At 69.8% G+C, this 230686-nt stretch carries 209 protein-coding genes, 1 tRNA gene and 4 pseudogenes (2 of these 214 running past the window's edge); 136 read left to right on the forward strand and 78 right to left on the reverse strand.

All coding sequences use genetic code 11. The features are described from left to right. Together QFZ26_RS14790 and QFZ26_RS14795 are read right to left on the reverse strand one after the other, a co-directional pair. Positions 1–4, reverse strand: partial view of a hypothetical protein gene (locus tag QFZ26_RS14790; RefSeq protein ID WP_307043413.1) — the beginning only. Its footprint begins 242 nt before the window's first position; 4 of the gene's 246 nt are visible here — the first part of the coding sequence; it begins with the start codon at positions 2–4; the stop codon falls past the left edge of the window. Positions 5–12: 8 nt separating this feature from the next. Further along, complete coding sequence (locus QFZ26_RS14795) at positions 13–1611, reverse strand: acyl-CoA carboxylase subunit beta (protein WP_307043415.1); 1599 nt, start codon at positions 1609–1611, stop codon at positions 13–15. A 112-nt stretch (positions 1612–1723) separates the two neighbouring features. Here QFZ26_RS14795 and QFZ26_RS14800 point away from each other — a divergent pair, with 112 nt between their 5' ends. From QFZ26_RS14800 to QFZ26_RS14810, 3 genes are all read left to right on the forward strand, one after another. Continuing rightward, positions 1724–2572, forward strand: a complete 849-nt coding sequence (locus tag QFZ26_RS14800; protein ID WP_307043417.1) for a biotin--[acetyl-CoA-carboxylase] ligase — start codon at positions 1724–1726, stop codon at positions 2570–2572. A 7-nt stretch (positions 2573–2579) separates the two neighbouring features. Further along, a complete protein-coding gene (locus tag QFZ26_RS14805; RefSeq protein ID WP_307043419.1) occupies positions 2580–3140 on the forward strand; it encodes a PH domain-containing protein in 561 nt (186 codons plus the stop codon). A gap of 257 nt (positions 3141–3397) precedes the next feature. Further along, a complete protein-coding gene (locus QFZ26_RS14810; protein WP_307043420.1) occupies positions 3398–4069 on the forward strand; it encodes a DarT ssDNA thymidine ADP-ribosyltransferase family protein in 672 nt (223 codons plus the stop codon). Positions 4070–4085: 16 nt separating this feature from the next. On the opposite strand, the gene QFZ26_RS14815 is transcribed toward QFZ26_RS14810, so the two are convergent. Continuing rightward, entirely contained in the window at positions 4086–4661 is a 576-nt protein-coding gene (locus QFZ26_RS14815) for a GtrA family protein (protein ID WP_307043422.1), read from the reverse strand. An 80-nt stretch (positions 4662–4741) separates the two neighbouring features. On the opposite strand from QFZ26_RS14815, the gene QFZ26_RS14820 reads away from it, so the two are divergent. From QFZ26_RS14820 to QFZ26_RS14830, 3 genes are all read left to right on the forward strand, one after another. Continuing rightward, positions 4742–5881 carry a 5-(carboxyamino)imidazole ribonucleotide synthase gene (locus QFZ26_RS14820; RefSeq protein WP_307043424.1) on the forward strand — a complete coding sequence of 380 codons (1140 nt, stop codon included), beginning with the start codon at positions 4742–4744 and terminating at the stop codon, positions 5879–5881. Between the two features lie 105 nt (positions 5882–5986). Then, positions 5987–6454: a 5-(carboxyamino)imidazole ribonucleotide mutase gene (gene purE, locus QFZ26_RS14825; protein ID WP_307045095.1), complete on the forward strand. Its 468-nt coding sequence runs from the start codon at positions 5987–5989 to the stop codon at positions 6452–6454. Then, entirely contained in the window at positions 6451–7815 is a 1365-nt protein-coding gene (locus QFZ26_RS14830; protein ID WP_307043426.1) for an LCP family protein, read from the forward strand. The genes purE and QFZ26_RS14830 overlap by 4 nt, the downstream gene beginning before the upstream one ends. 45 nt (positions 7816–7860) lie before the next feature. On the opposite strand, the gene QFZ26_RS14835 is transcribed toward QFZ26_RS14830, so the two are convergent. Beyond that, positions 7861–9003 (reverse strand): glycosyltransferase family 4 protein, encoded by a 1143-nt coding sequence (locus QFZ26_RS14835; RefSeq protein WP_307043428.1) that lies wholly within the window; start codon positions 9001–9003, stop codon positions 7861–7863. 43 nt (positions 9004–9046) lie between these two features. After that, entirely contained in the window at positions 9047–10027 is a 981-nt protein-coding gene (locus tag QFZ26_RS14840; RefSeq protein WP_307043430.1) for a glycosyltransferase family 2 protein, read from the reverse strand. Between the two features lie 86 nt (positions 10028–10113). On the opposite strand from QFZ26_RS14840, the gene QFZ26_RS14845 reads away from it, so the two are divergent. Continuing rightward, on the forward strand, positions 10114–10353 hold the full coding sequence (locus tag QFZ26_RS14845; RefSeq protein WP_307043432.1) for a hypothetical protein: 240 nt from the start codon (positions 10114–10116) through the stop codon (positions 10351–10353). Then, complete coding sequence (locus tag QFZ26_RS14850) at positions 10350–11861, forward strand: glycosyltransferase family 2 protein (protein WP_307043434.1); 1512 nt, start codon at positions 10350–10352, stop codon at positions 11859–11861. Before QFZ26_RS14845 ends, QFZ26_RS14850 begins: the two co-directional genes overlap by 4 nt. Positions 11862–11892: 31 nt before the next feature. Here the strand turns inward: QFZ26_RS14850 and rfbD are convergent, their stop codons facing one another. Continuing rightward, positions 11893–12744: a dTDP-4-dehydrorhamnose reductase gene (rfbD, locus tag QFZ26_RS14855; protein WP_307043436.1), complete on the reverse strand. Its 852-nt coding sequence runs from the start codon at positions 12742–12744 to the stop codon at positions 11893–11895. Beyond that, positions 12745–13743, reverse strand: a complete 999-nt coding sequence (gene rfbB, locus QFZ26_RS14860) for a dTDP-glucose 4,6-dehydratase (RefSeq protein WP_307043439.1) — start codon at positions 13741–13743, stop codon at positions 12745–12747. 79 nt (positions 13744–13822) lie between these two features. Between rfbB and QFZ26_RS14865 the strand changes: the two genes are divergently transcribed. The 3 genes from QFZ26_RS14865 to QFZ26_RS18950 all read left to right on the forward strand — a co-directional run bounded on the left by QFZ26_RS14865 (position 13823) and on the right by QFZ26_RS18950 (position 16417). Continuing rightward, the gene (locus QFZ26_RS14865; protein WP_307043441.1) at positions 13823–14431 is read left to right on the forward strand and encodes a dTDP-4-dehydrorhamnose 3,5-epimerase family protein; all 609 of its coding nucleotides are present in this window, start codon (positions 13823–13825) and stop codon (positions 14429–14431) included. Between the two features lie 2 nt (positions 14432–14433). Further along, a complete protein-coding gene (gene rfbA, locus QFZ26_RS14870; protein WP_307043443.1) occupies positions 14434–15309 on the forward strand; it encodes a glucose-1-phosphate thymidylyltransferase RfbA in 876 nt (291 codons plus the stop codon). A gap of 91 nt (positions 15310–15400) precedes the next feature. After that, on the forward strand, positions 15401–16417 hold the full coding sequence (locus QFZ26_RS18950) for a glycosyltransferase family protein (protein WP_444876247.1): 1017 nt from the start codon (positions 15401–15403) through the stop codon (positions 16415–16417). 49 nt (positions 16418–16466) lie between these two features. Here the strand turns inward: QFZ26_RS18950 and QFZ26_RS14880 are convergent, their stop codons facing one another. The 4 genes from QFZ26_RS14880 to QFZ26_RS14895 all read right to left on the reverse strand — a co-directional run bounded on the left by QFZ26_RS14880 (position 16467) and on the right by QFZ26_RS14895 (position 20731). After that, positions 16467–17696 (reverse strand): ABC transporter ATP-binding protein, encoded by a 1230-nt coding sequence (locus QFZ26_RS14880; protein WP_444876241.1) that lies wholly within the window; start codon positions 17694–17696, stop codon positions 16467–16469. A 46-nt stretch (positions 17697–17742) separates the two neighbouring features. Then, complete coding sequence (locus QFZ26_RS14885) at positions 17743–18657, reverse strand: glycosyltransferase family 2 protein (protein ID WP_307043449.1); 915 nt, start codon at positions 18655–18657, stop codon at positions 17743–17745. Beyond that, positions 18654–19430 carry an ABC transporter permease gene (locus QFZ26_RS14890; protein WP_307043451.1) on the reverse strand — a complete coding sequence of 259 codons (777 nt, stop codon included), beginning with the start codon at positions 19428–19430 and terminating at the stop codon, positions 18654–18656. The genes QFZ26_RS14885 and QFZ26_RS14890 overlap by 4 nt, the downstream gene beginning before the upstream one ends. Before the next feature lie 152 nt (positions 19431–19582). Then, positions 19583–20731 (reverse strand): glycosyltransferase family 2 protein, encoded by a 1149-nt coding sequence (locus tag QFZ26_RS14895; protein ID WP_307043453.1) that lies wholly within the window; start codon positions 20729–20731, stop codon positions 19583–19585. Positions 20732–20917: 186 nt separating this feature from the next. Here QFZ26_RS14895 and QFZ26_RS14900 point away from each other — a divergent pair, with 186 nt between their 5' ends. The 3 genes from QFZ26_RS14900 (at position 20918) to QFZ26_RS14910 (ending at position 26186) form a co-directional block, all read left to right on the forward strand. Continuing rightward, a complete protein-coding gene (locus QFZ26_RS14900; protein ID WP_307043455.1) occupies positions 20918–23296 on the forward strand; it encodes a hypothetical protein in 2379 nt (792 codons plus the stop codon). Positions 23297–23326: 30 nt separating this feature from the next. Further along, positions 23327–24835 (forward strand): DUF2142 domain-containing protein, encoded by a 1509-nt coding sequence (locus tag QFZ26_RS14905; protein ID WP_307043457.1) that lies wholly within the window; start codon positions 23327–23329, stop codon positions 24833–24835. Between the two features lie 112 nt (positions 24836–24947). Continuing rightward, positions 24948–26186, forward strand: coding sequence for a glycosyltransferase family 4 protein (locus QFZ26_RS14910; protein WP_307043459.1), 1239 nt, complete (start codon positions 24948–24950; stop codon positions 26184–26186). Here QFZ26_RS14910 and QFZ26_RS14915 read toward each other — a convergent pair. After that, positions 26173–27045 carry a DapH/DapD/GlmU-related protein gene (locus tag QFZ26_RS14915; RefSeq protein WP_307043461.1) on the reverse strand — a complete coding sequence of 291 codons (873 nt, stop codon included), beginning with the start codon at positions 27043–27045 and terminating at the stop codon, positions 26173–26175. The two genes, QFZ26_RS14910 and QFZ26_RS14915, sit on opposite strands and share 14 nt — an antisense overlap. A gap of 131 nt (positions 27046–27176) precedes the next feature. On the opposite strand from QFZ26_RS14915, the gene QFZ26_RS14920 reads away from it, so the two are divergent. Then, positions 27177–27404 carry a hypothetical protein gene (locus QFZ26_RS14920; protein ID WP_307043463.1) on the forward strand — a complete coding sequence of 76 codons (228 nt, stop codon included), beginning with the start codon at positions 27177–27179 and terminating at the stop codon, positions 27402–27404. Then, the gene (locus QFZ26_RS14925; protein WP_307043465.1) at positions 27397–28365 is read left to right on the forward strand and encodes a 3-oxoacyl-ACP synthase III family protein; all 969 of its coding nucleotides are present in this window, start codon (positions 27397–27399) and stop codon (positions 28363–28365) included. Before QFZ26_RS14920 ends, QFZ26_RS14925 begins: the two co-directional genes overlap by 8 nt. A gap of 57 nt (positions 28366–28422) precedes the next feature. On the opposite strand, the gene QFZ26_RS14930 is transcribed toward QFZ26_RS14925, so the two are convergent. Then, positions 28423–29202, reverse strand: coding sequence for a polysaccharide deacetylase WbmS family protein (locus tag QFZ26_RS14930; RefSeq protein WP_307043466.1), 780 nt, complete (start codon positions 29200–29202; stop codon positions 28423–28425). Between the two features lie 198 nt (positions 29203–29400). Continuing rightward, positions 29401–30642 carry an L-2-hydroxyglutarate oxidase gene (gene lhgO / locus QFZ26_RS14935; protein WP_373460767.1) on the reverse strand — a complete coding sequence of 414 codons (1242 nt, stop codon included), beginning with the start codon at positions 30640–30642 and terminating at the stop codon, positions 29401–29403. A 48-nt stretch (positions 30643–30690) separates the two neighbouring features. Here lhgO and QFZ26_RS14940 point away from each other — a divergent pair, with 48 nt between their 5' ends. The 3 genes and pseudogenes from QFZ26_RS14940 to QFZ26_RS18915 form a co-directional block, all read left to right on the forward strand. Continuing rightward, positions 30691–31824 (forward strand): DegT/DnrJ/EryC1/StrS family aminotransferase, encoded by a 1134-nt coding sequence (locus QFZ26_RS14940; RefSeq protein ID WP_307043470.1) that lies wholly within the window; start codon positions 30691–30693, stop codon positions 31822–31824. 49 nt (positions 31825–31873) lie between these two features. Beyond that, positions 31874–32800 carry an NAD-dependent epimerase/dehydratase family protein gene (locus QFZ26_RS14945; protein WP_307043472.1) on the forward strand — a complete coding sequence of 309 codons (927 nt, stop codon included), beginning with the start codon at positions 31874–31876 and terminating at the stop codon, positions 32798–32800. Between the two features lie 224 nt (positions 32801–33024). Then, positions 33025–33234, forward strand: a pseudogene (locus QFZ26_RS18915) (DapH/DapD/GlmU-related protein); the annotation flags it as partial. On the opposite strand, the gene QFZ26_RS14955 reads toward QFZ26_RS18915, so the two are convergent. Together QFZ26_RS14955 and QFZ26_RS14960 are read right to left on the reverse strand one after the other, a co-directional pair. Next, on the reverse strand, positions 33231–34229 hold the full coding sequence (locus QFZ26_RS14955; protein WP_307043476.1) for a Gfo/Idh/MocA family oxidoreductase: 999 nt from the start codon (positions 34227–34229) through the stop codon (positions 33231–33233). The pseudogene QFZ26_RS18915 and the gene QFZ26_RS14955 overlap by 4 nt on opposite strands. A gap of 8 nt (positions 34230–34237) precedes the next feature. After that, complete coding sequence (locus QFZ26_RS14960; RefSeq protein ID WP_307043478.1) at positions 34238–35569, reverse strand: DegT/DnrJ/EryC1/StrS family aminotransferase; 1332 nt, start codon at positions 35567–35569, stop codon at positions 34238–34240. Between QFZ26_RS14960 and QFZ26_RS14965 the strand changes: the two genes are divergently transcribed. The 6 genes and pseudogenes from QFZ26_RS14965 to QFZ26_RS15000 all read left to right on the forward strand — a co-directional run bounded on the left by QFZ26_RS14965 (position 35507) and on the right by QFZ26_RS15000 (position 41614). After that, positions 35507–36496 carry a lysylphosphatidylglycerol synthase domain-containing protein gene (locus tag QFZ26_RS14965; RefSeq protein WP_307043480.1) on the forward strand — a complete coding sequence of 330 codons (990 nt, stop codon included), beginning with the start codon at positions 35507–35509 and terminating at the stop codon, positions 36494–36496. The genes QFZ26_RS14960 and QFZ26_RS14965 overlap by 63 nt on opposite strands. Next, complete coding sequence (locus QFZ26_RS14970) at positions 36489–37196, forward strand: UDP-N-acetylglucosamine acyltransferase (protein ID WP_307043482.1); 708 nt, start codon at positions 36489–36491, stop codon at positions 37194–37196. Before QFZ26_RS14965 ends, QFZ26_RS14970 begins: the two co-directional genes overlap by 8 nt. Next, a complete protein-coding gene (locus QFZ26_RS14975; RefSeq protein WP_307043484.1) occupies positions 37193–38185 on the forward strand; it encodes a glycosyltransferase family 2 protein in 993 nt (330 codons plus the stop codon). The genes QFZ26_RS14970 and QFZ26_RS14975 overlap by 4 nt, the downstream gene beginning before the upstream one ends. Before the next feature lie 2 nt (positions 38186–38187). After that, a complete protein-coding gene (locus tag QFZ26_RS14980; RefSeq protein WP_307043485.1) occupies positions 38188–39495 on the forward strand; it encodes a hypothetical protein in 1308 nt (435 codons plus the stop codon). Between the two features lie 177 nt (positions 39496–39672). Further along, positions 39673–40635 (forward strand): annotated as a pseudogene (locus QFZ26_RS18955) (DUF7657 domain-containing protein); the annotation flags it as partial. Positions 40636–40663: 28 nt separating this feature from the next. Continuing rightward, positions 40664–41614 (forward strand): DUF7654 domain-containing protein, encoded by a 951-nt coding sequence (locus tag QFZ26_RS15000; RefSeq protein WP_444876242.1) that lies wholly within the window; start codon positions 40664–40666, stop codon positions 41612–41614. 17 nt (positions 41615–41631) lie between these two features. On the opposite strand, the gene QFZ26_RS15005 is transcribed toward QFZ26_RS15000, so the two are convergent. Beyond that, the gene (locus QFZ26_RS15005; RefSeq protein WP_307043495.1) at positions 41632–42528 is read right to left on the reverse strand and encodes a glycosyltransferase family 2 protein; all 897 of its coding nucleotides are present in this window, start codon (positions 42526–42528) and stop codon (positions 41632–41634) included. Between the two features lie 182 nt (positions 42529–42710). Between QFZ26_RS15005 and QFZ26_RS15010 the strand changes: the two genes are divergently transcribed. Next, the gene (locus QFZ26_RS15010) at positions 42711–43844 is read left to right on the forward strand and encodes a glycosyltransferase family 2 protein (protein ID WP_307043497.1); all 1134 of its coding nucleotides are present in this window, start codon (positions 42711–42713) and stop codon (positions 43842–43844) included. Positions 43845–43877: 33 nt separating this feature from the next. On the opposite strand, the gene QFZ26_RS15015 is transcribed toward QFZ26_RS15010, so the two are convergent. The 4 genes and pseudogenes from QFZ26_RS15015 to QFZ26_RS15025 all read right to left on the reverse strand — a co-directional run bounded on the left by QFZ26_RS15015 (position 43878) and on the right by QFZ26_RS15025 (position 47869). Next, positions 43878–44168, reverse strand: a complete 291-nt coding sequence (locus QFZ26_RS15015; RefSeq protein WP_307043499.1) for a hypothetical protein — start codon at positions 44166–44168, stop codon at positions 43878–43880. Between the two features lie 139 nt (positions 44169–44307). Beyond that, positions 44308–45210 (reverse strand): annotated as a pseudogene (locus QFZ26_RS18920) (exopolysaccharide production protein); the annotation flags it as partial. Between the two features lie 28 nt (positions 45211–45238). After that, positions 45239–46603 (reverse strand): O-antigen ligase family protein, encoded by a 1365-nt coding sequence (locus QFZ26_RS15020; RefSeq protein WP_307043501.1) that lies wholly within the window; start codon positions 46601–46603, stop codon positions 45239–45241. 87 nt (positions 46604–46690) lie between these two features. Next, entirely contained in the window at positions 46691–47869 is a 1179-nt protein-coding gene (locus tag QFZ26_RS15025) for an acyl-CoA dehydrogenase family protein (RefSeq protein ID WP_307043502.1), read from the reverse strand. 105 nt (positions 47870–47974) lie between these two features. On the opposite strand from QFZ26_RS15025, the gene manA reads away from it, so the two are divergent. Then, entirely contained in the window at positions 47975–49231 is a 1257-nt protein-coding gene (manA, locus tag QFZ26_RS15030) for a mannose-6-phosphate isomerase, class I (protein ID WP_307043504.1), read from the forward strand. A 7-nt stretch (positions 49232–49238) separates the two neighbouring features. On the opposite strand, the gene QFZ26_RS15035 is transcribed toward manA, so the two are convergent. Continuing rightward, positions 49239–50195: a GlxA family transcriptional regulator gene (locus tag QFZ26_RS15035; RefSeq protein WP_307043506.1), complete on the reverse strand. Its 957-nt coding sequence runs from the start codon at positions 50193–50195 to the stop codon at positions 49239–49241. Positions 50196–50280: 85 nt separating this feature from the next. Here QFZ26_RS15035 and QFZ26_RS15040 point away from each other — a divergent pair, with 85 nt between their 5' ends. The 5 genes from QFZ26_RS15040 (at position 50281) to QFZ26_RS15060 (ending at position 56736) form a co-directional block, all read left to right on the forward strand. Then, complete coding sequence (locus QFZ26_RS15040; RefSeq protein WP_307043508.1) at positions 50281–50430, forward strand: hypothetical protein; 150 nt, start codon at positions 50281–50283, stop codon at positions 50428–50430. Positions 50431–50517: 87 nt separating this feature from the next. After that, entirely contained in the window at positions 50518–51486 is a 969-nt protein-coding gene (gene galE, locus QFZ26_RS15045) for a UDP-glucose 4-epimerase GalE (RefSeq protein WP_307043509.1), read from the forward strand. 193 nt (positions 51487–51679) lie between these two features. Next, entirely contained in the window at positions 51680–52000 is a 321-nt protein-coding gene (locus QFZ26_RS15050; protein ID WP_307043511.1) for a WhiB family transcriptional regulator, read from the forward strand. Positions 52001–52124: 124 nt separating this feature from the next. After that, positions 52125–55286 carry a glycosyltransferase gene (locus tag QFZ26_RS15055; protein ID WP_307043513.1) on the forward strand — a complete coding sequence of 1054 codons (3162 nt, stop codon included), beginning with the start codon at positions 52125–52127 and terminating at the stop codon, positions 55284–55286. Continuing rightward, positions 55276–56736, forward strand: a complete 1461-nt coding sequence (locus QFZ26_RS15060) for a DUF5719 family protein (protein WP_307043514.1) — start codon at positions 55276–55278, stop codon at positions 56734–56736. The genes QFZ26_RS15055 and QFZ26_RS15060 overlap by 11 nt, the downstream gene beginning before the upstream one ends. Positions 56737–56800: 64 nt before the next feature. Here the strand turns inward: QFZ26_RS15060 and QFZ26_RS15065 are convergent, their stop codons facing one another. Then, positions 56801–57157 (reverse strand): hypothetical protein, encoded by a 357-nt coding sequence (locus QFZ26_RS15065; protein ID WP_307043516.1) that lies wholly within the window; start codon positions 57155–57157, stop codon positions 56801–56803. Positions 57158–57289: 132 nt separating this feature from the next. On the opposite strand from QFZ26_RS15065, the gene QFZ26_RS15070 reads away from it, so the two are divergent. From QFZ26_RS15070 to ahcY, 3 genes are all read left to right on the forward strand, one after another. Continuing rightward, the gene (locus tag QFZ26_RS15070; RefSeq protein ID WP_307043518.1) at positions 57290–57505 is read left to right on the forward strand and encodes a DUF3499 family protein; all 216 of its coding nucleotides are present in this window, start codon (positions 57290–57292) and stop codon (positions 57503–57505) included. Further along, positions 57502–58935 carry a phosphomannomutase/phosphoglucomutase gene (locus QFZ26_RS15075; RefSeq protein WP_307043520.1) on the forward strand — a complete coding sequence of 478 codons (1434 nt, stop codon included), beginning with the start codon at positions 57502–57504 and terminating at the stop codon, positions 58933–58935. The genes QFZ26_RS15070 and QFZ26_RS15075 overlap by 4 nt, the downstream gene beginning before the upstream one ends. A gap of 87 nt (positions 58936–59022) precedes the next feature. After that, positions 59023–60501 (forward strand): adenosylhomocysteinase, encoded by a 1479-nt coding sequence (gene ahcY, locus QFZ26_RS15080; RefSeq protein WP_307043522.1) that lies wholly within the window; start codon positions 59023–59025, stop codon positions 60499–60501. A 26-nt stretch (positions 60502–60527) separates the two neighbouring features. Here the strand turns inward: ahcY and QFZ26_RS15085 are convergent, their stop codons facing one another. Further along, entirely contained in the window at positions 60528–61370 is an 843-nt protein-coding gene (locus QFZ26_RS15085) for an RDD family protein (protein WP_307043524.1), read from the reverse strand. A 17-nt stretch (positions 61371–61387) separates the two neighbouring features. On the opposite strand from QFZ26_RS15085, the gene QFZ26_RS15090 reads away from it, so the two are divergent. Further along, positions 61388–62383: a stage II sporulation protein M gene (locus QFZ26_RS15090; RefSeq protein ID WP_307043526.1), complete on the forward strand. Its 996-nt coding sequence runs from the start codon at positions 61388–61390 to the stop codon at positions 62381–62383. 113 nt (positions 62384–62496) lie between these two features. Here QFZ26_RS15090 and aqpZ read toward each other — a convergent pair whose 3' ends face one another. The 6 genes from aqpZ to QFZ26_RS15120 form a co-directional block, all read right to left on the reverse strand. After that, positions 62497–63267, reverse strand: coding sequence for an aquaporin Z (gene aqpZ, locus QFZ26_RS15095; protein WP_307043528.1), 771 nt, complete (start codon positions 63265–63267; stop codon positions 62497–62499). Between the two features lie 172 nt (positions 63268–63439). Further along, positions 63440–64777 carry a DUF58 domain-containing protein gene (locus QFZ26_RS15100; RefSeq protein ID WP_307043529.1) on the reverse strand — a complete coding sequence of 446 codons (1338 nt, stop codon included), beginning with the start codon at positions 64775–64777 and terminating at the stop codon, positions 63440–63442. 1 nt (position 64778) lies between these two features. Then, positions 64779–65768 (reverse strand): AAA family ATPase, encoded by a 990-nt coding sequence (locus QFZ26_RS15105; RefSeq protein WP_307043531.1) that lies wholly within the window; start codon positions 65766–65768, stop codon positions 64779–64781. Further along, entirely contained in the window at positions 65765–67102 is a 1338-nt protein-coding gene (locus QFZ26_RS15110) for a DUF4350 domain-containing protein (protein WP_307043533.1), read from the reverse strand. The genes QFZ26_RS15105 and QFZ26_RS15110 overlap by 4 nt, the downstream gene beginning before the upstream one ends. After that, positions 67099–67782: a DUF4129 domain-containing protein gene (locus QFZ26_RS15115; protein WP_307043535.1), complete on the reverse strand. Its 684-nt coding sequence runs from the start codon at positions 67780–67782 to the stop codon at positions 67099–67101. The genes QFZ26_RS15110 and QFZ26_RS15115 overlap by 4 nt, the downstream gene beginning before the upstream one ends. Continuing rightward, positions 67779–68996, reverse strand: a complete 1218-nt coding sequence (locus tag QFZ26_RS15120) for a hypothetical protein (RefSeq protein WP_307043537.1) — start codon at positions 68994–68996, stop codon at positions 67779–67781. Before QFZ26_RS15120 ends, QFZ26_RS15115 begins: the two co-directional genes overlap by 4 nt. Before the next feature lie 170 nt (positions 68997–69166). On the opposite strand from QFZ26_RS15120, the gene mtrA reads away from it, so the two are divergent. The 6 genes from mtrA (at position 69167) to secA (ending at position 77806) form a co-directional block, all read left to right on the forward strand. Beyond that, positions 69167–69847 carry an MtrAB system response regulator MtrA gene (gene mtrA, locus QFZ26_RS15125; protein ID WP_307043538.1) on the forward strand — a complete coding sequence of 227 codons (681 nt, stop codon included), beginning with the start codon at positions 69167–69169 and terminating at the stop codon, positions 69845–69847. Between the two features lie 8 nt (positions 69848–69855). Next, entirely contained in the window at positions 69856–71535 is a 1680-nt protein-coding gene (mtrB, locus tag QFZ26_RS15130) for an MtrAB system histidine kinase MtrB (RefSeq protein WP_307043540.1), read from the forward strand. Beyond that, entirely contained in the window at positions 71528–73210 is a 1683-nt protein-coding gene (locus QFZ26_RS15135; RefSeq protein ID WP_307043542.1) for an LpqB family beta-propeller domain-containing protein, read from the forward strand. Before mtrB ends, QFZ26_RS15135 begins: the two co-directional genes overlap by 8 nt. A 95-nt stretch (positions 73211–73305) precedes the next feature. After that, positions 73306–74121 carry a ComF family protein gene (locus tag QFZ26_RS15140; protein ID WP_307043544.1) on the forward strand — a complete coding sequence of 272 codons (816 nt, stop codon included), beginning with the start codon at positions 73306–73308 and terminating at the stop codon, positions 74119–74121. 23 nt (positions 74122–74144) lie between these two features. Then, positions 74145–74858 (forward strand): ribosome hibernation-promoting factor, HPF/YfiA family, encoded by a 714-nt coding sequence (hpf, locus tag QFZ26_RS15145; protein WP_307043546.1) that lies wholly within the window; start codon positions 74145–74147, stop codon positions 74856–74858. A 161-nt stretch (positions 74859–75019) separates the two neighbouring features. Beyond that, positions 75020–77806, forward strand: a complete 2787-nt coding sequence (secA, locus tag QFZ26_RS15150) for a preprotein translocase subunit SecA (RefSeq protein WP_307043548.1) — start codon at positions 75020–75022, stop codon at positions 77804–77806. A 102-nt stretch (positions 77807–77908) separates the two neighbouring features. On the opposite strand, the gene QFZ26_RS15155 is transcribed toward secA, so the two are convergent. Further along, entirely contained in the window at positions 77909–78364 is a 456-nt protein-coding gene (locus tag QFZ26_RS15155) for an Rv3235 family protein (protein WP_307043550.1), read from the reverse strand. Between the two features lie 172 nt (positions 78365–78536). Here QFZ26_RS15155 and QFZ26_RS15160 point away from each other — a divergent pair, with 172 nt between their 5' ends. Then, complete coding sequence (locus tag QFZ26_RS15160; RefSeq protein ID WP_307043552.1) at positions 78537–79133, forward strand: hypothetical protein; 597 nt, start codon at positions 78537–78539, stop codon at positions 79131–79133. 34 nt (positions 79134–79167) lie between these two features. Here QFZ26_RS15160 and QFZ26_RS15165 read toward each other — a convergent pair whose 3' ends face one another. Beyond that, entirely contained in the window at positions 79168–79461 is a 294-nt protein-coding gene (locus QFZ26_RS15165; RefSeq protein ID WP_307043553.1) for a helix-turn-helix domain-containing protein, read from the reverse strand. Between the two features lie 121 nt (positions 79462–79582). Here QFZ26_RS15165 and QFZ26_RS15170 point away from each other — a divergent pair, with 121 nt between their 5' ends. Genes QFZ26_RS15170 through QFZ26_RS15180 form a run of 3 tightly spaced genes read left to right on the forward strand, consistent with a single transcriptional unit; the run spans position 79583 to position 82982 of the window. Beyond that, positions 79583–80212 carry an SAF domain-containing protein gene (locus tag QFZ26_RS15170; protein WP_307043556.1) on the forward strand — a complete coding sequence of 210 codons (630 nt, stop codon included), beginning with the start codon at positions 79583–79585 and terminating at the stop codon, positions 80210–80212. A 1-nt stretch (position 80213) separates the two neighbouring features. Then, a complete protein-coding gene (locus QFZ26_RS15175) occupies positions 80214–81461 on the forward strand; it encodes an AAA family ATPase (protein WP_307043557.1) in 1248 nt (415 codons plus the stop codon). Positions 81462–81488: 27 nt separating this feature from the next. Continuing rightward, on the forward strand, positions 81489–82982 hold the full coding sequence (locus tag QFZ26_RS15180) for a sensor histidine kinase (RefSeq protein ID WP_307043561.1): 1494 nt from the start codon (positions 81489–81491) through the stop codon (positions 82980–82982). A 46-nt stretch (positions 82983–83028) separates the two neighbouring features. On the opposite strand, the gene QFZ26_RS15185 is transcribed toward QFZ26_RS15180, so the two are convergent. Continuing rightward, on the reverse strand, positions 83029–83277 hold the full coding sequence (locus tag QFZ26_RS15185) for a WhiB family transcriptional regulator (RefSeq protein WP_022881603.1): 249 nt from the start codon (positions 83275–83277) through the stop codon (positions 83029–83031). A 202-nt stretch (positions 83278–83479) separates the two neighbouring features. Between QFZ26_RS15185 and QFZ26_RS15190 the strand changes: the two genes are divergently transcribed. Next, entirely contained in the window at positions 83480–83953 is a 474-nt protein-coding gene (locus QFZ26_RS15190) for a hypothetical protein (protein WP_307043564.1), read from the forward strand. Between the two features lie 55 nt (positions 83954–84008). Here QFZ26_RS15190 and bcp read toward each other — a convergent pair whose 3' ends face one another. The 3 genes from bcp to aroA all read right to left on the reverse strand — a co-directional run bounded on the left by bcp (position 84009) and on the right by aroA (position 86963). After that, complete coding sequence (bcp, locus tag QFZ26_RS15195; RefSeq protein ID WP_307043565.1) at positions 84009–84485, reverse strand: thioredoxin-dependent thiol peroxidase; 477 nt, start codon at positions 84483–84485, stop codon at positions 84009–84011. A 61-nt stretch (positions 84486–84546) separates the two neighbouring features. Continuing rightward, positions 84547–85596 (reverse strand): ribosome small subunit-dependent GTPase A, encoded by a 1050-nt coding sequence (gene rsgA / locus QFZ26_RS15200; RefSeq protein ID WP_307043567.1) that lies wholly within the window; start codon positions 85594–85596, stop codon positions 84547–84549. Continuing rightward, positions 85593–86963, reverse strand: coding sequence for a 3-phosphoshikimate 1-carboxyvinyltransferase (gene aroA / locus QFZ26_RS15205; RefSeq protein WP_307043569.1), 1371 nt, complete (start codon positions 86961–86963; stop codon positions 85593–85595). The genes rsgA and aroA overlap by 4 nt, the downstream gene beginning before the upstream one ends. A gap of 37 nt (positions 86964–87000) precedes the next feature. On the opposite strand from aroA, the gene QFZ26_RS15210 reads away from it, so the two are divergent. The 3 genes from QFZ26_RS15210 (at position 87001) to QFZ26_RS15220 (ending at position 90310) form a co-directional block, all read left to right on the forward strand. After that, on the forward strand, positions 87001–87720 hold the full coding sequence (locus QFZ26_RS15210) for a sigma-70 family RNA polymerase sigma factor (RefSeq protein ID WP_373460727.1): 720 nt from the start codon (positions 87001–87003) through the stop codon (positions 87718–87720). After that, positions 87717–87974, forward strand: coding sequence for a zf-HC2 domain-containing protein (locus QFZ26_RS15215; protein WP_307043573.1), 258 nt, complete (start codon positions 87717–87719; stop codon positions 87972–87974). The genes QFZ26_RS15210 and QFZ26_RS15215 overlap by 4 nt, the downstream gene beginning before the upstream one ends. Positions 87975–88054: 80 nt before the next feature. After that, positions 88055–90310 carry an MMPL family transporter gene (locus tag QFZ26_RS15220; RefSeq protein WP_307043575.1) on the forward strand — a complete coding sequence of 752 codons (2256 nt, stop codon included), beginning with the start codon at positions 88055–88057 and terminating at the stop codon, positions 90308–90310. A 66-nt stretch (positions 90311–90376) separates the two neighbouring features. Here the strand turns inward: QFZ26_RS15220 and QFZ26_RS15225 are convergent, their stop codons facing one another. Then, complete coding sequence (locus QFZ26_RS15225) at positions 90377–94177, reverse strand: multifunctional oxoglutarate decarboxylase/oxoglutarate dehydrogenase thiamine pyrophosphate-binding subunit/dihydrolipoyllysine-residue succinyltransferase subunit (RefSeq protein ID WP_307043576.1); 3801 nt, start codon at positions 94175–94177, stop codon at positions 90377–90379. 149 nt (positions 94178–94326) lie between these two features. On the opposite strand from QFZ26_RS15225, the gene QFZ26_RS15230 reads away from it, so the two are divergent. The 4 genes from QFZ26_RS15230 (at position 94327) to QFZ26_RS15245 (ending at position 98781) form a co-directional block, all read left to right on the forward strand. Next, positions 94327–95766: a GuaB1 family IMP dehydrogenase-related protein gene (locus QFZ26_RS15230; protein WP_307043578.1), complete on the forward strand. Its 1440-nt coding sequence runs from the start codon at positions 94327–94329 to the stop codon at positions 95764–95766. Between the two features lie 154 nt (positions 95767–95920). Further along, the gene (locus QFZ26_RS15235) at positions 95921–97249 is read left to right on the forward strand and encodes a hemolysin family protein (RefSeq protein WP_307043580.1); all 1329 of its coding nucleotides are present in this window, start codon (positions 95921–95923) and stop codon (positions 97247–97249) included. Next, positions 97246–98280 carry a hemolysin family protein gene (locus QFZ26_RS15240; RefSeq protein WP_307043582.1) on the forward strand — a complete coding sequence of 345 codons (1035 nt, stop codon included), beginning with the start codon at positions 97246–97248 and terminating at the stop codon, positions 98278–98280. Before QFZ26_RS15235 ends, QFZ26_RS15240 begins: the two co-directional genes overlap by 4 nt. Positions 98281–98379: 99 nt before the next feature. Continuing rightward, positions 98380–98781, forward strand: coding sequence for a VOC family protein (locus QFZ26_RS15245; RefSeq protein ID WP_307043584.1), 402 nt, complete (start codon positions 98380–98382; stop codon positions 98779–98781). Between the two features lie 12 nt (positions 98782–98793). Here QFZ26_RS15245 and QFZ26_RS15250 read toward each other — a convergent pair whose 3' ends face one another. Beyond that, positions 98794–99912, reverse strand: a complete 1119-nt coding sequence (locus QFZ26_RS15250; protein ID WP_307043586.1) for an NADH:flavin oxidoreductase/NADH oxidase — start codon at positions 99910–99912, stop codon at positions 98794–98796. Next, positions 99909–100541 (reverse strand): HAD family hydrolase, encoded by a 633-nt coding sequence (locus tag QFZ26_RS15255; RefSeq protein ID WP_307043588.1) that lies wholly within the window; start codon positions 100539–100541, stop codon positions 99909–99911. The genes QFZ26_RS15250 and QFZ26_RS15255 overlap by 4 nt, the downstream gene beginning before the upstream one ends. A gap of 24 nt (positions 100542–100565) precedes the next feature. Between QFZ26_RS15255 and QFZ26_RS15260 the strand changes: the two genes are divergently transcribed. Continuing rightward, positions 100566–101414 carry an ADP-dependent NAD(P)H-hydrate dehydratase gene (locus QFZ26_RS15260; RefSeq protein WP_307043590.1) on the forward strand — a complete coding sequence of 283 codons (849 nt, stop codon included), beginning with the start codon at positions 100566–100568 and terminating at the stop codon, positions 101412–101414. A 34-nt stretch (positions 101415–101448) separates the two neighbouring features. Here the strand turns inward: QFZ26_RS15260 and QFZ26_RS15265 are convergent, their stop codons facing one another. Genes QFZ26_RS15265 through QFZ26_RS15275 form a run of 3 tightly spaced genes read right to left on the reverse strand, consistent with a single transcriptional unit; the run spans position 101449 to position 104002 of the window. Further along, on the reverse strand, positions 101449–102231 hold the full coding sequence (locus QFZ26_RS15265) for an amino acid ABC transporter ATP-binding protein (RefSeq protein WP_307043592.1): 783 nt from the start codon (positions 102229–102231) through the stop codon (positions 101449–101451). Beyond that, positions 102228–103112: an amino acid ABC transporter permease gene (locus QFZ26_RS15270; protein ID WP_307043594.1), complete on the reverse strand. Its 885-nt coding sequence runs from the start codon at positions 103110–103112 to the stop codon at positions 102228–102230. The genes QFZ26_RS15265 and QFZ26_RS15270 overlap by 4 nt, the downstream gene beginning before the upstream one ends. Before the next feature lie 56 nt (positions 103113–103168). Beyond that, entirely contained in the window at positions 103169–104002 is an 834-nt protein-coding gene (locus tag QFZ26_RS15275) for an ABC transporter substrate-binding protein (protein ID WP_307043596.1), read from the reverse strand. 93 nt (positions 104003–104095) lie between these two features. Here QFZ26_RS15275 and QFZ26_RS15280 point away from each other — a divergent pair, with 93 nt between their 5' ends. Then, positions 104096–105355 carry a glycosyltransferase 87 family protein gene (locus tag QFZ26_RS15280; protein WP_307043598.1) on the forward strand — a complete coding sequence of 420 codons (1260 nt, stop codon included), beginning with the start codon at positions 104096–104098 and terminating at the stop codon, positions 105353–105355. A gap of 30 nt (positions 105356–105385) precedes the next feature. Next, a complete protein-coding gene (locus QFZ26_RS15285) occupies positions 105386–105691 on the forward strand; it encodes a thiamine-binding protein (RefSeq protein WP_307043599.1) in 306 nt (101 codons plus the stop codon). Between the two features lie 134 nt (positions 105692–105825). On the opposite strand, the gene QFZ26_RS15290 is transcribed toward QFZ26_RS15285, so the two are convergent. Beyond that, on the reverse strand, positions 105826–106263 hold the full coding sequence (locus QFZ26_RS15290) for a VOC family protein (RefSeq protein WP_307043601.1): 438 nt from the start codon (positions 106261–106263) through the stop codon (positions 105826–105828). Between the two features lie 83 nt (positions 106264–106346). Between QFZ26_RS15290 and QFZ26_RS15295 the strand changes: the two genes are divergently transcribed. Beyond that, a complete protein-coding gene (locus QFZ26_RS15295) occupies positions 106347–107621 on the forward strand; it encodes an MFS transporter (protein ID WP_307043602.1) in 1275 nt (424 codons plus the stop codon). Between the two features lie 54 nt (positions 107622–107675). On the opposite strand, the gene QFZ26_RS15300 is transcribed toward QFZ26_RS15295, so the two are convergent. From QFZ26_RS15300 to QFZ26_RS15325, 6 genes are all read right to left on the reverse strand, one after another. Further along, a complete protein-coding gene (locus QFZ26_RS15300; protein WP_307043604.1) occupies positions 107676–108326 on the reverse strand; it encodes a response regulator transcription factor in 651 nt (216 codons plus the stop codon). Then, positions 108327–109580: a hypothetical protein gene (locus QFZ26_RS15305; RefSeq protein WP_307043605.1), complete on the reverse strand. Its 1254-nt coding sequence runs from the start codon at positions 109578–109580 to the stop codon at positions 108327–108329. Next, on the reverse strand, positions 109577–110737 hold the full coding sequence (locus QFZ26_RS15310; protein WP_307043607.1) for a sensor histidine kinase: 1161 nt from the start codon (positions 110735–110737) through the stop codon (positions 109577–109579). Before QFZ26_RS15310 ends, QFZ26_RS15305 begins: the two co-directional genes overlap by 4 nt. A 100-nt stretch (positions 110738–110837) precedes the next feature. Then, entirely contained in the window at positions 110838–112043 is a 1206-nt protein-coding gene (gene metX / locus QFZ26_RS15315; RefSeq protein WP_307043609.1) for a homoserine O-acetyltransferase MetX, read from the reverse strand. Positions 112044–112179: 136 nt separating this feature from the next. Continuing rightward, on the reverse strand, positions 112180–113505 hold the full coding sequence (locus QFZ26_RS15320; protein WP_307043610.1) for a bifunctional o-acetylhomoserine/o-acetylserine sulfhydrylase: 1326 nt from the start codon (positions 113503–113505) through the stop codon (positions 112180–112182). A 130-nt stretch (positions 113506–113635) separates the two neighbouring features. Next, positions 113636–114793 carry an acyltransferase family protein gene (locus QFZ26_RS15325; RefSeq protein ID WP_307043612.1) on the reverse strand — a complete coding sequence of 386 codons (1158 nt, stop codon included), beginning with the start codon at positions 114791–114793 and terminating at the stop codon, positions 113636–113638. A gap of 82 nt (positions 114794–114875) precedes the next feature. Here QFZ26_RS15325 and QFZ26_RS15330 point away from each other — a divergent pair, with 82 nt between their 5' ends. From QFZ26_RS15330 to QFZ26_RS15355, 6 genes are all read left to right on the forward strand, one after another. Then, positions 114876–115661, forward strand: a complete 786-nt coding sequence (locus QFZ26_RS15330; RefSeq protein WP_307043614.1) for an SDR family NAD(P)-dependent oxidoreductase — start codon at positions 114876–114878, stop codon at positions 115659–115661. Further along, complete coding sequence (locus QFZ26_RS15335) at positions 115658–116368, forward strand: potassium channel family protein (protein ID WP_307043615.1); 711 nt, start codon at positions 115658–115660, stop codon at positions 116366–116368. The genes QFZ26_RS15330 and QFZ26_RS15335 overlap by 4 nt, the downstream gene beginning before the upstream one ends. Before the next feature lie 63 nt (positions 116369–116431). Then, positions 116432–116956, forward strand: a complete 525-nt coding sequence (locus QFZ26_RS15340; protein WP_307043617.1) for a phosphoribosyltransferase — start codon at positions 116432–116434, stop codon at positions 116954–116956. A 282-nt stretch (positions 116957–117238) separates the two neighbouring features. After that, positions 117239–117682 carry a Type 1 glutamine amidotransferase-like domain-containing protein gene (locus QFZ26_RS15345; RefSeq protein WP_307043620.1) on the forward strand — a complete coding sequence of 148 codons (444 nt, stop codon included), beginning with the start codon at positions 117239–117241 and terminating at the stop codon, positions 117680–117682. After that, complete coding sequence (locus QFZ26_RS15350) at positions 117683–118381, forward strand: uracil-DNA glycosylase (RefSeq protein WP_307043621.1); 699 nt, start codon at positions 117683–117685, stop codon at positions 118379–118381. A 78-nt stretch (positions 118382–118459) separates the two neighbouring features. Continuing rightward, positions 118460–119038 carry a GNAT family N-acetyltransferase gene (locus QFZ26_RS15355; protein WP_307043623.1) on the forward strand — a complete coding sequence of 193 codons (579 nt, stop codon included), beginning with the start codon at positions 118460–118462 and terminating at the stop codon, positions 119036–119038. Positions 119039–119056: 18 nt separating this feature from the next. Here the strand turns inward: QFZ26_RS15355 and QFZ26_RS15360 are convergent, their stop codons facing one another. Further along, positions 119057–119710, reverse strand: a complete 654-nt coding sequence (locus tag QFZ26_RS15360) for a hypothetical protein (protein WP_307043625.1) — start codon at positions 119708–119710, stop codon at positions 119057–119059. Positions 119711–119759: 49 nt separating this feature from the next. Between QFZ26_RS15360 and QFZ26_RS15365 the strand changes: the two genes are divergently transcribed. The 5 genes from QFZ26_RS15365 to QFZ26_RS15385 all read left to right on the forward strand — a co-directional run bounded on the left by QFZ26_RS15365 (position 119760) and on the right by QFZ26_RS15385 (position 126211). Then, positions 119760–121184, forward strand: coding sequence for an amidase (locus tag QFZ26_RS15365; protein ID WP_307043627.1), 1425 nt, complete (start codon positions 119760–119762; stop codon positions 121182–121184). 58 nt (positions 121185–121242) lie between these two features. Then, positions 121243–122115 (forward strand): ABC transporter ATP-binding protein, encoded by an 873-nt coding sequence (locus QFZ26_RS15370; protein ID WP_307043628.1) that lies wholly within the window; start codon positions 121243–121245, stop codon positions 122113–122115. Positions 122116–122180: 65 nt separating this feature from the next. Continuing rightward, the gene (locus QFZ26_RS15375) at positions 122181–123164 is read left to right on the forward strand and encodes an iron-siderophore ABC transporter substrate-binding protein (protein ID WP_307043630.1); all 984 of its coding nucleotides are present in this window, start codon (positions 122181–122183) and stop codon (positions 123162–123164) included. Next, positions 123136–125253 (forward strand): iron ABC transporter permease, encoded by a 2118-nt coding sequence (locus QFZ26_RS15380; protein WP_307043631.1) that lies wholly within the window; start codon positions 123136–123138, stop codon positions 125251–125253. The genes QFZ26_RS15375 and QFZ26_RS15380 overlap by 29 nt, the downstream gene beginning before the upstream one ends. Positions 125254–125284: 31 nt before the next feature. Beyond that, complete coding sequence (locus QFZ26_RS15385) at positions 125285–126211, forward strand: siderophore-interacting protein (RefSeq protein WP_307043633.1); 927 nt, start codon at positions 125285–125287, stop codon at positions 126209–126211. Here the strand turns inward: QFZ26_RS15385 and QFZ26_RS15390 are convergent. The 3 genes from QFZ26_RS15390 to QFZ26_RS15400 all read right to left on the reverse strand — a co-directional run bounded on the left by QFZ26_RS15390 (position 126174) and on the right by QFZ26_RS15400 (position 129022). After that, on the reverse strand, positions 126174–126569 hold the full coding sequence (locus QFZ26_RS15390) for a Fe-S oxidoreductase (RefSeq protein WP_307045097.1): 396 nt from the start codon (positions 126567–126569) through the stop codon (positions 126174–126176). The two genes, QFZ26_RS15385 and QFZ26_RS15390, sit on opposite strands and share 38 nt — an antisense overlap. An 8-nt stretch (positions 126570–126577) precedes the next feature. After that, positions 126578–128083 (reverse strand): dihydrolipoyl dehydrogenase family protein, encoded by a 1506-nt coding sequence (locus tag QFZ26_RS15395; protein ID WP_307043635.1) that lies wholly within the window; start codon positions 128081–128083, stop codon positions 126578–126580. Positions 128084–128164: 81 nt separating this feature from the next. Further along, on the reverse strand, positions 128165–129022 hold the full coding sequence (locus QFZ26_RS15400) for an arginase family protein (protein ID WP_307043637.1): 858 nt from the start codon (positions 129020–129022) through the stop codon (positions 128165–128167). An 83-nt stretch (positions 129023–129105) separates the two neighbouring features. On the opposite strand from QFZ26_RS15400, the gene QFZ26_RS15405 reads away from it, so the two are divergent. Beyond that, on the forward strand, positions 129106–129927 hold the full coding sequence (locus QFZ26_RS15405; RefSeq protein ID WP_307043640.1) for an NAD-dependent epimerase/dehydratase family protein: 822 nt from the start codon (positions 129106–129108) through the stop codon (positions 129925–129927). 63 nt (positions 129928–129990) lie between these two features. Here QFZ26_RS15405 and QFZ26_RS15410 read toward each other — a convergent pair whose 3' ends face one another. From QFZ26_RS15410 to QFZ26_RS15440, 7 genes are all read right to left on the reverse strand, one after another. Continuing rightward, positions 129991–130728 carry a PspA/IM30 family protein gene (locus QFZ26_RS15410; protein ID WP_307043643.1) on the reverse strand — a complete coding sequence of 246 codons (738 nt, stop codon included), beginning with the start codon at positions 130726–130728 and terminating at the stop codon, positions 129991–129993. Between the two features lie 158 nt (positions 130729–130886). Continuing rightward, positions 130887–132914 (reverse strand): TPM domain-containing protein, encoded by a 2028-nt coding sequence (locus tag QFZ26_RS15415; RefSeq protein ID WP_307043645.1) that lies wholly within the window; start codon positions 132912–132914, stop codon positions 130887–130889. Positions 132915–132995: 81 nt separating this feature from the next. Then, on the reverse strand, positions 132996–133730 hold the full coding sequence (locus QFZ26_RS15420) for a hypothetical protein (protein WP_307043647.1): 735 nt from the start codon (positions 133728–133730) through the stop codon (positions 132996–132998). Between the two features lie 50 nt (positions 133731–133780). Further along, positions 133781–134314 (reverse strand): sigma-70 family RNA polymerase sigma factor, encoded by a 534-nt coding sequence (locus QFZ26_RS15425; protein WP_307043648.1) that lies wholly within the window; start codon positions 134312–134314, stop codon positions 133781–133783. A 68-nt stretch (positions 134315–134382) separates the two neighbouring features. Then, positions 134383–134455: transfer RNA gene (locus tag QFZ26_RS15430), tRNA-Arg, on the reverse strand. A 77-nt stretch (positions 134456–134532) separates the two neighbouring features. Continuing rightward, positions 134533–135714, reverse strand: a complete 1182-nt coding sequence (locus QFZ26_RS15435; RefSeq protein WP_307043650.1) for an ROK family transcriptional regulator — start codon at positions 135712–135714, stop codon at positions 134533–134535. Positions 135715–135723: 9 nt separating this feature from the next. Further along, complete coding sequence (locus QFZ26_RS15440) at positions 135724–136347, reverse strand: iron ABC transporter ATP-binding protein (RefSeq protein WP_307043652.1); 624 nt, start codon at positions 136345–136347, stop codon at positions 135724–135726. A gap of 39 nt (positions 136348–136386) precedes the next feature. Here QFZ26_RS15440 and QFZ26_RS15445 point away from each other — a divergent pair, with 39 nt between their 5' ends. From QFZ26_RS15445 to prfA, 8 genes are all read left to right on the forward strand, one after another. Beyond that, positions 136387–138057, forward strand: coding sequence for an arginine--tRNA ligase (locus tag QFZ26_RS15445; RefSeq protein WP_307043654.1), 1671 nt, complete (start codon positions 136387–136389; stop codon positions 138055–138057). Positions 138058–138078: 21 nt separating this feature from the next. After that, entirely contained in the window at positions 138079–139032 is a 954-nt protein-coding gene (locus QFZ26_RS15450; RefSeq protein ID WP_307043656.1) for an LmeA family phospholipid-binding protein, read from the forward strand. Between the two features lie 155 nt (positions 139033–139187). Next, on the forward strand, positions 139188–140609 hold the full coding sequence (lysA, locus tag QFZ26_RS15455) for a diaminopimelate decarboxylase (protein ID WP_307043658.1): 1422 nt from the start codon (positions 139188–139190) through the stop codon (positions 140607–140609). Beyond that, on the forward strand, positions 140606–141916 hold the full coding sequence (locus QFZ26_RS15460) for a homoserine dehydrogenase (RefSeq protein WP_307043660.1): 1311 nt from the start codon (positions 140606–140608) through the stop codon (positions 141914–141916). The genes lysA and QFZ26_RS15460 overlap by 4 nt, the downstream gene beginning before the upstream one ends. Next, a complete protein-coding gene (gene thrC, locus QFZ26_RS15465; RefSeq protein WP_307043662.1) occupies positions 141913–143010 on the forward strand; it encodes a threonine synthase in 1098 nt (365 codons plus the stop codon). Before QFZ26_RS15460 ends, thrC begins: the two co-directional genes overlap by 4 nt. Continuing rightward, positions 143007–143969 (forward strand): homoserine kinase, encoded by a 963-nt coding sequence (thrB, locus tag QFZ26_RS15470; protein ID WP_307043664.1) that lies wholly within the window; start codon positions 143007–143009, stop codon positions 143967–143969. Before thrC ends, thrB begins: the two co-directional genes overlap by 4 nt. 300 nt (positions 143970–144269) lie before the next feature. Then, positions 144270–146486 (forward strand): transcription termination factor Rho, encoded by a 2217-nt coding sequence (gene rho / locus QFZ26_RS15475; RefSeq protein WP_307043666.1) that lies wholly within the window; start codon positions 144270–144272, stop codon positions 146484–146486. A gap of 7 nt (positions 146487–146493) precedes the next feature. Then, positions 146494–147570 (forward strand): peptide chain release factor 1, encoded by a 1077-nt coding sequence (gene prfA, locus QFZ26_RS15480; protein ID WP_307043668.1) that lies wholly within the window; start codon positions 146494–146496, stop codon positions 147568–147570. Between the two features lie 43 nt (positions 147571–147613). Here the strand turns inward: prfA and epsC are convergent, their stop codons facing one another. After that, the gene (epsC, locus tag QFZ26_RS15485; RefSeq protein ID WP_307043670.1) at positions 147614–148195 is read right to left on the reverse strand and encodes a serine O-acetyltransferase EpsC; all 582 of its coding nucleotides are present in this window, start codon (positions 148193–148195) and stop codon (positions 147614–147616) included. Between the two features lie 4 nt (positions 148196–148199). Next, positions 148200–149135, reverse strand: coding sequence for a cysteine synthase A (gene cysK / locus QFZ26_RS15490; protein ID WP_307043672.1), 936 nt, complete (start codon positions 149133–149135; stop codon positions 148200–148202). A 126-nt stretch (positions 149136–149261) separates the two neighbouring features. Here cysK and prmC point away from each other — a divergent pair, with 126 nt between their 5' ends. Next, a complete protein-coding gene (gene prmC, locus QFZ26_RS15495) occupies positions 149262–150113 on the forward strand; it encodes a peptide chain release factor N(5)-glutamine methyltransferase (RefSeq protein WP_307045099.1) in 852 nt (283 codons plus the stop codon). 13 nt (positions 150114–150126) lie between these two features. Here the strand turns inward: prmC and QFZ26_RS15500 are convergent, their stop codons facing one another. Next, the gene (locus QFZ26_RS15500) at positions 150127–151116 is read right to left on the reverse strand and encodes a TetR/AcrR family transcriptional regulator (protein WP_307043674.1); all 990 of its coding nucleotides are present in this window, start codon (positions 151114–151116) and stop codon (positions 150127–150129) included. A gap of 117 nt (positions 151117–151233) precedes the next feature. On the opposite strand from QFZ26_RS15500, the gene QFZ26_RS15505 reads away from it, so the two are divergent. From QFZ26_RS15505 to QFZ26_RS15575, 15 genes and pseudogenes are all read left to right on the forward strand, one after another. Further along, positions 151234–152163 carry an ATP-binding cassette domain-containing protein gene (locus tag QFZ26_RS15505; protein ID WP_307043675.1) on the forward strand — a complete coding sequence of 310 codons (930 nt, stop codon included), beginning with the start codon at positions 151234–151236 and terminating at the stop codon, positions 152161–152163. A gap of 5 nt (positions 152164–152168) precedes the next feature. After that, on the forward strand, positions 152169–152957 hold the full coding sequence (locus QFZ26_RS15510; protein ID WP_307043678.1) for an ABC transporter permease: 789 nt from the start codon (positions 152169–152171) through the stop codon (positions 152955–152957). A gap of 100 nt (positions 152958–153057) precedes the next feature. After that, positions 153058–153870: an L-threonylcarbamoyladenylate synthase gene (locus QFZ26_RS15515; RefSeq protein WP_307043680.1), complete on the forward strand. Its 813-nt coding sequence runs from the start codon at positions 153058–153060 to the stop codon at positions 153868–153870. Further along, positions 153867–155129 (forward strand): MraY family glycosyltransferase, encoded by a 1263-nt coding sequence (locus QFZ26_RS15520; RefSeq protein WP_307043682.1) that lies wholly within the window; start codon positions 153867–153869, stop codon positions 155127–155129. Before QFZ26_RS15515 ends, QFZ26_RS15520 begins: the two co-directional genes overlap by 4 nt. Beyond that, positions 155126–155605, forward strand: a complete 480-nt coding sequence (locus QFZ26_RS15525) for a hypothetical protein (protein WP_307043684.1) — start codon at positions 155126–155128, stop codon at positions 155603–155605. Before QFZ26_RS15520 ends, QFZ26_RS15525 begins: the two co-directional genes overlap by 4 nt. Positions 155606–155789: 184 nt before the next feature. Then, the gene (gene atpB / locus QFZ26_RS15530; protein ID WP_307043686.1) at positions 155790–156569 is read left to right on the forward strand and encodes a F0F1 ATP synthase subunit A; all 780 of its coding nucleotides are present in this window, start codon (positions 155790–155792) and stop codon (positions 156567–156569) included. A gap of 45 nt (positions 156570–156614) precedes the next feature. Next, positions 156615–156851 carry an ATP synthase F0 subunit C gene (atpE, locus tag QFZ26_RS15535; protein WP_108390493.1) on the forward strand — a complete coding sequence of 79 codons (237 nt, stop codon included), beginning with the start codon at positions 156615–156617 and terminating at the stop codon, positions 156849–156851. 31 nt (positions 156852–156882) lie between these two features. Then, the gene (locus tag QFZ26_RS15540; protein ID WP_307043693.1) at positions 156883–157449 is read left to right on the forward strand and encodes a F0F1 ATP synthase subunit B; all 567 of its coding nucleotides are present in this window, start codon (positions 156883–156885) and stop codon (positions 157447–157449) included. A gap of 3 nt (positions 157450–157452) precedes the next feature. Beyond that, positions 157453–158244, forward strand: coding sequence for a F0F1 ATP synthase subunit delta (locus tag QFZ26_RS15545; protein WP_307043695.1), 792 nt, complete (start codon positions 157453–157455; stop codon positions 158242–158244). Positions 158245–158319: 75 nt separating this feature from the next. Continuing rightward, positions 158320–159961, forward strand: a pseudogene (atpA, locus tag QFZ26_RS15550) (F0F1 ATP synthase subunit alpha). Positions 159962–160053: 92 nt separating this feature from the next. Beyond that, complete coding sequence (locus QFZ26_RS15555) at positions 160054–160956, forward strand: F0F1 ATP synthase subunit gamma (RefSeq protein WP_307043696.1); 903 nt, start codon at positions 160054–160056, stop codon at positions 160954–160956. A gap of 23 nt (positions 160957–160979) precedes the next feature. Next, positions 160980–162443, forward strand: coding sequence for a F0F1 ATP synthase subunit beta (gene atpD / locus QFZ26_RS15560; protein WP_307043697.1), 1464 nt, complete (start codon positions 160980–160982; stop codon positions 162441–162443). A gap of 2 nt (positions 162444–162445) precedes the next feature. Then, positions 162446–162706, forward strand: coding sequence for a F0F1 ATP synthase subunit epsilon (locus QFZ26_RS15565; RefSeq protein ID WP_307043699.1), 261 nt, complete (start codon positions 162446–162448; stop codon positions 162704–162706). 10 nt (positions 162707–162716) lie between these two features. After that, entirely contained in the window at positions 162717–163292 is a 576-nt protein-coding gene (locus QFZ26_RS15570) for an AAA family ATPase (protein ID WP_307043701.1), read from the forward strand. Next, positions 163292–164053 (forward strand): YaaA family protein, encoded by a 762-nt coding sequence (locus QFZ26_RS15575; protein ID WP_307043703.1) that lies wholly within the window; start codon positions 163292–163294, stop codon positions 164051–164053. Before QFZ26_RS15570 ends, QFZ26_RS15575 begins: the two co-directional genes overlap by 1 nt. A gap of 24 nt (positions 164054–164077) precedes the next feature. Here the strand turns inward: QFZ26_RS15575 and QFZ26_RS15580 are convergent, their stop codons facing one another. Both QFZ26_RS15580 and QFZ26_RS15585 read right to left on the reverse strand, forming a co-directional pair. Further along, positions 164078–164656: a DNA-3-methyladenine glycosylase I gene (locus QFZ26_RS15580; protein ID WP_307045101.1), complete on the reverse strand. Its 579-nt coding sequence runs from the start codon at positions 164654–164656 to the stop codon at positions 164078–164080. A 5-nt stretch (positions 164657–164661) separates the two neighbouring features. Continuing rightward, positions 164662–165153: a methylated-DNA--[protein]-cysteine S-methyltransferase gene (locus tag QFZ26_RS15585; RefSeq protein WP_307043705.1), complete on the reverse strand. Its 492-nt coding sequence runs from the start codon at positions 165151–165153 to the stop codon at positions 164662–164664. A 197-nt stretch (positions 165154–165350) separates the two neighbouring features. Here QFZ26_RS15585 and QFZ26_RS15590 point away from each other — a divergent pair, with 197 nt between their 5' ends. Beyond that, positions 165351–166547 carry a DUF4192 family protein gene (locus QFZ26_RS15590; RefSeq protein ID WP_307043706.1) on the forward strand — a complete coding sequence of 399 codons (1197 nt, stop codon included), beginning with the start codon at positions 165351–165353 and terminating at the stop codon, positions 166545–166547. Here QFZ26_RS15590 and QFZ26_RS15595 read toward each other — a convergent pair. Genes QFZ26_RS15595 through QFZ26_RS15605 form a run of 3 tightly spaced genes read right to left on the reverse strand, consistent with a single transcriptional unit; the run spans position 166541 to position 169916 of the window. Continuing rightward, positions 166541–167992: an NAD(P)/FAD-dependent oxidoreductase gene (locus QFZ26_RS15595; protein ID WP_307043708.1), complete on the reverse strand. Its 1452-nt coding sequence runs from the start codon at positions 167990–167992 to the stop codon at positions 166541–166543. The two genes, QFZ26_RS15590 and QFZ26_RS15595, sit on opposite strands and share 7 nt — an antisense overlap. Beyond that, positions 167992–169407 carry an aspartate aminotransferase family protein gene (locus QFZ26_RS15600; protein ID WP_307043710.1) on the reverse strand — a complete coding sequence of 472 codons (1416 nt, stop codon included), beginning with the start codon at positions 169405–169407 and terminating at the stop codon, positions 167992–167994. Before QFZ26_RS15600 ends, QFZ26_RS15595 begins: the two co-directional genes overlap by 1 nt. Positions 169408–169433: 26 nt before the next feature. Beyond that, positions 169434–169916: an Lrp/AsnC family transcriptional regulator gene (locus QFZ26_RS15605; protein WP_307043713.1), complete on the reverse strand. Its 483-nt coding sequence runs from the start codon at positions 169914–169916 to the stop codon at positions 169434–169436. A 152-nt stretch (positions 169917–170068) separates the two neighbouring features. On the opposite strand from QFZ26_RS15605, the gene QFZ26_RS15610 reads away from it, so the two are divergent. The 13 genes from QFZ26_RS15610 to QFZ26_RS15670 all read left to right on the forward strand — a co-directional run bounded on the left by QFZ26_RS15610 (position 170069) and on the right by QFZ26_RS15670 (position 192317). Beyond that, entirely contained in the window at positions 170069–171373 is a 1305-nt protein-coding gene (locus QFZ26_RS15610) for an FHA domain-containing protein (protein ID WP_307043714.1), read from the forward strand. Between the two features lie 25 nt (positions 171374–171398). Beyond that, positions 171399–172226, forward strand: a complete 828-nt coding sequence (locus QFZ26_RS15615; RefSeq protein WP_307043717.1) for a PP2C family protein-serine/threonine phosphatase — start codon at positions 171399–171401, stop codon at positions 172224–172226. 129 nt (positions 172227–172355) lie between these two features. Next, the gene (locus QFZ26_RS15620) at positions 172356–173765 is read left to right on the forward strand and encodes a serine/threonine-protein kinase (protein WP_307043719.1); all 1410 of its coding nucleotides are present in this window, start codon (positions 172356–172358) and stop codon (positions 173763–173765) included. Further along, complete coding sequence (locus QFZ26_RS15625; protein WP_307043721.1) at positions 173762–178717, forward strand: Ig-like domain-containing protein; 4956 nt, start codon at positions 173762–173764, stop codon at positions 178715–178717. Before QFZ26_RS15620 ends, QFZ26_RS15625 begins: the two co-directional genes overlap by 4 nt. Further along, the gene (locus tag QFZ26_RS15630; RefSeq protein WP_307043723.1) at positions 178674–179642 is read left to right on the forward strand and encodes a hypothetical protein; all 969 of its coding nucleotides are present in this window, start codon (positions 178674–178676) and stop codon (positions 179640–179642) included. The genes QFZ26_RS15625 and QFZ26_RS15630 overlap by 44 nt, the downstream gene beginning before the upstream one ends. A 12-nt stretch (positions 179643–179654) precedes the next feature. Continuing rightward, positions 179655–180626, forward strand: coding sequence for an AAA family ATPase (locus QFZ26_RS15635; RefSeq protein ID WP_307043725.1), 972 nt, complete (start codon positions 179655–179657; stop codon positions 180624–180626). Then, the gene (locus QFZ26_RS15640; RefSeq protein WP_307043727.1) at positions 180623–181948 is read left to right on the forward strand and encodes a DUF58 domain-containing protein; all 1326 of its coding nucleotides are present in this window, start codon (positions 180623–180625) and stop codon (positions 181946–181948) included. Before QFZ26_RS15635 ends, QFZ26_RS15640 begins: the two co-directional genes overlap by 4 nt. Beyond that, entirely contained in the window at positions 181945–184875 is a 2931-nt protein-coding gene (locus QFZ26_RS15645; RefSeq protein WP_307043729.1) for a transglutaminaseTgpA domain-containing protein, read from the forward strand. Before QFZ26_RS15640 ends, QFZ26_RS15645 begins: the two co-directional genes overlap by 4 nt. Positions 184876–185014: 139 nt before the next feature. Then, complete coding sequence (locus tag QFZ26_RS15650) at positions 185015–187939, forward strand: FtsK/SpoIIIE domain-containing protein (protein ID WP_307043732.1); 2925 nt, start codon at positions 185015–185017, stop codon at positions 187937–187939. 137 nt (positions 187940–188076) lie between these two features. After that, positions 188077–189303: an ABC transporter substrate-binding protein gene (locus tag QFZ26_RS15655; RefSeq protein ID WP_307043734.1), complete on the forward strand. Its 1227-nt coding sequence runs from the start codon at positions 188077–188079 to the stop codon at positions 189301–189303. Between the two features lie 2 nt (positions 189304–189305). Further along, positions 189306–190505: an ABC transporter ATP-binding protein gene (locus tag QFZ26_RS15660; protein ID WP_307043735.1), complete on the forward strand. Its 1200-nt coding sequence runs from the start codon at positions 189306–189308 to the stop codon at positions 190503–190505. A gap of 1 nt (position 190506) precedes the next feature. Beyond that, complete coding sequence (locus QFZ26_RS15665) at positions 190507–191418, forward strand: ABC transporter permease (RefSeq protein ID WP_307043738.1); 912 nt, start codon at positions 190507–190509, stop codon at positions 191416–191418. Between the two features lie 137 nt (positions 191419–191555). After that, positions 191556–192317 (forward strand): ABC transporter permease, encoded by a 762-nt coding sequence (locus QFZ26_RS15670; protein ID WP_307045103.1) that lies wholly within the window; start codon positions 191556–191558, stop codon positions 192315–192317. Positions 192318–192406: 89 nt separating this feature from the next. Here QFZ26_RS15670 and QFZ26_RS15675 read toward each other — a convergent pair whose 3' ends face one another. Together QFZ26_RS15675 and gabT are read right to left on the reverse strand one after the other, a co-directional pair. After that, the gene (locus QFZ26_RS15675) at positions 192407–193396 is read right to left on the reverse strand and encodes an asparaginase (RefSeq protein WP_307043739.1); all 990 of its coding nucleotides are present in this window, start codon (positions 193394–193396) and stop codon (positions 192407–192409) included. A gap of 3 nt (positions 193397–193399) precedes the next feature. After that, on the reverse strand, positions 193400–194776 hold the full coding sequence (gene gabT / locus QFZ26_RS15680; RefSeq protein WP_307043741.1) for a 4-aminobutyrate--2-oxoglutarate transaminase: 1377 nt from the start codon (positions 194774–194776) through the stop codon (positions 193400–193402). 112 nt (positions 194777–194888) lie between these two features. On the opposite strand from gabT, the gene QFZ26_RS15685 reads away from it, so the two are divergent. Continuing rightward, positions 194889–195377, forward strand: coding sequence for an OsmC family protein (locus tag QFZ26_RS15685; protein ID WP_307043743.1), 489 nt, complete (start codon positions 194889–194891; stop codon positions 195375–195377). On the opposite strand, the gene QFZ26_RS15690 is transcribed toward QFZ26_RS15685, so the two are convergent. Together QFZ26_RS15690 and QFZ26_RS15695 are read right to left on the reverse strand one after the other, a co-directional pair. Continuing rightward, on the reverse strand, positions 195378–196298 hold the full coding sequence (locus QFZ26_RS15690) for a hypothetical protein (protein WP_307043745.1): 921 nt from the start codon (positions 196296–196298) through the stop codon (positions 195378–195380). Between the two features lie 46 nt (positions 196299–196344). After that, a complete protein-coding gene (locus QFZ26_RS15695) occupies positions 196345–197106 on the reverse strand; it encodes a lysophospholipid acyltransferase family protein (protein WP_307043747.1) in 762 nt (253 codons plus the stop codon). A gap of 93 nt (positions 197107–197199) precedes the next feature. Between QFZ26_RS15695 and QFZ26_RS15700 the strand changes: the two genes are divergently transcribed. The 6 genes from QFZ26_RS15700 to QFZ26_RS15725 all read left to right on the forward strand — a co-directional run bounded on the left by QFZ26_RS15700 (position 197200) and on the right by QFZ26_RS15725 (position 202731). Continuing rightward, the gene (locus tag QFZ26_RS15700) at positions 197200–197838 is read left to right on the forward strand and encodes a hypothetical protein (RefSeq protein WP_307043749.1); all 639 of its coding nucleotides are present in this window, start codon (positions 197200–197202) and stop codon (positions 197836–197838) included. A gap of 28 nt (positions 197839–197866) precedes the next feature. Further along, on the forward strand, positions 197867–198964 hold the full coding sequence (gene dxr, locus QFZ26_RS15705) for a 1-deoxy-D-xylulose-5-phosphate reductoisomerase (protein ID WP_307043751.1): 1098 nt from the start codon (positions 197867–197869) through the stop codon (positions 198962–198964). A gap of 73 nt (positions 198965–199037) precedes the next feature. Beyond that, on the forward strand, positions 199038–200360 hold the full coding sequence (locus QFZ26_RS15710) for a M50 family metallopeptidase (RefSeq protein ID WP_307043753.1): 1323 nt from the start codon (positions 199038–199040) through the stop codon (positions 200358–200360). 79 nt (positions 200361–200439) lie between these two features. Continuing rightward, the gene (locus QFZ26_RS15715) at positions 200440–201609 is read left to right on the forward strand and encodes a sensor histidine kinase (RefSeq protein WP_307043755.1); all 1170 of its coding nucleotides are present in this window, start codon (positions 200440–200442) and stop codon (positions 201607–201609) included. Continuing rightward, positions 201606–202268 carry a response regulator gene (locus QFZ26_RS15720; protein WP_307043757.1) on the forward strand — a complete coding sequence of 221 codons (663 nt, stop codon included), beginning with the start codon at positions 201606–201608 and terminating at the stop codon, positions 202266–202268. Before QFZ26_RS15715 ends, QFZ26_RS15720 begins: the two co-directional genes overlap by 4 nt. A gap of 157 nt (positions 202269–202425) precedes the next feature. Next, on the forward strand, positions 202426–202731 hold the full coding sequence (locus tag QFZ26_RS15725; protein ID WP_307043758.1) for an SHOCT domain-containing protein: 306 nt from the start codon (positions 202426–202428) through the stop codon (positions 202729–202731). A gap of 71 nt (positions 202732–202802) precedes the next feature. Here the strand turns inward: QFZ26_RS15725 and QFZ26_RS15730 are convergent, their stop codons facing one another. Together QFZ26_RS15730 and QFZ26_RS15735 are read right to left on the reverse strand one after the other, a co-directional pair. Beyond that, a complete protein-coding gene (locus QFZ26_RS15730) occupies positions 202803–204089 on the reverse strand; it encodes a low temperature requirement protein A (protein WP_307043759.1) in 1287 nt (428 codons plus the stop codon). Positions 204090–204167: 78 nt separating this feature from the next. Beyond that, positions 204168–205352: an acetyl-CoA C-acetyltransferase gene (locus tag QFZ26_RS15735; protein ID WP_307043760.1), complete on the reverse strand. Its 1185-nt coding sequence runs from the start codon at positions 205350–205352 to the stop codon at positions 204168–204170. Positions 205353–205479: 127 nt separating this feature from the next. Here QFZ26_RS15735 and QFZ26_RS15740 point away from each other — a divergent pair, with 127 nt between their 5' ends. From QFZ26_RS15740 to QFZ26_RS15815, 16 genes are all read left to right on the forward strand, one after another. Further along, the gene (locus QFZ26_RS15740) at positions 205480–206682 is read left to right on the forward strand and encodes a substrate-binding domain-containing protein (RefSeq protein ID WP_307043762.1); all 1203 of its coding nucleotides are present in this window, start codon (positions 205480–205482) and stop codon (positions 206680–206682) included. Positions 206683–206758: 76 nt separating this feature from the next. Continuing rightward, positions 206759–207514: an ABC transporter ATP-binding protein gene (locus QFZ26_RS15745; RefSeq protein ID WP_307043764.1), complete on the forward strand. Its 756-nt coding sequence runs from the start codon at positions 206759–206761 to the stop codon at positions 207512–207514. Further along, positions 207511–208281: an ABC transporter ATP-binding protein gene (locus QFZ26_RS15750; RefSeq protein ID WP_307043766.1), complete on the forward strand. Its 771-nt coding sequence runs from the start codon at positions 207511–207513 to the stop codon at positions 208279–208281. Before QFZ26_RS15745 ends, QFZ26_RS15750 begins: the two co-directional genes overlap by 4 nt. Further along, a complete protein-coding gene (locus QFZ26_RS15755) occupies positions 208278–209153 on the forward strand; it encodes a branched-chain amino acid ABC transporter permease (protein ID WP_307043768.1) in 876 nt (291 codons plus the stop codon). The genes QFZ26_RS15750 and QFZ26_RS15755 overlap by 4 nt, the downstream gene beginning before the upstream one ends. Then, positions 209150–210286 (forward strand): branched-chain amino acid ABC transporter permease, encoded by a 1137-nt coding sequence (locus QFZ26_RS15760; protein WP_307043770.1) that lies wholly within the window; start codon positions 209150–209152, stop codon positions 210284–210286. Before QFZ26_RS15755 ends, QFZ26_RS15760 begins: the two co-directional genes overlap by 4 nt. Then, positions 210279–211859, forward strand: a complete 1581-nt coding sequence (locus QFZ26_RS15765) for a class I adenylate-forming enzyme family protein (protein WP_307043772.1) — start codon at positions 210279–210281, stop codon at positions 211857–211859. The genes QFZ26_RS15760 and QFZ26_RS15765 overlap by 8 nt, the downstream gene beginning before the upstream one ends. Then, a complete protein-coding gene (locus QFZ26_RS15770; RefSeq protein WP_307043774.1) occupies positions 211856–212539 on the forward strand; it encodes a TetR/AcrR family transcriptional regulator in 684 nt (227 codons plus the stop codon). The genes QFZ26_RS15765 and QFZ26_RS15770 overlap by 4 nt, the downstream gene beginning before the upstream one ends. Next, positions 212536–213282, forward strand: a complete 747-nt coding sequence (locus QFZ26_RS15775; RefSeq protein WP_307043776.1) for a 3-hydroxybutyrate dehydrogenase — start codon at positions 212536–212538, stop codon at positions 213280–213282. Before QFZ26_RS15770 ends, QFZ26_RS15775 begins: the two co-directional genes overlap by 4 nt. Then, positions 213279–214178: an alpha/beta hydrolase gene (locus QFZ26_RS15780; protein ID WP_307043778.1), complete on the forward strand. Its 900-nt coding sequence runs from the start codon at positions 213279–213281 to the stop codon at positions 214176–214178. Before QFZ26_RS15775 ends, QFZ26_RS15780 begins: the two co-directional genes overlap by 4 nt. Further along, positions 214175–214948, forward strand: a complete 774-nt coding sequence (locus tag QFZ26_RS15785; protein ID WP_307043781.1) for a CoA transferase subunit A — start codon at positions 214175–214177, stop codon at positions 214946–214948. The genes QFZ26_RS15780 and QFZ26_RS15785 overlap by 4 nt, the downstream gene beginning before the upstream one ends. Before the next feature lies 1 nt (position 214949). Then, positions 214950–215582, forward strand: a complete 633-nt coding sequence (locus tag QFZ26_RS15790) for a CoA transferase subunit B (RefSeq protein WP_307043783.1) — start codon at positions 214950–214952, stop codon at positions 215580–215582. A 9-nt stretch (positions 215583–215591) separates the two neighbouring features. Continuing rightward, on the forward strand, positions 215592–216710 hold the full coding sequence (locus QFZ26_RS15795) for an alpha/beta hydrolase (RefSeq protein WP_307043786.1): 1119 nt from the start codon (positions 215592–215594) through the stop codon (positions 216708–216710). 72 nt (positions 216711–216782) lie between these two features. Beyond that, the gene (locus tag QFZ26_RS15800) at positions 216783–217526 is read left to right on the forward strand and encodes a hypothetical protein (RefSeq protein WP_307043788.1); all 744 of its coding nucleotides are present in this window, start codon (positions 216783–216785) and stop codon (positions 217524–217526) included. 196 nt (positions 217527–217722) lie between these two features. After that, entirely contained in the window at positions 217723–218826 is a 1104-nt protein-coding gene (locus QFZ26_RS15805; protein WP_373460728.1) for a YihY/virulence factor BrkB family protein, read from the forward strand. Between the two features lie 81 nt (positions 218827–218907). Then, positions 218908–220038, forward strand: a complete 1131-nt coding sequence (ispG, locus tag QFZ26_RS15810; RefSeq protein WP_307043790.1) for a flavodoxin-dependent (E)-4-hydroxy-3-methylbut-2-enyl-diphosphate synthase — start codon at positions 218908–218910, stop codon at positions 220036–220038. Between the two features lie 76 nt (positions 220039–220114). Further along, a complete protein-coding gene (locus tag QFZ26_RS15815) occupies positions 220115–220273 on the forward strand; it encodes a hypothetical protein (protein WP_307043792.1) in 159 nt (52 codons plus the stop codon). A 79-nt stretch (positions 220274–220352) separates the two neighbouring features. On the opposite strand, the gene QFZ26_RS15820 is transcribed toward QFZ26_RS15815, so the two are convergent. The 4 genes from QFZ26_RS15820 to QFZ26_RS15835 form a co-directional block, all read right to left on the reverse strand. After that, the gene (locus QFZ26_RS15820) at positions 220353–221990 is read right to left on the reverse strand and encodes a M20/M25/M40 family metallo-hydrolase (RefSeq protein ID WP_307043794.1); all 1638 of its coding nucleotides are present in this window, start codon (positions 221988–221990) and stop codon (positions 220353–220355) included. Further along, positions 221987–222238, reverse strand: a complete 252-nt coding sequence (locus QFZ26_RS15825) for a CDGSH iron-sulfur domain-containing protein (RefSeq protein ID WP_307043796.1) — start codon at positions 222236–222238, stop codon at positions 221987–221989. Before QFZ26_RS15825 ends, QFZ26_RS15820 begins: the two co-directional genes overlap by 4 nt. Further along, positions 222235–223314 (reverse strand): iron-containing redox enzyme family protein, encoded by a 1080-nt coding sequence (locus QFZ26_RS15830; RefSeq protein ID WP_307043798.1) that lies wholly within the window; start codon positions 223312–223314, stop codon positions 222235–222237. Before QFZ26_RS15830 ends, QFZ26_RS15825 begins: the two co-directional genes overlap by 4 nt. 109 nt (positions 223315–223423) lie before the next feature. Beyond that, positions 223424–224854, reverse strand: a complete 1431-nt coding sequence (locus tag QFZ26_RS15835; protein ID WP_307043799.1) for an RNB domain-containing ribonuclease — start codon at positions 224852–224854, stop codon at positions 223424–223426. 39 nt (positions 224855–224893) lie between these two features. Between QFZ26_RS15835 and QFZ26_RS15840 the strand changes: the two genes are divergently transcribed. From QFZ26_RS15840 to infB, 5 genes are all read left to right on the forward strand, one after another. Then, entirely contained in the window at positions 224894–226657 is a 1764-nt protein-coding gene (locus QFZ26_RS15840; protein ID WP_307043801.1) for a proline--tRNA ligase, read from the forward strand. Positions 226658–226839: 182 nt separating this feature from the next. After that, positions 226840–228864, forward strand: a complete 2025-nt coding sequence (locus QFZ26_RS15845) for a PhoX family protein (RefSeq protein ID WP_307045107.1) — start codon at positions 226840–226842, stop codon at positions 228862–228864. Positions 228865–229029: 165 nt separating this feature from the next. Next, positions 229030–230028 carry a transcription termination factor NusA gene (gene nusA / locus QFZ26_RS15850; RefSeq protein ID WP_307043803.1) on the forward strand — a complete coding sequence of 333 codons (999 nt, stop codon included), beginning with the start codon at positions 229030–229032 and terminating at the stop codon, positions 230026–230028. Positions 230029–230071: 43 nt separating this feature from the next. Then, a complete protein-coding gene (locus QFZ26_RS15855) occupies positions 230072–230317 on the forward strand; it encodes a YlxR family protein (RefSeq protein WP_130351151.1) in 246 nt (81 codons plus the stop codon). An 87-nt stretch (positions 230318–230404) separates the two neighbouring features. Continuing rightward, on the forward strand, positions 230405–230686 hold the 5' portion of the coding sequence (infB, locus tag QFZ26_RS15860) for a translation initiation factor IF-2 (protein ID WP_307043806.1). It continues 2532 nt past the right edge of the window; only the first 282 of its 2814 coding nucleotides appear in the window; it begins with the start codon at positions 230405–230407; the stop codon falls past the right edge of the window.

Consider the following 230686-nt stretch of genomic DNA (forward strand, 5'->3'; position numbering starts at 1 on the left):
CCATGTCGCCTCCTAGAGGGGGATGTTCCCGTGCTTCTTCGGCGGCAGGCTCGCCCGCTTGGTGCGGAGCGCCCGGAGCGCCTTGACGACCGAGACGCGGGTCGCCGCGGGTTCGATGACGCCGTCGAGCTCACCGCGCTCGGCAGCCAGGAAGGGGGATGCCACGTTGTAGGTGTATTCGTTGGCGAGTCTCGTCCGCACGGCCGCGACATCCTCGCCGGCGAGCTCGGCGGCCTTGATCTCGGCGCGGTAGAGGATGTTCACCGCACCCTGCCCGCCCATGACGGCGATCTCGGCGGTCGGCCAGGCGAGGTTGATGTCGGCACCGAGCTGCTTCGAGCCCATGACGATGTACGCGCCGCCGTAGGCCTTGCGCGTGATGATCGTGACGAGCGGCACGGTGGCCTCGGCATAGGCGTAGAGCAGCTTCGCACCGCGGCGGATGACTCCGGTCCACTCCTGCTCGGTGCCGGGCAGGTAACCGGGCACGTCGACGAGCGTGAGGATCGGGATCGAGAACGCGTCGCAGAATCGCACGAATCGCGAGGCCTTCTCGCCCGCGGCGATGTTGAGGGTGCCGGCCATCTGGCTCGGCTGGTTCGCGATGATGCCGACCGAGCGTCCTTCGACGCGAGCGAAGCCGACGACGATGTTCGGCGCGAACAGCGGCTGCACCTCGAGGAAGTCGCCGTGGTCGACGATGCCCTCGATGACCGAGTGCATGTCGTACGGCTGGTTCGGCGAATCGGGGATGACGGTGTTGAGCCGCCGGTCGTCGTCGGTGATCTCGAGTTCGACCTCGGCGTCGTACACCGGGGCATCCGTCATGTTGTTATCGGGAAGGAACGAGATGAGGGTGCGGGCGTAGTCGAGCGCGTCGGACTCGTCGCTCGCGAGGTAGTGCGCCACACCGGAGACGGTGTTGTGGGTGAGCGCGCCGCCGAGCTCCTCCATGCCGACGTCTTCGCCGGTGACGGTCTTGATGACGTCGGGTCCGGTGACGAACATCTGGCTGGTCTTGTCGACCATGATCACGAAGTCGGTGAGCGCGGGCGAGTACACGGCACCGCCGGCGGCGGGACCGCACACGATCGAGATCTGCGGGATGACCCCCGAGGCCGCGGTGTTGCGCCGGAAGATCTCGCCGTACTTGCCGAGGGCGACGACGCCCTCCTGGATCCGGGCGCCGCCCGAGTCGAGGATGCCGATGATCGGCACGCCCGTCTTCAGCGCGAGCTCCATGACCTTGATGATCTTCTCGCCGGCGACCTCACCGAGCGAGCCGCCGAAGATCGTGAAGTCCTGCGAGTACACGGCGACCTGCCGGCCGTGGATCGTGCCCGTGCCGGTGACCACGGCGTCGCCGTAGGGCCGCTTCGCCTCCATGCCGAACGCGTGGGTGCGGTGCCGCACGAATTCATCGAGCTCGACGAACGAGCCGGGGTCGAGGAGCTCGGCGATGCGCTCGCGGGCGGTCATCTTGCCCTTGGCATGCTGCTTCTCGATCGCCGCCTCACCGCTCGCGGTCACGGCTTCGTGGTAGCGCAGCTTGAGGTCGGCGAGCTTGCCGGCGGTCGTGGAGAGGTCGGGGCCGTCAGTCGCTTCGGTCACGCCGTTCACTCTACCGGCGAGTATCAGGGCCACTTCGTTGACGGATTCCTACAAATCCGATCCCGGTGCTGGTGGCAATCGCCATGCAGGAGTCGCTGGGTAGGGTGTTGGCATGCAGTGGGAGCGATCGCGAGAGGCCGTGCCGCGGTTCGAGTTCCTCGCCGAGGCCGGTTCGACGAATGACGAGCTTCGCGAGGCCGCGAGCGGGTCCGATGCCTCAACCTGGCCGCACGGCGCCGTGATCGTCACCGACAACCAGACGAGGGGACGCGGCCGGCTCGGGCGTACCTGGCTCGCGCCCACGGGCAAGACCCTCGCGATCTCGCTGCTGCTCCGGCCGGAGCTCGCGGGAGGCCGGCGCTTCCCGGCCGACGCGTACGGGTGGATCCCGCTGATCGCCGGCGCCGCCATGACCGAGGCGGTCCGCCGGGCGGTCGACGCCGCGGCATCCGACGACCACGACCGAGACGAGGACGACGTCACGGGCGGGCTCGACGTCGAGCTCAAGTGGCCGAACGACGTGCTCATCTCGGGCTACAAGGTCTGCGGCATCCTCTCCGAGCTGCTGCCCGACTCCGGCGCGGTCGTCGTGGGCGCCGGCCTCAACCTCACCCTCGACGAGCACGACCTGCCCACGCTCACCTCGACGTCGCTCCTGCTCGCGACGGGCCGTCAGCCCGATGCCGACGCGGTGCTCGCCGACTACCTCGCCGGGTTCCTCGACCTCATGCGGCGGTTCGTCGAGGCCGATGCCGACGCCGTCGCGAGTGGAATCGCCGACCGCGTCAGCGCCGTCTGCGGCACCCTCGGCTCGGAGGTCCGGGTCGAATTGCCCGGCGATCGCGAGCTGCTCGGGCTCGCCGAGCGACTCGATCGCGACGGCCGGCTCGTCGTCCGCGACCGTGAGAACGGCGAGCCCCAGTCTGTCGCCGCCGGAGACGTCACGCACCTGAGGTATTAATGGGCTTATGAGGCCCGCCGCGACACCCGACACGGCGGCACCGCTCGCGATGCCGGCCGAGCGCGTCGTCGCACGCCTGCGCCGTCACGCCCGCATACTGATCATTCCCGCGGCGCTGCTCATCGTCGTCGCCGGCGCGATGACCTATGCGCTCGCGGTGGTGCCCGAGTTCTGGCAGCAGCTCGTCGTCGTCGGCGTCGCGGGGGTTCTCGTGCTGTTCGGCAGCTTCCTGCCGTTCCTCAGCTGGCTGACACGGCGCACGACGATCACGAGCCGAAGGGTCATCGTCCGGAGCGGCGTCTTCGTCCGGGTGCGCCAGGAACTGCTGCACAGCCGCGCCTACGACGTCACCGTACGGCGCAGCTGGGCGCAGAGCGCCTTCGGCTCCGGTGACGTGCGCATCGACACCGGCCACGATCGACCGGTCGTGCTGCGAGACCTGCCGAAGCCCCAGCTCGTGGAAGCGGCACTGCGCCAGCTCGTCGACGAGGCGCATTCCGGCCCCGAGCGACGGCGGGTCGACCACCCGACCGTCGACGGGGACACCGTCGTGTGGGGCCGCCGCTGAACGGATGTGTCGCGGCCGGCGCCCGGAGGACGTAACGTTGACAGGTGGTCTCGTGCGCCCCTGAGCACGAGCTACGCGATGAAGGGTTCCTTTTGGCCGACGAATGCATCCACGGTTTCGACGACGGCCTCTGCGCCATCTGCTTCCCGCCGCCGGAGCCTGAGCCCCGGCCGGTCGTCGTCGCCGCGCCGCGCAGCGGCGCGCGCGGCACCTCTCGCGGACGCCCGCCGGCGCGCGTCCCCGGCGCCTCTCGCCCCATGATTCCCGCGGGCGCTCCCCAGATCGACATCAAGGCGATGCGCATCTACCACGTGACGCACATCGACAACCTCGCGCCCATCCTCGACACGGGCGCCCTCCTCGCCGATGCCGCCGGTGCAACGCCCGTCGTCGACGTCGCCGCCCCCGGCGCACGCGAGTTCCGTCGCACCGCTCCCATCGCGGGTGCCGACGCCGTCGTCGCCGACTACGTCCCCTTCCTCCTCACGACCGACGCCCACGTGTGGAACGCCGTTCGAACCGCCACGCCCGATCCCCGGCTCGCCGAGGGTGCCGAGCGCCGCCAGCCGGCCGAGTTCGTGATCCTCGTGAGCTCCGTCGCGAGCGCGCTCGGCGAGGCCGCCGAGGTGCCCGCGACGATCGTCGTCAGCAACTCGGATGTCACGCTCGGCGCCTCGGCCGTGGCATCCGAGTGGCCCGAAGCCCAGCGCGTGCTGCAGCGCCTGCACCTCGACGACGACGGGGCGGGCCTCGATGCGGCCGAACTGCTCGTGCGCGAGTGCCTGCCCCTCGATCGCGTCGCGCTCATCGCCGTCGCGAACGACCCCATGCGCGACCGCGTGCGTGCCGACCTCGCCGCGGCGGGCATGCGCATCCGCGTGGCGGTGTACCCGCCCTGGTTCCAGCCGACGGCCGACGCCCTCGTGTGAGCCGGCGCCGCTGCCCTTACGGGCGGTCGCCCGGTGCCGTGCGGCCGACGGGCTCGTCGGGCTCTTCGAACAGGGTGCGCTGCGCCTCCTCGACCCTCGTGAGATTCGAGAGCCCGTCGGCGCGGTGGTGGCCGAACACCCAGTAGCGGTACAGGAAGAACCGGAACGCGGTGCCGAGTGCCAGGCCGACGACATTCGTCGCGATGTTGTCGGCCACGAGGCTCGTGTACCCGAGCCAGTAGTGGCTCACCCAGAGGCATCCGAGCGCGATCGCCATGCCGCCGAGCGAGACGATGAGGTACTCGAGGAACTCGCGCACGTAATTGCGTCGGCGATGCTTGCGGAAGGTCCAGTACCGGTTTCCCAGCCAGTTGAAGATGATCGCGACGCTCGTGGAGATCGTCTTGGCGCCGATCGCCGATTGCGCCCAGTGCCCCTCGCCGAAGACCCCGAGCCGCAGCAGGTTGAACAGCGTGACGTCGATGACGAGGCCGATGAGGCCGACGACGCCGAACTTCACCGCGTACGCGAGCAGGCCGCTCCAGAGGCGATGCAACGCGCTCGCGGAGGCGCTCGCGGGGCGGGTGGGCACCGGCACATCCTATGCCGTCGAGCGCGGCCTAGACTGAACGAGGCGCCCGTGCAGCGGCGCCGACGGGTGAGGCGAACGGGGTGTCACGGGTGCGTGTCGGAGTGATCGGCGGCGGGCAGCTGGCCAGGATGATGATTCCCGCGGCGATCGAACTCGGAGTCGACCTCCGGGTGCTGGCCGAGGCTCCCGACATGTCGGCAGCCCTCGCGGCCGATCGCGTCGGCGACTACACCGATGCCGAGACGGTGCTCTCGTTCGCCCGTGAGGTCGACGTCGTCACCTTCGACCACGAGCACGTGCCGCAAGACGTGCTGCACGCCCTCGTCGAGGCCGGCGTGCCGGTGCATCCGGGTCCTGACGCCCTCCGCTTCGCGCAGGACAAGCTGCTCATGCGTCAGCGCCTCTCCGAACTCGGGCTCCCCGTGCCCGACTGGGCGCGCGTCGAGACGACCGACGAGCTCGATTCCTTCATCGCCGAGCACGGCGGCGTTGCGGTCGTCAAGACGCCGCGCGGCGGCTACGACGGCAAGGGCGTCCGCGTCGTGCGTTCCGCGGCAGAGGTCGCCGAATGGTTCACGACGATCGCCGAAGACGGCCGCCCGGGGGCGCTCCTCGTCGAGGAGCTCGTCGACTTCCGCCGTGAGCTCGCCCAACTGGTGGCCCGCCGTCCCTCCGGCGAGGTCGCGGCCTGGCCCCTCGTCGAGACCGTGCAAGTCGGCGGCGTCTGCAGCGAGGTCATCGCACCGGCTCCGAGGTCGGCGGGCAGGCTCGCGGATGTCGCGGCCGACGTCGCCATCACGATCGCCGAGGGCGTGGGCGTCACGGGCGTGCTCGCCGTCGAGCTCTTCGAGACCAGCGACGACCGGATCCTCGTGAACGAGCTCGCGATGCGCCCGCACAACAGCGGACACTGGTCGATGGACGGCTCCACGACGGGCCAGTTCGAGCAGCACCTCCGTGCCGTGCTCGATCTCCCGCTCGGCGGCACCGGATGCCACGACCGGTGGGCCGTCATGGTGAACGTGCTGGGCGGACCCGAGGAAGGCACCCTGACCGACCGCTACGCCGAAGCGCTCGCGGGACATCCCACGGTGAAGATCCACAACTACGGCAAGGCCCCGCGGCCCGGCCGCAAGGTCGGGCACGTCACGGCGATCGGCTCCGACCTCGACGAGGCGGTCTACGAGGCGCGCGCTGCTGCGGCGGTCTTCCAGGACTGACACGGCCAGCCGTGGAGCCGCGCGCCCTGCGGCCTCCTCACAGCACCCGCCCCTACACTCGATCAAGTGACTGAGACGAACACCGCCCCGCTCGTCGGCGTCGTGATGGGATCCGACTCCGACTGGAACGTGATGCGTGAGGCATCCGACCTGCTCGATGAGTTCGGCGTCACGCACGAGGTCGAGGTCGTTTCCGCGCATCGCACGCCCGAGAAGATGATCGCCTACGGCAGGGAGGCTGCCGCGCGCGGCCTCAAGGTCATCATCGCCGGCGCCGGGGGAGCGGCGCACCTGCCCGGCATGCTCGCTTCGGTCACGACCCTGCCCGTCGTGGGCGTCCCAGTGCCGCTCTCGCGACTCGACGGACTCGACTCGCTCCTCTCGATCGTGCAGATGCCGGCGGGAGTGCCGGTGGCGACGGTCTCGATCGGCGGCGCGAAGAATGCCGGCCTCCTCGCCGTGAAGATCCTCGCGACCTCGGATGCCGCCCTGTCGACCGCGCTCTCCGACTACTCCACCGCCCTCGCCGCCCTGGTCGAGGAGAAGAACGAACGGCTCAAGTCGAACCGATGACGCTCGCCGCAAGCCCGATCCGCTACCCGGACGTCGCCTCGCGTACGGTCATGACCCGCCGCGCGTGGTGGCTCGTCGCGCTCAACTTCCTGATCCCCGGTTCCCCGCAGGCGCTGGCCGGAAACCGCCGCCTCGGGCGCTTCGGCCTCGGCGCGACACTCGCGCTCTGGACACTTGCGCTCGTGGCCCTCGCCCTGTGGCTGTTCTGGCGCCCGGTGATCCTCACGGTGTTCTCGATGTCGTGGACCCTCTGGGTCGTTGCCGCCCTGCTCGTCTTCTACGCGGTGCTCCTCGTGGTGCTGACCTTCGACACGCTCCGGCTGGTGCGCATCGTGAAGACCGCGCCCTCGGCCCGCGGCTGGATCGCCGGTCTCACCACCCTCGTGATGATCGGGCTGTCGGGCTCAGCCGCATATGGGGCGTATGTGGCCACGACCGCGAGCGGCTTCCTCTCCGACGTGTTCATCGCCGGGCCGAGTGTCCCGCCCATCGACGGCCGGTACAACTTCCTCCTCCTCGGCGGCGATGCGGGCCCCGACCGTGACGGCCTCCGCCCCGACAGCATCACGGTGGTCTCCGTCGATGCGACGACCGGCCAGGCCGTCACGATCGGGCTCCCTCGCAACATGGAGGACGTGCCATTCAACGAGGACTCGCCGCTGGCCGCCGTGTACCCCGAGGGCTACGGCTCGATCGACGGCTGCGAGGTCGACGTGTGCATGCTGAACTCGATCTACACCGAGGTCGAGCTCATGAGCCCCGAGATGTATCCCGACGCCGAGTCGCAGGGCAGCGAACCCGGCATCGAGGCCATGCGGGATGCCGCGGAGGCGATCACCGGCCTGCCGATCCAGTACTACGCGCTCATCGACATGGCGGGGTTCCAGCAGCTCATCGACGCCCTCGGCGGTGTCACCGTCGTCGTGCCCGAAGACGTGCCGATCCACGCCGACGAGACCTTCACCACGGTCGCCGAGTGGATCCCGGCCGGCGAGCAGCACCTCGACGGGTACCACGCTCTCTGGTACGCACGCTCCCGTCACGGCACGAGCGACTACGACCGAATGGCACGACAGCGGCAGATCCAGGAGGCGGTGCTCGCCCAGTTCAATCCGGGCAACGTGCTCTCGAAGTTCCAGGAGATCGCCGCGGCGGGCTCGCAGGTTGTCAAGACCGACATTCCGCAGTCGATGCTCGGCTACTTCGTCGATCTCGCCGGGAAGACGAAGGCGCTGCCGATCACCGACGTGCCGCTCGTGCCCGACAACGACGTCGACCCCGAAGATCCCGATTACGACTACATCAGGCAGCTCGTGCAGCAGGCGGTGTTCCCGCCGACCGAGGAGCCCGCCGAGGGGTAGGCCACCGCACGCCTCCGGCGTCGGCGGTGGCGGTCGTCGGCCGTCTCAGAGGTCGGCGTGCAGCTGCCACACGCGCTCGCCGGCATCCCGCCACGTGAAGGCGCGGCTGCGATCGCCGCCCGCGACGGAGAGTCGGTTCGCGAGCGATGGGTCGGTCACCACGGAGGTGATGGCCGCGGCAAGGCGATCGGCGTACCCCTCGCCGCCGCCGACCGGCACGGCGAGCCCGGCGCCCGCCGAGACCTCGAGGAACGCCGGGGCATCCGAGTGGATGACCGGGGTTGCGAGGCTGAATGCCTCGATCAACGGCGTGCCCGACCCCTCGTCGTGACTCGGCGCGATGAACGCCATGGCGCCTGCGATCACGACCGCGAGGTCGGCGGGATCGAGTTCGTCGAACCGAAGAGCGCGAGCCGGATCGAGGCCGTATTCCTCCGCAACGGCCACCACGTGCTGGTCGCCCCAGCTCTCGGGGCCGATGACGACGATCGGCACGTCGGGCACGCCTGGTCGGGCGAATGCGGCGAACACGTCGACGAGCCCCTTTCGCGGCTCGAGCGTGCCCGGCACCACGACGTACTGGGGCGGAAGACCGAGGCTCGCAGCCCGCAGCGGGGCGTCGGCCCCCACCACGAGACCTGAACGAGGGGCGGTGCCGATGACGCGGATGCGGTCGCCGAGCTCGATGACCTCCCCGAGTCGCTCTGCGAGCGCGTGCGTCGGCACCACGACAGCGTCGGCGTGGCGCCGGGCACGCTTCAGCATCGCCTTCTGCCAGGCGACGGATGCCGCACTCAGCGCGTCGGGGTGCGTCCACGCGAGCACGTCGTGCACGGTGACGACGACCTGGTTGCCGTCAGCCTGCCGATCGTGCTTGCGAAGCGGCGCGAAGAGGCTGGTGGCGTGGATCATGCCGGAGCCTGGGGACGTGGTGAGGCCCAGTTGCCAAGCGGCCGCGAGTTCGCGCCGCGCGAGCGTCGTCTTGTAGAGCCCCGAGAGGCCGGGGATCTCCCTGACGATGCGATCATAGTCGGCGGGCGGCGAGGACGAGACGACGGCCTCGACGTCGCAACCGCGGGGAGCCGCTGCGACGATCGCCCGCGCGAGGTCGAGGGTGTACCTGCCGAGTGCTCCGGGCACCGGCGCGACGATCTGGTCGACGATGACGCGTAGGGTGGTGGTCGTCACGTTGCCCTTCCTCCAGGCCTCTCGGTGGTGACTCTCGCACAGATTAGCGGGTGAGGAACCGCCTGAGGCCCGCCGGAATCGGTCCGCGCACTCGCAAGAATCCGTGCAGGGTGCCGACGAAGATCGCCACGGTGTGCTTCGTGCGCTTCGGTCCGCTCACGATCGCATCGAAGGTCGGACCGATCTGACGCTTGATGACCGCGAGCGCCCAGCGTCGCCGTCGCCGTACGTTGCGGAACACGAGGTCGATGTTGTTCCTCGTGATGTAGTACTGGCGGAACGGCGAGTGGTACTGGTACTCGTGCTCGCCGTCGCGGTGACGCAGCGGGATGCCGAACGGTCTGAACGGCACCATCTCGCCGAGCGAATGCTTGATGTCGGTGTCCTTGGCGACCGCGATGCGAAACCCACGGTCACGCACCCGGAGACAGTATTCGGTGTCGACGCAGTCGATCACGAGTCGCTCATCGAAGGGCCCGGTGCGCTCGAGGCACTCTCGTGACAGCACGAAACCGGACTGGATCGCTTCGGGCACGAGGCCGAGGCCCTCGGGCGAATACCACGTCGGAATCGACGGCTGGCCATTGACACGGTCGGTGCAGACGATGCCGAGGTGGGTCACCGGGTTCGCGAGCATGAACGTCGCAAGACATGCGTCGACGTAGCCATCGGGGAGCTCGGTGTCCTGATCGGTGTTGACGACATAGTCGGCACCGGCTTCGAGGGCAGCGCGGATACCGACGTTCAACGCGCGTGCGATGCCCGCGTTCGAGGACAGACGAATGACGCGAATCGAATCCGCCGTCAGGCGCTCGAGCACGTCGTCGGCGGCGGGGCCGGTTCCGTCGTCGACGACGATGACCTCGTCGACCTGTCGGGCGAGCGCCTTCATGTGGGCTTCCACCGCGACGTCCGGGTGGTAGGTCGGTACGACGGCGATAACCTTCGGCTTCGGCTTCGGCTTCGCTTCGGCCGGAGCCCGGTCAGCGCGCGCACGATCTCGGGCGACTCTCGGCTGGGGCATTAGGCTAGTTTAGGTCCGGCGTCGAGAGGAAGAGTTCCAACGTGAGTGCTGCCCCCAACCCGCGGTGGTCCGAGGGCCGGTCAGACGTGACCCTGAGTCCTGCCGAGCAGCTCGCTGAGAGTCGACTTGAGCTGCTCGACCGCGTGATCGGGCTCGAGCAGCAGGTGAAGGAGCTGCAGGCGGCAAGCCTCCTCTCGCCGAGCGAGACCGTCGCGGTCGAGCGGAACCTCGCGAGTATTCGCGGTTCCCTCACCTGGCGAGCCGGGCGATTCGTGACCTTGCCGGTCCGCGCCGCACGACACTTCAAACGCCGAGTACTCGGATGAGCATCGACGCAGCACTCGCTGCCAGGGTCGCGGCCTGGATCGACTCCGCGGGTCACACGTCCGACGAGGTGCAGAGCATGGTCGAGGCCGCTGTGGCTGCGGGCTTCGACCCCCGGAGCATCCGGCTGGTCGTGGACTCGCGTGCCAATGAGGACACTGTCGACGTGCGGGCGGTCGCGAGCCGGGCCGGCCTCCGAGTCATCGACGCGGACGCCCGAGTGCTCGACGAGAGCATCGCCGAGACCTCGGCCGAGATCCTCTTCATCGTCCGCCGGGGAAGTGTGCTCCCCGATGTGATTCCGAAGGTGGTCGGGTACTTCGATCGCTTCCCGGCGACCGACGTCGTGTACGGCGATTCGGTGACGGAGGCCGGGCTGCCCCTGCTGCGACCGGTGTTCTCGCCGATCCGGCTCCTCGGCAATGACTACCTCGGCCCGGTGGTGGCTGTGCGTCCGAGCTCCGTCCGTGGGATCGGTGGATTCCGGAACGAGGCGCGACGCGCCCAGGTCCTCGATGTGGCCCTCCGTGTTCATGAGGCAGGCCGGGTCACCGCCCTTCTCCCCGATGCGCTGGCCACTGAAGACCTCTCGCAGGGCGACTTCGCGGGCACTTCGGCCGCGCAGCGGCGCGTTGTCGCCGATGCGCTGCGACGCGCGGGCGTGGCCGCCCGGATCGACGAGGTGGAGCCGTTCGTGCGGCGCATCCACTACGACGTCGTCGGTGATCCGCTCGTCTCCATCGTCATCCCGACCCGCGGCAGCGAAGTCGAGATCGCCGGGCGGTTGCGGGTGCTGGTGGTCGATGCGATCCGCGGAATCCTCGACCGCTCCACATACACCAACCTCGAATTCGTCGTCGTGGCCGATGCCGAGACTCCGCCTTCCGTGATCACCGCGCTCGACGAGTTGTGCGGCGATCGACTGCGCATCGTCGCATGGGATGCTCCCTTCAACTTCAGCGCCAAGATGAACCGCGGTGCTGCTGCGGCGCGAGGCGAATACCTCCTGCTGCTGAACGACGACGTCGAGATCGTGTCGGCCGACTGGCTCGAGACGATGCTCGGCCTTGCCCAGCAAGACGGCGTCGGCATCGTCGGAGCGCAGTTGTACTTCGAAGACAGCACGGTGCAGCATGCCGGTCAGGTGTACACCGGCGGGGTCGCCGGCCACGCCGCCTTCGGATGGACCGGAGGACGCGACGACTCGCTGAAATCCATGCTCGTCGACCACGAGGTATCCGGTGTCACCGCAGCATGCGCTCTGATCCGCCGTGACCTCTACTTCGAGGTGGGGGGCTTCACGTTGTCATTGCCGGGCAATTACAACGATGTCGATCTCAACATGAAGGTGCGCGCGACGGGCCGAAGTGCGGTGTTCTCGCCGTGGGCGCGCCTCTACCATTTCGAGTCGAAGACGCGGGACCCGAAGATCCTCGCCTCAGATCTCGACACGCTCCAGGCGCGCTGGAGTCGACGCATGCAGGTGGAGCTGTACTCCCGCATGCTCTGAGGCGGTGCCCGGGCAGCGTCCGGACAGTGGCTCAGGGGGTGTCGAGGACACCAGCGCCCGCGGCATCCGCGAGCGCGTCGCGCCAGCTGCGCATGGGAGTCAGGCCGGCCGCGGTCCAGGCACCATGGCCGAGCACCGAGTACGACGGGCGCGGCGCCGGGCGCACGAAGCCGGAGCTGTCGACGGGTGTGATGCGGTCCGCATCGAGCCCCGCCACGTCGAGCACCGCTCGTGCGAACTCGAACCAGCTCGCCTGACCCGAATTGGTGCCATGGTAGATGCCCGCAGGCACATCCGCGTCGAGCATCGAGACGATCCTCGCCGCGAGATCGGCAGTCCACGTGGGCTGGCCGACCTGGTCGTCGACGACCCCCCACGTCTCCTTCGACGCGGCGAGCTTGAGCATGGTCTTGGCGAAGCTCGGCCCGTGCGCCCCGTACAGCCACGCGGTGCGGACGACGAACGTCGCACCGGGGTTCCGCTCGAGCGCGAGCCGCTCGCCGGCCGCCTTCGTGCGTCCGTACGCTGAGATCGGATCATGCGGTGCGTCCTCGGGATACGGCGAGCTCGCCGAACCGTCGAACACGTAGTCGGTCGACAGCTGTACGAGCTTCGCGCCGACGGACGCAGCCGCCGTCGCGAGGTTGGCCGCTCCGGTCGCATTGACGGCATACGCGGCGTCTTCGTGCGTCTCGGCGTCGTCGACCTTCGTGTACGCGGCGCAGTTGACCACCACGTCATGGCCACGGACCGCGCCGACGACCGCATCGAGATCGGTGATGTCGAGGTCGGCCCGTCCGAGGGCCGTGACCTGCCGACCGCCCAGGGCGGCCTGGACGTCGCGACCGAGCATCCCGGATGCGCCCGTGATGAGGTAGCGCATCTACTGGCCCTGGGCCTTGTAGCGCGCCTCGGTGGCGTCCTTCTGGGGGGCCCACCACGACTCGTGGTCGCGGTACCACGCGATGGTGTCCGCGAGCCCGCTCTCGAAGTCCGAGTACTTCGGGGCCCAACCGAGCTCGGAGCGCAGCCGCGTCGAGTCGATCGCGTAGCGCAGGTCGTGCCCGGGCCGGTCGTTCACGAGGTCGTAGGCGTCGGTCGGCTGGCCCAGCTGGTCGAGGATCAGCTCGACGACGTCCTTGTTGTTCTTCTCGCCGTCGGCGCCGATGAGGTACGTCTCACCGATCACACCGCGCTCGAGGATCGTGAGCACCGCCGACGAATGATCGTTCGCGTGGATCCAGTCGCGCACGTTCTCGCCGCTGCCGTACAGCTTCGGACGCTCGCCGCGAAGTACGTTCGTGATCTGGCGGGGGATGAACTTCTCGACGTGCTGGTAGGGACCGTAGTTGTTCGAGCAGTTCGAGATCGTCGCCTGCACCCCGAACGAGCGGACCCACGCGCGCACGAGCAGGTCGCTGCCCGCCTTGGTCGACGAGTACGGGCTCGAAGGATTGTAGGGAGTCTGCTCGGTGAACCTCGCGGGATCGTCGAGTTCGAGATCGCCGTACACCTCGTCGGTCGAGATGTGGTGGAACCGGATCGCGTGCTTGCGCGCCGCCTCGAGCAACGTGTAGGTGCCGACGATGTTCGTCTCGAGGAACGGGCGGGGGTCATCGAGCGAATTGTCGTTGTGGCTCTCAGCCGCGTAGTGCACGACCGCGTCGTGCTCGGAGAAGAGCGCATCGACGAGCGCTGCATCCGTGATGTCGCCGTGCACGAACCGGAACCGCTCAGCGGGCAGCCCATCGAGGGAGGCGAGGTTTCCGGCATACGTGAGCTTGTCGAGCACCGTCACCGAATGTTCGGTGTGCTCGAGTACATAGTGGACGAAGTTCGAGCCGATGAAGCCGGCGCCGCCGGTGACGAGGAGTCTTGACACCCGGACATCCTACAGACCCAGCCTGCACGACCGTTCGAGCCATCAGCGACGCGGAGAGCCCGTTGATACACTGCTATCCGTGCAGATCCGCGAACTGAAGATCCCTGACAGCTATGAGATCACTCCGAAGCAGTTCGGCGACGATCGGGGCGTTTTCCTCGAATGGTATCGATTCGACAAGCTCGCCGAGATCGTCGGCCACTCGATCGACCTGAAGCAGGCGAACACCTCCGTCTCGAAGCGCGGGTCCGTGCGCGGCATCCATTTCGCAGATATTCCGCCCGGACAGGCCAAGTACGTGACTGCGCCCCGCGGTGCCGTTCTCGACTTCGTCATCGACATCCGCGTCGGCTCACCGACCTTCGGCCAGTGGGACTCCGTGCTGCTCGATGACGTCGACCGACGGGCGATCTACATAGCCGAGGGCCTCGGGCACTGCTTCGTCGCCTTGACCGACGATGCGACCGTGAGCTACCTCGTCACCGACACGTTCAACCCGGCTCGCGAGCACGGCATCAACCCGCTCGACCCCGAGGTGGGTCTCGAGTTCGGCATCGACCTCGAAGATGCACTGCTCTCGGTCAAGGACACCGAGGCGCCGAGCCTCGCCGAAGCGGCTGCAGCGGGCATCCTGCCGACATGGGAGGCCGCTCGGGCCTTCACCGACTCGTTGAACACGGGAGCATGACGATGCGCGGCATCATTCTCGCCGGCGGATCCGGCACCCGGCTCTGGCCGATCACCAAGGGCATCTCGAAGCAGCTGATGCCGATCTACGACAAACCGATGATCTACTACCCGCTCTCCACGCTCATGATGGCGGGTATCAGGGAGATCCTCATCATCACGACCCCCGAGTACAACGCGCAGTTCCGTGCCCTGCTCGGTGACGGAAGCGATCTCGGAATTCGACTCGAGTACGCTGTGCAGCCCTCTCCCGATGGTCTCGCGCAGGCGTTCATCATCGGGGAGGAGTTCATCGGTGACGAGTCGGTCGCACTCGTGCTCGGTGACAACATCTTCCACGGCACCGGACTCGGTTCGGCGTTGCGCACTCACACCGATATCGACGGGGCGCTCATCTTCGCGTATCAGGTGAGCGACCCGAAGGCGTACGGCGTCGTCGAATTCGACGACGAGTTCCGTGCGGTCTCGATCGAGGAGAAGCCCGCCGAGCCGAGGAGCAGCTTCGCGGTGCCTGGGCTCTACTTCTACGACAACCACGTCGTCGAGATCGCGAAGACGATCGAGCCGAGTGCGCGCGGCGAGCTCGAGATCTCGACGGTGAACGAGCGTTACCTCGATGCGGGCACGCTCAGCGTGCAAGTGCTCGATCGTGGCACCGCGTGGCTCGATACCGGAACGTTCGAGTCCATGATGCAGGCGTCCGAGTACGTGCGAGTCATCGAAGACCGCCAAGGGTTCAAGATCGGATGCATCGAGGAGATCGCCTGGCGAGCCGGATGGATCGACGACGCGCAGCTTGAGCGACTCGCGACACCGCTGGTCAAGAGCGGCTACGGCCAGTACATTCGCCAGCTGCTTTCGGCGGAACGCACCGCGTGACGATCTCTGCATAGTGGCTGACCTGTTGAGACGGGACGTCCTCTCGGCGCTGAAGAACCGATTCGCGATGACGCGTCTCGGGCGGGCGGCCATGCTGCGGTCTCGCATCGCTCGAGTCGTGGATTCGAACGCCCGGCTTCAGGGCGGGCTTGATCGGACCCGGTGGGCCGTGCGGATCTCAGCGCCGCTCGGCGCAGAGGGTGACCGATATGGTGATGTGCCGTTCGCGGAGGACCTCGCGGCGGCATTGTCGCGGTTCGTGGATTCCGCGCGCGTGATTCGTCTCGATGAGGCAGTCGCCGACGTCGACGTCGTCATCACGCTTCGGGGCCTTGCCCGGCTCGACCGCGTCGACGGAGCGGTCAACGTGCTCTGGGTCATCAGCCATCCTGAGCTCGTCACCGACGAAGAGCTTCGAGCGCATGACGTCGTCTATGCCGCCAGCGTCGGTTGGGCCGAACGGCGACGACGTGAGTCGCGAGTGCAGGTCGCCCCGCTCCTCCAGGCGACGAATCCCACGCGTTTCCGCCCCGATCCGGCCACTCGACAGCGAGCGGGGGTGCTCTTCGTCGGCACCACCAGGGGAATCGAGCGTCCTGCGGTGCTGTGGGCCGTCGATGCCGGTGCAGAGGTCGAGATCCACGGCCATGGATGGGAGGAGTACGTACCCGCTGAGCGGATCGCGTCGACGCATATGCCGAACCGAGTGCTCCCGAAGGCATACGCCGCGGCCGACGTCGTGCTCAACGATCATTGGAGCGATATGGCGCACGAAGGGTTCGTCTCCAACCGCGTCTTCGATGCCGTCGCTTCCGGGGCGGTCGTCGTTTCCGACCGGGTCGAGGGCCTCGATGAGATCAGTCCGGTGTTGATCCGGACGTTCGGATCCCGAGACGAACTCGCCGGGCTGCTTCGCGCGGAAGACCGCCCTGGTCTCGCTGAACGCGCGATCGAAGCTTCGCGCGTGGGGGCTGCGCACTCCTTCGACGTTCGTGTCTCGCGGATGGTCTCCGACGTGAACCGGCTCATCGGATCCAGCCGACGATTCTTCGGGTTGCCCCTGCGCGCGGCACCCAAGTCCCGACGACGCCGATCGTCGGCGTCGTGATGCGGTAGCCGATCAATCAGACGGAGCGCGCCTGGGACCTGGTACCGGATCAGATCACGCGGAACTCGGGCTTCGCATAGACGCTGCCGCTCGCGTCGGAATGCTCTGCGACGTTGAAGCTGAACGCCTGCGTGAGGTCGTGAAGGTGGCGACCCGCGTAGTCCATGAAGGAGACGTTGACGAAGTACTTCCCTCCACCGAGCATCGGCTCCAGCAGCTTCAGACTCACGGTGCGCCGGCCGTGGAGGGGATCAAGCTCGAGCGGCGATCGATCGGTGGATGCGCCATAGACCTTCTGGCCGGTCGCGTTGTCGATCTGAATGGCGCAGATCCACCGGTCGATTCCGGTCGTGTGCTCGAATTCGGCGACGATCTCGAGGTCCTCGCCAGCATGCAGCGTCGGATTGCGTTCGCCATCGTAACCCGCGAGGTGGGCGGACAGGACTCGGCCGTTCTCGAGCACGGGGTTCAGGGGCGCGGCGTGGATCTCCTCCTGACGGCGATCTTCGAGAAGATCGCGGAAGGCGGCGATCGCAGCATTCGGATCGCCGTCCATGATGACGTTCCCGTGGTGCAGGAGGATGGCGCGGTCCGCCAGCTCGGCAACCTGGCCGAGCGAATGCGTGACCAGCACGATCGTGCGGCCCTCGGTTTGAAAAGTGCGGATGGTGTCGAGGCACTTGCGCTGGAACGCCTCGTCGCCCACGGCCAGCACTTCGTCGACGAGCAGGATGTCGGGGTCGGTGTGAACCGCAACGGCGAATGCCAGCCGTACGTACATTCCAGAGGAATAGAACTTCACCTGGGTGTCGATGAATTCACTGATTCCCGAGTACGCGACGATGTCGTCGAAGCGCTCGTCTGTCTCTTCGCGGGACAGGCCCAGGATGGAGGCGTTCAGGTAGACGTTCTCGCGCCCCGTGAGGTCTGGATGGAACCCGGCACCGAGTTCGAGAAGCGCCGCGAGGCGACCCCGTCGCTCCACGACCCCGTCCGTCGGCGCGATGATTCCGCCGATGATTTTCAAGAGCGTGCTCTTACCGGACCCGTTGTGTCCGATGAGGGCCACGGTTTGGCCGGCGCTGAGTTCGGCGCTGAGGCCGCGAAGCGCCCAGAAATCTTCGCGGTGGCGCTTGCCGGCCCGACCCAGAGTGACGATGCGCTCTTTCAGCGAGTTGTCTTTGCGGATCACGAATCGCTTCGAGACGCCCTCGAGCCGGATGACCGCAGGCCCCAGCGGCGCAGAACCAGAGAGCGAGCTCGCTGAGGCAATAGTCATGATGGTGGTGCTCCGTTACGGACGGCGGTGAAGGGCAAACCAAAGCTTACCCGGAGGTCGTCGAGCCCCCGCTGTGCGGGGCGCGCCGCTCTGTACGGGCGATGGTCGCGCGAAGGCGCACAGCGAGACCGATTCGCAGCGCCAGTCGCACTGGGGCGAACCACACGCCGCGGTACCTCCTCGAGAGGTAGCGATACGCGCTCCGATGGTGCACGGCCAGCATCCGGCCTGACACGGACTCCGTCGAGTGCGCTCCGATATGGATCACCTGAGCAGCAGGAAGGAAGACGTTCCGCGAACCCGCCGCACGGAGGCGATCGCCGAGGTCGACATCCTCGAAGTACATGAAGTATCCGTCGTCGAAGCCGCCGAGCTCCTTGAAGCGCACTGTCGGCACGAGGAGGCACGCGCCGGAGAGCCAATCCGCTTGCCTCGGCGCGGACAGCGTCGCCTCATCGCGGTATCGTTGCGACCATCGGTTGTTCGGGGCGATATCGCCGAGCAGAGCATGTCCGACGCCGACCCGCAACGAGGGTGAACGGCGCGCCGACGGGTACACGGAGCCATCCTTATTCAGAATCGCCGGGCCGACGCTGCCGACTGCCGGGTGGGTCGTCGCGTACTCCGCGAGAGCGTCGATCGCCCCGGGGCGGAATTCAAGATCCGCGTTGCAGATGAGGAGGAGATCGCCGGGATCGTCGAGTGCCGCGAATCCCGCGTTCACCCCGCCCCCGTACCCGAGGTTCGCCTCGAGCTGCACGAAGGAGGCGCCGTATTGCTCGGCGATCCGGTGGCTCTCGGCGCGATCGGAACTCGCGTTGTCGATTACGACGACATCGGTCGCCGTGTCTCGACTCGCTGCGGGAATGGAGGCGAGGAGCTGCTCGAGCACCGCACTCGAGTTGTAGAGCACGACGAGCACCGAGACTCGGGACTCGTTCTTCGGCGGGTTCGAGGTCACAGCGCCTGCGCGAAGTCGCCTTGCATGCGGTTGAACACTGCGTGCGCGGCGACGAGTCCGACGAGTCCGATGAGAAGCGCGATGGCCATGCGGAACAGCAGGTCTGCCGGGTACGACGTCTCCGGTCCAGCGACCCAGAAGGCTTTCTGGAAGCCCATGACCGCGAGCGTCACCGGGTTGTTCGTATAGATATCGAGCACCCATGCCGGGACGGCATCCTTCACCATCGTCCAGCTGTAGACGATCGGCGATGCCCACATGAGCAGCATGACGATGACCTCGATGAGGTACTGGATGTCCCGGAGGAACACATTCGCCGCGGAGAGAACGAGCGCGAGTCCGGCGCCGTACACCAGGACGATGGCGAGAGCGGGGAAGGCGTAGAGGATCTCGCTGTGCAAGGGGAACGCACCGAGCACGAGCGTCGCCAACAGCAGGATCGCGAGCTGAATTCCGAAGTTGAAGAGCGCCGACCCGACCGAGGCGAGCGGGAAGATCTCGCGGGGGAGGTAGATCTTTTTCACGAGTCCGCTGTTGTTCACGATCGAACCGGCTCCTCCGAGCACGATCTCACTGAACAACGTATAGACGGTGAGCCCGGTGAAGACGTAGATGGCGAAATCGGGGATGCCCCGAGCGGCGCCGAGGAACTGTCCGAGTACGACGTAGTAGATCGCCAATTGGGTGAGTGGACGTACCAAGGACCACATGAAGCCCAAGGACGAGTCCTTATAGCGTGCCTTCAGATCTCGGCGGATCATCAGGTCGAGCATTTCGCGACGACCGAAGATCTCTTTGAGGGCTGACCAACCTCGATACCCAGTAGCCGAACCCGCGGTCGTGTCGAGGGGGAGCTCGGCGATCCGAGCGAATCGGGCAGCTCTGATCTCTGAGGCGGAAGCGGGGGTAGGCATAGGTGAGCAGTCTACTTGGTGAGTCTCAGTAGCGAGAGGCAGCGGCGGAGAATCCGGCGGCCCCGGTCTGCCCGTCGGCGCAACGCCTCATCCACCCGCCAGGCTGCTCGCACGAGCCCGCGACTTCGAAGGTCATCGATGGTCGAGGTGAGAACGTCGACTCGGCGTTCCGCATCATCGCGCTGGGAGACGGCGAGGTCGTGGTGCGCGCGAACGCGCCCCAGCTCTTCCTCGCCGCGAAGCTCGACCAGACGCACCCGTCGGCCTTCCGCGCGAAGGGCCGTGGCCGTTTCGGGCTCGTAGAGAACGTCGGTTACGAGCCCGGGCACGTCGTCCCGTTCCAGCTCCTTGAGTCGGACATCCTCCCGGAATGAGCCATCCGCAAGTCCTGCGGCGACCTCGGCGGGGCTCGGATGCTTCGCCACGTAGGCGTCCTCGAGCCACCCTTCGTTGAGACGCCGGAAATCGAGCATGCCGTGATGGCGGGGACTTGGAGCGAGCGTGGGATTCGAGAGATACGCCTCGCCCGACACCCGAACCTTGTACTCGTACTGTCGCCACGAGCGCCATGGCAGGTGGAGCACTTCGATCTCATCGCGCGGCCCAGAATCGCTCCAGCCGGGCACCTCCGCTCGGTGGTTCCCCTGAGCCACCGACACTTCGGAGCTGCCGCGATGAACGGCATTCGGTGTGGGATGGAACGGGATCCCGGACGTGCGAACCGTCTCGGGGTCGCGTTGATCGCGCAGGGTCAAGCGTCGGAGGCCGCTGCCGACTCGCGCCGGCGAGCCGGTGAGATTCACGACGGGCACGGCGAAGATGGAGACGTCGTCCGGGATCCGGCCGAGCGCATCTCGGACGGTGCCGAAACCCTCCCGCGCCACCCAGAATTCGTCGGCATCCGCGTTCAGCACCCAGTCGGCGCCGAGCTCCGTGGCAGCGTGGCGAGCCATCCGCGTGACGGCACGCCACTGCTCCTTGCGATGCTCGGGATCATGCCAGATCGTCACGAATCCGTCACGCTCGAACGACTCGAGGACTTCGAGTGTGTTGTCGACCGAGGCGTTGTCCGTCACGATCACGTGATCGATGCCCTGGGCTCGATGATGCGCCAGCATGGCACCGACGATGTCCGCCTCGTCGCGGACCATGAGGGTCATGACTATTCTCACGGGTGGGGGCTCACTTCTCGGCGAATATCCGTGCAAGTGTAGCGCGCCCCGCACGACCGCATGTCGATGCGGCGAGTGGCGAGCGATTCGCCTACTCTTGTCGAAGGTGCCACACGCAGTGCACAGCAACCGGGGGGCTGCAACGTGAAGAGACTCCGACCTCAGGTCATCGTCGTGATGATCGTCGCACTCGTCGGAGCGCTGCTCGTGCCGTTCTCCCCGCTCGTGCCCGTGTCCGATGCTCAGGCCGTCTCAGGGAGCGATTTCGACCCCGGCAACATCATCTCCGACGCGAATTTCTACAACGGATCGGCGATGTCTGAGGTCGAGATCCAGCAGTTCCTCGAGCGGACCGTCGGTTCTTGCCAGAACTCGAACTGCCTCGCAGCGTATCGAGCGGACACGCCCACCCGTACCTGGTCGTTCGGAACGTGCTCCACGTACCATGGTGGCGCGGGGGAGACTGCCGCGCGGATCATCTTCAAAGTGCAGCAAGCCTGCAACCTCAGTGCCAAAGTCATCCTGGTCACCCTGCAGAAGGAGCAGAGTCTCCTGACCGATCGTGCGCCGAGCGACGGGGTGATGCGCAAGGCAATGGGGTACGGCTGTCCCGATACGTCCACATGCGACTCCACCTACTACGGGTTCTTCAACCAGGTCTTCGCCGCCGGTCGCCAGCTCACTTGGTACGGGAACCCCGCTGGATCCTTCACGTCTATCCGAGTCGGCGCGTACAACGCGATCCGGTACCACCCGAACGCCGCATGTGGCAGCCGAGACGTTCTTGTCCGGAATCGCGCGACCGCAGCACTGTATTACTACACGCCCTACACGCCGAATGCCGCGGCTCTTGCGAACCTCGGCGGCTTGGGTGATGGCTGCAGCGCCTATGGCAACCGGAACTTCTGGGTGTTCTACAACAACTGGTTCGGCTCGCCGACGACGAGTACTCCTCCGATCGGCAATGTGGAGCTCATCCAAGCCGCACCCGGGGTTGTGAAGGTGGTCGGTTGGGCGCTGCAGCCGGGCAACACGGCGTCGATTCAGGTTCATGTGTACGTGGGCTCGGTCGGCACGGCGTACACGGCATCTGGGAATCGCCCGGACGTCGATCGCGCGCACGGCCTCGGAGCCGCACACGGGTTCGCGGTCACAGCGCCGGTTGGCGCCGTCGGGTCGGAGAACGTCTGTGTGTACGCGATCAATCCGGGCGCTGGAGGACACACCCTGCTGCGTTGCCAACGACTGGCGGTGATGGGGGGGTCGCCGGTCGGTGCGATCGAGTCCGTCGCCACGGGCCAGGGAACCGTCACCGTCAAGGGTTGGGCGTTCGATCCGGATCAGACCGGAGCGAGCCGAGTGCACGTGTATGTCGATGCTGCAGGTGTGGAAGTCCTGGCGAACCGCCCGTCGCCTGGACTGGACGCGCGGTACCCCGGGTTCGGCTACGGCGATGCCCACGGCTTCCAAGCAGTGGTCAATGCAACCCCGGGTTTGCATACGGTGTGCGCTTACGGCATCAATACCGGAAACGGCGGGCACACGGAACTCGGATGTCGCACGATCTCCGTGCTCGGCGAGGCTGGCCGTGCCCCCATCGGCAACGTTGAACAGATCGGTGTCGAAGGAGAAAAGATCCGGGTGACGGGATGGGCGATTGATCCCGACACCGCTGACCCGATCGCGGTGCATGTCTATGTCGGCTCGACGGGCCATGCATTCACGGCCCAGCGCGAGCGTGCCGACGTCGGCCGACTCTACCCTGCGTACGGTACAGCCCACGGCTTCTCCGAACTGGTCGATGCGCCGCCCGGACGCCACGACGTCTGCGTCTATGCGATCAATACCGGGGCTGGGGGCCACACGCCGCTGCGGTGCCAGACCGTCACGGTCGTCGCCGCTATCGCAGAGCGGGGCCGGGCGCCGATCGGAGCGCTCGAATCCGCGACCGTGGATGCCGGTGGGATCACGATGTCCGGCTGGGCCATCGATCCGGATACGGCGGCCTCGGTTCAGGTGCACCTCTACGTGGACTCGAACGGAACCGCGATCACGGCCAACGGCGACCGGCCCGATGTGGGGGCTCGCTATCCGGGGTACGGCAACGCGCATGGCTTTTCGAGCCGCGTCTCCGCGAGTCCTGGGTTGCACACCGTTTGCGCGTACGCCATCAACACCGGACCAGGGGGACATGCCCAGCTCGGGTGTCTCCAGGTAGCGGTTCCCGGCACGGTCGATCTTGGACGCGTTCCGTTCGGCAACGTCGAGGCCATCGCCGTTCAGGCTGGAGGTGTGAACGTGATCGGTTGGGCGATCGATCCCGATACAGACGCCGCCATCGCGGTTCATGTCTACGTCGATTCGGTCGGTGAGGCGACGATAGCCGACATCGACCGGCCAGACGTCGGGCGCGCCTATCCGTATGGAACGGCACACGGATTCGCGTACTCGATGGCTGCCTCGACAGGCCCGCATACGGTCTGCGTGTACGCGATCAACAATGGTCGCGGCGGCCATACGCTGCTCAACTGCACGCGTGTGGTGGTGCCGTGAGGGGTCGGGCCGCCCGCATATACTCGCATGGTGCCAGACACCTCCCGTAGCCAGCGCAGAGCCACGAAGCTCGTACTTCTGTTGCTCGTACCGGTGCTCCTCTTCACCGCTCTCGCAGTGTGGGCGTTCGCTTCCCCAGTGGGCGCCGGCCCTGACGACGACTTCCACCTCGGCAGCATCTGGTGCGGGAATGGGGACCGCACTGGTCTCTGCGAACCTGGCGCGACGAACGCCGAGAAGCTCGTGCCGCGGGCAACGTTGAAGTCCAGCTGCTACGCGTTTCACCCGGAGATACCGGCGACCTGTCAAGCGGGATCAGTGGGCTCCGATCCGAGCGAGCTGATTCCGTCGACCCGTGGGAACTTCAACTCGAGTCTCTACCCGCCGGTGTTCTACTCATTCATGGGCGTATTCGCGACAGAGCGGATCACCGGTGCAGTGCTGACTATGCGTCTCGTCAATGCCGCGATCTTCACGCTCTTCTGCTCGTTGCTGTTCGCGGCTCTCCCGCGACAGCTTCGGCCGCTGCTCGTCATCGGACTCGGCGTCACCATCGTGCCACTCGGCATGTTTCTCATCGCCTCCGTGAATCCCAGCGGGTGGGCGGTGCTCTCGGCAGGCACACTCTGGATAGCCCTACTCGGCTACTTCAAGACACGCGGATGGCGCAGAGCGAGCCTCGCCGGGCTCGCGCTCGCCTCCACAGTGATCGGCGCCGGCGCCCGCGGCGACATGAGCGTCTATTCGATCCTCGCTATCGGCGCCGTGGTCGTGCTCACCATGCGTCGTGAAAAGGCGTACTGGATCGCGGCCCTGTTCCCGGCTGGGTTGGCTGTCCTGGCGGGATTGCTCTTCCTGACCGCGTCCCAAGGCGGATTGGTCGGCTCGGGATTCGCCGCGACCGCGAGCTACCGTGGCTTCGCTCTGCTCGTCAACAACCTGATGAACCTTCCGGCGCTGTGGGTCGGCTCGCTCGGAACCTGGGGGCTCGGCTGGCTCGACACCACGATGCCGACTGCGGTCTGGGTCGGCACCTTGTTCGTCCTCTTCGCTGCCGTGTTCACGGGGCTAGCCTCGCAGAACTGGCGGAAAATCCTCGTCTTGGCCGGCGGCTTCATCGCACTCGTGTTCATCCCCGCCTACATGCTCCAGGTCGGGCAATCCGAGGTCGGTGCGCAGGTTCAGGCGAGATATCTCCTGCCGTTGTTGATCCTGGTCGTCGGATTGGCATTGCTGCGTGTCGACGGTCGTGACCAGCGCGCGACCCCTTTCCAGCTCTGGCTGTGTGTCGGGGCTCTCTCACTGGCACACTCAATGGCCTTGTACACGAACATGAAGCGCTATACGGAGGGCTTGTCAGACAAGGATGTCGGCTTGAGCGAGGCGGGGAGCTGGTGGTGGGGTCCCGCGATCCCGCAGCCGATGATCATGTGGCTCGCGGGGACGCTGGCCTTCACACTGGCGCTCGGGCTCTTGGCGCAGCTTGTGATTCCGCATCGTGCCTGGCGGACGAACGCGGCAACGGCGGTCTCGGACTGAGCTGCCTGGCCTACGGGCGAACAGGTTCAGTGGAGGCAAGCACGACCGGTCTTGCTACGCTAGGGCGGTTGCGCCGGACGGCGTACATCAAGATCGCGCAAACGTGAGCAAAATGAGAATCGCAGTCATCAACAACTTCTATCCGCCCCGTCCCGGCGGTTCCGCCCACCTTGCACAGCACTTGGCGCGAGCATATGCCGCCGCCGGGCACGAAGTCCTCGTGCTCACCGCCACGTACGCCGACGCGCCGTTGGACGAGGTCAGTCGAGGTGTTCGGATCGTCCGAGTCCCGGCGTGGACATTGCCGAAGACGCGCTTCGCGGCAAACTTCGACATCGGCTTCACGTCTTCGCCCAAGGCGAAGACGCGCGTGTTCTCACTCTTGGACGAGTTCGCACCCGATGTCGTGCATCAGCACGGTCAGTTCTTCGATCTGACATGGCTGTCCGGCTGGTGGGCTCGGAAACGCGGAGTGCCCACCCTGCTCAGCATTCACACACGCCTCGAGAGCCCGCTGAGTCGGTTCAATTCCTTCGTTTACGCCACAGCGGACCGGATGCTCGTCGTCCCGATGATGCGCATACATCGGCCGAAGGTCGTCGTGATGGACATCCTCATGGATCGGTATATCGAGAAGCGATACCGACGAGTGATCAGCGGCAAGGTCGCGATCCCCGTCGGTATCGATCCAGAGGTGCTTCGCGGTGGGTCGGCCGAAGTCGCCTTTCGCAAGCTCGGTTTCGACGACCGTCCGATCATCCTCTCGATCGGTCATGTGATACCTCAGCGCAGCCGCATCGCGCTCGTCAGAGCACTCCCGAAGGTATTGGCGCGCGTCCCGGATGCTGCCGTCGTCGTGATCGGCGGTGTCTACCACGATGAGTTTCTGCAGATCGCGGAGCAACTCGGCGTGCGTGATGCGGTATTCGTGCTCGGTGCCCAGCCGCAGACGGCGATCCCGGACTTCCTCGCCGCCGCCGATGTCGAAGTGCACGAACTCGAGGGCGGCGGCTTCGGTACGGCGAGTTTGGAAGCACTGGCGGTCGGTATCCCCGTCGTGGCCGCGATCGAGCCCGACAACTTTCTCGACATCGTGGTCGAGGACGGCCGCGAGCTCTACATCACGCCACCGATCGACGAGGCGAACCCCAAGGCCGATCCGGACGCGCTTGCCGAAGTGCTCATCGGTATCCTCCAATCGCCGGACGCCGCACGCTCGGCCGTCGGTGCAAACGCCATGCGCCTCGTCGATGAGCATTTCGCCATCGAGGCCGTTGCTCGACGCCATCTGCAGGTTCTCGCTGACATGGCCGCGACGCGACCCGTCCGGTCGCCCGCTAGCGGGTCGTAGCGCGCGCCGGGTTCCCGAGGACCTGCATCCCGGCGTCGACGGCGCGGAATACGACGCTGCCGATTCCGACACGCGCACCCGCTCCGACCGTGACGCGGTCGATGAGTGTCGCGCCCGGGCCGATCCAGACATCGTCGCCGATCTCCGTGCTGCCTGCGAGGACCGCCCCGGCAGCAACGAACACGCGCTCGCCGAGCTGACTCCCGTGCGCGATCATGACGTTGCAGTCGAGGCGCGAATCAGCACCCACGATCGTGTGCCGACGTTGGAATCCACGCCCCACAACGGTCAATGAGCCAACCTCCGCCCGGGGGCCGATCCGTGTCTCGCCATCGTGCACGACCGAGAGCACCCCTCGCGACGTGCGCTTGTGTTCGAAGCCGCTCGTGCCGATCACGGCTCCCGCACGGATTACCGCACCATCGCCGATCCGTGAGGATGCGAGGACGGTCGCGTTCGCCTCTATCGTTGCGCCGGAGCCGATGCGCACTCCGAATGGGGCAACGTGCGCCGAGGGGTGCACCCGTGCATCGGGTGCGATGACCGTGGGTTCGGTCTCGGACGGATTGCGCTCCGCCAGAAAATTGTGCAGCGTATAGAAGTGCCACCGCGGATCGTCGACCACGATGATACTCACTTGATCGCCCACGGCCTCGCCTGTCGCCGCAGCAAGCTCCTGGGACACGAGCAGCACCGAGAGTGACGGGTTCGCCGCGGCTTCGTCGATGAACCGGGCGTCGTCGAGGAAGCTGAGAATCGGGTGACCGCAATCGTTCCCGGCTAAGTCCAGAGCCTTCACCGTGAAGACCGTCGTGATTGTCGTTCCGGTGGCGGACTCGAGGTCTTGCTCATTGATCACGGTTCGATTCTAGATCGAGCTCAGGCGAGGCTCGGTCTCGGCCGGGGCCGAGGCCGAGGCGGGTATTCTGATCACACACCCCGGTGGGCGAATGCGACCGCCGGCGATCCCGACCAACCAGGAGGACGTCCGTGCTCAGCACAACGGATCTGAAGACATTGATCGACACTGCGCTCGGCGACCCGAACGCGAGCGCAAGACCGTCGGAGCGTGACTGGGATTCCCTTGATCAGCTCGAGATCACCACGCACCTCCACGATGAACTGGGTGGTCGGGTGAACGAGATCGACGCACTCAACTCGTTCGAGAACTTCGATCAGCTCGTCGAGATCCTCAGGGCCGAGGGTTTCGTTGAGTAGGCGCTGGGTCTACGGCCCGACCAAGGCGCTCGGCAGTGTCGAGATTGCCGTCCCCGCGATGTTGGAGTCGCACGGGCCGGTGCGGCCGGGGTTCCTGGACAAGACCGGCTTCGAGCGGTTGTTCGCCACGGCTGACGGCGAGACCGCAGTCGATCTCGCCGCCGCCGCCGCCACCGCACTGGATGATGCATGGTGGCGCGACAAGGTCGACGGACTGATCCACGTGTCATCGACGGGCAGCCTCGTCGCCCCCGGCAACGCCCACCTCCTGCACGAACGGCTGAATCTTCCGCGGGACACCTTCCTCCTGGATATCAACGACGCCTGCACCGGTTTCGTGCGTGCGCTGGTCGTTGCCGATTCGCTCATCGAGTCGGGCGTCGTGAGTTCGGTGCTGGTCATCGCTGCTGATACGTACACCAAGCTCTACGACGAATCGGAGCTGAAGGTCTCCCCGCTGTTCTCCGACGGAGCGAGTGCCGTGATCGTCAGTAGGTCGCCGCTGTCCGACGTTCCGGATGGAACCGCCACCAGCGTGTGGGAGATCCTTGCCTCCGCGTTCCTCTCCGAAGGGGACAAGGCCTCCGAGCTTTGCATCACGCATGACCCCAATCGGGTCGCAGGCCACCTGAGCATGAACGGCGGTGCCGTCTTCAACTTCGTGCTACGGAACATCGACACGGTTCTCACCCGCCTCGGGCGCGAGGCGGAGCTCGTCGAAGGCGCCCCGATCGGCTGGTACGTGCACCAGGGTTCGAGGACCGTGGTCAACGCGGCCGAGAAGGCAGTCGGCGCGGAACGAGACAGCCTCTTCCGAGCGGGGGACTACGGCAACGTCGTGCAGAGTTCGTTGCCGTTCCAACTCGCGGACCACCCCTCCGAGCAGGAGATCATCGGCCTGCTCGGCTTCGGCGTGGGGCTTACGATGGCGGGCGTGCTCGTCCGGCAATCGGCGGCCTGATCACTCCGCAGCGAACGCGCCCGGGTGCCGTCTCGTTCTCACGGGGCCTCGAGGAGATCAGGCGATCTGGCCGATGGACCTGACCTCATCGATACGATCTACGAGGTCGAAGAGTGGCGTGTTGAATTCAAGATCTCGACGCGTCGACTCGGCGATCAGGCCGTCCAAGAAGGTTGCGGCACCAGCCCCGGTGTGAACGAACCTGTCCGCATCACTCTCGCTCACTCGACGAATGTCCCCACCGTGGAAGTTCCGCAGCGCGTTGTAGCCGGCGGCCGATGCGCTGTTCAACGCGACGTGTATGGGGTGGAGATCCACGACAGTGATTTCCTCGTTCGCGTGCCGATCACGAAGGAACGCGCCACCGTCCCATCTCGGTTCCCGAGCGAAGAACTCGAGGTCGTCCTCCCATACGTACGGAACACGAGTGAGCGAGCGTCCGTGGTCGAGCGGGAGTTCGGTTGAGGTCACTCCGGAGAGGTCGCGCACGTAGAGACTCGTGTCGAGCAAGATCGGGCTCATGTCGACGACTGTTTGGAGGATCGGTGTGGATTGAACGAGACAGTGGGTCCGCATGGTCCGGGCCTCGGGGACGATCCGCATGCACTCCGTGACAACCGATGCTGCATCCGTACCATGGCTCGACCCGGGCTGAAAGTTCGGGTGAATTCCGAGGTCGACAAGGTCGGAGTGGCTCCTCAGTTCGGTGAGGACTTCCGTCTCATGGGTGATGAACCAGGTGGAGCGGATCCTGCCTTCTACCAGGGTGGCGAGCAGACGACGCATCGCCCAATCTGGAGCCCAGTCGACGTCGATCGTCACAAACACGTCGTGCACGTAGCGCCTCCTTCAGCCGTCCCGCGGGTGGTCTGCGTGTCGGAAGCGAGAGGACCTCGACAGAATAGCCGCACCGAGCTGGGAAATCGAAGCGCGACCCGCAGTACATGGCATCGCATGCGGATACCCGAGGCACCGGTCATCGCCGCATTCCCCTCGCGAGGGTTCTGCCGCATGTGTTCAACCGACCAGGTGACGTCAGTCGAGCTGAGCAAGCTCGACGATACGCGCGGCGATCTCGAGTGACGCGGTCGCGGCCGGCGAAGGCGCATTGAGCACATGGATCTGGTTCGGCGTGCGTTCGATGAGGAAATCATCGACCAACGCGCCGTCGCGTCGGATCGCCTGCGCGCGCACACCGGCCTTGGCCGGGACGAGATCGGCCTTCGTGATCCCTGGTACGAGTTTCGCCAGGCTTTTGGCGAAAAGGCTCTGCGAAAGCGATCGGCGCACTTCGCCGAAGCCCACGCCGACGTTGTTCGAGGCCATTCGCAGGAACCCTGGGAAGGCGAGATCTCCCAGTGCCTCACTGGGTCGGATGTCGCGCCAGCTGTAGCCTTCACGTGCGAGAGCGGTGACGGCATTCGGACCAGCGTGCACCGAGCCGTCCATCATTCGCGTGAGGTGCACACCGAGGAACGGAAGTTCGGGATCGGGGACCGGATAGATGAGCCCTCGCACGAGATGCCGGCGTTCGGGCACGAGTTCGTGGTACTCCCCGCGGAATGGAATGATCCTTGCGCTGGGGGCGAGTCCGGCCATTCGAGCGATCTTGTCGCTGTGGAGTCCCGCGCAATTGACGAGGAGGTCACCACTGAACTCCTCATCGGCGGTCGACACGATGACTCGGTCGGCGCGCGATGCGATTCCGACCACAGCAGTGCTCAGGCGCAAGTCGCCTCCGCGTGACGCGACCATCTCGGCGAGGCGTCGGCTCACCGCACCATAGTCGATGATTCCGGTCGACTCGATACGAAGCGCGGCCACCGCTGCGACGTGCGGTTCGTACGAGCGGGCGCCTTCGGCATCCAGGAGACGGAACGGGACGTTGTTCGCTTCGGAGCGGCGACGCAGCTCAGCGAGGGCCGGGAGCTCTTTGTCCGTCGTCGCGACGATGAGCTTTCCTGTGAGTTCCCATGGGATCCCCTGCTCTGTCGCGAACTTCTTCATCGAGCGGTTGCCCGCAGTGCACAGTTCGGCCTTCAGCGAGCCCGGGCGGTAGTACGGGCCGGCGTGGATCACACCGGAATTGCGACCGGTCTGGTGCATCGCCCAGCCGGCCTCCTTCTCGAGCACCGTGACTCGGTGGCCTTGCCGGCTGGCCCGCTCGGCGACTGCGAGTCCGACGATTCCGCCGCCGACGATGATGACGTGCTTTGGCATGGGTTCCTTCCGGAAGAGGTCGCGCCGGCGGCGCCGATGGCCTCGGCTACTATAGATGAGGCCTCGCCGCCCATGGTCGTGCGCCGATGAAAGTGAGGGTAGAGCTTGTCAGAATCGATCGCACTCGGCCAGCCAACGGTCGGCGATGAAGAGCTCGATGCCATTCGTGCCGTATTCGAATCTGGATGGTTGTCCGGCGCAGGCCCTACTTGTCAGGCACTCGAGTCTCGGTTCGCATCGGAGGTGGCTGGCACGGCGCATGCGCTTGCCACGAGCAATTGCGGCTCAGCTCTGCACCTCGGCCTGAAGGTGCTCGGCGCGGGGCCCGGCGACGAGGTGATCGTTGGCGATTACACGTTCCCAGCGACGGGCCACTCGGTCGCCTGGACCGGCGCCACACCGGTATTCGCCGACATCCGGGCCGACATCTGGAGCGCGGATCCAGCGGCTGTCGAAGCGGCGATCACTCCGCGAACAGTGGGCATTCTCGCGGTCGACGTGTTCGGCCAGCCGGCGGACTTCGATGAGCTTCGGCAGATCGCCGACCGGCACGGGCTCTGGCTCATGGAGGACGCGGCGTGCTCGGCCGGAGCGACCTACAAGGGACGGCCCGCAGGGAGCCTCGCCGACGTGGCCACGTTCAGCTTTCATGGTCGCAAGGGGATCACCGCCGGCGAAGGCGGGGCGCTCACCACAGACGACGCCGGACTGGCAGCTCACGCGAGGAAGTTGCACACCTACGGGATCGCCCCCGCGATCTCGCGCGAAGGCGTGACCGATCTGCCGATTCCCGAGTTCGACGAACTCGGCTACAACTATCGCCTCTCCGATGTCGCTGCTGGCATCATGCTTGCTCAGCTCGATCGGCTTCCGACGCTGCTCGCCAATCGTCGTCGTGCCGCAGGCTGGTACGCGGAGCTCCTTGCTGATGTCGACCAGGTCGGCGCCCCCGTCGCGTTGGATGATCGCGAGCACCCATGGCAGTCGTATGTCGTCACGCTCGACGCCGAGCTCGATCGGGGCGCCGTCGCGACGTACCTCCGGCAGCACGGCATCCAGTGCAATTTCGGCACGTATGCATCGCACTTGCAGCCGATCTACGGGTTCTCGGGCAGCCTCCCCGTTTCGGCGGACCTCTTTCGCCGGCACCTCGCCATCCCGATGCATGCGAACCTGACCCAGCCCGAAGTCGAGCGAGTCGTCGCAACGCTCAAGGATGCCATCGCGGTCTCACGCTGAACTCGCGAGCGGCCAGAACATGATCGAAAAGAAAGCAAAGGGAACATCCGTGACTGAAAAGAACGTGCTCGTCGTCGGCGGTGCAGGATTCATCGGCCTCCATGTCGTTGATCTGCTGCTCGACGAGGGGTGGAACGTCCGCATCTTCGACAACATGGTCCGAGGCGACCGCGACCGCGCGAGCGAGCTCGCCAAGACCGGCCGCGTTGACGTCGTCGACCAGGACACCCGCAATGGGGCGGCCGTGTACGCCGCGATGAAGGGGCACGACTACGTCATCCATCTCGCCGCGGACTCGATCAACAAGAGTGTGGCCGACCCGTATTCGTCGATCGACATCAACATGGTGGGCTCGCACAATGTGTTCGCGGCAGCCGCTGACCTCGGCGTGAAGCGCATCGTGGCGGCATCGAGCGCGTCGGTGTACGGCGACCCCGAGAAGCTGCCGATGCACGAGGACGACAAGCTGAACCCGCTCACGCCGTACTGCATCGGCAAGCGCACGAACGAAGACCTCCTCGGCTACTACGGGCGCAGCAAGGACCTCTCCTGGATCGCCCTTCGCTTCTTCAACGTGTATGGCGAAGGACAGAAGACGACGGCCTACTACACGTCGGTCATCAACCACTTCGTGAACCGCCTCAAGAACGGCGATGCGCCCGTCATCGACGGCGAGGGCAAGCAGTCGATGGACTTCATCCATGTCAAGGACATCGCGCGTGCGGTCGTGCTCTCGCTGACCGCCGAAGAGTCGAAGATGCCGATCAACGTCGGCACGGGTATCGACACCACGGTGGCGGAACTCGCGAAGATCCTCATCGACGCGGTGGGGGTCGATGTCGAGCCCCAGTTCAACGCCCGACCCGTGCTCGTGACCCGCCGCGCCGCAGACGTCGACCGCGCGCGAACCGTGCTCGGCTTCGAGGCGAGCATTCCGGTCCGGCAGGGCATGACCGCGCTCGTTCAGAACTCCTGATCATGCCGAGCGGGCTCCCCGAGAATCCATACAACGCCAACGCGTGGATCATCGGCGAGCCCGTCATCGGCGACGGCACTTGGATCGGGGCGTTCACGCTCATCGACGGATCGGGAGGCCTCACGATCGGCGCGGGCTGCGACATCTCCTCCGGGGTGCACATCTACACCCACTCGAGCGCGATGCGCTGCGTCAGCGGTCGTCGGTACCCGACCGTCGACCGCGAGCCCGTGACGATCGGCGACCGCGTCTTCATCGGGGCGAATGCCGTGATCAACATGGGCGTCACGATCGGCGATGAGTCGATCATCGGAGCCGGAGCGGTCGTCACCAGGGACGTGCCTGCTCGCAGTGTCGCCGTGGGCGTACCCGCGCGTGTCGTCGGCCGGGTCGACCTGAGCGACCCGGCCGCGCCGACGACTTCGCCGCTCTAACGGATCTCGTTCAGGATTTCTTCGCCGAAGGTCCGCGTCTCACTGGACTGGCGCTTGAGTGCCTCGACGATGCGGTGGGCGGGCAGCAACGATCGTCGCTCTTCGTCAGCGTCGACTCTGCCGTCGATGAGGGCGACGAAATGCTCGAGCTGCGCCGCGAGCGGCTCCTGCGCGGTGATGAGCTCGGGAATCTCGATGACGGTCTGCTGACGGTAGCCACGACCTTCGGCGTCGGCCGGCTGGTCTGAGACATGTCGATACACCGTCACATCGCGGCGAAGCAGGTCGATCTCGATCAGCTTGTCGAGATCGTGAACGCTCATGTTGCGAATCTTCCGCTGTCCCACGCGGCTCGCTGAGATGTGGGCGACACGCCCTCCTTCGAAGCTCAGGACCGCCTCGGCGACGTCTTCCGCATTCGGAGCGGACAATGGATGGAATTGCCCGAGCGCACCTGAAATGCTCGACGGCTCCCCGCCGAGCATGCGGCTTGCCAGGTCGACATCGTGGACGAGGAGGTCCCAGCCCACTCCCGTGCGGATGCGGGGCGCGTACGGCGAGTGCCGCGTCGCGGTGATGAACTTCGGGTCGTCGACGAGGGCCTGAGCCGTGATGACGGCCGGGTTGAAGCGCTCGAGAAGACCACACATCATCGGCACGCCACGCGTTTCGGACAGCTCGACGACGGCGAGCGTCTTTTCGAGGCTGTCGGCGACGGGCTTCTCGATGAGCATCGGCTTGCCTGCCTCCAGCACGATCCTGGCCAGGTCGAAATGCGACTCCGTGGACGCCGCGATGACGACGGCGTCGATGTCGCGCAGATCACCCATCTCAGGCGACCACGTGGCTCCGAATCGGTCTGCGAGCGCCCGGCCGGCGTCCTCCCGGCCATCGACGACGGTGGCAAGGCTCGCCGCGTTCGACTGGGCGATGACCCGTGCGTGCAGGGAACCCATCGTGCCGGCGCCGACGAGGAGAATTCGGGGTTGCGTCATGGTCGCACTCACCTGCCACTGACAATCGACGCCACTGCATCGATGATTCGATCGAGATCTTCGCGCCGCAGGTGCGGGTGCACCGGAAGAGAGACGACTTCGCGCACAACGCGCTCGGCAACAGGGTACCGCTCGATGATAACGTCAGGACGACTGCGGTAGGGCTCGTAGTCGAACACGAGCTTCGGGTAGTAGACCCCCGCAGAGACCCCGCGTTCCACGAGCTTCGCGACGAACTCGTCGCGGGCGATCCCCGCTTCGGGGGTGACACGAACGGTGTACTGGTGCCAGACGTGTCGACGGCCGTCGAGCTGGGTGGGAACGACGATTCCGTTCACCTCGGCAAGCCCATCGCTGAGGTAGGTGGCATTCCGCTGCCGCGCCTCGACCACGGCGTCATAGCCGTCGAGTTGCGGGAGGCCGACCGCTGCCTGCAGATCGGTGAGCCGCCAGTTGTGTCCCGGCAATTCGTACTGGTAACGCGCCCGCATGCCTTGATTGCGGAGGACCCGCAACCGATCGGCGAGGACGTCGTCGTCGGTGGTGATCATGCCACCTTCGCCCGTGGTGATGTTCTTCGTCGCATAGAACGAGAAGGAACCCAGTCCGAAGCTCCCGGCGTGTCTGCCGCCGATGGTGGAGCCATGCGACTGCGCGGAGTCCTCGACGATCGCGAGCCCACGGCCCGCTGCCAGGGCGCTGATCTCCGACATGTCGGCGATCTGGCCGTAGAGGTGCACCGGCATGAGGACCTTGGTGTTGGGTGAGATCGCGCTCGACAACGAGGAAGCGGTGACATTGAAGTCGACTTCGGAGATGTCGGCGAAACGGGCCGTCGCGCCGGACTCGAGGATCGCGTTGAGTGTCGCGACGAACGTGAACGGGCTCGTCACGACCTCGTCGCCGGGCTGGAGGTCGAGGGCCGCGAGCGATGCCACCAACGACGTCGTGCCGTTGTTCACGGCGATCGCGTGCTTCACGCCGACCATCGCCGCGAAACGCTCCTCGAACTGTCTGACGAGGGGCCCCTGCGCGATGTTCCCGGAACGAAGGACCTCCAGAACGAGTCGTTCAGCGTCTTCACCGAATTCGACGACGGTAATCGGTATCATGAAACCTGCTTCAGTCACGGGCGCCGGAGAGACGACGCTCACGACCATCCATACTAAAGCGAACGGGCACTCTTGCCCGACACGACCCGTAGCGTCGCGAGGTCGTCGCAGTAACGCAGAGAGTTCATGAAGAGAATCAAGGCGATCGCACCGCGCGCGCTCAACGTGCTCAGGTATGTCCTCGTCGCAGTCGTCGTCGGCTTCGCGGTGTACTACCTCGTCGTTCAATGGCCCGCCATCGAAGCGGCACTCGTCCTGATCTCCTGGCAGTCGGCAGCGCTCTCGTTCCTGCTCGTGCTCGTCGGGCTCGGTTTCGGAACGCTCAGCTGGGTCGCCGTGCTCAACGGTCTCGGTCCACGAGTGCCCGTCCTCCGTGCAGCCCAGGTGCTTCTCGTCGGCCAGCTCGGCAAGTACGTGCCCGGCTCGGTGTGGTCGTACGTCATGCAGATGGAGCTCGGACGACAGTACGGAATCCTTCGGCCCCGCGTGCTGGTGACGGCGCTCTATGCGGCAGGTATCGGAGTCGTCTCGTCACTGCTGATCGGAGCGCTCGCGCTCCCGGTCGTCGTACAGGGGCATACCGAGCTCCTCTGGCTGTTCCTGCTGCTGCCGATCGGCCTCGCATGCCTGCACCCGCGGGTGATGACGTTCCTCGCCTCCTTCGTACTGAAACTCTTCCGCCGGCCACCGCTCGAGCATGAGGTGACCTTCGTCGTCGTCGGCAAGGCGGTCGGTTGGTCGCTGCTCTCATACGTCGCTTACGGGCTGCACCTCTGGTTGCTCGTGAATTCGCTCGTCGACCCCGATATCGGTACGCTCGTGCTCCTCACCGGCGCGGTGTCGCTCGGGTTCACGGTCGGGCTCATCGCCTTCATCTTCCCTTCGGGTCTCGGTGTGCGCGAGGCGATCCTCATCGGTGCGATGACGTTGCTGCTCACGGTCCCGCAAGCCACCGCCGTCGGCCTCATCTCACGCGCCATGTTCACTGCGGCTGACCTGCTCGCGGCGGGCATCGCCATCCTCTTCGTGTTCATCTGGCGCCGCCGTCTCGCGAGCGAAACGGTCGCGTACCTCCGTGAGGAAGTCCACTACGAGCACTCGCTCGATCCCGCCGGTGCCAAGCCGATGGCAGCCAGGGACGACGAGCATGAATGACATTCATCCCACCGTGGTGATCTCCGGTGAAGTCGTTCTCGGTGTCGGAAACACGATCGGCCCGCACGTCGTCATCTACGGGCCCGCAACGATCGGCGATCGCAACTGGATCGGCACCGGCGTGGTGATCGGTGCACCGCCCGAGGTGCGTTCATTCGAGCATCCTCGTGGCGAGGAGACGCCGACCAGCGGTGCGGGAGTGCGCATCGGCGATCGCAATGTGATCCGTGAGTATGCCCAGATCCACCAGGGCTGGAAGACTGCGACCGTCGTCGGCGACGACGCCTTCATCATGAACCAGGTCTACGTGGCACATGACTGCCAGCTCGGCGACGAGGTGACGTTGGCTTCGAGCGTGCTCCTCGCCGGACATGTGCGTGTCTCGAGCGGGGTGAATCTCGGACTCGGCACCACCGTTCACCAGTTCCGTTACATCGGCCGCGGAGCGATGGTCGGCATGGGCTCGGTCGTGACTCGCGACATCCCTCCGTTCGCGAAGGCGTACGGGAGCCCGGCTCGCGTCGCGTCGGCGAACACGGTGGGATTGCGCCGCCTCGGCGCTGCCGAGGAGCTCATCAACCGCCTCGAGACGTTCTACGAGTCGGGCAACGCCGATGCCGAGCTGTCGAGCTTCGTCCATTCGCCCGTGCTCGACGATGCCGTCGCAGAGTGGCAAGCTCGAGCCGACACACGGCGATGACGGACACTGGCGCCTCGCCACGGGTTTCCGTCGCGCTCTGCACGCACAACGGTGATCGTTACCTCGCCGAGCAGATGCGCAGCATCTTCGCGCAGTCCGTCGCGCCGCAGGAGATCATCGTCTCGGACGACGCATCGAGTGATTCGACCGTCGCGCTCGTCGAGCAATTGCGGTCCGAGGCTGCGCCCATCGAGGTTCGCCTGCTCCGCAATTCGGCGCCGCTGGGGGTGACCGCGAATTTCGAGCGCGCCATCGCCGCGGCATCCGGTGACTTCGTCGCATTGTGCGACCAGGACGACGTCTGGCATCCGCAGAAGCTCGAACGGATGCTTCGCACGTTCGCTTCCAGCCCGGGATTGCTGCTCGTGCACACCGATGCTCGGATCGTCGACGAGGGCGGCCGACCCAGCGGAGCGTCGCTCTTCGAAACGCTCCGCGTGAGCGCCACTGAACGCGCGCGTGTGCACGCGGGCGACGCGATCAGCGTGCTCCTGCGTCGGAACATCGTCACCGGCGCGACGACGGTCCTGCGCAGGGAGCTGGCCACCCGGGCGATGCCCTTCCCGGGCGCGTGGGTGCACGACGAGTGGCTCGCGATCGTCGCCGCCGCGACCGGCAGGATCGACCTCCTCGAGGAGCTGCTCATCGACTACCGCCAGCATGGGGGGAATCAGATCGGCGCATCGACGCTCACCGGACGCGGGCGCATCGGCCGCCTGAGCGCTCCGCGGACCGAACGGAATGCACGACTCCTGGCTCGCGCGGTGGCGCTGGCAGAGCGGATGACGCAACTCGAACCCGCCCCGACTGAAGCGGCGATTCGGGGCGCCGAAGACGTGCTCGCGCACGAGCGGGCGCGAAGTGCGTTGCCGTCGAGCCGTGTTCGTCGCATCGCGCCCGTCGTGCGTGAATGGCGCACCGGACGATACTCGACGTGCGGACTCGGCCTGCAAGACGTCGTGCGTGACCTGGTGCAACCGGCGCGATGAACATGGAAGAACCACCGGCGGACCACACGGTCGAAGCGCCCCAGCCGAGGGCCGGGCGTACCGGATTGCTGCTCGTGCTGGCGGCAACGGCGATCGCAGGGATCAGCGGATACGCCATCACCTGGCTGGTTCCGCGAGTGGTCGGATTCGGGGACTACGCGGGTTTCGCAGTCTTCTGGTCGCTGCTCTTCCTCATCGCCAGCGCCCTCTCCGGCATACAGCAGGAGATCACGAGAGCGACTGAACGAGGCGTGCGCGACGCGAGCGGGGCGCCTCGGTCACGAGCTCGGACTGCCGTCTTCGCCCTGGGCGCCGTCGTCGTCGTCGTCGTCGTCGTCGCGTCCACGTCGGCATTGTGGGGGCGGGCGTTCCCCGAGGCATCCGATGCCCTCATCTGGCCGCTCCTGGTCGGCGCTGCGGCGAGCGTGTTCGTCGCAGCGTTGACGGGGACGCTCTACGGAGTGCATCGGTGGAAGGCGATCTTCTGGATCGTCGTCGTCGAGGCAGCGGTACGACTCGCGGCGATCGGCGTCGCGCTGGCGTTCGATGCCGACATCGCCGTGCTCGCGTGGGCCGTGGTGCTGCCGTTCCCGCTCGCATTCGTCACCGTCTGGCTCGCATCGCGGCGAGCGCTCGTCGGAACATCGCTCGACGTCGGCTATCGGCAGCTGACCTGGAACGTCGCTCGGACCATCGTCGCCGCCGCCTCGATGGGCTTGATGGTCAGCGGGTTCCCGTTCGTCTTGGCCTTGACCGCCGGTGCCGAGTCCGCCGAGACGCTGGGTCTCGTCGTGATCGCGACGACGCTCGTGCGGGCGCCGCTCATCGTCACGGCGATGGCGCTGCAGAGCTACCTGATCGTGTTCTTCCGCGAGCGGCGTTCCGCAATCCTTGGGTCGTTCTTGGCCATCGAGGGCGGGGTCGTCGCCGTCGGTGGACTTCTCGGTGTCGTCGGCTGGCTCGCCGGGCCCGCCGTCTTCGGGCTGCTCTTCCCGGGCCAGCCGGTCCCCGATGGCTGGTTCATCGCCGCACTCGTGTTCTCGTCCGCGCTCCTCGCCGGACTCTGCGTCAGTGCGCCGGCGGTCCTCGCGCGATCCGACCATGCGGCCTACACGACCGGATGGCTCCTGGCTGCCTTGGTCACGATCGTCCTGCTCATGCTGCCGATCGGGTTCCTTGAACGCACGACCCTCGCGCTCCTCCTCGGCCCGGTCGCGGGGTTGTCGGTACACGCGACGTCGATCGTCGCGGCCGCCCGAAATGTCCCCGGGGACGGGTCGGCCGCTCCGGTGGGACTCCCGAGAATCTGACGACGATTGTCGGGCTATCCTCGATGAGGCGGCCCGTCGACGGTGGGCGGCGCGGGAAGGCGGTTGCTAGGCGTGATCGGTTCCGAAACGACCCCGCGCGCATCCTCGCGAGCCGGTGCACGTCGGGTGGAGTGGATCACCCGCTATCGCGCGTTCATCCGGCCGAGGAACGACGGCATGCCCTCCACCAGGGTGCTGCTCGCGTTTCCAGCGCTGCTGCTGGTCGTCGGCGTGATCCTGGTCGCCCTCGGCATCAACGGGTCCTCCTCAGGGGAGATGCGGGAGTACGTCGAGACGGGTGCCGATCCCGCGCTCATCCTCGGAGAACCGCAGTTCACCCGGTCCGATGAGTGGAACGTCCAGACGGTCTGGGCGATCGCGCAGGTCGAGCAGGGGCTTCCGCTCGAGAACCAGACCTTCCCCGGCGGCATGGACTCGACCGTGCCGCAGGACCTGCCGCGCGCTGATTGGTCGGTTGCGTTCCGACCGCACCTGCTCGGCTTCCTCGTCTTCGACGTCGATCATGCGATCGCGTTCAAATGGTGGTTGCCCGGCCTGGCGCTCGCGGCGGCGGCGTATGCCTTCCTGGTGACGGTGATGCCCCGGCGCCCAGGCGTTGCGGCGATGCTCTCGGTCGGCTTCTTCTTCAGCCCGCTCATCCAATGGTGGTATCTCGCGACGACACTCTGGCCGGCCGCTTGGGCGCTCGCGACGATGGCCGCCCTCAACTTCGCATTGCGATCGTCATCGAAGGTGTCTCGATGGATCTGGGCTGCGGTGATCGCCTACCTCACGGTGGTCATGGCGATGGGCATCTACGTCCCCTTCATCGTGCCGTCGGTGCTCGTGGTGCTGTTCTTCGCGTTCGGCGCCGTCGTCGGTCGGCTGCGTGTGGGCATGCCGTTCGCGCAGGTCGTGGCGCGGCTCGTGCCGATCGTCGTCGGCGGGGTCGTGGGATCGGCGATCACCGTCTTCTGGCTGGTCACGAAGCTGCCGACGGTCGAGGCGTTCCTCGGAACCGCGTATCCGGGCGCGCGAAGCACGCCGACGGGCGGCAGCGACCTGCTGAGCTTCGCGTCGGCGGTCGGATCGTCGTTCACTCAAGCGCTCAACGCGCAGCGGCCCGGGCTGCTGGGAGCGAATTCCTCCGAGGCATCCACCTTCTTCTATGCCGGGATCTACCTGTTGCCGGTCATCGTCCTGGATCATCGCTCGGCAGGCCCGGGCACGCGGGCGGTTGCCGTGGGAGCTGATCGGGCTGACGACGGTGGTGTTCGTGCTGCTCGCCTATCTCTACATCCCCGGCTGGGATGCCATCTCGAAGCTGCTCCTCCTCGATCTCACCATCGCGGCCCGCGTGCGGCTCGGGCTCGGACTGGCGTCCCTCGCCATGCTGGCGTACGTCATCCGCTATCTCGACCAGCACCGCGTCAGGGCGGGCCTGTTGCTCAGCGTTATTCCCGCTGGTCTGTTCCTGCTCTCGCAGGTCGCGATCGCGGTCGTCGCATACCGGGCGATCCCCGCGATGCTCGAGCCGGTCCCGTTGTGGTGGCTCTGGGCTCTGCTCTCGGCCTTCGTCATCTTCGCGGTATCGCGCCGCATGATGAGGAGCGCGGCAGTGGCATTCCTGATCATCACGGTGGCCGGTTCGGGACTGACGAACCCGGTCTACGTCGGTGTCTACGACCTTCGGGAGACCGAGCCTTCGAAGGAGATCCAGCGCATCGACGAGGCAACCGAGGGCACCTGGGTGGGAGTCGGGTCGCGGGTGCCCACCGCGATGCTCCTCGAGTCGGGTGTCGAGGCGTTCAACGGTTTCCAGGGCGCGCCGTCAGATGAGATGTGGTCGCTCATCGACCCGGCGTCGCAGTACGAATACCAGTGGAACCGGCTCGCGGGCGTGAACTGGACTCCCGGCGATGGAGAGCCGATCGTCAGCAACCCCGTCGGCGATCAGATCGAGGTCACATTCGACGCGTGCTCCGAGTTCGCGCAGGAGCATGTGCAGTTCGTGCTCTCCGATGCCGAGGGGCTCGACCCGACCTGCCTCAGTGAGGTTGACCGTTTCGAGCTGCCAGACGAGTCCACGCTCACGATCTTCGAGGTCGTCGCACCGTAGCATCGTGCAGCCGCCGGCTACAGCTGGATGCTTCTGCCGAGAGCGTGTCGCAGGAGCACGCGCGTCGAACCGGGCGCGCCCGAGCCGGCCGCTGCGGGGAGCCGTGTGAGCGCGTTGATGCGCGACGAGACGTGGAGGCGCGCGGCACGCTCTGCGCGCGACCAGCCCCGTGACCGGAACTCCGCCGCGAGCGAACGGAAGAAGCGTTGTTCCTCGACGAAGCGGCTCCCGTCGGTCGCCCGCCAGGACGAGACGCTCCCGGAGTGGCGTCGGTACTCGAAGACGACCTCATCGTCGATGACGAGGCTGCCGCCGTTGAAGGCGAGGTCGAGCGCAAGTGCGAGATCCTGAACGACCCGGTAGTGGGGTCTGAAGCCGACAGCTTGAGCATCGGCACGTCGCCAAGCGATGGCGGGGAAGTTCATCCAGTTGCCTCGGGTGAGGCTGAGTGCGAGCTCTTGGCCGCTGAGCTCGGCCGTTCCGCTGAAGCGCGGGCGGTACATGGCCTTCATGCGGTCGACGAGCGGACGCGCCGTGCTGCCGTCCTCGTCGATGACCCGCGTTCCGGGGTGCAGGAACGCCGCAGCGGGGTGGGTCGCCGCGAGTGTCCGAACTCGCTCGACATACCGGGGGAGCATGATGTCGTCGCATCCGAAGATCACCAGCCAATCGTTCCTGGCGGCCTCGAGGGCGGCTTGGAAGTTGACGTTGATTCCCACGTTCCGATCATTTCGGCGGTACTCGATGCGTGCATCACCGAGGCGCTGCAGCCATTGCCCGGGTCTCTCATCAGGGTAGTGATCATCGATGACCAGCAACCGCCAGTCGGGGTCCGTTTGCGCGAGCACGCTCTCGACGGCGGCGCGGAAGTGATCGGGACGCCCGTAGAACGGCATCATGATGTCCAAGGTCACGCGCGAAACTCCTGTGCTGATCCGTCATCGCCGCTGTCGCGTCGCACACCATTCTGACATCGCGGGAGCAACCTCCGGACCCGGGCGGTTTCGCCGCCGCACTCGATTAGGATGGTGCGGACCTCTCCCGCCTGCCGTAGGAACGAATGACAATCGCGCCCGAAATAGAACTCTCTATCGTGATGCCCTGCCTCAATGAGGCCGAGACGCTTGCCGTCTGCATCGACAAGGCGCAGGGCTACCTGCACCGCTCCGGCGTCATCGGCGAAGTGATCATCGCCGACAACGGCTCGACCGACGGCTCCCTGGAGATCGCGCTCGATCACGGCGCGCGCGTCGTCAATGTGGAGCAGAAGGGCTACGGGAACGCCCTGATGGGCGGCATCACCGCCGCCCGCGGCACCTACGTGATCATGGGCGACGCCGACGACAGCTACGACTTCAGCAAGCTCGACCCCTTCGTCGAGCGACTCCGCGCGGGTGACGAGCTGGTCATGGGCAATCGATTCAGGGGCGGCATCGCCCCGGGGGCGATGCCGCCCCTTCACAAGTACCTCGGCAACCCCGTGCTCTCGACGGTCGGTCGCCTCCTGTTCCGGTCCGAGATCCGCGACTTCCATTGCGGTCTGCGCGGCTTCAACCGTGAGTCGATCCTCGGGCTCGGGCTCATCACCACCGGTATGGAGTTCGCCAGCGAGGTGGTCGTGAAGTCGACGCTCGGCAACCTGAAGATCAGCGAGGTGCCGACAACGCTCGACAAGGACGGCCGCAGCCGCCCCCCGCACCTTCGGAGCTGGCGCGACGGGTGGCGCCATCTGCGGTTCCTCCTCCTCTTTAGCCCCCGCTGGCTCTTCCTCATCCCGGGCCTCGTCGCATTCATCGTGGGCCTCATCGGCACGATCGCGCTGGCCTTCGGCCCGATGGTGCTGGGCTCGGTCGGATTCGATGTCTCGAGCCAGGTCTACCTGGCTGCGCTCACAGTGATCGGGTGGCAGGCGGTGCTCTTCGCCCTGCTCACGAAGCTCTATGCACGACATGAGGGGTTCTATCTGCCGCGGAGTCGGGCGTTCGAGCGATTCGCCGAACGAGCGACGCTCGAGAACGGCGCGCTGATCGGCGTCGGCCTCTGCCTCGTTGGGATCGTGGTCGGCGTGGTGCAACTGGTGGCGTGGGGCAGCACGGGCTTCGGACCCCAGGATCCGGTCGCCACGATGCGGCTGGCGGTGCCCGCGGCGCTCGCACTGATGCTGGGCGCCCAGACGTTGATGTCGAGCCTCTTCCTTGGAATCCTGTCGATCGACGTTCGTCGCGTCTGACCCCTGAGCTGCGCGAGTTGCTTCGCGATGCCGTCAGCCGAGGACTTCGTGCGTCGGCGCCGGAGGTCGACCCGCCGCCAGTGCATCCCGCCAGCTCATGTCGCGAGCGGCCTTGACCGCGCACACCACGAGCAGCATCCAGCCGCCCTCGACCAGCACGAAGCTCTCGGCGAACGAGGTCACCGCGATCACCACGAGCATGAGGGCCGGCCACACGTAGACGACGCTGCGGCGCGTGGAGGCGAGCAGCCAGGCCCTTACGAGGGCGACTCCGACGAGGGCGATGAATGCGAGGGCACCGATCACCCCGATCTGGAAGTACACGTCGACCCAGGCGCTGAGTGCCGAGCCTGTGCGGTCGGCCGGTGGCGAGCTCGATCCACGTATAGGGGGCGGTGTCGGGCCAGAACCCGACCCAGCCCCAGCCCTGCAGCGGGTTGAGGTTGAGGTAGCGCGACAGCTCCCGCCAGACGCCCAGTCGCACGTCGAACTCACCGCGCGCGTCGATGAGCTCGATGATGCGGATGCGGAAGATCCAGCCGAGCACGAGTGCGACGACGCCGGTGGCGAGCAGTCCGATCTGCCAGCGCCAGCGGGCGGCGGGCGCGGCTCGGCGGAGTGCGTACAGCGCGGCGAGGGCGATGAGCGCGGCAGCGAGCGCAGCCCATGTGGTGGGCGAACCCGAGAGCACCAGCGAGATCGCGGCGAGTGAGACCGACAGGATCGCCCGCCCACGCTGCACGATGTGGGTGCGCCACTCGACGATGAACGTGAGGAGCGCGATGAGTGCGACGAAGCCGAGCATGTTCCGCGAGCCGAAGACGCCCTGGATCGGCCCGAACAGGGCGACGTTCCCCTGGATGCCGAGCACCTTGATCGGGACGTCGAGCAGGATGCCCGCGACCACCTCGAGGGCGAGCGAGACACCGAGGAGCACACGCATGACGTCGCCGAACGCCCGCACGATCTGGATCGTGTCGCGCATCAGCGCGATGTAGACGCCGATGAAGGCGAACGCGACGAGGTAGGCGACCCGTCCGGCCGAGGCGGCCGTGGTGTTGCTCCAGAGCACCGACGCCACGCACCAGCCGACGAACACGAGGATGGTGAGCGGGAGGATCCCGTACCACTCCACAGCCCGCCACCGGGCGACGAACGACGCGACGCAGAGCGCGATCAGGCCCGCGAGCGCGGCGAGCAGACCCGGCCATCCGATGAGCGCACGCACCGCATGGGTCGAGAATGCGAGGCCGACGGCGACGAGCGTGAGCGCCTGGGCAAACCGGGCGGACTCGACGAAGCCGCGGCTCGCGGCGAGCGCCTTGCCGAGGACTCCGCCTCGCCCGGCGTCGGCGGGTGGGGTCATCGGGCCCGCCCGGTGCGCATCTGCAGGGTCATCGGTCGTTCCCGGGCGGACGCAGCCGCGATGCCGGGACTGGCGCGGGTTCGGCGGGCACGGGCTCGGGTTCCCACTGGCGTCGCTTCGTCGACCAGGCGATGGCGATGAGCAGGACCCACCCGCCCTCGACGAGGATGCGGCTCTCGGCGAGGCTCTGGCCGATCAGGGCGACGAGCACGAGCAGCGGCACGAGCGACGCGGCCGAGTAGGGGAGCGGGCGCCCCGTGGCATCCTTCGGCCGATCGACCGCGAGGAACCACGACCTCCAGAGGGCGCCGATGACGATCGATGCGAACGCGATGACGCCGAGCGCGCCGAGTTGCATCCACACGTCGAGCCAGGCGTTGTGGGCCTGAAGGTACTGAACGCCCTTGCGCACCGCGAGCCCGTCGAACGGTTGCACCCACGGAACCCAGTATCCGACCCAGCCCCAACCGAACCACGGCCGCTCGACGGCGAGGCCGATGACCGCGTTCCAGATGTCGAACCGCCCCGTGAGGTCTTCGCTCTTGCCGAATGCGTCGAGCAGCGCGTTCCAGAAGGCGAGGAGCAGGGTCAGGGATGCCGCGAGCACGGCGGCGGCCGCCCAGTACACGCCGCGTCGGCGCTCGGCTCCGACTCGCCGCGCCCAGGCCACGAACCCGAGGGCGACGAGCACGATCGCCGCGACGAGGATGGCCGTCGCCGACCGCGTGAGCACGAACACGAGGCCGGATACGACGAGCCATCCGATGCCCTGGGCCCGGCGCACACTGCCGGCGGCCAGCATCGTTCCGAAGACGATGAGTCCGAGCAGGGCCCCCATGGCGAGCAGGTTGCGGCTCGCGACGATGCCCTCGATCGGGCCGCCCTCGAAGAGCAGGCCGCGGGACCAGTAGAAGGCCATCGGCAGCTTTTCGCCCGTGACCTCGAAGTCGGGGAAGTTCGGCAGCAGCGGCCCCTGCACGAAGATCGCGACCCACAGCTCGAACGCGAGCGAGAGGCCGAGGATCCACTTGATGGCCGCACCGAGGGCGCGCACGAACCGCGTCCAGGTCAGGCAGAGCACGAGAGCGACGGCGAGGAGGCTTGCCGCGACGGTCAGGGTGACGCCGAGCGCCGAGGCGGCCGGGTAGAACGACCACGCGATCGACAGCGTGGCGATCGCGAGGAACGCGATGGTGGACTTCGGCGTGCGACGCCACGACCATCTCGGCTTCTCGGCGACGATGAGCGCGATCGCCCCGACGACCACCACGAGCACCACTGCGCCGAAGCCCCACCAGCCGAGGAGGTTGCGCCAGAACTGGCCCGCGAGGGCGGTGAACAGCGCGAACGTCGCATACGCGCCGATGAGGGAGCGGCGGCGTCCGGTGGTCATGCGGTCAAGGCTATCGCGCGGGATCTCGCGTTCGGCTTCGGATGCTGCGGCGACGTGCTCGGCCGCGGCATCCATCGTGCTCGCGGCTCAGACGAATGCAGCCTTGCCGGTGATCTTGCGGCCGACGATGAGCGTGTTCATCTCGCGCGTGCCCTCGTAGGAGTACAGCGCCTCGGCATCGGCGAAGAAGCGGGCGACATCGTACTCGAGCACGATGCCGTTGCCGCCGACCGCCTCGCGCGCCCAGGCGACGGTCTCGCGCATGCGCGAGGTCGTGTACGCCTTCGCGAGCGCCGAGTGCTCGTCGCGCTGCTCGCCGCGGTCGAGCATCTCGGAGACGCGCACGACCATGCCGAGCGACGCCGTGATATTGCCGAGGCACTTCACGAGGAGGTCCTGGATGAGCTGGTGCGATCCGATGGTCTTGCCGAACTGCACGCGTTCGCCCGTGTACTTCACGGCGGCCTCGTAGGCGCCGATGGCGGTGCCGACGGCGGCCCACGCGACCTCGGCGCGAGTGAGGCGCAACACGCTCGCGGTGTCCCTGAAGGAATTCGCCTTCTGGAGGCGCAGCGACTCGGGCACCACGACGTTCTCGAGGGTGATGTCGGCGTTCTGCACCGACCGCAGGCTGATCTTGCCCTCGATCTTCGTCGCCGTGTATCCGGGGGTCGAGGTCGGCACGATGAAGCCCTTGACCTGGCTGTCGTCGACGTCCTTCGCCCAGATGACGGTGATGTCCGAGAAGGTGGCGTTGCCGATCCAGCGCTTGGCGCCGTTGAGGATCCACGTGTCGCCGTCGCGCTGGGCGGTCGTGCGCAGGCCCTGGGCCGAGTCGGAGCCCGAGAGCGGCTCGGTGAGGCCGAAGGCGCCGACCACCTCGCCGCTCGCGAGCTTCGGGATCCACTCCTCGCGCTGCTCGGTCGAGCCGCAGACGCTGATGGTGCCGGTCGCGAGCCCGTTCTGGACGCCGACGAAGGTGGCGACGCCCGCATCGATGCGGGCGAGTTCGAGGGCGACGAAGCCGCGGAACACGGCGGAGTTCTCGAACGGCTTGGTCTCGTCCCACCCGAACGACATCGCACCGAGCTCGGCGAGCGGCTTCACGATCTGGGTGGGGAACTCACCACGCTCCCAGTAGTCGCCGACGATCGGCTTGACGTCGGATTCGAGCCAGGCCCGCAGCTTCGCGATCGCCTCCTTCTCCTGGTCGCTGAGGAGGGACTCGTAGGCATAGAAATCGCTCGCGAGCGGCTCGAAGGTCATGACAGCTCCATTACGTCGTCGGACGACCCGAGCCTAAGCCGCGGCCTCGATGCTGCCGCAGGCGTTGGTAGTTTTGACCCAAACGACCGAGAGGAACCTCCGACGATGTTTGTGGCGATCGGCAACACCCCGCGCGACTATGCATGGGGATCGACGAGCGCGATCGCGGAGTTCCGCGGCGTCGCCCCATCGGGCGGACCCGAGGCCGAGCTGTGGCTCGGTGCACATGCCGGGTCGCCGGCTCGCATCCTCGGGGCGGCATCCGTCGGCGAGCCCGACCTCGCCGCGTGGATCGCCGCCGATCCCGCAACCGCGCTCGGCCCCGAGCTCGCCGAGCACGGCGCCCGGCTCCCGTTCCTGTTGAAGCTCCTCGCCGCCGCCGAGCCGCTCTCGCTGCAGGCGCACCCGACGCCCGAGCAGGCTCGCGCCGGCTTCGCCCGCGAAGAGGCCGAGGGCGTGCCGGTCACGGCATACGACCGCAACTATCGTGACCAGTTCCACAAGCCCGAGCTCGTCGTCGCGGTGAGCGAGCGCTTCGAGGCGCTCTCAGGATTCCGTCCGCTCGACGAGGTCGCGGGCGTCCTCCAGGTGCTGCGCGATGCGGATGCCGCGTCGGAGCAGCCCGAGCCGGGCGCGCTCGAGCTGCTCGCCGCGAGACTGGGAGGAGCCGACCCGCTCCGCGACACCGTCGAGTGGCTGCTCCGCGACGGACGAGGCGGCGACACCGGCGAGGCGAGCTGGGTGACCCAGCGGGTCACCGATCTCGCGGCATCCGACGTCGCACGCCGCTCGCCGTACGCTCCGTCGTTCGAGACGGTCGGCGCGCTCGCCGAGGTGTACCCGGGCGACCCGGGAGTGGTCATCTCGCTCCTGCTCAACCGGGTGACGCTGCAGCGCGGCGAGGCGCTCTTCCTCGCGGCCGGCAACATCCACGCCTACCTCGCGGGGCTCGGCATCGAGCTCATGGCCGCGAGCGACAACGTGCTGCGCGGCGGCCTCACGCCGAAGCACATCGACGTGACGGAGCTGCTCGACGTGCTCGACTTCACGCCGATCGCGCCGCCGCGGCTGCCGCCCGCCGAGGTGTCGGCCGGGGTCGTCGCCTTCCGCCCCGACGTGCCCGACTTCGTGCTGTACCAGGCGGAGCCCGGCACGGGTGCCGCGCGCGTGCGCCTCGACGGCCCGGCGATCGTGCTCATCGAGGGCCCGGGTGTCGAACTCCGCGGCGCGACCGATGGCGATGCGGTCACGGTGGCTCGTGGTGACTCGGTCTACGTCACACCCGACGAGGGCGAGCTCGAGATCACCGGCCCGGGCATCGCCTGGATCGCGACGACGGGCTCGCTCGCGGCATCCGCTTGACTGACGGTCACGATGCCACGCGCATACCGAAGAGACGGCGGTAGGCGGTGGGCGTCGTCTGCAGCACCTTCAGGAAGTGGTGGCGCATGACGGCGGCCGCGCCGAAGCCCGTCTCGCGCGCGATCTCCTCGAGCGTGAGGGACGTCTCTTCGAGCAGCTGCTGAGCGCGAAGGAGGCGCTGGCGGTTGAGCCAGGCGTTCGGCGTGGTGCCCGTCTCGGCGCGGAATCGCCGAGCGAAGGTGCGTGGCGACATGAGCGCCTTGCGGGCGAGCACGTCGACGGTGAGGTCGTGGTCGAGGTGCTCGAGCATCCACTCGGTGACCTTCGCGAACGAGTCGCTGTGGCATTCCGGCACCGGGGTCTGGATGAACTGCGACTGGCCGCCGTCGCGCTGGGGCGGCACGACCATGCGGCGCGCGACGATGTTGGCGGCGCTCGCGCCGAGCTCGGTGCGCACGATGTGCAGTGCCGCGTCGATGCCGGCCGCGGTGCCGGCGCCTGTGACCACCTTGCCGTCTTGGACGAAGAGCACGTCGGGGTCGACCTCGGTGCGGGGGAACATCTCGGCCATGAGGTCGGTGTACATCCAGTGCGTCGTGGCGCGGCGCCCGTCGAGGATGCCGGCCCGGCCGAGCGTGAAGGCGCCGGAGCAGACGCTCAGCACCCATGCGCCGCGCTCGACGGCGTCGCGCAGCACCTGGGCGACCCGCTCGTCGACGGGTTCGTCGATGAGGGCGGCCGGCACGGCCACGAGGTCGGCGCCTCGGGCGAACTCGAGCCCCTCGTGCACCACGACGTCGAAGCCGAGCTTCGTCGGGATCGGACCCGGTTCGGCGGCGACGACGTGGAAGTCGAAGGTGGGCCCGCCCTGTTCACTGCGGTCGATGCCGAACACCTCGCAGATGACACCGAACTCGAAGGGCGCCATCTGGGGCATGGCGATGCAGGCGATGGTCTGGAGCACGGGTGCCTCCGTTTGGCAGGAATCGATCGTTCTCTGGCTACTCTGCCACTTTCGGCAGGATGTCGCAAGGCGTACATTTACTGCCATGACCACGATCATCTTCCTCATCCTCGCGGGGCTCGCCGTCTGGGGAGTGCTCGCCACCCTGCTGCGGCTCGACACCGACGGCTACGGCCGCCCCGAGATCCGCGACCGCAACCGGCACGCCGAGAACCTGCCCCTCCGCCAGGTCTGAGCCGGTCCACCCTTCGGCTCGTGACGAGCCCGCCGTCCCGGCTACGATCGGGCTTGCCGCGGAGCGACCGCGGCGGAAGGCGGGAACATGAGCTGGCTGGTCACCGGGGGAGCCGGGTACATCGGGGCGCACGTCGTGCGGGCGTTCCAGGCGCAGGGCGTCGACGCCGTCGTGATCGACGATCTCTCCTCGGGCCGCCACGACTTCGTCCCTGACGGCACGGCCTTCGTGCACGGCACGATCCTCGACGGGCAGCTCCTCGAGTCGACCATCGCCCGCTACGACGTCACCGGAGTCGTGCACCTCGCCGGTTTCAAGTACGCGGGCGTCTCGGTCACCCGGCCGCTCCATACGTATCAGCAGAACGTCACCGGCACCGCCACCCTCCTCGCCGCGATGGAGAGCCGCGGCGTCGACCGCATCGTGTTCTCCTCGAGTGCGGCCGTCTACGGCACGCCCGACGTCGACCTCGTCACCGAAGACACGCCGCGCACCCCCGAGTCGCCCTATGGCGAATCGAAGCTCATCGGCGAGTGGCTGCTCGCCGACCAGGCCCGCGCCGCCGGCCTGCGCCACACGAGCCTCCGCTACTTCAACGTCGTCGGGTCGGGAACGAGCGAGGTGTACGACGCGAGCCCCCACAACCTGTTCCCGCTCATCTTCGACGCCCTCATCGAGGGACGCGCCCCCCGCATCAACGGCGACGACTACCCGACCCCCGACGGCACGTGCGTCCGTGACTACATCCACGTCGCCGACCTCGCCGAGGCGCACGTGGTGGCCGCCCGCCGTCTCGACGCCGGCGAGGAGCTCGCACCCGTCTACAACCTCGGCTCGGGCGACGGCGTCTCCGTCGGCGAGATCATGCGCGCGGTTGCCGAGGTGACCGGCGTGGCGTTCGCGCCCGAGATCGGTCCGCGCCGCCCGGGCGACCCCGCGCGCATCGTGGCGTCGGGCGAGCGCGCCGCCCGCGACCTCGACTGGCGTATGCGGCACTCCCTCGCCGACATGGTCGCGAGTGCGTGGGAGGCCAGGCGCGCGGCATCCGTCGCCTGATTCGGGCGCTGCCGAGCCCCGCTCGGCCGCCGAGGATAACGGCTGCGGAACACCCTCGGCGTGTCGCGGCCGCGTTGAAGCCTCGACGGCGGCTTGAGGGTTTACGATCTGCGACTTGACTCTCACGAATTACACCGGTGTAATTGTCATGACACACCCTCTGGGTGGTCGGTACAACTGGGTGGGAGACGATATGGGCAATCCTGAATATCGTTCTGGAGTACCTGACGATTGGTTCGTCGATCCGGTGAGGTTGGGCGTTCCGGGGGTTCGTCCGGGCATCGCAGACGACAATCCACTGGCGTGGCAGAGCGACGCGTTGTGTGCACAGACCGATCCCGAGGCGTTCTTCCCTGAAAAGGGCGGATCGACGAGGGACGCGAAGAAGATCTGCACCGGATGCGAGGTGCGTTCGCAGTGCCTCGAGTACGCACTCGGGAACGATGAGCGTTTCGGCATCTGGGGCGGCCTGTCAGAGCGCGAGCGACGGAAGCTCCGCAAACGAGCGGTCTGAGTCGATCGGCCCGTGCGCGACACCATTGTCCGTACGGGCCGCACGGCGTCGATGAACGTGTCGTTTTCAAGGCACGCCCGTCGGGTTCCGGATGCCGCGGTGCGAGCCGCCTAGGCTGACCCCGATGTTCCCCAGAGTCACCGCCATCCTCGTCGTGCACCGCGGCGGCGACCGCCTCCGGCGTTCCCTCGATGCGCTTCGCGCGCAAGAGCGCACGCCCGACGCCCTCGTCGTCGTTCTCACCGAAGCCGAACCCGACGCCCGAGAACAGGCTGCCGCAGCCGGTGCGACCCACGTCGTGGAGCTCTCGCAGCGGCTCTCGTTCGGTGAGGCGGTGCGAGCGGGTGAACGGGCGCTCGAGGCGCCGGCCTCCGACGCCGATGCCCTCTGGCTCCTCGCCGAGGACACCGCGCCCGGACCTGCCGCGCTGGCCACGCTCCTCGCCGCGCTCGAGACGGGCAAGTCCGTCGCGGTCGTCGGCCCCAAGCTCCTCGAGTGGGATGCGCCCGACCGCATCGCGACGCTCGGTCGCTCGATCACGCGGCTCGGCCACGCGGTGACGCTCGTCGAAGACGAACTCGACCAGGGCCAGCACGACGGACTCAGCGACGTGCTGGGACTCGATCCCGCGGCGATTCTCCTGCGGCACTCGGTCTGGCGCGCGCTCGACGGCTTCGATCCGGCGCTTCCGACCGTCGACGATGCCCTCGACTTCTCGATCCGAGCGCGACTGGCCGGGCACCGAGTCGCGGTCGTCCCCACCGCGAAGACGCTCTTCGCCGCCGACGGTGTCGCTGGGCCGCCCGGCGGCAGCCGTGCCAAGACCGTCAGGAAACGGCATCGCGCGGCACGGGCCGCAGCCCTCCACCGCCGGCTCGTCTACGCTCCGGCACCAGCGGTGCCGGTGCACTGGCTCACCTTCCTCCCGCTCGCCCTCATCCGTTCGGTCCGGCTCCTCCTCGTCAAGTCGCCGGGCACCATCCCCGGCGAGCTCTCCGCTGCGCTCGCCACGATGTTCTCCGGCATGCGGGTCGCCCGCGCGAGGCGCACGCTGAAGTCGGCTCGCACCGTCGGCTGGTCGGCGATCGCGCCGCTCCGCGTGCAGCCCGACGAGATGCGCAGGCGGCAGCAGCAGGCCGCCGAGGCGCGTCGCATCCGCGCCCGCGGACGCAAGCACGAGCTGCAGTTCCTCGACACGGGTGGCGGCTGGGTGCTGCTCGTGTCCGTCGCGGCATCCGTCGCCCTGTTCTCGTGGCTCATCGGGGCGTCGGGCCTTCGCGGCGGCGGCCTCCTGCCGCTCTCGGGAGACCCGGCGGTGCTGTGGCGCAATGCGGCGTACGGCTGGCGCGACCTCGGCGTGGGCTTCGTCGGTGCCGCTGATCCGTTCGCCGGGGTTCTCGCGGTGCTCGGCTCGCTGACGTTCTGGGCGCCCTCCTTCGCGCTCGTGCTTCTCTGGCTGCTCGCCGTGCCCGCCGCGGCCCTCGGTGCCTGGTTCGCGGCCTCGCGGCTCACCGAGCGAGGATCGCTGCGCGCCCTGGCCGCGGCGCTCTGGGCGCTCGCGCCGAGCTTCCTCACCGCGCTCGGCGACGGCCGGCCGGCTCCCGTGCTCGCCCACATCCTGCTCGCCTGGCTCGCCTTCGCCGTGTTCGGCGCCGCCACGTCGTGGGCGGCGGCGGCGACCGCATCACTGCTGTTCGCCGCCGTGATCGCCGCGGCACCGAGCCTCGCCCCGGCACTCCTCATCGGCTGGGTGGTGGCGCTCGCCGTCAGCGGCCGGGCGGCGGCGCGACTCGCGGGCCTGCCGATTCCCGCGGTGGTGCTCGCCGCGCCGCTCGTGATCGCCCAACTCGGGCGGGGCACGCCGCTCGCACTCCTCGCCGACCCCGGCGTGCCGCTCGGAAGCGCGGAGCCGACCATCTGGCAGCTGGCGCTCGGCTTCCCGGCCGCGCCCTGGGCGGAGTGGGCCGACGTCGTCGCCGCCACCGACATCGACCCGCGACTGCTCGTCACCGCCCTCGTGGCGCCACTCGCGATCGCCGCCATCGCGGCCGTGCTCGCGCCGGGCATCCGCGCTGCGGCACTCACCCTCGGCGCAGCCGCGCTCGGCTTCGCCACCGCGGTCGCCGCCGCGCAGCTCGCGGTCGCGACCGCGGGCGCCGAAGCCGTCGCGCTGTGGACCGGACCCGGATTGAGTCTTGAATGGCTCGGCCTCACGCTCGCCGCCGTGGTGGCGCTCGGGGCGCTCCGGCGGGGCGGCGCGCTCATCGCCGCGCTCGTGGCGGCCTGCATCGTGGCGGTCATGCTGCCCATGGCGATCGCCATCGGGACGTCGTCGGTGGCCGTCTCGGCGGCGGCTGAGCGCACGCTGCCCGCCTTCGTCGGCGCCGAGGCGGAGTCCGACCCGCGCGTCACGACCTTGCGCATCGTGCCGCAGCCCGATGGCGGCATCCGCTCGACCCTCGAGCGCGGGGCCGGTGCGACCCTCGACGAGCAGTCCACGCTCGCCCAGACGAGTGAGGAACTGAGCCCCGACGAGCAAGAGCTCGCGACGGTCGCCGGAAACCTCGCCTCGCGGAGCGGTTTCGATCCGGAGGCGGCGGTGCGTGAGTTCGGCGTCTCGTTCGTGCTGCTCGCCGAGCCCGACGACGACGACCGGGCCGCCGTCGACACCGGCCAACGTGCACGCACCGCCCTCGACGGAAATCCGGCGCTCGTCGGCGTCGGCGAGACCGACTTCGGCACGCTCTGGCGATTCAGCGCTGCTGAGCCGGATGCCCCGGCCGCGCAGATCCCCGCCGGTGCGGGCGGCTGGCTCGCCATCGTGATCACCGTCGTGCAGGTCATCGTGATCGGCGCCACGCTCCTGCTGTCGATTCCGACCGGGGCGGGGCGGGAAACCGACCGGAGGCCGGTGCGCCCCGCTCGACGCCGAGGCCGCGCCAAGGCCGCTGCGACGGTCGCCGTCGACGACGTCGACCACGTCGACGACGTCGAGGCGGACGGGGCGGCCGAAGCCGATGCCGAGGCTGCCGAGACCGATGTGGAACCCGAGGTGGAGGCCGCGAGCGACGTCGGTTCCACGACCGAGACGGGCGCATCACGCGAGCTGGATGGCGCGCCCGAGCGGGCTGCTGAGCCGGAGCCGGATGCCGCGCCCGAGCGGGACCCCGCACCCCACCCCGATCCAGGCGACGGTGCCGACGACGCGCCATCCGCCGATGAGGCGACCGCCGCCGCGGCGGCGCCCGGCCAGCCGAAGGGAGACGAAGATGCGGATGCCCGATAAGCGCAGCATCGCCCGCATCGGCGTGCGGGCCGCCGCGGTGCTCGCCACGGTCGGCCTTGCCGCCGCCATACTCGCCGCCGCGGCCCTCGTGCCCTGGCCCGAGCATCGCGTCGCCCCGCCGTCGCTCGTGGTGCAGCCCGCCGAAAGCCGCCAGCAGCGCGTCTGCCCCGGCCCGCTCCTCACCCTCGCCGACGACGCGGCCGAGGCGACGACCGCCTCCTCGATCGGGTCCGCCTCCGCCGTGACCGCCGTCGAGCCCGATGGCGCGACGGTCGACGAGACGCCCATCGAGGCGCCAGGCAATCCCGACGCCGATGCCGACGGAACGCCGACCACGATCTCGACCGAGGCGGGCGACGTCGATGCCGGCATGCTCGCGGGAGCGCAATCGCAGACCGCCTCGACCGAGACGCTCGCCGGCTTCGCGGCGGCGGCGTGCGCCGAGGCGCTCGCCGAGACCTGGCTCGTGGCCGGTGCGAGTGATCTCGGCCGCACGGCGCTCGTGCTCCTCGCGAACCCGACCGCCGTCTCAGCGACCGTCGACGTGCGGGTCATCGGCGAGTCCGGTCCCGTCGAGGCGCCGTCGGCGCTCGGCATCATCGTGCCCGCCGGCACCCAGCGCGTGCTGTCCCTCGCCGGCCTCGCTCCGAATCTCCGTTCTCCCGTCGTGCACGTGACGAGCACCGGCGGCGCGGTCGCCGCGACCATCGAGCACTCGGTCGTGCTGGGTCTCGCCCCCGCGGGCGTCGAACTCACCGGCGCTGCCGCTGCTCCGGCGACGAGCCAGGTGATCCCGGGCTTCCGCGTGACGCAGGACGGTGGCGTCGACCCTGCGGACGATCACGCCGAGGGCGACGACTTCCCGGCCGTGCGGCTCTTCGCCCCGGGCGACGCGCCCGTCGACGTCTCGATCGGCGTCGTGCCCGAGTCGGGAAGCGGCGGCTCCACGATCGACGTCACGCTGCAGCCCGGGCGGGTGAGCGACGTGCCCCTCGGGTCGCTCGACGCCGGTCTCTACACGATCCGGCTCGAGGGCGACGGCGAGTTCGTAACCGCGGCCCGAGCGACCACCGGCATTCCTGGTGAGCTGTCGCCCGACACGGGGGAGGCGGAGGCATCCGTCGATCTCGCCTGGAGCGTGGCGACGATGCCGCTGCTCGAGGACGCCATCGTCGCGATCCCGCGTGGCCCATCTCCGACGCTGCACCTGGCCAACACGGGCGAGGAGGAGGCGACTGCCACCGTGACGATCGGCGGCGACGCACGCGAGATGACGGTGCCGGCCGGAGGCTCGGTCTCGATGCAGCTCGACGCCGACGCGCCGACCCTGCTCGCGGGCGTCGGCGGACTCTACGGCGCGGTGTCCTACGCGGGCGATGGAGAGCTTGCGTCGTTCCCGGTGCAACCGCCCGGACCGCTCGACTCGCCGATCGAGGTCTTCCCGCTCTGACGAGAACCCGCGGCCGCCGCGGAGGCCGCCGCCGAGCCGTGCCGCCGCCGAGCCGTACCGCCGCTCAGAGGTGGCGGTAGCGGCCCGGGGCCAGCTCCCACGGGTCCTTGTCGAGGAACTCGGCGATCGCGCGGAACACGCAGCTCTCGATGAGCAGCTTCTCTTCGCGCTCCTCGCCCTCCTGGAGGCGGAGGAACCGGACGATCGGAAGTCGGAAGAAGACGATGCGGCGCTCATCGTGGATCACCTTCCACCGGTCGATGTGATCGCCGTGGATGGCTTCGGCCGGCCCCTGGGCGACTTCGAAGACGACTCCCTCGAGCTCGGGCCACAGCCCGCGCAGATATGCGGCGGTGGTCGCGACAGTCAGCTCGAACTCGTCGAGCCGGGTGTGCAGGAGCGGCAGGTGCGGGCCGGTCACCGGAGAGCGGAGACCGCGCCCGTGCCGATCGCGGGCGAGCCGCCTCGGTGAACGCGGCACGGAGGCGACACGACGAGAGCGGGGCATGCCTTCCATCGTAATGTCCGCGCTCGTCGATACTCTGGTGGGGCCATGAGACGTTGCACCCGCACCGCATGCCCCGCCGAGGCGGTCGCGACCATGACCTTCGACTATGCCGACTCCATGGCGGTGCTCGGCCCGCTCGCCCTCACGCGCGAACCGCATGGATACGACCTCTGCGCGCGTCACGCCGAGCGCACCTCCGCTCCTGTGGGCTGGCAGGTCGTGCGGCACGTTTCGCTCGGTGAGGTAGGTTTCAAGGCATGAAGCCCGATGTGCCATCCGACGCTCGCGCGCGCCTCGACGCCGTGGTGAAAGCCTACGACGTCCGCGGCATCGTCGGCGATGCGCTCACCGATGAGACCGTCGCCGCCCTCGCCGCGGGCTTCGTCGACGAAGTGGGCGCGGCGGGCGGCCAAGTGGTCGTCGGCCACGACATGCGCGACTCGTCGCCCGGCTTCGCCGCGGCATTCGCCGCCGGAGCCACCGCACGCGGCGCCGACGTCGTGTCGATCGGCCTGTGCTCCACCGACGAGAGCTACTTCGCCTCCGGTTCGATGCACGCACCCGCGGCGATGTTCACCGCGAGCCACAATCCCGCCGCGTACAACGGCATCAAGTTCTCGCGAGCCGGCGCCCAGGGCATCTCGCTCGACACCGGCCTCTCCGCCATTCGAGACCGCGCCGTCGACTACCTCGAGCAGGGCATCCCGGATGCCCCGACCAGGGGGTCGGTCACCGAAGTCGACGTGCTCGCCGACTACGCCGCCTACCTCCGTTCGCTCGTCGACCTCAGCGGCACGCGGCCGTTGAAGGTCGTCGTCGACGCCGGCAACGGCATGGGCGGGCTCACGGTACCGGCGGTCCTCGGCACGGCTGCGGGGCTTCCCGAGCTCCCGCTCGAGATCGTGCCGCTCTACTTCGAGCTCGACGGCACCTTCCCGAACCACGAGGCGAACCCACTCGAGCCCGCGAACCTCGTCGATCTGCAGCGCGCGGTCGTCGAGCACGGTGCCGACCTCGGCCTCGCCTTCGACGGCGACGCCGACCGATGCTTCGTCGTCGACGAGCAGGGCGGTGCAGTCAACCCCTCCGCGGTCGCGGCGATCGTCGCGCTCCGCGAGATCGAGCGCGTTCGAGCCGCCGGCGAAGACGACGTGAGCGCCATCCACAACCTGATCACGTCGCGATTCGTGGCAGAGACGATCGAGGCGGCGGGCGCCACGGCCATCCGCACGAAGGTCGGCCACTCGCTCATCAAGGACCGCATGAACGAGACCGGCGCGGTCTTCGGCGGCGAACACTCGGCCCACTACTACTTCCGTGACTTCTGGGGCGCCGACAACGGCATGCTCGCGGCGATGCACGTGCTCGCCGAGTTCGGCGCGCAGCAGGGTCCGCTGTCCGCGCTCGCCGCACGGTTCACGCCGTACTCCCTCTCTGGCGAGCTCAACTCGACCGTCGACGACGTGCCCGCGGCGTACACCCGCATCTTCGAGGCCTTCACCGGTCGCGCCGACTTCGACGAGTTCGACGGGCTCACCGTCACGGGCGTCACCGCCGAGAGCGAGCCGTTCTGGTGGTTCAACGTGCGGCCGTCGAACACCGAGCCGCTGCTCCGACTGAACGTCGAAGGCGGCGACGCCGCCACCATGGCGGCTATCCGCGACGAGGTGCTCGCGCTCATCCGGGGCTGACCCTTCGCCCCAGGCACGCGCGCGCGTGCATGGGGGCCCTCGGCTCGCGGGCGGCAGGCAGCCTCCGCGCCTGCGAGAATGGTGGGCATGGATGCCGTTGTCACCACCGCTCTGCCGTACAAGGTCGCCGATCTCTCACTCGCAGAGGCGGGGCGCCACCAGCTCCGTCTCGCGGAGAACGAGATGCCGGGCCTCATGGCCCTCCGTGCGGAGTTCGGCGAGTCGAAGCCGCTCGCCGGCGCCCGCATCGCGGGGAGCCTCCACATGACGGTGCAGACCGCGGTGCTCATCGAGACGCTCGTGGCGCTCGGCGCGCAGGTGCGCTGGGCGAGCTGCAACATCTTCTCCACGCAGGACGAGGCCGCCGCTGCCGTCGTCGTCGGTCCGTCCGGCACCGTCGAAGCACCGGCCGGCGTTCCCGTGTTCGCCTGGAAGGGCGAATCGCTCGAGGAGTACTGGTGGTGCACCGACCGCATCTTCGACTGGAACGCCGAGGCCGAGGCATCCGGCGCCGAGTGGATCGGTCCGAACATGATCCTCGACGACGGCGGCGACGCGACGATGCTCGTGCACCACGGCCGCGACTTCGAGGCCGCCGGCGTCGTGCCTGAGCCGGCCGACGACGCGAGCCACGAGTTCCGCGTCGTACTCGACACGCTCCGCCGCTCGCTCGAGGTCAGCGCCGACCGCTGGACCCGCATCGCCGCTGAGCTCCAGGGCGTCACCGAAGAGACCACGACCGGCGTGCACCGCCTGTACGAGCTGCACGCCAAGGGCGAACTGCTCTTCCCCGCGATCAATGTCAACGACTCCGTGACGAAGTCGAAGTTCGACAACAAGTACGGCATCCGGCACTCGCTGCCCGACGGGCTGAACCGTGCAACCGACGTGCTGATGGGCGGCAAGGTCGCCTTCGTCGCGGGCTACGGCGACGTGGGCAAGGGTGCCGCCGAGGCGCTTCGCGGCCAGGGCGCCCGCGTCATCGTGAGCGAGGTCGACCCCATCTGCGCGCTGCAGGCGGCCATGGACGGCTATCAGGTCGCACGTCTCGAGTCGGTGATCGGCGACGTCGACATCCTCGTCACGGGCACCGGCAACAAGAACGTGGTGCGCCTCGAGCACCTCCTCGGCCTGAAGCACCTCGCGATCGTTGCGAACGTGGGCCATTTCGACAACGAGATCGACATGGCCGGCCTCGAGTCCCTCGAGGGTGCCGAGCGCATCGAGATCAAGCCGCAGGTGCACGAGTGGCGGCTGCCCACCGGGCGAAGCGTGCTCGTGCTCTCCGAGGGGCGCCTCATGAACCTCGGCAATGCGACGGGGCATCCCTCGTTCGTCATGTCGAACTCGTTCACGAACCAGGTGCTCGCCCAGATCGAGCTCTGGACCCGCCCCGACGCCTACCCGGTGGGCGTCTACGTGCTGCCCAAGCACCTCGACGAGAAGGTCGCCCGGCTCCACCTCGACGCGCTCGGCGTCGAACTGACCGAGCTCACGCCCGAGCAGGCGTCGTACATCGGCGTCGCCGTCGAGGGCCCGTACAAGGTCGACCACTACCGGTACTGAGGGCGCAGCGGATGCCCCGGCTCGCGTCAGCGCGCGGGGAATCCGTTCGGCGTCGCGGTGAGCACCGGCTCGAGCAGTGCCATGCGTTCGCCCTCGAGCCGGAGCGCCGCGAGGTCGCGCTCGCGGCGGAGCGCCGTGACGCCCGCGAGGAAGCGCTCGGGCGGGGCATCCGGCACCGGCGACACGAAGGGCGCCACCTCGGCGGCGAGGGATGCCGCGACTCGCGCCCGGCTCTCGGGCACGAGGTGCGCCACGTTCGTGAAGAACGCGGCGACGCGCCGCGCGACCGGGTCGGGCAGGCGCCCGACGTCGGCGATCGCCGCCCATGCGGTGAGCTCGGCGGGCACGCCGAACGCGGTCGACGGCAGCTTCGGCACTCGTTCGACCTGGCTGTGCGTGCCGGCGAGCAGGTCGCCGAGACGCTTCGACGACGGGTTCAGGAATCCGACGAGCACGGCGAGGCCGCCGAGCGTGAGGTAGATCTCGATCACGCCGGTGAGCGCCCGGATGAATGCGTGGCGGAACCCGATCGCCCCGCCGTCGTCGCGCACGACGCGCAGCCCGAGCGCGAGCTTGCCGAGTGAACGACCCTTCGACGCCGTCTCGACGGCGGTGGGCAGCACGACGATGCACAGCACGATGCCGCCGATCATGATCGCGCGGAAGGCCGCCTCGTCGACGCCGAGGCCGGCGAGTGCGAAGAGCAGGCCGATGAAGAGGAGCACGGAGACGAGCACGTCGATCGCGCAACCGCCGCCGCGGATGAGGGCGCTGGCGGGGCGGAGGTCGAGGGTGACCGCTTCGCCCGTGAGCACGCCCTCGTCGTCGAAGCGGGGGGCCCGATTCCGGACGGTCGTGGAGTCGGCCATGGATAGTATTCAAGCAGATGGACCTCGACGCACTCGCCTCCGCCCGCCACGACGACTGGCAGCGTCTCGACGCGCTCGCGCGGGAGCACCGGCTCCGTGGCCCCGAGGCGGACGAGCTCATCGAGCGCTACCAGGCGGGGGCATCCGACCTGTCGCTCGTGCAGACCACCGCCGGTTCGACCGCGCTCGGCGACCGCCTCTCCGTGTCGCTCGCGCGAGCGCGGCTCGCCTTCACGGGCGTGCCCGAGAACCCGTTGCGGCAATTCACCCGGTTCGCCGTCGTGAGCCTCCCCGCCGCCCTCTACCGGCTGCGCTGGCTGACGCTCGCCGTCGCGCTCGCGACATTCGCCGTCGCCGCCCTCTACGCCTGGTGGATCGGGAGCGACCCGCGCGTGCTCGCGAACCTCGGCACCGAACGCGAGCTTCGCCAGATCGCCGAAGAGGGCTTCGTCGCCTACTACTCGGAGAACCCGGCCGCCTCGTTCGCGGGGGCGGTCTGGACCAACAACGCCTGGATCGCCGCGCAGTGCGTCGCCTTCGGCATCCTCGGCGTCTGGGTGCCGTGGGTGGTCCTGCAGAACGCGCAGAACCTCGGTGTCACCGCCGCCATCATGTTCGCCTACGACGAGGCCGACGCATTCTTCCTCTACATCGCCCCGCACGGGCTGCTCGAGCTCACCTGCGTGTTCGTCGCGGCGGCGGCGGGCCTGCGCATCTTCTGGGCCTGGGTCGCACCGGGACCGCGCCCGCGCGGCGTCGCCCTCGCCGAAGACGCCCGGTCGCTCTTCAGCGTGGCCATAGGGCTCGTCTTCTTCCTCTTCATCGCCGGTCTCATCGAGGGATTCGTGACGCCCGCGCCGTGGCCGTGGCCTGTGAAGATCGGCATCGGCGTCCTCGCGCTCGGCGGATTCCTCGCGTACATGCTCGTGCTCGGGCGTCGTGCGTGGCTCGCCGGCGAGACGGGCGACCTGCTCGAGTTCGACGCCGGCGCGACGCGCATCGTCGCCGGCTGAGCCCACTGCCCCAGAAGGCCGAGTCAGGCGGAGTCGGGCGGCGCCGGCCGCCGGAGACGACGATGGCGGATGCCTCGTGGGACATCCGCCATCGTGAACGCCGACGCGAAAGGCTACGTGGTCAGTGCCGCCGGGCGCTCGAAGACGAGCTTGTAGACGGCGCCGGCGATGATCGCGCCGAGGATCGGGGCGACGATCGACGCCCAGACCTGCAGCAGCGCCTCCCCGCCGCCGTAGATCGCGGTCGCGATGGAGCGCGCCGGGTTGAATGAGGCGTTCGAGACCGGGATCGCCACGAGCGCGAGCATCGTGAGGGTGAGCCCGATGGCGAGCGGTGCGAAGCCTGCGGCGGCGCGAACGCTCGTGACGCCGAGGATCACGAAGAGGAAGACGGCGGTGGCGATCGTCTCGACGAGGAGCATCGAGAGGAGCCCGAAGCCGCCGGGCGAGAGCTCGTCGTAGCCGGTCGAGGCACCCTGGAAGGCCACGATGTCGAAGAGCGGCCCGGTCGAGAGCACCCCGAGCAGGAGCGTGCTCGCGAGGATGCCGCCGACGAGCTGCGCGGCGAGGTAGCCGCCGACCTCACGCCAGGCGAACCGGCCCGCGACCGCGAGCCCGAATGTAACGGCGGGGTTGAAGTGACCGCCCGACACCGGTCCGAAGGCGTACGCGCCGACGACGACCGAGAGGCCGAGGGCGAGGGCGACGCCGAGGAAGCCCACGTTCAGGCCGCCCTCACCGTCCGCGAATCCAGCGGCGAAGATCGCCGCGCCGATGACGCCGAAGACGAGGATGAACGTGCCGAGGAGTTCGGCCGTGAGCTTCTGGGCGGTGGAGGGGAGCGTGGTCGCGGAGGGCGCGACCACGGTTGCTGCATCGGACATGGAGATTCCTTTCAGGGGGAGGACACAGAGCGGGCACAACGAAGTCGGCGCACCCCCGGCGGCGCCTCCAGCGACCATATCGAGCGCGCCGCGCCGTACCGGTGAAGCGCGCGCGAATGTTGCGAGAAACCGACGACGGCGCGCCGTCACGCGGGCTGCGCCGGGCGCCCCGTCAGAGCCGCCCCGACGCCTTCAGTTCGAGGTAGAGGTCGGCGAGTGCCGGCGGCAGCTGCTGCGGCGCGGCGCGCACCGTCAGGCCGCCGAGGCGACGGATGGCGGCCTCGACCCGGGCGCCGTCGAGGAGCGCACGCTCGGCCGCGGCCGCCGCGTAGGTCTCGTCGAGGTCGCCACGTGCACGGCTCGCCGCGATCAGGCCCGGATCGGCGACGGAAGCCACGATGACCGTGTGCCGCGTCGTGAGCTGCGGCAGCACCGAGAGGAGCCCGCGCGCCGAGCCCGGGGCATCCGCCGCTGTCAGGAGCACGACGAGCGCGTGCCGGCTCGTGACCCGGCGCACCTGCGCCGGCACCGCCGCCCAATCGGCCTCGATGAGCTCGGCGTCGATGCCGGCCATCGTGTCGACCATGCGCGCGAGCAGCTCCGGGCCGCTCGACCCGTGCACGCGACCCCGCAAGCGGCGGTCGTAGGCGAGGAAGTCGACGCGGTCGCCGGCATGCGAGGCGAGGGCCGCGAGCAGCAGGGACGCCTCGTAGCTCGTGTCGAGTCGCGGTTCGTCGGCGATGCGCGCCGCGGCCGTGCGGGAGGTATCGGCGACGATCACGATGCGGCGGTCGCGCTCGGGGCGCCAGGTGCGCACCATGAGTCGCATGCTTCCCGGCGCCTCGGGGTCGTTGCGCCGTGCCGTGGCGCGCCAGTCGATGGAGCGCACGTCGTCGCCTCGCACGTACTCGCGAATGGAGTCGAACTCGGTGCCCTGCCCCCGGATGAGCAGCGGCGTGCGACCGTCGAGCTCGCGCAGGCGCGTGAGCCGGGCGGGCAGGTGCACGCGGGAGTGGAACGGCGGCAGCACGCGGATGCGCCCCGGCGCCGCGAGGGTCGCCTGCCGCGACCAGAGGCCGAGCGGCCCTGCGGAGCGGACCGTGACCTGGTCGGTGCGCCGGTCTCCGCGCCGCCACGGCGAGAACGATTGCGGGATGCGCCGGCGCTCGCCGGGCGGCGCGACGACGGGCGCCCGGTTGGCTCCCGCGAGCCCCGCAGACGGATCCCAGCCGTCACGCACGGTGGCGCGGAGCATCCGGGTTCCGAGGTTGCGCACCGCGAGCGAGCCCTCGACCATCTCGCCGAGCCGCACCCGGTCGGGCAGCTCGCGGGTCAATGCGACGCGGCGCGGCGACGCGGCGAGCGAGAGGTCGAGCACGCCGGCGCCGAGCGCGACCGCGAGCCAGCCCACGAGCGCGAGCCAGGCCGCCGGCGCACCCGCGAGCCCCGCCGCGACGACGGGGATGACGCCGAGGGCGACGAGGAGCGCGAACCGACCGGTCAGTGCCATGTCAGAGCGGCACCTGGACCTGCTGCACGATCGAGCGCAGCACCTGGTCGACCGAGACGCCCTCGAGCTCCGCCTCGGGACGCAACTGCACCCGGTGCCGCCACACGGGCAGCAGCATCGCCTGCACGTGGTCGGGCGTCAGCGACTCGTATCCGGTGAGCCACGCCCAGGCCTTCGACGCGGCCAGCAGTCCGGTCGTGCCACGGGGGCTCACGCCGAGCCGCATCGAGGGGCTCCGACGAGTGGCGCGGGCGAGGTCGACGAGGTAGCCGAGGACGTCTTCCTCGACACGCACCGCAGATGCCGCGGCACGCGCCGCGGCGAGCTCGGCTGCCCCGAGCACGGGCTCGACGCCGGCTGCGGCGAGGTCGTGCGGGTCGAACCCGTCGGCATGGCGGCGGAGCAGCGACACCTCGTCGATCCGCTCGGGCACCTCGAGCACGAGCTTCAGCAGGAACCGGTCGAGCTGGGCCTCGGGCAGCGAGTACGTGCCCTCGTACTCGATGGGGTTCTGCGTCGCGGCGACCATGAACGGATCAGGCAGCGGCCGGGTTACTCCGTCGGCCGAGACCTGCCGTTCCTCCATGGCCTCGAGCAGCGCCGACTGGGTCTTCGGCGGCGTGCGGTTGATCTCGTCGGCGAGGAGGATGTTCGTGAACACCGGGCCTTCACGGAAGGCGAACTCGCCCGAGCGCGGGTCGTAGGCGAGCGAGCCCGTGACGTCGCCCGGCATGAGGTCGGGCGTGAACTGCAGGCGCCGGGTGTCGAGCTCGAGCGTGCGGCTGAGGGTGCGGACGAGCAGCGTCTTGGCGACGCCCGGCACGCCCTCGAGCAGCACGTGGCCGCGTGTCAGCAGGGCGATGATGAGGCCGGTCACGGCGCCGTCTTGACCGACGACGGCCTTGCCGACCTCGGTGCGCACGCGGTTCAGTGCGGTGCGGAGCTCTTCATCGGTGAGCGCGCCGTTGATCGGCACGGCGGGATCGGTCATGGTCGCCTTCCTGCGGGGTCATCGCGGTGGTCGCGATGGTCGGGATCGTCGTCGTCGCGATGATGGTCGGATGCCGGTGCACCGAGCACTCGGCGCACCTCGCCTTCGAGTCGGGCGAGCTCGCCCGCGAGGTCGACGAGTTCGCGGTCGGTCGAGGGGACGTCGTCGACGAGCAGTCGCCTGACACCGGACGGATCCCGCCCGGTGGCCTGAGCCGCGGCATCCGTCACCTGGTCGACGGCGGTGGAGCGGGGGAGTCGGAGCATCGCCGCGATGCGGCCGAGTGCGCCGACCCGCAGCTGGTCGAGCGCATGCACGCGCGCGGCGCTGCGTGCGTAGAGCCGGGCCCGGCCCGCACTCGTCTCACCGGCCGGAACATGCACGGGCAACTGCTCGACGACGAGCGGGCCGAACCGGCGCCCACGCCAGATGCCGGCGACGACGACCACGACGATGAGCAGCACGATGACGGGGCTCACCCAGCCGGGAGTGAGCTCGCCCATCGTTGGCGCCGTCGCGACGTCGCTGTCGCCCGGGCCAGGCAGGTACCAGACGAGGTCGTCGGCTGCCCCGGCGAGCCCGATCGCGAGGGCCGCGTTCCCGGCCTCGGCGATGCGGCCGTTCTCGAAGACGGTCGTCGCGGCGACGAGCACGAGCTCGCCGCCCGACTCGCCTTCGCCCGCCGCAACGGCGTAGCCGAAGTCGCCGTCGGCGAAGCAGCCCTGCCAGCCCGCCTCGGCCGCGGGGTCGTCGATCGTGAGCAGGTCCTGGCCTTCGGAGAGCTCCCCGGCCCGCTCGGCCGCCCCCAGCTCGCACGCCACCTCATCGAGGGGACCGCTCGCGGCGCCGGCGTGACGCACCCCCGGCGCGATCGCCTCGAGCGCGCCGAAGCCCGGAGCGATGACGACGAGGCGATCGGCCGCGCCGGCGAGCTCGGTGAGCCGGTCGTCATCGAGCAGGCCCTGCTCGTCGAAGAGCACGACGGTCGCACCCTGTCCGGCTAGATCGATCGCGACCTCGAACGAGCGCGCGTCGGTCACGGTGACGCCGTGATCTCGCAGCACCTCCACGAGCGCCTTCGACCCGACCGGGCCGGGGTTGTCGGCGCCGAGCGCCGGCCCTGGCGGCCGGACGCCGCCCTGGATCACGAGCACCACGAGCGCACCGAGCACCAGCACGGCGGCGATCACGATCCACGCCCGTCGCCCGCGCAGGAATGCACGGAAGGTCGGGGTCACGGTCGGGGTCGCGCTCGTGCTGCTCGCTGCAGCGCCGTCGTCGACGCTGGAACCCTCGACATCGGCCGTGACGGATGCCTCGGCTGCCGCCCTCATCGGGCCATCCCCGCGTGCGGGCCGGGCGCCGCGGTCTCACGCTCGAGTTCCTCGTCACCGGCCGGCCGTGTGGCCGTGAGCTCCGGCTCGAGTGCCGTGACCTGCTCGTACTCGGCGGCGGTGCCCGCGCGCCCGAGGTAGCGCACCCCGTCGAAGCCGGCTGCGGCGGTTCGCAGGTCGGCCGCATGGCTGGGGAACGGCCGGCTCGCGGCATCCGCGAATCCCCGTGCCGTCGTGCCGGGGTGCACTTGCACGAGGTCGCGTTCGACGACCCCGCGAACGACCGCACGGAACCGCTCCTCGATCGCGAGCGGCCAATCGCCCGCCGCCGCCGCGGCCTCGGCCGCGCGGCGCAGCACCTCGAGACCGCGGCGATCATGATCGTCGAACAGGGGGACGGGAGCATGCTGCCGGCGTCGCAGTCGCGGGACGCCGAAGACGAGGAACCCGACGATCAGCAGGACGGCGACGAGGAGGACGAGGAGGAGGTTGAGGATCGGCCCCGGCACTCCCGTCGCGCCCTCGAAGAGACTCAGGAACCAGTCGCGGATCGCCTGCATGGCCAAGTCGAACGGGGTCGGCTGCGCGGCCTGGTACTCGGGCTTCTGCAGCTCCTCTTCGAGCCACCGGCGCGCCTCGGGCGCGTCGGGATCGACCGGGGTGCCACGGAGCCGAGTCACGACCCGCTGGGGCCGGCCGCGCCGACGGCGCCGGGCGATTCGGGAACCCCGTACGGGTCGCCGACGGGCTGGCCGGCGTCGCGCAGCTCGACATGGCGCACGAGTTCGAGATCGAGTCCCTCTTTTCGCATGCGCAGGTCGATGTAGATGACCGCGACGAGCGCCGCCTGCACGACCGCGGTGATGGCGCCGATGAGGAGCGAGAGGATGACGGTGACGACGGTGGTGACGATCGTGATGGTGAGGTACGCGCCCGAGGCGGTCGGGTCGACGATCGCCGCGACGATCGTGCCGATGAGCGAGACCGGCTGCACCACGACCTGGGCGGCGATGTTCAGGATCACCGCGACGAGCAGGAGCGTGCCGAAGGTGCGCCAGAAGTAGCCGTTGGTCAACTGCCACGAGCGGCGCACGGCGGCACCGATGCCTGCGCGCTCGAGCACGATCACGCTCGGCACGAGCGAGACCTTCGTGCCGATCCACACCCCGAGCGCCGCGAACCCGAGACCCGCGAAGAGCGCGACGACGATCGCGACGACGAGGGCGGTCGTCGAGGTGACGGCCGCCACCACGATGAGCGCCACGAACGCGGCGATCACGAGGAGGATCGCACCGGTGAAGATCGCCGTCCAGCCGAGCAGGGGCCAGATGCGCTTGGCGGCTCGTCGCCACAGGGCACCGAAGCCGAGTCGTTCGCCGAGGGTGCCGCTCGCGACCTCGACCACCATGACGCCCTGGAGGAAGGCGCTCGCCACGAGCGAGATCGCCACCGGAACGAGCATGAGGAGGAGGAATCCGCCCACCGCGCCCGAGAGGATCGCGTCGGCGTCGGCGCTCGACACGTTCTCGACCCTCGAGAACACGAAGAGCGCGAACGGCACGAAGACGGCGAGCGTCGCGAGGACCGAGACGAGCTGCACGACGAGTCCACTGCCGAAGGTCGCGGCCGGGTTGCGGCGCAGCACGCGGAACGGCGCCCAGAGCAGCGTGCCGAATCCGAGCGGGCGCAGCGGCAGCAGCCCTGGCTTCGGCGGCGGCGTCCATGCTCCCGGAGGCATGGGCGGCGGCACCATGCCGGCATACGGGCCGGCGGATGCCGCGGCACCGGGTGCCTGCGGAGGCGTCGGTGCGGCGCCATACGGCGTGCCCGTGGCATCCGGAACCGAACCACCCGCGGGTGCGCCGCCGGGCGCCTGCCAGTCGTGATCTGACACCTGTGTGGGCTCCTTCCGGCGGGGTTTCCCAATGCTCGCACATTTCCCCGGTCGGACGCGGGCCGCACACGGGCTTTGTCCGGCCGACTCTCGGGCTCGAACGGCTACGCTTGACCCACTGCAGTAGGCCGACGGGGTGTCGGCCCCGAAGAACCGACGGAATCGAACGGATGACTCCACGCGTACTCGTCGTCGACGACGACACGGCCCTCGCCGAGATGATCGGCATCGTGCTGCGCACCGAGGGGTTCGACCCCGTCTTCTGCGCCGACGGCACCGGAGCGCTCGCCGCGTTCCGTGACGCGAAGCCCGACCTCGTGCTCCTCGACCTGATGCTGCCCGGCGTCGACGGCATCGAGGTGTGCGGTCGCATCCGCGCCGAGTCCGGCACGCCGATCATCATGCTCACCGCGAGAACCGACACCACCGATGTGGTGAAGGGGCTCGAGTCGGGCGCCGACGACTACATGGTCAAGCCGTTCAACCCGAAAGAGCTCGTCGCCCGCATCCGCACGCGGCTCCGGCCTGCGCCCGACCCCGTCGTCGACACCCTCGGCATCGGCGACCTCACGATCGACGCCGCCGGGCACGAGGTGCGGCGCGGCGAGACGCGCATCAACCTCACCCCGCTCGAGTTCGACCTACTGCTGACGCTCGCCTCGAAGCCGCAGCAGGTGTTCACACGCGAGATGCTGCTCGAGCAGGTATGGGGCTACCACTACAAGGCCGACACCAGGCTCGTGAACGTGCACGTGCAGCGGCTGCGCGCGAAGGTCGAGCACGACCCCGACAACCCGCGCATCGTCATGACCGTGCGCGGCGTCGGCTATCGGGCCGGCGCCACCACCTAGGACGACGGATGTCAGCGGCAGAGGCCCCGGCGCGCTTCATGGCCGGTTCGTGGCGCGAGCTGCCGCGACGGCTGGCTGCGCTCTGGCGCCGTTCGCTGCAGTTCCGCACCGTCATCATCACGCTCGCGCTCTCGTCGCTCGCGATCTTCGTCATCGGGCTCTACATCTCGTTCAGCATCGCCTCGAACCTGTTCCAGTCGCAGCTCGACGACGTGCTCGATCGGTCGAACGACGCGACCGGCGCGGCGCAGAGCATCCTGAGTGCCTCCAACGCCGCCGATCGCGCCGCACTGCAGAGCCTCATGGCCTCGACCGTGGCCACCGTGCAGAGCGTCTCGGGCAGCAATGCGATCGCCTACTTCCGCGCACCCGGCGAGCAGGCGGTCACGATCGCCCCGCCCGGCCAGATCGCGCCGTCGCTCGGCGACGGCGTGATCACGCCCGAGCTGCGCGAGCGCGTGCAGCAGAACGAGGGCGAGCAGTTCTGGCAATCGGTCTCGCTCGCGAACCGCGACGGCGGAACCGACCCAGGGGTCGTCGTCGGCAGCAGCCTCGAGGTGCCTGCCGCCGGCCGCTACGAGCTCTACATCGGCTACAACTTCGCCGACGCCCAGGAGACGCTCGCGTTCATGCAGCTCATCGGCCTCGTCGGGGCCGCCGCCCTCCTCGTGCTCCTCAGTGCGATCACCCTCCTCGTGGTGCGCTGGGTGATCGAGCCGATCCGAACGGTCGCGGCCACGAGCCGCCGGCTCGCGTCGGGCGACCTCGGGGTGCGCATGCCATCGAAGGGCGAAGACGAGCTGGCCACGCTCGCCGCCTCGTTCAACGGCATGGCCGACAGCCTGCAGGCGCGAATCCGCGAGCTCGCCGAGCTCTCGGTGATGCAGCAGCGCTTCGTCTCCGACGTCTCGCACGAATTGCGCACCCCGCTCACGACCATCCGGCTCGCGGGCGACGTGCTCTACGGGCAGCGCGACGACTTCTCCGGCCCGACCTCTCGCACGGTCGAGCTCCTGCACACCCAGACCGACCGGTTCGAGACGCTGCTCGCCGACCTCCTCGAGATCAGCCGGTACGACGCCGGCTCGATCGAGCTCACCAAGGAGCCGACGAACCTCGTGCACCTCGCGGGCGACGCCATCGAGTCGATGCACGAGCTCGCCCGTGAGCGCGGCAGCGAGCTGCGCCTCGTCGCGCCCGGCGGCCACCTCGACGCCGACGTCGACCCGCGGCGCATCCGCCGCATCGTGCGCAACCTCCTCGGCAACGCCATCGAGCACGGCGAGGGCCGGCCGATCGTCGTCGCCGTCGACAGCAACGAATCGGCGATCTCGCTCTCGGTGCGCGATTACGGGCTCGGCATGACCGAGGAGCAGACCGCGCGGGCGTTCGACCGGTTCTGGCGCGGCGACCCCAGTCGCATGCGAACGATCGGCGGTACCGGCCTCGGGCTCGCGATCTCGCTCGAAGACGCCGTCGCCCATGGCGGCACGCTCGACGTCTGGTCGAAGCCGGGCGCCGGCACCGTGTTCCGGCTGACGATCCCACGCACGTCGGGTGCCGCCGCCGTCGTGCCGCCGCTCCCGCTCGAGCCCGACGACATCGAGGCCACCGGGCCCCCGCCCACAGGTGTCGTCGAGGCCGTCGACCTTGCGGATGCCGCGACCGAGGGAGTGCGCGATGCGTAAGCCCGTGCTCGCAGCCGTCGCGGTGCTCGTCACGCTCGCCGCACTGCTCGCCGGGTGCGCCGCGATCCCGAGCTCCGGTTCGGTGAATGCGGGCAAGCAGCCGGGGCTCGAGGAACCTCCCGAGCTCGATGCCATCGTCGCCGGCCCGGAGAAGGGCTACACACAGGAGCAGATCCTGCAGGGATTCCTCGACGCGGCGGCGAGCTCGCGCGACAACTACCAGATCGCGCAGCGGTACCTCACGCCGGCCTTCGCCGACGAGTGGGCGGCCGGGCTGCCCGCCGCGACGATCGATTCGCCGAGTGATCGCGACCTCGAACCCGTCGATGACACGACTTGGCAGGTGGAGGCGACCCCGGTCGCATCGCTCACCGCGGCCGGACAGTACGACGTCCAGGACTCGAGCGCACCGATCGCGCTGACGTACGGCTTCGAGCAGGTCGAGGGGGAGTGGCGCATCTCATTGGCGCCGCCGGGGCTCCTCATCGACGAGACGACGTTCAGCCAGGTGTTCCGACAGCACTCCCTGTACTTCTTCGACCCCGAGTACGAGTACCTCGTGCCCGACCTGCGGTGGTTCGCCGGGCGCGACTCGGTGCAGACGAGCATCGTGAACGCCCTCATCGCCGGCCCGGTCGACTGGCTCGAGCCGGGGGTCGTCTCGGCATTCCCCGAAGGCGTCCAGCTCGACCCCGCCTCCGTGCCGGTCGCCGGTCGTGAAGCGAGTGTGAACCTGGCGGGAGCGGCATTCGACGACCTCGTCTCCGTGCAGCGCATGCACCTCCAGCTGGAAGCGAGCCTCGGATCGGTGCGCAGCATCGAGAACGTCGCACTCTCCCTCGGGGGTGCCCGACAGGACGTGCCCGACCTCGCGAGCCCGCCCGTGCTGAATCCCCCGGTCGATCGGCGGCCGGTGGTCTTCGACGGTGAGGCATTCGGGCACCTCGCGACCTCGGGAGAGGGCATCGAACCGATTCCCGGCCTGTCGCCGCAGATCGCGGAGCTTGCGCCGACCGGGGTCGCGCTCGGCCCGGCCGGCGAGTCCGCGGCGGTCCGCTCCGCCGGGGGCGTCTCGCTCGTGCGGGTCGACGAGGAGCCGAAGGCGCTCGATCCGCGCTCGAACCTCGTCGTGCCCGCCATCGATGTCCACGGTGGGGTGTGGTCGGTGCCGGCCGATTCGCCCGGCGAGCTCGTCTGGTACCCGTCTGAGGGCGAGGCGAAGCCGATGGGCGCCCCGTGGTCGGGCACCTCGATCGCGGCGCTCGAGGTGTCGCGCGACGGCACGCGCATCGCCGCGATCCTCGGTGATGGAGCGCGCACGCACTTCATGGCCGTAGCGGTCGAGCGCGACGCCGACGGTGTTCCGGTCGCGCTCGGCACCGTCACCCTCCGGCTCGCCGACATCGCCGGCACCCCGCTCGACGTCGCGTGGCTCGACTCGAGCACCGTCGCCTCGCTCACGGCGCTGCCGGGTGGCGGCACTCGCGTGATCACCCAAGACCTCGGCGGTAGATCCGACATCACGCAGGGGCCCGAGGGCGGGGAGGCGCTCGACGGCGGCAACGGCGACGTCAGGGTGCTGACGTCCGCCGACGAGCTCTATGCGCGCAGCGGAGTGGGCTGGCAGGTCCGGGCGAGCGGCATCAGGCTGGTCGCGGCGCAACAGCCGCGCTGACCTCACCTGTCCTCTACACCCGTTCCGGTCGGCGAGCCGGCTCCGGCTTCGAACTCGGTCGACGAGCGTCGCGTCGCCGCTGCAAGGGTGGCGGTATGCCGCGCCCCGACCGCCGCCCGTTCCCGTTCCCGTTCCGGTTCCCGTTCGTCCCCAACCTCGAGCGTCTCGGCCGGGTCTCCGTCGACGCCTGGCGCGATGCGCTCGCCGTGCTCTCGCCGGTGTCCTGCTCGGGCTGTGGCAGACCCGATCGCAGTGTCTGCGCCGAGTGCCTCGCACTGCTCGTGCCGGAGCCACGTCGCGTCCAGCGCCGGGCGCTCGCCGCCTGGGCCGCTCTCGAGTACGCCGGTCCGGTCGCCGCCGTCATCGGCGGCTTCAAAGACGGCGGGCGAACGGATGCCGCGGCACCCCTCGCCCGGGCGCTCCGCGGCGCCATCGCGGCGGCGATCGCCGAGGCATCCGTCACGGGGCCCCTCGAGGTCTGCACGATCCCGTCGACGGCCGCTGCGTCCCGAGCGCGTGGATACTCGCCGGTCGACGTTCTCCTCGGGCGCTGCGGCATCCGCTCGTCCCGCGTGCTCCGGCTCGCACGCGACCGCGCCGACCAAGCCGGCCTCGGCGCGGAAGCGCGGCGTGCCAACGCCGCCGGCGGCCTCGTCGCCGAACGAGACCTCGCCGGACGGCGCTTCCTGCTCGTCGACGACGTGCTGACGACGGGCTCCACGCTCGCCGAGGCGAGCCGCGCGCTCACCGCCGCAGGGGCCGACACGGCCGCCATCGCCGTGCTCGCCGAGACACCGCTGCGGTATTCACCGGCCTCAGCGTGTTCACGGGAAAGACTCCGTGACTTTGCCGGACAAGGGGGCTACGGTGGCAGGACAGGCGTGGTCGATCCACCCTTCAGACCCGGGTGACACGCCGGTAGATGGAGGTCGTCATGGAACTGAACATCGTCGGACGAAACCTGGGAATCACTGATCGGTTCCGCGCGTACGCGGCCGAGAAATCAGAGAAGGTCACGAACCTGACCGACCGGGCCATGTCTCTCGACGTGAAGCTCAGTCGCCACCATGAGACGAACGGAAATGCCGGTCCCGATCGGGTGGAACTCACGCTCGTCGGCAAGGGCCCGCTCGTCCGTGCTGAGGCGGATGGCTCCGACAAGTACGCGGCGTTCGACGTCGCGCTCGGCCGATTGCTCGAACGCATCCGCCGCGCGAAAGATCGCCGCAAGGTCCATCGGGGCAGCAAGCGCCGGCCCACCTCCCTTCGTGAGGCGACCGAGCTCGGGTTCTCCGAGGTCGGCGTGCAGGCGGCGCCCTCCGAGGTGCTCGAGCGGGTTCGCACGGGGAGCATCCCCGTCGTCACCGACGCCGACGCCGAGGCCGCGGCGAACGACGAAGACGACGTGTACTGCCCGGTCGTCATCCGCCGCAAGGTCTTCGCGTCCACCCCGATGACCGTCGACGATGCGCTCTATTACATGGAGCTCGTCGGACACGACTTCTACCTCTTCGTCGATGCCGAGAGCGGCCGGCCGAGCGTCGTCTACCGCCGCAAGGGCTGGGACTACGGTCTCATCGGCCTTGACGACCGCGCCGACGAGGCGCCCGCCGAATCGCGAGAACCACTGCAGCACGCCGCCGTCTGAGTTCTGACGCCGAGCCCGTCGGGGCAACTGCCTCGACGGGCTCGGAGCGCCCGGTTCGTTCCCCGCTAGCATGGCTATGATGGCCGTTCGTACGGCGACATCGAGCGTGCCCGGGGTTCGACCCGAAGTACCCGGCGCCCGACGACTACAGGAGAACATTCGTGGCTTCGATTCTGGAAAAGGTCCTCCGCGTCGGCGAGGGCCGCACCCTCAAGCGGCTGGAGAACTACGCAGCGGCGATCAACGCGCTCGAGGACGGGTTCCACGCGCTCTCCGACGAGGAGCTGAAGCACGAGACCGTCGAGCTGCGCGAGCGGTACTCCAACGGCGAGTCGCTCGACGACCTGCTGCCCGAGGCGTTCGCCGCCGTGCGCGAGGCGAGCCGGCGCACGCTCGGCCTCCGCCACTTCGATGTGCAGCTCATGGGCGGCGCCGCCCTCCACCTCGGCAACATCGCCGAGATGAAGACCGGCGAGGGCAAGACCCTCGTCGCCACCACGGCCGCGTATCTCAACGCCCTCACGAGCCGCGGCGTGCACATCGTCACGGTCAACGACTTCCTCGCGAGCTACCAGTCAGAGCTCATGGGCCGCGTCTTCCGAGCGCTCGGCATGACCACCGGATGCATCGTCGCCGGCCAGACTCCCTCGGTGCGCCGCGACCAGTACGCCGCCGACATCACCTACGGCACGAACAACGAGTTCGGCTTCGACTACTTGCGCGACAACATGGCGTGGCAGGCCAGCGACATGGTGCAGCGCGGTCACTTCTTCGCAATCGTCGACGAGGTCGACTCGATCCTCATCGACGAGGCGCGCACGCCGCTCATCATCTCGGGCCCGGCGTCAGGAGAGGCCAACCGGTGGTTCACCGAGTTCGCCCGTCTCGCCAACCGTCTCGTCCCCGGCGAGGACTTCGAGGTCGACGAGAAGAAGCGCACCGTCGGCGTGCTCGAGCCCGGCATCGAGAAGGTCGAAGACTACCTGGGCATCGACAACCTCTACGAGTCGGCGAACACGCCGCTCATCTCCTTCCTCAACAACTCGATCAAGGCCAACGCCCTGTTCAAGCGCGACAAGGACTACGTCGTGATGAACGGCGAGGTGCTCATCGTCGACGAGCACACCGGCCGCATCCTCGTCGGACGCCGCTACAACGAGGGCATCCACCAGGCGATCGAGGCGAAGGAAGGGGTGCAGGTCAAGGCCGAGAACCAGACCCTCGCCACCGTGACACTGCAGAACTACTTCCGCCTCTACTCGAAGCTCTCGGGCATGACCGGCACCGCCGAGACCGAAGCAGCCGAGTTCATGTCGACCTACAAGCTCGGCGTCGTGCCCATTCCCACGAACAAGCCGATGGTGCGCATCGACCAGCCCGACCTCGTCTACAAGAACGAGGAGGCCAAGTTCGCGCAGGTCGTCGAAGACATCGTCGCGCGTCACAAGAGCGGCCAGCCCGTGCTCGTCGGCACGACGAGCGTCGAGAAGAGCGAATACCTCTCGCGGCTGCTCGCGAAGAAGGGCGTGCGCCACGAAGTACTGAACGCCAAGAACCACGCCCGAGAGGCGGCGATCGTCGCTCAAGCCGGTCGCTACGGCTCCGTCACGGTCGCCACCAACATGGCCGGCCGCGGCACCGACGTCATGCTGGGCGGCAACGCGGAGTTCATCGCCGTGCAGCAGATGCACGAGAAGGGCCTCTCGCCGATCGACACGCCCGACGAGTACGAAGCGGCGTGGGACGACGTCTTCAACGCCGTGAAGGCCCAGGTCGCCGTCGAGGCCGAGAAGGTGCTCGCGGCCGGCGGCCTCTACGTGCTCGGAACCGAACGTCACGAGTCCCGCCGCATCGACAACCAGCTCCGCGGCCGATCGGGCCGTCAGGGCGACCCCGGCGAGAGCCGGTTCTACCTCTCGCTGACCGACGATCTCATGCGCCTGTTCAACGCCGGGGCGGCCGAGAGCCTGATGTCCCGCGGCGTCCCCGACGACGTCGCGATCGAGTCGAAGGTCGTCAGCCGCGCCATCCGCTCGGCGCAGTCGCAGGTCGAGGCGCGCAACGCCGAGATCCGCAAGAACGTGCTCAAGTACGACGACGTGCTGAACCGCCAGCGCGAGGCGATCTACAGCGACCGTCGTCACATCCTCGAGGGCGACGACCTCCACGAGCGCACGCAGCAGTTCCTCGAAGACGTGATCGACGAGGTCCTCGAGGTGCACACGGCCGAGGGCAATCCCGACGAGTGGGACTTCGACGCACTGTGGACCGAGCTGAAGACGCTCTATCCGATCGGCATCACGATCGACGAGGTCGTCGCCGAGGCGGGAGAGAAGGGTCGCGTCAACCGCGACTTCGTCCGCCGCGAGATCCTCTCCGATGCGAAGCTCGCCTACCGTCGCCGCGAGGAGCAGCTCGGCAGCCCCGCGATGCGCGAACTCGAACGACGAGTCGTGCTCTCGGTGATCGACCGCCGCTGGCGCGACCACCTCTACGAGATGGATTACCTCAAGGACGGCATCGGCCTGCGAGCCATGGCACAGCGCGATCCGCTGGTCGAATACCAGCGCGAGGGATTCGCGATGTTCCAGCAGATGATGGGCTCGATCCGCGAGGAGACGGTCGGCTTCCTCTTCAACCTCGAGGTCGAGGTGGCGCCGCAGGCCGGCGTCGGCCCGACCATCCAGGCGAAGGGGCTGGGTCGCCAGGATCCGGCCGGCGAGAAGCTCAGCTACTCGGCCCCGAGTGACGCCGGCGGCGTCGAGGTGCGCAACCAGCGTGGGCAGGTGCAGCAGGCGGCGACGCAGCGTGCGCGCCGGGCGGTCGCCGAGGCGCAGGCTCCCGAAGCGGAGCCCACTCGTGGCGCATTCGGCCAGCGCACCGGTGGTGCCGAGGTCGAGCCGCAGAACCGCGCAGAGCGCCGGGCCCAAGACCGCAAGGGTCGCTGATCTCGGCTCGGGCGCCGTGGTTCGGATCGCGGCGCCCGAACGGTCACCCGGTGTGTAGTGAGTGAATCATGCGCCGGGTGGGAACCGCGGGGGTGATCGGGCTCAGAGCACCCCGATGGCGCTCGCGCGCCAGCGCTGGTCGAAGCCCTCGAGGCGGATGGCGACAGCGCGCGATCGCGCGCGCTGGTGCACCATCACGACAGCCTCGACGACCCCGTCGGCCGGCTCGCTGATCGTGACCCGGCCGAGCGAGAAGATCGGCCGCTGCGGGCTCTGACCTTTCACTCGGCGTGCGCGGGCGGCGAGGACGACCCGCTTCGACAGACCCCGATAGACGTCGTCGTTGACCCAACGAGCGAGCTGCTCGAGGTCACGAGCGCCGGCGAGGGCCTCGATCACGCAATGCGTGAGGTTGCGCAGGAGTGGTTCGGGATCGGGAAGCTCGTTGCGCTTGGCGGGCTGGCGCCCGAAGTACTCGTCGTCATCGTCGAGGAAACGCGCGGCGGGCGTGCGGACCACGGCCGGGCTCACGGCGAGGGCTTCGCGTGCGGTCATCATTGCTCCAGTGGGGAAGGGCTCGCCGATCGACGATGAGGCGGCAGGACCCCCAAGTGGGGGGCACCGGGGATCCTTGAGTGAACCGTATTCACGGGCCGACGGCCTGTCAAGCGATTTCCCCGCCTGTGGAAAACCTCCGGGGACATGCACCCGGCACGGGTAGCGTCGGTGCATGCGGTGGGACCTCCTCTTCGGCGACCTCGAAGCGCAGCTCGACCAGGAGCAGCGCGATGAGGAGCGTGCGCTCGCCGTCGAGGAGGAGCGCCTGCGCCTTGGGCGCGTGACCCTGCGCGACCGGCTCACGGCGATGATGCGCGCCGACGCGAGCGGGACGAGCACCGTGCGCGTCGAGCTGATCGGCGGGCGCGGCGTCGCGCTCCGGCCGCTCGCATTCGGTCGCGACTGGATGAGCGCCGAGCTGGCCGATGCCGGCCGGAGCGGCAGGCAGAGCATCGTGCCGATTGCGGCGATCGCCGCGGTGCTCCCGTTGCGTTCGCAGCTCGATCCGAGCCTCGAGCCGGTACCCGAGTCATCCGCCAGGCTCGCCGAGCGCATCGGGCTGCCGTTCGTGCTGCGCGACCTCTGCCGCCGGCGTGCGCCGGTGCGCATCACCACGCTCGACGGCGTCGCGCACGGGACCATCGACCGGGTAGCCCGTGATCACCTCGACCTGGCGTTGCACGAGCCCGGCTCACCGCGCCGCGAGCGCGAGGTGCAGGGTTACCGCATCATCCCGCTCCCGCGAGTGCTGCTCGTCGAGTTCCGCTGACGGCGGGGCGCACCGGATGCCGCGGGCCGCGTGCTCAGTCGACCGGACGGATGCGCCCGTGACGTGCGCTCGCGAGCTCGGTGATGTTGGAGAACTCGCCCCCTTGCCACGCCGAGTGACGCCGCGCGTCTTCGTATTGCAGCTCGATCCAGACCTCGAGTTGCACGCGCTCGATTCGCCACGGCCCCGAGCTCCCGACTCGGATCGCCGGCAGTTCGCCCGAGCGGATGAGTCCGTCGACCGTCGCCACGTCGACAGCGAGGATCTCGGCCGCGTCGGCGAGCGTGAGGAATCGGCCGATCTCTTCGCCCGAGCCTGGAGAGGTCATCTCTTGATTATCGACCTGCCGCCGGTCCCGCGCGCCGGGTGTGGATAACTTCGCTGGCTTCTCCCGGGTTCGGGTTTGATGGGTTCCGGCGCGATCGCGCCCTGACGAGAGGACACCCGTGATGGCACGCCGACCGGCACGCGGCGACCGCGGCGCGATGCGGCTCGACCCCCGGCTGCTCATCGGCATGGCGCTCATCGCCGGCTCCACGCTGGGCGGCTGGGCGCTCGTCACGGGGCTCGACGACGCCACCGAGGTGTACGTCGCCCGCGAGACCGTGACGCCCGGAACGACCATCGAGGCGGGAGACCTCGCCATCGCCTCCGTCCGGCTCGGCGCCAGCACGGCCGGCTACCTCCAGCCGGGCGACCTCCCCGCCCGTGGTCTCGTCGTCACACGAACGGTCGAGGGCGGTGAGCTCGTGCCCGACTCTGCGGTCGACGAGGTCGATCGCACGGGGCTCGCCACCATCGTGGTCCCGAGCCGTGGCGCACTGCCCACGGGACTCGGGGCCGGTTCGCGCGTCGACGTCTGGACCGCGCGGCAGGTCGAGCGGGGCGGCTTCGAACCGCCTGCGGTGCTGGCTGCCGATGCGGAGGTCGCCGGCATCGTCGCGAGCGACGGCATGGTGGCATCCGAGAGCCTCTCGGTCGAACTCCTCGTTCCGCGAGAGAAGGTCGCAGCACTGCTCCAGGCCCTCGCAGCAGGCGACGCGATCGACCTCGTGCCCTCGCGCGCAGACGGGAACTGAGATGGCCAGGATCGCCCTCGCGCTCGATCCCGAGACCGAGGATCGGTTGCTCGCCGACGTCGTCGAACACGGCCACACCGTCGTCGCACGACTCATCGGCTGGCGCGACCTCATCGAGAGCCTCGACGTGCTCGCACCGGAGGTCGTCGTGGTCGGCGCAGGGCGCGGCACCCTGAGTGCAGAGCTGCTCTCGTCGTGCGACGACCGGGGCATTCGGCTCATCGCGCTTGCCGGCGGTGACGGCGAACGGGCGCATGCCACCCAGCTCGGGCTTCATGAAGTGCTCGACCGTTCCGCGGGCTGGGCAGAGATCGAGACCCTCGTGAGCGGGGGCGTGCCCCTGCCGTCGCGAGTCGGCGAGTTCGAGGCTCGCGCCGCGCGCACTGACGCGGTCATCGCGGTGTGGGGCCCTGCCGGTGCGCCGGGGCGCACGACGCTCGCGATCAACGTCGCGGCCGAGATCGCGGCGGCAGGCCACACCGTCGCGCTGGTCGACGCCGACCCGTACGGCGGTGCGGTGGCACCCTCACTCGGCCTCCTCGACGAAGCGCCCGGCTTCGCCTCGGCATGCCGGCTCGCCGGCGCCGACGCACTCGACCGTGCCGAGCTCGAACGCGTGGTGCAACGCTATTCGGCGCCGAGGGCGTCGTTCGACGTGTTCAGCGGCCTCGTCGGGCCGAGCCGGTGGCCGGAGCTCTCACGAGACCGCGTCGCTGCCGCGCTTGCGGCGATCCGCGGCTGGGTCGAGTACGTCGTCATCGACACCGGATTCAGCCTCGAGCACGACGAGGAGATCACGAGCGACCAGTTCGCGCCGCGGCGCAACGCCGCGACCTTCGCCTGCCTCGCGGCAGCCGACCGGGTGGTGGCGGTCGGGCTCGCCGACCCTGTCGGGCTCTCGAGGCTGCTCCGAGGGCACGGCGAGCTCGCCGACCTGATCGAGCCCGAGCGCATCGACGTGGTCGTCAACCGTGTGCGTACGAGCGCGCTCGGCATCGATGCACACGGCCAGGTACGCCAGACGCTGCGGCGCTTCGCGGGCCTCGCCGACGCGACGCTGCTCCCGCACGACGGCAAGGCGGCCGATGCCGCGATCCTCACCGCCCGAACGCTGCGCGACGCGGCGCCACGCTCACCCCTGCGCGCTGCCGTTCGCGACTACGTGCACGAGTCCCTGATTCCGGTTCCCGAAGCGGTCGCCCGCCGCAGCCTCGCCTTCCCGACCCTTCGACGGGCCGCCGCGAGCTGAGCCACCGCCGCACACTACGCTGGTTCTGTGTCGACCCTCAGTGATCTCGTCCTCGCCCAGGGCCGCAGCAGTCAGGCCGATGTCGACTGGCTGCACATGCTCGTCGGCGACCTGCAGCTGCTCGCCGACCTCGCGTTCGCCGACATCGTGCTGTGGGTGCCATCAGGTGACGACGGCTTCGTCGCCGTGGCCCATGCGCGACCATCGAGCGCGGCAACGCTGTTCTACCGCGACTTCGTCGGCCAGCAGATCAAGCCGCAGTGGCGCGACCTCGTCACGCAGGCATTCTCGAGCGCCCGCATCGTCGACTCCTCGGCACCCGATTGGTACGAGGAGATGCCCACGCGCGTTCGCGCCGTGCCGGTGATGCGACGCCTCAGCTCGACGGGCACCCAACTCGCTCCCGAGCCCGTCGCCGTCATCACGAGGCACACGAACCTCGGGGCACAGCGCACCCCCAGCCGGCAGGAGCTCACGTTCAACGAGTGCTCCGACGAGCTCTTCCAGATGATCGCCTCCGGCGACTTTCCCGATCTCGGCGCCCCGACCGGCCCGCGCCGCGGCGCCCCCCGCGCATCCGACGGGCTGATCCGCCTCGATGTCGACGGCACAACGACGTTCGCGAGCCCGAACGCGCTCTCCGCCTTCAACCGCATGGGCTTCGACGATGAGCTCGAGGGTGAATCGCTCGCCGAGGTCACCACGCGCCTCCTGAGCGGCAAGCTCGTCGTCGACGAGTCGCTGCCCCTCGTCGTCACCGGTCGAGCCCCGTGGCGCACCGACGTCGAGTCGCGCGGCGTCACGGTCTCGCTCCGCGCGATCCCGATCCGGCATCGGGGCGAGCGCATCGGCGCGATCGTGCTGAGCCGCGACGTCACCGAGCTGCGTCACCAGGAGCAGGAGCTCATCACCAAAGACGCAACCATCCGCGAGATCCACCACCGGGTGAAGAACAACCTGCAGACGGTCGCGTCACTGCTCCGCATCCAGGCGCGGCGCACGCACTCCGACGAGGCACGCGACGCCCTCACGCAGGCGATGCGGCGGGTCGGTGCGATCGCGGTCGTGCACGACACGCTCTCCGAAGGACTCACGCAGAACGTCGACTTCGACGCGGTCTTCGATCGGGCGCTGCTGCTCGTGGCCGAAGTGGCGTCGGCGCACAACACCACCGCGCACCCGAAGCGTTCAGGCTCATTCGGCGTGCTCCCGAGCGAGTATGCGACGCCGCTCGCCCTCGCCCTCACCGAACTCGTGACCAACGCCGTCGAGCACGGCCTCGCCGGTCAGGAGGGCGATGTCGAGATCACCGCCGACCGCAGCGCGACCGCGCTCACGGTGCAGGTACGCGACACGGGCTCGGGTTTGCCCGAGGGCAAGGTCGGCGAGGGTCTCGGCACGCAGATCGTCCGCACCCTCATCCAGGGCGAACTCGGCGGAACCATCGACTGGCACACCGTGGTCGGGCGCGGCACCGAAGTGACGATCGACGTGCCGCTGCGGTGGATCACGCCGGCTTAGGCGGAGCCGATGCCGCGAGGCATCCGGTGCGTCGTGAGAGTCGGCTCTATGAGGCGCGACGTGCGCGGGCTGCGCGGCGCTTGAGGGCGCGGCGCTCGTCTTCGCTGAGGCCACCCCACACGCCGGAGTCCTGACCGGTCTCGAGGGCGTACTGGAGGCAGATCTCCGTGACCGTGCAACGACCGCAGACGGCCTTCGCCTTCTCGATCTGGTCGACGGCGGGGCCGGTGTTGCCGACCGGGAAGAAGAGTTCCGGGTCTGCGGTGAGGCAGGCGGCCTTGTCGCGCCAATCCATGGAGATGCTCCTTGCGGGGTGTTCTTCGATCGCAGACGCGCACGATTGCGCTTGCCGAATCCGGCTGCTGCAGGGGGAAAGCCGAATCTCGGGAAGTAGGATCAGTGACTGATCGGCTCACGTCCCTGTGAGCATCAACTCGGCCTCATAAATGGTCGCATAGCGGAGAGATCGAATCAATAGCCGTGCATGGGATAACGCTGTGAATCACCGCGACATCGAGGGCCCCGGCGCGGTCGCGGGCGACGCGTCCGGCGGCCGTCACGACGGAGGGGTTCGAGCAGCCCTCGCCACCGTCAGCATCGTGCTCGTGCTCGAGGCGCTCGCGGTCACCGGAGTCGCCATCTGGCTGATCGTCGACCTGTTCTCGCTGCAGCCGTCGTCGTATGCCACCGCGATCGCACTCATCGTGATCGTGATGATCGGGGCGATCTGGATCGGCGCGACGGCGGTTGCGTCGTTCGCCCGGGCGCCGTGGTCCCGTGCCGCCGCGATCGTCTGGCAGGTGCTGCAGTTGTCGGTGGCGGTCGGTGCGTTCCAGGGCCTCTTCGCCCGCCCCGACCTTGGATGGGCGCTCCTCGTGCCGGCGATCACGGTCATCGGCCTGCTCCTCTGGACGCCCGTGCGCATCGCCTACGCGCGCCCCGAGGATCGCGCGCAGCCCGAACGCACCTGAGGCCGCCCGACGGCGCTGGCGCCGTGGATCAGCACGGCGCGAGCGCCTGCCGGACTCAGGCGTCGAGGCCGAGATCGCGGCGTACGCGCGCGACGTGGCCGGTCGCCTTGACGTTGTAGAACGCCCGCTCGATGCGGCCGTCTTCGCCGATGACGAAGGTGGACCGGATCGAGCCGACGATGATGCGCCCGTAGAGCGACTTCTCGCCCCAAACGCCGTAGGCGTGCTGCACGTCGAGGTCGGGGTCGGCGAGGAGGGTGAAGTTCAGCCGGTCGCGCTCGGCGAAGCGCTTGAGCTTCCCCACGTCGTCTTTCGAGACGCCGAGCACCCGGATGCCGGCGCTTCGGAACGAGTTCAGGTTGTCGCGGAAGTCGCACGCCTCGGTCGTGCATCCCGGCGTCATCGCCTCGGGATAGAAGTAGAGCACGACCTTCGTGCCGCGCAGCGAGGAGAGGGTCACCGGAGTGCCGTCCTGGTCGTCGAGGGTGAAGTCGGGGGCGAGGTCCCCGGGGGCCAATCGTGCGTCGGTCATGCTCCCATGCTAGGCAGCGAGGCTGGCAGCTCGCTCCGCGGGCCGGGGCGGTGCTCGTCGCTCAGGCGGCCGCGGCGAACGTGCTGAGCAGCCGTTGCAGTGAATCGAGCCTGGCACGACCCGTCTCACCCAGCTCACCGGCCTCGACCGCCTCCATCATCGCGCAGTCGGGTGCGTCGGGCAGGTGCGTGCACCCGCGCGGGCAGCGCTCGGCGATGCGCGCGAGGTCGGTGAAGGCGCCGAGGATGTTCTCCGGCTTCACGTGGCCGAGACCGAAGGAGCGCACACCTGGCGTGTCGATGACCCAGCCGGTGCCCGTCGCATCCTCCACGCGAAGCGAGATCGTCGACGAGGAGGTGTGCCGGCCACGACCGGTGACCTCGTTGACTCGTCCGATCGCGCGATGTGCGCTCGGGACCAGCGCGTTCACGAGGGTCGACTTGCCCACACCGGAATGGCCGACGAAGACGGTGCGATGCCCGATCAGGGCGGCGGTGATCTCCTCGAGCGGCATGCGGTCGGTGCTCGAGCGGATGACCGGCAACTCGAGCCCCGCGAAGTTCTCGAGGAACTCCGATGGATCGGCGAGGTCGGTCTTGGTGAGGCAGAGGATCGGGCGGATGCCGGCATCGAACGCCGCGACGAGGTAGCGGTCGACGAGGCGGATGCGCGGTTCGGGGTTCGCCGCCGCGACGACGATGAGCATCTGGTCGGCGTTGGCCACGATGATGCGCTCGACCTCGTCGGTGTCGTCTGCGCTTCGGCGAAGGAGCGTCGAGCGCTCGCCGATGCGCACGATGCGCGCGAGGCTGCCGGGGTCACCGCTCGTGTCGCCGACGAGGTCGACGTGGTCGCCGGTGACGACCGACTTGCGGCGCAGCTCGCTTGCTCGCGCCGCGGTGATCGCCCGCTCGTCGGGAGTGCCCTCGTCGAGGAGCACCGCATAGCGTCCGCGATCGACGCCGAGCACGACCCCGGTGATGGCGTCGGCGTGATCGGGGCGCGTCTTGGTGCGCGGGCGACTTCCGCGGCGACTGGGCCGCACCCGCACCGCGGACTCGTCGAACTCGGACTCGTCGTCTTCGTCGTCGTCGGTGCTCCACCAGGTCATGCGAGCATCCGCTCCCAGAGCTCCGTGAACTGCGGCAGGGTCTTGGCGGTCGAGGCGATGTCGTCGACGACCACGCCGGGCACGGCGAGGCCGACGATGGCACCACTCGTGGCCATGCGGTGGTCGGCGTGCGCACGCCACGGCCCCGCCGACAGCGGCGACGGCTCGATGCGCAATCCGTCGTCGAGCTCGGTCACCTTGCCCCCGAGGCCGTTGAGCTCGGCGGCGAGCGCGGCGAGCCGGTCGGTCTCGTGATGGCGGATGTGCCCGATGCCGCTGATCGTGCTCGGGGCGTCGGCCAGGGCGGCCAGGGCCACCAGGTTGGGTGCGAGCTCACCGGCCTCCGAGAGGTCGAGGTCGACGCCGCGGATGCCGCGGCCGCCGTCGGCGGTTCGCTCGGGTGCGTGCACCGTGAGGCGATCGGCGTCGCGCTCGACGCGCGCGCCGAAGCGGGGCAGCAGCTCGATGAGCTGGGCGCCGACCTGCGTGGTCTGTTCGGGCCATCCCGTGATGGTCACGGAGCCGCCCGCGACGAGTGCGGCGACGAGGAACGGCGCCGCGTTGGAGAGGTCTGGCTCGATGGCGACGTCGATCGCGCGGATCGGGCCGGGGGAGACCTGCCAGCGACCGGGTTCGGGGCTGCGCACCTCGACACCTCGCGCGCGGAGCGTCTCGATGGTCATCTCGATGTGCGGCAGGCTCGGGAGACGCTCGCCTGTGTGCGTGAGGTCGAGGCCGCGCTCGAACCGCGCCGCCGACAGGAGCAGGCCGGAGACGAACTGGCTCGACGCCGACGCGTCGATCTCGATGGACCCGCCCTCGACCGCGCCGGTGCCGTGCACCGTGAACGGGAGGGTGCCCCGGCGGTCGTCATCGAGGTCGACACCGAGTGCGCGGAGGGCCTGGATGACGGCGGCCATCGGACGACGGCGCGCGGCCTCGTCGCCGTCGAACGTGGTGGGGCCGAGTGCGAGCGCCGCCACAGCCGGGAGGAAGCGCATGACCGTGCCGGCAAGGCCGCAGTCGATGGTCGTCGAGCCCAGGAGCTCGGTCGCGGGCGTGACCCTGAGGTCGGCACCGAAGCCGCCGGTGCCCGGCAGCGGATCGAAGCCGGTGCCGAGGGCGCGGAGCCCGTCGATCATGAGCTCGCTGTCGCGCGACCAGAGCGGGGCACGGAGCGTCGACCGGTCATCGGCGAGCGCGGCGAGCACGAGCTCGCGATTCGTGAGCGATTTCGAGCCCGGCAGCGCGAGCACGGCATCGAGCGGGGCCACGGCGACGGGCGCCCGCCATCCGTCGTCGGGCTCGGTCTGCCTGGCCTCGCCGTACGGATCGAACTCTGGTGCGGAATACCTCGAAATCTGCATCGGTTATCAACAGTAGCGTCAGGGGACGCAGAAGGAGATGGTGCGCGTGTCGCTTGCAGTGATCGAACGCCCGACGGTCGTCACGGTTGACGATCTAGGATGGCCGGTGATGACTCCCGACGAGACCGACACCACGCCGACCGACCCCGGTTCGCCCGACGCGGGCCGACCGCTCGGCGAGCTCTTCGAAGAACAGGCACTGCCGTTCATCGACCAGCTCTACGCGGCGGCGCTGCGCATGACCAAGAACCCCGCCGACGCGCAAGACCTCGTGCAGGAGACGTTCGTCAAGGCCTTCGCCGCGTTCGCGCAGTTCAGGCAAGGCACGAACCTCAAGGCCTGGCTGTACCGGATCCTCACCAACACCTTCATCAACAGCTACCGCAAGAAGCAGCGCGAGCCGTACCAGGGCACGATCGACGACCTCGAGGACTGGCAGCTCGGCGGTGCCGAGTCGACGACTGCGAGGGCGAGCCGCTCGGCCGAGGCCGAGGCCATCGACCACCTGCCAGACAGTGCCGTGAAGGACGCCCTGCAGGCGCTTCCCGAGGACTTCCGCCTCGCCGTGTACTTCGCCGACGTCGAGGGGTTCTCCTACCAGGAGATCGCCGACATGATGAACACCCCCATCGGGACCGTGATGAGTCGCCTGCACCGTGGCAGGCGGCTGCTCCGCGAGTCCCTGGCCGACTATGCCCGCGAACAGGGATTCGCGGCGGGCGAGCCGGCGCCCCAACCCACCAGGAGTAAGCGATGACCGACTGCGGTTGCGAGAAGGCGCGAGCCGAACTCGAAGAGTACCTGCATCACGAACTGCGCCGCGAGGACGCGGCCGACATCCGTGAGCACATCGAACACTGCGCCGACTGCCAGGCGGAGCTCCGCGTGGGCGTGGCGATCACCGAGGTCGTGCAGCGGGCCTGTCGCGAGAGCGCGCCCGAAGAGCTGCGGCTCGTGGTGCTCGCGCGCATCCGCGACTTCCAGTCGGGTCACAGCGTTCTCGTCGACTGACGAGCGGGTCGACCCGAGGCGCCGGACTCACCCAGGCGGTGGCGTCGCCGGGTGCCTCCGTCGGCGTACCGTCGTAGGTGATGCCTGCCCAACTCGATCCTGAGACTCGCACCACCGACGCTCGCTACTCGTCCGGGGTGCCCGCATGGCTTCGCGTGCTGATCCCCGTCGTGCTGATCCTCGTCTGGTTCGGGGCGTTCGGCGCCGGCGGCATCGCGTTCGGCTCGCTCACCGAGGTGTCGACGAACGACCAGGCGCAGTTCCTCCCGGCCTCTGCCGAGGCGACCGAGGTCAGCGAACTGCAGCAGGACTTCCGCGACGCCGACGTGGTTCCCGCGATCGTCGTCGTCTCCGGCGACGAGATGCTGGACGACGACGATCTCGAGGCGATCGACGGCCTCCGTACCGACCTTCTCGCGGTCGAGGGGATCCGGGCCGATGAGGCGTCGCCCGTGCTCGTGTCCGAGGACGGCCGGGCGGCGCAGGTCATCATCCCGGTCGACAGCGGCGACGATGCCGAGGGGCCGTCGGTCACGGTGGCCGAACTCCGCGAGGTCATCGACGCGACCACGATCGCGGGCACCACGATCGCCGTCACGGGGCCCGCCGGGTTCACCGCTGACCTGGCCGCCGCGTTCAGCGGCATCGACGGGCTTCTGCTCGCGGTCGCGCTCGCCGCGGTGTTCGTCATTCTCATCGTCGTCTACCGGTCGCCCCTGCTCCCGGTCATCGTGCTGTTCACGAGTCTCACGGCGCTCTGCGCGGCCGTCTTCACGGTCGTCTCACTGGCGCGCGCCGACGTGCTGCTCCTGTCGGGCCAGACCCAGGGCATCCTGTTCATCCTCGTCATCGGTGCCACGACCGATTATGCGTTGCTCTACATCGCCCGATACCGCGAGACTCTGGCGATCCATGAGCGGAAATGGGATGCCACGTGGGCGGCGCTCCGGAGTTCGTGGGAGCCGATCGTCGCCTCGGGTGGCACGGTCGTCGTGGGCCTGCTCATCCTGCTGGCGAGTGAGCTCACCTCGAACAAGATCCTCGGCCCGGTCGCGGCGATCGGCATCGTCTTCGCGGTCCTCGCGGCGCTCACGCTCCTGCCGGCGCTCCTGCTCTGGGCCGGCCGCGCCGCGTTCTGGCCGCGACGCGTCGCGCACGCGGGCGAGGTGGAGCATCACGCACGGCATGCGACCGGCGTGCAGGACGCATCCGCTCCCGATGAGGCCGACCTGCCCGATCGCGGAATCTGGGCGAGCATCGGCCGCCTCGTGTCGCACCGGCCGCGCTCCGTCTGGATCATCTCGGCAGTGGTCCTGGGCGTGATGTCGCTGGGACTCGCGCAGCTCGACGCCGATGGGGTCCCTTCGAGCGAGTTCGTGCTCGGCGAATCCCAGGCGCGCGAGGGTCAGGAACTCCTCGGCGAGCACTTCCCGGCCGGCTCTGGAACCCCCGCGGTGATCATCGGACCAGCGGGCGACCTGCAGGAGATGGCCGACGTCGCGCTCGCGGCATCCGGCGTGTCCTCGGTGTCGGTGTCGGTGCCGGCCGCGGACTCGCCATCGGGATCGGCACCCGTCACCGGCGACGGAATCGAGGCGCTCGGCCCACCGGGGACACCGGCCCCGGAGCCCACCGTCGTCGACGGCGGGGTGCTGCTGCAGGTCACCCTGTCGGACGCGTCGGATTCCGGCGAGGCCGAGGCGACCATCGCCTCGCTTCGCGACGACCTCGACGAGATCGACACCGACGTGCTCGTCGGCGGGCCGACGGCCGTCGCCCTCGACACGAACTCGGCGGCGATCGCCGATCGTACGCTCGTGATCCCGCTCGTGCTCGCCGCAATCCTCGTGATCCTGATGCTGCTGCTGCGCTCGATCGTCGCGCCGCTCATCCTGATCGGTAGCGTCGTGCTCTCCTTCGCGGCCGCGCTCGGCGTCTCGGCGCTGGTCTTCGAGCACGTGTTCCACTTTCCGGGGGCAGACCCGTCGGTGCCCCTCTTCGGCTTCGTGTTCCTCGTCGCGCTCGGCGTGGACTACAACATCTTCCTGATGACCAGGGTGCGCGAGGAGTCGCAGCGGTTCGGCACACGACGAGGCATCGTGCGGGGCCTCCGACTCACCGGCGGAGTCATCACCTCCGCGGGCCTCGTCCTCGCGGCGACGTTCGCGGCGCTCGGGGTGCTGCCGATCCTCTTCCTCGCACAGATCTCGTTCATCGTCGCGTTCGGCGTGCTGCTCGACACGTTCCTCGTGCGCACGCTGCTCGTGCCGGCGCTGGCCTACGACGTGGGCCGCGGCATCTGGTGGCCCGGCGCGCTGGCGCGCGGGGAACGCTGACACCCGGCCGCAGACGACGAAGCGAGCGGATGCCCCGGGGCATCCGCTCGCTTCATGCCCGCTGCGTCAGAGCGTGGTGGCGCGGCGCACGATCTCGGCCTGCTCGGTGGCGTGGCGCTTGGCGGAGCCGGTCGCCGGCGAGGCAGCCGCGGCTCGCGCGACGACCGCGACCGGACGCGGTCCGAGCTTGTTCGTCTCGATGACGAAGTACGGCCAGGCGCCCTGGTTCTCGGGCTCCTCTTGGGCCCACATGAGCTCGGCCTGGGGGTACTCGTCGGCAACGGCCTTGAGCTCGGCAGCAGGCAGCGGGTAGAGCTGCTCGAGGCGCACCAGTGCGATCTCGGGGTTCGGGTTCTTCTCGAGCTCGGCTGCGAGGTCGTAGTAGAGCTTGCCCGACATGAAGACCACCCGCTTCACCGCCGACTTGTCGGTGATGCGCGCGTCGTCGATCACGGGCTCGAAGCGCCCCTGAGTGAAGTCCGCGAGCTCGCTCGTGGCGCCGCGAAGGCGGAGCATCGCCTTCGGCGTGAACACCACGAGGGGGCGACGGGGGCGCTGGTACGCCTGCCGGCGAAGCAGGTGGAAGTACGACGCGGGCGTCGACGGGCGCGCGACCGTCATGTTGTTCTCGGCGCACATCTGCAGGTACCGCTCGATGCGGGCGCTCGAGTGATCGGGGCCCTGGCCCTCGTAGCCGTGGGGGAGGAGGAGGACGACGCTCGAACGCTGGCCCCACTTCTGCTCGGCCGACGAGATGAACTCGTCGATGATGGTCTGCGCGCCGTTCGCGAAGTCGCCGAACTGCGCCTCCCAGAGCACGAGCGCATCAGCCCGCTCGACGGAGTATCCGTACTCGAAGCCCATCGCCGCGTACTCACTGAGCAGCGAGTCGTAGATCCAGAACCGGGCCTGGTTGTCGGAGAGGTTCTGCAGCGGCAGCCACTCCTGCCCGTTCACCCGGTCGTGGAGCACCGCGTGACGCTGCACGAACGTGCCGCGCCGGGCGTCCTGACCGGCGAAGCGCACCGGGGTTCCCTCGAGGAGCAGCGCGCCCAGGGCGAGCAGCTCGCCGAAGCCCCAGTCGATCTTGCCGTTGCGGCTCATGTCGAGCCGCTTGGTGAGGAGCTGCTGGATCTTCGGGTGCACGGTGAAGCCCGCGGGCTTGTTGTTGAACGCGTCGCCGATGGCGTGCACGACCTCGGTCGAGACGCCGGTGCTCTCGAGCTCGCCTGCGACCGGCTCGGCCTCGCGCGTCGACTCGGTGGCCCCGACGATCGGGATGGCTCCCGTCTGCGCGGCGTGCGTCTCGGCGAAGGCGCGTTCGAGGCGGTCCTGGAAGTCGCGGTGCGCTTCTTCGTACTCCTCCTCGGTGATGTCGCCACGACCGACGAGAGCCTCCGTGTAGAGCTTGCGCACTGAGCGCTTCGCCTCGATGAGGTTGTACATCAGCGGCTGCGTCATCGAGGGGTCGTCGCCCTCGTTGTGGCCGCGACGGCGGAAGCACACGAGGTCGATGACGACGTCGCGCTTGAACTCCTGGCGGTAGCGGAAGGCGAGCTCAGCCACCCGCACGACAGCCTCGGGGTCGTCGCCGTTCACATGGAAGATCGGCGCCTGGACGGTCTTCGCGACATCCGTCGAGTAGATCGACGATCGCGCGTCGCCCGGCACCGTCGTGAAGCCGACCTGGTTGTTCACGACGACGTGGATGGTGCCGCCGGTGCGGTAGCCGCGCAGCTGCGACATCTGCATCGTCTCGAACACGACACCCTGGGCGGCCATGGCGGCGTCGCCGTGCACGAGGATCGGCAGGGTCGAGAACGTGCCGATCGGCTTCCGGTCTTGCTTGGCCCGCACGATGCCCTCGAGCACACCGTCGACGGCTTCGAGGTGCGAGGGGTTCGCGGCGAGCGACACGGGGATCTGGTGGCCGTCGTCGGCCGTGAAGGTGCCCTCGGTGCCGAGGTGGTACTTCACGTCGCCGGAGCCGGAGAAGCCCTTCATCTCTTGCGTGCCCTCGAACTCGCGGAACACCTGGCCGTAGGTCTTGCCGGCGATGTTCGTGAGCACGTTGAGGCGGCCGCGGTGCGCCATGCCGATGGCGACCTCGTCGAGTCCCTCTTTCGCCGCGCCCTGCAGGATCTCGTCGAGGAGCGGGATGACCGACTCCCCGCCCTCGAGGCTGAAGCGCTTCTGGCCGACGTACTTGGTCTGCAGGAACGTCTCGAACGCCTCGGCCTCGTTGAGCTTGCCGAGGATGCGCATCTGCTCGTCGTGCGTGGGCTTCTCGTACTTACGCTCGACCTCGTTCTGGATCCACTTGCGCTGCACCGGGTCTTGGATGTGCATGTACTCGATGCCGATGGTGCGGCAGTAGGAGTCGCGGAGCACACCGAGGATGTCGCGGAGGAGCGCGGTGCGCTTGTCGCCGAACCCGCCCGTGACGAACTCGCGGTCGAGGTCCCAGAAGGTGAGGCCGTGGCTCGCGATGTCGAGGTCGGGATGCGAGCGCTGGACGTATTCGAGAGGGTCGGTGTCGGCCATCAGGTGGCCGCGCACCCGGAAGGAGTTGATGAGCTCCTGCACGCGCGCCGTCTTGTCGATGGCGCTCGCGATGTCGACGGAGATGTCGGGCGCCCAGCGGATGGGCTCGTAGGGCAGGCGGAGCGCGGCGAACAGGTTCTCATAGAAGCCGCGCTGGCCGATGAGGAGCTCGTGGACCTTCTTCAGGAACTCGCCCGAGCCCGCGCCCTGGATGACCCGGTGGTCGTACGTGGAGGTGAGGGTGATCGTCTTGCCGATCGCGAGGTTCGCGAGCGTCTTCTCGGACGAGCCCTGGAACTCGGCCGGGTACTCGAGGGCGCCCGCGCCGATGATGCAGCCCTGGCCCTTCATGAGCCGCGGCACCGAGTGCACGGTGCCGATGCCGCCCGGGTTCGTGAGCGAGATCGTCGCGCCCTGGAAGTCGTCGGCCGTGAGCTTGTTGGCGCGGGCTCGCTGCACCAGGTCTTCGTAGGCCGAGAGGAACTCGTTGAACGTCATCGTCTCGGCCCGCTTGATGGCGGGCACGAGGAGCGCGCGGCTGCCGTCGGGCTTGGGAAGGTCGATCGCGATGCCGAGGCCGACATGCGCCGGCTTGACCACGCTCGGCTTGCCGTCGCGCTCGGCGTAGTACACGTTCTGGCTCGGGAACTCCTTCAGCGCCTGGATGATCGCCCAGCCGATGAGGTGCGTGAATGAGACCTTGCCGCCACGTGAGCGACGCAGGTGGTTGTTGATCACGATGCGGTTGTCGATCATGAGCTTCGCCGGGATCGTGCGCACGCTCGTGGCGGTGGGCACCGTGAGCGACTGGTCCATGTTCGCGGCGAGGGTCTTCGGCAGGCCCTTGAGCGTGACGATCTCGTCTTCGCGCTCGGTGTCGGCGACGACGGGCTGCGGGCTCGTGATCGGGACGTCGGCCGGTACGGGCTGGGTGCGGGGGGCGACCGAGGTGGTGCGCGCCTCGGGCGCCTGGGCCACGACGGAGTTCGAGGACGCTGTTGGGGCGGGCTCGGATGCCGCGGGCGTCGGGGCCGCCGGCTCGGATGCCGCGGGCGTCGGGGCCGCCGGCTCGGATGCCGCGGGCGCCGGGGCCGCCGGCTCGGATGCCGCGGGCGCCGGTGCATCCGACGCGGGAGCCTCGGTCGGGGCGGCCGCGGTGGTCTTCACCTGGCGGTAGTGCTCCAGCACCGGCCACCAGGTCTTGTCGACCGATTGCGGGTCGACGAGGTACTTCTCGTACATCTCGTCGACGAGCCACTCATTGGCTCCGTATTCGCCAGCCGTGGTCTCGTCGGACCCCGACCCGGTCAATTGGCTCGACACAGCCTTTTCGCCCACTCTCTCCGTTGATGCTGGATTCATGCTGACGGCGATCGTGTCGTGTGCGAACACGCGACGTGCCCGATCACCCACACAAGCCTAAACCCCCGACGGCGGGGCGCGGGCACCCTTGCGGCGGTAGCGTGGAACGCATGGAGTTCTACCGGACGGCGCCGAGCCACGACCTCACCTACTCCGACGTGTTCCTCGTGCCGAGTCGCTCCGGCGTCACGAGCCGGCTCGACGTGTCGCTCGCGCCCGACGACGGCTCGGGGGCGACCGTGCCCATCGTCTCCGCCAACATGAACTCGATCACAGGCCCCCGCCTCGCGGCCACCCTGGCTCGGCGCGGCGGCCTCGGCGTCCTACCGCAGGACCTGCACCTGCAAGACCTCGACTCGGCGATCCGCTGGGTGAAGTCGCAGTCGCCGCGGTTCGACACGCCGCATGAGTTCAGTCCGGATGCCACGGCGGCCGACGCGCTCCAGTCGCTGCCGCCCGCCGAGGGCCACGGCATCGTGCTGCACGATTCCCGCGGCCGCTACGTCGGATCCATCGCCGCCGAGCGGCTGGCCACCGCGCTGCCCGACGCGCGCCTCGGCGACCTCGTGCACGGCGGGCTCGCATCCCTCGACGCCGACGACGTCGACACCCCGCGTCGCGCCTTCGACCTCATGGTCGACGCCGGCCTCGAATTCGCGCCGGTGCTGGAGCACGGCCGGGTCGTCGGCACCCTCAGTCGCAAGAGCGCGCTGCGCGGCACGGTCTACGGGCCCAACGTCGACGGCGACGGTCGGCTCCGCGTCGCCGCCGCGGTCGGCATCAACGGCGATGTCGCAGCCAAGGCGCGGGCCCTCGTGGCGGCCGGGGTCGACATGCTCGTCATCGACACCGCCCACGGCCACCAGGAGGGCATGTTGCGCGCGGTGTCGATCGTGCGCGACCTCGAGCTCGGCGTCCCGATCGTCGCCGGCAACATCGTGACCGCCGACGCGGTCGCGGACCTCGTCGAGGCGGGCGCCGACGTGCTGAAGGTCGGGGTCGGCCCCGGGGCCATGTGCACGACCCGCATGATGACGGCGGTCGGCCGTCCGCAGTTCTCCGCGGTGCACGAGACCGCCGAGGCGGCGCGCGAGCTCGGGGCCGCGGTGTGGGCCGACGGCGGCGTGCGGTACCCGCGCGACGTGGCGCTCGCACTCGCGGCGGGTGCGGCATCCGTCATGATCGGGTCGTGGTTCGCCGGCACCATCGAAGCGCCGGGAACGCTCCGCCGCGACGCATCCGGACGCCTCTTCAAGGAGAGCTGGGGCATGGCCTCGACGAAGGCGGTGCGCGAGCGCTTCGACCGTCTCTCGCCCTACGACCTCGCCCGGAAGGAGCTCTTCGCCGAGGGCATCTCGTCGTCGTCCATCTACCTCGACCCCCAGCGGCCGTCGATCGAGGACCTGCTCGACATGATCACCTCGGGCGTCCGCAGTTCATTCACCTACGCGGGTGCGCGCACCCTCGAGGAGTTCCGCGAGCGTGCGCTCGTGGGCATCCAGTCGGCCGCGGGCTACGAGGAGGGCAAGGCGCTGCCGGTCAGTTGGTAGCGCCCGGGCGCGCTCGCGACGACGGAGGCATGGGCGCGCGGGTCTCGAGAGCGCCACCGCGCTCGTCGATATACTGGATCGACCATGGACGATCCCCCCTCTGCGAATACGCCCGGCCATAGACCCTCGCCCGTGACCACCCGGGGAGGTCGTGATGTCTGAGTGGATCCTCCTCGGCATCGGACTCCTCCTCACCGTGGGCACGGGCTTATTCGTTGCGAGCGAGTTCGCGCTCGTCAATCTCGATCGCGCCGATCTCGAGGCCCGTCGTGAGCGGGGCGAGTCGCGGCTCGGCCTCACCATCTCCGCGCTGAAGATCACGTCGACGCACCTCTCGAGCGCGCAGCTCGGCATCACGCTGACGACCCTGCTCACGGGTTACACCATGGAACCCGCGATCTCCTCGCTGCTCGCCGGTCCGCTCGCCGCCATCGGCATGCCCGCCGCCCTCGTGCGGCCGGTGGGCGCGACCACGGCGATCGTCATCGCGACGCTCCTGTCGATGGTCATCGGCGAGCTCGTGCCGAAGAACTTCGCGCTCGCGCTGCCGATCGCGACGGCGAAGCTCGCGATGCCGTTCCAGACCGCGTTCACCTGGGTGTTCCGCCCGGCGGTCTCGCTCCTGAACGGCAGCGCCAACGTGCTGCTCCGGGCCGTCGGCATCGAGCCGAAGGAAGAGCTGTCGGGTGCACGCTCGGCCGAAGAGCTCTCTTCGCTCGTGCGTCGCTCCGCGAGCGCCGGACTCCTCGAGCAGGACACCGCGACCCTGCTCGGCCGGACGCTCCGATTCGCCGACCACGACGCCTCCGACGTGATGACGCCGCGGCCCTCGGTCGCGGCGGTGCAGCGACAGGAACCGGCCGAGGCGGTGCTCGAGCTCGCCCGCCAGACCGGCTACTCGAGATTCCCGGTCTACGACGAGAACCTCGACGACATCGTCGGCGTCGTGCACGTCAAGCAGGCGGTGGCCGTGCCACGAGACCGGCGAGCGGATGTCCCGGCGTCGGCACTGCAATCCGAGGCGCTGCGGGTGCCCGAGACCATCAAGCTCGACGCCCTGCTCGCCGAGCTCCGCGGCCGCGGATTCCAGATGGCCGTCGTCGTCGACGAGTACGGGGGCACCGCCGGGGTCGCCACCCTCGAGGATCTCGTCGAGGAGCTCGTCGGCGAAGTCGCCGACGAGCACGACCGCACCCGCGCGGGCATCGTGCGCCGTGGCGACACCGTGAGCTTCCCCGGCATCCTCCGGCCCGACGAGCTCGTCGAGCGCACGGGCATCCGGGTTCCCGAGAACGGCGACTACGAGACCGTCGCGGGCTTCGTGATGGCCGAGCTCGGGCGGCTCCCCGTGGTCGGCGACGAGGTGCTGATCGATGAGGGCACCCTGGTCGTGCAGCGTCTCGACGGGCGCCGCATCGACCGGGTGCGATTCGTGCCCACGCCGACCCGTCTCGGGTCCGACCAGACGGAGGAGGCGCGATGAGCGACTGGGCCGGCATCGCCTGGCTGTTCGTGCTGCTGCTCGCGAACGCCTTCTTCGTCGGTGCGGAGTTCGCGGTGATCTCGGCACGGCGCTCGCAGATCGAGCCGCTCGCCGAACAGGGCCGGCGCAGCGCGAAGACCGCATTGTGGGCCATGGAGAACGCGACGCTCATGCTCGCGATGAGTCAGCTCGGCATCACGGTCTGCTCCCTGCTGATCTTGAACGTCTCCGAGCCGGCGATCCACCACCTGCTCGAGATCCCGCTGCATGTCACGGGCTGGTCGGCCGAGGTGGTGTCGACGATCGCGTTCATCATCACGCTCGTGCTCGTGTCGTACCTGCACGTCGTGTTCGGCGAGATGGTGCCGAAGAACCTCTCGTTCTCGATTCCCGACCGCGCCGTGCTGTTCCTGGCGCCGCCGCTCGTGCTTCTCGCCCGCCTGTTCCGGCCGATCATCGTCGCACTGAACTCGACGGCCAACGGCGTGCTGCGACTCTTCGGCGTCGAGCCGAAGACCGAGGCGAACTCCACCTTCACGCTCGAGGAGGTGCAGACGATCGTCAACCAGTCGCGCCGTGAGGGCGTGCTCGACGCGAGCGGCACGCTCACGGCGGCCTTCGAGTTCACGACGAAGCGCGTGCTCGACGTCGCCCTGCCGCTCGGCGCGCTCGTCAGCCTGCCGCCTGCCGCCACACCGGGCGACGTCGAACGGGCCGTGGCCCGTCACGGCTTCTCGCGCTACTCGATCCTCGATGTCGACGGCGAACCGGCCGGGTACGTGCACCTGAAGGACGTGATCGACCTCGACGACGATGAGTTCGACGATCCGATTCCGGCGAAACGCGTGCGTCGACTCGTGTCGATCTTCGACGGCACCGACCTCGAAGACGCCCTCGCGACCATGCGCCGCCTCGGCACGCACGTCGCGCGCGCGTTCGACGAAGACGGCCGAACCACGGGTGTCATCTTCCTCGAGGACATCATCGAGGAGCTCGTCGGCGAGGTGCAGGACGCCACCCGAAGGGGCTGAGGGGCCCCGGATTCGGGCCCTCGGCACTCCTCGGGTCGGCGTAGACTGGCGCCGACCCGAGGGATCCGAGGAAACATCATGTTTGAGAACGCTATTGCCATGGCCGTACTTCCGGCGTCCGACCAGGAGCGGGCGCGCCGCTTCTGGAGCGACGTCTTCGGACTCACGCCCCTCCGCTCCGACATGGGCGGCGACTTCTACATCGTGGGCGGCGTGCCCCTGCTCGTCTACGAGACCCAGTTCGCGGGCACCGCGCAGAACACCTCGTTCGGGCTCTTCACCGACGACCTCGACCGCGACATGGCCGCACTGCGGGAGAAGGGCGTGACCTTCAACGAGTACGACCTGCCCGGCCTGAAGACCGAGAACGGCGTCGTCGACATGGACGGCGAGCGCGGCGCCTGGTTCAACGACAGCGAAGGCAACATCATCTCGATCGCGCAGCCCACGAGCATCTCGCTCGATGACGCCAAGGCGATGCTGTCGGCCCAGCGCGCCTGAGCCCGAGCGACGTCACCACTCGCCGTCGTTCACCTCGGGGCGCGCACGCAGGTACTGGTACGGCCACATCGCAGTGCCCGCACCCAGCTCGTGCGCGGCCCGCAGCGCGAAGTGCGGGTCCCGCATCATCGCCTTGCCGAGCATGATCGCGTCGGCGCGACCCGTGGCGACGAGGTCGTCGGCATGCCGCGCGTTCGTGATGCGCCCCACCGCCGACACCGGGACATCCGACCGCTCGCCCACGTACTCGGCGAAATGAGCCTGGTAGCCCGGACCGACCGGGATGTCGGCCGCGGCGACGAGCCCGCCGGTCGACACGTCGAAGAAGTCGGCGCCGGCGTTCTGCGCCCACCCCGCGACGGTCGCAGTCTGCTCCTCGTCCCAGCCGCCCGGAGTCCAGTCGGTCGCCGAGAAGCGCACGAAGAGGGGGACCAGCTCGCCGATCTCGGTGCGCACGGCGCGCACGATCTCGAGGAGCAGCCGCGCGCGGTTCTCGAGGCTGCCGCCCCACCGATCGGTGCGCACGTTCGAGAGCGGCGAGAGGAACTGGTGCACGAGGTAGCCGTGGGCGGCATGCACCTCGACGAGGTCGAATCCCGCGTCGACCGCGCGCCGCGCCGCTGACCGGAAGTCGTCGATCACCTGGACGATGCCCGCCTCATCGAGCGCGACGGGCTCGGCATATCCGTCGAACGCGATCGCCGACGCCGACACCGTGGGCCAACCGCCCTCGTCGAGCGGCTGCGAACCGGGGCGGCGCATGGGCTCGGGCCAGATCGAGGCCTTGCGGCCGGCGTGCGCGAGCTGGATGCCGGACGCCGCGCCCTGCGAGTGCAGGAACCGGGTGATTCGCGCCCACGCCGTCGCCTGCTCCTCGTTCCAGAGGCCCGTGTCGTGATCGGAGATGCGGCCCTCGGGGTTCACGGCCGTCGCCTCGGCGATGACGAGTCCGGCCCCGCCCGCGGCCATCGCGCCGAGGTGCACGAGGTGCCAGTCGTGCGGCACCCCGTCGCGGGCGGTCACCGAGTACTGGCACAGCGGCGGCACCCATACGCGGTTGCGGATCGTGAGGCCGCGGATCGTGATCGGGGTGAACAGGGCGGGCGTCGTCGCCACCTCGTCGCCGCTCATACGAGCGACCGAAGCCAGGACTCGAGCGCGGCGGCATCCGTGAACACATGCCCGTCGCCACCGACGGCCCTGGCCCCCTCGACGTTCTCCGACTTGTTGTCGACGAAGAGGAAGTCGGATGCCTCGATGCCGAGCTCGGCGATGACGTGCTCGTAGATGGCGGCTCCGGGCTTGACGAGCTGGAGCTCACCGCTGACGAAGACCCGTTCGAACAGCGGCGCGAACGAGCCGTGCCGCAGCCAGCCGACGAAATCGGCGCCGGCGTTGGAGAGCAGCGCGAGGCGCGTGCCGCCCGCGGCGAGGGCGTGCAGCACGCCGAGGGTGCCGGGGTCGACCGAGAGCCAGCTCCGGTGGTCGATCGCCCAGAGCTCGTGCACGTCGATGGCGGCGAACTCGACTCCGGTGTCGTGCCCCACCGCACGCCAGTAGTCGGCGATCGACGTCGTGCCGCGGTCGAGGCCGTCGCGGTGGGCCCAGTAGGCGGTCCAGAACGGCTCGGCGGCGACGCCGGCGCGATCGACGAGCAGGGCGCGGTCGGACGTCGTCGGTTCGCGTGAGATGACCTCGCCGTAGTCGAACACGACGACGCGAGGGGAGAGGCTGATGGGTGCAAGGTCTGTCGTGGGCATCCCCACCAACCTATCGTTGGGAGCATGGACGGAAGCTGGCGGGAGTGGACGGCCGACGACGCGGCCGAATGGGTCGTCGAACCAGCTGCGGTCGACGACAAGTACGCACGCGGCGTGCTGGGCATCGTCACGGGCTCGACGGAGTACCCGGGTGCCGCCGTGCTCGGTGTCGAGGCGGCGCACCGCACCGGCGTGGGCATGGTGCGCTACTCCGGCCCGCGCGCGGTACGAGCGGCCGTGCTCGCGCGCCGCCCCGAGACGGTGACCGTGGCCGGACGGGTGCAGGCGTGGCTCATCGGCTCGGGCATCGACCCGGCGCGTCGCTCGTTCGTGCTGCTCGGCGACCTGCAGCACGCGCTCGCCGACCGCGTTCCGGTGGTGCTCGACTCCGGTGCCCTCGATCTGGTCGGAACGCACACCGCGCCGACCGTGGTCACGCCGCACCTGCGCGAGCTCGCCGCGCTGCTCACGGCACGCGAGATCCCCGTCGGCATCGAGGAGATCCGCGCCGACCCGGCCGGCTGGGCCGAGCGCGCCGCACGAGAACTGGGTGTCGCGGTCCTCCTGAAGGGCGCCGTGACCTATGTGTGCGATCCCGACGGCGATCGCTACACGGTGACCGCGCCGACCCATTGGCTCGCCACCGCCGGCACCGGCGACGTGCTCGGCGGCATCCTCGGTGCCCTCCTCGCCACGCACCACGAACGGCTCTCGGTCGACGCCGACGCGCTCACCGCGCTCGCCGCGACGGCCGCCTGGGTGCACGGCGAGGCGGCGCGACGGGCGAGCGCCGGGGTCGCGGGCGGTCCGATCGCCGCGCTGGACGTCGCCGAGGCGGTGCCGGGGGTCATCGGCATGCTCGCCGGGCGCTGACCCCCCGGCCGGTGCATCGCCGCTCGACCGGGCGTCACACGCCGCGGAACCGGGCGAGGAACTCACGGGTGCGCGCATGCCTCGGCGCCTCGAAGAACTCGCGCGCCGGGGCATCCTCGATGATCCGGCCCGCGTCGAGGAAGACGACCCGGTCGGCCACCTCGCGAGCGAACGCCATCTCGTGCGTTGCCATGATGATGGTCGTGCCGCCCTCGGCCAGGGACCGCACGAGCGCGAGCACCTCGCCGACGAGCTCGGGGTCGAGCGCACTCGTGACCTCGTCGAGCAGCAGCAGTTCGGGCTCCGTCGCGATGGCGCGCACGATCGCCGCGCGCTGTTGCTGCCCGCCCGAGAGCCGGTCGGGGAACGAACGGGCGAAATCGGCGAGGCCGATCGAGGCGAGCAGCTCGAGGCCGCGGCGCTCGGCATCGGCGCGTGGAACGCGGTGCACCAGCCGTGAGGCGAGCGTGACGTTGTCGAGCACGCTGAGGTGCGGGAACAGGTTGTAGTGCTGGAAGACGACGCCGATGCGGGCTCGCACGCGGTCGGCGTCGACGCGCGGGTCGCTGACATCGGCACCGCCGAGGAGGATGACCCCGTCGTCGATGGGCTCGAGGAGGTTCACGGTGCGCAACAGCGTCGACTTGCCCGAGCCGCTCGCACCGACGAGCGCGACGACCTCGTGCGGCGCGACGTCGAGGTCGATGCCGCGGAGCACGACATGGTCGCCGAAGGCGCGACGGATGCCTCGCAGGCTCAGCACCCCGGCCGCGACGGGCGCCGGGGCATCCGCTGCCGGCCGCTCAGTGCGGCTCATACGATGCTCCCGACCTGCTCGCGTGCCCGTGTCTTCGCCGAGAGCCAGTCGGTCAGCCGGATCATCGGCCAGGCGAGCAGCACGAAGAGCAGCCCGGCGACCACGTACGGCGTGAAGTTGAAGAAGTGCGCCGTCTCGATCTGGGCCGCCCGCACGGCGTCGACCGCGCCGAGCACCGAGATGAGGCCCACATCTTTCTGCATCGCGACGAAGTCGTTCATGAGCGCCGGGGTCACCTTGCGCAGTGCCTGCGGGAGCACGACCCGTCGCATCGTCTGGCCATGGCTGAGGCCCAGCGATCGCGCGGCGAGCCGCTGTGACGGGTGCACCGCCTCGATGCCGGCTCGGAACACCTCGGAGACGTAGGCCGAATAGGTGAGGATCAGGGCGATCGTGCCCCAGAACGCCGCCGGCATTCGACCGAAGAAGTCGAGCCCCGGAATGCCGTAGCCCACGAGGTAGAGCACGATGATGAGCGGGATGCCCCGGAAGAGGTCGGTGTAGCCCGCCGCGAGGGCGCGGAGTGGGAAGAACACCGGACCGCGCAGCGTGCGCAGCGTCGCCAGCACGAGCGCGAAGATCGCCACGCCGATGCTCGCGGCGACGAGCACCTGGATGTTCAGCCAGAGCCCTTCGAGCACTCGCGGGAGCGACGCGAGCGCGACCTCGGGGTCGAAGAACGTCTGCTGCACCTGCGCCCAGCCGGGAGAGCCGATGAGCGCCCACGCGAGGAGCGCGGCGAGCACGAGGGTGGAGAGCGCGCTGATGAGCACCGATCGCCGGGTCTGCCGGCGCCGGAAGCCACGCCGCTCCTGCTCGACCGCGCTCGGTTGCCACGCAGCGCCGCCCGCGCCCCCTGGGGCATCGATCGTGTCGGTCACGAGGCCACGCTAGCGGCGGTTCGCCGATGTCGTGTCGCCCGGGAGCACGAGGGTCGTCACTCGAGCACGGGCGCCGCGCCCTCGCCGCCCAGCCACTCGGCGGCGAGCTCGTCGAGCGTGCCGTCCTCGCGGAGCGCGTCGACGGCGGCGGTGACCTCGGCGGTGAGTGGCGAGTCCTTCGTGAGTACGAGCCCGAAGGCGTCGCCGCCACCGGCCGTCGTCGGCAGCTGGCCGACGATCGTGCCACCGTCGAGCTCGACGCCCGTGAGGTAGAACGCGGTCGGCAGGTCGACGACGATGGCGTCGACGGTGCCGTTCTGCAACGCGAGCTTGGCGTCGTCGTTCGTGTTGAACACCTGCGCGCCCGCCGTGGGCTGGATCACGGTCTCGATCGCGTCGAAGCTCGTGGTGCCGGTCTGTGCGCCGATGAGGAGGCCCTGCAGGTCGGCGATCGAGGTGGCGGATGCCGCGGGTGAGTCGTCGATCGTGATGACGACTTGCGTCGTCTCGTAGTAGGGGGAGGAGAAGTCGACGTTCTCGGCGCGTTCTTCAGTGATCGAGAACTGTTGCAGGTTGAAGTCGAAGTCCTTCGGCCCGGGGGCGATCGCCTGGTCGAAGGTGCTGCGCACCCACACCACGTCGTCGTGGGCGAAGCCGAGCTCGTCTGCCACGGCGTAGGCGACCGCGGCCTCGAAGCCCTCGCCCGAAGCGGGGTCGTCGTCGAGCACCCACGGGTAGTAGGCGGGCTCGCCGGTGCCGATCGTGAGCTTGCCCCCGGTGACGTGGCCGGACGCGCCGCCGCCGCCGTTCGCGTCGCCCGCCGAGCATGCAGCGAGGACGATGGTCGCGGATGCCGCGACGAGGAGCGCGGCGAGGGAGCGTCGGGTCATGTGAGCCTCCGAAGGATGTGCTCCCAGCATCCCCGATGCCACCGTCGCTCCGGTCATGCGTGGCGGAATGTGACGCTCGGATAGGCTCGTGCCATGACGGAGGTGGGGGAGCGGGTGGCATCCGCCTCGGTCATCCGGAACATGCTCGCCGGGCGACGCTCGCTGTGGTGCGCGTTCGTGCTCGTGCACCTCGTGCTCAGCTGGGTGAACCTCACGGCTCCCGGCTACCCGCTCGGCGACGTCACTGCGGTGTACCGGGTCTGGGCGGAGAACGCCGCCGAGGGCTGGGTGCGCATGGGCATCGACGTGCCGTGGGTCTACCCGATCCTGGCCTTCGCGCCGATGGCGGCGGCGCTCGCCCTAGGACCGGAGCTCTACGCCGTGACCTGGCTCGCGATCGTCGCGGTGCTCGACGCGATCGCGTTCGGCGCATTGCTCGGACGGGCGGGGCTCTCGCGGCGCCGGCGGCTCGCCGCCTGGTGGTGGCTCGGCTTCCTCGCCCTGCTCGGGCCGATCGCGTTCGGTCGCATCGACGCGATCACCGTCCCCCTCGCGATCACGGGGCTGCTCTGGGCGGCAGGCCGGCCGCGGGTCGCGGCGGTGCTGCTGACGATCGGCGCGTGGGTGAAGGTCTGGCCGGCGGCACTGTTCGTCGCGCTCGTGATCGCCTCGCGCCAGCGCGTCGACGCGCTCACGGTCGCGGCCGCGCTCAGCGCCGGCATCCTGGGGGTGAGCCTCCTCGCCGGGTCCGGGTTGAACGCCCTCGGTTTCGTCGCCGAGCAGACCGGGCGCGGCCTGCAGATCGAGGCTCCCCTCGCGGTGGCCTGGCTGTGGCAGATCGTCGGCGGTTCGGAGACCGTGGAGATCGAGTACTCCCGCGACATCCTGACGTTCCAGATCGAAGGGCCGGGTGCGGAGGCCGCGGCCGCCCTCACCACGCCGCTCATGGCCGCCGGCGTGCTCGCCGTCGTGCTCCTCGGCCTGCGGGCGGTGCGACGAGGGGCGGCGTTCGGCCGCATCATGCCTCCGCTCGCGCTGAGCCTGATCGTCGTGCTCATGCTCGCGAACAAGGTCGGCTCCCCGCAGTTCGCGACGTGGCTCGCAGCTCCCGTCATCCTGGGGCTCGTGTACCGCCCGGCGCGGTTCGCCGTGCCAGCGGCCATCGCCGCCGCGGTCGCACTCTTCACGCACATCATCTACCCCTACTGGTACGGCTGGCTCCTCGTCGCGAACCCCGCGTTCGTGTTCCTCCTCACCGTGAAGGTCGGTCTTCTGGCGGCCCTGCTCGTGTGGGGGATCGCGGCATTGTGGCAGGCTGGACGAAGGCGGGAAACGGCGCCCGCAGCCGCGTGACGCACCGTTCCGCCTGAGGAGGAGAAGCACATGCTGGTCGCATTCTCAGTAGCGCCGAGCGGCACCGGACGCAACGACGGTTCAGTGCACGACGCGGTGGCCGCGGCCGTCAGGATCGTGCGCGAATCCGGACTGCCGAACCGCACCGACTCCATGTTCACGACGATCGAAGGTGAGTGGGACGAGGTGTTCGACGTCGTGAGGCGTGCGACCGAGGCGGTCGGCGCGTACGGCACCCGGGTCTCACTCGTGCTCAAGGCGGACATCCGGCCCGGATACACGGGCGAGCTCGACGGCAAGGTGCATCGGCTCGAGCAGGAGCTCTCCGGCGGCTGAGCGCGCGTCATGTCGCGCCGCCCGTCGATGAGCGAGACCGACGCCCGAGCTCGACGAACGAAGATGGCGTGGTCGAACACCCCACGGGCCGAAAGCCGCCCCTGCCGGCCAATCTCGCCAGGCTCGAGCGGCTGTCAGCTCTTCTGCAGTTCCTCGGCGAGCATCACGAGGATGCCGCTCGGCCCGCGGAGGTAGGTGAGCTTGTAGACGTCTTCATAGGTCGCGACGCCGCGAAGCGGACCGTATCCGTGGCGTGCGGCCACCTCGAGGGCTTCGTCGATGTCGTCGACCGAGAAGGCGACGCGGTGCATGCCGATCTCGTTGGGACGAGTGGGCTCCGACTCGATCGCTTCGGGGTGGAGGTACTCGAAGAGCTCGAGGCGACCGTGACCGTCTGGCGTCTGGAGCATCGCGATCTTGGCGTGGTTGCCATCCAGGCCGACGGCAGTGTCGGTCCACTCGCCGCTGACCGTGTCACGGCCGACGACGGTGAGACCGAGGTCGGTGAAGAAGGAGATCGCTGCTTCGAGGTCGCGAACCGCGATGCCGACGTTCTCGAGTTTGATGGCCATGTGTGGCATGCTACCGAGCCGGACCGACTCGTCACGACGGCAGCTCGGGGTCGAATCGATTCGATACGTGCGACAATTGTCGGGTGACCCTCTCATCCGACGGGCCGACGACGCTGTCGCCGGCCCGTATTCGTTGGGCGCTCCTCGCGCTCGCCCTCGGCGGCTTCGGCATCGGCTGCACCGAGTTCGTGGCCATGGGCCTCCTCCCGAACATCGCGCGGGACCTGCTCCCGGTGCTCTACGCGACGGCCCCCGAAGACGCGAACGCCGGCGCAGGGTGGGTCATCTCCGCGTATGCGCTCGGCGTCGTCGTCGGCGCGCCGACCATCGCCGCGGCCGCCGCGCGCTGGCCGCGCAAGCGCCTGCTGCTCGCGCTGCTCACCGCGTTCACCCTGGGCACCGCCGCGTCGGCGGTGCTCCCCAGCTTCGGGCTCGTGCTCATCGCCCGCTTCATCGCCGCGCTTCCGCACGGTGCCTACTTCGGCATCGCCTCGCTCGTGGCGGCGAGCCTCATGGGCCCGGGCAAACGCGCGAGAGGGGTCGCGCTCGTACTCTCAGGGCTCACGATCGCCAACGTCGTCGGTGTGCCCGCGATCACCTGGCTCGGGCAGATGGCCGGCTGGCGCATGGCCTACCTCGCGGTCGCCGCGATCTTCGCCCTGACCTTCGTCGCCGTGGCGTTCGCCGTGCCGTGGCAGCCGGGCGACCCCGCGGCCACGATGCGGCGCGAGCTCCGCGCCTTCACCCGGGCGCAGGTCTGGTTCGCCCTCGGCATCGGCGCGATCGGCTTCGGCGGGCTCTTCGCCGTGTACAGCTACGTCGCGCCGCTCGCCACGGAGGTGACCGGACTGCCGCTCGCGGCGGTGCCACTCGTGCTCATCGTCTTCGGCGTCGGCATGACGATCGGCAATCTCGCGGGCGGGCGCCTCGCCGACTGGAGCGTGCGACGGTCGATGTACCTGTTCTTCGCCGTCCTGGCGGCCGCGCTCGTGCTGCTCGGGTTCACCGCCTCGAGCCCGGTCGGTCTCGCCGTCGGCGTGTTCCTCGTGGGCGCGTCGTCCGCTGCGCTGTCACCCACGATCCAGGCGCGCCTCATGGACGTGGCCCACGACAGCCAGTCGATCGCGGCGGCCCTCAACCACTCCGCGCTGAACATCGGCAACAGCCTCGGTGCGCTGCTCGGCGGCATCGCGATCGCCGCCGGGCTCGGCTACGTCGCCCCGATCTGGATCGGGCTCGTGCTCACCATCGCGGGGTCGCTGCTCGCGGTCACCTCGTTCGCGCTCGACCGGTCGCGCGGCCGTCGCGGCGTCGTGGTGCCGTACGCGACCGGTGCCATGGAGGTCGTCGAGCTCTGACGCGAGACAAGGCGCGCGCTGGAGTTCCGGCCGCGTGACCGCCGGCGAAACCCCTCAGTCGGACTGCAGGAGGATGCCGTCGAGAATGGCGCGCTTGCGCAGCGCCACCTTCGTGCCGACGTCGAATCCCGACGCCCGGTACTTCTCGCGGATGCGCTTCAAGTAGCTCTTGGCCGTCTCTTCGGAGATGCCGAGCTGGAAGGCGACCGCCTTCACGGGCTGCCCGGCGCCATACAGCGCCATCACACGCCGCTCCTGGGCCGAGAGCTTCGGCACGGTGCCCTCGTCGGCGAGCGCGAGCTGGAGCTCGGGAGTGAGGTACGACTCGCCCAGGCGAGCGGCCCGGATCGCCTCGATGATCGTCTCGACGGGCTCGGACTTCACGAGGTAGCCGAGCGCGCCGGCGCCGAGCGCCTCGCGCACCACGGCCGGCTCCGAGTAGGTGCTCATCAGCATCGTCGCCACCTCGGCGGACTTCAGCATCGACAGCTTCAGCGAGATGGGGATGTTGTCGCGGAGGTCGAGGTCGAGGAGTACGACATCGACGGGGAATGCCGGGTGGGCGAGGAGCTCGGACCACGACGGCACGGCCGCGACGAGCTCGATGTCGGTTGCCGCGCCCCGGATCCACTCGGAGAGCGCCCCGAGCAGCATGCGGTGGTCGTCGACGATCGCGAGTCGGATCGGTGCAGTGGTGTCGGCCATTCAGCTTCCCCTCGGACGGGCGGCCGCACGGGCGGCCGGCGCATTCACCGGAGTGGTCGGGTCCACCCGGCAGTCGATGTCGATGCGGAACGAATCCGTGCCCGCGGTGACGTCGTGCCTCCCGACACTACCGACAGCATCCCACGTCGCGGGGTCGACATGTCGACGAGCGACACCCGCGACCTCGATCGAGAGCGTGAACGAGGAGGGATCGGCGTCGTGACCATGGTCGGCCTCGCGGCAGGTCACTCCCACGAGGAGCGGCGTCGCCCCCCGCTTCTGGTGGGTACCCGAGAGCAGCCAGAGGGCGAAGAGCAATCCGTCGCGCTGCTCCTGCGAGAGCAGCCCCGCGAGGCCCGAGGGGTCGTCGACGGTGACGCGGTCGCTGAGATACGCCGACTCGGTCACGGCGTGCCGGAGCCAGGTGTCGTTGCGCCCCTCGATGAGGCGCACCCGGAGGCGGGCCGCAACCGACCCGGCCCGCTCGGCGGCGGCATCGGGCAGGGGGATCGCGAGGCGGCCCGATCCGACATCGTCGAGCAGCGTCTCGGCGTCGAAGTCGAGCTGCGCGAGTTCTTCGGAGGCGCGCATGCCGACGGCGCTGCGGGGGGTGGTCACCGTGCTCTGCACGAGCGAGAGGTCGAGCTCGCGGCCGACGAGGCGACGGAAGCCCTGGATCGTGAGCACCACCATGACGAGGGGGAAGACGGCGGATGCCGCGACGGCGAGCCCGGTCACCGTGTGCCGTCCGGCCGAGTCGAACTGGACGAGCGCGGCGACCCCGAGCACCAGGCCGATCGCGGAAGCCACGATGAGCGACACGCGCGTGCCCCGGATGGCGGCGACCGGCATGAGCACGGCCGCCGCCGCCGCTGCGGCGGTGGGGGTCACGCCGAGGTAGAGGAGCCCCGCCGTGGCCGACACGTCGAGCCACACGGGTGCGATGAGTCCGATGAGGAGGAGGATGTAGAGCCAGTCGGGGAGATTTCTCCACGCGATGCGGGAGAGCGCTCCGACCGCGACGACGGCGCCGAGCGCCATCCATGCGCCCCACGGGCCCAGCCCCGGCAGGAAGAACGGCTGGAGGGCGACGGCATGCGCGAAGTGCGCCGCGACGGTGATCGCTGCGGCGATCGTGATGCCGATCGCGAGGCGGCGGCCGCCGTGGCTTTCGCGGACGTCGCCGGCAGCGCGAGCCGAGCGCCTGGGACGCCGGAACTGCGAGCTGCGGTGGCCGGTTGCGAGCACGCTCATGGCTTCGGCACCTCGAGCATGACCGTGGTGCCGGACCCGGGCGAGGAGAAGATGCGCGCCCGGCCGCCGACGGTGTGCAGTCGTCCGACGACGGACTCGGCATAGCCGAGCCGCCCGCGGTCGACGGCCTCGGGCTCGAACCCGTGCCCGGCGTCGGTGACCATGGCACGGACGGTGCGGTCGTCGTCGCTGACGGTGACGTCGGCCTCGTTCACACCTGAGTGGCGGCGCACATTCTCGAGGCACTCGCCGAGTGCGCCGAGCAGCGCGTCGAGGGTCTCCGTCGGCAGCGCAAGGCGTCCGGCGCCGTGCCAGTTCACGTCGAGGCCCATGCGTGCGAAGCGCTGGCGCACCGACTCGAAGGTCGTGCTCAGCACGTCATCGTCGTCGGAGTCGGGTGAGAAGATGGCGGTCGAGCCGTTGTCGAGCGGGGCGCCGAGCCGCAGTTGCCGGAGGAGCCGTGCATCGTCTCCGGCCTGCTGCCGCAGCGCACTCACGCCGACCCCGACGCCGGAGTGCGCGAGCAGGCTCAGCGTCGCGAGCACGGTGTCGTGCAGCACGCGGGCGTCCTGCCGCTGGCGCGCCTCGAGCTCGCTCGCGAGCCGCTCGGCCTCGTGCGCCCTGCCGACCTCGTCGATGCGTGCCGACGTTCGGGCGATCGCGCGATCGAGCCACGCGCCGAGGGACGCGCACGCCGCCCACCCGGCGAAGGTCGCAATGGCGACCGCTGCCAGGTCGTGACCGGCGACGGCCACGAGGCCGATGGCGATGACGCAGGCACCGGCGAGGGCGAGCACGAGCAACGGACCGTCGGGTCGCACGATCAGGGAGATGGCGACGGATGCCGCGGTGACGCCGCCGCTGATCGCGAGCGCGGTGGTGGCCGCGGGGTCGAGCACCGATGCCGCGCCGAGCACGGCGATGAGGGTGACCGCGCAGGCGACCACGCCGAGCGCCGGCAGCACGGCTCCCCGCACCGCGTGGAGCGAGATGAGCACGCACGCACCGAGGCTCAGGATGGCGGCGAGGGCCAGTTCGAGGGCCGAGGCGGTGCCCGGGACGAGGAGGCAGGCGAGCGCGGCGATCGACCCGCACATGCCGCTGACGCGTGCAAGGCGACGCAGGAGCCGGTCACGCTCCTTGTGGATGCGCTTCATGACACCCCCTCACGCACGGGCGGACGACCGATGAACGGTTGCCGTCACCTCCGAACACTAGCGGAGTCGCCCGGATTCGGCAGCGTTGCGCGCCGCGAGATCAGTCGTCGAGCAACGCGGAGAGCGCTGCACCGACGGCGTCGTCTTCGATCAGGAACGCGTCGTGGCCGTACTCGGAGGAGACGAGCACCGGCGTCGGGCCGTGCACGCTGTGCCGAAGCCGGGCCGCGATCTCGGCCTGCCCGGGGAGTGGGAAGTAGCGGTCGCTGTCGATGCCGAGCACGAGGCTGGTCGCCTCGATGCGCGCCAATGCCGCGTCGATGCCGCCCCGACCGCGGCCGAGGTCGTGTGAGTTCATCGCCTGGGTGAGCACGATATAGCTGTTCGCGTCGAAGCGGCGGGTGAACTTGTTGCCGTGGAAGTCGAGGTACGACTCCACGGCGAAGCGCCCATCGCCACCGAGCGGGTCGAGGTCGGACTGCCAGCTGCGCTCGAACCGGTGGTTGAGCTCCGCCGCGGTGCGGTAGTTCAGCATCGCCATGCGACGTGCGAGGGCCAGGCCCCGGGTGGGGCCCTCGCCGTCGGGCGCCTCGTAGAACTCTCCGCCGCGGAACGCCGGATCGGCGCGGATCGCCTCGATCTGCACCGAGTTCAGCGCGATCTGGTCGGCCGTGCTCGCGGCGGGCGCGGCGAGCACGGCGATGCGCTCGACCGCCTCGGGCGCCATGACCGCCCATTCGAGCACGTGCATGGCCCCCATCGAACCGCCGACGACCGCCGCGAAGCGCTCGATGCCGAGCTCGCGGGCGAAGGCGAGCTGCGCCCGCACCTGGTCGCGGATGGTGAGGAAGGGGAATCGGGTCGCCCATTCTGCGCGATCGGGCGCGAGCGAGGCGGGGCCCGTCGACCCCTGGCATCCGCCGAGCACGTTCGGGGCGACCACGAACCACCGATCGGTGTCGATCGCCAGCCCGGGACCCACGATGCCGGGCCACCAGCCGGCACTCGGATGCGCAGGCCCGGCCGCGCCGACGACGTGGCTGTCGCCGGTCAGCGCGTGCAGGATCAGGATCGCGTTGTCCCGCGCGGGCGAGAGGGTGCCCCATTGCTCGTAGGCGATGCGCACCGAGGGCAGCACCCGGCCGGACTCGAGCGGCACGTCGCCGACGTGCACGAAGCGACGGTCGCCGACGGGGTCGCCCTCGCGCCACGCCCCGGTGGCCGGGGCCCGGCCGGCGAGCGACTGCGCGCGCGCCTCGGTGACGATGCTCGCGGGCACCGCGTCGGCCGTCGTCTGCCAGTCCATGCTCTCGATTCTCCCGAACTCCGGCGGGCGGCACGCGTTTGTTACGCGTGACGGGTCTGCCGGCGACCGAGGGTCGCCAGGAGACGACGGATGCCGCGAGCCGAGGCCCGCGGCATCCGTCGTGCTGTGGTCGTGGTCAGACGCGCGCGGCCTCCGCGGCGGCCCGTGATGCTGCGAGACCCGCCTCGAGGTCGGCCTTCAGGTCGTCGATGTTCTCGATGCCCACCGAGAGCCGCACGAGTCCGGGCGTGACGCCCGAGGTGAGCTGCTGCTCGGGCGTGAGCTGCGAGTGCGTCGTCGACGCGGGGTGGATGACGAGCGAGCGCACGTCGCCGATGTTCGCGAGGTGGCTGAACAGCGAGAGGTTGTCGACGAGCGCACGACCGGCGTCGACGCCGCCCTTGAGCTCGAACGACAGCACCGCGCCGACGCCCTTGGGAGCGTAGGTGTTCGCGGCTGCATACCACGGGCTCGAGGGCAGCCCGGAGTAGTTGACGCTCGCGACGTCGGGGTGGTTGTCGAGCCACTCCGCGATCTCCTGCGCGTTCTGCACGTGCCGCTCGATTCGCAGCGAGAGCGTCTCGATGCCCTGGATGAGCTGCCAGGCGCTCGCCGGCGCGATCGCGGAGCCGAGGTCGCGCAGCAGCTGCACGCGCGCCTTGATGATGTAGGCGAGGCCGTCGCCGACCGCGGCCGTGTAGCTCGCGCCGTGGTACGACGGGTCGGGCTCGGTGAGGCCGGGGAAGCGTTCGACGTTCTTCGACCACTCGAACGCGCCGCCGTCGACGATGACACCACCGATGACGGTGCCGTGCCCGCCGAGGAACTTGGTGGCCGAGTGCACGATGATGTCGGCGCCGTGCTCGAACGGGCGGATGAGGTACGGCGTCGCGATCGTGTTGTCGACGATGAGCGGCACGCCCGACTCGTGCGCCACGTCGGCGACCCGGCGGATGTCGAGGATGTTGATCTTCGGGTTGCCGATCGTCTCGGCGAAGAACAGCTTCGTGTTCGGGCGCACGGCGCGGCGCCATTCGTCGGGGTCGTCCTGGTTCTCGACGAAGGTCGTCTCGATGCCGAGCTTCGCGAGCGAGTACTTGAACAGGTTGTAGGTGCCGCCGTAGATCGACGACGAGGAGACGATGTGGTCGCCGGCCTCGGCGATGTTCAGCACCGCGAAGGTCGACGCCGCCTGTCCAGAGGCGACGAGGAGGGCTCCGGTGCCGCCCTCGAGCGCGGCGAGGCGCTCTTCGACGACGGCCTGCGTCGGATTCTGGATGCGCGTGTAGATGTTGCCGAACTCGGCGAGCGCGAAGAGGTTCTTCGCGTGCTCGGAGTTGTTGAACACGTACGACGTGGTCTGGTAGATCGGGGTCGCGCGGGCGTTGGTGACCGGGTCGGGCGCGGCGCCGGAGTGCACCTGCTTCGTCTCGAAGCGCCAGTCGGCGGCGTTCTCGCTCATGGAGGTCTCCTTCTCGGGGATGGGTGTGCGGCCCCCGCCGCAACTGCGCCCACGTTACGAGGGGGTGCCGGTGCCGGCAACGACGCCCGACACACGGCGTCATCGACTGGGCGGATGCCGCGGCATCCGCTCAGTCGGTGCGCTTCGGCTCGTCGGGCGTCGCCGGCGGCTGCACCTCGGGCGCGTCGAGCAGCGGCAGGGCCTCGGGCGGCAGCACGAGCGTGCCGGTCGCCGTGGACGGCTCGGGCCGGAACAGCCACCGCGCCCGCGGTTGCACGAGCGGCCGGAAGACTCGGCGGACGGGCTTCAGGGAGAGCACGATCGAGATGCCGATGCAGAAGAGGATCATCGCGGGCAGCACCCAGAACGGCTGGTCGCCCGCGAGCATGCCGGTCTCCCGGAACGGGAAGAGCACGAAGGTGTGCAGCAGGTAGATGTACATCGTGGCCGTGCCGAACGGGGTGAACCAAAGCGCGCCCCGCGGCATCAGCACGAGGAAGGCGACCGCGAGCACCATCGCGAACAGCAGGAGCGCGAGCCGGATGGCCCCCGACCACGGCTCGTCGTAGCCGATCGCCTCGTACGACTCGTCGTACAGCATGAAGCGACGGAGCCGGAGGTCGCGCCAGGTGTCGATCGCGAGCGGCATCACCGCGAGCACGGCGCCGAAGAGCAGGATGGCGACCGCGCGCCACCGCCAGGTGACGGCCCGCTCGAGCGCGAGCCAGCGACCGGTGAGCTGCCATTGCCGCAACTTCCAGCCGAACACGAAGAACGGGAGCATGCCGAGGGTGCGCGACAGCGCGAGGGTCGCATCGATCGTCTCGGTGTAGCCCGCGCCGATCGAGATCGCGATCGCGATGAGCAGCGGGTAGCGCAGCATCACGAGGTAGGGCAGCACGACGCGCCACACCGCGAGGGCGATGAGGAACCACAGCGTCCACGACGCGGTCGTGAAGTCGAGGGCGAACTCGCCGCCGAGGATCCAGCGGATGACGGTCCAGATCGTCTCGAAGATGAAGAACGGGAAGACGATGTCGGTGAGGATCTGCCGGATGCCGCGGGCGTTCGGCGGCCCGGACTTCGCGAAGTACCCGCTCACCGTGACGAACACCGCGACGTGGAACGAGTAGATGAACAGGTAGACGCTGTAGGCGGTGTTGTCCTCGCCGATCAGGGGGAGGATGCCGTGACCGATCACGACGAGGGTGATCGCGATCCAGCGGGCGTTGTCCCACAGGGGAACGCGCCGGCGCTGCACCGTGGTCGTCTGCCGCCTCGTCTCCATCGGACCATTCAACCGCACGAGCCTGTCGGATGCCGCGGCCCGGCGCTCGTGGCATCCGGCTGCCGCACGGCAGAATGAGCGCATGAGTGTGCTGCGAGCGGTCGTGACGGGTGCGAGCTCCGGAATCGGCGAGGCGACCGTGCGGGCATTGCGCGCGGCCGGGTGGGACGTGGTCGGGGTCGCCCGCCGCGAGGAGCGGCTGCGGGCGCTCGCCGAGCAGACCGGGGCATCCGTCTTCGTCGCCGACCTCACCGTGCAGGCCGACGTCGACGCCCTGCGCGACCACCTCGCCGAGACCGGTCCCGTACACGCCCTCGTGAACAACGCGGGAGGCGCGAAGGGCCTCGACTCGGTCGAGGCGTCGGCGATCGACGACTGGGCGTGGATGTTCGAGGTGAACGTGCTCGCCCTCAAGCGCGTGACGAGCGCGGTGCTGCCCCTGCTGCGGCGGGGGGCGGTCGATCGCGGGGTGGCCGACATCGTCAACGTCACGTCGATCGCGGGGCACACGGCGTACGCGGGCGGCGGCGGATACAACGCCGCGAAGTTCGCCGCGCACGCGCTCACGGAGGTGCTGCGCCTCGAACTGAACGGCGAGCCGTTGCGCGTCATCGAGGTGGCGCCCGGCATGGTCAGGACCGACGAGTTCGCGCTCGTGCGGTTCGGCGGCGACCGGGCCCGAGCCGACGCCGTCTACGACGACGTGCCCGAGCCGCTCGTGGCCGAGGACATCGCCGCGGTCATCGTCGACGCCATGCTGAAACCCCGCCACGTCGATCTCGACCTCATCGTGGTCAAGCCCGTCGCCCAGGCCGCGCCCCATCGGCTCGCCAAGGGCGAGCTGACCGTGCGCGAGGGTGGCGCGTGAGCGTGGAGGACATCCGGTACGACGAGGTGGCCGCGCCCCGTAGGGCTCGCTGGGAGGCGGGCACCACGGTGCCGCTCGTCGTGCTCGGCATCGCCTTCATCGTCGCCTACTCCGTGATGGTGCTCGTCCCCGACCTGCCGGGCGGCACCACGGGCGGCATCTGGACGGTCCTCGTCGCCACGTGGGTCGCCTTCCTGATCGACATCGTGGTGCGCATCGTGCTCACCCCGCGTGGTCTGCGCTGGGATTTCGTCCGGCACAACATGATCGACGTGCTCTCGGTGATCGTCCCGCTGTTCCGGGCGTTCCGGGTGCTCCGGCTCCTCGGCGAGGTCCCCTACCTGCAGCGGCGCTCCGGCGAGGCGGTGCGCACGCGCATCGTCATCTACGCGGCGAGCTACGCGGTGCTGTTCGTGTACTTCATCGCGCTCGCGACGCTCGATGCCGAGCGAGACGCGCCCGACGCCACGATCACGACGTTCGGTGACTCGGTCTGGTGGGCGATCGTGACCATCGCGACCGTCGGCTACGGCGATACGTATCCCGTCACGCCTGCCGGCCGGGCGTACGCGGTGATGCTCATGGTCGGCGGTGTGGCGATCATCGGCACGGCATCGGCGACGATCATCTCCCTGATCAACGAGCGCATCGGGCGTGGCCAGCGGGGGCAGGGCGGCGCGGAGCCGCCCTCCGACGGCACGGTCTGAGCATCCTCGGCCGCGACCTCGTCGTCGCAGCCCCGCCGCCCGCTCGGCGGCTACCCTGAGGGGATGACCTTCGATGCGAACGATGCCGGCACGGGCGTCGACGGGATCCGCCGCGAGATCCTCACCTGGGACGAGTTCGGCGATGCCGCGAGGTCGCTCGCGAGCGAGGTGCTGCTCGCCGGGTTCCGGCCCGACGTCGTCATCGCCATCGCGCGCGGCGGGCTCCTGCTCGCAGGCGCGATCTCGTACGCGCTCGGCACCAAGGCGTGCGGCTCGATCAACGTCGAGTTCTACTCCGGCATCGACGAGCGACTGCCCGAGCCGGTGCTGCATCCGCCCATGCTCGATGCGCCGGCGCTCACGGACAAGCGCGTGCTGCTCGTCGACGACGTGTCCGACTCCGGCCGCACGCTCGCGAAGGTGCTCGCGCTCCTCACCGACGAGGGCGCCGAGGTGCGCACGGCCACCCTCTACACGAAGCCGCACACGGTGCTCGTGCCCGACTTCACGTACCGGAGCACCGACGACTGGATCGTCTTCCCATGGTCGGCGCTGCCGCCCGTGGCCGTGGCCGAGGGCGCCGCATGAGCGTGCACCTGGTCGGCGGCGGCGCGACCACCCGTGCGGATGCCCCGCTGTACGCGCCGTTCGTCGCCGAGGCCGCCGCGCGGGGCGGCGCCGCAGGGCGCGCGCGACCGCGCATCGCCGTGATATCCCTGCACCCCGATGCCCAGGAGAAGGCCGCCGCGCTCGCCGATCTCCTGGCCGCCGCCGGCGGCGGCAGCGACGAGATCGAGGTGCAGCTGACCGCAGGGCGACCCGGCGACGCCGATCGGGCTCACCGCGATCGCCGACGTCGACGCGATCGCCGTGGGCGGCGGCGTCGTCGAAGAGGTGCGCGCCGGACTCCAGCCGGTGTTCGGCGAGCTGCGTCGGCTGGTCGCCGGCGGGGTGCCCTACCTCGGCGTCTCGGCCGGCGCGATGATCGCTGCGGAGGGCTCGTTCGGGAGCGGCTCACGCATCGGCGGCGTGCTCGTTGCACCGGAGGACCCGGGGGAGCCGGAGGTCGAGCTCGAGATCGAGGCTGGCATCGGTCTGGTCGATGTGGCCATCGAGGTGCACGTCGCCGAACGGGGCATGCTCTCCCGCCTGGTCGCCGCCGTCGAATCCGGGCTCGTCGCCGGTGGGCTCGGCATCGACGAGCGCACGGCGCTGATCGTGGGCGATGGCGGCCTCCGGGTCGAGGGGCAGGGCAGCGTCTGGCGGGTGCTGCCGACCGAGGGCGGCGTTCTCGTCTCGACGATCGGCGCCTGAATGGCTCCCGGCAAGACGCTCGACGAGCTCGCGGCTGGCGGCCTCATCGACGCCACCTGGGCCGGCGCGCTCGTGCCCGTCGCCCCTCGTATCGCCGACCTCGGCGACTTCCTCCGCGCCGAGACGGCGGCCGGTCGCGGATACCTCCCGAGCGGCGATCGGGTGCTGCGCGCGTTCGGCGCCCCGCTCGACGACGTGCGCGTGCTCATCGTCGGGCAGGACCCGTACCCGACCCCGGGGCATCCGATCGGCCTCTCCTTCGCCGTCGACCCGCACGTGCGGCCCGTGCCCCGGAGCCTCCAGAACATCTATCGTGAGCTCGCCGACGACCTCGGCATCGTGGCGCCCCAGCACGGCGACCTCACGCCATGGAGCCGCAACGGCGTGATGCTCCTGAACCGCGTGCTCACCGTGCAGCCCGGCGCGCCCGCCTCGCACCGCGGCCGCGGATGGGAGGAGGTCACCGACCATGCCATCCGCACCCTCGTGGCTCGCGGCACCCCGCTCGTCGCGATCCTCTGGGGTCGCGATGCCCAGGGCCTGAAGCCGCTCCTCGGCGGCACTCCCACCATCGAGTCGGTGCATCCGAGCCCGCTCTCGGCGTCGCGCGGCTTCTTCGGCTCGAAGCCGTTCAGCCGGGCGAACGCACTGCTCGCCGAGCAGGGCGCCGAGCCCGTCGACTGGAGCCTGCCGGGCTGAGGCCGGCGCCGACGCGCGGGGCGCGACGGTGGTCACGGCGACATCCGCCCGCAACATCGCCGGAGTAATCTGGACGCCATGCTCGAAGAGGAATACCAGGAGCGCCGACGGCTCCCGCCGCACCTGCGGACGCCCGCCCCCGCCGAGGCGCCGTTCGAGTACACCCTGCGCGATGCGCGCGCGGCCGACCTCCCCGCCGTCCGCGAGATCTACAACCACTACGTCGCCAACTCCACGGTCACGTTCGACGAAGACGCGATGACCCTCAAGGAGTGGAAGGCGAAGTTCGCGTACCTCACGAAGCTCGGCATGCCGTTCATCGTCGCCGAGTCGCCGTCGGGCCAACTGCTCGGCTACGCGCTCGTCTCGCCGTGGAAGCAGAAGCGCGCCTACCGGTACACGGTCGAGAACTCCATCTACCTCGGCCCGGCCGCGACCGGCAAGGGGCTCGGCCGGGTGCTCCTCGCCGAGCTCATCGAGCGATCGAAGGCCGCGGGCCTCAAGGAGATGATCGCGGTCATCGCCGACCAGGGCGCCGAGGCGTCGATCGCCCTGCACGAGAAGTTCGGCTTCGAGGAGATCGGGCGCATGGGCCGCGTCGGCTTCAAGTTCGACCGGTGGCTGGGCACGATCCTGATGCAGAAGGCCCTGAAATAGCGGTCGGATGCCCCGCCGTCACACGAGCAGGGTGAACTCGAGCTCCGCGGCGAGCATCGCCAGGAGCGCCGACACGAGCCCCGTCGTGAGCAGCAGGCCCGGATGCGCGAGCCCGACGACGATGCGGCGGAGCCGCGGGTGCTCGGAGAGCATCGCCGCCGGCACCTCGCTCGACTCCGGCGCCTCCTGCCAGCCGCGCAGGCGCGCGAGGAACCACGAGCACCGCACGATGAGCGCCGCCCAGAGCACGCCGGCGGCGATCGGCGTGAGTGCGGCCAGCACCTGGAAGCCGATGCCGGTGAGGTCGTCCTCCTTGCCCTCGGCCGCGAGCTGGATCGAGGTCGAGATGGCCGCACCGAGCACGACCGACGCCGACCATGCGAAGAACGCGAGCACGAGCGTGAGGTAGCGCACGAAGAAGTGTCCGAACACCGAGGTCCGCGCCGCCAGGTGGTCTCGCGGGGTCGCGCGCAGCACGATGACGGTCGCGGCGAGGCTCGGTGCCACGAGCAGGGCGAGCAGCGACAGCCAGGCCGTCGTCGGCCAGTCGAAGACACCGGCCACCACGAGAATCGAGCCGAAGAGTGCCGCCCAGGCGGCGCCCCAGGCGAGCGGATGCGCCGTCAGCGATGCCCCCATCGTCGAGCCGGGCGATTCCCCCAGTGCGCGCATGCCCTCACGATAGCCCGGGCCGGCTGCCGACGGCCGTAGGCTCGAGAGCATGACGGCGCTGCACGAGCACACGGCCCTCGAACTCCATCAACTGCTGCAGCGCGGCGAGACCTCTCCGGTCGAGGTCGCCCGGCACTTCCTCGAGCGCATCGAACGCCTGGACCCACTGGTCGGCGCGTTCGCGACCGTGACCGCGGAAGCGGCGCTCCTTCGCGCTCGCCAGGTCGAGGAGTCGGTACCGAGAACCGCGCCGCTCTGGGGTCTGCCGCTCGCCGACAAGGACCTCCACCTGCGCGCCGGCGTGCCCGCACGGTTCGGCTCGCGCGCCTTCACCGACTTCGTCCCCGACGACTCCGACGAGCTCGTGCAGACCGTCGACGCGGCCGGGGCCGTGAGCCTCGGCAAGTCGGCGACGCCCGAGTTCGGACTGCCCTCGTACACCGAGGGGCTCGCCGGGCCGCCGACGCGCAATCCGTGGGACCTCCGGCTCGGGGCGGGTGGCTCGAGCGGCGGCGCCGCGGCGGCCGTGGCATCCGGAATGCTGCCCTTCGCGCCCGGCTCCGACGGCGGCGGATCGATCCGCATCCCCGCCGCCGCGTGCGGCCTCGTCGGCGTGAAGCCCTCGCGCGGCCGCGTGCCGGCCGGTTCCGGCCTCGCGAGTCTCGCGGGCCTCGGTGTCGCCGGGCCGCTCGCCCGCACGGTCGCCGACGCAGCGCTGCTCCTCGACGGGCTGATCGCCCCGGCCGGCTACCCGGCGGCCCACCGGTTCTCGCTCCGAGCGCCCGGCGACGACGGACCGTTCCTCGGGGCGGCCATCCGCGGCGAGGGCCGGTTCCAGGTGGGCATCATGACCGATTCCCCATGGGACGAGGCGTACGAGATCGGCATCGCGCCCGAGGCGCATGACGCGCTCGAGGTCGCGATCGCCGCGCTCGACGCGCTCGGGCACGGGATCGAGGCGATGGCACCCGCACCGGAGCCCGACTACGCCGCCGCGTTCCGCACCATCTGGCAGGCGGGCGCCGCGACGATCCCCGTCGACGGCGAGGCTGAGGCGATGCTCGAGCCCCTCACGCGGTGGCTCCTCGAGCGCGGGCGCGCGGTGCCCGCCCGGCGACTCGCGGAGTCGCTCGCCTGGCTCTCGGGCTTCGAGGAGCGGGTCATCCGTCGGTTCGCCGGCTTCGACGCGGTGCTCACGCCGGCGCTCGCGCTGACGCCTCGGCCGATCGGCTGGTACGACCAGCACGACGGCGAGCGGAACTTCGCCCAGCAGGTGCAGTACACCCCGTTCACGTCGTTCGTGAACGTGGCGGGACTGCCCGCGATCACGGTGCCCGTCGTCGAGACCGCATCGGGCCTGCCGATGGGCGTCCAGCTCATCGGCAGGCCTGGGGGAGAGGCCACCCTCTTCGCGCTCGCGGCGCAGCTCGAGCGGCGCGTGCGGCGAGCGCGGCGGCATCCGGCGGCCTGGTGACCTCGAACGTCGTCGCCGAATTGACGAACTTAGGTAAGCCTCACCTATAGTGGGAGGCATGCTCGGTCTCGACCTCACCCTCTCCTACAACGGCGCCCCCGTGGTGCACGGCGCGGAGATCCACCTCGAACCGGGCAACGTCACTGCGCTCGTCGGCCCGAACGGCAGCGGCAAGTCCACGCTCCTGCGCGCCCTCGCCCGCCTCCACCAGCCCGACGGCGGGCGGGTGCTGCTCGCCGCCGACCACGGCCACACGATGAGCCCGGGCGCCGCGGGCACCGAGCCCGCCGACCTCGTCGAGCACGGCATCGACGCCGCCACGTTGAGCGGCCGCGACTTCGCGCGCCGGGTCACCCTGCTGGCGCAGAGCCGACCGACGCCGGGCGGCATCACCGTGCGCGAACTCGTCGAGTTCGGCCGGCACCCCCACCGCGGCCGCTGGATCGCCGGCGACGCGGGCGGCGCCGACATCGTGACCCGGGCCATGCACCTCACCGGGGTGGCGGCCTTCGCCGACCAGCCCGTCGACCGGCTCTCGGGCGGACAGCTGCAGCGCGTCTGGCTCGCCTCGTGCCTCGCCCAGGACACGGGCGTCCTCCTGCTCGACGAACCCACCACCTACCTCGACCTCCGCTACCAGGTCGAGCTCCTCGACCTGATCCGCGAGCTCGCCGACGACCACGGGGTCACGATCGGCGTCGTGCTCCACGACCTCGACCAGGCCGCGGCGGTCGCCGATCGAATGGTGCTCCTCGAATCCGGCCGCATCCGCGCCGTCGGCACACCCGCCGAGGTGCTCGTCTCCGACGTGCTGAGCTCGGCCTACGGCATCCGCGTCGACGTCGAGGTCGACGACCGCGGGTGCATCACCACGTGCCCCATCGGCCGATACAACACCCGGCAACGCGCCGAACGACTCGCCGTCGCCTAGCGCCGGTCCTCCCTCCACCCCCATCGCGTGGGACACCCCTGCCCGCGCGCCGACCGAAGGACACCATGAGAAGAGCTGCCGTGAATCGGCCGACCATCGCCCTCACCGCCGTCGCCGCGGCATCCGCGCTGCTGCTCGGCGGCTGCGGCACGACCGAGAACGCGGGCGCCGCTGACGGCGAGGCCGCCGCGATCACGATCGTCGACGACCGTGGCGAGAGCGTCGAGCTCACCGCTCCCGCCGAGAAGATCGTCGCACTCGAGTGGAACACCGCCGAGAACCTCGTCGCGCTCGGCGTCATGCCGGTCGGCGTCGCCGACATCGAGGGCTACGGCGACTGGGTGCAGTCCGAGACGCTCGACGACACGGTGACGGATGTCGGCATGCGCGGTGAGCCCTCGGTCGACGCCATCGCCGGTCTCGCACCCGACCTGGTGCTGACGACCACCGACCTTCCCGAGCCGGTCATCGCCCAGATCGAGGAGTTCGCGCCGGTGCTCGTGGTTCGTGGCGCCGACGCGTCCGACCCCATCGGCCAGATGGAGAGGAACCTCGAGCGCATCGCCACGGCGACGGGCACGGAGGCCGAGGGTGAAGAGATCCTCGCCGGATTCGACGCGAAGGTCGCCGAAGGCGCCGCGGCCATCGAGGCCGCAGGCCTCGCCGGCGCGCCGTTCATGATGAGCGACTCCTGGGCCAGCGGCGGCCAGATCTCGATCCGTCCCTTCGCCGAGGGCGCGCTGCTCACCGCCGTGACCGAAGAACTCGGCCTCGAGAACGCCTGGACCGGCGAGGGCGACGCCGACTACGGACTCGGCTCCACCGACGTCGAGGGCCTCACCGCCGTGGGCGACGTCGAGTTCCTCTACATCGCCAACGGCGAGACCGACGCGTACCAGAACGAGCTCGCCGGCAACGCGGTGTGGCAGTCGCTGCCCTTCGTGCAGAGCGGCAACGTGCACCGCCTGCCCGACGGGATCTGGATGTTCGGCGGCCCATCGTCGATGAACGACTACATCGATGCCGTCGTCGCCACTCTTGCCGGCTGACCTCGCATCCCCTGAGGTGCTCGCGCCGGGCGGGACAGTGAAGCCCCGCCTCGGCGCCATCCTCCTCATCGCGCTCGGCGTCGTCGTCGCGACGCTGCTCGCAGCGGTGCACGTGACACAGGGTTCGGCGAACGTGGGCGTGACCGAGCTCATCGGGCTGCTCTTCGGCGGATCCGACGACCAGTCGGCCGCCGTGCTCGTCGCCTCGCGGATGCCGCGGCTCGCCGCCGGCGTGCTCATCGGCGTCGCGCTCGGCGTCGCCGGGCTCGTGATGCAGAGCGTCACCCGCAACGTGCTCGCCTCACCCGACACCCTCGCGGTGAATGCCGGATCGTACCTCGCCATCGTCGCGGTCGCCGCGTTCGGGGTGGCGCTTCCGGTCGTCGGCGGCGGCGCGGTCGCGTTCGCGGGCGGGCTCGCCGCGGCCGGTCTCGTGCTCGGGCTCTCGGCGGGCGGCGTGGGCGGTGGACGCGGCGGCGGAACCGTTCGACTCGTGCTCGCCGGCTCGGCCATCGCACTGGCGCTCGACGCGCTCACGACCATGCTGCTCCTGCTCCATCCCGAACGCACCGAGGGCCTCTATGCATGGAGCAAGGGCACCCTCGCGCAGACCGGCATGACCCCCATGCTCCAGCTCGGACCCGTCGTGCTCCTGGGCGTGGCCGCGCTGTTCCTCTTCGCGCGCCAGTTCGACCTGATGGCACTCGGCGACGACACCGCGACGGTGCTGGGCGTGCGCGTACGCCGCACCCGGCTCATCGGCATCCTCATCGCGGTGCTCCTGTCGGCGGCGGCGGTCACGGTCGCCGGGCCGATCGGCTTCGTCGGGCTCGCGGCTCCCGCGATCGTGCGGCTCATCGCGGCTCGGGTGCCGGGCATGCAGAAGCACGTGCTGCTGATCCCCGCGGCCGCCGTGATGGGCGTGGTCATCGTGCTCGGCGCCGACGTGCTGCTCAGGCTCGCCTTCGGCGGCCAGGCTGCCGTCGAGGTGCCGACCGGCGTGGTCACGACGATCTTCGGCGCCGTCTTCCTCATCGCGCTCGCGCTGCGGGCCCGCGCGTCGTCCGACAGCGGCACCGGGTTCGTCGTCGGGGCCGGCCTGTCGCATCGGGGCCGCCGGCTCGTGCTCGTGGCATCCGCGGTGCTGCTCGTCCTGCTCGCGTTCGTGTCGCTCCTGCTCGGCGACGCGAAGCTCCTCGGCGGCGACGTGCTCAACTGGATCACCGGCCAGGCCGGCCCGCTCGTCGAGTTCGTGATGAACACGCGGGCACCGCGGGTCGCAGCGGCGATCCTCGCCGGCGCCGCGCTCGCACTCGCCGGCACGGTCGTGCAGGCCGTCTCCCGCAACCCGCTCGCCGAGCCGGCGATCCTCGGCGTCACCGGGGGAGCGGGAGTCGGAGCGGTGCTCGTCATCACGCTCTGGCCCCTCGCGACCTTCCTGGGCGTGACGCTGGGCGGGCTGGCCGGCGCGGCACTCGCGGCGGCGATCGTGTTCGGGCTCGCCCTGCGCGGCGGACTCGCCTCGACGCGGCTCATCCTCATCGGGCTCGGCGTCTCGGCGGCCGCCGGGGCGATCACCTCGATGCTCATCATCGCGACCGACCCGTACAACGCCGCGAAGGCGCTCACCTGGATGTCGGGCTCGACGTACGGCCGCACCTTCCCGCAACTCGTGCCGCTCCTCGTGGTCGTGCTGATCTCGGTGCCCCTGCTCGCGTCGGCTCGTCGCGAGCTCGACCTGCTCGCGTTCGACGACGACACCCCGCGGGTGCTCGGCGTCCGCCTCGGATCGGCTCGTCTCGGATTGCTCGCGGTGAGCGTCGCGCTCACGGCTACCGCCGTGTCGGCGGTCGGCGTCATCGGATTCGTCGGACTCGTCGCGCCGCACGCCGCGCGGGCGCTCGTCGGCTCGCGGCACGCGCTCGTGCTGCCGCTCGCCGCGCTGCTCGGCGCGGTGCTCGTGTGCGTCGCCGACACGCTCGGTCGCACCCTCATCGCGCCTGGCCAGCTTCCGGCCGGCCTGCTCACGGCGGTCGTCGGCGCCCCGTACTTCGTCTGGCTGCTCTGGCGCTCGCGCGGCGCGGCCTGAACCTTCCCCACCCCCGACAGGAGAGCCCAGCATGGCCAAGCCCGGATACCGCGTCTTCGAGACCGTCGTCGGCGAGATCGAGCGGATGTCCCCGCACTTCGTGCGCGTGACGTTCCGATCCGACGACCTTCGCGACGTCGGGTGGGACGGCCCCGACCAGCGCATCAAGGTCGTGCTGCCGGTGGACGGCACCGATGGCACCGACGGCGGCTACGACGGGATGCTCCGTGGCGACGACTGGCTCGCGTCGTGGCGGGCGCTCGCCGACGAGCGGCGCAACCCGATCCGCACGTACACGATCCGCGGTGCGCGTCCCGAGTTCGGCGAGCTCGTCGTCGACTTCGTCGCGCACGGCGACAGCGGCCCAGCGTCGCGCTGGATCGCCGCAGCCCGCGTCGGCGACCCGATGCTGCTCGTGGCCCCCGACGCCACGAGCGAGGAACCCTCCGGTGGCTGGGAGTGGAATCCCGGTGCCGCTCGCACCCTGCTCATCGCGGGCGACGAGACGGCCGTTCCTGCGATGAGCGTGATCCTCGAGCAGCTGCCCGCCGACGCTCGCGGCGCCGTGTTCCTCGAGGTGCCCGACGCTGCCGACGCGCTCGAGCTCGTCGCGCCCGACGGCGTCGAGGTGCGCTGGCTCGCTCGCGAGCCCGGGAGCGAGGCATACGGTGCGAGCCTCGTCGAGGCCGTCACGGGCTGGGCCGATGCCTGGGCCGCGTCGAACGCCGCGTCGAACGCGCTTCTGGCCGCCGCCGACGCCGAGCTGCCGGCGCTCACCGACGAGGAACTCGTGTGGGAGGTGCCGGAGGCCCGAGCCGACGACGGACTCTACGCGTGGCTCGCCGGCGAGGCATCCGCCATCACGACCCTGCGACGTCACCTCGTGAAGGAGCTCGGCATCGACCGGCGCCAGGTGGCGTTCATGGGGTATTGGAAGCTCGGCCGCGCCGAGGGGTAGGCAGGTAGCCGCCCGCCTCGAGCCCCGCCTCGATCTCGAAGCGGTTCTTCAGCGGGTTGCGCCCGGCGATGAGGTACAGCAGCGGGAAGAGCATGCCGTACGTCCGCCACTGCCGCCGGTGCACCGCTTCGTGGCCGAGCACCCGCTCGCCGGTGTTGCGGCCGGTGAGATAGCACCCGCCGACGCACGAGCCGCCGCGGCCGAAGGTCCACTTCGGCATGCCGGAGAAGATGATGAGCCCGTGCCGGCGCTCGATCGGCCCGGTGCTCCAGATGAAGCCCCAGATGAAGCCCACGAGGGTCGCCCACCAGTAGCCGGCGCGGCTGACCGGGGAGTCGGTGAGGCGGATGCGCAGCATGCGCCCGCTCACGCGGCGGACTCCGCGTCATCGGCCGACTCCCGCGACTCCGACGCGCGGGCGTCTGCGGACGCGTCGGCGGGCCGGCCGAGTGCCTCGAGCAGTCGCAGCCACACCTCGCTCATCGTCGGGAACGCCGGCACGGCGTGCCAGAGTCGGGCGATCGGCACCTCGCCGACGATCGCGATGGTCGCCGACTGCAGCAATTCGGCGACATCCTGCCCGACGAAGGTGGCCCCGATCACCGTGCCGCGCTCGAGGTCGACGACGAGCCTCGCCGCACCCTCGTAGCCGTCGGCGAGGATGCCGGCGCCACTCGCCGACTGCATCGGCACGTCGACGACGCGCACCGTGCGTCCCTCGCGCTCGGCCCCGGCGGCGGTCAGGCCCACCGAGACGCATTCGGGTTCGGCGAACACCACCTGCGGCACCGCGGAATGGTCGGCCGTGGCGACATGCGTGCCCCATGGCGCCGTGTCGACCGGCCTCCCGAGCGCACGCGCGGCGATCAGGTCGCCGGTCGCGCGCGCCTGGTACTTGCCCTGGTGGGTCAGCAGCGCCCGGTGGTTGACATCGCCGACGGCGTACAGCCAGGGCGCGTCTGCGTTGCCGTTCGCGCCGCGCGCGAGCATCGTGTCGTCGACGTCGATCCAGTCGCCGGGTTCGAGCCCGACGGTCTCGAGGCCGAGCGTGCCGGTGCGGGGTCTGCGTCCGGTGGCGACGAGCACCTCGTCGGCGGTGATGACGCGGCCGTCATCGAGGGTGATCACGACCTCGTCGGCGTCGTTGCGCTCGACCTTCGCGGGCTGCGCTCCGAGGTGCATGGATGCCCCGAGTCCGCGCAGTCCTGCTGCCACCGCCTCGCCGGCGAACGGTTCCATGCCGCCGAGCAGGCCGCTGCGGGCGAGCACGGTCACCTCGGTGCCGAACCCCGCGAAGGCCGTCGCCATCTCCACGGCGACGACGCCGCCGCCGATGATCGCGAGGCGAGCGGGCGGATGCTTCACGCTCGTCGCGTCCCGACTCGTCCACGGTCGCGCCTCGGCGAGCCCGGCGATGCGCGGCACGACGGGATCGGAGCCCGTGGCCACCGCGACGGCGTGGCGGGCGATGAGCGTGAGCCGGCTTCCGTCGGGCCGCTCGACGACCACGCGGCGCTCGCCGTCGAGTCGACCGTGCCCGCGCTCGAGGCCGATGCCGACACTGTCGAGCCAGTCGGCTCCGCCCTGGTCGTTCCAGTCGGAGACCCAGTAGTCACGTCGTGCGAGCACCGCGGCGACGTCGAGGCTGCCCGTGACCGCCTGCTTCGCGCCGTCGACCCGCTGCGCGGCGCGCAGGGCGGCGGCGCTCCGCAACAGCGTCTTCGACGGCACGCACGCCCAGTACGAGCACTCGCCCCCCACGAGCTCCTGCTCGACGAGCACGACCTCGAGCCCGGCGGCCCGTGCGCGGTCGGCGGCGTTCTCGCCGACCGGTCCGCCTCCGACGACGACGACGTCAACTTCGCGTTCCATCCCGTATCCCTCCGTACGCCGGCGCTCGCCGGGCGACCTGGCCCCAGCCTAGGCAGAACGGGCGCTCGGGGCATCCGGAGCTCAGCGCGTCGCGGCGCCGTCCGTGCCGGAGGTGAGCGCGCCGACGACGCGCAGGATGGTGGGCAGGTCGTCTTCGGCGGCGTCGGGCGTGGCCGGGGCGAACCCGGCGATCGCAGCGCCGGCGAGCGGGAACCGCGCCACGACGGCCCGGATGAGCGCGACGAGCTCGGCGGCGCCGATGCCGAACGGCATGGGGTACGAGAGCCCGGCGAGCGCCGACGGGTCGAGCACGTCGAGGTCGACGTGCACGAACACCTGCGAGGCGCCCGTCGCCTCGAGCGCGGCGATGACGACCGACGGGTCGGAGAGGTCTTCGACGGTGAGGGTCGCGACGCCGTGGTCGTCGATGAAGCGGCGCTCCTCGTCGTCGATGGCACGGATGCCGCCGAGCACGAGCCGCTCGGGAGCGACGCGCGTGTCGGCGTCGAGTGCGAGCCCGTCGGCTCCGTCGCCCACGATGGCGCGCAGGGTCATGCCGCCGAAGCCGCCCGACGGCGAGGACTCGGGGGTGTTCAGGTCGGGGTGCGCGTCGAGCCAGAGCACCGCGAGATCGCCGGACGACCGCGTCGAGGCGTGCGCGACGGCGGCGACGGATGCCCCGCAGTCGCCGCCGATCGTGAGCGCCCAGTCGGGGACGCGCTCGAGCACCTCGGCGGTGCGGTTGCGCACGCGAAGCAGGGTGCTGTAGCGGAGCACCCCCGTGCCGAGCGACTCGCCCGCCTCGGTGGGCACCTCGACGAGGATGGTGGACGACGAGGGCAGGTCGCCGAGGATGGCGGTGGCACCATCGGCGTGGCTCATCGCCCGGGAGGAGACGGATCCCTGCCATTGCGGGACGACGACGAAGGTAGCGGGCATGCCTCCCAGTATCGTGCCCCGCGAGCGCGCTCGGCCAGTGCGCCCCGCTTCTGTCCGACGGAGGTCGGCGCTACCGTGACGGTATGGACGCGACAATTCGAAACACCGGCGACGAGGTCTGGGCGATCACGGGTGCATCCGGTCGCATCGGCACGGTGCTCCGCCAGGCGATGCTCCCCGAGGTGGCGCACCTCGTGCTCATCGACGTCGTGCCGCCGCAGCAGCTCGATGCTCGCGAGAGGGCGCCGCACGCGGAGCTCGGAGACCCCGCGTCGCTGCGCGCCGCACTGCAGGGTGTCGACGGGGTCGTGCACCTCGCGGCGGTTCCCGATGAGGCGGACTTCCATGATCTCGTGGAGGCGAACGTCATCGGCACCTACCACCTCCTCGAGGCGGCGCGGCAGGCGGGTGTACGGCGGGTGCTCCTCGCGAGCACGGGCCGCGTCATCGGCATGTACGACGTCGGCGAGCGCGTCGACGTGACGAAGCCCACCCGCCCCGACGGGTTGTACGCGGTCACGAAGACGACGGTCGAGCAGCTCGGCCGTCTCTACGCCGAGAAGTTCGGCCTCGAGGTCGTCGCACTGCGCATCGGGGCGTTCAAGGCGCGGCCCGCAGAGGCGCGCGACCTCAGCATCTGGGTGAGTCACGCAGATGCCGCCCGCGCGTTCCTCGCCGCGATGCGGCACGAGCCGATCACGTTCGAGACGATGTTCGCGTACTCCGACAATCGCGATGGCTCCGTCGACCTCGAGGCCGGGCGCCGACTGGGCTTCGAGCCGCTCGACGATGCCGCCGTCCACCGAGAGGAGATCCCCGGCCGGCCCGGTCCGGTGACGAGCGGTCCCATGGGCGGCGACCTCGCGAGCCCCGAGTTCACGCTCTCGAAGCAGCGCCCCTTCTGATCACGCGAACGGCCGTGCCGCGCGAACCTTCGCGCGGCACGGCCGTTCGTGTGGGCTGGGCGCTCAGCCCGAGATGGCGCCCTGCGAGGTGCCGCCCGCCTTCAGCTCGGCGAGGCGCGCATCGACCTCGGTGAGCTCGCCGAGGTCGTCGAGTTCGTTGAACTGTGCGTCGAGGCTCGAGGCGGCGAGCTCGGCCTGGCCGCGCACGACCGCCTCTTCGCGGCGGATCTTGTCCTCGAAGCGGCCGATCTCGCTCGTGGGATCGAGGATGTCGATCGACTTGACGGCGTCGTGCACCTGTCGCTGCGCATCGGCGGTCTTCGCACGGGCGACGAGCTCGGAGCGCTTGTTCTGCAGCTGGACGAGCTTCTCCTTCATGCCGTTCAGGCCCGACTTCAGCTTGTCGACGACCTCGGTCTGCGCCGCGATCTGCGGCTCGGCGGCCTTCGCCTCGTTCTCGGCCGAGATCTGGCGGCTCAGGGCGACCTTCGCGAGGTTGTCGAACTTGTCGGCGCCCGACGCGTCGCCGGCCGAGCGCAGCTCGTCGCCCTTGCGGCTCGCGGCAATGGCCTTCTCGCCCCACTCGCGAGCGGCTTCGACGTCTTCGCGGTGATCGTCCTCGAGGAGGCGCAGGTTGCCGATGGTCTCTGCGATCGCCGCCTCGGCGTCGGCGATGGAGTTCGTGAAGTCGCGAACCATCTGGTCCAGCATCAACTGGGGGTCTTCAGCCTGGTCGATGAGGCCGTTGATGTTGGCCCGCAGGAGCTGCGAGATGCGTCCGAAGATGGACTGCTTTGCCATGGTCGTTCCCTTTCGTGGTGGTCGGAGATCGGTTCGTATCGGTCGGTCGGTCGGTCGGTCGGTTCGGTCGGTTCAGTCGGTTCAGTCGGTTCGGACGGTGACCGTTTCGTGTGCCGGGTGCCCCGGAAGGGATTGCGGGCGGCGGCCGTGCGCGTGCGTCAGAATCGGCCTCCGCTCCCGCGCCGCGAGCGCGTTCCGGAGCCGCCGAAGCTTCCGGGGGAGCGGCCGCCCCCTCCGAATCCGCCGAATCCGCCGCCACGGCCCCCGCCCCCGCCGAATCCGCCGAAGCCGCCGCCACCCCCTCCGCCGCCGCCGAGCACGGAGTTGATCAGGATGCCGCCGAGCACCGCCCCGAACAGGTCGCCGCCGCCTCCGCCGCTCGTGCCGCCCATCGGGCCGCCGAAGCCGCCCATGGTGCCGCCGAAGCCGCCGACGTCCTGCTCGGCGAGCGAGAGCGCCGTGCGGGCGAGCTGCTCCGCCCGCTGCGCGGTCGCGAGCGCCGCGGCGGGGTCCGAGGGCGCGGTCGCCTCGGCCTCGACGAGCAGCCGGCCCGCCTCGGCGAGGCGAGTGCGTGCTTCGGCGCCCACGGCTCCGCGGCGTGCCACCAGGTAGTCCTCGGCCGCACGCACCTGGGACCTCGCGGCGAGGAGCGACCTGCTCAGCTGGGCTTGGGCGCGCGCTGCCTGCTCCGCTGCGTCTCGGGCGCGCTGGATGGCGGCGTCGATCTCGGCGTCGACCTGCGCGAGTCGTGCCTGGAGCGCGAGCGGGTCACGCGGGGCCTCGGCGAGCGCCGAACGCAGCGCAGCAGCGTCGGCCGCGACGCGCTCGGCGAGGGCCCGGACGGACTCATCGGCCACGGCGCGAGCGGTCTGCACGTCGCGATCGAGCTCGGCGACCCCGGCGACGACCGCCTGATCGGCGGCCTCGAGGTCGGTCGCGAGCCGCTCGACCGCGCTCGCGAGGAGCTGCGCCTGATCGACGGACTCCTCGGCGGCCCGGATGCCGACGGCCGCCTTCGCCGCTTCGCCCTGCGTGATCGCCGCGCTCGCCTCGGCGAGCTCCTCGCGGGCGAACGTCATGCGCGCCTGCGCCTGCGCGGGGTTGTCGGCGACTGGAGCGAGCGCCGACGCGGCGTACCGCGCCTGCAATTGTGTGAGTCGCTCTGCGGCCGGCGCGATGGCGCCCTCGGCGGTCGCGGCCGCCGACTCGACTCGCGCGAGCGCCTCGGGCGCGGTGCGCTCGAGGTCGCGGAGCTCGTCGAAGCGCTCCGCCTGCTCGTCGAGCAGGGCGTCGGCCTCGCCGGTGAGCTGGATGATGGCGCCGTACCAGGCGCGCCGCTCGTCGTCGCTGTCGGGCTCGGCATCGTCGAGGCGCTGCTGCAGCGTGAACGCCTCGGCGATCTTGGCCTTCGCGCCGTCGAGCGCCGCGCGGAAGTCGGCCGTGGCCTCTTCGCCGTAGGAGGCGACCGCGAAGCCGAGCTCCTCCTCACTCGTCTTCACCGCGTCGTCGGCCTGCACGAGCGCGCTGCCCGCGGTGCGCCGGAGCTCGTCGAGCGAGGGGAGCGGCGGACCACCTGCGGTGACACCGCCCTCAGCCTGCTTGCGCTTCTTGCGACGCGCGAGCACGATCGCGATGACGATGACGACGGCGCCGGCGATCACGAGGAACCAGATGAAGCCCCAGCCGACACCGCCTCCGCCGCCGCCCTGACCGGTGCCGCCGATCGCCTCGGCGCCGGCGATCGCGGCCCCCGCCCAGTCGCCGTCGCGCAGCTCGGGCTCGATCACCTCGAGGCTGATGCGGTTCAGCTCCTCATCGCTGAGCGACGCGCCGGCATCGGCCGACAGGTAGTACGCGCGTCCGTCGATGGCGACGGCGAGGAGGTAGTCCTCGGCGCCGAGGTTGTTGGCGATCGCCGTCTCGTCGGCCCAGGCGTCGGCTGCTGCCGGATTGGTGAACTCGTCGACGTACGCCACGAAGAGCTGGCGACCGCTGGCATCGGCGGCCTCGTCGATCGCCCGCTCGACGTCGTCGAGGCTGCCGCCGAGCGCGCCGACGGTGTCGACGACGGGCGAGGAGCCGAATGAGACGGGGTCTTCAGCCCATGCGAGAGCGGGTGTTGCAGCGACGATCACCACCCCGGCGAGCAGTGCCAGGACAATCGAACCCCTGCGTACCGGCTGCATGCACCAGCGCCTTTCCCCGTGCGAGCGGACCTCCCGAGTCTATGGGGACACCGCGGCGGCGTCCACGGCTTGCCACCCGCGTCAGAGCACCTGCAGCGGTGCGAGCGGTGAGACGAGGTAGTCGATCGCGCCCGTCTCATGGTCGATGAACATCACCACCGCGGTCACCGCGTAGTCGCCCGGAACGAGCGGCGGCAGCGCGGGCGGGAATGCCTTTGCGAGCTCGTCGTCGCTGCTGCACGCGACGGCCGTCACCGGGCCGTCGAGAGTGGCGGATGCCCCGGGCTCGAGGGTCACCGGCGTGAGCGCGTCGGCGACCGCCCCGTTCGTGTGCCAGCGGGTGATGCCGTCGCCGGCGATCGTGAGTGCGGGCGCGATGCGGAGCTCGCCCGCGACCGGCGTCGAGCCGGCGTTGGTCACGGTGACGCGGGCGTCGCCGGTCGCGCCGGGCGCGAGCGCCGCCGGCGGCTCGACGGTGACGACGAGGCCGGAGCCCGAGGCATCCGTCGCCGCTGCGACCGGCGCACCGCAGAGGTTCACCTGCTCGGGTGCCGCGAGGCGGAAGGCCGCCGGTGCATCGGTGCGCGCCTCGGAACCCGCCTCGGGTGCGGTGTCGGCCGCCGACTCCGAGGTGAGCGCGGACTGCGACGCCGCGTTGGGGCCGAGCACGTTCACCACGGTCGCGAGGCCGCCGACGGCGAGGACCACGGCCGCCGTGGCGGCGACGCCGAGCGCCGCCGAGCGACGCGAGCGGCGCCGCCCGCGACTCGCGGCGATCACGGCGGTCGACGTCGATGGGTCGCGGGGTCGCGGCATCCGCTGCCCGACGGAGGCCTTCGCCGAGCCCGCGGTCGGGGTCGCTGGTCTCAGGTGCCGACATTGCTGCCTCCCGTTCGCGCGGACCGTTCGCCCGCCGGATCGATCGCGGAGGAGAGCGCACGGAGGCCATCGCTCAGGTAGCGCTTGACCGCGCCTTGGCTGATGCCGAGCACCGAGGCGATGCCCTCGACCGTGAGGTCCTCGTAGTAGCGCAGCACGATGCACGCCGCCTGGCGGGGTGCGAGCGCCCGCACCCGTTCGATGAGGTCGAGCCGTTCGTCGCTGGCGTCGGCCGGCGACTCGACCGACGACGGCGCGAGCGTCAGGTGCCGTACTCGACGCCAGGTGCCGTCGCGCCTCGAGCGGTCGATCACGGCGTTCAGGATCGCCCGGCGCACATACGCCTCGGCGCGTGGCACCGTGAGGCTGAAGCGCGGTGTGCCGAACGTGCGTACGAGCGCGTCCTGCACGAGATCGGCCGCATCGTCGACGCTGCCGGTGAGCAGGTACGCGTACCTGCTGAGCGCGTCACCGCGCTCGACCACCAGCGCGGTGGCCACGGCGTCCCACGACCCGCTCACCCTCGCTCCTCCCGACGGAGGACATTCCGCCGTCATCTCTTCAGACGACTGGGAGGTGCATTTCGTTGTGCCCCCGGAGGGATTCGAACCCCCGACCTACGGTACCGGAAACCGGCGCTCTATCCCCTGAGCTACGGAGGCGCACAGTTGGAAAGACTACCACCTCGGCCCCCGCATCACGGACGTCCAACGGCCTCCTCAGGGCCCGTCGGCACGGCTCAGGGCACGCTCAGCCGGGCCACGGTGCCGAGCAGGTCGTCGCGCACCTTCGCGGTGAGGAACACCTGGGCGCCGGCGAGCACCGGGTCGTCGTCGACGCGGGTCGCGACGACCTCGGGATACCAGCGGCTGAGGCGACGGATGTCCCGCTCCACCGCGTCGGCGAGTCGTGATCCGCCGGCGACTGCGGTCGGGCCGGCGAGCACGAGCCGGCCCGGATCGAGGGTCGCGAGCAACGGCAGTGCGATGTGCGCGACGCGTTCGCCGAGCTCGTCGAAGAACTCGTCGTGCGCCTCGCTCGCGACCACGGCTTCGAGCGTGGCGCGGTAGTCGGCCGCCTCGAGGCCGCGGGCGCGGGCCATGCGGCGCACGCCGATGGACCCGGCGAGGTCCTGGCTGCTCGTCGCCTCGGGGTCGAGCGCGCGCGCCTCGGCCGAGAGGGGGAGGAACCCGATCTCACCGGCGCCGCCGAAGCTGCCCCGGTGCAGGTCGCCTGCCACGTCGAACGAGGCGCCGATGCCGTTGCCGAGCCAGAGCAGCGCGAACACGTCCCGACCCTCGCCGGCGCCCGACTCCCGCTCGGCGAGCGCGGCGAGGTTCACGTCGTTCTCGATGAACACCGCGACGCCGAGCTCGGACTCGAGGGTCGTGCGCAGGCCCGTGACCGGCCAGCCCGGCAGGGTCTCACTGAAGAGCCTGCCCTCGCCGCCGGGGTCGACGTACCCGGCGGTGCCGATGCAGACGGAGTGCACCACTGCGGGGTCGGTGCCCGCTGCGGCGCTCGCGTCGCGGATGGCGGCCGCGACCTCGCCGACGGCTGAACGGTCGTCGGCGGAACGGGGAAGCCCGAACCTGACCACCGGGCGGGGGCTTCCCGCCGCATCGACGACGCTCGCACGCAGCTCGTTCGCGTCGATCGCGATCGCGACGCCGAGCGGCCGGTCGGTGCGCGCGGCGTAGAGGGTCGCGCTGCGTCCGGGATTGCCGCCGACCTGGCCGCGCTCCTCGATGACGCCGGCCGCGATCAGGCGGGTCATCATCATGGACGCGGTGGGCTTGGAGACGCCCACGAGCTCGCAGATGCGGTTGCGCGTGAGCGGTCCGTGGTCGAGCAGCGCCGAGAGGCCCACGCGGTCGTTGACCGCGCCGAGCCATGAGGGGGTGCCCTGTGCCGACCGCATCGTCGCGGGTCAGACGGCCGGCAGGTTGCCGAGGACGGCGGTGACGAGCTGCTGGGCGTCACCGGGCTCGAAGAGCGCCGCGGAGTCGATCACGATCCAGTAGGTGCCGCGGAACACCTGCGCCTCGCCGCTGCCGGCGACCTGGCGGAAGTAGCCCTCGATGTCGGGCGGCGTCCCGTAGGTGGGCACGACGTTCGAACCGAGCGCCGCCTCGTTCTTGTGCTGTTCGAGCGCACCGGGCGGAAGGGTTGCGACGCCGATCTCGATCACGTCGCCGCTCGTCTGGTTGAGCCAGCCGCAGGCGGTGCCGGACTCGTCGACGACGGCGGTGATGCCGGCGGCCGACGGGGCGTAGCCGGGGTCGGCGCCGAAGTTGGGATTGAACGCGTACATCTGGTCGTTGGTGACGAGCTCGTCGCACGCGATCGCGAAGGGCGTCGGCTCCTCGGTCGGCACCGCCGACTCGGTCGGCTCGCCCGACGGGGCGGGCGTCGCAGAGCCGCTGGGGGGTGCGGCGGTCTCGGTCGCGGCGGGCGACTCGGGGACGCATCCGCTGAGGAGCATGACGGAGGCCGCTGCGGCGAGTGCGAGGCCGGCAGGACGGGGGCGGGGCAGGCGGATCGGGCGCGGCATGTGACGAACCCTATCAATCGTGGCGGGTAGGATTTGCGGGTGACTCCCGCCGATCTCTCGCGTGCCCTGTACGACCTCGTGACCACGCTCGTCGAGCGACGTCGCGCGGCGGGCGACGAGGTGTCGCTCGAGCTCTCAGCCGACCAGGTCGCGCTCGAGCGCCCCAAGAACCGCGAGCACGGCGACTGGGCGTCGAACGTCGCGATGCGCGTGGCGAAGCCGCTCGGCTCCAACCCGCGCGAGATCGCGACCGAGCTCGCCGAGGGTCTCGCGGGCGTCGAGGGCGTGGCGAGCGCCGAGGTCGCCGGACCGGGCTTCATCAACATCCGGCTCGACGCCGCGGCGGCCGGCGCCCTCGCGAAGGCCATCGTCGACGCCGGCGCCGAATACGGGCGCAGCGACTCGCTCGCCGGCAGCCGCATCAACCTCGAGTTCGTGTCGGCGAACCCGACGGGGCCGTTGCACATCGGTCACACCCGCTGGGCGGCGCTCGGCGACTCCATCGGCCGGGTGCTGCGCGCCGCGGGTGCCGAGGTCGCGAACGAGTACTACATCAACGACGCCGGCAGCCAGATGGACACCTTCGGGCGCTCCGTCCTGGCTGCGGCGAAGGGCGAGCCGACACCCGAGGGCGGGTACCCGGGCAGCTACATCGCCGACCTCGCCCGCCGGGTGCTCGAGCGCGAGCCGCACCTGCTCGACCTCGAGCACGACGTCGCGCTGCACACGGCCACGGAGATCGCCTACGAGCTGCAGCTCGCCGAGATCCGCGCCTCGCTCGAGCGCTTCAACGTGCACTTCGACGTATGGACGAGCGAGCGCAGCCTCCAGGTGAAGGGCGAAGACGGGCTCTCCGACGTCGACACCGCCGTCGAGCGGCTTCGTGCCCAGGGCCACGTCTTCGACGACGACGGCGCCGTCTGGGTGCGCACGACCGACTTCGGCGACGACAAGGACCGGGTCATCCGTCGCGCCAACGGCGTCTACACGTACTTCGCCGCCGATGCGGCGTACTACCTCGACAAGGGCGATCGCGGCTTCGTGCACAAGATCTACCTCCTCGGCGCCGACCACCACGGCTACGTGCATCGCCTGAAGGCGCTCGCGGGCGCAGCCGGCGACGAGCTCGAGAACATCGAGGTGCTCATCGGCCAGCTCGTGAGCATCAACGGAGCGAAACTCTCCAAGCGCGCCGGCAACATCGTCGAGCTCGACGACCTGCAGGCCTGGCTCGGCACCGACGCACTGCGGTACACGCTCGGCCGATACCCGGCCGACTCGCCGCTCACGATCGATCCCGAGATCCTGCAGCGCCGCACGAACGACAACCCCGTCTTCTACGTGCAGTACGCGCACGCCCGCACCTGCGCCGTCGACCGCAATGCGGCATCCGTCGGCCTCGACCGCTCGTCGTTCGCACCGCAGCTGCTGACGCACGAGACCGAGTCGGCGCTGCTCGGCGCCCTGCAGGAGTTCCCGCGCATCGTCGCCCAGGCGGCCGAGCTGCGTGAGCCGCATCGGGTCGCGCGCTACATCGAGGAGCTCGCGGGGCTCTACCACCGCTGGTACGACAACTGTCGCGTGCTGCCGCTCGGCGACGAGCCGATCGGCGAGCTGCACCGAACGCGCCTGTGGTTGAACGACGCCACCGGACAGGTCATCCGCAACGGACTCGACCTCCTCGGCGTCTCGGCACCCGAACGCATGTGATCACACGAACCGGAGGCATCGATGGCTGAGCACGGCGACGAATCCGAGCGAGCGGATGCCGCGGCGCCCGCCGTCCCGGCCGACGACGAGCAGGCGACGAAGGTCATCGAGCCGATCGATCCCGACGGGCAGCCGACCGAGGTGATCGAGGGCGGCGTCCGGCCGACGGTCGCGGCCGCCTCGACCGGCCCCGCCGACTCGTCGGGTGCCGGCGACACGGCACCGCGACGTCGCCGCATGAGCCGGGGCGCTCGCGTCGCGATCGCGATCGTCGCGGTCGTGGTCGCCCTCGTCGCGATCGTCATCGTGGTCGACGTCGTGGCGCGCACGATCGCCCAGCAGCGTGTCGCCGAGGAGATCGAGGGCAACCTCCCGGCGGGCGTCGAGGGCGACGTCGACGTCGCGATCGGCGGCTTCTCCGTGATCGCGCAGTACCTCTCCGGGACGATGGAGCAGGTGACGCTCACCGCACCGCAGCTCGAGGTCGCCGGCGCGCCGCTCGACGTCACGATCGTGGCCGAGGGCGTGCCGGTCGACCTCGAGTCGCCGGTGCGCGAGCTCGAGGCGGTCATCAACGCCGGCGAGGCATCCGTGAACCAGCTCGTCGCTGCGGCCGGCGTCGACGCGGCACTCGTGCTCGGCGAGGGCACGGTCGCCTACGACGGCCAGATCGAGCTGCTCGGCATTCCGATCACCTACGCCGTCACGGCGCGGCCCACCGCCGCGGGCGACACGGTGCTCCTCGAGCCCGTCGGCGTCGAGGTCGACGCCGGCGGCGGCTCGCTCGACGCCTCGAGCATCATCGACCGGCTGCTCGGCAGCGACCCCGTCGCGATCTGCGTCGCCGACCGCCTGCCCCAGGGCGTCGAGGTCGAGTCGATCGCCGTCGCGCCTGGCAACGTCCGAGTCGGCCTGGCCGCACAGGGGATCACGCTCGACACCGCGAGCCTCCAGCAGACCGGCACGTGCCCGTGATGCCCGGGCGTCATCGATTCGGCGGGCTCCGGGCCGCTCGGTAGACTCGCCGGTACGCCGTCCCACAAGGTCGGCACGCAGCAGGCTTCAGGAACCGATCCGGGTTCGCTCGCCGCGAGCGATCCGCCGATTCGTCCGTCCCGTGAGGTTTCCCCGTGGCATCCACCGCACCCGCACCCGGCTGGCTCCGGGTGCCCGACGACGCCAATGCGCTCGCCGCACAGGTGTGGCCGTCGGGCGCCGCGCGCGACGATGACGGCCGGCTCGTCATCGCCGGTCGCGACGCCGCGTCGCTCGCCGACGAGTTCGGCACGCCGCTCTACGTCGTCGACGAGGCCGACGCCCGGGGCAGGGCGTCCCGCATCCGCGCCGCCTTCGAGGCGGCCGCGGCATCCGCCGGCACGACCGTGACGATCTATTACGCGGGCAAGGCGTTCCTCTCCGGCGCCGTCGTCCAGTGGGTCACCGACGAAGGCCTCGCGGTCGACGTGTGCACGGGCGGCGAGCTCGCGGTCGCGCTCGCCGCGGGCGCAGACCCCGCCAGCCTCGGCTTCCACGGCAACAACAAGTCCCTCGCCGAGATCGAGGCCGCGGTCGGTGCGGGCGTCGGCGCGATCATCATCGACAGCGAGATCGAGATCGAGCGGGTCGCAGCGGCCGCGTCGCGCGCCGGCCGCGTGCAGCCCGTACGGCTCCGTGTGAACAGCGGAGTGCACGCCTCGACGCACGAGTTCCTCGCGACCGCGCATGAAGACCAGAAGTTCGGCGTGGCCCTCGACCGCGCCGTCGAGCTCGGCACGCGCATCCGCGCGCACGACTCCCTCGACCTCCTCGGACTGCACTGTCACATCGGCTCGCAGATCTTCGACTCCGCCGGGTTCGCCGAATCGGCCGAGCGGCTGCTCGCCGCGCACGCCGCACTCGCGCGGGTGGCCCCGCTGCCCGAGCTGAACCTCGGCGGCGGATTCGGCATCGCCTACACCTCCGCCGACGAGCCGGCCCCGATCGAGGCGATCGCCCGCGGCATCCTGACTGCCGTGTCCGACGGATGCCTCGCTCACGGCGTCCCCGTTCCGAAGCTCGCGTTCGAGCCGGGCCGCTCCATCATCGGGCCTGCCGGGGTGACGCTCTACACGGTCGGCACCGTGAAGCCCGTGCCCATCGAGGGGGGAGTGCGCCACTACGTGTCGGTCGACGGGGGAATGAGCGACAACGCCCGCACCGCGCTCTACGGCGCCGACTACTCGGCCCGCATCGCGTCCCGTGCCTCCGACGCCGACCCCGTGCTCGTGCGGGTCGCGGGCAAGCACTGCGAATCGGGTGACATCGTCGTCGACGCCGAGTACCTGCCCGGCGACATCGCCCCCGGCGACCTCCTCGCGGTGCCGGCGACGGGCGCCTACTGCTGGTCGCTCGCCTCCAACTACAACCACGTGCCGCGTCCGCCCGTCGTCGCGGTCCGCGACGGCGCCGCCCGCGTCATCGTTCGCGGCGAGACGCTCCACGACCTGCTCGCCCGTGACGCCGGGCTCGAACCATCCGACACCACCGGCGCCGCAGAAGGGGCACACGCATGATCGAGTACCGTTCCATCCGCGTGGGGCTCCTGGGCGCGGGCTCGGTCGGCTCGCAGGTCGCTCGCCTCCTGCTCGAGCACGCCGACGAGCTCGAGCAGCGCATCGGTGCGCGCATCGAGCTGGTGGGCATCGCCGTGCGCGACCTCGACGCGAAGCGCGACGCCGAGCTGCCGCGCGAGCTCCTCACCACCGATGCCGAGGCGCTCATCGTCGGCTCCGACATCGTGATCGAGCTCATGGGCGGCATCGAGCCGGCGCGCACGCTCGTGCTCGCCGCCATCGCCTCGGGCGCCGACGTGGTGACCGGCAACAAGGCGCTGCTCGCGAACCACGGCCCCGAGCTCTTCGCCGCGGCCGAGCAGGTCGGTGCGCAGCTCTCCTACGAGGCGGCCGTCGCCGGCGCCATCCCGATCATCCGCCCGCTCCGCGACAGTCTCGCGGGCGACCGCATCGAGCGCATCCTCGGCATCGTGAACGGCACCACCAACTTCATCCTCGACCGCATGGACACCACGGGCGCCTCGCTCGAAGACGCCCTCGCGACCGCGACCGAGCTCGGCTTCGCCGAAGCCGATCCGACCGCCGACATCGGCGGATACGACGCCGCCCAGAAGGCCGCGATCCTCGCGAGCCTCGCCTTCCACACGAGCGTCCCCGTCGAGGCCGTCCACCGTGAAGGCATCACGGGCGTCACGGCCGAACAGGTCGAGTCGGCCCGCCTCGCCGGGTACGTCGTGAAGCTCCTCGCCATCTGCGAGCGGCTCACCGACGCCGAGACGGGCGAAGAGGGGGTGTCGGCGCGCGTGTATCCCGCGCTGGTGCCGCGCATCCACCCGCTCGCCGCGGTCCACGGCGCGAACAACGCCGTCTTCGTCGAGGCCTCCGCCGCCGGCCCGCTCATGTTCTACGGCGCGGGCGCCGGGGGAGTGCAGACCGCCTCCGCGGTCCTCGGCGACCTCGTGGCGATCGCACGCCGTCACGTGATCGGGGGCCCCGGCACCGCCGAGTCCACGCACGCCGAGCTCCCCGTGCTCGACATCGGCCGCATCACGACGCGCTACGCGATCACGCTCGAAGTCGCCGACGAGCCCGGCGTGCTCGAGAAGATCGCGCACACCTTCGCCGAGCACGGCGTCTCGGTCGAGCAACTCCAGCAGACCGTGAGCGGCGGCTCCGAGCGGGCTACGCTGGTCATCGGGACGCACGAGGCGAAGGAGTCCGCGCTCGCCGAGACCGTCGCCGCCCTCGCCCAGAGCCCCGTCGTCGCATCCGTCGCGTCCGTCCTCCGAGTCGAAGGAGCAGTGTGAACCACCCCACCCCCAAGGCCTCGTCACGCCAGTGGCGCGGAGTCATCCGCGAGTACGCCGACCGTCTCGACGTCACGGATGCCACGCCCGTCGTCACCCTCGGCGAGGGCGGTACGCCGCTCCTGCCCGCCCCGGCGCTCTCGCGCCGCACCGGCGCGGACGTCTGGGTGAAGTTCGAGGGCATGAACCCCACCGGCTCCTTCAAGGACCGCGGCATGACGATGGCCGTCACGAAGGCCGTCGAGCGCGGCGCGAAGGTCGTCATCTGCGCGTCGACCGGCAACACCTCCGCCTCGGCCGCCGCCTATGCGACGCACGCCGGCATCTCGGCGGCCGTGCTCGTGCCGGAGGGCAAGATCGCCCTCGGCAAGCTGAGCCAGGCGATCGCGCACAACGCGAACCTCATCCAGGTGCAGGGCAACTTCGACGACTGCCTCGACATCGCGCGCGACCTCGCCGAGAACTACCCGGTGCACCTCGTGAACTCGGTCAACAACGACCGCATCGAGGGGCAGAAGACGGCCGCGTTCGAGGTCGTCGAGGTGCTCGGCGACGCCCCCGACTTCCACTTCATCCCCGTCGGCAACGCCGGCAACTACACGGCCTACACCCGCGGCTACCGCGAGGACATCGCGGCGGGCAACGCCACCCGGCTGCCGCGCATGTTCGGCTTCCAGGCGGCAGGCTCGGCACCGATCGTCCGTGGCGAGGTGGTGCGTCACCCCGACACGATCGCGAGCGCGATCCGCATCGGCAACCCCGCCTCTTGGGAACTGGCCCTGGAGGCGCGCGACGAGTCCGACGGCTACTTCGGCGCGATCGACGACGACAAGATCCTCGAGGCCCAGCGCATCCTCTCGGCCGAGGTCGGAATCTTCGTCGAGCCCGCCTCGGCGATCAGCGTCGCTGGCCTGCTCGAGCGTTCGGCCGCCGGCGTCGTGCCCGCGGGCGCGCGCGTCGTGCTCACGGTCACCGGGCACGGCCTGAAGGACCCGCAGTGGGCGCTTCGCACCGCCGACGGCTCCGACGTGCAGCCCACGATCGTGCCGGTCGACACGGCCGAGGTCGCCGCGGTGCTCGGGCTCAGCTCATGACCGACGCAGCCGCGACCGCGGGCACGGGCGTCACGCCCTCGCTCGTCGGCCGCCGCGTGCAGGTCAAGGTGCCCGCGACGTCGGCGAACCTCGGTCCGGGCTTCGATACGCTCGGACTCGCGCTCGCCCACTACGACGAGCTCGAGGTCTCCGTACCCGACGCCCCGGTGCTCGAGATCGAGGTGCACGGCGTCGGCGCCGGCGAGGTGCCGCTCGACGCGTCGCACCTCGTCGTCCGCGCCATCGCGCATACCTTCGAGCGCGCCGGGGTACCGCTGCCCGCCCTGAAGCTCGTGGCGCACAACCGCATCCCGCACGGCCGCGGCCTCGGGTCCTCGGGTGCCGCGATCGTCGCCGGGGTCATGGCCGCCAGGGGCCTGCTCGAGGGGGTCGTCGACTTCACTCCCGATGACCTGCTCGAGATCGCGACCGAGCTCGAGGGCCACCCCGACAACGTCGCCCCAGCGCTCTTCGGCGGGCTCACGATCGCGTGGGTGACGCCCGAGGGGCCGCGGCACAAGAAGCTCATGGTGCACCGGGGCGTTTCCCCGCTCGTGCTCGTGCCCGAGCACGAGATGTCGACGGCGCTCGCCCGTTCGTTGCAGCCCGAGTCGGTGCCGCACGAAGACGCGGTGTTCAACGTGTCGCGCTCGGCACTGCTCGTCGCTGCGCTCATCCAGAGTCCCGAACTCCTGCTCCAGGCCACCGAGGACAAGCTCCACCAGCACTACCGGGCCGAAGCCATGCCCGAGACCGATCGGCTGATCCGGGCGCTGCGCGCCGCGGGACATCCGGCTGTCGTGTCGGGTGCCGGTCCCTCCATCCTCGTGCTCGCAAGCGACCCGAGTGAGCGTGCCGATGCCATCGCGCTCGTCGAGGCCGCAGCCGACACCGAATGGCAGGCACTGCCGCTCGCGGTGGACTTCAAGGGCGCGACGGTCGTCAACGCGGAGCGTTGACGTCCGACGCGAAGGGCGGCAGCCCAGACAACGTTCAACGTCGGCGAGCTTGCCCCTCCTCCCGGCATCCGCTTTCCGCAGCGCGTCGTGTGTCGGGACGAACGGTTCGGTGATGATAGACTGGCAAACGCACCCGGCAGGCAACGCACCGTTCGCGTTCCCGGCCGCATCGTGCAATTCCCGGCAATCTATTGCTTTCGCTCTCGCGCATGTCTGCGCCACCGCGCACCGACATCGCTCGTGTCAGCGATCAGCTCTCCTAGGTCGCAATTCTTGCGCCAGGGGAAAGGAACATACCCAGTGACCAACGCAACCGACCACGCCGACCGCGTGGCGAACAGCGCCCGCCTCTCCGCACTGAAGGTCGCCGAGCTCCAGGAGCTCGCCGCATCCCTCGGCATCGCGGGCGCATCGAAGCGCCGAAAGGGAGACCTCGTGGAGATGATCTCCGCCCACCAGCAGCACATCGCGGGTGACGCACCGGCCGAGCTCGCGATCGACGCCGTCGAGGCCCCCGCTCCGGCCGACGTGCCGAGCAGCGACGAGTCGCAGCCGAAGGCCGACGAGGCATCCGCCCCCGTCGACGCTCCGCAGCAGGCCGCCGACGCCGCAAGCGCCGCACCGGTGGCCGAGCCGGCTCCCGTCAGTGCGCCGGCGGCTCGTCAGCGCCGTCAGCCGCGCCGCGCCACGAGCGCGACGACGGTCGCGACGCAGCACGTGAACGCGGGCTCCGGCGTCGACCTCGTGCCCGCCGCCGATGCCGCAGCGGCCGCCGATGCCGCGCCCGCGGCCGACAACGCGCCGGCCGTCGACGTGGCGCCCGCCGACGACGCACGTGAGGCCGCCCGTGCGGCCGTGCGCGAGGAGCTCGCCGCCGCCACCGGTGAGGCCGGCCGAAACGGCCAGTCCGCCGACGTCGAGACCGACGTCGCCACCGAAGAGCCGCGTCAGGGCCGGGGTCGCAACCGAGGCCGCCGCGGCGGCGAGCGCGGCGAGCGCACCGAGCGCGGCGAGCGCACCGATGACGCCCAGAAGTCCGGCGGCGACCGCCAGCAGGGCGAGCGACCGGGGCGCCAGTCCGAGCGCGGCGATCGCCAGAACGGCGGCGACCAGCAGGGCCGCAAGGGCGACGACTCCATCAAGGCCGAGCAGCAGCGCCAGGGCGACGCCGAGAAGGCCAAGCAGCAGCAGACCGAGGGCGGGCGCGGCCAGCAGGGCCAGAACGCCCAGCAGCTCGCCGAGGGCGAAGGCGGACGCCGCAGCCGCTACCGCGACCGCAAGCGCCGCGGCCAGGCCCCGGGCGAGGAGATGGAGCCCGAGCTTCTCGACGACGACGTGCTGATCCCGATCGCCGGCATCCTCGACGTGCTCGACAACTACGCGTTCGTGCGCACCACGGGCTACCTCCCCGGACCGAGCGACGTCTACGTCTCGCTCGGCCAGGTGAAGAAGTACAACCTGCGCAAGGGCGATGCGGTCGTCGGCTCCATCAAGCAGCCGCGCGACGGCGAGTCGAACAGTCGCCAGAAGTACAACGCGCTCGTCAAGGTCGACTCCGTGAACGGGCAGACGCCCGAAGAGTCCGCAGCGCGCGTCGAGTTCCAGAAGCTCACGCCGCTCTACCCGCAAGAGCGCCTGCGCCTCGAGACCGAGCCGACCAAGCTCACGCAGCGCATCATCGACCTCGTCGCTCCGATCGGCAAGGGCCAGCGCGGCCTCATCGTCGCGCCGCCGAAGGCCGGCAAGACGATCGTGCTGCAGCAGATCGCGAACGCCATCTCGATCAACAACCCCGAGGTCCACCTCATGGTCGTGCTCGTCGACGAGCGCCCCGAAGAGGTCACCGACATGCAGCGCACGGTGAAGGGCGAGGTCATCGCCTCGACCTTCGACCGTCCGGCCGAAGACCACACGACGGTCGCCGAGCTCGCGATCGAGCGTGCGAAGCGCCTCGTCGAGCTCGGTCACGACGTCGTCGTGCTGCTCGACTCGATCACCAGACTCGGCCGCGCGTACAACCTCGCGGCTCCGGCATCCGGCCGCATCCTCTCGGGCGGTGTCGACGCCTCGGCGCTCTACCCGCCCAAGCGGTTCTTCGGCGCCGCGCGCAACATCGAGAACGGCGGCTCGCTCACCATCCTCGCCACGGCGCTCGTCGAGACGGGCTCGAAGATGGACGAGGTGATCTTCGAGGAGTTCAAGGGCACCGGCAACTCCGAGCTGCGCCTCTCGCGCCAGCTCGCCGACAAGCGCATCTTCCCGGCCGTCGACGTCAACGCGTCGTCGACGCGTCGCGAAGAGATGCTCCTCTCGGCCGACGAGGTCAAGATCACCTGGAAGCTCCGCCGGGCACTCGCCGGGCTGGAGCAGCAGGGTGCGCTCGAGGCGGTGCTCGGTCGCCTGAAGGAGACCCAGTCGAACGTCGAGTTCCTCATGCTCATGCAGAAGTCGATGCCGGTCGGGGCCAACGGCCACGGCACGGCGCACTCGCACGGGCACGAGACCGACCACCGCTGAGTCGCGCGTGTTCGAGTCCGTCCAGTCCCTGCTCGCCGAGCATGCGCAGCTGCAAGAGGAGCTCGCCGACCCGGCGCTCCACGCCGACGCTGCGCGCGCCAAGAAGGTCAATCGGCGCTACGCGGAGCTGAGCCGGATCGTCTCGGCGCACACGGCGTGGCTCGAGGCGCAAGACGACCTCGTCGCCGCCCGTGAGCTCGCGAAAGAAGATGAGGCCTTCGCTGCGGAGGTGCCGTCCCTCGAGGAGGCACTCGCCACGGCGCAGGAGCGGCTGCGACGGCTGTTGATCCCGCGCGACCCCGACGACGGGCGCGACGTGATCATGGAGATCAAGGGCGGCGAGGGGGGCGCGGAGAGCGCCCTCTTCGCCGGCGACCTCCTGCGCATGTACATGCAGTACGCGCAGTCGAAGGGCTGGAAGGTCGAGCTCCTCGACCAGAACGAGTCCGACCTCGGCGGCTACAAAGACGTGCAGGTCGCGATCAAGTCGAACGCGACCGACCCGTCGCAGGGCGTGTGGGCTCACCTCAAGTACGAGGGCGGTGTGCACCGCGTGCAGCGGGTGCCCGCCACCGAGACGCAGGGGCGCATCCACACCTCCACGACGGGCGTGCTCGTCTTCCCCGAGGTCGACGAGCCCGAAGAGGTCGACATCAGCCAGAACGACCTGAAGATCGACGTGTACCGTTCGTCGGGTCCCGGCGGTCAGTCGGTGAACACCACCGACTCCGCCGTTCGCATCACCCACCTGCCCACGGGCATCGTGGTCTCGATGCAGAACGAGAAGTCGCAGCTGCAGAACCGTGAGGCGGCCATGCGGGTGCTCCGCGCCCGTATCCTCGCGCGCCAGCAGGAGGAGCTCGCGGCGGCGGCATCCGATGCCCGCAAGTCGCAGATCCGCTCCATGGACCGCTCGGAGCGCATCCGCACGTACAACTTCCCCGAGAACCGCATCGCCGATCACCGCACCGGCTACAAGGCCTACAACCTCGACACCGTCATGAACGGCGTCCTCGACCCGATCGTCGAGTCGGCGATCCAGGCCGACGAAGAGGCGCGCCTCGCCCACCTCGGCGACGAGTAGTCGTCTGAGCGAGTGAGCGGATGCCGCGGCATCCGCTCACTCGCTAGATGATGTGCCAGTCGTGCATGCCGCGCGCGGCGTCGGCGGTCTCGTGCGAGAGCGGCTTGAACGAAGCCGGGATTCCGACGACGAGCGAGTGCGCCGGGGCATCCTTCGTCACGACCGCGTTGGCGCCGATCGCGCTCCACGCGCCGATGATGACGTTGCCGAGCACTTTGGCCCCCGCGCCCACCGTGACGCCGTCTTCGAGCGTCGGATGCCGCTTCGCGCCGCGCGGCGCGCCCCGCGGCGCCTTGCCGCCGAGCGTCACCCCGTGGTAGATCATCACGTCATCGCCGAGCACGGCGGTCTCGCCGATGACGACGCCCATGCCGTGGTCGATGAAGAAGCGGCGGCCGATGACGGCTCCGGGATGGATCTCGACGCCGGTGAGGAATCGCACGAACTGCGACCCGAGCCGCGCCGGAAGCCGGTAGCCGGCGCGCCAGAGGCCATGCATGACGCGATAGCCCCAGATGGCGTGGAGCCCCGAATAGGCGAGGACCACTTCGGTGGCGTTCCGCGAGGCGGGGTCGTGCGACCGGGCGGTCGCGATGTCTTCCCTGAGCCTGGCGAGGATTCCCACCCGCTCAGTCAAGCAGACCTTCGTACAGCACCGTGGACAGGTACCGCTCGCCGTAGCTCGCGACGATGACGACGATGGTCTTGCCGGCGTTCTCGGGCCGCTTGGCGAGCTCGGCGGCCGCGTACACGGTGGCGCCCGACGAGATGCCGCCGAGGATGCCCTCCTCGACGCCGAGCCGGCGCGCCGTGGCGACGGCCTGGTCGATGTTCACGTCGATGATCTCGTCGTAGACCTCGCGGTCGAGGATCGCGGGCACGAAGTTCGCGCCGATGCCCTGGATCTTGTGGGGTCCGGGCTGGCCGCCGTTCAGGATGGCGGACTCGGCGGGCTCGACGCCCACGATCCGGACGTCCGGCTTGCGCTCCTTCAGCACCTGGCCGACGCCGGTGAGGGTGCCGCCGGTGCCGATGCCCGACACGAAGATGTCGACGCCGCCATCGGTGTCGTCCCAGACCTCTTCGGCGGTCGTGCGGCGGTGGACGTCGACGTTGGCCTGGTTCTCGAACTGCTTCGCGAGCACCGCGCCCGGGGTCTCGGCCGCGATCTGCTCGGCGCGTGCGACGGCGCCCTTCATGCCCTCGGAGCCGGGGGTGAGCACGAGCTCGGCGCCGTACGCGCGCAGGAGGCCGCGACGCTCCCGGCTCATGGTCTCGGGCATCGCGATGACCACCCGGTAGCCGCGGGCGGCCCCGATCATCGCGAGCGCGATGCCGGTGTTGCCGCTCGTGCCCTCGACGATGGTGCCGCCGGGCTGCAGCTCACCCGATGCCTCGGCGGCGTCGACGATGCCCACGCCGAGGCGGTCCTTGACGCTCGAGGAGGGGTTGTAGAACTCGAGCTTGGCGAGCACGGTCGCCTCCGCGCCGTCGGTGACGCGGTTCAGTCGCACGAGCGGAGTGCGACCGAAGACCTCGGTGATGTTGTCGAAGACCTGGGCCATGGTGCTTCCTCTCGGGTGGACGTGCGACGGCGGATGCCGCGGCTCAGCCTACGGCGGCCTCGGCTCCCGGTCACGTGCGTTACATTCCATTGCGTGGATACGACGAGCCCGGCACCCGGTGACCGCATGTTGCGAGGCGTGCGCGACGACGCCGTCGCACGACTCGCTGCGGCGGGAGTGCCCGACCCTGAGGTCGACGCCGACCTCCTCGTGGGGCATGTGCTCGGCCTGTCGCGGGGCGGCGTGCAGGCCAAGCTCGTCATGGGCGCCGAGATCGGGGCGACGGATGCCGCGACGCTCGGTCGCCTCGTCGAGCGCCGTGCGCATCGCGAGCCGCTGCAGCACCTCACGGGTCGGGCGGCGTTCCGCTCGCTCGACCTGGCCGTGGGGCCCGGGGTCTTCGTGCCGCGCCCCGAGACCGAGGAGGTCGCGCAGCTCGCCATCGACTCCCTGCGCGCGGCGGCGGAACCCGAGCCGATCGCCGTCGACCTCGGCTCGGGCAGCGGCGCGATCGCGCTCGCACTCGCAACCGAGGTGCCGTACGCCAGGGTCTGGGCGGTCGAGAACTCGCCCGAGGCATTCCCGTGGACGCGGCGCAACGTCGATGAGGTCGCGGCGCCCAACCTCGAGCTCGTCTTCGCCGACCTGGCCACGGCCCTGCCCGAGCTCGACGGCCTCGTCGCGGTCGTCGTGTCGAACCCGCCCTACGTGCCGCTCGCCGAGATGCCCGCCGACCCCGAGGTGCGCATGTACGACCCCGAGCGCGCCCTGTACGGGGGCGTCGACGGGCTCGACGTCGTGAGGGTGCTGTCACGGCGCGCGCTGGCGCTGCTGCGGCCCGGGGGAGCGCTCGTGATCGAGCACGGCGAGCGGCAGTCGACCGAGATCTCCGAACTGCTCGCCGCCGACGGCTGGCGCGCGATCTCGCATCATCGTGACCTCACGACCCGTGATCGGGCGACAACCGCTGTGCGGTGAGCCGAGCCGAGCGCTACTTGCCGCGCTCGAGCTTCTCGCGCTCGTACTTCGCGCGCTCGAGTGCGTGCTTGACGGCTTCGCGTTCGCGCTTCTGCGCCTCGCGGAGCGCCTTCTCGGCCTCGCGCCGTGCCTTCGCCGCCTCGCGCACCGCCTTGTCGCGGGGCGGATCGAGCACCGTCGGCAATTGCTCCACCTGCGTCGTCGGCGCTCCGCGCTCCAGGCGGCCGACGTGGTACTCGATGCCGTCGAGGATCCGCTCGAGGCCGAATGAGAAGTCGTCGTCGAGGTCGCCCTCGAGATCGACGGGGTTGCCGATGTAGCCGCCCGCGGCGAGGAGCGGGGCGAGGTCGGGGAAGCGCTCGGGGGTCACGTGCTCGGCGAGCGTCGCGAAGAAGTTCTCGCCCGTGACGTCGCCGGGGTCGGCGGCTGCCGCGGCGGCGGCGCTGATGTCGCGCTCCTGGGCGCTCGTCGCGCGGGAGTAGCTCGTGAGCAGCAGCAGCGTCGACATCTTCTCGCCGTCGCTCAGGGGGAGTGCGCGCACCTCGTGAAGGAACCAGTCGACGATGGTGAGGCTGTTCGGGGTGATCGGCGCACCGGAGATCGGGATGTCGACGAGCCACGGATGTGCGCTGTAGCCGGCGCGGATCGCGAGCACCCACGCGGTGACGCCCTCGCGCCAGCTCCAGCTCTGCTCTGCGGTGGAGTCGGGGACGACGACGTCGCTCGCGCGCTCCTGCATGAGCAGGATGAGGTCGTCTTTACTCGTCACGTAACGGTAGAGCGACATCGTCGTGAAGCCGAGTGATGCCGCGACCCGGCTCATCGAGACGGCGGCGAGGCCCTCGGCGTCGGCGATCTCGATGGCGGCATCGACGATGCGCTCGATCGAGAGTTCGCGCTTCGGCCCGCGCTGGGGGTGCGTCGCGACGCCCCAGGCGAGGGCGACGGCCCGCGGGAGCTCGGGCTCGGGTCGATCGGCGTCGGGTCGCGTGCGATCGCTCATCGGCTCCAGTTTCTCGTTTCGGTGTTGACGACAGTCTAGAACTGTGTATTACTTAAACAACAGTGGATCACATAAACAGTTTGCGGCATACGCAGACATGATCGAAAGGAGGGGGCCATGAACCTCGCCATCGAAGCGCGCGGATTGCACAAGCGATTCGGGCGCACCGACGTGCTCGCCGGTCTCGACATCGCGGTGCCCGCCGGCACCGTCTTCGCCCTGCTCGGGCCGAACGGCGCCGGCAAGACGACGACCATCAACATCCTCACGACGCTCGTACGCCCCGACGCCGGCAGCGCCCACGTCGCCGGGTTCGACGTCGTCACGAGCGCTGATGAAGTCAAGCGGCGCATCAGCCTGACCGGCCAGTCGGCCGCCGTCGACGAGGTGCTCACCGGCACCGAGAACCTCGTCATGATGGGTCGGCTCTCCGGGCTCACCCGTCGGGCGGCGCGAGCACGAGCCGGCGAGCTCCTCGAGCGATTCGAGCTGGCGGATGCCGCCGGCCGCCGTGTCGGCACCTACTCGGGCGGCATGCGGCGGCGCCTCGACCTCTCGCTGAGCCTCGTCGTCGACGTGCCGATCCTGTTCCTCGACGAGCCCACGACCGGCCTCGACACCCGCAGCCGCCAGGAGTTGTGGAGCGTCATCCGCTCGCTCGCCGATGCGGGCACCACGGTCTTCCTCACGACCCAGTACCTGGAGGAGGCCGACCGGCTCGCCGACCGCATCGCCGTGCTCGACGGCGGCCGTGTCGCCGCCGAGGGCACCGCCGACGAGCTCAAGGCGCGCATCGGCGGCGATGTCGTCGAGCTCCGCGACATCGACGGCACGCTGCTCACCGAACGGCCCACCGACGGGAGCGTGCACGGACTCCGCGCCGCGATCGACGAGCTCGACCGCACTGCGGCGGCGTCCGGGCCCGGGGTGCAGGTCTCGATTCGCCGCCCCAGCCTCGACGACGTCTTCCTCGCCATCACGGGCGGCCCGGCGAGGGCCGCGAGCACCGCCGCGGCATCCGCCCCCGAACTCATCGAATCGAAGTGAGCGCCATGACCACCCTCGCAACCGCTCGGCCACGTCTGGGCGCCCTCACCGCCGAATCGACGTTCATCGGCCGCAGCTTCATCCACACGGTGCGCGACGTCGAGACGATGCTCATGGCCGTCGTGCTGCCGACGATGCTCATGCTCATGTTCACCTGGATCTTCGGCAACGCGATCGACCCCTCGGGCGGCTACGTCGACTACGTCGTGCCCGGCATCATCCTGCTCTGCGCGGGGTTCGGGGCGTCGTCGACCGCGATCTCGGTCTCCCGCGACATGACCACCGGCATCATCGACCGCTTCCGCACGATGCCCCTCCGAAGCGGTGCGGTGCTCACCGGCCACGTCGTCGCGAGCCTCGCGCGCAACCTCCTGGCCACCGCCGTCGTCATCGCCGTGGCGCTGCTCGTCGGCTTCCGGCCCGAGGCCACGCCGCTCGAGTGGCTCGGAGTCTTCGGCATCGTCGCGCTCTGGATCCTCGCGATCACCTACCTCTTCGCGGCGATCGGGCTCGCGGCCTCCACTCCCGAGGCGGCGAGCGGATTCGGGTTCATCCTTCTCTTCCTGCCCTATATCTCGAGCGCGTTCGTGCCCGTCGAGACCATGCCCGAGTGGCTGCAGCCGATCGCCGAGAACCAGCCGATCACCCCGGTGACCGAGACGATCCGGTCGCTGCTCATGGGCACGCCGATGGGCGACTCCGCCTGGCTGGCGGTCGCGTGGTGCATCGGGATCACCGTGGTGTCGGTCGTCTGGGGAGCGTGGTTGTTCCGCCGCAAGGCGGGGCGCCGCTGACGCGAGATCGAAGTCGGATGCCGCGGCGCTGCAGTGCGCCGCGGCATCCATCGCCCGCACCCCGGGAACGACACGGCCGCTGGTCTAGAATCGAGCGGTCATGACTGCCATCTACGACTGTTCAGTCGAATCCCAGCTGCTCACCGGCATGCGCCTCGCTCGCGGCGCCATCGGGCGCGGCGAACTCGTGGTCATCCCCACCGACACCGTCTACGGCGTCGCCGCCGACGCGTTCGACGCGAAGGCGGTCGCACGCCTCCTCGACGCGAAGGGCCGTGACCGCACGTCGCCGCCGCCCGTGCTGATCCCCGGCATCCCCACACTCGACGCGCTCGCGAGCGAGGTTCCCGAGCCGGTGCGTCGCCTCGTCGCCGAGTTCTGGCCGGGTGGCCTCACGGTCATCCTGCGAGCACAGCCCTCGCTGCAGTGGGACCTCGGCGAGACGCGCGGCACGGTCGCGCTCCGCATGCCCGCCAACCCGATCGCCCTCGAGCTCCTCTCCGAGACCGGCCCGCTCGCGGTCTCGTCGGCGAATCTCTCAGGGCAGCCCTCGGCGGTCACGGCATCGAATGCCGCGGAGATGCTCGGCGACTCGGTCGCCGTCTACCTCGACGGCGGCACGGCGGGCTCCGACTACGAGCCCATCGGAGAGCGCCCCGGCGACACGTCGTCGACCATCGTCGACGCGACGGGCATCCGCGACGGCGAGGGCACACTCCGCATCGTGCGCGCCGGTGTCATCTCGAGGGAGCGCATCGCCGCCGTCGTCGGCGACGAGCTCCTCGCACCCGAGGCATCCGCATCGACCGCTGCTTCGGCGTCGGCCGTCGCATCCGAGCCCTCCGGTGCATCCGCGTCGCCCGCCGCATCCGATTCGCCGCCCGCCGACGAAGCGGACGCCGCCGCCTCATGACCCTCTTCCTCATACTCGCCTTCGTCGCCGCCCTCGTCACGTTCCTCGGGTCGATCCTCGTCTGGAAGCTGAGCCTGAAGTACCGGCTCTACCCGAAGATCCGCGATCGCGACGTGCACACCCGTCCGACCCCGCGCCTCGGCGGCATCGCGATGTTCGTCGGCATCGTCGCGGCCATCTGCGGGGCGGCGTTCCTCTCGACCTTCGGCTCCTCACGGTTCGCGATCCTCTCGATCATCTTCCAGAACCCCTGGCAGATCGTCGCGATCCTGGGTGCGGCGCTGCTCATCGTGCTGATCGGCGTCGCAGACGACATCTGGGACCTCGACTGGACGACCAAGCTCGCCGGCCAGTTCATCGCCGCCGGGCTCATCGCCTGGCAGGGCGTGACGATCGTGTCGCTCCCGATCGCCGGGCGCACGGTGGGGTCGTCGTGGATGAGCGCCGCGATCACGGTGTTCGCGATCGTGCTCGTCATGAACGCGATCAACTTCATCGACGGACTCGACGGCCTCGTCGCGGGTGTCGCCCTCATCGCCAACGGCACGTTCTTCCTCTACACCTACCTGCTCGTGCAGAAGACGTCGCCGCAGAACTACTTCAACCTCGCCTCGCTGCTCGCGGTGGTGCTCGTGGGAGCCTGCATCGGATTCCTCCCGCTCAACTGGCATCCGGCGAAGCTCTTCATGGGCGACGCGGGTGCCCTGCTGATCGGTCTCCTGATGGCGACGTCGGCGATCGCCGTCACCGGCCAGATCGACCCGTTCTCGATCGGCGGCGGCGAGCTCGTGCCCGCGTTCATCCCGATCATCCTGCCGTTCGCGGTGCTCGTGATCCCATTGCTCGACTTCGGCCTCGCCGTGATCCGCCGGCTGCGCGCCGGCAAGTCGCCGTTCGCCGCCGACCGCAAGCACCTGCACCACCGGCTCCTCGACATGGGGCACTCGCACCTGAACGCGGTCCTCATCTTCTACGCCTGGACCGCGGTGGCCTCGATCGGATGCCTCCTCTCCTTCGTCTTCCCGGTGTACTTCGGCATTCCGTCGTGGTGGGCACTCGTGCTCCTCATCGTCGGATTCCTCGTCTGCGCGGTGCTCACGCTCGCGCCGCTCGGGCGGCGCAAGCGCCTCACGGTTGCGGCCGAGGAGTCGGAGACGGGTGTCTCGTCGTTCGACGAGCTCGAGGGCGCAGTCCCCACGGCGGCCGACGCAGGTGACCGCCGGGCAGAATCCGCCGACCCTGAAACTGGAGCAGCATGACCGACGCACGTCCTGACCCCGTCGACCGCACGCCGACCTCGAACCCGGTGCTCCGCAGGGCGCTCGCCTGGGGCGGCCTGCTCGCAGCGGTCATCCTCGTCGTGAGCGCCGTGCTCGGTTTCGTGTTCGCCGGGCTGCCGGGTCTGCTCGGCGGTCTCGTCGGCACGCTGATGGCCGTGGTCTTCATGGGCATCACGGCCGCCAGCATCCTCCTCGCCAACCGATTCGCCGGCAGCGACCTCTTCGTGGGCGCCTTCTTCGGCATCGTGCTCGGGGGCTGGCTCCTGAAGTTCATCGTCTTCATCGTGCTCGTCGTGCTGCTCCGCGACGCCGCGTGGCTCGACACGACGGTGCTCTTCCTGAGCCTCGTCGCGGGCGTCATCGCCTCGCTCGTCGTCGACGTGCTCGTGGTCGCGAAGTCGCGCCTGCCGTATGCGAGCGACATCGAGTTGCCGAAGGCGCCCACCGACGAGTGAGGCGCCTCCCGTGATTCGTCGGGGGCCGGAAGTATTGCTAGAGTAATGGAGATCCCCCCGGTTTTCCGCCCGGCTTCGGCCTGTGCAGAATTCCATTCCGATGTTCGTCGTCGCGAGAGCCGAGCTCCACGCCCCGAAACAGGAGAAAGCGCTGCTAGCTAACGCTCTGAACCTGCTGGTTCCGATGTCAACCGACGATGGTGGCTTCCACGGCCCATCGATCAATGAGTTCTTCCCGGGGGCGCTCCTCTTCGAGGACACGATCTTCTCGATCGACCGCATTCAGTTGGTGCGCTTCGTCGCGGTAGTCGCGATCATCCTCGTGTTCTGGCTCGGCACCCGCCGCATGAGCATCGTGCCGGGGCGCTTCCAGAGTCTCGTCGAGATGGGCCTCGACCTCGTTCGCGTGAACATCGCCGACGACCTCCTCGGCAAGAAAGACGGCAAGCGGTTCCTGCCGCTGCTCACCACGATCTTCTTCATGGTGCTGTTCATGAACCTCACGGGCGTCATCCCGTTCCTGAACATCGCCGGCACGTCCGTCATCGGCGTGCCCCTCGTGCTCGCGATCGTCGCCTACGTCACCTTCATCTACGCGGGCATCAAGAAGAGCCCCAAGAACTTCTTCAAGAACTCGCTCTTCCCATCGGGTGTGCCCTGGCCGGTCTACATCATCGTCACGCCGATCGAGTTCATCTCGACCTTCATCATCCGGCCGATCACGCTCACGCTCCGACTCATGATGAACATGATCGTCGGGCACCTCCTGCTCGTGCTCTTCTTCGCGGCAACCCAGTTCTTCGTCTTCTCGCTCGGCGGCGGTTGGGTCGTCCTCGGTGCCGGCACCCTGGCCTTCGGCCTCGTGTTCACGCTGTTCGAGGTGCTCGTCGCCGTCCTGCAGGCCTACGTCTTTGCACTCCTCACCGCCGTCTACATCCAGCTCGCGGTGGCAGAAGAGCACTGAGCCCGGGCATCCGCCCAGAACATCCCTAGGAAAGGAAAACCCAACGTGGACGCAACTACCGTTCTCGCTGAGATCAACGGCAACATCGCGACGGTCGGTTACGGCCTCGCGGCAATCGGCCCGGCCATCGGCGTGGGCATCGTCGTCGGCAAGACCATCGAAGGCGTCGCGCGCCAGCCCGAGCTCGCCGGCCGCCTCCAGGTGCTGATGTGGATCGGCATCGCCTTCACCGAGGCGCTCGCCTTCATCGGCATCGCCACGTACTTCATCTTCACCAACTAGTCCGCCTTTCGCAGCGATTTAGGAGGCCACCGTGCTTCATGCAGTACTCAGGGCTGCAGAGGAGGGCCACGAGGCGACCCCGAATCCGGTCCTTCCGGAGTTTTACGACATCCTCTGGTCGTTCGTGTGCTTCGTCATCATCCTCGTCTTCTTCTGGAAGTATGTGCTGCCGCGCATGCAGAAGCTGCTCGACGAGCGTGGCGAGGCCATCGAGGGCAACATCGCGAAGGCCGACGAGGCCCAGCGCAAGGCCGAGGCCGCCCTCGAGGAGTACACCGCACAGCTCGCCGACGCGCGAACTGAGGCCGGTCGCATCCGCGAGACCGCCCGCGAAGACGGCAAGAAGATCGTCGCCGAGGCGAAAGACCAGGCCACGAGCGAAGCCGCTCGTGTCACCGCGAGCGCACAGGCGCAGATCGAGGCCGAGCGGCAGTCCGCGCTCGTCTCGCTCCGTTCCGAGGTGGGCACCCTCGCCATCGACCTCGCCTCCGGCGTGATCGGCGAGAGCCTGTCCGACGATGCCAAGGCGACCGCGGTGGTCGACCGCTTCCTCGCCGACCTCGAGGCCTCCGAGGCCTCCGCCGGAGGGAAGAAGTAGTCCATGGGTAGCGCTACGAGGAAGGCCCTGGCCGGCACCCACGCCACGTTGCGTGCGCTCGGCCGGGCCGAGCTGCGGGTGGCCGAAGACGTCCTTGCGGCCGGACGGGTCATCGGCTCGTCGAAGCAGTTGCGCACGGCTCTCACCAACAGTGAGGCGGATGCCGCGCAGAAGCGCGCGCTCGTCGAGGCCGTGTTCGGGTCCAAGCTCACGGCCGACGCCGTGCGGCTGCTCACCGACCTCGCCTCGAACCGCTGGTCCGACTCCACCGACCTGCTCGAGGGCATCGAAGACCTCGGGTTCCGAGTCGCATCGGAGTCCGCGGGCGATGCGGCGATCGACGCCGAGCTCTTCGCGATCGAGCGAGCCGTCGCATCCGACTCGGGTCTCGAGCTCGCGCTCGGTAGCAAGTTGAACCCGACGGACTCCAAGGTGAAGATCGTCGATCGCCTGCTCGCCGGCAAGGCGTCGCCGCAGACCGTCGCGATCGTCAACCACCTCGTGCAGCAGCCGCGCGGTCGCCGAATCGGCGAGCTCCTGCGGCAGGCGGCCACCATCGTCGCCGAGCAGCGTGGCTTCCAGATCGCCACCGTCACGAGCGCGTCGCCCATCTCGGCGGCACAGCTCGATCGCCTCGTGCAGGGTCTCGAAGCCCAGTACGGACGTGCGCTCCGGGTCAACACCATCGTCGATCCCGCCATGCTCGGTGGGGTTCGCGTGCAGATCGGCGACGACGTCATCGACGGCAGCGTCGCCTCGCGCCTCAGCTCGCTGAGGCAGAAGCTTGCCGGCTGACGCCGGATGAACGACCGGCGTCCTGCGCCGACATAGACCAGTAGCTGTACAACCGGTACAGAAAAGGGAAAGACAATGGCAGAACTCTCCATCAGCCCCGACGAGATCCGTTCGGCTCTCTCGGAGTTCGTCTCGTCGTACGAGCCGGGCCAGGCGCAGACCACCGAGGTCGGATACGTCTCCGACGCCGCCGACGGAATCGCCCACGTCGAGGGCCTTCCCTCGGTCATGGCGAACGAGCTCGTGCGTTTCGCCGACGGCACCCTCGGCCTCGCGCTGAACCTTGACGAAGACGAGATCGGCGTCGTCGTGCTCGGCGAGTTCACCGGCATCGAAGAGGGCATGGAGGTGACCCGCACCGGCGAGGTCCTCTCGGTCCCGGTCGGCGAGGGCTACCTCGGCCGTGTCGTCGACCCCCTCGGCAACCCGATCGACGGTCTCGGCGAAATCACCGGCCTCGAGGGCCGTCGTGCCCTCGAGCTGCAGGCGCCCGGCGTCATGCAGCGCAAGTCGGTGCACGAGCCGCTGCAGACCGGCATCAAGGCGATCGACGCGATGATCCCGATCGGCCGCGGCCAGCGCCAGCTCATCATCGGCGACCGCCAGACCGGTAAGACGGCCATCGCGATCGACACGATCATCAACCAGAAGGCGAACTGGGAGTCGGGTGACCCGTCGAAGCAAGTTCGCTGCATCTACGTCGCGATCGGCCAGAAGGGCTCGACGATCGCGGGCGTGAAGGGCGCGCTCGAAGACGCCGGCGCCATGGAGTACACGACGATCGTCGCGGCTCCGGCCTCCGACCCGGCCGGCTTCAAGTACCTCGCGCCATACACCGGTTCGGCGATCGGCCAGCACTGGATGTACGACTCCAAGCACGTCCTGATCATCTTCGACGACCTGTCGAAGCAAGCCGAGGCCTACCGCGCCGTGTCGCTCCTCCTGCGCCGTCCGCCGGGACGCGAGGCGTACCCCGGTGACGTCTTCTACCTGCACTCGCGTCTGCTCGAGCGTTGCGCGAAGCTCTCCGACGAGCTCGGCGCCGGCTCGATGACGGGCCTGCCCATCATCGAGACCAAGGCGAACGACGTCTCGGCGTACATCCCGACCAACGTGATCTCGATCACCGACGGCCAGATCTTCCTCCAGTCCGACCTCTTCAACGCGAACCAGCGTCCTGCGGTCGACGTGGGCATCTCGGTCTCGCGAGTCGGCGGTGACGCGCAGGTCAAGTCGATCAAGAAGGTCTCGGGCACGCTGAAGCTCGAACTCGCGCAGTACCGCTCGCTCGAGGCGTTCGCGATGTTCGCGAGCGACCTCGATGCCGCGAGCCGCCGCCAGCTCGCTCGTGGCGCCCGCCTCACCGAGCTCCTCAAGCAGCCGCAGTACTCGCCGTACCCCGTCGAGGAGCAGGTCGTCTCGATCTGGGCCGGCACCAAGGGCAAGCTCGAACGAGGTCCCGGTCGAGGACATCCTCCGCTTCGAGCGCGAACTGCTCGACTACCTCGGTCGCAACACCGAGGTACTGTCCGAGCTTCGCGACTCGAACGTCCTCTCCGACGAGCTCGCCGCGACGCTCGAGACCGAGGTCGACAAGTTCAAGCTGGAGTTCCAGACGGGCGAGGGCAAGCCGCTCGCGTCGGTCGGATCCGAGCAGTTCGAGGCGATCGCCGCGGAAGAGGTCGTCCAGGAGAAGATCGTCAAGGGCCGCCGTTAGTCATTCCTCGTTCCCTGAGGCTCTCGAAGGGAACTGACCTCACGAGGTCGCATCGAGAGCCCAGCACCAGGAAGACAGGACACAGGAGAAACATGGGAGCGCAGCTTCGGGTCTACCGGCAGAAGATCAAGTCTGCCCAGACGACCAAGAAGATCACGCGAGCGATGGAGCTGATCTCCGCCTCGCGGATCCAGAAGGCCCAGGCGCGTGTCGCGGCGTCGGAGCCCTATTCGAACGCGATCACGCGCGCGGTGTCGGCGGTGGCGAGCTACTCGAACGTCGCACACGTGCTGACGACCGAGCCTGAGCGCATCGACCGCGCCGCGATCGTGATCTTCACGTCCGACCGCGGCCTCGCAGGTGCCTTCAACTCGCAGGTGCTTCGCGAGGCCGAAGAGCTCACCGAGCTGCTCCGCAGCCAGGGCAAGGAGGTCGAGTACTTCCTCGTCGGCCGCAAGTCCGTCGGGTACTTCAAGTTCCGGCGCCGCTCGTTCGAGCGCAGCTGGGTCGGAAGCACCGACAATCCCGACTTCGATACCGCCAAGGAGATCGGCGACGCCGTGCTGGAGGCCTTCCTCCGCGACGCGACCGACGGCGGCGTCGATGAGATCCACATCGTCTACAACCGGTTCGTGAGCCGCATCTCCCAGGTGCCCGTGGTCACGCGACTGCTGCCCCTCGAGGTCGTCGAGAGCGAGGAGATCCCCGATGCCAGGCACGAGGTATTCCCGCTCTACGAATTCGAGCCCGACCCCGAGACGGTGCTCGACAGCCTGCTCCCGGTCTACATCGAGAGTCGCATCTTCAACGCGATGCTCCAGTCCTCCGCGGCCAAGCACGCGGCGACGCAGAAGGCGATGAAGTCGGCGAGCGACAATGCCGACAAGCTCATCACCGACTACACGCGGCTGGCGAACAATGCGCGCCAGTCCGAGATCACCCAGCAGATTTCCGAGATCGTGGGCGGCGCTGACGCACTGTCGTCCGCCAAGTAGCCCCTTACGAAGAGAGAGAACACATGACTGACACCGCTCCCGCACCGGCCGCGGCCGCGCCCGTGGCCGGCGCCGTCGGCCGCATCGCCCGGGTCACGGGCCCCGTCGTCGACATCGAGTTCCCGCATGACTCGATTCCCGAGATCTACAACGCGCTCAAGACCGACATCACGATCGGCGACGAGACGACGACGATCACCCTCGAGGTCGCACAGCACCTCGGCGACGACGTCGTGCGCGCGATCGCGCTGAAGCCGACCGACGGCCTCGTCCGCGGTCAGGAGGTCACGGACACGGGTGCCGCGATCTCGGTGCCCGTCGGTGACGTCACGAAGGGCAAGGTCTTCAACGTCATCGGCGAGGTGCTCAACGGTGAGCCGGGCGAGACCATCGAGATCACCGAGCGCTGGCCGATCCACCGCAAGCCCCCGGCGTTCGACCAGCTCGAGTCGAAGACGCAGCTGTTCGAGACCGGCATCAAGGTCATCGACCTGCTCACGCCGTATGTGCTCGGCGGCAAGATCGGCCTCTTCGGCGGTGCTGGTGTCGGCAAGACCGTGCTCATCCAGGAGATGATCCAGCGCGTCGCCCAAGACCACGGTGGTGTGTCGGTGTTCGCCGGTGTCGGCGAGCGTACCCGTGAGGGCAACGACCTCATCCACGAGATGGAGGAGGCGGGCGTCTTCGACAAGACCGCCCTCGTCTTCGGCCAGATGGACGAGCCGCCGGGAACGCGTCTGCGCGTCGCCCTGTCGGCACTGACCATGGCCGAGTACTTCAGGGATGTGCAGAAGCAGGACGTGCTCCTCTTCATCGACAACATCTTCCGCTTCACGCAGGCGGGCTCCGAGGTGTCGACCCTGCTCGGCCGCATGCCCTCCGCCGTGGGCTACCAGCCGAACCTCGCCGACGAGATGGGCATCCTCCAGGAGCGCATCACCTCGACGCGTGGTCACTCGATCACTTCGCTGCAGGCGATCTACGTGCCCGCCGACGACTACACCGACCCGGCGCCGGCGACGACGTTCGCGCACCTCGACGCAACGACCGAGCTCTCTCGTGAGATCGCGTCGAAGGGTCTGTACCCGGCCGTCGACCCGCTGACCTCGACGTCGCGCATCCTCGACCCCAGGTACCTGGGCGAGGACCACTACCGCGTGGCCACGACGGTCAAGCAGATCCTGCAGAAGAACAAGGAGCTCCAGGAGATCATCGCGATCCTCGGTGTCGACGAGCTCTCCGAGGAAGACAAGATCACGGTGTCGCGTGCGCGCCGCATCCAGCAGTTCCTCTCGCAGAACACCTACATGGCGAAGAAGTTCACCGGTGTCGAGGGTTCGACCGTGCCGCTCAAGGACACGATCGAGTCGTTCGACGCGATCGCCAAGGGCGAGTTCGACCACGTCGCCGAGCAGGCCTTCTTCAACGTCGGCCCGATCTCCGATGTCGAGGAGAATTGGGCTCGCATCCAGAAGGAGAACGGCTGAGCATGGCCGTCCTCAATGTGAGCGTCGTCTCGGCCGACCAGGAAGTCTGGTCGGGCGAGGCGTCCATGGTGGTGGCACGCACCGTCGAAGGTGAGATCGGCATTCTGCCCGGTCACGAGCCCATGCTCGCGGTCCTCGCCGGCGGTGAGGTGCGCGTCACCCTGCCCGGCGGTGAGAAGATCGTCGCGAGCGCCGAAGACGGCTTCCTCTCGGTGCAGTCGAACGCCGTACAGGTGGTCGCCTCCCGCGCCGAACTCGCCTGAGGAGGCTCGGATGCAGGGGGAGCAACCGATCATCGACCGTCAATTCGGTGACCTCAGTGTCACCCAGCTCGTCGTCATGGCCGGGCTGCCCGGGGCCGGAAAGTCGACGATCGCCGAGATCGTCGGCGCTCGCCTCGGCGCCACGGTCGTCTCCGTCGACCCCATCGAGTCGGCGATCCTCCGAGCGGGGATCGATGCCGACCAGCCCACCGGGCTGGCGGCGTACCTGGTCGCCGAGGAGATCGCCGAGAAGGAGCTCGATTCCGGACGCACCGTCATCGTCGATGCCGTGAACGCCGCCGAGGCGGCGCGCCTGCAATGGCGTGATCTCGCTGAGCGTGCCGACGTGCGGCTCCGGGTCATCGAGGTCGTCTGCTCCGATGAAGCGGTGCACCGCGCTCGCCTTGCAAAGCGCGAGCGACGGCTCCCGCACCTCGAGGAGACCACGTGGCGTGCCGTTGAGCAGAGCCTCGAGGGATATGCCGCGTGGACGGGCCCCTCGTCGGCGCTGCCCCGCGTGACGATCGACAGCGTCCTGTCGCTCGGCGCGAACGTCGACGCTGCACTCGCGTTCATCGGTTCGTAGTGCTTGTACTGCTCCCGCCTTCGGAGACGAAGCGTGCGGGCGGTTCGGGTGCCCCACTCGATCTGGAGGCGTTGTCGTTCCGGGAGCTCACCGCGGTGCGCGCGACCCTCGTGGATGCCACGGTCGCGCTCGCTGCGGACCCAGTGTCTGCGGTTCGCGCGTTGAAGCTGAGTCATCGCCAGTCGGCGGAGGTCGAGCGGAATCGCGTGCTCCGGGAATCGCCGACGATGCCCGCGCTCGATCGCTTCACCGGAGTGCTCTACGACGCGCTCGACGCGGGCACGCTCGACGATCAGGCTCGGCGATTCGCGCACGAGCACGTGAGCGTGCACTCGGCGCTGTTCGGGCTCGTCTCGGCGCTCGACCCGATTCCCGCGTATCGCCTCTCGCATGACTCGCGACTGCCCGGGGTCGGGCTGCGCCGCGCCTGGCGAGGGCCGGTCGGCGAGATCCTCGCGTCGCGGGCCGACCTGATCGTGGACCTCCGATCGGAGGCGTACGTCGACCTCGGCCCCGCAGCCGCCCATGACCGGAGTGTGTTCGTTCGCGTCGTCGCGGTCGATGAGGCCGGTCGGCGACGAGCACTGAATCACTTCAACAAGCGCGCAAAGGGCCTGTTCACGCGTGCGATGCTGGAGTCTCGCCCGACAATCGAGACGCTCGACGATCTTCTGGCATGGGCGGGTTCGGCCGGGATCCAGCTCAAGCTCGGCGGGCGACGTGATGACGGCTCGCCTCGCGAGCTCGAGCTCGTCGCCTGAAGGGATGGGGGCCGGCCGCCGACGTCACCGCGAGGCCCGGAAGCACCCTGCGAGGTGGTCGTCGACCATGCCCGTCGCCTGCATGAGCGCGTACATCGTGGTGGGACCGACGAACCGGTAGCCGCGACGGCGGAGTTCCTTGCTCATCGCCGTGGACTCGGGTGTGACCGCGGGAACCTCGGCGAACGAGGCAGGATTCGTGGCTCGAGCCGGCGGTGCGAAGCTCCAGAGGAGCTCGTCGAGCGGGGTGTCGAGCTCGAGCGTGGCGCGGGCGTTCTGGATCGTCGCCTCGATCTTGCCGCGGTGCCGGATGATGCGCTCGTCGCCGAGGAGCCGCTGGATGTCGGTGTCGGTCATGGCCGCGACCCGTTCGGGGTCGAAGTCGTGGAACACCTCGCGGAATGCGGGCCGCCGGCGGAGGATCGTGATCCAGGAGAGGCCGGCCTGGAATCCCTCCAGGCAGACCTTCTCGAAGAGCCGCTGCCGGTCGCGTTGGGGAGTGCCCCACTCCTCGTCGTGGTAGCGACGGTACTCGGCGTCACCGGCGCCCCAGCCGCAACGGGCGATGCCGTCGTCGCCGAGGATGATCTCGGCGCGGGGGATGACGCTCACGCGGCGAAGCCGATTTGCTCGTGTCCGAGCAGCCAGAGCTTGGTGGGGATGCCGTTGCCGCCGGAGTAGCCGGTGATGCGGCCGTCGGAGGCGAGCACACGATGGCAACCGACGATGATCGGAACGGGATTCGCACCGACAGCACCGCCGATCGCCCTCGCGGAGCCCGGCTTGCCCACGGCCGCGGCGAGGGCGCCATAGGACGTGGCCTCGCCCCAGGTGAGGCGTTCGAGCTCGGCCCAGACGGCCTGCTGGAATGGCGTGCCCACGAGGCGGACGGGGATGTCGAAGTCGGTGCGATCTCCGGCGAAGTACTCGATGAGCTCGGCACGAGCGCGCTCGAGCAGGGCGTTCGAGCGCTCAGGCTCGGCGTCGTGGGGGAGGAGCCCGTCACGTTCGATGGAGAGGCCGGTGACGGCGTCGTCGTCGCCGACGATCTCGAGTCGCCCGATCGGGCTGTCGATTCGAATGAGGAACACGTTGGTCATGGTTCGAGCGTAGCCGCGGCATCCGACACCGGCTCGCGGGATTCGGACATCGCGCAAGCCGGCTGACGGGTGCCGCTGTGGAGGAGGAGTGCCCGGTCGACGGCCACTCCTCCTCCACAGGCGACGTCCGGGATCCGGGCATCTCGGATGCGCCCGCGGCCGATCGGGGCACTCGTCGAGGGAGCCACGCTCGGGGCATGACGACCATCATCCGCGCCGAACAGGCGCATGACTTCCTCGCCCTCGTGCCGACGCTCGCCGGCTTCCGCCCGGAACGATCCGTCGTGTGCGTCGGCTTCCGCGGGAATCGCACCGTCGGTGTGCTCAGGCACGACCTGCCGCGGCGGGCTCGCGACCGAGCCCCGCTCGTGTCGGTGATCATCGGCACCCTGTGCCGGATGCCCGGGGTCGACGCAGTCGTACCCATCGTCTACTCCGATGAGCGCTTCGCGTCGGGGCGAGGAATGCCCGAACGGGTGTTCCTCGGGCTGCTCGTGAAGGAGGCGGAGCGGGCCGGTTTCCTGGTGCGCGACGCGCTCTGCCGCGCGGCGGACGCATGGGGCTCGATGTTCGATCGCGCCACACCAGCCACGGGGCATCCGCTCGCCCTCATCGACGAGAGCCCGGTCACGCAACTCGCACCCGAGGAGGTCCACGTCCTCGACGCACCGGAGTCGGCGGGAGGATTGCCCGAGAGCGATGCCGCGACGGCCGACGCGATCGCCGTGGCGCTCGGCAGGTTCGCCGATGACGCGTTCGCCGAGGCGGCGATCACCCGCCTCGGTCGCAACTCGGATCCGGTCGAGCTCGTCGAATCGCTCCTCGCCCGACCGGCATCACGGCAGCCGGTGCACCGACTCGCGTGGTTCCTCCACCTGGCGTCGCGCCCGGCGTTCCGCGATGCGATGATGCTGCAGTTCGCATTCGGCGTCGTCGTCGGCGAGACGGCGCACGACGATGCCGTCGAGAGCGCCGAACGTGCGGCCCTGCATGGCGAGAGCATGGACGAGCTCGTCGAGCGGGAGCTGGCGGAGGGCGGTCTGGACCCGGTCTCCGACCTCCTCTCGCGACTCCTGCTCGGACAGTCGATGCTCCGCCCCGACCGTGCTCGCGTCGAGGACGCGCTCGCCCTCCTCCTGCCACTGATCGCGAATGCCCCGCCGACGCATCGGGTCGGGCCACTGTGTATCGCGGCGTGGCTCTCGTGGTCGCTCGGGAGAGGTTCGGCAGCCGGCAGCCTCATCGACCGGGCACTCCGACTCGAGCCCGTGCACCCGATGGCGAATCTCCTCGCCACCTTCATCGGCAGCGGCGCGCTGCCCGAGTGGGCGTTCGCACGCGCGGTGCCCGTGGATGTCGCCGAAGAGCGGCGCGGAGCGCGAGCCGATCAGTGACCGGTGAGCCGCGAAACCGCTCGGGCGGCGAGCGAGCGACGACCGGTGAGGCGCTCCTCGACATCGGCGAACTGCATGCCGATGATGCCGAGGTTGGCGCCGACGAAGCGCAGCGGCTCGGGCTCCCAGAGCGGCGAGCGGTGGTTGACCCACGGCAGCCCGGTGAGCTCGCTCTCGACGCCGAGCACGAGGTCGGCCAGGGTACGGCCGGCGAGGTTGGTCGTCGAGAGCCCGTCGCCGACGTACCCGCCCGCGAGGCCGACGCCCGTCTTCGGGTTGTAGCTGACCGTCGCGTTCCAGTCACGGGCGACCCCGAGCGGTCCACCCCACCGGTGCGTGACCCGGGCGTCGCCGATCGCAGGGAAGAGTTCCCGCAGTGCCTGGTGCAAGTGCCCGAACACTCGGTCGACCCGTTCGAAGGATGGATCGAGGGCACTGCCCCAGTGATAGCCGGCGCCACGTCCGCCGAACGCGAAGCGGTTGTCGGCGGTGCGTTGTCCGTAGATGAGGAGGTGACGGTAGTCGCTGAAGGTCTGGCCGTGGTCGATGCCGATCTCGTCCCACACCTCGTCGCTGAGCGGCTCGGTTGCGATCATCAGGGAGTAGAGCGGCAGGATCCGCCGCCGCACGCGCGGCAGCTGCGCGCCGTAGCCCTCGGTCGCGACGATCACGTGGCGCGCCCAGACCGTGCCTTCGCGTTCAGCGTCGGTCGCTCGGAAGCGCACCCGGCCGGCCGACCAGTCGAGCACCTCGGTGCGTTCGAAGAGCGCGACGCCGAGCTCCTCGACCACCCTCGCCAGGCCGCGCACGAGCTTCGCCGGATGCACTCGTGCGCACGCCGGGTCGAACGTCGCAGCCGGGACGCGCCCGTCGGCGCCCGTTACGCCGAAGCGGCGCCCCACGACCCGCTCATCCCAGTACTCGAGGCGGTCGACGTCGAAGCGCCGAGCCTCGGCGACCTCGGCCTTCGCGACCTCGCGGTGGGCATCGCTGCGGGCGAACACGAGCGTACCGCCGCGTTCGAAGTCGCAGTCGATGCCCTCGAGCGCGGCGGCGCGGCCCACCTCATCGACCGTGTCGACCATGGCGCGGCGCATCGCGACGGCCTGATCGAAGCCGTGCTCGCGCTCGATCGCCTCGGCCGACTGCGGGAAGAGCGCCGAGCACCATCCACCGTTGCGACCCGAGGCGCCGAAGCCCGCGATGTCGCGCTCCACCACGGCGATGCGCAGCGTCGAGTCGGCCTTTGCGAGCGAGTACGCGGTCCAGAGCGCCGTGAGGCCGCCGCCGATGAGGCACACGTCGAATCGGGCGTCGGTCGTGAGCGCCCGACGTGCACGAAGATCGTCGATGCCGGAGGCGGCGAGGTCGTCGAGCCAGAAGCTCGCCCGACGATAGGCATCGGGCGAGGCATCCGATGCCGCCGTCAGATGAGGCGGCGTCATCAGAGGCGGTTCGAGGCTTCGGTGAGCACGCCGCGGAGCCTCTGCTCGATCTCCGCGAACTCGGCCGGCCCGATCGTGAGCGGCGGGGCCAGCTGGATCACGGGGTCGCCGCGGTCATCGGCGCGGCAGTACAGCCCGGCCTCGAAGAGCGCCTTCGAGAGGAATCCCCGCAGGAGCTTCTCCGACTCGTCGTCGTCGAAGGTCGCGCGCGTCTCCTTGTCCTTCACGAGCTCGATGCCGAAGAAGTACCCGTCGCCCCGCACATCCCCGACGATCGGCAGGTCGAGGAGCTTCTCGAGCTCGGTGCGGAAGAGCGGCGAGTTCTCGCGCACGCGCTCGTTCAGGCCCTCCTCCTCGAAGATGTCGAGGTTCTCGAGGGCCACCGCGGCCGAGACCGGATGACCACCGAAGGTGTAGCCGTGATAGAACGACGTGTTGCCCTCGGCGAACGGCGCGTACAGCTTCTCTGAAACGATCGTCGCGCCGATGGGCGAGTACCCCGACGTCATGGCCTTCGCGCACGTGATCATGTCGGGCACGTAGCCGTAGGCGTCGCACGCGAACATGTGCCCGATGCGGCCGAATGCGCAGATGACCTCGTCGGAGACGAGCAGCACGTCGTACTGGTCGCAGATCTCGCGAACCCGCTTGAAGTAGCCGGGAGGCGGCGGGAAGCATCCGCCCGAGTTCTGCACCGGCTCGAGGAACACCGCGGCGACCGTCTCGGGTCCCTCGAAGAGGATCATCTCCTCGATGCGGTTCGCGGCCCAGATGCCGAAGGCCTCGAGATCGTCGGCCGGCGCGCCCATCTCGGCGGCGCGGTAGAAGTTCGTGTTCGGCACGCGGAAGCCGCCGGGCGTGATCGGCTCGAACATCTCCTTCATGCCCGGAATGCCCGTGATGGCGAGGGCACCCTGCGGCGTGCCGTGATAGGCCACGGCGCGGGAGATCACCTTGTGCTTCGTGGGCCGGCCCTGCAGCTTCCAGTAGTACTTCGCGAGCTTGAACGCGGTCTCGACCGCCTCGCCGCCGCCGGTGGAGAAGAACACGCGGTTCAGGTCGCCGGGGGCGTACCCTGCGAGCCGGTCGGCGAGCTCGATCGCGGACGGGTGCGCGTACGACCAGATCGGGAAGAACGCGAGCTGCTCGGCCTGCTTCGCGGCGACCTCCGCGAGGCGCTTGCGACCGTGGCCCGCGTTCACGACGAAGAGCCCCGAGAGCCCGTCGAAGTACTCGCGGCCCTCGATGTCGTAGATGTGGTGCCCCTCGCCTCGCGTGATGATGGGCACGCCCGATGTGGCCATGGTGGACTGCCGGGTGAAGTGCATCCACAGGTGGTCTTTCGCCTTCTGTTGAAGGTCGGCGTTGTCGTAACCCGGAGTTGCGAGGCTCGTCGGGGTGTCGAGGGTGGTCATGTCTGTGCTCCTTCGGGGGGACCCGTTCAACGGGTGCCCCAGTTGTAGAACTGCTTCTGCAGCTTCAGGTAGACGAACGTCTCGGTGCTCTGCACGCCCTCGAGGTTGCGGATGCGGGAGTTGAGCAGGGTGATGAGCTCCTCGTCGTTCTCGCAAACGACCTCGGCCAGCACGTCGAAGCTGCCGGCCGTGAGCACGACGTAGTCGATCTCGGGGATCTCGGCGATGCGCTCGGCGAGCACCCTGGTGTCGCCGCCGGCACGAATGCCGATCATCGCCTGGCGTGTGAATCCGAGCTGCATCGGGTCGGTCACCGCGACAATCTGCATCACGCCCGACTCCGTGAGACGCTGCACGCGCTGGCGCACGGCAGCCTCGGAGAGCCCGACGGCCTTGCCGATGTCGGCATACGAACGCCGACCGTCGGCTTGCAACTGCTCGATGATCGCCTTCGAGACGTCGTCGAGATGCACGGGCCGCGGTGGGGAGGAACGCCCGGTGTTCGTCATTGCACGATTGTGACAGTGACGGATGCCTCTGGCAAGCGATTCCGTCGAATATTCGCGCTGATTCGACTGATTCCACATATCCCACGATTCGTCCGCCACGACCGAGCACCGAGGGGTGTGGCGCGGTCCGCGGCAGTGCCAGACTGGTCGACATGGTCGCCGGAGCCGTCTCGAGTTCCGCCCAGCGCGGTGCGCCCGCCTGGGACGTGATCGTCGGCGACCGCTTCATCGCGGCCGTCGGTGCGCCCGCTCCAGAGGCGGTGCTCGCCGCGCTCGCCGAGGCCGCGGGCGACCCCGACCCCACGGTCGAGCGGCTGGTCGGGCTTGTTCCCATCGGTCGCGCCGATCCCGTCGGGTCGTTCGCCCTCGTCTGGTGGCCGGCCGACACGTGGACGGAGGTGACCGCGGTCGTGCGCGGAGATGCCGTCGTCGACCTCGACTCGCCCGGGGGCAGTCGGCGCTTCGATGCCAGGGGCAGCCGGCCCTGGCTCCTCGCGGACTTCCACGACGTGATCGCGGTGCGGCTCACCGGCGTCGAAGCAGCGCTCCTCCCGGTCGGCGCCGCGGTGGACCCCGTGCCGCACGCCCGCGCGAGCGTGCGTGCGTCGTCGATCGAGTGGACGCTCGCACGGCCGTCGCAGCAGGGGGCGCCGGGGGCGCCTGGGGCGCCGGGGTCGACACGGCCGACGATCGCGGCACCGCCGATCGCGCATGCCGATCCTGACGTCGCCGCCGACACGGTCCTGGTGCGCCGGCGCGTGGCCGATGCCGACACCGTGCTCGCCGCGCCGCCGAGACATGTCGAGGCCGACACGATCCTCACGCCGCGGGCATCGCGTCGCCGTCGCGGTGATCGCCCGGTGCAGACGCCGTTGACGGTCGACCTCGACGGCGTTCCCTCGACGCGACGAGCGCTCGGCGACCCCGGTGGTGCCGGTACGCCATCGATGCACGATGGGGCGGATGCCGCGGCATCCGCTGATCTGGCGGCACGGGACCCGCGACCGCGCGCGACCGGCAGCAGCCTCGGGCGCGCGAAGCAGACGGCGGCCGATCCGCCCGCCGCCGCGAGGGTTCCGGCTCCCGTGCCGCCCCCGGGCGCGCCGCGGTTCCGCGTCGGCGAAGGGCCGGAACGCGTGTTCACGGCGCCGGTGCTCATCGGTCGCCGTCCGATGCCGCCGAGAGTCGCCGGTCTCGCCGGACCGCCACCCGAGCTCGTCACGGTCGAGTCGCCCGGGTCGGTCGTCTCCGGAACGCACCTGGAACTTCGGCTCGAGGGAACGCGGCTGGTCGCGACCGACTTGCGCTCGACGAACGGCACGACGGTGCACACCGCAGCCGGCGCGCGGCGCATGCGGGCCGGCGAGTCGGTCGTCGTCACTCCGGGCAGCAGGCTCGACCTCGGAGACGATACGATCGTCGAGATCCTCCCCGCCCCAGGAACTTCGATCGAGTGACCCGAGCAGACAGCAGGCCGAACAGGTGACGCAGATAGGCAATGGCAATGCACTCCATCGGGTCTCCCTCCCCGACGGCACCGAGATCACCCTCTCGTGGGCTGCGCTCACCGACACCGGACTCCGGCGCGAGGTCAACGAAGACAGCTTCATCGCGCAGGCCCCGGTGTTCGCCGTCGCCGACGGCATGGGCGGTCATGCCGCTGGCGACTTCGCGAGTGCAGCCGTGGTGACCCGGCTCGCCGAGCACGGCGGCAAGACGCTCGTCGGCACCCCCGAGATCGACCAGGCGCTGCGCCTGGCAGTGCAGGACATGGGCCGCGGCGCCGGCGTCACCGACGAGGGCAGCGGCACGACCGTCACGGGGGCAGCGCTCGGCACGATCGCCGACGAGCCGGCGTGGATCGTGTTCAACATCGGCGACTCCCGCGTCTACCGTCTCGTGGGCGGCGTGCTCGAACAGCTCACCGTCGATCACTCGATCGTGCAGGAGCTCGTCGATGCCGGCCAGATCACTCGCGAAGAGGCCGACACCCACCCCCACTCGAACGTCATCACCCGCGCCGTGGGCTTCCATGAGGCACCGATCCCCGACTATCGCGCGATCGCGGTCGAGGAGGGCATGCGCCTCCTCATCTGTTCCGACGGGCTCACGAAAGAGCTCACGTCGTACGGCATCCGTCACTTCCTCGTCGCCAACGCGAAGAGTGAGAAGGCCGCGCGGCAACTCCTCGAGGCCGCCATCGGCAACGGCGGTCGCGACAACGTGACGGTCGTCGTCGTCGACGTCGTGAGGGTCGCGCGTCCCCACGGCGGGCATCCGGGTGAGGGCGGCGAGACGGCCAGAGCCTGACCGGCACGACCGGCGTACGCCGGTCGCCTGTGCACAGGCAGAGCAGCAGGATCCGCCGCCGCCTACAATGGGTGGCACCGGACGCCGCCGGCACCGGGCAGCGTGTAGGACTCGAGCGCTGGGAGGATCGTGGCCCGACGACTGCCATCCAACCCGCCCAACCTGCCGGGCTTCGCGTTCATCCGCGTGCTCGGGTCGGGTGGATTCGCCGACGTGTTCCTCTACGAGCAGAACATGCCACGTCGGCTCGTGGCCGTGAAGGTGCTGCTCGCCGAGGTCGTCAACGACGACCTGCGGCAGATGTTCCAGGCCGAGGCCAACCTGATGGCGCAGCTGTCGTCGCACCCCTCGATCCTCACGGTGTACCAGGCGAGCGTCGCCGCCGACGGCAGGCCGTACCTTGTCATGGAGTACTGCTCCGCCACGCTCGGGCAGCGCTACCGGGCGGTGCAGCTGCCGATCGCCGAAGTGCTCTCCACCGGTGTGCGCATCGCGAGCGCGGTCGAGACCGCCCATCGGCAGGGCGTGCTGCACCGCGACATCAAGCCGTCGAACATTCTCACGACCGCATACGGTCATCCGGTGCTCTCCGACTTCGGCATCGCCGCCACCCTCGGCGAAGCCGAGGCGAACGACAACGTGGGCCTGTCGATCCCGTGGTCGGCGCCCGAGGTGCTGCACGACGACGTGTCCGGCAGCGTGGCGAGCGAGGTCTGGTCGCTCGGTGCGACGGTGTACTCGCTGCTCGCGGGGCGGAGCCCGTTCGAGGTTCCGGGTGGCGACAACGCCTCGGCGCAGCTGATGGCCCGCATCGACAAGGCACGGCTCGTCCCGACCGGTCGGGTCGACGCACCGATGAGCCTCGAGCGAGTGCTCGCGCGCGCGATGTCGCGCCGCCCGAGCGATCGCCAAGCGAGCGTGCTCGAGTTCATCCGCGACCTGCAGTCCGTCGAAGAGGAGCTCGGACTGCCGCAGACCCCCATCGAGGTCGCGATGGACGACTGGGCGCTCGCCACGGCCGTCGACGCCGACGACCGCACGCGCATCAGCGGCATCCACGCATCCGATGACGTCGGCAGTCGTCGCCGTCGCCGCGCCGCTTCGCGGAACGTCGCAACGGCGGCGAGCGCCGATTCCCGCCTGCACGAGTCCGGCACTGGGCGAGGGCGCCCCTCACCGCCATCGGCGCGGCGCCTCGCATGGGGCATCTCGATCGTCGCGACACTCCTCGTGGCACTCGTCGCGGCAGGCGCCTACGTCGTGATCCAGAGCAACCGATCGATCCCGGTCGTCACCGATGTGCAGGGCACGTTCGACGGCACTGCCGTGACGTTCACCTGGAACGATCCGGGCCTCGCCGATGGCGATGCGTACATCGTCACCGTCGGCGGAACGGCATGGCCGATGCAGCGAGAACCGGTGTTCGCGGTGAACGCCGACGACGGCGACCGAGTGTGCGCGAGCATCACGGTGACCCGCGACGGCAAGTCCGGCAAGCCCAGCGCCCAGCGCTGCGTCGACGTCGATGAGGCCGGATGATGGAAACACCTCGCTTGTCCGCGCATCGCTCAGCGTTCCTCACGGCCGGCGCCGTGACCGTGGTCGTCGCAGTCGTCGCCGGCGTCGCCATCGCATCCGGCGGGTACGCCGCACAGCGGGTCGATCTCGGCGATGCCGCCGTGTGGGTGGCGAACGACCGGGCTCAGGCGGTTGGGCGGGCGAACACCGCAGTGCTCGAGCTGAACTCCGTGGTCGTGACCGGCGGACGCGGCGCGGAAATCGTGCAAGACGGATCGACGGTGCTCGTGCTCGACCCCGATCGCGCGAGCGTCGGACTGCTCGACGCCACCACTTCGGCCCTCACCGAGACGGTGGCCGTGCCCCCAGACGACCCGTCGCTCGCGCTCGCCGGCACGCGGATCGTCGTCGCCGCCGGCGGCGACGTGTGGACGGTCCCGGTCGACGAGTTCGCCGAGTTCGATTCGGAGTCCGAGCCCATGCTGACCTTCGGCGCCGGGGCGGTCACCTCAGTCGATGCGGCCGGCAGGTTGTTCGCCTACACCCCGTCCACAGGCGACGTCGCGCTCGTCGACGCGGCCGACGCCGAGACGGTCGCGTCGCGCTGGCAGCTCGACCCACTTGCCGGAGACCCGGAGGTGCAGGTCACCTCGGTGGCGGGGCACTGGGCGGTGCTCGACGTCGACGCACGCGTGCTCCACCTCGAGAGCGGCCGCGTCGACCTGTCGAGCGTGCTCGAGCCCGGGCAGGCGCCCGTGCTGCAGGCCCCCTCGCTGACGGGCCACGAGGTGGCGATCGGCCACCGCACGGGGCTCATCGCGGTCGGGCTCGACGGCACGCCGCGCACACTCGTCGACCGTCGCTCCGGAGAGCCGGCTGCTCCGGTGGTGCACGATGGATGCCTCCACGCCGCGTGGGCGCTCGGGTCTGCCTGGCGATCGTGCGCGGCACCCGACCATCGACTCGTCGAGCGCGATGAGGCCACGGGATCCGGCGACCTGTCGTTCCTCGCCAACGGTGACGCGCTCGTGCTGAACGACCGGCGTTCGGGGAAGACCTGGGCGGCATCCGCCGACTACGGACTCATCGACAACTGGGATGAGCTCCTCGCGATCGAGCGCGACGAGGAGACCGTCGAGCAGAACGACCCGAACACGCCGCCGACGATCGAGAAGAGTCAGGTGCCGCCGGTCGTGGTCGACGATTCGTTCGGTGCCAGGCCGGGGCGCTCGACGTTGCTGCCGGTCCTCCTGAACGACTACGACGCCAACGGCGACGTGCTCGTCGTCGACTCGATCGACGGTGAGCTGCCGGCCGGCGTGACCCTCGACCGTGTCTCCGACAACCAGCAGCTGCAGCTCACGCTCGACGACGCGGCATCCGGCAGCATCTCCTTCGCGTACGTGGCGGGCGACGGTCGCGGGGGAGCCGCGCGTGCCATGGTGCACGTGGAGGTACGGGAGCCCGACGAGAATGCCCCGCCGGCGCAGCAACGCTCGACCCACGCGACCGTCGCATCAGGTGGACGAGTGAGCACGCCGGTGCTCGGTGACTGGGTCGACCCCGACGGCGACCCGTTCTTTCTGCAACAGGCCCTCGTGGAGGAGCCCGACTCGCTGTCATCGACAGCCGACGGAATCGTCGTCTTCGACGAGGGGAACGGCCGCGGATCCGAGCGCCGCGTCTCGCTCACGGTCTCCGACGGCCGCGACGCAGCGGTCGGCTCCCTTGACGTCGAGGTGGCGGCGGCGGGCGATGTGCCGCTCATCGCCGATCCCTTCGTGGCGCTCGCGACAGCGGGCCAGGAGATCCGCATCGACCCGCTCCGTCACGTGCGCGGCGGCTCGGGGCAGGTGCGGCTCACCGCCGTGCCGGCGAAGCCCGATGCGGCGCTCATGCCCGACTTCGACGGCGGATCCTTCCGGTTCACGAGCGCAGCGTTGCGCACGCACTTGCTCGAGTACACGGTGACCGACGGCACGACGACCGCGACCGGCGTGGTGCGCGTCGACGTGTCGGCGCCGCCCGATCGTGACATCACGCCGATCACCGTGCCGCACACCGCGTTCCTCCGGGCGCAGCAGCCGGTCGACGTCGACGTGCTCGCGACCGACATCGACCCCACAGGCGGGGTGCTCGTCGTCACCGGGATCGTCGGCGCCGACGCCGCGGAGGGCGCCCGCATCGAGGTCATCGATCACCGGGTGCTCCGTGTCACCCTGACCCGGCCGCTTGAAACCGGCTCGACGACGTTCGGGTATCGCGTGAGCAACGGGCTCGCCGAGGCCGAAGGCGAGGTGACCCTCGTCGAGGTGCCGCAACCCGAGATCGCCCAGCCGCCCGTCGCCTCGGCAGACACGATCTCGGCACGAACCGGCGATGTCATCGACATCGCGGTGCTCGCGAACGACGAGCATCCCGACGCGCTTCCGCTCGTCCTCGCCCCCGAGCTCATCCAGCTTCCGGAAGACGGCCTCCTGTTCGCGGCCGGCGACCGCCTTCGCTACTTCGCCCCCGACACCGCCGGCGAATTCGACGCGATCTACCGGGTCGACGGTCCCGATGGCCAATACGCCACGGCGAACGTCCACATCTCGGTACGCGAGGCGGACCCCGAGACGAACACGCCACCGGTGCCCTCCACCATCACGGCCAGAGTCATCGCCGGAGAGACGGTGCGGATCCCGATCCCGCTCGGCGGCGTCGATCCCGACGGCGACTCGGTGCAGCTCATCGGCCAGGAGTCCAACCCCGAGCGCGGCAACGTGACCGCGCGGGGTGCCGATTGGCTCGAGTACCAGGCGGGGGAGTACTCGGGCGGCACCGACAGCTTCCAGTACGCCGTCGTCGACGCGCTGGGTGCCCGAGCGATCGGATCGGTGCGCGTCGGCATCGCCCCACGCGCCGACGGAGCCCGCGCGCCCATCGCGGTGGAGGACACCGTCACCGTGCGGCCGGGGCGCACCATCTCGGTCCGCGTGCTCGAGAACGACTCCGACCCCGACGGCGGGCCGCTGCGGCTCGTCGGTGTCGAGGCCACGGTCGACGGGGCGACTGCCGTCATCATCGACGACACGCACCTCGAGGTGACCATTCCCGATGTGGAGGGCCGCTACGGCTTCGTCTACTCCATCGAGAACGACCGTCTGGGCACTGCCGACACCTTCCTCACCGTGGAGGCGAGCGACGACGCGCCCCTCGCGCGCCCAGAGGCGTCCGATACGGTACTCGGACTCAGCGACATCCTCGACGTCGAGCGCATCGATGTGCCGGTGCTGCGCAACGTGTTCCTGGCCGACGGCGACGTGAGCGACCTCGCGGTCGAACTCGTCCCCGGCTTCGAGGCCGGCGCGGAGGTGCGCCGCAACGGCACGATCCGCGTGGAGGTCGAAGATCGCCGGCGAATCATCCCATTCCTGGTGCGGCATCCCGAAGACGCGTCGATCACGGCGCAGGCGTTCATCTGGGTTCCCGGCCGTGATGACGCGCTCCCGCAGTTGCGCAGCGATGCGCCTCGCGTTCGCGTCATGAGCGGCAAGGAGGTGCGGCTCGACCTCGAAGACTACGTCATCGCCGCGTCCGGCAAGCCGGTGCGCTTGACCGACACCGCGAGCGTGGGCGCGTCCCACGACGACGGCACCGGGCTCGCCGTCGACGAGGACACGCTGCGGTACCGAAGCGAACCCGGCTACTTCGGACCGGCATCCCTGTCGTTCACCGTGACCGATGGCGAGTCCGCGGTCGACCCCGAGGGCCGAACGGGAACGATCGTGATCCCGATCACCGTGCTCCCGACCGAGAACCAGCCGCCGGTGTTCACCGGTGGCGTCATCGACTTCGAGCCGGGGCAGTCGAAGACGATCGACCTCGTCAAGCTGACGACCTACCCATACCCCGACTCGACGGACGATCTGGTATTCGAGATACTCGCGCCCGCCGCCGTGGGCTTCAGCGTTTCGCTCGACGGCAACGAGCTGACGGTCGAGGCCGAGGAGTCGGCCGTCAAGGGGACACCGGCCGCGATCGCGATCGGCGTCGCCGACGACGCCGGCGAGGGCCGTGCCGGCCGCATCGACGTGCGCGTCGTGCCGTCGACCCGTCCGCTCGCCCAGCCCGCCGCCGACAGCGCCATCGCCCCGCGTGGGCGCACAACCTCGATCGACGTGCTCGCGAACGACCGGGCCACCAACCCGTTCCCCGGCACGCCGCTCCGGGTCGTCGGCGTCCGCGGCATCGACGCCGACAGCCTGCCCGACGGAGTCTCGATCGAGCCCAGTGCCGATCGATCGACGCTCGCGGTCACCGTCGGCGATCGAGCAGCGCCCATGAACACGACGGTGCAGTACCAGGTCGCCGATGCGACCGACGACCCGAGCCGGTACGCGTGGGGCACCGTCACGATCTCCGTGCAGGATCGTCCCGACCCCGTCACCGGCGCGAGCGTCACCGGCTTCGGCGACGGTACCCTCGACGTCGCGTTCGGTGCGGGCGGCTTCAACAACTCGCCGATCGTCGGCTACGAGATCTCCCTCCTCGAACCATCGAGCCGCGAGGTGCTCTCCACCGCCGACTGCGTCGCCACCACCTGCACGGTGCCCACGCCCGGCAACGGCCAGTCCAATGCCGTGATGCTCCGCGTGCAGGCGAGGAACGGCGTCGGACTCTCCGACCCGGTCGAAGCGCCCGGACCGGTCTGGTCGGACGTCATCCCGGGCGCCCCGAGCGGCCTTCGAGCCGTTCCGCTCGACGGCAGGCTGCGCATCCAATGGGCACCCGTGTCGACCGGCTCCGGCAGCGCGGTGAGTTCCTACGTGGTCACCGTCGCGGGCGTCTCCCGAGAGGTTCCCGCATCGGGTGCGTGCACGGCGACGGTCTGCAGCGCCGACTCCCAGCCCCTCGACAACGGCAGCCAGGTTCCGTTCTCGGTGAGTGCCCGCAATCAGGCCTACCCCCGCGCTCGCGACGTGGACTGAAGCCGGTGGCACGGGTACGCCATTCGGATCGCCGATCGCCGGCGGCATCACCGTGAACGGCGATGCGCTCGCGGGCACGGTCACCGTGTCGTGGTCGCCCTTCTCGGGCAACGGCGATGCGATCGGCGGCTACTTCGTCCAGCGGCTCATCGAGGGGGAGTCGGGTGTTCCCTCCGGCGCGCAGGCGTGCTCCGTGACGAGTCCCGCACCAGGCAGCGTCGTCGCACCGTCGAGCGGCGGCACCGTCGCGGAGGTCGTGCAGGTGGGCCCGGATGCCTCGAGCGTGCAGTTCGCCGGCACCGCCACGGAGTCCGCCCGGTACTCCTTCCTCGTGTGGGGCTTCAACCGTGCCGGCTGTGTCAACACCGAGGTGGTCGGCACCGTCGTGCGGCCGGCACCGGGCAGTGTGGGCGTGCAGAGCAAGATGGACTGGATGGACGCCGAGACCTGGGATCGCTACATCGACGGCATCGACGGCAGCGCGTGGCGCTACCAGATCGTCGCGGTCGATGCCGGTGGAGCCCAGATCCCCGGAACGGTGAAGGACTTCCGCGGGTCGGGCTGGCTCCGCAGCCTGCTCAGCCGGCCGTTCGGCGAGACCGCCCGATTCCAGGTGCGCGGATGCTCCATCTGGGGCTCGTGCGGGCCGTGGTCGCAGACGCTGCCCTCCGAGACGAGCCCGTCGCTCACCTTCGCCCTGCCGAGTCGCACGTGGACCGCCGCGCCGGTCGCGACGTGGGCATGGACCGCCCCGCCCGCGAACTCGGGGCTGCCAGTGACATTCCGATGCGGCATCGACGGTGAACGCGAGGGCCGCATCGCGCAGACGGCGAACAGTTGCACCATCCCCGAGGCGAACAAGGATGATCGGGTCTGGTTGGATGTTGAAGTCGCGGGCGTCATCGTCCGCTACTGGAACCGCTGAGAAGGAGCCCACATGACGATGTCCCCCGAGCAGGCGACCGCGTTCGCCGCGAGTCTCGATCGACTCGTCGGCGCGGTCGAGCAGGTGCTGCTCGGCAAGAATCGGGTCGTTCGGCTCGCATTCACCGCCTTCCTCAGCGAGGGTCACCTCCTGCTCGACGACGTCCCGGGCACCGGCAAGACCTCGCTCGCACGCGCCATGGCGCAGTCCGTGTCGGGCTCGAGCAACCGCGTGCAGTTCACCCCCGACCTCCTCCCCGGTGACATCACGGGCGTCACGGTGTACGACCAGCGGTCGAGCGTGTTCGAGTTCCACCCCGGCCCGGTCTTCGCGAACATCGTCCTCGCCGACGAGATCAACCGTGCGAGCCCGAAGACCCAGTCGGCACTGCTCGAGGTCATGGAGGAGGGGCAGGTCACCGTCGACGGGCAATCCCACCTCGTGGGGCATCCGTTCATGGTCATCGCCACGCAGAACCCGGTCGAGCAGGCCGGCACCTATCGACTTCCCGAGGCGCAGCTCGACCGGTTCCTCATGCGCTCCTCGATCGGCTATCCCGACCATGCGTCGACGATCCGGATCCTCGAAGGCGCCGATCACCGGGCCCACGAGCTCCGCGTCGAAGTGCAGCTCTCACCCGAGGAGATCGTCGACATGGCGGCGCTGGCCCGCACCGTGTACGTCGACCCCACGATCCACGACTACGTCTCACGCCTCGTCGACGCGACCCGCACCGCCCGCGAGGTGCGTCTCGGCGTCAGCGTGCGCGGCGCGCTCGCGCTGATCCGCGCGGCGAAGACGCACGCGGCCGGCCGCGGCCGGCACTATGTCGTGCCCGACGACGTGAAGGCGCTCGCCGAGCCCGTGCTCGCGCACCGCCTCATCCTCGACCCCGAGGCCGAGTTCGACGGCGTCACCGCCTCGAACATGATCGCGCAGGTGCTGATCGAGACGCCGCCACCCTCGACCAGGCAGGCGGTGTGACCCTCACCCGGACCCGCACATCGATTCCCGAGGACGCCAAGAGAGAGGGCCTGCTCGCGGTCGTCATCGGGCGTGCCGTCGCGTGGGCGGCCGCCGGTTGGGCTGTGGTCCTCGAATGGGCGCGGGCCGTTCGGGGCGTCGTCACGCCTCTCGGGTGGGCCTTCGTCGCGGCCGCGGTCGTCTCGCTCACCGCGGGCTACGGGTGGGGCTGGCTCGAGCTCATCGCGCTCGGATGGGGTCTCGCGGTGCTCGTGGCCGCGGCATCCGTGTGGCTCATCGGCCGTGGCGCCGGCACAATCCGCCTCGTGCTGCCCGCCGCGCGGGTCGTGGTCGGCGAGCCCGCAGAGGCTCGCCTCATCGCCGCGAACCCGGGTCGCCGCCGGTTCGCCGGGGTCCAGCTCGAGTTGCCGGTGGGCATGCGCGTCGTCGAACGGGTGCTGCCAGGGTTGCCACGCGGCGGCGCCTTCGACGAGCAGTTCCCCATCCCGACCGAGCGGCGCGGAATCGTGCCGGTGGGCCCGGCGCGCACCGTGCGCGCCGACCCGATCGGGCTGATGCGTCGGGAGATCGTCTGGTCCGAGACGGCCGAGCTGCACGTGCATCCGCGTACCGTGCCGATCACCGCACTCAGCACGGGGTTCATCCGCGACCTCGAGGGTTCGCCCACTCGTGACCTCACCGCGAGCGACATCGCCTTCCATGCCCTGCGCGAGTACGTGCCCGGTGACGACCGGCGATTCATCCACTGGAAGAGCTCGGCCAAGACCGGCACCTTCATGGTGCGCCAGTTCGAGGAGACGCGGCGCAGCCGGCTGATGATCATCCTCGACCTCGAGCCGGGTGCGTATGCGGATGCCGCGGAGTTCGAGCTCGCCGTGAGCGCCGCCGCCTCGGTGGGGGCGCGCGCGATCCGCGACGCCCGCACCGTCTCATTCGTCGTGTCCGGCCGCCTCCGCCCCGGCGCGCCCACCCACGGCGGCGCGATGCGCGAGCTGCCGACCGTCTCCCGTGATCGCCTGCTCGACGCCCTCTGCCTCGTCGAGATCGACGACCGGTCGGCGATGCTGCCCGACGTCGCACGCGCGGCGGCCGAGTCGCTCGCCGGCGTGTCGCTCGCGTTCCTCGTCACCGGAACCGCGCGCGGCGTCACCCCGCTTCGTGCTGCCGTGACGAGGTTGCCGATGGGCATCGAGGCGATCGCGGTGCAATGCGCGCCCGAGGGCGAGCCGTCGGCTCGCACGATCGCCGGCCTCACCGTCTTCGGCATCGGGTACCTCGAAGACCTGCGCGCGATGCTCGCGAGATCGGCGTCGGTCGCGTGAACACCCGGAGCGCGGCGGGGGCGCGTCGGTTCTGGCCGACGGCCATCACCGTGGTGCTCGTCGTGGCCATGCTCGCCGCCGCGATGATCCCGTGGTGGCCGATCTACGAGAGTCCGGCCTTCATCGTCGCCGCCGTGGTGGCGATCATCGCAGGCACCGCGATGGGGGTGGCCGGCGCTCGGTTCCGACTCCCGGCCTGGGCGGTCGTCGTCACGATGTTCGGTGCATACCTTGTGCTGGGTGTACCTGCGGCGGTGCCCGGACGAGCGATCGCCGGCATCCTGCCGACACCGGCGGGCCTCGTCGAGCTCGTATCGGCCGCAGCGCTCTCGTGGAAGCAGCTCGTGACCATCGCGGTCCCCGTCGGGTCCTTCCAGACGCTGCTCGTGCCACCGTTCCTACTCGGTCTCATCGCTGCGACGGCTGCCGTCACCATCGCGCTCCGGAGCAGGTATCCCGCCACTGCCGTCTTCCCTCCCGCGCTGCTGCTGGTCGCCGGCATCGGCTTCGGAGTGGTGCACGACACGCTCTCGATCGAGGCGGGCCTGGCCTTCCTCGTGACCGCGGTCGCGTGGCTCGTGCGCGTGTCGATCGCCAATCGTCGGGCCATCACGAGCGGCCGTCGCGTCGAGGCGGCGTTGACCGACGCGCGGCGAGTGCTCGGGGCGGCCGCGCTCGTCGCGATCGCGCTCGTCTGCTCGACGGCGGCATCGCTGGCCATGCCGACGCCGCATCGCAATGTCCTCCGCGCCGAGCTGCAGCCGCCGTTCGAACCGCGGGCGCACGACAGCCCGCTCGCCGGCTTCCGCGCCGCCTTCGATGCCGACGTCGAGGACGTGCCGATGTTCGAGGTGCGCGGACTGCCTGTGGGATCAGGTATCCGCATCGCCGTGCTCGACAGCTATGACGGCATCGTGTACGCCGTGGGCGGTGCCGACGGCGCTGCCGCGTCAGGCCAGTTCAGCCGGGTTCCGTATCGGCTCGACCAGTCGGAGGCTCCCGGCGAGTCGATCGAGCTCGACGTCTCGGTGCTCGGGTACGACGATATCTGGGTGCCCGGGGTCGGACGGCTCGAGCAGATCGAGTTCAATGGCCCGCGGTCGGCGATGCTGGCGGAGGAGTTCTTCTACAACGATGCCACTGGCACCGCGGCCGTGCAGGGCGGTCTGGAGTCTGGTGACGAGTATCGCGCTGTGGCGAAGGTGCCGACCGATCCGGTCCTCCTCGGCTCGCTGCGCCCCGGCACGAGCGTCTTGCCGCCGGCCCCCGAGTTGCCGGAGCAGCTCGCGAAGCTGCTCGACGCGTGGGCACCCGCGACGGATGCTCCCGGCGAACGCCTCGCGGGGGTCATCAACGGCTTCCACCGCGAGGGCTACGTCAGCCACGGCCTCGACGACGCCGCGCCGAGCCGGTCGGGGCACTCGCTCGATCGGCTGGACGAACTCGCGACCGAACGCCCGATGGTCGGCGACGGCGAACAGTACGCCGCCGCGGCGGCCCTGATGGCGAGGGAGATCGGGTTCCCGGCTCGCGTGGTCGTGGGGTACGTGCAGCCGGCCGACGAGGAGGTCGCCGGCGGAGCCGATGACGTCACAGGAGATGCGACATCCGGCGATGGTTCCGTGGTGTTCAGGAGCGGCGACCGGCAGGCGTGGATCGAGGTGCAGACCTCCAAGGGCGAGTGGATCTCGATCGATCCCAACCCGGAGCCCCGCCCGATTCCCGACCGGGAACCCGACCAGCCGACGATCGTCTCGAGGCCCCAGTCGGCGTTGCCGCCGCCAGCCGAGCGCACCCCCGTCGACGATCTCGCCGCCGATCCCGACGTGCCGCCCGATGAAGGCGACGGTGGTGCCGATGCCTGGTTGCAGGTGCTGTTCGGGGCGCTCAGCGTCACCGGATTCGTGCTCTTGGGGCTCGCCGTGCTCACGAGTCCGTTCCTGGCGATCATCGTCGCGAAGCTCAGGCGACGCCGGTTACGACGCAACGCGGCGACCGCAGCCGAGCGCATCGAGGGCGGTTGGCAGGAGTTCGCAGATTCCGCAGCCGATTTCGGCTACCCGATCAAGCCGGCGGCGACGCGGGCGGAGCAGGCGGCGACGGTGGGTGGGCTCGCACCGCTCGTGCTCGCATCCGTCGTCGACCGGGCCGCATTCGCGCCCGACGGACCCGACGACGGCGACGATCTTCGCGTCTGGGACGCCGTCGACGAGCTCCAGGAGCGCCTCGGTGCGCCCCGCACCCGACGGGGAGCGGCTGCGCGCAGCGGTCTCCCTCACCTCTCTCGGCGGGTACGCTGTGAGCCGGAAGGGAGAGCGTTCGTGACATGTCGGATCTGCGGGGCGGAACTGCCCGCGGGGGCGATGTTCTGCGGCGAATGCGGCAGCTCCACGAGTGCGACACCCGAGTCCCGCAGGCGCCCCGACCCGCGGCCCGGCGACACGACGGCGATCGAACGCCCCGCGCGGCAGAGCAGCGGCGTGATCAGCATCCCCGTCGACGGATTCCGTGCGGCGACCGCGATCGGCGACCCGGCAGGTCGCGAGCGGGCAGCCGGTGAGGCACCGGTCGACAGCCCGGAGCAGACTCCCGTGGTCGCGTCGGCGCGATTCGTGCTCCGATTCAGCACGGGTGAGACGCGAACGGTCTTCGGGGCCGGACTCATCGGCAGGCGGCCGATGCCGCAACCGGGCGAGGTGTTCGATCATCTCGTGCAGATCGCCGACCAGACGCTGTCGGTGTCCAAGACCCATCTCGAGTTCGGCGAACACGATGGGGTCCTCTGGGTTTCCGACCGGTTCTCGGGCAACGGCACGATCGTGCGGCGTCCCGACGACGGCGCATTGCGGTGCGAGCCGGGGCGTCGGTACCTCGTGCCGCGCGGCAGCCGAGTGGAGCTCGCCGAGCAGTTCTTCACCGTCGACTGACGACCCGGTCCGGCCTCGTCGGCCTCGAGGTCGGGCGCGATCATGCGACTCCTCCTCGACAGATGTATGCGCGGCGGGATGCGTCACGTCCAACGAGTCTCGGCGACCCAGCGCGGCACGGTGATGATCGGATGTCACGGTGCATCGTCTCGAAGCGGTTCCGCCGCACCCCGAACCGCCGCTCGCGCTGCCGCCTTCCCCGCCCGAGCCCGCACGGGCCGGATTCCCCCTCCTGGCGACCCTCGCACCCGTCATCGGTGCGCTCGGGCTCTGGGCGGTGACCGGCTCGATGTTCTCGCTCATGTTCGCGGCACTCGGCCCGATCGTCGCGGTGGCGTCGGTGTTCGACGCCAGGCGGCTGTCGAGGCGGCAGCGTCGCCGCGCCGAGCACGAGCGCGCCGTGCGGCTCGACGATCTCCATGGCGAGATCGACGCGCGTCACGCGCGCGAGCGCGCCGCGGCCTGGCGACGGTCCCCGTCGGCCAGGCTGCTCGTCGACAGCGCGTTCGCCCCGCACTGGCGCGATGGCACCGTTCCAGCGATCGTGCTCGGTCGCGGGGCGGCGCCCAGTGCGCTCCGTGTCGACGGCGCGCCGGTCGGCGCGACCGACCGCGCCGTCCTCGAGCGCGCCGCGCGGCTCGACGACGCACCGGTGCTCGCCGATCCCGAGGGCGGCATCGGATTCGTCGGTGCCCTCCCGATCGCTCGTGCGGCTGCGCGGGCCGTGGTCGTGCAGGGTGCGAATCACGCGATCCCCGGTGCGCTCACCGTCGAGCTGCCGGAGGGTGCGGCATGGCGCTGGGGGGCGCGATTGCCGCACGTCCTCAGCGCAGACGGCGGGCACCGCGTCCTGCGCGTCGTCGAGGCGCTCGCGGGGGCGATGTCGTCGGCAGTGGCATCCGCCGGCGAACCCGATGATCGACGCAACGATGTCGCATGCCTGGTGGCGGTCGCCCCGCATGCCTCGTCGCTGCCACCCGGTCTGCGCACCGTGGTCCGACTCGACGGGCCCGCCGTGGCCACCGTCCATCGGCCTGGGGATGCACCAGAGCTCGCCTTCGTTCCCGACCTGCTCGGCGAGGCAGAGGCGCTCCAGTGGGCGGCCGAGGCAGCCCGGGCAGCCGATCGCGCAGGGCTCGGCGCCGCGGGCATCCTGCCGCCGCGGGTGCGGCTCGGAGACCTGGAGCAGCCGACCATCCCGTCTCTCTCGCGGTCGACCCTCACGGCGGCCGTCGGGGCCGTGACCGGCGGGCCGCTCGAGATCGATCTCGTCCGCGACGGTCCCCATGCGCTCGTCGCCGGTACGACCGGGAGCGGCAAGAGCGAGTTCCTCCTCGCGTGGATCACGGCGCTCGCACTCGCGCATCGACCCGATCGGGTCTCCTTCCTGCTGGTCGATTTCAAGGGCGGCGCGGCGTTCGAGCCGATCAGGGCCCTTCCGCATGTGACGGGCATCGTCACCGATCTCGACGAGGCCGAGGCCGAGCGCGCCGTCATGAGCCTGCGGGCTGAGCTCCGTCATCGTGAGTCGGTGCTCCTCCGCGAGGGTGCACGTGACATCGCCGAGCTCGATCCCACCATGCAGCTCGCCCGTCTCGTCATCGTCGTCGACGAGTTCCAGGCGATGATCGAGCGCTTTCCCGACCTCGGTGCCGTCATCGCCGACATCGCGGCGCGCGGGCGGTCGCTCGGCGTGCACCTCGTGCTCGCGTCGCAGCGACCGAACGGCGTCGTGCGCGAACAGGTCGTCGCGAACTGCGCCATCCGCGTCTCACTCCGCGTCGTGCAGCGCGCCGACAGCATCGCCGTCGTCGGCACTCCGGCCGCTGCCAGGATCCGTCCGGACTCGCCCGGGCGGGGCGTGGTCGACCGCGGCGACGGATGTCCCGTGCCGTTCCAGTCCGCGATCGCCGACGCGGCCGCGATCCGCGCGGCCGGCTCCCGTCACTCCCATGTGCCCCGATCGCGTCGCCCGTGGCTCGACCCGCTTCCACGCCGGATCACCGCCGCCGAGCTCGCCGGGTTCGCCGACGCGGCCGGGTCGGCCGACCTGCAGGCGATCGTGTTCGGCGTCGTCGACGAGCCAGAGCTCCAGCGTCGCGGCTTCGTCAGCTGGTCGCCCGACTCCGATGGGCACCTCCTCGTGCTCGGCATGCCGGGCAGTGGTCGGAGCACCGCCCTCACGGCGGTGGCCGACGCCATGGCGGCCCTGCACGGCCGAGGGTCGGTCGTCATGCTCGACGGCCCTCGAAGTGAGGTCTGGGACACCATGGCCGAGATGCTCGACGGCGTGCGTCACGGCACGTCGCTGCCGCGCCTCGTCGTCATCGACGACCTCGACACACGCTTCCGATCCTGGCCCGACGAGTACCGGCATGCGATCCTCGAGTCGCTCGAGGCGATCCTGCGTGAGGGGCGAGCACGTGGTCTTGCTGTCGCTGCCGCGACCTCGCAGCCGCACGGGCTCAGTCAGGCGATGCGAGACGCCTTCGGCGATCGGGTGCTGCTGCGGCATCCGACAAGGTCCGATCTCGTGCAGGCCGGGGGAGCGGGCGAGCTGTGGCGCGCGAGCGAGCTTCCCGGCGCAGGCCAGTGGCGAGGGCGTCGCGTTCAGCTCGTCACCGCACCGACCTGGTCCGCGACCCCGACCAGGGTCGTGCCGCGGCTCGAGCTGGTCGCAGGGCGGGTGCATGCCGTCGCGTCGGCGAGGCCACGTGCCGACGCTGACACGTTGCGGTCGCTCGGCCACGCCCCGGTGCTGCTTGCGCCGGGCGGTGAGGCCGCCGCTCGGCTCGCCCTCGAGTCGTCCGCGGCGTGCGGAGAACCCGCTCTCGTGCTGGTCGGCGACGCCGACGCGTGGGCGTCGAACTGGAGTGTCGCGGCCGCGATCCGCGAAGATGCGGTCGTCGTCGTGCACGGCGGTGCGGCCGAGTACCGCGCGCTCGTTCGCGATCGGACACTGCCACCGCTGCTCGACGACGGCGGCCTGCGGCAGTGCTGGGTCGTGCATCCGGGAGAGCCGCCCGGTCGTGCACTCTGGCCCGTCGGGGTCGTCCACAACTGAAACCGCGCCATATGACCCAGACTCGTGCTGAATCCGTACGCAACGTGTGCAGAAATTAACGATTTGGACATTTTCAGGTGAAAGTCGCCCGGCAGTGTGGCAATATCTTCCCACCCCCGAACGAGCCTTCGACCCGAATGGAGTCCCCCGTGAGCCGACGGCCACTTCCGCAGGACCCGATGATCCGATCCCTCATCGCGCAGGCACGCCGGGCGCAGGTGAACCGACGAACCCTGCTCGCGGGCGCGGGCGGCGGCGCGGCGGCACTCGCCCTCGCCGCGTGCTCGACCGGAGGCGGTCAGTCGAAGCCGACCCCCGCCGCCGACGCATCCTCGACCGACAAGACGCTGAACTGGGCGAATTGGGCCGCGTACATCGACGAAGACGAGGCGGGCAACTACCCGACGCTCGAGGCGTTCGAGGAGCAGACCGGCATCGCGGTCAACTACGAGGTCGCCGTCGACGACAACAACACGTACTACGGCAAGGTGAAGGACCAGCTCGCCCTCGGGCAGGACATCGGTGCTGACACCGTGTGCCTCACCGACTGGATGATCGCGCGCTGGATCCGCTTCGGGTACGCGCAGGAGCTCGACCTCGGCAACATCCCGAACGTCAAGAACCTCACTCCTTCCCTGCAAGACGTCGACTTCGACCCGGGCCGCAAGATGTCGCTGCCCTGGCAGGGCGGCTTCGCCGGCATCTGCTGGAACAAGGAAGCGGTGCCCGGCGGCCTCGCCTCGGTCTCCGACCTCTGGAACGCCGAGCTCAAGGGCCGTGTGGGCGTGCTCTCCGAGATGCGCGACACGATGGGTCTCCTCATGCTCGAGAACGGCGTCGACATCTCCGGCAAGTGGGGCGACGAGGAGTACAACGAAGCGATCGAGCTGCTCCAGAAGCAGGTCTCCGACGGCCAGGTTCGCAACATCAAGGGAAACTCCTACCTCGAAGACCTGAAGAGCGAAGACACGCTGGCAGCGATCTGCTGGTCGGGCGACATCACGGTCATCAACGCCGAGGCGGGCGACAAGTGGGAGTTCGCGATCCCGACCGCTGGCGGCACACTGTGGAACGACAACTTCCTCGTACCGATCGGCTCGCCACGCAAGGCCAACGCCGAGGCGCTCATGAACTACTACTACGAGCCTGAGGTCGCCGCCGAGGTGGCAGCGTGGGTCAACTTCATCACTCCGGTCGTCGGCGCGCAGGAGGCGGCCGCGGCGATCGATCCCGAGCTCGCCGAGAACCAGCTGATCTTCCCCAACGAGCAGACGCTCTCTAACGCGTTCGTCTTCCGCTCCCTCGACGGTGCCGAAGAGCAGAAGTACCAGGCGGAGTTCCAGAAGATCCTGCTGGGGTCGTGAGCATGGCGGTTCGCGAGTTCGCCGAGCGCGGCGCCGATCTCGAGTTGGTCGGCATCCACAAGCGGTTCCCAGGTTTCACGGCGATCGAGGAGCTCGACCTCACGATCCCCGCCGGCTCCTTCTTCGCGCTCCTCGGGCCGTCTGGCTGCGGCAAGACGACGACGCTCCGGCTCGTCGCGGGGCTCGAGGAGCCGACGCAGGGTCGCATCCTCATCGGCGGTACCGACGTCACCTCGACGAAGGCGCATGAGCGCCCGGTGAACACCGTCTTCCAGAGTTACGCGCTCTTCCCGCACATGTCGATCATCGACAACGTGTCGTTCGGGCTGAAACGACGCAGGATCACCGACGCCGAGGGGCGTGCCCACGAGGCGCTCCGGCTCGTCGAACTCGATCACCTCGCCCAGCGTCGGCCCGCGCAGCTCTCCGGCGGACAGCAGCAGCGCGTCGCCCTCGCCCGCGCGATCGTGAACCGGCCAGCGCTGCTGCTGCTCGATGAGCCGCTCGGCGCGCTCGACCTGAAGCTGCGTCGCCAGATGCAGCTCGAGCTCAAGACCATCCAGGAGGAGGTCGGGCTGACGTTCCTGCACGTCACGCACGACCAGGAGGAGGCCATGACGATGGCCGACACCGTGGCGGTCATGAACAAGGGTGCGATCGAGCAGATGGGCGCGCCCGCCGAGCTCTACGAGTTGCCGCGCACCGCGTTCGTGGCGAACTTCCTCGGGCAATCCAACCTGTTCACGGGCGAGGTGGTCGGCACCACCGATACCGCGATCACCGTCGACGCGGCCGGCATGCGTCTCATCGTGCCCACTCGACGCGCACAGCGCCACACGGGTCAGGTGACGATCGGCGTCCGCCCCGAGAAGGTGGCCCTCCACCGGGAGGCTCCGGTCGAATCGAGCGAACGGAACATGCTCGGGCCTGGTCGCGTGATCGACGTCTCCTTCTCCGGCGTGAGCACCCAGTACATCGTGGCGGTGCCGGGGATCGGCACCATGACCGTCTTCGCCCAGAACATCGGCTCGGGGCCGGTGGCGTCCGATGGTGATGAGGTCTGGGTGAGCTGGGATGTCGCGCACGGTTTCGGGCTCGACGACGCCCCGTCGGAGGCCGTCCGCTTCCCGGCCGACGATTCGACGACCTCCATCGCCGCGCAGCGGCGGGAGGCTCTCGTCGCGGAGCTCGAGGAGCACTGACTTGGCCTTCGCAGCGTTCGCGACGGCGGAGGGCCAGACACGGGCACCGATGAGGAAGAGCCGCATCGCGCTGTTCCTGCTCCTGCCCGGCATCCTCTACCTCGTCCTCTTCTTCCTGACCCCACTCGTCTCGCTCGTGCTCACCTCACTCCAGGTGCCGCGCGAGTTCGGCGACATCGGCCAGTACGACTACGCCTTCAACTGGCAGAACTACGTCGCGGTCATGAACGACTACTGGCCGCACATCGTGCGCTCGTTCGGCTATGCGCTCGCGGCCACGGTGTTCGCGCTCGCGTTCAGCTATCCGCTCGCGTACTTCATCGGCGTGAAGGCGCGGCGATGGCCGCTGCTCCAGGGCCTCATGCTCGTCCTGGTCATCGCTCCGTTCTTCATCAGCTTCCTCTTGCGCACCCTCGCGTGGAAGCAGCTCCTCTCCGACGAGTCCTTCGTGATCACGTCGCTGAAGGCGTTGTCGCTGATGGCGCCCGACGCCCATTTCACCGGCACCCCGTTCGCCGTCATCTTCGGCCTGACCTACAACTTCATCCCGTTCATGACCCTGCCGCTGTACACGACCCTCGAGCGACTCGACCTGCGTTATCTCGAAGCCGGCAGCGATCTCTATGCGAGCCCGTTCACGGTCTTCCGCAAGGTCACCGTTCCCTTGTCGATGCCCGGCATCGTCGCCGGAACGCTGCTCACGTTCATCCCGGCCGCCGGAGACTACGTGAACGCCAGCCGGGACTTCCTCGGCGGAACCGAGACACAGATGATGGGCAACGCGATCGAGGCGAACTTCCTCGTGCTGCTGAACTATCCAGCGGCCGCTGCGCTCTCGATCATCCTGATGGCGGCGATCCTCGTGCTCGTCGGCATCTACGTGAAGCGATCCGGAACGGAGGACCTCCTGTGAGCGGCGAAGTGCAGGCAGCGGCGGTGCTCGGCGGCTTCTCCGAGAGCGAGCAGCAGGAGGATGCGGGCGCACCCCGCCGGCTGCCCCGCCAGCGGCGACTCGGCCTCGGCGATTGGCTTCTGCCGGCCTACGCGATCATGGCCTTCGTCTTCCTGCTGATCCCGATCGTCTACACCTTCGTCTTCTCGTTCAACGACTCCATCAAGTCGAACATCGCCTGGCGCGGGTTCACGCTCGACAAGTGGCTGAACGTCTGCAGCGTCGAGGGCGGAGCGGTCTGCGAGGCGTTCGGCAACAGCATCGTCATCGGACTGGTCGCCACGGTCATCGCGACGACGCTCGGCACGATGATCGCGCTCGCGCTCGTGCGGTACCGATTCCGGGCGCGCTCGGCGATCAGCCTGCTCCTGTTCCTGCCGATGGCCACGCCCGAGGTCGTGCTCGGTGCCGGGCTCGCCGCGCAGTTCCTCGCGGTCGGGGTCGCGAAGGACATGACGACGATCATCCTGGCGCACACGATGTTCTGCATCAGCTTCGTCGTCGTCACGGTCAAGGCGCGGGTCGCGAGCCTCGATCCGGCACTCGAGGAGGCGGGCCGCGACCTCTACGGCAGTCCCGCCCAGGTGTTCTGGCGAGTCACCTTCCCGCTCCTGACGCCGGGCATCATCGCGGCGGCGCTCCTGTCGTTCGCGCTCAGCTTCGACGACTTCATCATCACGAACTTCAACTCGGGGTCGGTGTCCACGTTCCCGAAATACGTGTACATCTCGGCGTCGCGCGGCATTCCGGCCGAGGCGAACGTCATCGCCTCGGCGGTGTTCCTCTTCGCGATCGCACTCGTGATCGTCGCCCAGGTCTCGCGCGCCGCGCGCGCGAAGCGGCTCGCGAAGCTCGGCTGACCGAAGCCAGGGCGGGCACGCGGAGGCCGCGGCGGGATCCGTCTCGCCGAGGCATCCGTCATTCCGCGCGGGTTTCCGCGTGGGCGGGATCAGATGGTGGCGCGGATCTCGCCGACGCGACGCTCGCCGCCCATCACCCAGAGGTCCAGTTCGGTCTGCACCGCGTCGATCGCGTCGTGCTCGACCGCGCCGGCGCCGGCGAGGAGCCGGAGCGCGATGATCGTGGACGCACGGGACGACCCGTCGAGCACCTTGACCGCGGTCGTCGTGCCGTTGCGCGCCGTCATGACCATGACTCCCTCGGCGCCGACCTTCGCGAAGACGCCGAGGCGTTCGATCGCGACCGTGTCGGGCTGGCCGGGGCCGCCGACCGCCCACGGGTGCTCGCGAACGGCCTCGGTGAGCGCCGCAGCCTCGCGGTAGAGCGCGAACGGCGAACCGGCGGCGGCCGTGGTGATCTTCTGGATGCCGCGCGCCAGCGCCGTGAGGCTGACGGCGTGCACGGGCGCTCCGCAGCCGTCGACCGCCGTCGCGGCCGGACGCTCACCGGTGAACCGCTGCACGACGTCGAGCACGCGCTTCTGCAGCGGATGCTCAGGGTCGAGGTAGCCATCGAGCGGCCAGTCGTTCGCCACGCACGCCAGGAGCATCGCCGCATGCTTGCCGGAGCAGTTCATGTAGACGCGATCACGGGGGGCGCCCGAGCGGATGAGCTCGTCGCGCGAGACCTGGTCGGACGGCGCGGCCGGCGGGCACCCGAGCGCCGAGCTGGTCAGGGACTCTCGCTCGAGGAGACGCCGCACGAGTGCGACGTGTGCCGCCGTGCCGGAGTGGCTCGCGGTGGCGATCGCCGCGTCTTCGCCGCGGAGCGTGACCCCCGAGGTCATGACGGCGACCGCCTGGAACGGCTTCATGCAGGATCGGGGGAAGACGGGGGTCGCCACGTCGCCGAGCGCGCGCAGCACCTCGCCTTCGGGGGAGAGCACGACGGCGGAACCGGCGTGCCGGGACTCGGTGAAACCACTGCGTTCGACCACGGCGAGCTCGACGGCGTCAGCGACGGAGAAAGTACCGGCCACGACTCAACCGAGGGCCGCGAAGCCGTCGTCGAGCACGCGGAGGCCGTCTTCGAGCAGGGCGTCGCTCACCGCGAGGCTCGGGAGGAACCGCAGCACGTTGCCGTAGGTGCCGGCGCTGAGGACCAGCACACCGTGTTGCGCCGCGTAGGCGACGAGTGCGGTGACCGCTTCGGCGTTCGGCGCCTTCGTGGTGTCGCCGGTGCCCGGCTGCACGAGCTCGATCGCGACCATGGCCCCCTTGCCGCGGATCTCGCCGATGGTGTCGTAGCGCTGCTTGAGCCGCTCGAGGCCGGCCTTCAGGGTCGCCTCGATGCGCTCGGCCTCGGCGAGGAGGCCGTTCTGCTCGATCGACTCGAAGACGGCGATCGCCGCGGCGCAGGCGACCGGGTTGCCGCCGAAGGTGCCGCCGAGGCCGCCGGGCTGCGAGGCATCCATGATCTCGGCACGGCCGGTGACCGCGGCGAGGGGGAGCCCGCCCGCGATGCCCTTCGCGGAGAGCACGACGTCGGGTTCCCACCCGAAGTGCTCGCTCGCGTAGTAGCGGCCCGTGCGGGCCATGCCGCTCTGGATCTCGTCGGCGATCATCACGACGCCGTGCTCGCTGCACCACGACTGGAGCGTCGGCAGGAAGCCGTCGGCGGGGACCATGAACCCGCCCTCGCCCTGGATCGGCTCGACCACGAGGCACGCGAGGTCGGATGCCCCCACCACCTTCTCGAGGTAGGCGATCGTGCGTGCCGCCGCGTCGGCGCCCGACAGGCCGTCGTGATAGGGGTAGGAGCTCGGCGCGTGGTACACGTCGCCGGCGAGCGGGCCATAGCCGGTGGCATAGGGATGGGCCTTGTAGTTCATGGCCATCGTGAGGTTCGTGCGGCCGTGGTACGCGTGGTCGAGCACCGCGACGGCGCGACGGCCGGTGTACTTGCGGGCGATCTTGACGCCGTTCTCGACGGCCTCCGCGCCCGAGTTCACGAGCACCGACTTCTTCTCCCAGTTGCCAGGCGTGTGGAGCGCGAGGAGCTCGGCGACGCGCACGTACTCCTCGTAGGGCGTGATCGTGAAGAGCGTGTGGATGACGTCTTGCAGCTGGCTCGCCGCCGCGGCGACGACCCGCTCCTCGGTGTGCCCCACGGTCGTCACGCCGATGCCGGCGCCGAGGTCGATGAACTGGTTGCCGTCGACGTCGACGAGGATCCCGCCGTTGGCGCGCTCGATGTAGACGGGCAACGCCGACGAGACGCCGGCCGAGACGACCTTGGATCGCCTCGCGTGCAGCTGCTCGGACTTCGGACCGGGGATGGCGGTCACGACCTTGCGCTCCTGCGTCACGGAGTACACCGGGGCGGCGGGTGTCAGGGCGGAGATGTGGGTGTCAGTCATGGTGCCTCCACCATATCGCCGCCGGCGGGGAGTCTCGCCGCCGCCGGGCTCCGCCGGGGCGGGACTCAGGGGAGAATCGGATGACACGTCCCGCATCGCGATCGGAGGAGCCATGCTCGGCGAACACCACTACGAGGTCGAGGTCGAATGGCAAGGCGACCGCGGCACCGGCACGTCGGGCTACCGCGCCTACGGTCGGCAGCACGTCGTACGCGCGGCCGGCAAGACGCACCTCATCGAGGCGTCGAGCGACCGCACCTTCCACGGTGATCGCGAGCGCTGGAATCCCGAGGAGCTCCTGCTCGCTGCGCTCAGCGAGTGCCACATGCTCGCCTACCTCCACGTCGCGACCAACCACGGCGTCGTCGTGCGCGGCTACACCGATCGTGCGACCGGCACGATGGTCGAAGACGGGCGCGGGGGCGGGGCGTTCACCGAGGCCACGCTCCGGCCACGGGTCGAGGTGGCGGATGCCTCGATGCTCGAGCTCGCCGAGTCACTGCACGCCGAGGCATCCGAGAAGTGCTTCATCGCCGCATCGGTGGCATTTCCCGTGCACCATGACGCGGAGGCCGTCGTGGCGGCAGCCCCGACCCGCTGATCAGTAGCCGGCGATGGTGGGCAGGGTCGGCTCGGGAAGCGGGCAGGCGTGGCCGCCGACGAGCCGGCTGCACGGGGGCAGGAAGCCCGGATAGCGCTCGTCGAGCGGATCGCCGAACCAACGGTGCCAGATGCGCCAGAAGTTCAGGTTGCCGAACGCGGAGCAGGCGTCGCCGGCCCGCGGATCGGCGATCGTGGCCGCGTTCGGCTGGTAGGGCGTGTAGTTGTAGAGGTTCGCGGTGGCCTGGTTCTCGATCTCGACGCTCGAGACCCCGCACGCGGCATCCGGATGGAACTGCACGTCGACCGGTCCGACTCGGTACTGCCGATCGGGCTCCTCGGTGTACTGCCGGAACTGCCACGCGGCGTTGTAGACCTGGTTGAAGAAGCCGAAGTAGTCGGTGTCGCAGTCGGCGGTGTCGGGGCATCCGTAGCCCATCGCGCGGAGGTAACCCGACTCGCTCGGCGCGGTGATGAGCGACTGCTCCTTCTGGAGCAGCACGAGCAGTGTGCGCGGGCTGACGCCGCAGGCGGCCGCGGCCTTGGCGATGATGCGGCTCGCGCGTTCACGGACGCTGCCGCGGTACTCGGCGCAGTGCCCGGGCCCGGCGGCTGGCTGGGTGACCGTGCTCTCCGAGTAATCGGCGAGACACGGCACTCGGCCCTTCGGGCGGCAGTCGACGCCCTCGAGGAAGGCCTGGATCTCCTGTTCGCCCATCGCCGAGCTGTCGTAGAACGAGTCATCGCTCACGATGAGACCGGGGTCGAACTCGGTCGTCGGGGGCTCGGGCCGGTCGGTGACGGTCGTGACCGACGCGGAGCCGGAGACCCGCGCCACATCCGCCGGCGCGGCGCAGCCGGCGAGCACGAGCACCGTGGCCACGGCGCTCGCGATCACGACGGCGGCCTTCGCGATGCTCATCGAAGCGACGATACCGGTCGCGATCGGCTGGCGGCTGGGAATCGCGTCAGATCCGCTCGCGCGGCGCGACCCGGTCGGCGAGCTTGGCGAACGCGCCGTGCGGCGGCGTCTCGTTGTACCGCTCGGCGAGCTCCTGCCCGCTCAGCGCGTGGATCGCCGCCATGATCTCATCGGTCGCGGCCCGCCGCGCTCGCCCCGAGGTCGGGGAGCCATGTCGGCTCACGTCGAGCGGTTCCCCGAACCGTACCGTCACCGGCCGCACCCGCGGCAGCTTCGCGCCGACCGGCTGGATCTCCTCGGTGCCGATGAGCCCCACCGGCACGACCCTCGCCCCGGTCGTGAGGGCGAGCCACGCCACACCGGTGCGACCACGGTAGAGCCGCCCGTCGAGCGAGCGGGTGCCCTCGGGGTAGAGGGCGAACGCGTTGCCGGAGTCGAGGATGCGACGGCCGGCATCGAGGGCCTCCTGCGCCGCGGCGCCGGCGCCGCGTTCGACGCCCACCGCACCGATCGCGCCGAAGAAGGTACGCGACACCCAGCCCTTCGGGCCGGTGCCGGTGAAGTAGTGCGACTTCGCGAGGAACTGCACGGGCCGCGGCGAGGCGAGCGGGATCACGATGCTGTCGACGAACGAGAGGTGGTTCGAGGCGATGATCACGGGTCCGCGCGGGGGAACGTGCTCGGCGCCGGTGATGGTCGGCCGGTACACGACGCGCACGAGCGGGCGGAGGATGCCGCGCACGATGCGGTACAACGGACCCTGCTGAACGGCGGCGGGGACGGCGTCGGCCTCGATCTCACTCACCATCCGACAGTACGTGGGGAGGCATGCGCGAGCGGGAATATCCTCGGGCGGGCGTCGCTGCTCGATGCGGTGTGGGCATGGTGGAAGATGGGGCTCATGGATGTCACGGCCGATGGTGAGCTCATCGTGCTCGAGGGCTCCGGAGCCAGCGTGTTCGTGCACGCCGGCGGTCGGCGGCTCCCGGCGGTCGACGCAGTGCTCAGAGGCCTCGTCGGCCATGCCGCGGGAGTTCCCGCCGACGACGTCGAGCTCGAGCACGCGTGTGCGGTGTGCGGTGCGCGGCACGGCCGACCGGCGATCGCGTACCCGACGACACCCTCGGGTGGGCAGTGGTACGCCGACGTGGCGGTCGCCGCCGATGCGGTCGTCGCGGCCACGGCGACGCGGCATCCACTGGGCGTCGGCGTCGAATCGACCACGCTCGACGGCGGCGTCCTCATGGACGAGGCGGCGTTCCACGCGAGCGAGCGCGCCGCCCTCGACGAGCTCGATCCCGCGCGCCGTCCCCTCGTGCGGGCGACGTTGTGGGCGCGGAAGACGGCGCTGCTCCGGGCGGTCGGGCACACCGACTTCATCGAGCCTTCGCGGCTCGCCCTCACGATCCCCGGTGACGACGGCGGCATCGGCCGCATCGCGCGCTCGGTGCCGGAGTTCGGCTCGGGGTGGCGTGCCGTGCGGTTCCACGACGTGCCGGTGCCCGGCAATCGCGCCGCCTCCGTCGCGATCCTCTCCTGAGCCGGTCGTCCAGCCATAGGGTGGAGGCGTGCGCAGCGTCATCATCCTCGGCTCATCCGGCTCGATCGGCACGCAGGCCCTCGACGTCATCCGTGCCAATCCCCGGCGCTTCGAGGTCGTGGGCCTCGGGGTGGGATCGAATCGGGCAGTGGTCGACACGCAAGCGGCCGAGTTCGGTGTCGAGCACACCGCGGTGGGCATCGACGAGGCCGTGCAACTCGTGCGCAGCGTCGACGCCGACGTGGTGCTGAACGGCATCACCGGCTCGGTCGGCCTCGCGCCGACGATCGCGACCCTCGAGCGCGGCACCACCCTCGCGCTCGCCAACAAGGAGTCGCTCATCGTCGGCGGCGATCTCGTCACGCGGCTCGCCCAGCCGGGGCAGATCGTGCCGGTCGACTCCGAGCACTCCGCGCTCGCGCAGGCGTTGCGCTCCGGCACCGACGACGAGGTGCGCCGGCTCGTGCTCACGGCATCGGGCGGCCCGTTCCGTGGGCGGCGACGCGAAGACCTCACGACGGTCACGCCCGCTGAAGCGCTCGCGCATCCCACCTGGGACATGGGACTCGTCGTCACGACCAACTCCGCGACCCTCGTGAACAAGGGCCTCGAGGTCATCGAGGCGCACCTGCTCTTCGACGTCGAATACGACCGCATCGAGGTCGTGGTGCATCCCCAGTCGATCGTGCACTCGATGGTCGAGTTCGTCGACGGCTCGACGATCGCGCAGGCGTCGCCGCCCGACATGCGCCTGCCCATCTCGCTGGGGCTCGACTGGCCGAACCGCGTGGCGGCGGCCGGCACGCCGCTCGACTGGACCACGGCGCAGAGCTGGACGTTCGAACCGCTCGACGGCGACGCGTTCCCCGCCGTGGCCCTCGCCAAGCAGGTCGGCCGCGCCGGCGGCGAGTACCCCGCCGTCTTCAACGCGGCGAACGAGGAGGCCGTGGCGGCGTTCCACGCCGGCCGCATCGGATTCCTCGACATCGTCGACACGGTGCGCGCGGTCGTCGAGTCGCACGAGGCATCCGACCGGTCGCTCTCGGTCGCCTCGCTCGCCGACGCCGAGGCATCCGCTCGCCGGGCGGCGAGCACCCGAATCGCCCGCACGTCGGCTGCCGAATAGCGGCCGGCAAGCGGCGGTCACAGCCGAGCAGGAGCACAGCCCGCTCAAAGCCATCGGCACTACGCTTGCAGCCGTGGATTCCGTGCTTCCCTTCATCATCGGCGTGGTCGTCATCGTCATCGGCCTCGCCCTGTCGATCGGCCTGCACGAGATCGGCCACCTCGTGCCCGCGAAGCTGTTCGGCGTGAAGGTCACCCAGTACATGATCGGCTTCGGCCCGACGCTCTGGTCGCGGCGCAAGGGCGAGACCGAGTACGGCGTGAAGGCCATCCCGCTCGGCGGGTACATCTCGATGATCGGCATGTTCCCGCCCGCCAAGGGCGAGCGGGTGCGCAGCGACAGCACCGGGTTCTTCCAGGGGCTCGTGCAGGACGCGCGCGACTCGAGCACCGAGTCCATCACGCCGGGTGACGAGCACCGGGCCTTCTACCGCCTGCCGGTGTGGAAGCGCATCATCATCATGATCGGCGGGCCGCTCATGAACCTCGTGCTGGCGGTCGCGCTGCTCGGCGTGCTCTTCGTCGGCTTCGGGGTGCCGCAGAGCTCGACGACCGTCGGGTCGGTCAACGAGTGCGTGCTGCCCGCCACGAGCGAGCGCCAGGTGTGCGCGCCCGGAGACCCGGCCGCGCCGGGCGCCGAGGCCGGCGTGCGGCCCGGCGACCGCATCGTCTCGATCGACGGCGTCGCGATCGAGAGCTGGCAGCAATCGACCGAGATCATCCGGGCGCACCCGAACGAAGAGCTCGCGATGGTCGTCGACCGCGACGGTGCAGAGATCGCGCTCACCATCACCCCGGCCCTCAGCGAGCGGTACGCGCTCGAGAACGGCGAGGCGGTGACGGATGCCTCGGGCGAGCCGCTCACGGTCGAGGCGGGCTTCGTCGGCATCGCGGCGGCGACCGAGCGCGTCGCCCAGCCGGTGACGGCCGTGTTCCCCGCCGTCGGTGAGAACGTCGCCGCCGTCGCGGGCATCATCCTGAACCTGCCGCAGCGCATGGTCGACGTGGCCAATGCCGCATTCGGCCCCGGCGAGCGCGACCCCAACGGTCCCATCTCCGTCGTCGGCGTCGGGCGGGTCGCGGGCGAGATCGCCGCGATCGACGAGATCCCGGTCATCGACAAGGCCGCGGGACTCATCGGCATCCTCGCGTCACTGAACATCGCCCTCTTCGTCTTCAACCTGATCCCGCTTCTTCCGCTCGACGGCGGACACATCGCGGGTGCGCTGTGGGAAGCGATCCGGCGCGGGTTCGCGAGGCTCGCGCGCCGGCCCGACCCGGGTCCGGTCGACCTCGCGAAGCTGATGCCGCTGACCCTCGCGGTCGTCGTGGTGCTCGGCGGCATGAGCCTGCTCCTCATCTACGCCGACATCGTGAAGCCGATCGCCCTGTTCTGATGCCGTACTCCCGCGGGAGTAGTCGATGAGCCTTCGCCCGGCCGATGGGCGGCGATCGCGGCGGCGTTACGATCGGGGAATGCCCGTGCCACCGTGGGAAGCAACGCCCGTGCCGCCGTGGGACGGCCGCGCTGAGCGGTTCCCCCGCCCCCCGGCCGCATTCGTGCTCCTCGCCCCGGTCGTCATCAGCCTCCTCGTGCAGGTTCCGGCGGCGATCGGCATCGCGGCCTGGCAGCACGTCGGATGGCCGGCCGGGCTGCTGCAGGTCGTCCTGGCGGCTGCAGGCCCCCTCGCGCTGCTCGGCGCGAGGCGCTATCCCGGGCCGACGGTCGCCGTGATCGCGGCAGCCGCGCTCGCCGACCTCCTGCTCACCCCCGACCTCGGGCCGCCGTACGTCGCGTTGGCGTTCGCGATCGTGCTCGCCGTCGCCCGCGGCGCGGTCGTCTGGGCGGCCGCATCGGTGGTGGTCGCCTGGGTGGCGGCCATCGCGCTCGGTGCGGTCATCGGCGTGTCGTGGCATCCGTTCCGCATCGCCTTCACGACGCTCGTGCTGGCTGCGTGCTTCGGCATCGGCTCCTTCGTACGGGTGCGTCGCGCCCGCGTGGCGTCGTACCGCGCCGAGGTCCTGCGGCGCCGCCAGACCGCCGAGCAGCGCGAGCGCGTGCGCATCGCCCGTGAGCTGCACGACGTGATCGGGCACGCCCTGTCACAGATCAACGTCCAGGCGAGCGTCGGGCTGCACCTCATGGACCGGGACCCGGAACAGGCCCGAACGGCACTCGGAAGCATCAAGGAGACGAGCAAGACCGCGCTCGAGGAGGTGCGCAGCGTGCTCGGCGTGATCCGTGACGGCGAGGCGCCGCTCGTTCCGCAGGCGGAGCTCGCGGAGCTGCCGCGGCTCGTGGCCGGGGTGGGTTCGCCCGGGTTCGAGGCCGAACTCGTCGACCGCCTCGACGTCCCGCCGCGACGGGCGGTGCAGTTCGCCGGCTACCGCATCGCGCAGGAGGCGCTCACGAACGTCGTGCGGCATGCGGCCGCGTCTCGCGCGGTCGTGACGGTGGAGCATGCCGGCGACGAGTTCGTGCTCACTGTCGACGACGACGGCGCGGGCGTGCGCGGTGCGGAGGGGAGCGGCATCCTGGGCATGCGCGAGCGGGCCTCGCTCCTCGGCGGTTCCGTGGCGGTCGGCGAGTCGCCGCTGGGCGGCACCCGCGTCTCGGTGCGCCTGCCGTGGGGAGGCGCGGAATGATCCGCGTGGCGCTCGCCGACGACCAGCATCTCGTGCGTGCCGGGTTCCGGGCGCTCCTCGAGGCCGAAGACGACCTCCACGTCGTCGGCGAGGCGTCGAGCGGTGAGGAGCTCCTCGCGCTCGTCCGCCGTGAGCCGGTCGACGTGGTGCTCATGGACATCCGGATGCCCGGTGGCGACGGCCTGTGGGCGACCGAGCAGATCGCGGCCGACCCTGCGCTTGCAGGCGTGCACGTCGTCATCGTCACGACCTTCGAGCTCGACGAGTACGTCGCCCGCGCGGTGCGCGCCGGCGCGAGCGGATTCCTCGTGAAGGACACCGAGCCCGTCGACCTCATCCGCGCGGTGCACGTCGTCGCGAGCGGCGAGGCACTGCTCTCGCCCGGCGTCACGAAGCGTCTGCTCGAGCGCATGGCTGTCGGGCTTCGCGACGCGCCCGACGAAGCCCGCCTCTCGGCCTTGACCGAGCGCGAGCGCGAGGTGCTGCGACTCGTCGGGCTCGGGCTCACGAACGACGAGATCGCCTCGCGACTGGTGCTCAGCCCGCTCACCGCGAAGACGCACGTCTCGCGCATCATGTCGAAGCTGCACGCGCGCGACCGAGTGCACCTCGTGGTCGTCGCCTACGAGTCGGGCCTCGTCGCGCCCGGCTGGCAGTAGCACCCGGCACCACGGCAGGAGCTGCCGGGGTCACGATGCTCCCGGGGGAGCAGCCCAGGTGACTCCGCCGGGCGGATTCGCGGATGCCCCGCGATCGCGAGACTCGAATCGACGGCCCGATCCGCGGCCGCCACGATCACACGATCAAAGGACAATCATGCTCGCCACCCTCGCGACCACCGCGGTCGCCCACTCCGGCCCCTGGGCGGCCGGCTTCGGATGGGCCTTCTTCCTCATCCCGATCTTCTGGATCCTCGTCATCGGCCTGATCATCTTCCTCGTCAGCCGTCGTCGCCACGCGTACTGGGCGCAGGGCGGTCCCAACGGCTCGTACGGCCCGCCGTGGGCACGCGGCGCGAGCGCCGAGTCGACGCTGGCGGAGCGGTTCGCCAAGGGCGACATCGACGAGACCGAGTACCGTGCTCGCCTCGAGGTGCTCCGCGCGAACCGGCCGAACGCCTAGCTCGGAGGGGCGGGGCCGGATGCTGCGGCATCCGTCCCCGCCGCTGCGCGTGGCGTGCCGTGCCGTGCCGCTCAGGACGCGAACGCTCGCTCGAGCGCGGCCGCCTGGTGCCGATGGCCGACCGTCTCGTAGCCGACCACGACGACGAAGGGCGATGCCGCAGTGATCAGGATGCCGACGCCGAAGCTCGCTCCGGCGGCCACGGCGACCACTGCGAGCACCAGCACGGCGATGCTGCCGATGAAGAGCCAGATGTGGAACGGATCGAACTGCCGAAGCAGCAGTGAGTAGATCGTGAACAGCGCGACCATGAAGATGCCCACCGGAACCACGACGGTCAGGAGCGCCTGCACGATGCCGATGTGGGCGACGCCCTCGATCTCGTAGGCGGCCACGTGCAGGCCCGCGCCGGCGCCTGCCAGCCCGACGAAGATGAAGTAGTGGAGGTAGCCCCACACGAACCCCCGCTCGCGGAAGCGGTGCAGCACCTTGCCCGACGGCATGGTGAAGTACACCCACCACAGGCCGAACGCGAGGGCGGTGCCGCCGAAGGCCACGGCGATGGTTTCCAGCGACCAGTCCTGCGCGTCGATCACGGCCGAGATCGCGAGGATCGTGCCGAGGATGATCTCGCCCAGAGTGATGATCACGAGCAGTCCGTAGCGCTCGGCGATGTGGTGGGCGTGCCACGGGGTGCCGCCCTCGCGGCCGTGCTCGGCGACATAGGGCCCCAGGAGCTCGAGCGCGACGAGGACCGCCGTCAACGCGAGCGTGGGGCCGAGCGGCAGGTTGACGAAGATGAGCACGATCCAGCCGAGCTGGATCACGGCGACCGCGACGGCGTAGGTGAGCGCGGTGCGTCGACGCGCGGCGTCGTGCTTGGCGACGCGCAGCCAGAGCGCGATCGTTGCCACGCGCATGACGACGTACCCTGCAACCACCACACCGTTGTCGACGTACTCGCCCTCGTCGAGCGAGTGGAACAGCGCAGGCAGACCGAGCGCCAGCACCAGCACGCCGAGCATCTCGACCATCGTGGCGACGCGGAAGAAGATGTCGTCGTTGTCGTACGCCGAGGCGAGCCACGAGTAGTTGATCCACGCCCACCAGATCGCGAAGACGGCGAACAGGAATCCGCCGATCGCCGGCATCCAATGGCCGAGTTCGAGCAGGTGTGCTGTCTGCGCACCGGCCGCGCTGAACGCGACCACGAACGTGAGGTCGAAGAGCAGCTCGAGCGGCGTGGCCGAGCGATGCGCCTCGTTCGGATCGCGCCCCGTCATGCGCCGCAGGCGGTGGTCGAGCGGTGGGCGTCCGGGTGCCGCCGCCTGCCCGTCACCGGTCGTCGTCTCGCTCACCACGCTCCTTTCGCGTACACGCGGAACACCCCGCGCCGTGGTGACATGTTGCCACAGCGCGGAGTGTCGCGTGCTCGTTCAGCGGGAGAGCAGGAGTGCCTCGCCCTGGCCGCCGCCGCCGCAGAGGGCGACGGCCGCGCGGCCACCGCCGCGACGTGAGAGCTCGAGCGCGGCGTGCAATGCGAGTCGCGCGCCGGAGGCGCCGATCGGGTGGCCGAGCGCGATCGCCCCGCCGTGCACGTTGACGACGTCGGACGAGATGCCGAGTTCTCGCGTCGACGCGAGCGACACCGCGGCGAATGCCTCGTTGATCTCGACGAGGTCGAGCTCGTCGGCGCTGCCGCCGGCCTTCTCGAGGGCGGCGGCGATCGCGTTGGCGGGCTGCGAGTGCAGCGAGTTGTCGGGACCGGCGACCTGGCCGGCGGCGCCGACGATCGCGAGCCACGGAAGCCCACGCTCTTCGGCCCACTCGCGGCTCGCGACGACGACCGCGGCGGCACCGTCGGAGAGTGGCGACGAGTTGCCCGCCGTGATCGTGCCCTCGGCGGCGAACGCCGGACGGAGCTTCGCGAGCACCTCGACGGTGGAGTCGGGGCGAACCCCTTGGTCTTGGTCGACGATGACGGGGTCACCCTTGCGCTGGGGGACCTCGACGGGCACGATCTCGTCGGCGAAGACGCCGGAGGTCTGGGCCTGGCCGGCGCGCACGTGGGAGGCGGCGGCGATCTCGTCTTGTTCGGTGCGCCCGAGTTCGTAGCGGGCGTTGAACCGCTCGGTCGAGGCGCCCATCGACTCGCGGTCGAACGCGTCGGTGAGTCCGTCGTTGGCCGCGTGGTCGACGAGGTCCCAGTTGCCGTATGCCTGGCCGTGGCGTGACCCCGGCAGCAGGTGCGGGGCGTTCGTCATGGATTCCTGGCCGCCGGCCACGACGACGGATGCCTCACCGAGGCGGATGAGCCGCGCGGCATCCGTGATGGCGACGAGGCCCGACAGGCAGACCTTGTTGACGGTCGTCGCGGGGACGCGCCAAGGGATGCCCGCGGCGACGGCGGATTGCTTGGCGGGGTTCTGGCCGGCGCCGGCCTGCAGCACCTGGCCCATGATCACGGCGTCGATGTCGTCGGCGGCGACCCCGGCGCGTTCGAGTGCGCCGCGGATCGCGATCGTGCCGAGCTCGACCGCCGACTGGCCCGCGAGGTTGCCGTTGATGCGGGCGAACGGGGTGCGCGCGCCGGCGATGATGACGACGTCGGGGATGCTCATGACCTGGACTCCTTCGTTCGGGTTGCGAGCGTTGTGGCTCTGAGCCTATTGTACTTACCTGAGACCTGAACCAGCTGTCAGGTTCGCACCACACACGTCCAGCCATTCACCGTTGAGAGGCATTCACATGCGGGTTACGAAGAAGTACCTGGCGACGGCCGTCATTGCCGCCGCGACCATCGCACTGGTCGGGTGCGCACCCACCACGGCTGCCGGCGGCGACGCCGGGGCGACGGATGCCGGTGCGCCGGTCAAGGTCGCGATGATGACGAGCCAGACCGGCCCGCTCGCCGCCTACGGCGCCGCGTACACGGCCGGCTTCGAAGCCGGACTCGACTACGCCACCGACGGCACCGGCACCGTCGACGGACGCGAGCTCGAGATCGAATGGGCCGACGACCAGGGCAACCCCGACACCGCCGTCTCGAAGGCGAAGGACTTCATCGGGCAGGGCTACCAGATCCTCGCGGGCACCGCGGCGTCGGGCATCGCCACCGCGCTCGCCGAGCAGGCCGCGCAGAACCAGATCCTCTACATCTCGGGCCCGGCGGCCGCCGACGCCATCACGGGCGTCAACGAGTACACGTTCCGCTCGGGTCGCCAGACCTACCAGGACGTCGCGACGGCCGGTACGTTCATCGGCGACCCCGCCGGCAAGAAGGTCGTCGTCTTCGCGCAGGACACCGCCTTCGGCCAGGGCAACCTCGCCGGCGTCCAGGCCGTGCTCGGCGGCCAGGGCGCGACCGTCGAGGGCGTGCTCGTCGCCGAGGATGCGACCGAGTTCACTCCGTTCGCACAGCAGCTCATCGCCGCGGCGCCCGACCTCGTGTTCGTCGCCTGGGCGGGCGCGTCATCCGGCGCCATGTGGACCTCGCTGGCGCAGCAGGGCGTGTTCGACGCCGTTCCGGTCGTCACCGGGCTCGGCGACGTCGCGACCTACGGCGCCTACGGCGACGCGTCGAGCGACATCTCGTTCCTGAACCACTACTTCGGCGGCGCGGCGGGCACCGAGGTCGAGGCTGCGATGATCGAGTCGCTCGAGGCGGCCGGCGCGACCCCCGACCTGTTCTCGCCCGACGGGTTCGTCGCCGCGCAGATGATCGTGCAGGCCATCCGCGAGGGCGGCGACACGGTCGACGGCATGATCGACGCGCTCGAGGGCTGGACGTTCGACTCCGTGAAGGGCGAGATCACCGTGCGCGAAGAGGACCACGCGATGATCCAGCCGATGTACCAGGCGAAGCTCGTCGAAGACGGCGGAACCTGGGTGCCCGAGCTCGTCGACACGGTCGACGCCGAGACCGTCGCCCCGCCGGTCGCCGGCGAGTAGCGACTCCGAGTGCGGCGGCCGCGGAGAACCGCGGCCGCCGCCCGCACCCACCACCACCCGACGCAGTAAGGCGACCATGACCGACCACGCGGTGCTCAGCCTCGAGCACATCGGCCTCCGCATCGGGGGTGCGCGCATCCTCCACGACGTCTCGCTCGAGGTCGCGCCGGGCGAGATGCTCGGCGTCATCGGGCCGAACGGCGCAGGCAAGACGACGCTCTTCAACGTCATCTCCGGCGTCGCTCGGCCCACCGAAGGACGAGTGCGACTCGATGGCGCCGACGTCACGAACACTCCGATCCACCGTCGGGCCGCGGCCGGCCTCGGTCGCACCTTCCAGACGTCGAGCCTGTTCCCCGCGCTCAGCGTGCTCGAGAACGTGCGGCTCGCCGCGCAGGCGCACGCCGGCGGCGCGGCATCCGTCTTCCGGATTCCCCGACGGTCGGATGCCGCGACCGGGCGTGCCCTCGAGTGCCTCGCCGAGGTCGGGCTCGCCGAGCGCGCCGACGCCGACGCGTCGGGCCTCGCCCACGGCGAGAAGCGCAAGCTCGAGATCGCCATGCTCATCGCCATGGACCCGAAGGTGATCCTCCTCGACGAGCCGATGGCGGGGGTCTCCTCCGGCGACGTGCCGGCGATCACCGACGTGATCCGCGGACTGCATCGCGGCGGCCGCACGGTGCTCATGGTCGAGCACCACATGGAGGTCGTGCTCGGGCTCGTCGACCGCGTGGCCGTCATGCACCACGGCGAGCTCCTCGCCGTCGACACCCCGGAGGCCGTCATGGCGAACCCCACCGTGCAGTCCGCGTACCTCGGGGAGGCGGTGTGAGCGAGCAGCAGTCGGCCGCGCCGATCCTCACGGTCTCGCGCCTCTCAGGTCGCATCGCCGGCCAGCAGGTCGTCGAGGACGTCTCCTTCGAGGTGCCGGCGGTCGGCGTGACCGCCCTCCTCGGCCGCAACGGCGTGGGCAAGACCTCGACGATCAAGTCGATCCTCGGCCTCATCGAGCGAACCGGTGACGTGACCCTCGGCGGAGTCCGCATCGACCGCATGCCGACCCACCGCATCGTGCAACAGGGTGTCGGCTACGTGCCGGAGGACCGCGAGGTGTTCGGCTCGCTCACCGTGGCCGAGAACCTCCGCCTCGCCGAACGCGACGACCATCCTCGACGCGACCTCGTCGAGCAGCTCTTCCCCGATCTTCTCGAACGCCGTGCGCAACGAGCAGGCACGCTCTCCGGAGGGCAGCAGCAGATGGTCTCCCTCGCCCGGGCCCTCATCAACGAGAACCGGCTCCTGCTCGTCGACGAGCCGACCAAGGGGCTCGCCCCGCGCATCGTCGACGAGGTGGCCACCGCGCTCGCCGAAGCGGCGCGAACCGTCCCGATCCTCCTCGTCGAGCAGAACCTGCACGTCATCCGCCGGCTCGCCGAGCGCGTCGTCGTGCTCTCGGGCGGCCGGATCGTCTTCGCGGGTGACGCCGCCGAGCTCCTCGACGACGAGGCGCGCATCCAGCGCTACCTCGGCGTGCACGACGCGGCAGATCCTCACGACGCGGCAGACCCCCACGACACGGCTGAGGGGAGCACCCGATGAGCACCGTCATACTCCTGGTGATCACGGGCCTCGGCCTCGGCGCGCTCTACTTCCTCGTCGCGAGCGGCCTCTCGCTCATCTACGGCCTCATGGGCGTGCTGAACTTCGCGCACGGCTCGTTCCTCACGATCTCGGCCTTCCTCGGCTGGGAGGTCGGCCGCCGCGTCTCAGACGGAACCTGGTGGGGCCTCGCGATCTCGGCGCTCGTCGGCATCGCCGTCGGCGCGGTCGTCGCCGCCCTCACCGAGTACCTCCTCATTCGGCGGCTGTACGAACGGCACATCGAGCAGGCGCTCGTCACGGTCGGCCTCGCACTCGCGAGCGTCGCGCTCTTCGAGGGCATCTGGGGCACCGACCCGATCTACACCGAGAACCCCGCGTGGCTCGAGCAGACCACCGAGATCCTCGGAGCGAAGATCCCGAACGACCGGTTCCTCCTCATCGCCTGCGCGCTCCTCGTGCTCGGCGGCATCGTGCTCTTCCTCCGCAAGACCCGCTACGGCCTCATCATCCGAGCCGGCGTCGAGAACCGCTCGATGGTCACCGCCCTCGGCATCGACGTGCGCCGCTCGTTCACCCTCGTCTTCGCGATCGGCGGCGCGGCGGCCGGCCTCGGCGGCGTGCTCGCGTCGGTGTACTACGGCTACGTCTCGGCCCATCTCGGGTCGACGCTGCTCATCTTCGCCTTCATCGTGACGGTCATCGGTGGCCTGGGCTCGCTCACCGGCGCCGCGATCGCGTCGGTGCTCGTGGCGGTGCTGCAGCAATTCGCCAACTTCTACCTCGGGGGCACGGGCGACCTCGTCGTCGTGGTCGCGCTCGCCGCGGTGCTGCTCGTTCGCCCGCGCGGACTCATGGGGAAGGTCGCATGAACCAGGCACTGACGGATGCTCCGGCATCGACTCGCGGCGCGGCATCCGCTCGCCGATCGCTGTGGCTCACGGTCGCCGGCATCGCGCTCGTCGTACTGCTCGCGATCCTCCCGCTGCTCGCGATCGACATCCCGGGCGTGCTGCCCGGCCCGACCTATACCCCGGGCACCCTGCAGCTGCTCGCCTACGCGATGCTCATCGCGGCGCTCGCGCTGAGCTACCGCATGATGTTCGGCCTCGCCGGGCTGCTGTCGTTCGGGCACGCGCTGTTCTTCGCGGCCGGCGCGTACGGGCTCGGCATGACCCTCGACGCGTTCGCACCGGCCGAGTGGCCGAGCGGACTCATCTTCGTCGGCTCGATCGCGGTGACGCTCATCGCGGGCATCGTGCTCGCCGCGACCGTCGGCGCGCTGGCACTGCGGGTCACGGGCATCTCCTTCGCAATGGTGACGCTCGCGTTCGCCCAGGCCGGCTCGGTGCTGATCCGGCGCAACCCGGGCAGCGCGACCGGTGGCGACGAAGGGCTCTCGCTCGACATCACGAACGTGCCTGCGGCCCTCGTCGGCGTGCTGAACACGCGCAACCTCTACTGGGTCGCGCTCGGCGTGCTCGTGTTCGTGTACCTCGTGGTGCTCTGGGTCGAGCAGAGTCGTGCCGGACGCGTCGCCGAGGCCACGCGCGAGAACGAGCTGCGGGTGCGCGTCATCGGCATCCGCCCGTACGGGGTGAAGCTGCTCGTCTTCATCGTGGCTTCCGCGCTCGCGGCGGTCGCGGGCATGGGCTACCTCCTCCTCCAGTCGGGCGCGTCGCCGCGCATCGCGACGGCCGACTTCACGCTCACGCTGCTCGTCATCGTCGTGCTCGGCGGAGTGGGGTATCGCTGGGGGGCGATCGTCGGCGGTATCGTCTACACACTGCTCGACCAGCGACTCACGGCGCTCGCGGGCTCCGACTTCATCGCGGGGCTGCCTCCCGTGCTCCGCGTGCCGCTGTCCGAGCCGTTGTTCATTCTGGGAACGCTCTTCATCCTCGTGGTGCTGTTCCTGCCCGGGGGGATCGCGGGGATCCCGCAGCGCATCCGTTCGGGCCGGAAGCAGCACCCGGCCGAAGCGGAGGAGACCGCCGATGCCTGACGGCCTGCACACGCTCGGGCGCTGGACCGGCGACCGCGCCCGCGCGACGCCCGACCGCACCGCGATCGACGATCGCGGCGTCGTCGTCACCTACCGCGAGCTCGACGCTCGCGCCGAGCGGCTTGCCGCGGCGTTCCGCGCGGCCGGCTACGCCATCGGCGACCGCATCGCCACGCTCACCGGCAACAGCGCCGATCACGTGGTGCTGTTCTTCGCCTGCGCGAAGGCAGGGCTCGTGCTCGTGCCGCTCTCGTGGCGACTGGCGCCGCGGGAGCTCTCCGCGCAGCTCGAGATCGCCGAGCCCGCGCTGCTCCTCGTCGAGACGGAGTTCGAGTCGCTCGCGAAGGCGACGCTCGCGCGGCTCGCGCGCCGCGTGCCGACCGCGGCGATCGGGGCCCACGGCGTCGAGGCCGAGGTGCCGGCGCCGTCGCGCGACGTGCTGCCTGGGCCATCCGGCCGCATCGAGGTCGCCGACGACGACGCGCTGCTCATCATCTTCACATCGGGCACGACCGCGACACCGAAGGGCGCCGTGCTCACGCACGCGAACTGCTTCTGGACGAACCTCGCGTTCTCGCGCATCGTCGAGCTGCGCGCGACCGACACGGTGCTCGCGGTCATGCCGCAGTACCACGTCGGCGGTTGGAACATCCAGCCGCTGCTCGCCTGGTGGACGGGTGCGACCGTCGTGCTCGAGCGCACCTTCGACCCCGGCCGAGTGCTGCATCTCATCCAGGAGCGGCGCATCACGACCATGATGGGCGTGCCCGCGAACTACCTCTTCCTCGCGCAGCATCCCGACTTCGACGGCACGGACCTGTCGAGCCTCGAGCACGCGATCGTCGGCGGAGCGCCGATGCCGCCCGCGCTGCTGCGCACCTGGCACGCTCGCGGCGTGGCCTTGACGCAGGGGTACGGGCTCACCGAGGCCTCGCCGAACGTGCTGTGCCTGCCCGACGAGCACGCCCGGAGCCGCGCCGGCTCAGCGGGCAAGCCGTATCCGCACGTCGACGTCGCGGTGGCGGACCCCGTTTCCGGCGAGCACCTCGACGCCGCCGCCGAGGGTGAGCTGCTCGTGCACGGGCCGTCGGTGTTCGCCGGGTACTTCCGCGACGACGCGGCCACGGCAGCGGCCCTCCACGACGGTTGGCTGCACACCGGTGACCTCGTCCGGCGCGACGCCGACGGGTTCTTCACGATCGTCGACCGCATCAAGGACATCTACATCTCAGGGGGAGAGGGCGTCGCCCCCGCCGAGGTCGAATCGGTGCTCATGGCACATCCGGCCGTCGCCGATGTCGCCGTCGTCGGGGTGCCCGACGAGCGCTGGGGCGAGGCCGGCGTCGCGTGGGTGGTCGTGCGTCGCGGCCGGGTGACGGATGCCGCAGAGCTCGAGTCGTTCGCCCGTGACTTCCTCGCCCGGTTCAAAGTGCCCCGCGACGTGTACTTCATCGACGAGCTGCCGAGGTCGACCGCCGGCAAGGTGGTGCGTCGACACCTCGTCGAACGGGCGGCGGCATTCGCCGCGCAGGCCGCGCACACCCCGGCTGCCCGAACGGAGGACCGCCGATGAGCGCCCAGCCCCGCACCGCCCGCGGCGAGAAGACGCGGCGACGCCTGCTCGAGGCCGCGGAGCACGTGTTCTCGAAGCACGGGTACCACGAGGCATCCGTCTCGCGCATCACCGACCACGCCGGCGTCGGCCAGGGCACCTTCTACCTCTACTTCGACACGAAGCTCGACCTGTTCGACGAGCTCGTCGAAGACCTCAACCACCGGGTGCGGCAGGCGATGAGCGAAGGCACCCGCGGTGCATCCAGCCGCATCGAGGCCGAGCGGGCCGGCTTCGCCGCTTTCTTCCGCTTCACGGCGGAGCATCCGGCCCTCTACCGCGTCGTGCGCGAGGCCGAGCTCGTCTCGCCCGAGGCGCTGCGCATGCATTACACGCGAATCGTCGAGGGCTACATCGACGGACTCCGTGAGGCGAGCGCCGACGGCGAGATCGGCGACATCGACCCGACGGTCGCCGCATGGGCGCTCATGGGGATCGGCGAGATGATCGGCATGCGCTGGGTGCTCTGGGGCGACGGCGACGCTGCTCCGGGCAACGACGCCGACCCCACCGCGAGCGGCACCCGCGAGGTGCCGCCGCACGTGCTCGACGAGATGATGCGCTTCATCTCCGGAGCGCTCGGGCGCCCGGAACTGGTACGAGACCGACGCGAGAGCGCGGGGGAGAAGGAGGAATCGTGACCGATCTCAGCGGGCGACGCGCGGTCGTCACCGGGGGTGCGAGCGGCATCGGCGAGGCATGTGCGCGTGCGCTCGCGGCGGCCGGGGCCCACGTCGTCATCGCCGACCTCAACGGCGAGGCCGCATCACGCGTGGCGGCGGAGCTCGGCGGCGACGCCTGGCAGGTGGACCTCGGCGACACGGCCGCCCTCGCCGACCTCTCGCTCGACGCGGACATCCTCGTGAACAACGCGGGGATCCAGCACGTCAGCCCCATCGAGGAGTTCGACCCCGAGCGGTTCGCGCTCATCCTCCGACTCATGCTCGAGTCGCCGTTCCTCCTCATCCGGGCGGCCCTGCCCGGCATGTATGCGAAGGGGTTCGGCCGGGTGATCAACATCTCGAGCGTGCACGGCATCCGCGCGTCGCCGTTCAAGTCCGCCTACGTCGCGGCCAAGCACGGGCTCGAGGGCCTCTCGAAGGTCACGGCGCTCGAGGGCGGACCGCACGGCGTCACCTCGAACTGCCTCGACCCCGGGTACGTGCGCACGCCGCTCGTCGAGAAGCAGATCGCCGACCAGGCGCGCGTGCACGGCATCCCCGAGGCGGAGGTCCTGCCGAAGATCATGCTGACCGAGTCCGCGATCAAGCGGCTCGTGGAACCCGCAGAGGTCGCGAGCCTCGCCGTCTGGCTCGCCGGCCCCGACGCCGGCATGGTGACGGGCGCGAGCTACACGATGGACGGCGGCTGGAGCGCCAGATGAGCTACTCGACCTTCACCGCACCCGTCGCCGACGGGTCGCTCGCGGGCGGCCAGTGGAATCCGGATGCCGCCGGCACCCCGGTGCTCGCCGTGCACGGCATCACCGCCAGCCACCGCAACTGGGACCTGTTCGCCGAGGCGCTGCCCGAGCGCCGCGTGATCGCGCCCGACCTGCGGGGCCGCGGGCGGAGCAACACCCTGCCCGCCCCGTACGGCCTGGAGCAGCACGCCGACGACCTCGCGGCCGCGCTCGACGCGCTCGGGGTGGCACGAGCCCTCGTCGTCGGTCATTCGATGGGCGCGTTCGTCTCGGTGACCTTCGCCGAACGGCATCCCGACCGGGTTGCGGGGCTCGTGCTCGTCGACGGCGGCATCCCCGTGCCGAACCCCGACGGCGTCGCGCCCGAGGAGCTGCCCGCGGTGCTCCTCGGCCCAGCGCTCGAGCGGCTCTCCATGACGTTCGCCGATCGTGCGGCCTACCGGGACTTCTGGCGGCGGCATCCGGCGCTGGGCCCGTACTGGAACGACGCGATCGAGGCGTACGTCGACTACGACCTCCAGGGCTCGGCACCCGAGCTGCGCAGCAGCGCGTCGGCCGACGCGGTCGCGGTCAACGCGGTCGAGCTCGACGGCGCGGGCGGCTACGCCGAGGCCCTGCTCGCCGCGCCTGGCCCCGTCGACTTCTTCCGCGCCCCGCGCGGCCTCCAAGACGAAGCGCCGCTCTACCCAGAGGCGCTCGTCGCCGAGTGGGCCGAGCGGATGCCGCAGCTCGTCGTCCATGACGTCGCCGACGTCAATCACTACACGATCGTCATGACGGCGGCCGGCGCCGGTAGCGTGATCCCTGTGATCCGTGCCCGACTCGGGGCCGTCGACACACAGGAAGGTGCATCGTGACACTCGACAAAGTCGTCGGGTCCGCTCAAGAGGCGGTCGCCGACATCCCCGCAGGAGCAAGCCTCGCCGTCGGCGGGTTCGGTCTCTGCGGCATCCCGATGGTGCTCATCCAGGCACTGCTCGACTCGGGGGTCGACGGGCTCTCCGTCGTCTCGAACAACTGCGGCGTCGACGACTGGGGCCTCGGCGTGCTGCTCGCGAAGCAACGCATCGCGAAGATGACCTCGTCGTACGTCGGCGAGAACAAGGAGTTCGAGCGGCAGTACCTCTCGGGGGAGCTCGAGCTCGAGCTGACTCCGCAGGGGACGCTCGCCGAGAAGCTGCGGGCCGGCGGCAGCGGCATCGCCGCGTTCTTCACGCAGACCGGCGTCGGCACGCAGGTCGCCGAGGGCGGCCTGCCGCGCCGCTACCACCCCGATGGCACGATCGCGGTGGCGAGCCCGGTGAAGCCCGTGCAGACCTTCGAGTTCGCGGGCACACCGCGCGAGTTCGTGCTCGAAGAGGCGATCACGACCGATTTCGCCCTCGTGCACGCCCTGAAGGGCGACCGGTACGGCAACCTGGTCTTCGACAAGTCGGCCCGCAACTTCTCGCCCCTCGCGGCCATGGCCGGCCGCATCTGCATCGCGCAGGTCGAGGAACTCGTCGAGCCGGGCGAGCTCGACCCCGACGCCGTGCACCTGCCCGGCATCTACGTCGACCGCATCGTGGTCGTCGGCGCCGACATCGAGAAGCGCATCGAACGTCGCACCGTGCGAGAGGGGAACTGAGATGGCACTCACACGTTTCGAGATGGCCGCGCGCGCCGCGCGCGAGCTCGCCGACGGCTCCTACGTCAACCTCGGCATCGGCCTGCCCACGCTCGTGCCGAACTACGTGCCCGAAGGGGTCACGATCCTCCTCCAGTCCGAGAACGGCATCCTCGGCGTCGGACCGTACCCGACCGAGGCCGAGGTCGATCCCGACCTGATCAACGCGGGCAAGGAGACCGTGACGGTGCTCCCCGGCGCCGCGTACTTCGACTCGGCCACGAGCTTCGGCATGATCCGCGGCGGCAAGATCGATGCGGCCATCCTCGGCGCCATGCAGGTGTCGGCCACGGGCGACCTCGCCAACTGGATGATCCCCGGCAAGATGGTGAAGGGCCCGGGCGGCGCGATGGACCTCGTGCACGGCGCCAAGCACCGCATCGTGCTCATGGAGCACGTCGCACGCGACGGCTCGCCGAAGATCGTCAACGAGTGCTCCCTGCCGCTCACGGGCAAGGGCGTCGTCGACCGCATCATCACCGATCTCGCCGTCATCGACGTGACCCCGGATGGCCTCCGGCTCGTCGAGCTCGCGCCGGGCCTCACCATCGACGAGGTCGTCGCGGCCACCCAGCCGCCGCTGCTCACCGACTGAAGGAAGAGCATGATCGACACGATCCTCCCGGGCATCCAGACGTTCCAGGTGAAGACGCAGCGCCTCACGGCGAACGTGCTCGAGCGACCGTCGGATGCCGCGACGACCACGGTCGTATTCCTCCACGGCAACGTCTCGTCGTCGCTGTTCTGGCAACCGCTCATGCTCGAGCTTCCGAGCCATGTGCGCCCGCTCGCGATCGACTTGCGGGGGTTCGGCGACACCGACGTGCTTCCCGTCGACGCGACGCGCGGCGTACGCGACTTCTCCGACGACGTGGCATCCGTCATCGACGCCCTCACGCCCGGCGCGGTGCACGTCGTCGGCTGGAGCATGGGCGGCGGGGTCGCCATGCAACTGCTGCTCGACCGGCCCGAGCTCGTGGCGAGCCTCACGCTCGTGGCGACGGTCTCGCCGTACGGGTTCGGCGGTACCGCGCTCGACGGGACTCTGCTCGTCCCCGACGCCGCAGGCACCGGCGGCGGGGGAGTGAACCCCGACTTCGTGACGAGACTCGCGGCGGGCGACCGCAGTGACGAGCCCGGCTCACCGCGCGCCGTCTTCCGGTCGAGCTACGTGGCGCCCGGGTTCGTCTCGGACCTTGAAGACCTCTGGGTGGAGTCGATGCTCACGACTGCGACGGGGCTCGACAACTATCCCGGCGATTCGACCGTGTCCGAGCACTGGCCCGGGTTCGCGCCGGGCGGCCGGGGCGTGCTCAACACCATGGCGCCGACGGTGTTCGACGCCACCGGCATCGTCGACGTCGATCCGAAGCCGCCGGTGCTCTGGATCCACGGCGTGCACGACGCCATCGTCGGCGACGCGTCGTTCTTCGACCTGAACCAGCTCGGGACGGCGGGCATCATCCCCGGCTGGCCGGGCGACGACGTGGCCCCGCCGCAGCCGATGATCGCTCAGACGCGAGCCGTGCTCACCCGCTACCGCGACGCGGGCGGACGGTTCACCGAGCTCGAGCTCGAGGACTGCGGCCACTCGCCGCACCTCGAGCACCCCGACGTCTTCCGCCACGCGCTGCTCGCGCACGTCGGCACTGCAGAGGTCGGGGAGTTCGGGCGCGAGACTCGGGCCCGGAAGCGGACGAAAGACTCCGATATGAAATCGTGACCCCGCGCACGACGCGAACGGCCACCATCAGGTGCGACCATTGCGCACGGGTATCTCGGAGGGGGACGAACCATGGCACAACTGAGCACGAGCCGGTTCACGGCTTGGATCGCGACCGTGGCCGGAGTCCTGCTGCTCTCGGGCTGCATGTCGGGCTCGGCGATGTCGCCGACCGGCACCCCGACGACCGCCGCCCCGAGCCCGACCGCCGTCGACCCCACCCCAACGGAATCTGAGGACCCGCTGGCGAGTGTCACCGCTCTCGTGGCTCGAGCCGATCGCCTCGAGCTGCGAGACCTGACCGGGTCTGTCGTGGCGACCATCGACTACATGTCGGCTCCCGGCGCCGTGGCCGTGCTCACGAACGTGTTCGGCGAACCGCCGGTCGACGAGGAGTACTTGGGCGGCAATCACTTTCCCGACGGCGTGATACATCGGTGGGGTGGGGCGGCGCTGCAGGAGCGCTTCTACGACGAGGAACAGCGGGTGAACGCCGATCTCAACAACCTGGTGTGGCCCCGTTTCGCGGTGATCTTCGAGGCCCCCGAGTCGCTCGGCATCACGTTGACGACGGACACGGGCATCACGGTGGGCGTGACCCACGCCGCCATCAGCGCCGAGCTCGATCCGGCGCTGTGGAGCTGCATGGGTCCCGCCGTCGACGTCATCGAGATCGAACGCGAATCAGGTCCGGTGAAGATCGGCGTCGCGCTCTCGGAGCTTGTGATCGACGAATCCGGTGCGTACACCGGCGAGAAGGTGGCCGGCGTCACGAAGATCGTCGCGCCCGAACCGGTCGCGTACGGCTGCGCCTGACGTCCCGCCCCCGAGGGCGGCGCGCGTGCACGGCGAGAGCCGCACTATAACTCCCGGTTCCCCCGAATGGCAGGGGGTGGGATGAATCGAGTTCCGGCCGAAGACTGGAGCACCGGCGAGAGTCGTCCGGTCGAGGTCGGTCGTCGACGCCGTGCGCAGCGGTCACCTCGAGGCATCCGGTATCGAGGAGGGCATCGTGGCCGAAGACGGAGCCAGCACGAACCTGGCGGACGCGCCGGAACCCGACGACGAGCGCAAACCCGACTCGCCCCGCGAGGTGACGAAGCGTTCGTGGAAGTACGTGCTGCGGAAGAGCTTCCGCGAGTTCATCGACGACCAGTGCCCCGACCGCGCCGCCTCGCTCACCTACTACGGCGTCCTGGCCCTCTTCCCGGGCCTGCTCGCACTCGCCTCTCTGCTCGCGCTCGTCGGCCAGGGCGAGCGTGCGATCGACTCGTTGTTCGGGATCCTGCAGCAGGTTGCCCCGGGCGAGGCGCTTGACGTCATCCGTGAGCCGCTCGAGGACTTCAGCACCTCGCCGGCAGCCGGGCTCGGGTTCGTCACGGGCCTCCTGCTCGCGATCTGGTCGGCCTCGGGCTACGTCGGCGCGTTCAGCCGGGCGATGAACCAGATCTATGAGATCGACGAGGGACGTCCGTTCTGGAAGCTGCGGCCCATGCAGCTCATCGTGACCATCGTCACCCTGGTGCTCGTCGTCGTGATCGCGGTGATCCTCGTGATCTCGGGACCGGTGACCGAGGCGCTCGGCGATGCGCTGGGCGTGGGCGAAGCCGTTGAGGTCGTCTGGGAGATCGCCAAGTGGCCCGTGCTGGCCTTTGCCGTCATCCTGGCCATCGCGATCCTCTACTACGCGACGCCGAACGCGAAGCAGCCGAGGTTCCGCTGGATCAGCGTCGGCGCCGTCGTCGCGATCGTGGCGCTCGTCATCGTGTCGGCGGGCTTCGCGCTCTACGTCGCGAACTTCTCGAACTACGACCGCACCTACGGCTCGTTCGGTGGCGTGATCGTCTTCCTCCTCTGGCTCTGGCTGGCCAACTCCGCGCTGCTCTTCGGCGCCGAGTTCGACGCCGAACTCGAGCGCGGACGACAGCTGCAGGCGGGCATCGAGGCCGAGGAGGACATCCAACTCCCACCGCGTGACACGCGCAAGAGCGAGAAGGCCGCGATGAAGCAGAAGGAGGACATCGAGCTCGGCCGCAAGATCCGGCTCGAGCACTCCGACGTCGACACGGATGACGCGGGCACGACCGAGGAGTCCACCCGTACTCGCGACCGCTGACGCTGCGCCTGACATCCGCTTCCCAGCCGTTGAGCACTCCGGCGGAAGTAGACTCGAGTCGTGCCTGCTGTGAATCTCGGAATGCCCAAAGTCCCTGAGGTCCTGGCCCCGCGACGCAAGTCACGCCAGATCAAGGTGGGCAAGGTGCTCGTCGGCGGCGACGCCCAGGTGAGCGTCCAGTCGATGACGACGACGCCGACGACGAACATCAACGCGACCCTGCAGCAGATCGCCGAACTCACGGCATCGGGCTGCGACATCGTTCGCGTGGCCGTGCCCAGTCGCGACGACGCCGAGGCGCTGCCGATCATCGCGAAGAAGAGCCAGATCCCCGTCATCGCCGACATCCACTTCCAGCCGAACTACGTCTACGCCGCGATCGACGCCGGATGCGCCGCGGTGCGCGTGAACCCGGGAAACATCCGCAAGTTCGACGACCAGGTCGCCGAGATCGCGCGGCGCGCGAAAGAGGCCGACGTCTCGATCCGCATCGGCGTGAACGCCGGCTCGCTCGACCCGCGCCTGCTCCAGAAGTACGGCAAGGCCACGCCCGAGGCGCTCGTCGAGTCGGCGGTCTGGGAGGCGAGCCTCTTCGAGGAGCACGACTTCCACGACTTCAAGATCTCGGTGAAGCACAACGACCCGATCGTCATGGTGAAGGCCTACCGCATGCTCGCCGAGCGCGGCGACTGGCCCCTGCACCTCGGCGTCACCGAGGCGGGCCCGAGCTTCCAGGGCACGATCAAGAGCGCGACGGCGTTCGGCATCCTCCTCGGCGAGGGCATCGGCGACACCATCCGCGTCTCGCTCTCCGCTCCGCCGGTCGAGGAGGTCAAGGTCGGGCTGCAGATCCTGCAGTCGCTGAACCTGCGTGAACGCAAGCTCGAGATCGTGTCGTGCCCCTCATGCGGGCGCGCCCAGGTCGACGTCTACAAGCTCGCGAACGACGTCACCGACGGACTCGAGGGCATGACCGTGCCGCTTCGCGTCGCCGTCATGGGCTGCGTCGTGAACGGGCCCGGCGAGGCGCGCGAGGCCGACCTCGGCGTGGCATCCGGAAACGGCAAGGGCCAGATCTTCGTGAAGGGCGAGGTCATCAAGACCGTGCCCGAGTCCGAGATCGTGGCGACCCTCATCGAAGAGGCGAACCGCATCGCCGACGAGATGGGCGCCGACGCGCCCGTCGGCTCACCCCAGGTGCTCACCCCGTAGTGGCCCGCGCCGCCCGCGAGTATGGTGGGCGGCATCGGATGCCCCGACGCGGCATCCGCGCGAGAGGGGGTCCGTGATGAGCGGAGACGGCACCGAGTTCGAGTACCCCGACCAGGCGGGATACCCCGACGGCATGGGCACCCTGCATGAGGGCACCGACGACGCCGCGACGGCCGCAGCCGACGACGTCGAGGCGTTCGCCATGGAGGACGAAGAGGACGTCGACGGCGACTGAACCGCGGCGGCGCGTCAGCGGTCGGCAACGCCGTTCTCGGGGTTCGTGGCTGCGCTCGTCGTCGAGTCGACCGTCGCGCTCAGTCATCGCCGCCACTGCCCGCGGGTTCGGGGGCGCCGCCGGAAGCGGTGTCCGCCTCGACCATCTCGTCGCCCGCGGGGATCTCTTCCGGCAGGGGCAGGTCACCGGCGCTCGGCCGATCGCCGTGCGTGTTCGCGCGGCCGTCGGGCGTCGGGTCGGGTTCGGACGGGGTGATCTCAGCATCGGACACGGGCATCTCCTCTTCTCGATGAGTGGTTGAACCTGTCGGCTGTTGCTCGTCGCGCATCGCCTCCGCGAGCCGCGGCCAGAATGCGGCGAGGGTGGCCGCGCCCTTCTCGAGCACGTCGAGTCGAACGCGCTCGTCGGAGTCGTGCCACCGGTCGCTCACGAGTCCCGTGCCGAAGAACACGAGCGGTGCGTCGAGGGTGCGGGCGAGGAGCTCCGCCGGACCGCCGCCCGCGTTGCCCATACGCCCGACGAAGTCGACGCCGAACCCGATTCGCATCGCCTCGTCGAGTGCTTCCACGGCGGGATGAGCGGGCGTGCGGTAGGGCGCTTCGGCGGTCTTCCGGGCGATCGAGAGCTCGGTCCGGATGCCGCGTGCGTCGGCCTCGGCCTCGACCCAGCGTTCCAGCTGCCCGGCGACCGCCTCCGGCGACTGGCCGTCGACGAGCCGGATGCTGAGCGAGGCGGTCGCCGACGCCGGGATGACCGCTCGGGGCAGGTCGTCGAGATCGCCGCCCTTGATGCTGATCACCTCCAGCGCAGGCCGGGCCCAGAGCAGTTCGGGGATCGAGTATCCGTGCTCTCCGGTGACCCGCATCGTGTCGGACTCCGCGAGCCACCAGGCGTCATCGACCTCGAGTGCCGAGTACTGCTGGCTCTGCTCGGCCGTCGGCGTCGTGACGGCGTCGTAGAAGCCGGGCAGGGTGATGCGACCGTCCTCGTCGTGGAGTCGGGAGATGAGCCGCGCCAGATCGACCACAGGGTTGGGTGCCGGCCCGGACACCGCGCCGCTGTGCACGTCGTGCGCCGGCCCGAGCACTGTGAGCTCGGCGCCGATCATGCCCCGGACGCTCGTGGTCAGGGCGGGGCGTTCGGGGTCGAGGAGGGTCGTGTCCGAGTACACGATGAGGTCGCACGTGAGGTCGTCGGCGCGCGCCTCCATGAGCTCCGCGAGGTTCGGCGAGCCGGTTTCCTCCTCGCCGTCGACGAGGAGTTTCACGGTGACCGGTGGTGCGGAGCGACCATCGCCGAGCAGGGCGCGAAGCCCCCACAGGTGCGCGATGACCTGCGCCTTCGCATCGGAAGCCCCGCGGCCGAAGAGGCATCCGTCGCGTTCGATCGGGGTGAACGGCTGGGTCTCGTTCCAGGATTCGCCGATCACGGCGCGCACGTCATGATGGCTGTAGACGAGGACAGTTGGGGCAGTGGCATCCGCCGGCCATTCGGCGAACACCGTTGACGTCTCGCCCTGCTGCCACACCTCCGCGCGTGGAAACCCGACCGCGCGGCAGAGACCGGCGAGAGCGTTCGCCGAGCGGGGAAGGTCGTCGACGTGGTCGGGGTCGCCGGCGATCGAGGGGATGCGCACCCACTCGGCGAGGTGATCGATGAACTCGCGACGATGTTCCTGCAGGGCGCTGCGCATCCGGTGGTCGGTGAGGATGGTCATGGCGCCTCGTCGAACGTGACAGCCGGCGTTCGGGCCGGCGGGCTCGTTCGGAACCCGACGAGCTTGTGCGAGCCGTCGCAGAACGGGCGGATGGCGGACGCGCCGCAGCGGCAGAGTGCGAACGTGCGACGGTTCGGCTGCACGGGCTCGCCGTCGTCGTCGAACAGCGCGAGGTCGCCGCGAACGAGCAGCGGTCCGTCGGGACAGGCCGTGATCGACACGGGGCGGGCGGATGCCTCGGCGCTCATGCCAGCGGCATCCTCAGCGCTGACTCGCCCCGCTCGAACCGTTCGCGCAAGCCACCCCAGAGGCGGCCGTCGAGCGTGAGGCACGCCGCAGCACCGAAGAGGATGTCCTTCGCGACCTGCGGTTCGTCACGGGCGAGGGAGCCGGCGAGATCACGCGCGGCGAGCTGCTCGTGCACCGCGTCGGCCTCGACGTGCTCGACGAAGTAGTCGGTGACGTCCTCGCCGAAGCCGAGCCGGCGCAGCCCGTTCGCGTACGCGCGGCAGGGGAGCGACGAGGTCATCTCGTAGGCGGCGAGGTGACCGACGATCGCACCGCGGAGGCGCCGATGCAGTCCGAAGAAGGACATCAGGTTCATCGATGCGTAGACGGTGACGGGCACGTGGTCGGCGTAGGCGCCGTAGCGATCATCGAGCCCAGCGCCGCGCAGTGCGTTCGCGAAGATCGTGGCGTGAAGTCGCTCGGCGCGGCCACCGCCGTACTCGTCGGCCTGGATCTCGACGAGGGCGGATTTCGCCGCCCCATGCAGCCGGGGGATGGCCCAGCTGTGCGGGTCCGCCTCCTTCAGCGTGTAGATCGTGCGGCACGCGAGTATCTCGAGCACCTGCTCGGACGTGGCCTCTCGTTCGACGAACGCCGACAGGCTCGGCCCGTCGTCGGCTCCGACGAGGGCGAACAGCGCCTCGGGCACGTCGCGGGTCGCGATCGGCTGGGGCACCGAGTGGCGCAGCGCGTCCTCGAACTCCCGCTCGATCGGCCCGCGCACGGCGAGCAGGCGCGGGTCCCACTCCCACGTGTCGGGCACGCCCTCGAGGCCGCCGTAGTGCAGTTCGTACGTGAGAAAGAGCGCCAGTTGCAGGTCGTCGTCGCCGATCACGTCATCGGATGCCGCGAGCGCCTCCGTCGCCGCAACGGCGAGTTCGCCGACCGGCGCATGCTCCGGACCCGTGAGCTGGGCGACGAGCGCCTCCGTGACCGGACCGCGCGGGCTCGGCAGCGCCATCGGGCGCATCGGGCTCGCGGTACTCGCTGCAGGGGTCGGTGTGGCGCCGGGTCGAGCATCGGCGGTGATCGTCATGCCAGGCTCCCTCGCTCGCGTCGTGTCTCCACCGTAGAGAGGGATCACGCCCCTGTCAGGGGCTTGACCGGCCGAACCGTGAGCGGTAGCCGCCGCGGGCCGCGGCGCTTCAGGGTCGGGCCGCGCGGAACCGCACCTCGCCCGCCCGGATGTCGGCGTGCTCGAGCACCACCTCGAGCCGCGCGCCCGCGCGGGCAGCGGGCGTCGCGGGGCATGTGGCCGTCACGGCCGGTTCGGTGAGCTGGATGATCGCGTTGTCGCCGCGGAGCTCGAGCACCGTGGCGGTGAATCGCTCGCCCACCCGGTCGGAGAGCACGGCGGCTTCGACGAGTGCGACGGATGCCGCGTCGAGGCGGCTCGCCCGCTGCGACGACGCACCCATGAGTGCCGGAAGCTCGTGGAGCGAGTCTCGTGCCCACGCCGGCACCTCTCGACCCGCGACGAGCGCTTCGCACACGACGAGTCCCCAGCGGTCGACGAGGCGGCGCAGCGGCGCGGTGACGTGCGCGTACGGCGCGGCGAGCGCCGATTGCTCGGGGTCGGCGGGCACGTCGCCGTCCATCGCCTCGTAGCCCGCCCCGCGAAAGAGCCCGCCGGCCGCCTGCAGCACCGCGAGCGCTGCCGGGCCGTCGTGATCGAGGCCGCGCAGGTACTCGCCGTAGGTCACCGATTCCGGCCACGGCCGGCCGAGGGCCTCGGTCTGTGTGCGGAACGCCGCGATGCGCTCGGGGGTCGGCTTGGGCATGGTGCGCAGGATTCCGATCCGGGCCTCGACCATGACGGCGGCGGCGGCCATGCCCGTCATGAGCGAGAGCTGCGCGTTCCACGCCTCGACCGGGAGGAGGTGTCGTCGCTTCAGCGCGTAGCCGCCGTCGGAACGGACGATCTCCTCCTCGGGTGAGTTGAGGCTCGCGCCGCCGCGCGCACGTTCCTGATCGATGCGGGCGAGCCCGACCTCGCGGAGCAACGCGAGCGGTTCGCCGTCGGCGGCATCGATGCGGGTCTGGGCCTCGTCGTAGCTGAGCTGCTCACGCGACCGGACGTGGGCTCGCTCGAGCCCGGTTCGACCGATGGCGCCGGTCTCGTCGAGTTCGAACGACCAGACGTAGGCGGTGCGGTCGACGCCCGGAAGGAGCGAGACCCGGTCTTCGCTGAGCACGGGAGGATGCATCGGCACCCGCCCGTCGGCGGCGTAGAGCGTCTGCCCGCGCTCGCGAGCCTCGCGATCGACGGCCCCGCCCGCGAGCACGAAGCCCGGGACATCCGCGATCGCGTAGTGCACGAGGAAGCCGCCGGGGCGCCGGGCGATGTGCAGTGCCTGGTCGAGATCCATCGACCCTGCGGGGTCGATCGTGACGAACGGGATGTCGCGGCGGTCGACCGTCGGCGGCGGTGAGGCGGATGCCGCAGCATCCGCCTCGGCGAGCACGTCGGGCGGGAACCCGGTGGGCAGGTCGAGCGACGTGCGGAGCTCGGCGAGCGCCACGGCGAGCTCGCTCTGCGCGGCGGACGCCGCGATGCGTGACCGGCGCGGTGACATGCGCCAAGCCTAGGCGGGACGCGCAATTAGAATCATCGGGTGCCCACACGCCTTTCGAACTACTTCCTCCGCACCCTCCGCGAAGACCCGGCCGACGCCGAGGTCACGAGCCACCGCCTGCTCGTTCGCGCCGGCTACATCCGCCGCCAGGCGCCAGGCGTCTTCGCGTGGCTGCCGCTCGGCCTGCGGGTCAAGGCGAAGATCGAGGCGATCATTCGTGAAGAGATGACGAATGCGGGTGCGCACGAGGTGCACTTCCCCGCGCTGCTGCCGCGCGAGCCGTATGAGGCCTCGGGCCGGTGGGAGACCTACGGCGACGGCATCTTCCGTCTGAAGGATCGAAAGGGTGCCGACTACCTGCTCGCACCGACACACGAAGAGGCGTTCACGCTGCTCGTGAAAGATCTCTGCAACTCGTACAAAGACCTGCCGCTGTCGATCTACCAGATTCAAGACAAGTACCGCGACGAGGCACGTCCTCGCGCCGGCCTCCTGCGCGGCCGCGAGTTCACCATGAAGGACGCGTACTCGTTCGACGTCTCCGACGAGGGTCTCGACGCGAGCTACCAGTCCCAACGCGACGCCTACGAGCGCATCTTCATGCGGCTCGGCCTCGAGTACGTCATCGTGAATGCCGACAACGGGCTCATGGGCGGCGCGCGGAGCGAGGAGTTCCTGCACCCGACGCCGGTCGGCGAAGACACCTTCGTGCGCTCGGCCGGTGGCTACGCAGCGAACGTCGAAGCGTTCGAGACGATCGTGCCCGAGCCGATCCCGTTCGACGGTCTGCCCGCGCCCGTGGTGCTCGACTCGCCGAACACGCCGACGATCGCGACCCTCGTCGAGCTCGCCAATGCCGAGTACCCGCGTCCCGACGGCCGCCCCTGGACCGCAGCCGACACGCTGAAGAACGTCGTGCTCGCCGTCGTGCAGCCCGACGGCACTCGCGAGGTCGTCGTCATCGGCCTGCCGGGCGACCGCGATGTCGAGATGAAGCGCGTCGAGGTGGCGTTCGCGCCCGGCGAGGCGGAGCCCGCCACTGAGGCGGACTTCGCGAAGCACCCCGGTCTCGTGAAGGGTTACATCGGCCCGTGGTCGGCCGACGGTGCCGTGCTCGGAGAAGAGTCGGCCACTGGCATCCGCTATCTCGTCGACCCTCGCGTGGTCGATGGCACCGAGTGGATCACCGGGGCGAACGCCGATCAGCGGCACGTCTTCGGACTCGTCGCGGGCCGTGACTTCGTCGCCGACGGCACCGTCGAGGCGGCGAGCGTGCGCGCCGGCGACCCCGCGCCCGACGGCTCCGGCCCGGTAGAACTGGCCCGGGGCATGGAGATCGGCCACGTTTTCCAACTCGGTCGCTTCTTCGCCGAGGCGCTCGGCCTCAAGGTGCTCGACGAGAACGGCAAACTCGCCACGGTCACCATGGGCTCCTACGGCATCGGCGTCACCCGCATCCTCGCGATCATCGCCGAAGACAACAACGACGACAAGGGCTTGATCTGGCCTGCGGCGGTCGCGCCGTTCGACGTGCACGTGCTCGCCGCCGGCAAGGACGCGGCGGTGTTCGAAGCCGCCGAGGCGGTCGTGGGCGCGCTCGAGGCATCCGGATACGACGTGCTCTACGACGATCGCCCGAAGGTCTCGCCCGGCGTGAAGTTCGGCGACGCCGAACTCATCGGCATCCCGAAGATCGTGATCGCCGGACGCGGCGTCGTCGACGGCATCGTCGAGGTCTGGGATCGCGCCACGGGCGAGCGCACGCAGGTGCCGATCGACGGGGTCGTCGCCGCGCTCGCCTGACGCCGGTGAGCGGATGTCCCGGCCGCGCTCGCGGCCGCGACCCCCACGATTCGACGCGCGTTCACCCCTCGTTCACGCCGCATCATGCGCCGCGACGGATTCCACGAGCACTGTGCAAGTGGAATCCCGACCACGAGCGTGAGGACCGATCCGTGACGATCACCGACATCCAGCTGTTTCCGATGGCCGACCACGTGCGGGGCAAGCGCTCGCCCGTGACCTGCCACTTCAAGTGCGGAAACGCCTGCCTCGGCCCCGAGTGCAACACCTCCGCGAATCCCCACTTCCGCGACATCGCCTCGGCCGCGCTGACGCGGCGCGCGCTGCTGGGCCTCGGCGCGGCGGGCGCCGTCGGCATCGCACTCGCGGCCGTGGCGCCGGCCGGCTCGGCGACGGCAGCACCCGGGGGAGCCGCCTTCGGACGTGGCAGCGGCCTGCCATTCGACGCCATCGCGCCGGTGCCCGGTGTCGTCGACGACTTCAACGTGCCGGCGGGCTACACGTGGGCGCCGATCATCCGCTGGGGCGACCCGCTCTTCTCGGGTGTGCCCGCGCTCGACTTCGACCACCAGACCGTCGAGGCGCAGGCCGGGCAGTTCGGCTACAACGTCGACTACATCGACATCCTCGCCGACCAGAGCGGCCGCACCGCGGTGCTCGCGGCGAACCACGAGTACGTGAACCCCGGCCTGATGTTCACGCCGAGCAGCGATCCCGCCGAGCTCGACCGACGGGCCGCGATCTACAAGGCCGCGCACGGCTTCTCGGTCGTCGAGCTCCGCCGTAGCAAACTGGGCCAGCCGTGGCGCTACCTCGTCGACGGCCGCCGCAACCGCCGCATCACCGCCGACACCGTGTTCGAGGTGACCGGCCCCGCCGCCGGCACCGACCTCATGAAGACCGCCGCCGACCCCGAGGGCCGCTGGGTCAAGGGCACGCTCGGCAACTGCGCCGGCGGCACGACCCCGTGGGGCACGGTGCTCTCGGGTGAGGAGAACTTCGACGGGTACTTCGCGTGGGCCGCCGACACCGCGGGCCAGAAGCGCTACCGCGCCACGCCGAGCAGTGCTTCGACCTACACGTTCGAGCGCATCGACCCTCGCTTCGACGCACATGACGCCGGCTATCTGAACGAGCCCAACCGCTTCGGCTGGATCGTCGAGATCGACCCGCAGGACCCGAGCTCCACGCCGCGCAAGCACTCGGCCATGGGCCGGTTCAAGCACGAGGGCGCCAACGTCATCATCGCCGAGGACGGCCACGCGGTCGCGTACATGGGCGACGACCAGGCGAACGACTACCTGTACAAGTTCGTGTCGAAGGGCACGTTCACCCCCGGCAAGTCGGCGAAGGCCCGGCGCAGCAACCTCGACCTGCTGAGCGAGGGCGACTTGTACGTCGCACGGTTCACGGGCAACTCGCCCGCTGCCGAGGTCACCGGCTCGGGCGCACTCCCGGCTGACGGGCAGTTCGACGGAACCGGCGAGTGGATCCCGCTCACGAGGAACGGCGAGAGCGTCGTGCCCGGCATGACGACGGAGGAGGTGCTCGTCTTCGCGCGCCTCGCGGCCGACGCCGTCGGTGCGACGAAGATGGACCGTCCCGAGGACGTCGAGCCCAACCCGAAGACGCGCAAGGTCTACCTCGCGCTCACGAACAACTCGTCGCGCACGCTCGCGAACGTCGATGAGGCGAACCCGGTCACGGGCAACCGCAACGGGCACATCATCGAGATGACCGAGACCGCCGGGCAGTCCGGCAGCACCTTCGGCTGGAACATCCTGCTGCTCTGCGGTGACCCCGCCGTCGACCAGAACACCTACTTCGCCGGCTTCCCGAAGGAGCTCGTGTCGCCGATCTCATGCCCAGACAACGTCGCGTTCGACTCCGAGGGCAACCTCTGGATCTCGACCGACGGCGCGCCGAGCAAGATCGGCTTCAACGACGGCCTCTTCAAGGTGCCGCTCGAGGGTCCCGAGCGCGGCCACGTGCAGCAGTTCCTCTCCGTCCCGCGCGAGGGCGAGACGTGCGGCCCGGTCATCCACGACCAGGAGGGCATGGTCTACGTCGCCGTGCAGCACCCTGGCGAGAACGGCTCGGTCGCCACGCCGACCTCCCACTTCCCCGATTACGTGCCCGCGCATCGCCCCGAGACCGGACTCGTGGCGGCCCCGCGGCCGTCGGTCGTGCAGGTCTGGCGCGCCTGAGCGCAGCACTGCGGGTGGGCGGATGCCGCGGCATCCGCCCACCCGCATGTTCGGCCCCGTCCACTTCGGCGGTCTCGCATGAAGCTTGCCCCCGCATCCGGTACCGTAGAGAGTTGTCCGCACCGAGGGGTACGCGGCATGAGAGCTGAATAGAGGAGGCCGGCAATGGATATCGACCTCAGTGTGCTCCGCATGATGGAGCGCGAGAAAGAGATCCCGTTCGACGAACTGGTGGAGATCATCGAGCAGGCCATTCTGATGGCCTACCTGAAGCACACCAATCCCGGCCAGCACGGCCACGCGAACCCGAACGGGGCGCGTGCGCACCTCGATCGCAAGACCGGTCACGTGTCGGTGTACGTTCCCGAACTCGACGAAGAGGGCAACGTCATCGGCGAGGCCGAGGACAGCCCGAGTGATTTCGGCCGCATCGCCGCGTTCGCTGCGAAGCAGGTCATCAACCAGCGCCTGCGCGACCTCGCCGACGACGCGGTGCTCGGCGAGTTCCGCGGTCGCGAGGGCGACATCGTCGCGGGTATCATCCAGCAGGGCCCGAACCCGCGCATGGTGCACATCGACCTCGGCACGGTCGAGGCGATCCTGCCGCCCGAAGAGCAGGTGCCCGGTGAGGAGTACCTTCACGGCCAGCGCATCCGGGTCTACGTGACGAGCGTGGCGAAGGGGCAGAAGGGGCCGTCGATCACGGTCTCCCGCACGCACCCGGCACTCGTGCGCAAGCTGTTCGCCCTCGAGGTTCCCGAGATCGCATCCGGCGTCGTCGAGATCGTCTCCCTCGCTCGCGAGGCCGGCCACCGCACGAAGATCGCCGTGCGCGCGAACCAGCCCGGCATCAACGCGAAGGGCGCCGCGATCGGCGAGCTCGGCCAGCGCGTGCGGGCCGTCACGGCCGAACTCGGCGCCGAGAAGATCGACATCGTCGACTACTCCGACGACCTCGCGACCTTCGTGGCGAGCGCGCTGTCTCCCGCCAAGGTCACGAAGGCCTTCGTCATCGACGAGGCGACCCGTGCGGTTCGTGCCCTCGTCCCCGACTACCAGCTCTCGCTCGCGATCGGCAAGGAGGGCCAGAACGCCCGCCTCGCTGCCAAGCTCACGGGCGCGAAGATCGACATCCAGCCCGACTCGGTCCTCGAGTCGAACTGACCCGACCGGCCTGCGTCGGCGGGCGAACAGCGCAGAGTGTAAGATGGAACCCGTCAGAACGTGCATCGGATGCCGTTCGCGCGCCCCACGCTCCTCACTTCTGAGGGTCGTCTCCCAGAATTCCCACGTCGTCGCAGATGCTTCGGCCGTGCTTCCGGGCAGGGGTGCGTGGTTGCATCCGACGCTCGAGTGCTACCGGCTCGCCGTGCGGCGACGCGCCTTCGGACGCGCACTCCGCATCCGTGGCGAGGTGGACACCAGCAACGTAGAGAACAGGCTGAACGGCTAATGGACAACTCATGAGCGGCTCGAAATGAGACCCGTCCGTCATTGATGGTCCGCCCCTGTCCGGGGTCGGGCCCGGAACAGGAGAAAAGTGGCTGCCAAACCACGCGTACACGAGATCGCATCAGAACTCGGTGTCGACAGCAAGATCGCCCTTGAGAAGCTCAAGGAGATGGGCGAGTACGTCAAGGGACCCTCGTCGTCCATCGAACCACCCGTCGCCCGCCGGCTGAAGGCCGCGCTCGAGGCCGCTGGTGCGGCCGCGTCCGCCGCGCCCGCCGCCGCGGCCACCGCTGCGCCCGCCGCAGCCGCCAAGCCGGGCATGAAGCCCGGCCCCAAGCCGGCCCCGAAGCGCGCTCCCGAGCCCGAGGCT

The organism is Agromyces ramosus (assembly GCF_030817175.1).
In the GTDB taxonomy this organism is placed as follows: Bacteria; Actinomycetota; Actinomycetes; order Actinomycetales; family Microbacteriaceae; genus Agromyces; species Agromyces ramosus_A.

Coding starts and splice junctions, on each gene's coding strand:
- QFZ26_RS14800 (WP_307043417.1), top strand. CDS start 1,724: ATGCAGTGGGAGCGATCGCGAGAGGCCGTGCCGCGGTTCGAGTTCCTC.
- QFZ26_RS14805 (WP_307043419.1), top strand. CDS start 2,580: ATGAGGCCCGCCGCGACACCCGACACGGCGGCACCGCTCGCGATGCCG.
- QFZ26_RS14810 (WP_307043420.1), top strand. CDS start 3,398: ATGATTCCCGCGGGCGCTCCCCAGATCGACATCAAGGCGATGCGCATC.
- purE (WP_307045095.1), top strand. CDS start 5,987: ATGGGATCCGACTCCGACTGGAACGTGATGCGTGAGGCATCCGACCTG.
- QFZ26_RS14830 (WP_307043426.1), top strand. CDS start 6,451: ATGACGCTCGCCGCAAGCCCGATCCGCTACCCGGACGTCGCCTCGCGT.
- QFZ26_RS14840 (WP_307043430.1), bottom strand. CDS start 10,027: ATGCCCCAGCCGAGAGTCGCCCGAGATCGTGCGCGCGCTGACCGGGCT.
- QFZ26_RS14850 (WP_307043434.1), top strand. CDS start 10,350: ATGAGCATCGACGCAGCACTCGCTGCCAGGGTCGCGGCCTGGATCGAC.
- rfbD (WP_307043436.1), bottom strand. CDS start 12,744: ATGCGCTACCTCATCACGGGCGCATCCGGGATGCTCGGTCGCGACGTC.
- rfbA (WP_307043443.1), top strand. CDS start 14,434: ATGCGCGGCATCATTCTCGCCGGCGGATCCGGCACCCGGCTCTGGCCG.
- QFZ26_RS18950 (WP_444876247.1), top strand. CDS start 15,401: ATGCTGCGGTCTCGCATCGCTCGAGTCGTGGATTCGAACGCCCGGCTT.
- QFZ26_RS14880 (WP_444876241.1), bottom strand. CDS start 17,696: ATGACTATTGCCTCAGCGAGCTCGCTCTCTGGTTCTGCGCCGCTGGGG.
- QFZ26_RS14890 (WP_307043451.1), bottom strand. CDS start 19,430: ATGCTCGACCTGATGATCCGCCGAGATCTGAAGGCACGCTATAAGGAC.
- QFZ26_RS14895 (WP_307043453.1), bottom strand. CDS start 20,731: ATGACCCTCATGGTCCGCGACGAGGCGGACATCGTCGGTGCCATGCTG.
- QFZ26_RS14910 (WP_307043459.1), top strand. CDS start 24,948: ATGAGAATCGCAGTCATCAACAACTTCTATCCGCCCCGTCCCGGCGGT.
- QFZ26_RS14955 (WP_307043476.1), bottom strand. CDS start 34,229: ATGACGCAACCCCGAATTCTCCTCGTCGGCGCCGGCACGATGGGTTCC.
- QFZ26_RS14970 (WP_307043482.1), top strand. CDS start 36,489: ATGAATGACATTCATCCCACCGTGGTGATCTCCGGTGAAGTCGTTCTC.
- QFZ26_RS14975 (WP_307043484.1), top strand. CDS start 37,193: ATGACGGACACTGGCGCCTCGCCACGGGTTTCCGTCGCGCTCTGCACG.
- QFZ26_RS14980 (WP_307043485.1), top strand. CDS start 38,188: ATGGAAGAACCACCGGCGGACCACACGGTCGAAGCGCCCCAGCCGAGG.
- QFZ26_RS15000 (WP_444876242.1), top strand. CDS start 40,664: ATGCCGGGATCTACCTGTTGCCGGTCATCGTCCTGGATCATCGCTCGG.
- QFZ26_RS15010 (WP_307043497.1), top strand. CDS start 42,711: ATGCCCTGCCTCAATGAGGCCGAGACGCTTGCCGTCTGCATCGACAAG.
- QFZ26_RS15020 (WP_307043501.1), bottom strand. CDS start 46,603: ATGACCACCGGACGCCGCCGCTCCCTCATCGGCGCGTATGCGACGTTC.
- QFZ26_RS15025 (WP_307043502.1), bottom strand. CDS start 47,869: ATGACCTTCGAGCCGCTCGCGAGCGATTTCTATGCCTACGAGTCCCTC.
- manA (WP_307043504.1), top strand. CDS start 47,975: ATGTTTGTGGCGATCGGCAACACCCCGCGCGACTATGCATGGGGATCG.
- QFZ26_RS15040 (WP_307043508.1), top strand. CDS start 50,281: ATGACCACGATCATCTTCCTCATCCTCGCGGGGCTCGCCGTCTGGGGA.
- galE (WP_307043509.1), top strand. CDS start 50,518: ATGAGCTGGCTGGTCACCGGGGGAGCCGGGTACATCGGGGCGCACGTC.
- QFZ26_RS15050 (WP_307043511.1), top strand. CDS start 51,680: ATGGGCAATCCTGAATATCGTTCTGGAGTACCTGACGATTGGTTCGTC.
- QFZ26_RS15055 (WP_307043513.1), top strand. CDS start 52,125: ATGTTCCCCAGAGTCACCGCCATCCTCGTCGTGCACCGCGGCGGCGAC.
- QFZ26_RS15060 (WP_307043514.1), top strand. CDS start 55,276: ATGCCCGATAAGCGCAGCATCGCCCGCATCGGCGTGCGGGCCGCCGCG.
- QFZ26_RS15070 (WP_307043518.1), top strand. CDS start 57,290: ATGAGACGTTGCACCCGCACCGCATGCCCCGCCGAGGCGGTCGCGACC.
- QFZ26_RS15075 (WP_307043520.1), top strand. CDS start 57,502: ATGAAGCCCGATGTGCCATCCGACGCTCGCGCGCGCCTCGACGCCGTG.
- ahcY (WP_307043522.1), top strand. CDS start 59,023: ATGGATGCCGTTGTCACCACCGCTCTGCCGTACAAGGTCGCCGATCTC.
- QFZ26_RS15085 (WP_307043524.1), bottom strand. CDS start 61,370: ATGGCCGACTCCACGACCGTCCGGAATCGGGCCCCCCGCTTCGACGAC.
- QFZ26_RS15090 (WP_307043526.1), top strand. CDS start 61,388: ATGGACCTCGACGCACTCGCCTCCGCCCGCCACGACGACTGGCAGCGT.
- aqpZ (WP_307043528.1), bottom strand. CDS start 63,267: ATGTCCGATGCAGCAACCGTGGTCGCGCCCTCCGCGACCACGCTCCCC.
- QFZ26_RS15100 (WP_307043529.1), bottom strand. CDS start 64,777: ATGGCACTGACCGGTCGGTTCGCGCTCCTCGTCGCCCTCGGCGTCATC.
- QFZ26_RS15105 (WP_307043531.1), bottom strand. CDS start 65,768: ATGACCGATCCCGCCGTGCCGATCAACGGCGCGCTCACCGATGAAGAG.
- QFZ26_RS15110 (WP_307043533.1), bottom strand. CDS start 67,102: ATGAGGGCGGCAGCCGAGGCATCCGTCACGGCCGATGTCGAGGGTTCC.
- mtrA (WP_307043538.1), top strand. CDS start 69,167: ATGACTCCACGCGTACTCGTCGTCGACGACGACACGGCCCTCGCCGAG.
- mtrB (WP_307043540.1), top strand. CDS start 69,856: ATGTCAGCGGCAGAGGCCCCGGCGCGCTTCATGGCCGGTTCGTGGCGC.
- QFZ26_RS15135 (WP_307043542.1), top strand. CDS start 71,528: ATGCGTAAGCCCGTGCTCGCAGCCGTCGCGGTGCTCGTCACGCTCGCC.
- QFZ26_RS15140 (WP_307043544.1), top strand. CDS start 73,306: ATGCCGCGCCCCGACCGCCGCCCGTTCCCGTTCCCGTTCCGGTTCCCG.
- hpf (WP_307043546.1), top strand. CDS start 74,145: ATGGAACTGAACATCGTCGGACGAAACCTGGGAATCACTGATCGGTTC.
- QFZ26_RS15155 (WP_307043550.1), bottom strand. CDS start 78,364: ATGATGACCGCACGCGAAGCCCTCGCCGTGAGCCCGGCCGTGGTCCGC.
- QFZ26_RS15160 (WP_307043552.1), top strand. CDS start 78,537: ATGCGGTGGGACCTCCTCTTCGGCGACCTCGAAGCGCAGCTCGACCAG.
- QFZ26_RS15165 (WP_307043553.1), bottom strand. CDS start 79,461: ATGACCTCTCCAGGCTCGGGCGAAGAGATCGGCCGATTCCTCACGCTC.
- QFZ26_RS15170 (WP_307043556.1), top strand. CDS start 79,583: ATGGCACGCCGACCGGCACGCGGCGACCGCGGCGCGATGCGGCTCGAC.
- QFZ26_RS15175 (WP_307043557.1), top strand. CDS start 80,214: ATGGCCAGGATCGCCCTCGCGCTCGATCCCGAGACCGAGGATCGGTTG.
- QFZ26_RS15185 (WP_022881603.1), bottom strand. CDS start 83,277: ATGGATTGGCGCGACAAGGCCGCCTGCCTCACCGCAGACCCGGAACTC.
- bcp (WP_307043565.1), bottom strand. CDS start 84,485: ATGACCGACGCACGATTGGCCCCCGGGGACCTCGCCCCCGACTTCACC.
- rsgA (WP_307043567.1), bottom strand. CDS start 85,596: ATGACCTGGTGGAGCACCGACGACGACGAAGACGACGAGTCCGAGTTC.
- aroA (WP_307043569.1), bottom strand. CDS start 86,963: ATGCAGATTTCGAGGTATTCCGCACCAGAGTTCGATCCGTACGGCGAG.
- QFZ26_RS15210 (WP_373460727.1), top strand. CDS start 87,001: ATGGTGCGCGTGTCGCTTGCAGTGATCGAACGCCCGACGGTCGTCACG.
- QFZ26_RS15215 (WP_307043573.1), top strand. CDS start 87,717: ATGACCGACTGCGGTTGCGAGAAGGCGCGAGCCGAACTCGAAGAGTAC.
- QFZ26_RS15220 (WP_307043575.1), top strand. CDS start 88,055: ATGCCTGCCCAACTCGATCCTGAGACTCGCACCACCGACGCTCGCTAC.
- QFZ26_RS15230 (WP_307043578.1), top strand. CDS start 94,327: ATGGAGTTCTACCGGACGGCGCCGAGCCACGACCTCACCTACTCCGAC.
- QFZ26_RS15235 (WP_307043580.1), top strand. CDS start 95,921: ATGTCTGAGTGGATCCTCCTCGGCATCGGACTCCTCCTCACCGTGGGC.
- QFZ26_RS15240 (WP_307043582.1), top strand. CDS start 97,246: ATGAGCGACTGGGCCGGCATCGCCTGGCTGTTCGTGCTGCTGCTCGCG.
- QFZ26_RS15245 (WP_307043584.1), top strand. CDS start 98,380: ATGGCCGTACTTCCGGCGTCCGACCAGGAGCGGGCGCGCCGCTTCTGG.
- QFZ26_RS15250 (WP_307043586.1), bottom strand. CDS start 99,912: ATGAGCGGCGACGAGGTGGCGACGACGCCCGCCCTGTTCACCCCGATC.
- QFZ26_RS15255 (WP_307043588.1), bottom strand. CDS start 100,541: ATGCCCACGACAGACCTTGCACCCATCAGCCTCTCCCCTCGCGTCGTC.
- QFZ26_RS15260 (WP_307043590.1), top strand. CDS start 100,566: ATGGACGGAAGCTGGCGGGAGTGGACGGCCGACGACGCGGCCGAATGG.
- QFZ26_RS15265 (WP_307043592.1), bottom strand. CDS start 102,231: ATGAGCCGCACTGAGCGGCCGGCAGCGGATGCCCCGGCGCCCGTCGCG.
- QFZ26_RS15275 (WP_307043596.1), bottom strand. CDS start 104,002: ATGACCCGACGCTCCCTCGCCGCGCTCCTCGTCGCGGCATCCGCGACC.
- QFZ26_RS15280 (WP_307043598.1), top strand. CDS start 104,096: ATGACGGAGGTGGGGGAGCGGGTGGCATCCGCCTCGGTCATCCGGAAC.
- QFZ26_RS15285 (WP_307043599.1), top strand. CDS start 105,386: ATGCTGGTCGCATTCTCAGTAGCGCCGAGCGGCACCGGACGCAACGAC.
- QFZ26_RS15290 (WP_307043601.1), bottom strand. CDS start 106,263: ATGGCCATCAAACTCGAGAACGTCGGCATCGCGGTTCGCGACCTCGAA.
- QFZ26_RS15300 (WP_307043604.1), bottom strand. CDS start 108,326: ATGGCCGACACCACTGCACCGATCCGACTCGCGATCGTCGACGACCAC.
- QFZ26_RS15305 (WP_307043605.1), bottom strand. CDS start 109,580: ATGAGCGTGCTCGCAACCGGCCACCGCAGCTCGCAGTTCCGGCGTCCC.
- QFZ26_RS15310 (WP_307043607.1), bottom strand. CDS start 110,737: ATGAAGCGCATCCACAAGGAGCGTGACCGGCTCCTGCGTCGCCTTGCA.
- metX (WP_307043609.1), bottom strand. CDS start 112,043: ATGGACTGGCAGACGACGGCCGACGCGGTGCCCGCGAGCATCGTCACC.
- QFZ26_RS15320 (WP_307043610.1), bottom strand. CDS start 113,505: ATGAGCGAGAACGCCGCCGACTGGCGCTTCGAGACGAAGCAGGTGCAC.
- QFZ26_RS15325 (WP_307043612.1), bottom strand. CDS start 114,793: ATGGAGACGAGGCGGCAGACGACCACGGTGCAGCGCCGGCGCGTTCCC.
- QFZ26_RS15330 (WP_307043614.1), top strand. CDS start 114,876: ATGAGTGTGCTGCGAGCGGTCGTGACGGGTGCGAGCTCCGGAATCGGC.
- QFZ26_RS15340 (WP_307043617.1), top strand. CDS start 116,432: ATGACCTTCGATGCGAACGATGCCGGCACGGGCGTCGACGGGATCCGC.
- QFZ26_RS15350 (WP_307043621.1), top strand. CDS start 117,683: ATGGCTCCCGGCAAGACGCTCGACGAGCTCGCGGCTGGCGGCCTCATC.
- QFZ26_RS15355 (WP_307043623.1), top strand. CDS start 118,460: ATGCTCGAAGAGGAATACCAGGAGCGCCGACGGCTCCCGCCGCACCTG.
- QFZ26_RS15360 (WP_307043625.1), bottom strand. CDS start 119,710: ATGCGCGCACTGGGGGAATCGCCCGGCTCGACGATGGGGGCATCGCTG.
- QFZ26_RS15365 (WP_307043627.1), top strand. CDS start 119,760: ATGACGGCGCTGCACGAGCACACGGCCCTCGAACTCCATCAACTGCTG.
- QFZ26_RS15370 (WP_307043628.1), top strand. CDS start 121,243: ATGCTCGGTCTCGACCTCACCCTCTCCTACAACGGCGCCCCCGTGGTG.
- QFZ26_RS15375 (WP_307043630.1), top strand. CDS start 122,181: ATGAGAAGAGCTGCCGTGAATCGGCCGACCATCGCCCTCACCGCCGTC.
- QFZ26_RS15380 (WP_307043631.1), top strand. CDS start 123,136: ATGCCGTCGTCGCCACTCTTGCCGGCTGACCTCGCATCCCCTGAGGTG.
- QFZ26_RS15385 (WP_307043633.1), top strand. CDS start 125,285: ATGGCCAAGCCCGGATACCGCGTCTTCGAGACCGTCGTCGGCGAGATC.
- QFZ26_RS15390 (WP_307045097.1), bottom strand. CDS start 126,569: ATGCTGCGCATCCGCCTCACCGACTCCCCGGTCAGCCGCGCCGGCTAC.
- QFZ26_RS15395 (WP_307043635.1), bottom strand. CDS start 128,083: ATGGAACGCGAAGTTGACGTCGTCGTCGTCGGAGGCGGACCGGTCGGC.
- QFZ26_RS15400 (WP_307043637.1), bottom strand. CDS start 129,022: ATGCCCGCTACCTTCGTCGTCGTCCCGCAATGGCAGGGATCCGTCTCC.
- QFZ26_RS15405 (WP_307043640.1), top strand. CDS start 129,106: ATGGACGCGACAATTCGAAACACCGGCGACGAGGTCTGGGCGATCACG.
- QFZ26_RS15410 (WP_307043643.1), bottom strand. CDS start 130,728: ATGGCAAAGCAGTCCATCTTCGGACGCATCTCGCAGCTCCTGCGGGCC.
- QFZ26_RS15415 (WP_307043645.1), bottom strand. CDS start 132,914: ATGCAGCCGGTACGCAGGGGTTCGATTGTCCTGGCACTGCTCGCCGGG.
- QFZ26_RS15420 (WP_307043647.1), bottom strand. CDS start 133,730: ATGCCGCGACCCCGCGACCCATCGACGTCGACCGCCGTGATCGCCGCG.
- QFZ26_RS15435 (WP_307043650.1), bottom strand. CDS start 135,714: ATGCGGTCGGCACAGGGCACCCCCTCATGGCTCGGCGCGGTCAACGAC.
- QFZ26_RS15440 (WP_307043652.1), bottom strand. CDS start 136,347: ATGCCGCGCCCGATCCGCCTGCCCCGCCCCCGTCCTGCCGGCCTCGCA.
- QFZ26_RS15450 (WP_307043656.1), top strand. CDS start 138,079: ATGGCTGAGCACGGCGACGAATCCGAGCGAGCGGATGCCGCGGCGCCC.
- QFZ26_RS15460 (WP_307043660.1), top strand. CDS start 140,606: ATGATCGAGTACCGTTCCATCCGCGTGGGGCTCCTGGGCGCGGGCTCG.
- thrB (WP_307043664.1), top strand. CDS start 143,007: ATGACCGACGCAGCCGCGACCGCGGGCACGGGCGTCACGCCCTCGCTC.
- cysK (WP_307043672.1), bottom strand. CDS start 149,135: ATGGCCCAGGTCTTCGACAACATCACCGAGGTCTTCGGTCGCACTCCG.
- prmC (WP_307045099.1), top strand. CDS start 149,262: ATGTTGCGAGGCGTGCGCGACGACGCCGTCGCACGACTCGCTGCGGCG.
- QFZ26_RS15500 (WP_307043674.1), bottom strand. CDS start 151,116: ATGAGCGATCGCACGCGACCCGACGCCGATCGACCCGAGCCCGAGCTC.
- QFZ26_RS15505 (WP_307043675.1), top strand. CDS start 151,234: ATGAACCTCGCCATCGAAGCGCGCGGATTGCACAAGCGATTCGGGCGC.
- QFZ26_RS15510 (WP_307043678.1), top strand. CDS start 152,169: ATGACCACCCTCGCAACCGCTCGGCCACGTCTGGGCGCCCTCACCGCC.
- QFZ26_RS15515 (WP_307043680.1), top strand. CDS start 153,058: ATGACTGCCATCTACGACTGTTCAGTCGAATCCCAGCTGCTCACCGGC.
- QFZ26_RS15520 (WP_307043682.1), top strand. CDS start 153,867: ATGACCCTCTTCCTCATACTCGCCTTCGTCGCCGCCCTCGTCACGTTC.
- QFZ26_RS15525 (WP_307043684.1), top strand. CDS start 155,126: ATGACCGACGCACGTCCTGACCCCGTCGACCGCACGCCGACCTCGAAC.
- atpB (WP_307043686.1), top strand. CDS start 155,790: ATGTCAACCGACGATGGTGGCTTCCACGGCCCATCGATCAATGAGTTC.
- QFZ26_RS15545 (WP_307043695.1), top strand. CDS start 157,453: ATGGGTAGCGCTACGAGGAAGGCCCTGGCCGGCACCCACGCCACGTTG.
- QFZ26_RS15555 (WP_307043696.1), top strand. CDS start 160,054: ATGGGAGCGCAGCTTCGGGTCTACCGGCAGAAGATCAAGTCTGCCCAG.
- atpD (WP_307043697.1), top strand. CDS start 160,980: ATGACTGACACCGCTCCCGCACCGGCCGCGGCCGCGCCCGTGGCCGGC.
- QFZ26_RS15565 (WP_307043699.1), top strand. CDS start 162,446: ATGGCCGTCCTCAATGTGAGCGTCGTCTCGGCCGACCAGGAAGTCTGG.
- QFZ26_RS15570 (WP_307043701.1), top strand. CDS start 162,717: ATGCAGGGGGAGCAACCGATCATCGACCGTCAATTCGGTGACCTCAGT.
- QFZ26_RS15585 (WP_307043705.1), bottom strand. CDS start 165,153: ATGACCAACGTGTTCCTCATTCGAATCGACAGCCCGATCGGGCGACTC.
- QFZ26_RS15590 (WP_307043706.1), top strand. CDS start 165,351: ATGACGACCATCATCCGCGCCGAACAGGCGCATGACTTCCTCGCCCTC.
- QFZ26_RS15595 (WP_307043708.1), bottom strand. CDS start 167,992: ATGACGCCGCCTCATCTGACGGCGGCATCGGATGCCTCGCCCGATGCC.
- QFZ26_RS15600 (WP_307043710.1), bottom strand. CDS start 169,407: ATGACCACCCTCGACACCCCGACGAGCCTCGCAACTCCGGGTTACGAC.
- QFZ26_RS15605 (WP_307043713.1), bottom strand. CDS start 169,916: ATGACGAACACCGGGCGTTCCTCCCCACCGCGGCCCGTGCATCTCGAC.
- QFZ26_RS15610 (WP_307043714.1), top strand. CDS start 170,069: ATGGTCGCCGGAGCCGTCTCGAGTTCCGCCCAGCGCGGTGCGCCCGCC.
- QFZ26_RS15625 (WP_307043721.1), top strand. CDS start 173,762: ATGATGGAAACACCTCGCTTGTCCGCGCATCGCTCAGCGTTCCTCACG.
- QFZ26_RS15635 (WP_307043725.1), top strand. CDS start 179,655: ATGACGATGTCCCCCGAGCAGGCGACCGCGTTCGCCGCGAGTCTCGAT.
- QFZ26_RS15655 (WP_307043734.1), top strand. CDS start 188,077: ATGGAGTCCCCCGTGAGCCGACGGCCACTTCCGCAGGACCCGATGATC.
- QFZ26_RS15660 (WP_307043735.1), top strand. CDS start 189,306: ATGGCGGTTCGCGAGTTCGCCGAGCGCGGCGCCGATCTCGAGTTGGTC.
- QFZ26_RS15670 (WP_307045103.1), top strand. CDS start 191,556: ATGGCCTTCGTCTTCCTGCTGATCCCGATCGTCTACACCTTCGTCTTC.
- gabT (WP_307043741.1), bottom strand. CDS start 194,776: ATGACTGACACCCACATCTCCGCCCTGACACCCGCCGCCCCGGTGTAC.
- QFZ26_RS15685 (WP_307043743.1), top strand. CDS start 194,889: ATGCTCGGCGAACACCACTACGAGGTCGAGGTCGAATGGCAAGGCGAC.
- QFZ26_RS15690 (WP_307043745.1), bottom strand. CDS start 196,298: ATGAGCATCGCGAAGGCCGCCGTCGTGATCGCGAGCGCCGTGGCCACG.
- QFZ26_RS15695 (WP_307043747.1), bottom strand. CDS start 197,106: ATGGTGAGTGAGATCGAGGCCGACGCCGTCCCCGCCGCCGTTCAGCAG.
- QFZ26_RS15700 (WP_307043749.1), top strand. CDS start 197,200: ATGGATGTCACGGCCGATGGTGAGCTCATCGTGCTCGAGGGCTCCGGA.
- QFZ26_RS15715 (WP_307043755.1), top strand. CDS start 200,440: ATGCCCGTGCCACCGTGGGAAGCAACGCCCGTGCCGCCGTGGGACGGC.
- QFZ26_RS15720 (WP_307043757.1), top strand. CDS start 201,606: ATGATCCGCGTGGCGCTCGCCGACGACCAGCATCTCGTGCGTGCCGGG.
- QFZ26_RS15725 (WP_307043758.1), top strand. CDS start 202,426: ATGCTCGCCACCCTCGCGACCACCGCGGTCGCCCACTCCGGCCCCTGG.
- QFZ26_RS15735 (WP_307043760.1), bottom strand. CDS start 205,352: ATGAGCATCCCCGACGTCGTCATCATCGCCGGCGCGCGCACCCCGTTC.
- QFZ26_RS15740 (WP_307043762.1), top strand. CDS start 205,480: ATGCGGGTTACGAAGAAGTACCTGGCGACGGCCGTCATTGCCGCCGCG.
- QFZ26_RS15745 (WP_307043764.1), top strand. CDS start 206,759: ATGACCGACCACGCGGTGCTCAGCCTCGAGCACATCGGCCTCCGCATC.
- QFZ26_RS15755 (WP_307043768.1), top strand. CDS start 208,278: ATGAGCACCGTCATACTCCTGGTGATCACGGGCCTCGGCCTCGGCGCG.
- QFZ26_RS15760 (WP_307043770.1), top strand. CDS start 209,150: ATGAACCAGGCACTGACGGATGCTCCGGCATCGACTCGCGGCGCGGCA.
- QFZ26_RS15765 (WP_307043772.1), top strand. CDS start 210,279: ATGCCTGACGGCCTGCACACGCTCGGGCGCTGGACCGGCGACCGCGCC.
- QFZ26_RS15770 (WP_307043774.1), top strand. CDS start 211,856: ATGAGCGCCCAGCCCCGCACCGCCCGCGGCGAGAAGACGCGGCGACGC.
- QFZ26_RS15780 (WP_307043778.1), top strand. CDS start 213,279: ATGAGCTACTCGACCTTCACCGCACCCGTCGCCGACGGGTCGCTCGCG.
- QFZ26_RS15790 (WP_307043783.1), top strand. CDS start 214,950: ATGGCACTCACACGTTTCGAGATGGCCGCGCGCGCCGCGCGCGAGCTC.
- QFZ26_RS15795 (WP_307043786.1), top strand. CDS start 215,592: ATGATCGACACGATCCTCCCGGGCATCCAGACGTTCCAGGTGAAGACG.
- QFZ26_RS15800 (WP_307043788.1), top strand. CDS start 216,783: ATGGCACAACTGAGCACGAGCCGGTTCACGGCTTGGATCGCGACCGTG.
- ispG (WP_307043790.1), top strand. CDS start 218,908: ATGCCCAAAGTCCCTGAGGTCCTGGCCCCGCGACGCAAGTCACGCCAG.
- QFZ26_RS15815 (WP_307043792.1), top strand. CDS start 220,115: ATGAGCGGAGACGGCACCGAGTTCGAGTACCCCGACCAGGCGGGATAC.
- QFZ26_RS15820 (WP_307043794.1), bottom strand. CDS start 221,990: ATGACCATCCTCACCGACCACCGGATGCGCAGCGCCCTGCAGGAACAT.
- QFZ26_RS15825 (WP_307043796.1), bottom strand. CDS start 222,238: ATGAGCGCCGAGGCATCCGCCCGCCCCGTGTCGATCACGGCCTGTCCC.
- QFZ26_RS15830 (WP_307043798.1), bottom strand. CDS start 223,314: ATGACGATCACCGCCGATGCTCGACCCGGCGCCACACCGACCCCTGCA.
- QFZ26_RS15835 (WP_307043799.1), bottom strand. CDS start 224,854: ATGTCACCGCGCCGGTCACGCATCGCGGCGTCCGCCGCGCAGAGCGAG.
- QFZ26_RS15845 (WP_307045107.1), top strand. CDS start 226,840: ATGGCCGACCACGTGCGGGGCAAGCGCTCGCCCGTGACCTGCCACTTC.
- nusA (WP_307043803.1), top strand. CDS start 229,030: ATGGATATCGACCTCAGTGTGCTCCGCATGATGGAGCGCGAGAAAGAG.
- QFZ26_RS15855 (WP_130351151.1), top strand. CDS start 230,072: ATGGAACCCGTCAGAACGTGCATCGGATGCCGTTCGCGCGCCCCACGC.